The organism is Streptomyces aurantiogriseus (assembly GCF_014649375.1).
Taxonomy (GTDB): Bacteria; Actinomycetota; Actinomycetes; order Streptomycetales; family Streptomycetaceae; genus Streptomyces; species Streptomyces aurantiogriseus.
Window position 1 is genome coordinate 57,672 of sequence record NZ_BMSX01000006.1, and the last position, 229,484, is coordinate 287,155.

Consider the following 229,484-nt stretch of genomic DNA (forward strand, 5'->3'; position numbering starts at 1 on the left):
GAACTCACGCCCGACCTCGCGAGCCGGTGACCTGGACTCGCGTGTGCGCGTTGCCCTGGTATGGCTCCCACCACTTCAGCAGCGCCCGGGCGTCACCGCCAGCTCTTCTTCCCCGTGTCGGCAGGAACGGTTCCGCTGGCTCCGCCTCCCCCGCAGGATCCGCCGATCTACCGCGACCTGATGCGCACCTGGGCCGACCGGGGCCGCACCCTGCCGGGCCGGCACGACCCGGAATGGGTGCGGCTGGCGGCCCCGCTGGTGCGGCCGGGACAGTTCAGCGGCTCTCCGGACCCAGTAGGTGACGGGCGATGACCATGCGTTGGATCTGGTTGGTGCCCTCGACGATCTGCAGGACCTTGGCCTCGCGCAGGTAGCGCTCCACGGGAAAGTCGGCGGTGTAGCCGTAGCCGCCGAGGACCTGGACTGCGTCGGTGGTGACCTGCATCGCGGCGTCGGTGCAGGTCAGCTTGGCCATGGCCGCCTGCGGGGCGAACGGCCGGCCCGCGTCCCGCAGGCGTGCCGCCGCCAGGTACAGGGCCCGGCCCGCCTCGATCCGGGTCGCCATGTCGGCGAGCAGGAAGCGCAGCCCCTGGAAGTCGGCGATCGGCCGCCCGAACTGCCGCCGCTCCCGCGCGTACGCGGCCGCCTCGTCCAGCGCCGCCTGAGCGACCCCGATCGCACAGGCGGCGATCCCGAGCCGTCCGGAGTCCAGGGCGGCCAGGGCGATCGCGAAGCCTTCCCCCTCGTCACCGATGCGCCGCGCGTCCGGGATCCGCACGCCGTCGAAGTGGACCTGGGCGGTGGGTGAGCCCTTCAGTCCCATCTTCCGTTCCGGCGGCGCCGCTCTCACACCTTCGGCGTCGGCCGGCACCAGGAACGCGGTGATCCCGCGCGGCCCCTCGCCGCCGGTGCGGGCCATGACCGTGTAGAAGTCGGCGATGCCGCCGTGCGTGATCCAGGCCTTCGTGCCGGTGATCACCCAGTGTCCTTCGTCCCGCACCGCCTTCGTGCGCAGCGAGGCCGCGTCGGAACCGGAGGCCGGTTCGGAGAGGCAGTAGGCACCGAGCTGCCCGCCGCCGAGCATGCCGGGCAGGTGCGCGGCCCGCTGCTCCTCGGTGCCGTAGGTGGCGAGCGAGTGGGAGGCGAGGGTGTGGACGCTGACGCCGAGACCGACGGTGAGGCGGGCGGCGGCGAGTTCCTCGAGGACCTGGAGGTAGACCTCGTACGGCTGGTCGCCGCCGCCGTACGCGGAGTCGTACGGGAGACCCAGCAGGCCCGATTCCGACAGGAGGGTGAACAGCTCGCGCGGGAAGCGGCCGGCGTCCTCCTCCTCGGCGGCCGTGGGGGCGATCTCACGGCGGGCGATGTCCCGGACGAGGGCGAGCAGGTCGCGGGCCTCGTCCGTGGGCAGGAGGCGGTCCACCGGCGGCGGGGCACGGTCGGGCATGGCGTCCCTCTCCTCCCTGACTGACCAGCGGCTTCGCGCTGTGAGTATGCCCGCGCGACGGCGTCGCCGCACGGGCTCACGGCCACAGGATTGGTCCAAACCATTGACCGAACTGGTCTAGTCCTCCTACCGTTTCGCTCCAACGCTTCCCCGCGTTCATGCCAATCGGCGTGCGTTCCCCTCCCTGTCCCCTGCGAGGAGACACCCGATGCACACCCCGCTCCGCCCCCGCGCCCGGTTCCGGACGCTCCTGTCCGCCGGCTGTTGCGCGACCCTCGGCGCCGCCCTGCTCGCCGGCGCGGGCACCGCCACCGCCGACGAGCCCGCCCCCGCCAAGGACCGCGCGACCGGCTCCAAGGTCGTGGGCTACTTCACCGACTGGGGCATCTACGGCCGCCAGTACTACGTCAAGAACATCGAGACCTCCGGCTCCGCGGACAGGCTCACCCACATCAACTACGCCTTCGGCAACGTCACCGGCGGAAAGTGCGTCCTCGGCGACCCGTGGGCGGACACCGACAAGCCGTTCACCGCCGAGGAGTCCGTGGACGGTGTCGCCGACACCGCGGACCAGCCGCTCAGCGGCAACTTCAACCAGCTGCGCAAGCTGAAGAAGCTCCACCCGAACCTCAAGGTCATCTGGTCCTTCGGCGGCTGGAGCTGGTCGGGCGGCTTCGGCGAGGCGGCCAAGGACCCGGCGGCCTTCGCCCAGTCCTGCTACGACCTGGTCGAGAACTCCAAGTGGGCGGACGTCTTCGACGGCATCGACATCGACTGGGAGTACCCCAACGCCTGCGGCCTCACCTGCGACACCAGCGGCCGCGAGGCGTTCCGGGACGTCATGAAGGCCCTGCGCTCCAAGTTCGGCAAGCGCGAGCTGGTCACGGCGGCGATCACGGCCGACGGCACGAGCGGCGGCAAGATCGACGCCGCGGACTACGCGGGCGCGGCACGGTACGTCGACTGGTACAACCCGATGACGTACGACTACTTCGGCGCCTGGGCGGCCACCGGTCCCACCGCACCGCACTCGCCCCTGCACTCGTACCCCGGCATTCCGCAGAAGGGCTACGACACGGCCACCACGATCGCCAAGCTCAAGAGCCTGGGCATCCCGTCGCACAAGCTGCTGCTCGGCATCGGCTTCTACGGGCGCGGCTGGACCGGTGTCACCCAGGCCGAGCCGGGCGGCACGGCCACCGGTCCGGCGCCGGGGACGTGGGAGGACGGCAACGAGGACTACAAGGTCCTCAAGGCCAAGTGCCCGGCGACCGGCACGGTCGGCGGCACCGCCTACGCCAAGTGCGGGTCGGAGTGGTGGAGTTACGACACCCCGGCCACCATCGCGATCAAGATGAAGTACAAGGACCGGCAGGGGCTGGGCGGGACGTTCTTCTGGGAGCTGAGCGGGGACACGACCAACGGTGAGCTGATCAAGGCGATCAAGTAGCGCGGCTCACCGGGCACTTGGGGCGGGGGACCACGAGCCTCCGCCCCTTGTGCGTCGTGCTCCTCAGACGCCCCGGCAGGCCGGCTTCGGCGCCGGGAACGCGGGGTCGATCTCCTCGATGGCGCGCAGGGCTCCGCCCAGGGTCTTCACGAGCAGGTCGCGCATGGTCTCCCGGGACAGTTCGTCCGGGCGGTCGATCCAGTCGAGGGTGGCGCCCTCGACGCTGCACACCCAGGCCAGCAGGCCCATCCGCGGCAGCGACGGGATGTCGCTGCTGCCGTACGCGCCCTCGGCGATGGTCGCCACGATCGCCTCGCGCACGCTGTCCCTGATGGCGTGCACCTCGGCGTCGAAGCCGACGCCGCCGCTGACGATCGTGCGATAGGCGGCCTGGTGGTGCTCGGCGAAGCGCAGATAGCTGTCGATGGTGCGGTGCACCCGGTCCACCTGGGGCAGTTCGAGGCCGCTCGCGGCGAAGGAGACCAGGTCGGCGACGGAGTCCTGGATGATCGCCAGGTAGTAGCCGCGCTTGGACTGGAAGTAGTAGTAGATCAGCCCCTTGGCGACGTGCGCCTGCCGGGCGATGTCATCCATCGAGAGCGCGTCGTAGGACGTGTCGGCGAACAACTTCCGCCCGATGGCGATGAGTTCGGCGCGACGGGCCAGAGAGCGCTCGGTGCCGCGCGCCCGGGGGCGAGCGGCGTCACGCTGGTGACTGATATTCAACTTCGACCCTGGTTTCCAACGGTCGGCGGGACGACGTCAGTATGTCAGGTCGAACCGTGGGTCATGTCACACGGGTCACATGCCTCAGGCACCGCTCGCGCCGTCCCTCACACCAGGCCGAGCCGGGTCACGAACATCGCGACGACCACGACGAGGACCCAGCCCATGACGTGCTCGAGGATCTTGGGGCCGTCGTCCTGGGGGCCGCCGGTGCGGGTACGGGCGGCGGTGGCTGCATGTGCGGTCATGGTGGCTCACTGAGGTCGTGCGTACAGGTCCGGTCTGTCCACCTTGCCACCGGTCAGGGCTTTTGCGGCCGAGATCTTGCTCACACGACGGGAGGACCGAGCCTCCCGCCATGTCCTCAGCGCACCCCCACCGCCGCGAGCGCCTTGCGCTGGCGCGCGCTCGGACGCGCCGGGAAGTAGAGGTAGCAGACGCCCCCGGTACCGGAGACGACCTTGCCGCTCGCGTTGTAGCGCTTGGTCCGCAGCCAGACGTTCTCGAACTCCCGCCGCGGATAGACGCGCCGCACCGCCGCGTTGCTCGGCGAGGCCGGGTCGTTGGCGATCACGTCGCCCTCCGCCGTGAAACCGATCACCGTCATCAGGTGCCCGGCGGTGCCGTACCCCGCACCGGTCAGTTCCTCCTTGAGGAAGGACTGCGACGTCATGGCCGGGATCCCGGCCGCGATCAGGGTCTCCAGGTCGGTGAGGGAGGTGAGCCGGGTCACCACGCCCTGGAGGTCCTTGAAGGTGGCCGCGTAGGCGGCGTTGAACGGCCAGTTCCCGCAGCCGTTGTACTGGTGGTCGAACGTGTACCGGGCGGCGTGGCAGACCTGCGGGTCGGCGTACGCGGGGTCGACCCAGGACAGTTGCTCCGGGGTGAGCCGGCCGCCCCAGTACTCGATGATCATCTGCGAGGAGGTCGGGCTGCACCAGGCCTCGCCACCGTTGTCGTACTCGGGGTACTGGCCCGTGTGGATCTCCTGCGAGTAGCGCGGGACGCTCAGCTCCTGCGCGAGGCCGGGCACGGAGGCCGGGACGGTGAAGCGGTCCGGCACGTCCGAGCCCATCGCGCCCACGCGCCACACCGTCGGGGTGAGCTTGGTGCCGGGCCTGCGGTAGAGGGTCAGACGGAGCCGGTAGGAGGCGAGGCGCAGCCCGGTGGAGGCGTCGTCGATCGCGAACGTGTCCGTCCAGATGGTGCTCCTTCCGTCGGTCTGGTCGTCGGTCGAGGTCCGCTTGATGTCCTGGTCGCCGGCCGCCCACCGCCCCATCACGTACCAGGGGGTGTCCGTGCCGTCGGAGTAGGTGCCCTTCAGGTCGATCCGGAGCCAGGTGCCGGCCGGGGTGCTCGCGTTCCAGGAGGCGATGGCCTCGGTCGAGGGGACGGCGAGCCGGTGGACGGGGGACGTCCAGGTCGCGTACTCCCAGGCGGCGGTTCTGCCGGTGTGCGGGTCGGTGTAGTCGACGGTGCCGAGCGGGGTGCCGAGGACGAGGCCCGGCCTGGCACCCGCCACGGGCCGGGTGCCCTGGGCGGTGCCGGCGCGCCAGTCGGCGTACGTGGTCCAGGAGCGGTGGTCGACGGTGCGGGCCGGGGCCGCTTCGGAGGCCGCGGTGTCGGACGGGTCGGCGGCCGCCGGCCCCGAGCCCCCGGCGACAGCGGCGGCGACCACGGAGGCGAGGACGGTCCTGCGGGAGGGCTCATCGGTGCGGCCGGGGCGCTGATCGGCTCTGTAGGACGGTTGTTCGGCTCTGCTCATGGGCGGAAGACCCCCAGGGTGTCCGAGTCGGGGCGGGTCCGGTGCATGGTGTGCGCCAACTATGGACGCAGGCAGCCGCACCTGCGAGCACTTCCGCGCGTGCCACGCCCAGGAACGCGGGAACGGGCCACTGGCGCGACCGGCGGCGGGACGCGGTCTGTGCGCCACTAGACTTGCGCGCCGCACGCGCCGCACCTCCGCACACCCCAGGAACTGCCATCCACCAGCTCGCCTCCCGGCTCCGCCGTCTCCCCCCGTCCTGCGGTCCGGTCCGCCTGGTCGGCGTCGACGGGCACGCCGGCTCCGGGAAGTCCACGTTCGCGGGACGGTTGGCCGAGGCACTGGGCGGCGCCCCTGTACTCCACCTGGACGACCTGGCGAGCCACGACGCACTGTTCGCGTGGACGGGACGTCTGCTGACCCAGGTGATCGAGCCCCTCGGCCGCGGCGCGACCGCGCACTACGCCCCCTATGACTGGCGTGCCCGCCGCTTCGGCCCGCCCCGGCCGCTCCTTCCATCCCCCGTGATCCTCATGGAGGGCGTCGGTGCCGGCCGCCGCGCCCTGCGGCCCTACCTGGCCCACCTGCTGTGGATGGACGTGCCCCGGGAGGAGGCCTGGGCGCGGGGACGCTCGCGGGACGGGGAGGAGCAGCGGGAGTTCTGGGACGGATGGGTCCTGGCGGAGCTGCGACATTTCGCCGGGGATCCGTCAAGGCCGTACGCCGACTTGTTGGTACGGCAGTTGACGGAGGGGTACGAGGTGCTGCCGGGGCCGACGGGGACGCCTTGACCGCACCGCGTTGTCACGCACCGTGAGGGACCACCCGCGATGTGGTGAACGTGTGAAGGGCCTTGCGTTCGAACTTCGCCAAGTGCTTCAACTCAGCTTGACCGGGGGCCCGTACAGGACTTACGTTCTCAATGGCGGCAATCGAAGCCGCCCCAGGACGCGAAGCCCCCGGTTGTTCCCCCGTGATCGGGGGCTTCGTTCTGTCCGCAGCCCGCCTTCCGCGCCTCTTCTGAACGCAACATGGCGTTGTCCGCTCACCCTGGGTCACCGTCCGCGGCGCGCCCCCTTCTGCTCCCACCTCGTCAAACGGCCTGTGCGGCACCCTACGGCGGGCGACGTCCCCGCGGGTACGATGCCCTCGATGCGACCTGGGGACAACTGCTGCGCGCACCTTGCAACTCCGGTCCGCGGCACAGTGGTTCGACCAAGGCAGCCGACAGGCGACGGCCCGGCGGCATACCGACGGGGGCACGGTTTGTGGGGGACGTGATGGACTTCGGCACGCAGGGCCCCGAGGCCCCGGCCGACCTCGCCTGGCTGCGAGGCGTGGACGCCTACACCATGGGCGCCTATCCGCAGGCGGAGGAGGAGTTCCGCACCGCGGTGCGGATCGATCCCGGGATGGCCGACGGCTGGCTCGGACTGCACGCGCTGCGCGTCGACACGACGACCGCGCTGCTCAGGATGTTCCGGCACCGCGACCGCTTCGGCGAACAGCGCACCCGGCACCGTCGTACGCTCAACTCCTGGTACTGGCTGGGCTGGTGGGTGCAACCGGTGCTGGAGAGCCCCCGCGACCTGCTCCTCGCGCACGCCTCGCACTGGCTGGACGGCCGGCACGTCCCCGAGCTGGACCGGGCGCTCGCCGGGCTTCCGCCGGTCGACACCGATCACCAGATCCGCTTCCTGCACGCCTGCCGCGCCTACCTGGTCAAGGACTGGGAACAGCTCGTCCGCCACACCGACCCGCTCCTGAACGACCCGCTGCTCGGCATCGAGGCCGGCCTCTTCGGCGGCATGGCCCGGGTCCGGCTGGAAATGTACGGTCAGGCCGAGCCGCTGCTCTCGGCGGCCCTGATGCGCTGTCGCAGCGAACAGCCCCAGCGCAAGGAGCTGCGGTACTGGCTGGCCAGGGCCCACGAGGGCACGGGCCGTTCCGCGGCCGCCCTCCCCCTCTACCGGGCGGTCCACCGCGTCGATCCCGCCTTCATGGACACCTCGGCCCGGCTCGCCGCGATCGCCGAGGGCGACGGCTACGACGATCCCGCCGACCTCGCCGCGATCACCCTCACCGGGGTCGGCCAGGACACCGGGGACGGGCCGGACGCCCTCGACCCGCTGTTCGGCACCGAGGGGCGGGACCTGAAGCTCACCGACCCCTCCGACCTGCCGCCCGTCGCTCCCCTGCCGTCGGTGACCGACCCGGTGGTGCGCGAGAAGACGCTGGTGCCCTCGGTGCTGCCCGCCGGTCCCACCGACCCCGTCCTCCTGGAGGAGGCGCTCGCCGAACTGGAGCGCATGGTGGGCCTGGAGCCGGTGAAGCGCCAGGTCAAGGCCCTGTCGGCACAGCTCAACATGGCCCGGCTGCGGGCCGGGCAGGGCCTCCCGGTCCAGCCGCCCAAACGGCATTTCGTCTTCTCCGGCCCGTCCGGCACCGGCAAGACCACGGTGGCCCGCATCCTCGGCCGCGTCTTCTACGCCCTCGGCCTGCTCGGTGGCGACCACCTCGTGGAGGCCCAGCGGGCCGACCTCGTCGGCGAGTACCTCGGCCAGACCGCCGTGAAGGCCAATGAACTGATCGACTCCGCGCTGGGCGGAGTCCTCTTCGTCGACGAGGCGTACTCCCTGTCCAACTCCGGTTACGGCAAGGGCGACGCGTACGGCGACGAGGCCCTGCAGGTGCTGCTGAAGCGGGCCGAGGACAACCGGGACCACCTGGTGGTGATCCTGGCCGGCTATCCGGAGGGCATGGACCGCCTGCTTGCAGCGAACCCCGGACTGTCGTCCCGCTTCACGACGCGTGTCGACTTCCCGTCGTACCGACCGCTCGAACTCACCTCGATCGGTGAGGTCCTCGCCGCGGAGAACGGGGACGTGTGGGACGAGGAGGCGTTGGACGAGCTGCGGTCGATCGCCGGGCATGTGGTGGACCAGGGGTGGATCGACGAGCTGGGGAACGGGCGGTTCCTGCGGACGTTGTACGAGAAGAGCTGTGCCTATCGGGATCTGCGGTTGTCGATGTATCCCGGGGCCTTGTCGCGTGACGACTTGTCGACGTTGCGCCTGCCTGACCTGATGCAGGCGTACGGGGAGGTGCTGTCGGGGAGAGGGCCGCAGGATCCGTCGGCGATGTGAGCTGCGTCGAGGCGCGGCCGGTGGGAAGCCGACGCCGGGTGGGGTTTCGCCCACCCGGCGGTGCGCGCGGGGTGCCTCCCCCTCTCGGCTTCGCTCGGACAGGAGGTGCCCCCATGCCCGGGGGCACCCCGTCGCCCAGCGGCACGACTGCCCGCAGCTACGTGGCCAGCGCCTCCTCCGGCTCCCCGCTCATCTGCGGTCCCGTCACCCTGACCTCGGCCACAGCCCTCGACGCTTCCCGGTGCGCGGGATCCGTCACCTCGCCGACCAGCAGCTCGAGTACGTCCTCCAGAGCCACCAGCCCCAGCACCTTCCCGGAGGCGTCGGCGACCTGCGCCAGATGCGTCGCCGCGCGCCGCATCACCGTCAGCGCGTCGTCCAACGGCAGCTCCGAGCGGAGGGTCGTCATCGGGCGCCACACCTGCTGGGGGACCGCCCGTTCGGACTCCTCCAGGTCGAGGACGTCCTTCACATGGAGATAGCCCATGAAGGCGCCGTTGTCCGCGGCGACCGGGAAGCGGGAGTAGCCGGTGCGGGCGGTGAGTTCGACGATCTGCCCCGGGGTGACCGACGGGGGGACCGTCACCAGGGACTCGCGCTTCAGCAGCACGTCCGTGACCGGGCGGGAGCCCAGCTCCAGGGCGTCCTCCAGCCGCTCCTGCTCCTCGGGGTCGAGCAGACCGGCCTGGCCGGCGTCCTCCACCAGCCGGTTGAGCTGCTCGCTGGTGAAGACGGCCTCGACCTCGTCCTTGGGCTCGACGCGGAAGAGGCGCAGGATGCCCTGGGCGCAGGCACCGAGGGCGACGGTGATGGGCCTGCAGAAGCGGGCGAAGTAGACCAGGCCGGGGCTGAGCCACAGCGCGGCCTTCTCCGGGGCGGCCATGGCGAGGTTCTTCGGGACCATCTCGCCGATGACGAGGTGGAAGAAGACCACGGCGGCGAGAGCGATGACATAGCCCAGCGGATGGATCATGCCGTGCGGCAGGTGGATCCACTCGAAGACCGGCTCCAGCAGATGCGCGACCGTCGGTTCGGCGACCGCGCCCAGGGTGAGGGAGCAGACGGTGATGCCGAACTGGGCGGCGGCCATCATCTGGGGCAGGCGCTCCAGACCGTAGAGGACCTGGCGGGCCCTCGCCGTGCCGAGGGGTTCGATCTGACTGCGGCGGACGGAGACGAGGGCGAACTCGGCGCCGACGAAGAAACCGTTCGCCAGCACGAGGAGGCCGGCGAAGGCGAGTTGGAGGACGCTCATCGGGCGACCTCCACGACCGCGCCGGTGCGCACGAGCCGGACCCGTTCGGCCCGGTAGTGGCCGACGCGGCGCACCGCCAGCCGCCAGCCGGGCAGCTCGGCCCGGTCACCGACGGCCGGGATCCGGCCGAGCAGGTCGGCGACGAGCCCGGCGACCGTCTCGTACGGTCCCTCCGGCACGTCGAGGCCTATGCGCTGGAGCGTGTCGACACGGCAGCTGCCGTCGACGTCCCAGGCGGGCCGGCCGTCCTCGGGCGGGGCGGCGGCGAGTTCGGGCGTGTCCAGCCCGTCGTGCTCGTCGCGGACCTCCCCGACGATCTCCTCGACGATGTCCTCCAGGGTCACCACGCCGGCCGTGCCGCCGTACTCGTCGACGACGACGGCGATGGGCTGCTCGCTGCGCAGCCGGGCCAGAAGGGGCTGGACGGGCAGGGTCTCGGGAACGAGCAGGGCCGGGCGGGCGATACGGCCGAGCGGGGTGCGCAGCCGGTCGTGGACGGGGACGGCCAGTGCGTCCTTGAGGTGGACCATGCCGACGATCTCGTCGATCTTCTCGCGGTAGACGGGGAAGCGGGACAGGCCGGTGGCGCGGGTCAGGTTGACCACGTCCTCGGCGGTGGCCGACGCCTGCAGGGCGCTGACCTTCACCCGCGGGGTCATGACGTGCTGCGCGGTCAGCTCGGCCAGCGACAGGGTCCGTACGAAGAGGTCGGCCGTGTCCTGTTCGAGGGCGCCGGCCCGGGCGGAGTGCCGGGCCAGGGAGACGAGTTCACCGGGGGTACGGGCGGAGGCCAGCTCCTCGGTGGGCTCCACGCCCAGGGCGCGTACCAGGCGGTTGGCGACGGCGTTGAGGCCGGCGATGACCGGCCGGAACAGGCGCGCGAAGGCGTACTGCGGGCCGGCGACGAAGCGCGCGACCTGCATCGGCTTGGACACGGCCCAGTTCTTGGGCACGAGTTCACCGATCACCATCTGCACGGCGGAGGCCAGCAGCATGCCGACGGCGACCGCGACACCGGAGACGGCGCCCTCGGGGATGCCGACCGCGGTGATCGGGCCGTGCAGCAGCTCCGCGAGCGCGGGTTCGGCGAGCATGCCGACGACGAGGGAGGTGATGGTGATGCCGAGCTGGGTGCCGGAGAGCTGGAAGGACAGCTCCTTGAGCGACTCGACGACCGTACGGGCTCGTCTGTCGCCTTCGGCGGCGGCCTTCTCGGCGTCCGGGCGCTCCACGGTGACGAGGCCGAACTCGGCGGCCACGAAGAAGCCGTTGGCGAGAATGAGCAGGAACGCGGCTGCCAGGAGCAGCAGGGGGGTGGTCATGATGCCGCCGCCTCCGCAGAGCCGCGGACTGAGAGGTCGCAGTCCGCGCTATGTCGGCAGGGGGCGGCGCAGGTACTACAGGACGATCCGTCCATCGCCGGAGATGATCACTCCTCGGGTAGCAGGAACCCCTGTGCGCCGGCACGGCACGACAGGGGCGGAGGCGCAAGGGACGCGTCTCCGCCACCAGATTAATCAAGACAGGGGCTTCTGCGGCAGGGTGGACGACCCCGAGTCAGCCCCGATCTTCCTCGGGGTGGTGGACGGAGCGGGCCTCGACGAGGCTCCGGAGCGTGCGCGCGTCGGCGATGGCACGCTCCTTGGCGATGCCCGGCTGGATGCCGAGCGCGGGCAGGCTGGTGCCGTCGCTGAGGTTCAGGAAGACCCAGGGATCACCCGGGCGGAGGTTCACCTGGAGGATCTCCGCCCAGGCCAGGCGCCTCCTGCTCGCGATGTTCACGACGGTGACGCCGGAGTCCTCGGCGACGACCCTCACCCGGGCGAGCTGGGCCAGCACCCAGAAGATGAGGCCGCCGGTGACGACGAAACTGAGCCGCTCCCCCGGGCCGAGCTGCTCCAGCAGCAGCGCGACGGCGGAGATGACGAGGAAGATCACCACTCCGGCCGTGAGCAGCACCGCGCGGGTGCGGCCCGGCCGAAAGGTGACGGGCAGGGTGGGCAGGTCGGACATCTTCCCGGAGATTTCAGAGACGGCAGGCGTGGATGGCCGTGGTCAGGATGGCGCGGGCGCCGATGTCGTACAGGTCGTCCATGATCCGCTGCGCCTCCTTGGCGGGGACCATGGCGCGGACGGCGACCCAGCCCTCGTTGTGCAGCGGGGAGACGGTCGGCGACTCCAGGCCGGGCGTGAGGGCGACGGCCTTCTCCAGCTGCTCGACGCGGCAGTCGTAGTCCATCATCACGTAGGTCCGGGCGACCAGGACGCCCTGGAGGCGGCGCAGGAACTGCTGCACCTTCGGTTCGTCCGCGTCGGCGCCGGTACGGCGGATGACGACGGCCTCGGACTTCATGATCGGCTCGCCGATGACCTCCAGACCCGCGTTGCGCAGGGAGGTGCCGGTCTCCACGACGTCCGCGATGACCTCGGCCACACCCAGCTCGATGGCGGTCTCGACGGCGCCGTCGAGGTGGACGACGGACGCGTCGACGCCGTTGTCGGCGAGGTGCTTGGCGACGATGCCCTCGTAGGAGGTGGCGACCGTCATGCCGTTGAGGTCCTGCACGCCGTTCGCCGTGCCGGGCTTGGTGGCGTAGCGGAAGGTGGAGCGGGCGAAGCCCAGCGGGAGGATCTCCTCGGCGTTGGCGCCGGAGTCGATCAGCAGGTCGCGGCCGGTGATGCCGATGTCGAGGCGGCCGGAGGAGACGTAGATCGCGATGTCGCGGGGGCGGAGGTAGAAGAACTCGACCTCGTTCTCCGGGTCGACGATCCGCAGCTCCTTGGACTCACGGCGCTGCTGGTAGCCGGCCTCATGCAGCATCTCCGCCGCAGGGCCGGACAGGGAACCCTTGTTGGGGACGGCGATGCGCAGCATGAGGCGAGCTTCCTTCGTTGTTCGTACGGAAAGGGGTGCGGGGCGGCTCAGAGGTGGGCGTAGACGTCGTCCAGGGAGATCCCGCGGGCGACCATCATCACCTGGACGTGGTACAGCAGCTGCGAGATCTCCTCGGCGGCCGCGTCCTTGCCCTCGTACTCGGCCGCCATCCAGACCTCGGCGGCCTCCTCGACGACCTTCTTGCCGATGGCATGGACGCCCTTCTCGACCAGTTCGGCGGTGCGGGAAGTGGCGGGGTCGCCGGTGGCGGCCTTCTGCTGGAGCTCGGCGAAGAGCTCCTCGAACGTCTTCTTGGACATGGTGCTGCCCACCCTAGCCGTAATGCCGGTGGGGCTACCGCCAGGGTTCAGATACTGAGCGGAGCGTGGCCGCGGTCGCCACCGCCGCGGTCACCGCCTCGTGTCCCTTGTCCTCGTTGGAGCCCTCCAGGCCGGCCCGGTCGAGGGCCTGCTCCTCGGTGTCGCAGGTGAGCACGCCGAAGCCGACGGGGACGCCGGTCTCGACGGAGACCTGGGTCAGGCCCTGGGTGACGCCCTGGCACACGAAGTCGAAGTGGGGGGTACCGCCGCGGATGACGACGCCGAGCGCGACGATCGCGTCGTAGCCGCGGCCCGCGAGGACCTTGGCGACGACCGGGAGCTCCCAGCTGCCGGGGACCCGCAGCAGGGTCGGCTCGTCGATGCCCAGGTCGTGCAGGGCGCGCAGCGCGCCGTCGACCAGACCGTCCATCACCTTCTCGTGCCACTGTGCCGCGATGACGGCGACCCGCAGGTCACCCACATTGCGTACGGACAGTTCCGGTGCGCCCTTGCCGCTCACGTCTCTCCTTCGTACCTTCGTGCCGTCGTGCTTACTGGTTGCCGCAGGGGGACACGGGGGCCGTGTCCAGCCAGGGCAGGTCGTGTCCCATCCGGTCCCGCTTGGTGCGCAGGTAGCGGATGTTGTGCTCGCCCGCCTGTACGGGCATCGGCACGCGCGCGCTGACCTTGAGGCCGTGGCGCAGCAGTGCGTCCGTCTTCTCGGGGTTGTTGGTCATCAGGCGCACGCTGCGCACCCCGAGGTCCTCGAGGATCTGGGCGCCGGCCGCGTAGTCGCGGGCATCGGCGGGCAGGCCGAGTTCAAGGTTGGCGTCGAGGGTGTCGTGGCCCTGCTCCTGAAGCTCGTACGCCCGCAGTTTGGACAGCAGACCGATGCCGCGGCCCTCGTGTCCGCGCAGGTAGACGACCACGCCCCGGCCCTCGGACTGGATGCGCTGCAGGGCGGTGTCGAGCTGGGGGCCGCAGTCGCAGCGCGCGGAGCCGAAGACATCGCCGGTGAGGCACTCGGAGTGGACACGGACCAGGACGTCCTCGCCGTCGCCGATCTCGCCGTGGACGAGGGCGACGTGCTCGACGCCGTCGACGGTGGAGCGGTAGCCGTAGGCGGTGAAGGTGCCGTGGACGGTGGGCAGACGGGTCTCGGCCTCGCGGCGGACGGTGGGCTCGGTGCTGCGGCGGTAGGCGATCAGATCCTCGATCGAGATGATCGTCAGGCCGTGCTTGCGGGCGAAGGGGATCAGCTCGGGCAGACGCAGCATCCGGCCGTCCTCGCCGGCGATCTCGACGATCGCGCCGGCCGGGCGCAGCCCCGCGAGGCGGGCGAGGTCGACGGCCGCCTCGGTGTGGCCGTTGCGGACGAGCACCCCGCCGGGCTTGGCACGCAGCGGGAAGACATGGCCGGGGCGGACGAGGTCGGTCGGCTCCGCGGTGCCGCTCGCCAGGAGCCGGAGCGTGGTGGCGCGGTCGGAGGCGGAGATGCCGGTGGTCACGCCGTGGGCGGCGGAGGCGTCGACGGAGACGGTGAACGCGGTCTTCATCGACTCGGTGTTGTCCGCGACCATCTGCGGGAGTTGGAGCCGGTCCAGTTCGTCGCCCTCCATGGGGGCGCAGATCAGACCGCGGCACTCGCTCATCATGAAGGCGACGATCTCGGGGGTGACCTTCTCGGCGGCGACGACGAGGTCGCCCTCGTTCTCGCGGTCCTCGTCGTCGACGACCACGATCGGGCGGCCGGCCGCGATGTCGGCGATGGCCTGCTCGACGGGGTCGAGCGCGAAGTCCTCGATGCCGTCGGTGCTGTACAGAACCGGTGGGACAAGAGGGGTGGCGCGCAGCGCCCCGTTTGGGGTGGTGGTGGGAGACGGGTGGGCGCTCATGCGGGCGCTCCTTCCAGAGCGGGCTGCGGGTTCCTGCGGGAGCGCAGCCACCAGTCGCGCATGCCCCACAGGACGAGCGCGCCGTAGATGACGTAGACGAAGCCGGAGAAGGCGTAGCCGTTGGCGAAGTTCAGGGGGACGCCGACGAGGTCGACGAGGAGCCAGGCGAACCAGAACTCGACCATGCCGCGGGCCTGGGCGTACATGGCGACGATGGTGCCGACGAAGATGTAGGCGTCGGGCCAGGGGTCCCAGGACAGGGTCGGGTAGGCCTTGAAGAGGAGGGCCACGGCGACCGTGCCGGCGGCGGCCGCGGCGACCATCGCCGCGCGCTCGCGCCAGGTGGCGAACCGCGGGGCGATGTGGCCGTCCTCGGACTGCCCCTTGTTGCGGTTCCACTGCCACCAGCCGTACAGCGCCACGGCCATGACGACGACCTGCTTGCCGGCGCTGCCGGCCAGGTGGCCGTAGAAGGCCACGAAGAGGACGAGGCCGGAGAGGAACTGCACCGGCCAGGTCAGCAGCGAGCGCCGCCAGCCGAGGGCGAGGGTGATCAGGCCCAGTACGTTGCCGATCATGTCCGACCAGATGATGTGCTGGTCGAACATGACGAAGGCCTCGGAGTTCAGCCAGTTCACTTGGCCGCTCCCTGAGTACCGGCCGTTCCCTGGGTGTTCGCCAGCAGGCGCTCGACGTACTTGGCGACGATGTCCACCTCGAGGTTGACCGGGTCGCCGGGCTGCTTGAGGCCGAGCGTGGTCAGGGCGAGGGTGGTGGGGATGAGGCTGACGGTGAAGAAGTCGGGGCCGGCGTCGACGACGGTGAGGCTGATGCCGTCGACGGTGATGGAGCCCTTCTCGACGACGTAGCGGGCGAGGTCGGCGGGGAGCGAGATCTTGACGATCTCCCAGTGCTCGGACGGCTTGCGCTCGAGCACCTGTCCCGTGCCGTCGACGTGGCCCTGCACGATGTGGCCGCCGAGGCGGGCGCCGACGGCGGTGGGACGTTCGAGGTTGACCCGGGAGCCGACGGCGAGGGCACCGAGGCTGGAGCGGTCGAGGGTCTCCGCCATGACGTCGGCGGTGAACTCGTCGCCCTCGTGCTCGACGACGGTGAGACAGACCCCGTTCACGGCGATGGAGTCGCCGTGCTTCGCGCCGTCGGTGACGACGGGGCCGCGCAGCCGGAAGCGGGAGGCGTCGCCGAGGTTCTCGACGGCGGTGACCTCACCCAGCTCTTCGACGATTCCGGTGAACACTTCCCGGGTCCTCCTGCCTCGTTCGGGCACGGACTCCGGGGCCTGTCGATGACGACAGAAGGTACGGGCGAGGACACCGGGGCGACGCCGGACAGACTCGTCCACAGACGAGTACGTATACGGCGGCGCGCACGTATGCCCGCCCGCCGCGCACTGCCTCCCATCCGGACTTTAACCGTCGGTCCAGGAATTTCACCTGGTCAACCGGCCGCTGGAAGCGACCGGGTCGCGGACTGTAACCGCCGGTTCGGACTTTCACCGACCCCGGAGTGCGCTGCTTTTAGGTACAGGGCCAGTGTGCCACGGCCGATCGGCGTCCATACGTGCGAGCGGTGTGGGGTGGCTCACAGGTCGTGTCGATGGACTTGCCGGGCGGGCCGGCATCAACTCCCGGCCCCGGCAGCCCCCTTGAGGGAGGTCCACACCTATTGACGCATTGGTCTAGTCCTCTCTAGGGTCGGCAGGTGCGGTCCCGGCGGCGGTGACGACGGCCCTTGCCCGCCGCCGGGCACCGACTCCGGGTGGCCGCACCCTTTCGGACCGGCCCCGCGCGCTCAGCCGGCGGCGGCACCGAACCACTTCGGCAGTCGGCTGAGCAGATCCTGCTGGTCTTCACCGACCCAGGCCACGTGGCCGTCCGGCCGCAGCAGCACCGCGGGCACGTCCAGTTCCTCGCTGACGTCGACGACGTGGTCGACCCGGTCTGCCCAGCCCGCCACCGAGAGCCGGCCGGTCTGGTCGAGCAGCAGCCCGCGGCCGCTGTGCATCAGCTCGTAGAGGCGGCCTCGCTTCAGCTCCACGTCCCGCATCCGCCGGCCGAGCAGTTCGTGGCCCTCGCCGAAGTCGTAGCGGACCCCGACCGCCGTGATCATCTCGGTCACGTACCGGTTCACCTCCTCGAAGTCCATCAGCGTCGAGAACAGCTCCCGCAGCGCGGTCGCACCCGGATCGGTGCCCAGCAGCGTGATCTGCGCGCGGGTGTTGTCCAACACGCGGGCGCCCACCGGGTGCCGTTCGGCGTGGTAGCTGTCCAGCAGCCCCTCCGGAGCCCAGCCGCTGACCGCGGCGGCCAGCTTCCAGCCGAGGTTGAACGCGTCCTGCACGCCGAGGTTGAGCCCCTGCCCGCCGGTCGGAGGGTGGATGTGCGCCGCGTCGCCGGCCAGCAGCACCCGGCCGACCCGGTAGCGCTCGGCCTGCCGGGTGGCGTCGCCGAACCGGGACAGCCAGCGCGGCGAGTGCACGCCGAAGTCGGTGCCCCCGAACGCCCGCAGCTGCTTCCTGAACTCCTCGAGGGTCGGCGCGGTCGTACGGTCCTCGGCCACGCCGTCGGCGGGCACGACGATGCGGTACACCCCCTCGTTGCCCTCGCCGACGGGGGCGACGCCGAACCGCAGTTGGGTCCTGCGGACCTCCGCGACGACGGCGGCGATCGTCTCCGGGTCCTCGGTCACCTCCATCTCACCCAGCAGTGTCTCGACCTTGGCGGGCTCGCCGGGGAAGCCGACGCCGAGTTGCTTGCGCACCACGCTGCGGCCACCGTCGCAGCCGACGAGGTAGCGCGAGCGCAACTGCGTGCCGTCGGCCAACTCGACGGTCACCCCGTGCTCGTCCTGGCTCAGCCCGACCAGTTCGCAGCCGCGCCGGATCTCGGCACCGAGTTCGAGGGCACGCTCGTTGAGCAGCCGCTCGGTGACCGGCTGCGGGGTGGCGACGCCGTACGGGTGAGCTGTGTCCAGCCGGTCGGGCCACGGCTTGGCGATGCCGCCGAAGAGACCGCCGACCTGGAACTTCTCACTGACCGCGAGGAACCGGTCCAGCAGGCCGCGCTGGTCCATCATCTCGACGCTGCGCGCGTGCAGGCCCTGTCCGCGGGACTGCCCGGTCGGCTCGGTCAACTTCTCCAGCACGACCGTGTGCACACCGTGCAGCCGTAACTCGCCGGCCAGCATCAGCCCGGTCGGTCCGCCGCCGGCCACGATCACGTCAATCATCACAACGTCCATTTCCGCAGGTTCTGGCTTCGGCGGGTGATTCTGCGGCACGACCGGGGCCTTGCCGCAAGGCCCCCTGTGCGCTATAAGTTGAGAGTGGCAAGGAGTGGATGACCTCCTTGCCTTTGCCTTTTTGTCGTCCTTGTCTCTGCTTTTCTCGTCCGTTGTGGGTTGTGGACGGACAACCTCCTCGCGCAGACCGGACCTCAACTGCGCAGACCCGGACCGGGGTTCTGGCAGGGTGAGCGCATGACGACCGCCGCCGCCGACGAGTTCGAGGCCCACCGCGCCCGGCTGTTCGGCCTGGCCTACCGGATGCTGGGCTCCGCCGCCGAGGCCGAGGACACGGTCCAGGACGCGTATCTGCGGTTCAGCGGCGCCGACCGCGCGGGCATCGAGCATCCGGCGGCCTGGCTCGCCAAGACGGTCACCCGTCTGTGTCTGAACCGTCTGACCTCGGCCCGGGCGCGGCGCGAGCAGTACGTCGGGGCCTGGCTGCCGGAGCCCGTCATCACCTCGGACGGCACGCTCGGCCCGGTGGAGTCGGCCGAGCAGCGCGACGCCGTGTCGCTCGCGATGCTGGTGCTGCTGGAGCGGCTCACGCCGACGGAGCGTGCGGTGTACGTGCTGCGGGAGGCGTTCGCGTACGGCCACCGGGAGATCGCCGAGGCGCTCGACCTGAGCGAGGCCAACTGCCGTCAGCTGTACCGGCGGGCGGAGCGGCGGCTGGCGGTGGAGCAAGGACGCTTCGAGGCTTCTCCGCAGCGGCGGGAGGAGCTGGTGACCTCGTTCCTCTCGGCGGCCCGGGACGGTGACCTCGCCGGGCTGGAGAAGCTGCTCGCGGCCGACGTGACCTGGTGGAGCGACGGCGGCGGCAAGGTCACCGCGGCCCGGCGGCCGATCGAGGGGCGCGAGAAGGTGGTGCGCTTCCTGGTCGGCGCGTTCCAGGGCTTCGCGGCCGGGATGACGTTCACGGTCGCCGAGATCAACGGTGCGCCCGGCCTGCTCGCCTGGGCGGGCGACACCCTGGCGAGTGCGGTCGCGTTCGAGTGCCGCGACGGCGAGGTCACGGACGTGCGGGCCGTGCTGAACCCGGACAAGCTGGACTTCGTACGGCGTCAGCTCGGCCGGGGTTAGTGGGTTGTCACATTCCGCGAGGGGTGTCTGGTCTCAGCTGGCGGAGGGTGCTCCAGCGGGGAGCACTTCGTGTCCGAAGGGGCTGAACAGCATGACCACGATCCTGGTGACCGGAGGTACCGGAACCCTCGGCCGGCTCGTCACCGAGCGGCTGCGCGCGGACGGGCACGAGGTGCGGGTGCTGAGCCGGCACACGCAGCCGTACGCCGTCGATCTGCGTGCGGGCGGGCTGGGGCTGGACACGGCCGTCGCGGGCGTCGACACGATCGTGCACTGCGCCACCTCGCCGCGTGGGGGTGACGAGCAGGCGGCCGCGCATCTGATCGAGGCGGCGCGGAAGGCGGGGGTCGGGCACCTGGTGTACATCTCGATCGTGGGGGTGGACCGGGTGCCGTTCGGCTACTACAAGTCCAAGCTCGCCGTCGAGAAGCTGGTGGAGGAGTCGGGGATCGGCTGGACGGTGCTGCGCGCGACCCAGTTCCACGACCTGCTCGTCCAGCTGTTCCAGACGCTGTCCAAGGTGCCGGTGATGATCCTGCCCGCCGGGGTGAGCGACCAGCCGGTGGAGGTGGCCGAGGTCGCGGACCGGCTCGCGGAGCTGGCGGCCGGTGCGCCCGCGGGCCGGGTCGAGGACATGGGCGGCCCCGAGGTCCGTACGTTGGAGTCGCTGGCCCGCGCGTACCTGCGCGCGAGCGGCAGTCGGCGTGCGGTGGTGAACGTGCCGCTGTGGGGCGCGGCCTACCGGGGGTTCCGGACGGGGGGTCACCTCACGCCGGAACGGGCCGTGGGGAAGGGGACGTTCGAGGAGTACCTGGCCGCGCGGGCCCGCCGCTGAGGGACGCCCGGGCGTGAGGACGGCGTGCCGCACACGCCTGCGGCGCGATGCGGGGCCGGCGCCCTGCAACCGCGCCGCGACGGCACGGCTGTTCCGCGCCCGCCGGGTGACCGCTAGGGCGTCCCGAACAGCTCCTCCTGGGCGGACTCCCGCGCCGTCAACAGCGCCCCGCGCAACACCGCGCCACCGCCCAGGACGCTCGGCCGCACCTCCGTCGGCAGCGGGGCCATCCGCCGCAGCCGTTCCTCCACCCGCGCCGCGAGCACCTCCCCGCCGGCCAGCCCGACCTCGCCCCCGAGGACCACACACCCGGGGTCGAGGACGGCGACGACGGAGGCGGCCCCGATGGCGAGGCGATCGGCGAGGGCATCGAGGAACCGCCCGGCCGCGTCACCGGACGCGCCGGCGCCGACGCCTCCGGCCGCGCCCCCGCCCCCACCGGCGAAACCGGCTGAACCTCCGCCGGGCGATCCGGCCGCGCTCCCGCCGGGCGATCCGGCCACGTCGCCGCCGCGAGAACCGACACCGCTCCCTCCAGCGGATCCAGCCGCACCTCCTCCGCGCGATCCACCCACGCGCCCGCCAGGAGATCCGGCCACGTCGCCGCCGAGGGATCCGGCACCGCTCCCTCCAACGGATCCAGCCGCGCCTCCTCCGCGCCATCCGCCCACGCCCCCCACCGCCGCCACCGCCGCCCGTACCACCGCCGCCGCCCCCGGCTCGTCGGGCGTCGGCGGTGTTGTCAGGCCGTGCTGCTCCGCCAGTGCGACCACCGCCGCCGACCCGGCGAGGGAGTGGAAGCCGCCCTCGCAGTCCGTTGCCGACGGGAGTCCGCTGGTTCCGGGCACCGGCAGGAAGCCGATTTCGCCGGTGCCGCCGGAGGCTCCCCGGCGCAGGGTGCCGTCGAGGACGACGGCCGCGCCCGTGCCGTGGCCCAGCCAGAGCAGGACGAAGGTGTCGCGGTCCCGGGCGGTGCCCTCGCGCTGTTCGGCCAGGGCGGCGAGGTTGGTCTCGTTCTCGACGCTGACGCGGGCCTCGGGAAGCCGTTCCTGGAGGGCGGCGACCAGGCGGCGGTGCCAGGCGGGCAGGCCGGTGGAGTTGCGCAGTTCGCCGCTGGCGGGGTCGATCAGGCCGGGCGCTCCGATGCCGACGGTGTGCAAGCGGTCGGCGCCGGCCTCCTTCACGACCCGCTCGACCAGCGTCACCGCCTGCTCGACGGCGGGCCCGGTACCGGTGTCGTCCCCGATGGGCACGGACGCCTCGGCGAGCACCCGGCCGACCAGGTCGGACACGAGCACGGCGACGCCCTCCGTGCGCACGTCCAGGGCCGCCAGTTGGGCGCGGCCGGCGACGATGCCGTACAGCCTGGCGTTCGGGCCGCGTCGCTGTGCGCCCGTCTCGCCGACGACCTCGATCAGGCCGGAGGCGGTGAGGCGTTCGACGAGGTCGGCGACCGTCGGCCGGGACAGGCCGGTGAGCTGCTTCAACTGCCCGGCCGTCAGTGGACCTTCGTCCTGCAGCAGCCGCAGGGCGAGCCGGTCGTTGATGGCCCGGGCCGTGCTCGGGGATGCGGGCATGCGGGGAATCCTCCCACGGGGGCGCCGGAGGACGGCTCCTGACGGCGCTCTTTTTATCAGGCAGGGTTCCTGATAGTTTACGTCGGCTGCCGCGCCGCACGGCGCGGCACGCCGGCAGGGCAGAAGGGGGAACGGGGAGAATGAGTGAAGTGATCCACGCACCGTCGGACATACGGCGGGCCCGGTACGCCGTGGCCGCCGTCTTCGCCGTGCACGGCGCGGTCACCGGCTCCTTCGCCACCCGGGTGCCGTGGATCCAGGACCACTCCTCGGTGAGCGCCGGGCAGCTCGGCTTCGCCCTGGCCTTCACGGCGTTCGGCGCCTCCTGCGCCATGCCGGCGGCCGGCTGGATCACGCACCGCTTCGGCAGCCGGACGGCCCTGCGCGGCCTGATCGCGCTGTGGACGCTGTCCCTGGTGCTGCCCTCGCTCGCCCCGAACCTGCTCACGCTCTGCCTGGCGATGTTCGCCTACGGCGCCACCGCGGGCATGGCCGACGTGGCGATGAACGCGCTGGGCGTCGAGGTCGAGCACCGGCTCGACAAGTCGATCATGTCCGGGCTGCACGGCATGTGGAGTGCGGGCGCGCTGATCGGTTCGGCGGGCGGGACGCTCGCCGCGCACCTGGGTGCGGACGCCCGCGTGCACCACATGCTCGCGGCGGCCGTCCTCACCGTCCTCGGTGTGCTGGCCTGCCAGTGGGTGCTGGACCTGCGGCCGGAGGAGGACGAGGAGCCGCCCCCGCGGTTCGCGCTGCCGCCGCGCTCGGCGCTGCTGATCGGCGCGGTCGGGTTCTGCGCGGTGTTCGCCGAGGGCGCGAGTCTGGACTGGTCGGCGGTCTACCTGCGTGACCAGCTCGACAGCTCGGCCGGGGTCGCGGCGGCCTGCACGACCGGCTTCATGCTCACCATGGCGGTGGCCCGGATCGCGGGTGACGCGGTGGTGAACCGGTTTGGCGCGGTGCGCACGGTCCGGGCGGGCGGCGTCCTGGCCGCGCTGGGCGGGCTGCTGATCGTGATCGCGGATCACCCGGCGGTGGCGATCGCCGGCTTCGGACTGATGGGCCTGGGCATCGCCGTCGTCGTCCCGCTGTGCTTCGCGGCGGCCGGGCACGCCGGGCCGAACCCCAGTCAGGCCATCGCGGGCGTCGCGACGATCACGTACACCTCCGGGCTGATCGCGCCGAGTCTGATCGGCGGGGTGGCGCAGGCGACCAGCCTGATGGTGTCGTTCGGCGTGGTGACGGTGCTGGCGTGCGGGCTCGTGGTGTTCGCGGGAGTGCTGCGCGGCGGCGAACGCACCTCCGCGAAGGTCAGTGAGCCGACCGCAGCAGTTCCCGGCCCGCGCTCCTGAGCGTCTCGCTCCACGGCGCGGGGCGCAGGGTCGCCGCGTCCAGCCGGACGAGCACCCGGGTGCCCTGCGCGTAGGTGACGGCACCGTCGGTCGAGCAGAAGCGGAAGCCGTACGTCAGACCGGTGGTGCCGAGCCGCTCCAGCCAGAGGTGGACGGCGTAGGCGCCCGGCTTGGTGACCGGGGCCTCGTAGGTGATGCGCAGTTCCTTGACGGCGTTGCAGGCGTCGCCGGCCGCCGTCCAGTCGCCCTCGAAGCTCCTGGCAGAGCTGGGTCCAGGCGCGCTCGACCATCGGTGACCGGGATCAGCCGGCCGTACGACAGGGCGGGGGCGCTCGGGGCTTCGGCGGTCACGGTGGGACTCCTGGGGTGCGGGAACGGCATGGGCGGGCAGGTGTATGGGGCAACCGCCCCCATCCTAAGCGGCCGCTCACCCTCCGTTTTCACGTGAGAATGGGCCGGACATCCGCACCGCACGAACGAAAGCGAAACCGCACCATGGATCTTGGCGTCCGCTGGAAACTGCACGGCGACGGACGCACCCCGGCGCCCGGCGCGGTGGTCCGCCCCGACGAGCGGCTCTCCTGGCCCCGCACGGCCGGGCTCGGCGCGCAGCACGTGGTGGCCATGTTCGGGGCGAGTTTCGTGGCGCCCGTCCTGATGGGTCTCGACCCCAATCTGGCGATCATGATGTCGGGCGTCGCGACCGTGATCTTCCTGCTCGCGACCCGCGGCCGGGTGCCCAGCTACCTCGGCTGCTCCCTCTCCTTCGTCGGCGTCGCCGCGGTGATCCGCGCGCAGGGCGGCACGAGCGCCACGGTCACCGGCGCGGTCCTCGTCGTCGGTGTCGCGCTGTTCCTGGTGGGGCTGGCCGTGCGGCGCTTCGGCGCCCGGATCATCCATGCCACGATGCCGCCGATCGTGACGGGCGCGGTCGTGATGCTGATCGGCTTCAACCTCGCCCCGGTCACCGCCTCCACCTACTGGCCCCAGGACCAGTGGACGGCGCTGCTGGTGATGCTGTTCACCGGTCTGGCGGTCGTCTGCCTGCGCGGATTCTGGTCCCGCATCGCGATCTTCCTCGGCCTGGTCTTCGGATACGGCGTCTCCTGGGCCTTCGACCGGATCTTCGGCAGGATTAACTCGGCCGACGCGAGCGGCAAGGTCACCGACCACTGGCGGCTGGACCTCTCCGGCGTCGGCCAGGCCGACTGGATCGGCCTGCCCTCCTTCCACGGCCCGTCCTTCGAGTGGTCGGCGATCCTGGTCGCGCTCCCCGTCGTCATCGCGCTGGTCGCGGAGAACGCCGGGCACGTCAAGGCGGTCGGCGAGATGACCGGCGACCGGCTCGACGACAAACTCGGCACGGCGATCTCCGCCGACGGACTCGGCTCGGTGCTCTCCACCGCGGTCGGCGGTCCGCCCAACACCACCTACTCCGAGAACATCGGCGTGATGGCCGCGACCCGCGTCTACTCCACGGCCGCCTACTGGGCCGCCGCGGGCTTCGCGCTCCTGTTCGGCCTGTGCCCCAAGTTCGGCGCGGTCGTCGCCGCGATCCCGGGCGGCGTCCTCGGCGGCATCACCGTCATCCTGTACGGCATGATCGGCCTGCTCGGTGCCCAGATCTGGATCAACGCCAAGGTCGACCTGCGCAACCCGCTGAACCTGGTCCCGGCCGCCGCGGGCATCATCATCGGTGTCGGCAACGTCACCATGGAGTTCACCGACACCTTCTCCCTCAGCGGCATCGCCCTCGGCACCCTGGTCGTCATCACCGGCTACCACGCCCTGCGCGCCTTCGCCCCTGCCCATCTCAAGACACAGGAACCCCTGCTGGACGAGGGCACTTCGTCGTACGACACGGAGGATCAGCGGGCCAGCTCGTAGGCGTACGACGGGCTGAAGGTGCCGGGCGCCCCCTTGCAGCCGTCGGACTCGCCGGGGAGCTTCACCCACAGGTAGGCGTGGATGCGGGCCTCGCCGGTGTCGAGGGTCGGGGCCCGGCCGATCCGCCGCCCGTCCGGGTCGCACCACTGGCCGTCGGCGGGCGGGCCATTGCCGTTGCGGCTCGTGTCGATGACGGCACCGAGGTCCGCGGGGCCGCCCAGGGCGTCGAGGACCTGTCGGTCGTAGGCGATCTCGTCGGCGGTCCAGCGGAAGTTGGAGACGTTGCTGAAGATCCCGGCGGAGGCGGCGGAGGCGGCTCCGGCCTGTTTCAGCAGGGCCGCCTGTCGCGCCGGGGCGTGCCAGCCGGAGTGGCCGGCGTCGTAGTAGATCCGCGTCCTGGGGTTCGCCGCCTTCAGGACGCGGCCGGCGTGGGCCAGCACCGCGAGGCGGTCCGCCCGTTGTTCCTCCGAGAGGCAGTCGGTCTGGGCGATCGAGTCGGGCTCCAGGATGACGACGACCTCGCCGTGGCCGAGCCCGGCGGCGAACCGGTCGATCCAGCCGGCGTAGGCGTCGAGGTCGGGCGCCCCGCCCTCGGAGGCCCCGCCGCAGTCGCGGTCCGGGATCGCGTACGGCACAAGGACGGGCACCCGGCCCTCGGCGGCGGCGCCCGAGGTGACCTCGCTGACCTGGGAGGTGATCGCCTCCGGCGCGTACTCGGCGAACCAGACGGCGGCCGGCCGGCTCGCGATACGGGACTCGATGACCGCGCGGCGCCCGTCGCCGGGGTTGGCCCGGACCCAGTCGAGGACCTGGGACCCGGGATGGAGGTAGGGGCGGGCGGCCTGCCGCTGCCTCCGGGTGGGGGTGGGTGAGGGCGTCGCCCGCACGGCCGAAGGGGAGAAGGACGGCGCGGGCGAGGACGAGGGAGGCGGCTGCGGGGCCGGCGTGCGGCCCGCCTCCGGCCGGGCCCGGTCGACGTCCCGCCCTTCCCTGCCGCCTCCGCCACCGAGCACCGCGACCAGCCCGGCCGCGACAGCCAGGGCGACCACGACCGAGGCGACGGCCACCCTCGCGCCCCGCCGGACGGCCCGCCGCTCGCGCAAGCCTCGCACCGTGCTGTTCTCCTTCCCGCGTGACGGAGGCGTTCCCCCGTTCCGGGGAAGCACCGGGCCCGGCGACCCGCGGATCAGCCTAGGGCTGGGACCCTGCCCCCATGCCGCATTTGGAACAGTTCGCCCCGCGCCGTGACACTCCCGACACGTCCGGCACCCCTGGCACCGCCGACACCGCCGACACCGCCGGCACCGCTGTCGACCGGGTTGTCGCCCGTATGCGCGCCCTCGACGCGGCCCTGCCGCCCCGGGACGGGGTCGCGGTCTTCAACCGGGTCTACCTCGCCGTCACGGAGGAGGTGGACCGGCACATCGACACGGGCCGCTTCGCGGACGCGCGGGCCGCGATCACGCTGGACGTACGGTTCGCGGAGCGCTACCTCGCGGCCGTCGACGCGGCCACGTCGGACCGCCGCCCGCCCGCCTGCTGGCGCCCTCTGTTCCAGTTCCGCCGCCATCCGGGCGTACGACCGCTGCAGTTCGCGCTCGCGGGCATCAACGCGCACATCGGTCACGACCTCGCGCTCGCCGTCGTGGACGCGTGTCGTAGCCTCGGCTGCGAACCGGCCGACCTGGAGGACGAGTTCGACCGCGTGGGCGATCTCCTCGTCGCGCTGGAGGAACGGATCCGCGAAGAGCTGATGCCGGGACCCGACCTGCTCCAGATCGCCGATCCGCTCACCCACCTCGTCGGCTCCTGGAGCCTGGAGCGCGCCCGCGACGCCACCTGGTCCGCGGCCCGCGCCCTGTGGGCCCTGCGCCGGCTCCCGGACGTGGCCGAGGAGTTCACCGGCCGCCTGGACGCGGCGGTCGGCTTCGCGGGACGCATGCTGCTGACGCCGCTGCCGGACTGACCGTCAGTCCTCCGGCAGCTCCACCGGCGCGATCTCGTCGTACACGTCACCCGGCCCCGGGTTGGCCGCGTCCGTCGCCCCGCCGAGGTGGTGCATGACGCCCCACACCGCGTTCAGCGCGGTCTGGACGGCGCCCTCGGCCCAGCCGGCCGTCCAGGAGATGTCGTCGCCGGCGAGGAAGATGCCCCGCTTGTCCTCGGGCAGCCGGTCCTGCACGAAGTGGGTGAACAGGCGCCGCTGGTAGCGGTAGTGCCCGGGCAGGTTGGCCTTGAACGCGCCCATGAAGTAGGGCTCGTTCTCCCAGGAGACCGTCACCGGGTTGCCGATGATGTGCTTCCGGATGTCGACCTTCGGGTAGATCTCGCCGAGCGACTTGAGCATGACCTCCATCCGCTCGCTCGCGGACAGCGGCAGCCACTTCAGGCTGTCGTCGCACCAGGTGTAGGAGAGGCAGATGACGGCGGGCTTGTCGGGGCCGTCGTCCAGGAGGTAGGTCCCGCGCGTCATGCGGTCGGTGAGGGTCATCGACATGACGTCCCGGCCGGTGTCCTCGTCCTTGTCCAGCCAGAACGGCCGGTCGACGGGCACGAAGAGCTTGCTGGACTCCATGTAGTGGGTCCGCTCGATCGCGGTCCAGTGGTCGATCGGGAAGAGCGAGTCGTCACAGTCGATCTTCGACAGCAGCATCCAGGACTGGGCGGTGAAGACGGCCGCCTTGTAGGTACGGATGTCGCCGCCCGCGTCCGTCACCGTGATCCGGTTGCCGGCGGTGCGGTGCAGCCGGGTCACAGCCGGACGGGGCTCGCCGTTCTCGTGCAGGCTCGCGAGCGAGGTGCCGTAGGACCAGTGGACGATCTTCTCCGGCTCGCGCTCCCACAGGCGCAGCGGCAGCTGCTGGGAGCCGCCGACGATGCCGCGGTGGTGGTCGTCGGCCTCGGTGTAGACGACGCGCAGGATCTCGAGGATGGAGTTCGGGAAGTCGGTGTCCCAGCCGCCCGTGCCGAAGCCGACCTGGCCGAAGATCTCGCGGTGGCGGAAGGACCTGAAGGCCTCGGAGTCGCAGAGGAAGCCGTAGAAGGTCTGGTTGTCCAGCTTCTCGACGAGCTTCGCCCAGATCTCGCGGATGCGCGGCACGTCCCGCTCGCGCATGGCGCGGTTCATGTCGGAGAAGTCGGCGCCCTCTTCGAGGCACTTGTTCCAGGCGGCGGCGACGTCCCGGTAGACCTGCGGCAGGTCGTCGATCGTCTCGGCGTAGTGGGACTCGCCCTTGAGGTCGACGACCGTCGAAGGGGTGGCCTCGGCAAGGGGGTTGGGGAAGGGCCGGGTCTCCAGGCCCACCAGGTCGATGTAGTGCTGCAGCGCCGTGGAGGACGGCGGGAAGCGCATCGCGCCCATCTCGGCGGTCAGCGACGGGTCGCAGCCCTCGAACCCGACCGTCCGCAGCCGGCCGCCGATCCGGTCGGCCTCGTACACGACCGGCTTGAGGCCCATCTTCATCAGCTCGTACGCGGCGACGATCCCGGACAGGCCGCCGCCGATGACGGCTACCTCGGTGCCGTGTTCGGTCGCCGGTATCTGGCCGAGGCCCGCCGGGTGGGCGAGGAAGTCGTCGTACGCGTACGGGAAGTCCGGGCCGAACATGGTGATCGGCGGCTGCTGCTCGTCGGCGTGCTCTACGGCGTTGGGCACCGTGGACGTCATGGGGTACGGACTCCTTGCGCGAAAAGAACTCGGGGGAAGCTCAGGGGGAATGCGGGGGAAGCTCAGGGGTGGTGGACCGGGGACCCGTTTCAGACCAGGGACCCGTAGAGGCCGGGGCGGCGGTCCTTCAGATACGGGTTCGCCTCACGGGAGGCGGCCAGGAAGGCGGGGTCGGCGTCGGCGAACACCAGTTCCTCACCACGTCCGGCGCGGGCGCGGGCGACGCCGTCGGGGCCGGCCAGCGTGGACAGCCCGACGAACTCGAACTCCCCTTCCGCGCCGACCCGGTTGACGTACGCGACGTACATCTGGTTCTCGAAGGCGCGCACCGGGATCATCGACTCGGCGACGAACTGGAAGGGGTGCATCTGCGCCGTCGGCACCACCAGGAGGTCGGTGCCCGCCAGGGCGTGGGCGCGGACGTTCTCCGGGAACTCGACGTCGTAGCAGATCAGCAGGCCGACGGTCAGGCCGTTCAGCTCGGCCTGGACGACCGGCTGCTCGCCGGGCGTGAAGTGGTCGCGTTCGAAGCAGCCGAAGAGGTGGGTCTTGCGGTAGTTCGCGAGACGGGTGCCGTCGGCGGAGATCAGCTGGGCGGAGTTGAAGACCACGTCCGAGGAGCGCTCGGGGTAGCCGTACGCGATCGCCAGCCCGTGCCGGGAGGTGGTCTCGGCGACCGCGTCCGCGGAGTCACCGTCGGCGGGCTCGGCGAGACGGGCGATGTCGTCGCCGATCGCGTACCCGGTGAGGAACATCTCCGGCGCGACGAGCAGCCCGGCACCCGCGGCGGCCGCCCGGCCCGCGGCCTCGTCGAGGACCTTGAGGTTCTCGGCGACCGAGCCGGGGCGGCCGGAGCTCTGGAGCAGGGCGGTGCGCATGCGTGTTCCTCATCGGGCGTCTGAGCGGAGCTCTTGGGGAGTTGGGGGGCCACGTAGACGGTACGGGCGGCCGGAGAGGGCGGACAAGAAGCAGCCGTTGCGCGTCGGTGAGCGGTTCGTTGCGTCCGGCGGGCGTGGGGCGGCGATTCGTTGCGCGCCCCTCATCGGCGACGGAACAGCAGCAGCGCCGTCAGCAGGTAGGGGAGAGCCAGCACGGCGAACACCGTGCCGTGCGCCGCCGATCCACCGAGCATCGCGTACACGCCGTACACCGCGACCGTGACCAGCTCGGTGCCCAGGCTCGCGACGGACGTCAGGGTGGCCCGGCGGGTGTCGTCGATACGGTGCTGGAGGCGGACGTCGGCGAGCACTTCCGCCAGCTGGAAGCAGCCGAAGGCGAGGCCCACGAGGGCGATGCCGGCCAGGGTCCCTGCCGCCGCGCCCATGGCCAGTGCGAGCGCACCGCCGGCGAGCAGAACTGCCAACCCGGTGGTGCCCAGGCGTTCGGCGGTGCCCGCCAGCAGGCTGCCGGCCGTGACCACGGCCCAGACCAGCAGGAGCAGATACGGCACCGTCTCGTCCGCCACACCGGTGTCGCGGATCAGGAGCGGGGTGTACTCGTCGAGCGCGCCCCAGACCGCGGCGACGGCCGGCACCAGCAGCAGCGCGCCGCGTACGGACCTGTCCTTGTGGGCTTCGGCCAGTCCGGACCGCAGGGTCGCCGCCCATCCCTCGCCCTCGTCCTCGGCCGCCGGCCGCACGCGGTGCTCCGGGAACCGGGTCGCCACCGCCGCGGCCATCAGACAGGCCAGCACGCTCGCCGCGCCCACGGCCGGGTAGCCGCCCCGGGCGAACACCGGACCGGCGAGGCCCATCGCGGCCATCACGGCCACCAGCCCGGCCGCCCGGGCCCGGCCCATGACGCGCGCGTACTGTTCGGCGGCGCCGAGCCGGTCCAGTTCGTCGTAGACCAGCGCCTCCAGCGCGCCGGAGCCGAGGGCGCCGGCGACGCCGTACAAGACGAAGCCGACCGCGAAGGACCAGTACGACGGGACGGTCACCCACAGGGCGAAGCCGGTGGCGGTGAGCAGTGGGGCGAGCCACAGCAGCGTCCGCCGGGAGAAGGCGTCGGCCCAGGCACCGGAGGGGACCTCCAGCAGCACGCCGGTGATCGACCAGAGGGCGAACAGGGAGGAGATCTGCCAGAGGGACAGACCGGCGTCGCTGAACAGCAGCGCGTACACCGGGTAGAGCAGGACGAACTCGTCGAGGAACGCGTAGCCGTACAGCGTGGCCGTGAGCCGCCGCCTGTCGGTGGTGACGGGCACACGTGCGGGTGAGAGAGTCATGAGGCCTTCCCGTGGGGGCGATTCGGACACCGGGGATACGGCGTCCGAGGCGGCCCTCGGGAGGCACGGCTGGTGGATCAATGTCGCCAGGTCATGAGACCGAGACTAGACCCGCGTCCGGTCGGCTCACCAGCGCTTTGCGCAACCGGCCGGGATCATGTGGGCGACCCGGAGGAGAACCGGCGCAGCAGCGGCGACAGCACGAGCACGGACTTCGTCCGCTCGACGAACGGCTCGCCGGCGATCCGCTCCAGCACGCGCTCGAAGTGGCGCATGTCGGCGGCGAAGACCTGGGCGATCGCGTCCGCCTCCCCGGTGACGGTGGAAGCGGCGACGACCTCCTGGTAGCGCTCCAGGCCCCGCTGGATGGTCTCCGGCGAGGTGTTGCGCCGGCAGTAGATCTCGACGAACCCCTCGGTCTCCCAGCCGAGGGCGGCCGGGTCGACCCGGACGGTGAAGCCCGTGATGGCCCCGGTGGCGCGCAGCCGGTCCACGCGCCGTTTCACGGCGGGTGCGGAGAGGCCGACCAACTGCCCGATGTCCGCGTAGGAGCGGCGGGCGTCCTCGGCGAGGGCGTGCACGATGCGTTCGTCGAGATCGTTCAGCACTGCGGTTGGTTCACTTCACTTCTGATGCTGCTGAGGGTGCGAGTCGGGAGCGGCGATGGCCGTACACGAAGTAGAACACGAGCCCGACGGCCATCCAGACCCCGAAGACCACCCAGGTGACGGTGGAGAGGCTGCCCATCATCCAGACGCAGAAGGCGAAGCCCAGGGCGGGCAGCACCGGCGACAGGGGGACGCGGAAGGTGCGGGGCATCTCGGGGCGGGTCCGGCGCAGCACCACGACGGCCACGTTGACCAGTGCGAAGGCGAACAGCGTGCCGATGCTGGTGGCGTCGGCGAGCTGACCGAGCGGGATCGCGGCGGCGAGGACACCGCAGAAGAGGGAGACGATCAGGGTGTTGGCGCGGGGCGTGCCGGTCCTGGGGTGGACGCGCGCGAACACCTTGGGGACCAGCCCGTCGCGGGACATCGCGAAGAGGATGCGGGTCTGGCCGTAGAGCACGGTCAGGACGACGCTCGCGATGGCGACGACGGCGCAGAAGGCCAGCAGCGTGCCCCAGAAGGTCTGACCGGTGACCTCGCGCATGATCTGGGCGAGCGCGGCCTCGCTCCCGTCGAACCGCTGCCACGGCTTGGCGCCGATCGCGACGGCGGCGACGAGGACGTACAGCGCCGTCACGATGACGAGCGACAGCATGATCGCGCGGGGCAGGTCGCGCTGGGCGTTCCTCGCCTCCTCACCGGCGGTGGAGGCGGCGTCGAAACCGATGTACGAGAAGAAGAGCGTCGCCCCGGCGGCGCTGACGCCGGCCATGCCGAGCGGCATGAAGTTCTCGTAGTTGCCGGAGCGGAAGCCCTGGACGCCGATCGCGCAGAACAGCACCAGCGCGGCGATCTTCACGACGACCATGACCGTGTTCGCGCGGGCGGACTCCCGGGCACCGCCGAGCAGGAACGCCATCGCGAGGAGGACGACGACGAGGGCCGGCAGGTTGAAGACGCCGCCGTCGCCGGGCGGCGCGGACAGCGCGGCCGGGATGGTGACGCCGATGGTCCCGTCCAGCAGCTCGTTGAGGTACTCGCCCCAGCCGACCGCCACGGCGGCCACCGACACGCCGTACTCCAGGACCAGACACCAGCCGCAGACCCAGGCGATCAGCTCGCCCATCGTTGCGTACGCATACGAGTAGGACGAGCCGGAGACGGGGATGGTGCCCGCCAGTTCGGCGTAGGAGAGGGCGGAGAAGAGAGCCGTCAGACCGGCGATGACGAACGACAGGGTGACGGCCGGACCGGCCTTGGGGACCGCCTCACCGAGGACCACGAAGATGCCCGTACCGAGCGTCGCGCCGATGCTGATCATGGTGAGCTGCCACAGCCCGAGGGAGCGCCGCAGGGAGCCTCCCTCACCCTGACCCCCCTCGGCGACCAGGCGTTCCACGGGCTTGCGCCGCATGAGGCGCGCGCCGAGACCCGGGGACGGGGGCGTTGTCCGGGTGCGGTCCTTCGGGGGTGCGCCTTGGTCGAGCACGCGCTGACTCCTTTGTCGCTGCCGATCAGGGCGGCGGAGACCCGAGGCGTCCCTGCGCGAGCAGGAACCCACCGAGCGGGGTCCCCGCCACGCCACGTACAGCGCAGCACCCTACGGGCCAGAGCATTGCTGGAGTAATGCAGCAACCTTGCACATCGGCGCAAGATCATTGCGTTACTCGCGGGTGCCCGGGCATTCGTTGCGCGAGGGCTTTCGAGCGTTGCGTTCGGGCGGCTCAGCGCAGTTCTTTGACCAGGAAGGTGCACGGGTCGGCGCGGTCATGCCGTACGCCGTCGGCGTCCAGGTACGCCCAGCGGTCGACGTACGCCACTGTGGGCCGATAGCCGAGCCGTGCGTAAAGAGCGGCCGCCCGCTCGTTGTCGTCGCCCACACCGAGCCCCATGACGCCGATGCCGCGCTCCCGCGCCAACCGCTCGGCGGCGTGCACCAGCGAGGTGCCGATGCCTTGCGAGCGGAGCGACTCGGGCCACACGAACAGACCGTTGATCTCCGGGCAGCCAGGCTGCGCCAGCCGCACCACCGGCGCCTCACAGCCGGTCCAGCGGACCTCGGCGTGCCCGACGGGTCTGCCGTCGAGCCACGGGATCAGGTAGGTGCTCTCCCCCGCCTCCTGGCGCGCGAACCGGGCGGCGTGATGGCCGTCGACGCTGGACGACGGCATGAAACGCTCCAGTGCGGCGATGTCCTGTGCTCGGCTGACGGCGATGTCCATACGCCGACCGTAGAGGCCCGGGCACGCGAACGGCCCCCGGTTTTCGACGGGGGCCGCTCGAAAGGAAAACGCGTCAGTTCCAGCTGGCGTGCAGCGGCTTGCCCTCCGCGTAGCCGGCCGCGCTCTGGATGCCGACGACGGCCTTCTCGGCGAACTCCCCCAGGGAGGCGGCACCGGCGTAGGTGCAGGAGGAGCGGACGCCCGCGATGATCGAGTCGATCAGGTCCTCGACGCCGGGGCGGGCCGGGTCGAGGAACATGCGGGAGGTGGAGATGCCCTCCTCGAACAGCGCCTTGCGGGCGCGGTCGTACGCCGACTCCTCGGCCGTACGGTTACGCACGGCGCGCGCGGACGCCATGCCGAACGACTCCTTGTAGAGGCGGCCGCTCGCGTCCTGCTGAAGGTCGCCCGGGGACTCGTAGGTGCCCGCGAACCAGGAGCCGATCATCACGTTGGACGCGCCGGCCGCCAGCGCCATGGCGACGTCGCGCGGGTGGCGGACACCGCCGTCGGCCCACACGTGCTTGCCGTACTTCTTCGCCTCGGCCGCGCACTCCAGGACGGCCGAGAACTGCGGGCGGCCCACGCCGGTCATCATGCGGGTGGTGCACATGGCGCCGGGGCCGACACCGACCTTGATGATGTCGGCGCCCGCGTCGACCAGGTCCTTGACGCCCTCGGCGGAGACGATGTTGCCCGCGACGATCGGGACCTGCGGGTCGAGGTCACGGACGAGCCTGATCGCGTTGATCATCGACTCCTGGTGGCCGTGCGCCGTGTCGATGACGAGCGTGTCCACGCCCGCGTCCAGCAGCAGCTTGGCCTTCTCCGCGAAGTCGCCGTTGACGCCGACGGCGGCGGCCACGCGCAGCCGGCCGTGCGCGTCGGTGGCCGGCGTGTACAGCGTGGCGCGCAGGGCGCCCTTGCGGGTGAGGATGCCGGCCAGCCTGCCCTCCGCGTCCACGGCGGGGGCGTAGCGCCGGTTGTGGTGGTCGAGGGTGGTGAAGGCCTCACGGGGGTCGATGTCGGCGTCCAGGAGCAGCAGGTCCTTGGACATGACGACCTCGAGCTGCGTGAAGCGGTCGACACCGATCAGGTCCTGGTCGGTGACGACGCCGACCGGCTTGTGGTGCTCGTCGACGACGACACCGGCGTTGTGCGCCCGCTTGGGCAGCAGGGCCAGCGCGTCCGCGACGGTCTGGTGCGGGGCGAGCACGATCGGGGTGTCCAGAACGAGATGCCGGCTCTTGACCCAGGAGATGACATCGGTGACGACGTCGATCGGGATGTCCTGCGGTATCACGACGAGCCCACCGCGCCGGGCCACGGTCTCGGCCATCCGGCGGCCGGCGACGGCGGTCATGTTGGCGACGACCAGCGGGATCGTGGTGCCCGTACCGTCCGGGGAGTCGAGGTCCACGCCCTGCCGCGACCCGACCGCGCTGCGGCTCGGCACCATGAAGACGTCGTCGTACGTCAGGTCGTATGCGGGCTGGATGCCGTTGAGGAAACGCACGTGCTGCACATCCCAGTCGATCAGAGGTGGCCCCCGGACAGGACAGCCAGGGGGAAGAGCACGTACTTCATTGTCCCATGCCGTCCGGAATGCGCTGCCCGGTCGGATCATCCAGGCTGGTCGGAAGGGGTTAGGAGGATCCTCCGAGCGCGAGCACCAAGGAGAGCGCCGGCGCATGGTCCACCGCCGACGAGAACACCTCCTGCGCGATCTCCCACTCCTCGGGCCGCGCCTTCGCGTACGGCTGCCAGTTCCGTACGACGACGAGCAGCCCCTCGACCTCGGGCCGGTCGGGGAGGTCGGTGAGGCTGTCGGCGAGGGCGTCCCAGTTGCGACCGAACCAGTCGGGCAGCTCCAGGTCCCGGACGCAGCGGTCCATCAGACCCGCCTTGTCCATGACCCCGTCGAGGTCCAGCGTGAGTACCTTGTCCGTCATCTCGGCACCGCCCTGAAGGAGTCGTGTGTTCCGGCATCCGGGGACGGCCGCTGCGGCCGTCCCCTCCTGACCTCCCGTCAGACCCCGTCGGGGTCCGCCCGGTTGAGCGCCGGCTTCGGCGTCGGCCCCGCCGTCATCAGGTAGTCCGCGGCCGAGGTGTCCGTCACCAGGCTGGTGACGAGCCCGGACCGCAGCACCGCGTCGATCGCGGCCGCCTTGCGCTGCCCGCCCGCGATCGCGACGACCTCGGGGACACGGCGGAGCTGGTCGGCCTTGACCGTGATGCACCGCTCGCCCAGGTCGCGCCCGACCCGGCGGCCCTCGGTGTCGAAGAGGTGAGCGGACATCTCCGCGGCGACACCGAGCGAGGCGTAGTGCCCGCGCTCCTCGTCGCTGAGCATGTCGTGCACCGTCGAGATGCCCGGCTCCCAGGAGCCGATGGACACGCAGGCGACCGTCACCTTGTCGAAGTACTCGAAGGCCCGGGCGATCCCGGTCTGGTGCCGCAGCGCCGCCGCGGTGGCCGCGTCCGGCAGCAGCATGGGCGCGTAGATGGGGTGCGCGTCGCCGCCGGAGACCTGGGCGGCGCGGCGGACGGCCTCGACCGAGCCGCGCTCGGCGGTCCCGGCGTCGTACACGCCCGTCAGCTGCACCACCGTGCACGGCGGCAGCCGGTCCAGCGCCGCCGCCATGTGGATGGTGGAGCGGCCCCAGGCCAGACCCAGGACGTCCCCCTCGTTGACGAGCTCGCCGAGCAGGTCGGCGGCCACTTCCCCCAGGTTCTCGGGATCGGGCGACTCCTCGGCATCGGCCGGGGACTCGACCACGACGGCGTGCCGGAGGCCGTAACGGGCGCGGAGCGCGTCGGAGCGCTCGGCGTCCAGCTCGGCCGGCACGCGGATCTCGATCCGTACGAGATCCCGTTCGAGAGCGGTTTCCAGGACCCGGGCCACCTTGAAGCGGCTGACGCCGAACTCCTCCGCGATCTGGATCTTGGACTTGCCCTCGAGGTAGAAGCGGCGGGCCATGGCCGCCGCCTGCACCAGCTCAGCGGGTCCCATCCGCATGGCTGACCGGCCCGCCGACATACCCGACACGGCGATCTCCTCACTGCTGTTCACACTCTGGATTCGCCGTTCATCCTTGCAGATCCGGCGCACTCGATCAGCCCTGATGAGAGCCGTTCACGTAGCTGTGGCTCAGTGGTCGCATGCCCACGACGCCTTGGCGGTGGCCGCCTCCGCCTGTGTGCGTAGTGCACGTACCGCTTCGGCCGGGTCCTCGGCCCCGTACACCGCCGATCCGGCCACGAAGACGTCCGCGCCGGCGTCGGCGCACCGCTCGATCGTCGAGGCCGAGACACCGCCGTCGACCTGGAGCCACAGCTCAAGGCCGTGCTTGCTGATCAACTCACGGGTGCGGCGGATCTTCGGAAGCATGATGTCGAGAAAGGCCTGGCCTCCGAAGCCGGGTTCGACGGTCATGATCAGCAGCATGTCGAGCTCGGGCAGCAGGTCCTCGAACGGTTCGATCGGTGTCGCGGGCTTGAGCGCCATGGAGGCACGGGCGCCCTTCGCCCGGATCTCGCGGGCGAGTCGCACGGGCGCGGCAGCCGCCTCGACATGGAAGGTGACGGACGAGGCACCCGCCTCGACGTACTGCGGGGCCCACCGATCGGGGTTCTCGATCATCAGATGGCAGTCCAGCGGAGTGTCCGTCGCACGGGCCAACGACTCCACGACCGGCACGCCGAGCGTGAGGTTCGGGACGAAATGGTTGTCCATGACGTCGACATGGAGCCAGTCGGCTCCCGTGACCGCCTGGGCCTCGTCCGCGAGGCGGGCGAAGTCGGCGGACAGGATGCTGGGGTTGATCTGCGCGGCCATGACCCAAGCCTGCCATGCCCTTCGGGGGTTGGCGGCATCGGTCCCGGGTGGATTCGGTCGTATGAACGGTGCGGGCCGTGCGTGGCTGGTCGCGCAGTTCCCCGCGCCGCCTGCGGGGCGCGTACCGCGCGCGGTCGGCGGACGGGCGTCACGAGGTCGTCGGACCTGGTCACCGGCCCCGTCCGCCGGTTCACGCGGAGAACGTGCCCGTATCCGAGAAGGGCGAGAAACCACAGGTCAGCCAGTCCGCCGGAGGATTGCCAGATACATCGCGTCGGTCCCGTGCAGATGCGGCCACAGCTGGACGTCGGGCCCGTCGCCGAGGGCCGGTACGCCCGGGAGCAGCGGCCGGGCGTCGATCAGCTCGGCCTCCGGGTGCTGCTTGAGGACGTCGGCGACGACGGCCCGGGTCTCCGCGAGGTGCGGCGAGCAGGTGGCGTACCCGACGACACCGCCGACGCGCACGGACTCCAGCGCGGTCCGCAGCAGCCCGCGCTGCAACGGCGCGAACCCTTCCAGATCCTCCGGCCGGCGCCGCCACCGCGCCTCGGGCCGCCGCCGCAGGGCGCCGAGCCCGGTGCAGGGCACGTCCATCAGCACACGGTCGAAGGAACCGGGCCGCCACGGCGGCCGCGTCCCGTCGGCGGCGATGACCTGGTAGGGCCCGGGGTTCCCAGCCAGGGCCTTCGCCACCAGGCCCGCCCGGTGCGGCTGCTTCTCGGAGGCGAGCAGCACGGCTCCCCGCTCGGCCGCGAGAGCCGCCAGCAGCGCGGCCTTGCCGCCGGGCCCCGCACACCCGTCGAGCCACCGTTCGTCGGGCCCGTCGAGGGGCGCGTTGGCCAGCGCGAGCGCCACGAGCTGACTCCCCTCGTCCTGCACCCCCGCACGCCCTTCCCGGACGGCGTCCACGGCCCCCGGTTCGCCGCCCTCGGTGAGCCGCACCGCGTACGGCGACCAGCGCCCGGGGACGGCGGCCTCCTCGCGCAGCAGCTCGTCGACCGTGGCCCGCCCGGGCCGGGCGACCAGCGTCACCTCGGGCCGCTCGTTGTCGGCCTCCAGCAGGTCCTCGATGCCGGCCCGTCCGCCGCCGAGGGAGTCCCACAACGCGGAGACGACCCAGCGCGGATGCGAGTGCACGACGGCGAGATGGTCCTCGGGGTCGTCGTCGTAGGGCGGCGCGACCTTCTCCGTCCAGGCGTCCAGGTCGTGCTGCGCGACCTTGCGCAGCACGGCGTTGACGAACTTGGCCCGGCCGTCGCCGAGCACGACCCGCGCCAGCTCGACGGAGGCGGACACGGCGGCATGCGTGGGAATCCGCGTCCCGAGCAGCTGGTGCGCACCGAGGCTGAGCACGTCCAGCACGGGCGGGTCGACCTCGCGCAGCGGCCGGTCGACACACGCGGCGATGACGGCGTCGTACGTTCCCTGCCGCCGCAGCGTCCCGTACACCAACTCGGTGGCCAGGGCGGCGTCCCGCCCGTCGAAGTCACCGCTCTCCCGCGCCTTGCGCAGCAGGGGCGGCAGCACGAGGTTGGCGTACGCGTCCCGCTCGTCCACGGCTCGCAGCGCCTCGAAGGCGAGGATGCGGACGGGATCCTTCTGGGGCCGACGGTAGGGCTTGCCGGGCTTGCGGGGACGGCGGGACTGATCGCTCACGAAAAAGGTGCTCCGGATTGCAGGATGGAAGACGCCCCCAGCGTACGTCGAGCGGCCGCCGCCCCGTGCAGGACCGTTACGCCCCGACGTGCTCCCCGTCGCCGATGCGCACCCCGCGGGCCCAGTCGGCCGCCCGCATCGGCTTCTTGCCCTGCGCCTGCACCCACAGCAGCTCGACCGCGTACGACCCCGTGCCGACGTGGACGCTGTTCTTGCCGACGGCCAGCGCGCCCGGAGCGAGGTCGTCACGCCCCGGAACCGGCTGCACCTGGATCAACTTGAGCCGCTCGCCACGGAAGGTGGTCCAGGCGCCGGGGGCCGGCGTGCACCCCCGCACCACCCGGTCGACGCGCAGCGCGGGCGCGGTCCAGTCGACGTGGGCGTCCTCGACGGTGATCTTCGGAGCGAGGGTGATGCCGTCGTGCGGCTGCGGTACGGCCTTCAGCGAGCCGTCCTCGATCCCGTCCATGGTGGCGGCGAGCAGCCCGGCGCCCGCGAAGGCGAGCCGGGTCAGCAGGTCCCCGCTCGTGTCGGTGGGCCGGATCTCCTCGGTGACGGTGCCGTAGACGGGCCCGGAGTCGAGCCCCTCCTCGATGAGGAAGGTGGAAGCCCCCGTGATCTCGTCGCCCGCCATGACGGCGTGCTGCACGGGCGCCGCCCCCCGCCAGGCGGGCAGCAGCGAGAAGTGCAGGTTGACCCAGCCGTGGGTGGGGATGTCGAGGGCGACCCTGGGCAGCAGGGCCCCGTAGGCGACGACGGGACAGCAGTCCGGCGCGATCTCCTTGAGCCGCTCCAGGAACTCCGGCTCCCGCGGCCGGGCAGGCTTCAGCACCTCGATCCCGGCCTCCTCCGCCCGCTGGGCCACAGGAGAAGCGACCAGCCTCCGCCCCCGCCCCGCCGGAGCGTCGGGCCGCGTGACAACGGCGGCCACCTCATGCCGCCCGGAGGCGATCAGGGCGTCCAGAGCGGGAACGGCGACCTCGGGGGTACCGGCGAAGACGAGCTTCATGGGTGGGACGGGCCTCTCGGAGGGGTCGGACGACGGGCAACGCACAAGTTTATTGGGACGCAACGGAAAAGCCGCCGACGGCGCTGAACCCCCCCACTGGAGAGGTTCACGCTTTGTCCGAGCGAGACGGGCGGTGCGCGGGGGGAGACAAAGCGGCGGTGGCCGAAGGCCGAGCCGCCCCATCCCCACGCAGGGGGCGTACGCATATGCCCATACGCCCCCACCCCGTGACCCGCGGAGCGAACCCGCGTTGGTCAAGAAAGAGTTGACCACTTTCTTCAACGCCGGTTCGAGAGGCTTGTTCATGGCCGACCACGCAACCCACGACGCCCAGGCCCGGGCCAGCCTGCACTTGCTGGTGCGGGACATCGAGCGGGTCCGCCGCCAGGTGGACGCACTGCGCACCCTGACCGCCCAGCTGGGCAACGTCTACCGCCCGCGCCGCTCCGGCCCGTCCACGGGCTTCGTCGTCTACGGACGCGCCCCCGCCCCCACGGTCCGCCTCGCCCAGGAGCTGCGGGACAGTGTCGAGACCCTGGTCACCGCGGCGGTGGACTTCGACCGCTCGCTCGGCTTCTCGTGGGATGCGGTGGGCTCCGCGCTCGGCGTCACCAAGCAGGCGGTCCACCGCCGCTACGGCTCCCGCCGCGCCGCCGCCCAGGCCACCGCGGAGCCCGACCGTACGGGCGAGGCCACGGGCACCCGCACGGTCAACGTGGGGACCGGAATCCCCGCGGTCCCGACAGTCCCCGCCGCCCGCTCGATGCCGACCCAGCCGACCGCGGGCAGCCCGTCCCTGCGCGACGAGGTGAGGCCGTCAGCCCTCCCCGGCCCGCGCAACGGCTGATCCACGCCGCCCCCTCTGCCCTCTCGGCACCCACCCGAGAGGGCAGACGCGTACCAGGGCCTGTCCGGCGGATCATGCCGCGGACGCGGGGGGGCATGAGGCACCGCCCCTTTCCTGCGACCTGCTCCGCCGGACAGGCCTGGGCGACTCGTCGCGGTCGAGGCCCACCCCATGGATCGACGCTCAGCCGATGGATCAACACCCAGCCGACGGCTCGACGCTCAGCCGATGTCAGGCGGATCGATCCGCACCCACACAGCCGACGCCGCAGCCCCGCCCCCACCCCCACCCCCACCCCGAGCCATCCGCGCGGCCTGTGCGGACTTCAGCGCGGAGGCCAACGCGGACCCCTTCCCAGGCGGCACCCGGACCAACGCCCGCTCCCAGTGCTCCCCGGGAGGTGGCGCCCCCGGCCGCCGGGGCCGCCCCGCAGGGGTGACCGGCAACGGCACCGGACCCAGCACCTCGGCCTCCCGAGGCAATTCCACGGTTCCCAGGAACGCGGCCACCGCCTCCCCCGTCCCCGACACCGCCGCCATCCGCGACACCGGCGGAAACCCCAGCTCGGCCCGCTCGGCCAGCTCGCGCACGGCATGCCCGACGGGATCCCACCGCACCAGCGCCTGGACGGGCCGCAGGGTCGGCTCGGCGACGACGACCACGGTCCCGCCGTCACCCTGCGGCCGTACCAGCGCGGCGGCCGCGATCCACCGCCGCAGCGCGTCCTCCCCCGCCCGCAGGTCGGGCCGGGCGAGCATGGCCCACCCGTCGAGGAGCAGGGCCGCCGCGTACCCGCCCTCGGCGACGGGTTCGGCACCGGGCGTACTCACGACGAGCGCGGGCGTGCCCGGCACGGTGTCCAGCACATGCTCACGCACCGACGTCCGCACCGGAACGGCGGGAAACGCCCGCCCCAGCTCCTCAGCGGTCCGCCGCGCCCCGACGACCTGCGCCCGCAACCGGAAGCCCCCGCACTCCGGGCAGTGCCAGGCGCCCTCCTCGCGCCCGCACCATCCGCAGGACAGCGCGCCGCCGTCCCGCGCCTCCAACGGCCCGGAACACTGCCGACACCGCGCGGGCGCCCGGCAGTTGGCGCACGCCATCCGCGGCACGTACCCGCGGCGCGGCACCTGCACGAGCACCGGCCCCTGCCGCAGCCCCTCCCGGACCGCCTGCCAGGCGAGCGTGGGCAAGCGGGCGGCCCGCGCGGCCTCGTCCCGCGCGAGATCCTGGTCCCCCACCGTCCGCACGAGCGGAGCCGACCGCCGCACCTGCTCCCGCGAGGCGACCAACGGCCGCGCCCACCCGCTCTCGACCAGCTGCGCCCCCTCGACGGTGCAGCTCCAACCCCCCATCAGAAAGCCGCACTTGTCCTGTGCCGCCCGCAGCAACGACACATCCCGCGCATGCGGCTGCGGGGCATGCTGCTCGCTGTGGCTGTCGTCCCCGTCGTCCCAGACGGCCACCAGCCCGACGTCGCGCACCGGGGCGAACATGGCGGCCCGCGTCCCGACGACCGCCCGCACGGCCCCCCGCCGCACGGCGAGCCACTCCCGGTACCGCTTCTCGGGCCCGGCGTCGGCGGTGAGCAGCGCATGCCGCCCCTCCCCCAGCACACCGGTCAGCGCGGCATCGACCCGCGCCACGGCCCGCCCGTCCGGTACGACGACGAGGGCCCCGCGCCCGGAGGCCAGCGTCGCCGCGACGGCCCGGGCCAGCTCCTCACTCCACTCGGGCCCGGGCAACGCGTTCCACACGGCCCGGGGAGACGCTCCCGAAGCCAGCGCCTCGAGGAACGCACCCCCGTGCTCGTACCGCGCCCAGGAGCCCGTGTCCGGCACCTCCGGCGGTGGAAGCGGTGCGGGCGAAGGCCGCTGCTCGGCCCGGGCACTGCGCGGCGGCACGGCCAGCTGCAGCACATCCGCCACGCTCCCCGCGTACCGGTCGGCGACGGCCCGCGCCAGCCCCAGCAGCTCCGGACTCAGCACGGGCTCGGGCGACACCACCTGAGCAAGGGCGGCAAGCGGCCCCGAGTAGTCCGACTCGGCGAGCCGCTCGACGAGAAACCCGTCGATGAGCCCTCCGCCCTCACGCCGCCCGTCACGCACCCGCCCCCGCCCGGCTCCGAACCGCACCCGCACCCGCACCCCCGGCTGGGCGTCGGCATCCAGCTCGGCCGGCACCGCGTAATCGAAGTACCGGTCGAGATGCAGCACCCCCTTGTCGACCAGCACCCGCGCCACCGGCAGCTCCTCCGCCAACGCGGCCCCCCGCCACGTCCGCGGCTTCGCCCGCGGCGCCTTGGCCTGACGCACACTCTCCCGAATCAGCGCGAGCTGCTCAGGCGGTGCCCCCTCCCCGGCCCCGCCACCGCCCCCCTGCCCGTTCTCGCTGCTCACGCTTGCATTCTTCCAAACGCCACTGACAACGGTCCCTGCCGCAGCTCGTGCGCCGTGCAGGCGCTTGAATGAGCGGGTGACCGTTCAAGACGCCGCCCGCCGGCTGCCCGAGATCGACGCGCTGCGGAAGCACTGCCGCGCGCTGGCCCTGCTGGAGGCGATCCTCAGCCCCGACTGGGCCTACCGCAACCACTCCTTCGACGCCCACTGGTCGCGGACCGAGGCGATGGCCTCGATGCGCAACGGCTCGGGCGACGAGTGGGCGATCGTCTTCTCCCCCGCCGGCGCCTGGATCCGCGGCTTCGCCCACGAGTCCCCCATGAGCCCGTACGAGGAGGACGGTCCCTGGCCCGGTGTGCTGGACGACGTTCCGGAGGTCTTCGCGGCCTACGTCGAGGAGCCGGCGTTCACGGACGAGGACGGCCTCCCCGTCGTCACCGCCTGCCTGTGGCGCCGGGCGACGGACGACGGCTGGTCCACGGGCACGATCGACTTCCCCGAGCATCCGACGGACGACCCGGACGGCGCCGGACACCTGTTCAGGTTGTTGACGGACCGCTCCGCGCAGGCGCTGCGGGCCTGGGCGGAGGACTACTACGAGGTCCCGGTCGACTTGGAGGCCGTACGGCACGTCCTCGCCTCGCGTCCGCTCACCGACGCTGTGGTCCGCGCGCTGAACCCCGAGCTCACTGTGGCCGATCTGGCGAAGGACCTCGAGGAAACCGGCTATCCGCAGGCCTGAGGCGGTCCGCACAGCACCGAGGCCCGGCATCCCCTGAAGGGATACCGGGCCTCGTACAGAGCCGTGGACGTTACAGCCCCGCCGCCTCCCGCAGCGCCTCCACGCGGTCCGTGCGCTCCCAGGTGAAGTCGGGGAGCTCACGGCCGAAGTGGCCGTACGCGGCGGTCTGGGCGTAGATCGGGCGGAGCAGGTCGAGGTCGCGGATGATCGCGGCCGGGCGGAGGTCGAAGACCTCGTCGATGGCCTTCTCGATCTTCTCGGGGTCGACCTTGTGGGTGCCGAAGGTCTCGACGAACAGACCCACCGGCTCGGCCTTGCCGATCGCGTAGGCGACCTGGACCTCGCAGCGCGCGGCCAGACCGGCGGCGACCACGTTCTTCGCGACCCAGCGCATCGCGTACGCGGCGGAGCGGTCGACCTTGGACGGGTCCTTGCCGGAGAAGGCGCCGCCGCCGTGGCGGGCGAAGCCGCCGTAGGTGTCGATGATGATCTTGCGGCCGGTCAGGCCGGCGTCGCCCATCGGGCCGCCGATCTCGAAGCGGCCGGTGGGGTTGACCAGCAGGCGGTAGTTCTCGGTGTCGAGCTTGATGCCGTCGTCGAGGAGCGCCTTCAGCTCCGGCTCCACGACGAACTCACGGATGTCGGGAGCGAGGAGGGAGTCCAGGTCGATGTCGGAGGCGTGCTGCGAGGAGACGACGACCGTGTCCAGGCGGACCGCCTTGTCGCCGTCGTACTCGATGGTGACCTGGGTCTTGCCGTCGGGGCGCAGGTAGGGGATGGTGCCGTTCTTGCGGACGTCCGACAGGCGCTTGGACAGGCGGTGCGCCAGGAAGATCGGCAGCGGCATCAGGGTCGGCGTCTCGTCGGAGGCGTAGCCGAACATGAGCCCCTGGTCGCCGGCGCCCTGCCGGTCCAGTTCGTCCTCGTCGCCCTCGACCCGCGACTCGTACGCCGTGTCGACACCCTGGGCGATGTCCGGGGACTGCGCGCCGATCGACACGGAGACACCGCAGGAGGCGCCGTCGAAGCCCTTCTTGGAGGAGTCGTAGCCGATCTCCAGGATCTTGTCCCGGACGAGCTGCGGGATCGGCGCGTACGCCTTGGTGGTGACCTCACCGGCCACGTGCACCAGGCCGGTCGTGATCAGGGTCTCGACGGCGACCCGGGACGTCGGGTCCTCACGCAGCAACGCATCGAGGATGGTGTCGCTGATCTGGTCAGCGATCTTGTCGGGGTGACCCTCGGTCACGGACTCCGAAGTGAACAGGCGACGGGACACAACGCTCCCTGGGGTTGCAGCGGCTGCTGGCTGATCATTGGCGGACGCGACGGGGGCTGCGCCCGGCGTCGTCCGTGAACAGTTTATCGGTCGCGCTTCACCACCGGCCCACCCGTCTCGCCTCTCGGGAGCGCTGTGACCTGCGGCACACGGGCATTCTGCCGAATGCCGAGCACGGTTGGCCAGGGGCGCCACGCCGCAATCGAGCGAGGTTCGAGAGATCGGCGAAGCGCATCAAACAGTCAGCCCAAGCGCCGCGTCACCAGGTCCCACACAGTTTCGGCCAGTGCTTCCTTCGGGCCGTGCGGTACCGGGGTCTCGCTGCCGTCGGCGCCCAGGACGACCGCCTCGTTCTCTTCGGAGCCGAAGGTCTTGCGCTCCCCCACCTCGTTCACCACGAGCAGGTCGCAGCCCTTGCGTCGCAGCTTGGCCCGGCCGTTGGCCAGGACGTCGTCCGTTTCGGCGGCGAAGCCGACGACCACCTGACCGGGCCGGGCGCGTTCGGCGGAGATCTCCGCGAGGATGTCCGGATTTCGCAGGAGGACGATGGGGTCCGGCTCCTGGTCGTCCTTCTTCTTGATCTTGCCGGCCGCGTACGCCGCCGGGCGGAAGTCGGCGACGGCGGCGGCCATGACGACCGCGTCGGCGTCCGCGGCCGCCTTCAGGACCGCCTCCCGCAGTTGCACGGCGGTGCCGACCTGCACGACATCGACCCCGGCGGGGTCGGGCAGCCCGGTGTTGGCCGCGATCAGCGTGACCCGGGCGCCGCGGGCGGCGGCGGTACGGGCGAGGGCGTAGCCCTGCTTGCCGGAGGAGCGGTTGCCGAGGAAGCGGACGGGGTCGAGGGGCTCACGGGTGCCGCCGGCGCTGACCACGACATGCCGGCCGGCGAGGTCGGGCTCGCGCACCCCTCTGGCCAGAACACGGCGGCAGATCTCGAAGATCTCCGCCGGGTCGGGCAGCCGGCCCTTGCCGGTGTCGACGCCGGTGAGGCGGCCGACGGCCGGTTCGACCACGACGGCGCCACGGCGGCGCAGCGTCGCCACGTTCTCCTGGGTGGCCGGGTGCTCCCACATCTCGGTGTGCATGGCGGGGGCGAAGACGACCGGACAGCGGGCGGTGAGCAGGGTGTTCGTCAGCAGGTCGTCGGCCAGGCCGTGCGCGGCCTTCGCGAGTGTGTCGGCGGTGGCGGGGGCCACGACGACCAGGTCGGCCTGCTGGCCGATGCGGACGTGCGGCACCTCGTGGACGTCGTCCCAGACCTCGGTCGAGACCGGGTTGCCGGAGAGGGCGGACCAGGTCGCGGCGCCGACGAAGTGCAGGGCGGAGGCCGTGGGGACGACCCGCACGTCATGGCCGGATTCCGTCAGTCTGCGCAGCAGTTCGCAGGCCTTGTAGGCGGCGATGCCACCGCTGACCCCCAGAACGACCTTCGGCTTGTCCACCGTCTCTCCCCGGCTCGGCTCAGGTACGACGCCGCAGTGCGGCGCACGCCTCCATGCTGCATCATCGCGGGGGACGACCCCCGCACCCCCCGAGCAGACCACAGGCCCGGCAGTCGCGCTGCCGGGCCTGTGGAAAAACCAACTGCGAGCTGAAAATACTACTGAGCCGGGCCCTCGATGGCCTCGGAGGTCAGCAGCCCCGCGTTGATCTCGCGGAGGGCGATCGAGAGCGGCTTCTCGTGGACGTGGGTGTCGACGAGCGGACCGACGTACTCGAGGAGGCCCTCGCCGAGCTGCGAGTAGTACGCGTTGATCTGGCGGGCCCGCTTGGCCGCGTAGATCACGAGGCTGTACTTCGAGTCGGTGGCCTCGAGGAGCTCGTCGATCGGCGGGTTGATGATGCCCTCGGGCGCGGAGATGGAAGAGGACACGCTCTACCTTCCGATGGATGGGAAAAGACGGGCGGTGATCACAGCACTCGTGATCACACGACATCCATCAAGGCTAGCAGCTCGCGCGCCACATCCTCGACGGAGGTGTTGACCAGGGTCTCGTCGAACTCCGGCTCGGCCGCGAGCTCGATCTTGGCCGCCTCCAGGCGGCGCTCGATCACCTCGGGCGGTTCGGTGCCCCGCCCGGTGAGTCTGCGCACCAGCTCCTCCCACGAGGGCGGAGCCAGGAACACGAGCTGGGCCTCGGGCATGGACTCCCGGACCTGCCGCGCGCCCTGGAGGTCGATCTCCAGGAGGACGGGCTCGCCCGCCTCGAGGCGCTCCATCACGGCACCCCGCGGAGTGCCGTAGCGGTTGCCGGCGAACTCGGCCCACTCCAGCAGCTCACCGTTGGCGATCAGCTTGTCCATCTCGTCGTCGGTGACGAAGAAGTAGTGGACTCCGTGCTTCTCGCCGGGGCGGGGCTTGCGGGTCGTCGCCGACACCGAGAGCCAGACCTCGGGGTGTTCCTTGCGCATATGGGCGACGACCGTGCTCTTGCCGACCCCGGAGGGGCCGGAGAGCACGGTCAGCCGCGGACGTTCACTCATGCAGCGATTATTCCAGTTGTCCCGCAGTGCCCGGGACGATCTGCCCGGAGCACCTCGGACTCACTTGGCGGTGTCGCCGAACTCACGCTCCAGAGAGGCGATCTGGTTGGAACCGAGACCACGCACACGGCGGCTCTCGGAGATGCCGAGTCGCTCCATGATCTGCTTGGCGCGGACCTTGCCCACGCCCGGCAGCGACTCGAGCAGGGCGGAGACCTTCATCTTGCCGATGACGTCGTTTTCCTGACCCTGCTTGATGACCTCGTGAAGGGAGGCGCCGGAGTGCTTGAGTCGATTCTTGACCTCGGCCCGCTCCCGGCGAGCCGCGGCGGCCTTTTCGAGCGCGGCTGCGCGCTGTTCGGGGGTAAGGGGCGGAAGAGCCACGCCTACGTCACCTCGGATGTCGAACTTGTCGGATACGGACCGGTGAGGAACCTAGTCGCCCCACACCTGGGGAGCCACGAGCAACACGCTTGCCCGTTCACTCTCCGTCGGAGACTAGCGGCCAACTCCGCCAGAGTCAGCGAGAACAGAGGAAAAGTCCTGGTCAGCCTCCGTCAGGCCGGACATTTAGGACATAATGCCCCGGATTTGAGAATGTATCCAGGCTCAAGTCGGCCCCGGGCCGCCCGATGGAGCCCCCGGTCGGGCGGCCGGCGAGGTTCAGACGGCCGCCACCGCGGCCCGGATCTCCTCGGCGAAACGGTCCGCGGCGTCACGCAGCGCGACGACGTCGGGACCGTGGCGCAACACACCGCGACTGACGTTCGGCACGACGTTGCGCACGGCGGACCGGAACACGCGCGGCAGGTCCGCCGCGGTCGCCCCCTGGGCGCCGATGCCGGGCGCGAGGAGCGGCCCGTTGATGTCGAGGTCGTACGTCGACAGGTCGCCCAGGGTGGCGCCGACGACCGCGCCGAAGGAGCCCAGGGGCTCCTCCCCCGCGTTCTCGGCGGCCAGGTGCGCCAGCATCGTCGCGCCCACGTTCCGCCCGTCCGCGCGCACCGCGTGCTGGACCTCGCCGCCTTCCGGGTTGGAGGTCAGCGCCAGCACGAACAGACCGGCGCCGCTCTCGCGCGCCAGCGCGACGGCCGGGCTCAGGGAGCCGTAGCCGAGGTACGGCGAGACGGTGAGAGCGTCCGAGAAGAGGGGGGCGCCCTCGCGGAGGAAGGACTCGGCGTACGCGGCCATGGTCGAGCCGATGTCGCCGCGCTTGGCGTCCATCACGACGAGGGCGCCGGCCGCCCGCGCCTCCTCGACCGACTTCTCCAGGACGGCGACCCCGCGTGAGCCGAAGCGCTCGAAGAAGGCGCTCTGCGGCTTCAGGACGGCGACCCGGTCGGCCATCGCCTCGACGACCGTCCGGCTGAACCGCTCCAGACCGGCGATGTCGTCGTCCAGGCCCCACTCGGCGAGCAGGGACGCGTGCGGGTCGATCCCGACGCAGAGCGGGCCACGCTCGTCCATCGCCCGGCGCAGGCGCGCGCCGAAGGGCTCCAGGGTCATGCCGTCTTCCTCACGTCGGCGCCGACCGCCTCGGCCAGCGTGGCGTACGGGCTCGTGCGCAGCCGAGCGACGAGTCCCTTGTGGATCGCGCGGGCCCAGAAGGGTCCCTCGTAGATGAAGGCGCTGTAGCCCTGGACGAGCGTGGCGCCGGCCAGGATGCGCTGCCAGGCGTCCTCGGCGTTCTCGATGCCGCCGACGCCCACGAGGGTGATGCGGTCGCCCACGCGCGCGTAGAGACGGCGCAGCACTTCCAGGGAGCGCGCCTTCAACGGCGCGCCGGACAGTCCGCCTGCCTCCTTCACCAGCGAGGGTTCGGCTGTCAGACCGAGGCCCTCGCGCGCGATGGTGGTGTTGGTGGCGATGATCCCGTCGAGGCCGAGCTCCACGGCGAGGTCGGCGACCGCGTCCACGTCCTCGTCGGCCAGATCCGGCGCGATCTTCACCAGCAGCGGGACCCGGCGGTTCGTCACCATGCGGTCGGCGGCCTCGCGAACGGCGCGCAGCAGCGGACGGAGCGCCTCGGTGGCCTGAAGGTTGCGCAGACCGGGCGTGTTCGGGGACGAGACGTTCACGACCAGGTAGTCGGCGAACGGCGCGAGCCGCTCGGCCGACTTCACGTAGTCGAGGACGGCCTCGGCCTCCGGGACGACCTTGGTCTTGCCGATGTTGACGCCCACCACCGTCTTGAAGACGGGCTCCCGGGAGGCCAGGCGCGCGGCGACGGCCAGCGAGCCCTCGTTGTTGAAGCCCATGCGGTTGATCAGCGCCCGGTCCGGCACCAGCCGGAAGAGCCGCTTCTTGGGGTTGCCGGGCTGCGGCTCCCCGGTGACCGTGCCGATCTCGACGTGGTCGAAGCCCAGCATCGACATCCCGTCGACGGCGATCGCGTTCTTGTCGAAACCGGCGGCGAGCCCGAAGGGGCCGTGCATGCGCAGCCCGAAGGCCTCCGTGCGCAGCTCCTTGTGGCGGGGGGCGAGGGCGGCCGCCACGAAGGTGCGCAGTACGGGGATGCGGACGGCGAGGCGGATCCAGCGGAAGGCCAGGTGGTGGGCCTTCTCGGGGTCCATCCGTTGGAAGACCAGACGGAAGAAGAGCTTGTACATCTCGGGAGTCCTCAGGGGTCCTCATGAAGAGGGGGACACCGTTTCCGGTGTCCCCCTCGTCGGCTGCTAGTCGCGGGCCGCGGTCAGGTGTTCCGCGTGTTCCTGGAGCGAACGGACGCCCACGCCACCGTGGTTGAGGGCGTCGATGCCCTGGACGGCTGCGGCGAGCGCCTGCACCGTCGTCAGACACGGCACGGACCGCGCCACGGCCGCCGTACGGATGTCGTAGCCGTCGAGGCGGCCGCCGGTGCCGTACGGGGTGTTGACGATGAGGTCGACCTCGCCGTCGTGGATGAGCTGGACGATGGTCTTCTCGCCGTTGGGGCCGGCGCCCTCCGACTGCTTGCGCACGACCGTGGCGTTGATGCCGTTGCGCTTGAGGACCTCGGCGGTGCCGGAGGTGGCGAGCAGTTCGAAGCCGTGGGCGACCAGCTCGCGCGCCGGGAAGATCATCGAGCGCTTGTCGCGGTTGGCGACCGAGATGAACGCGCGGCCCTTGGTGGGCAGCGGACCATACGCGCCGGCCTGCGACTTGGCGTACGCCGTGCCGAAGACGGAGTCGATGCCCATGACCTCGCCGGTGGAGCGCATCTCCGGGCCGAGGACGGTGTCTACGCCGCGGCCGGAGGTGTCCCGGAAGCGGGTCCAGGGCATCACGGCCTCCTTGACGGAGATCGGTGCGTCCAGCGGCAGCTCGCCGCCGTCGCCGGTCGCCGGGAGCAGCCCCTCGGCGCGCAGCTCGGCGATGGTCGCGCCCAGCGAGATCCGGGCGGCGGCCTTCGCCAGCGGGACCGCGGTCGCCTTCGAGGTGAAGGGGACCGTGCGGGACGCGCGCGGGTTGGCCTCCAGGACGTAGAGGATGTCGCCGGCCATCGCGAACTGGATGTTGATCAGGCCGCGCACACCGACGCCCTTGGCGATGGCCTCCGTGGAGGCCCGCAGGCGCTTGATGTCGAAGCCGCCCAGGGTGATCGGCGGCAGGGCGCACGCCGAGTCGCCGGAGTGGATACCGGCCTCCTCGATGTGCTCCATGACGCCACCGAGGTACAGCTCCTCGCCGTCGTAGAGCGCGTCCACGTCGATCTCGATGGCGTCGTCGAGGAAGCGGTCGACGAGGACCGGCCGGGTGGGGCTGATCTCGGTCGACTCGGCGATGTACGAGGACAGCCGGGCCTCGTCGTAGACGATCTCCATGCCGCGTCCACCGAGGACGTACGACGGCCGGACGAGGACCGGGTAGCCGATCTCGTCCGCGATGGACTTGGCCTCGGCGAAGGTGGTGGCCGTGCCGTGCTTCGGGGCCGGGAGGCCGGCCTCGGCGAGCACGCGCCCGAAGGCGCCCCGGTCCTCGGCCGCGTGGATCGCCTCGGGGGACGTGCCGACGATCGGCACGCCGTTGTCCTTCAGCGCCTGCGCCAGGCCCAGCGGGGTCTGGCCGCCGAGCTGGACGACGACGCCGGCGATCGGGCCGGCCTGCGCCTCCGCGTGGACGATCTCCAGCACGTCCTCCAGCGTCAGCGGCTCGAAGTAGAGGCGGTCGGAGGTGTCGTAGTCGGTGGAGACGGTCTCCGGGTTGCAGTTGACCATCACGGTCTCGTAGCCCGCGTCGCTCAGGGCGAAGGAGGCGTGGACGCAGGAGTAGTCGAACTCGATGCCCTGGCCGATGCGGTTCGGGCCGGAGCCCAGGATGATGACCGCGGGCTTCTCGCGGGGCGCGACCTCGCTCTCCTCGTCGTAGGAGGAGTAGAAGTACGGCGTCTTCGCCGCGAACTCGGCGGCGCAGGTGTCGACCGTCTTGTAGACCGGGCGGACGCCCAGCGCGTGCCGCACCTCGCGCACGACGTCCTCGCGCAGCCCGCGGATCTCGGCGATCTGCTGGTCGGAGAAGCCGTGCCGCTTGGCCTCGGCGAGCAGCTCGGGCGTGAGCTCGGGGGCGGCGGCCAGCTCGTCGGCGATCTCCTTGATCAGGAAGAGCTGGTCGACGAACCACGGGTCGATCTTCGTGTACTCGAAGACCTCCTCGGGCGTGGCGCCCGCGCGGATGGCCCGCATGACGGTGTTGATCCGGCCGTCGGTGGGCCGGACGGCCTCCGCCAGCAGGGTCTCCTTGTCGCCGGGCTCGCCGACGAAGGTGAACTGGCTGCCCTTCTTCTCCAGCGAGCGCAGCGCCTTCTGGAAGGCCTCGGTGAAGTTGCGGCCGATGGCCATGGCCTCGCCGACCGACTTCATGGTGGTGGTGAGGGTGGAGTCGGCCTGCGGGAACTTCTCGAAGGCGAAGCGCGGGGCCTTCACGACGACGTAGTCGAGCGTCGGCTCGAAGGAGGCCGGGGTCTCCTGCGTGATGTCGTTCGGGATCTCGTCGAGGGTGTAGCCGACGGCGAGCTTGGCCGCGATCTTGGCGATCGGGAAGCCGGTCGCCTTGGAGGCCAGCGCGGAGGAACGCGACACGCGCGGGTTCATCTCGATGACGATGACCCGGCCGTCGACGGGGTTCACCGCGAACTGGATGTTGCAGCCACCGGTGTCGACGCCGACCTCGCGGATGACGGCGATGCCGATGTCCCGCAGGATCTGGTACTCGCGGTCGGTCAGGGTCATCGCGGGCGCCACGGTGATGGAGTCGCCGGTGTGCACGCCCATGGGGTCGAAGTTCTCGATGGAGCAGACGACCACGACGTTGTCGTGCTTGTCGCGCATCAGCTCCAGCTCGTACTCCTTCCAGCCGAGGATGGACTCCTCCAGGAGCACCTCGGTGGTCGGGGAGAGCGTGAGGCCCTGGCCGGCGATGCGGCGCAGCTCCTCCTCGTCGTGCGCGAAGCCCGAGCCGGCGCCGCCCATGGTGAAGGACGGGCGGACGACGACCGGGTATCCGCCGAGCGTCTCGACGCCCGCGAGCACGTCGTCCATGGAGTGGCAGATGACCGAGCGGGCGGACTCGCCGTGCCCGATCTTGCGGCGGACCTCCTCCACGACCTCCTTGAACTGGTCGCGGTCCTCGCCCTTGTGGATGGCGGCCACGTTGGCGCCGATCAGCTCGACGCCGTACTTCTCCAGGACGCCGTTCTCGTGCAGCGAGATGGCGGTGTTGAGCGCCGTCTGGCCGCCCAGGGTGGGCAGCAGGGCGTCCGGCCGCTCCTTGGCGATGATCTTCTCGACGAACTCCGGGGTGATCGGCTCGACATAGGTCGCGTCGGCGATCTCCGGGTCGGTCATGATCGTCGCCGGGTTGGAGTTGACGAGGATGACGCGCAGGCCCTCGGCGCGCAGGACGCGGCACGCCTGGGTGCCGGAGTAGTCGAACTCGGCGGCCTGGCCGATGACGATCGGGCCGGAGCCGATGACCAGGACGGACTGGATATCGGTGCGCTTAGGCACGCTGGCCCTCCATCAGGGATACGAAGCGGTCGAACAGGTAGGCGGCGTCGTGCGGGCCGGCTGCCGCTTCGGGGTGGTACTGGACGGAGAAGGCCGGCTGGTCGAGCAGCTGCAGCCCCTCCACGACGTCGTCGTTCAGGCAGACGTGGGAGACCTCGGCGCGGCCGAACTTGGTCTCGCTGACCTTGTCGAGCGGCGCGTCCACGGCGAAGCCGTGGTTGTGCGCGGTGACCTCGACCTTGCCGGTCGTACGGTCCTGGACCGGCTGGTTGATGCCGCGGTGGCCGTACTTCAGCTTGTAGGTGCCGAAGCCGAGGGCGCGGCCGAGGATCTGGTTGCCGAAGCAGATGCCGAACAAGGGCGTCCTGCGCTCCAGCACCTCGGTCATCAGCGCGACCGGGCCATCGGCGGTGGCCGGGTCGCCGGGGCCGTTGGAGAAGAACACGCCGTCGGGGTTCACGGCGTACACCTCGTCCGCGGTGGCCGTCGCCGGCAGGACGTGCACCTCGATGCCGCGCTCGGCCATGCGGTGCGGGGTCATGCCCTTGATGCCGAGGTCGATCGCGGCCACGGTGAACCGCTTCTCGCCGACCGCCGGGACGACGTACGCCTCCTGGGTGGCGACCTCCTCGTAGAGGCTCGCGCCCTTCATGTGCGGCTGGGCCTGCACGCGCGCGAGGAGCTCGGCCTCGGGGCCGATCGCCTCGCCGGAGAAGATGCCGGCGCGCATCGAGCCGCGCTCGCGCAGGTGACGGGTGAGGGCGCGGGTGTCGATGCCGGAGATGCCGACGACACCCTGGGCGACCAGTTCGTCGTCGAGGGAGCGCTTGGCGCGCCAGTTGGAGGGCACGCGCGCGGGGTCGCGCACGACGTAGCCGGAGACCCAGATGCGCTTGGACTCGTCGTCCTCGTCGTTCCAGCCGGTGTTGCCGATCTGCGGGGCGGTCGCGACCACGATCTGGCGGTCGTAGGAGGGGTCGGTCAGGGTCTCCTGGTAGCCGGTCATGCCGGTGGAGAACACCGCTTCGCCGAAGGTCTCCCCCACAGCCCCGTAGGCACGGCCGCGGAAGGTCCGGCCGTCCTCCAGGACGAGTACGGCGGGAGCCGCCTTCTGCCTCTGGGAGGCGGTCCCCTGGATGGAGGTCGTCATCGTTCGGCGCCTTCCCTGGTGGTTGTTTCGATCATGGAGTTAATGACGTCGACCCACTCGTTGTGCTCGGCCGCGCGGTCCGAGCGGAATCCGGAGTCGATCAGCTTGTCGCCGTGCGCCCAGGTCACCACGAGCAGTCCGCCCTCGGTGAGCACCTTGCCGGCGATGCCCTTGTCGAGCCGCGCCTCGCGCAGCGCGGCGGCGGGGACGAAGAAGTCGGCCGCGCCGGGGCGTACGACGTCCAGTCCCGCGTCCGTCAGGGTGAGCTCGACCAGGCTGCGGGTGCCCAGGCCGTGCGCCACGATGCGGTCGAGCCACTGCCCGGCGGTGGTGGAGCCGTGGTAGCGGCCGCTCATGCTCAGTTTCACCGGGCCGAGGTCGTCCGGCACGGTGGGCAGCTCCGGCAGGTCGCTCTGCAGCGTGCCGCGCCACTTCCAGCCCTCGCGCATCAGCCAGTAGACGAGCGCGACGAACAGGGCGAGGCCGACGACCCAGCCGATACGGGCGGCCCAGTCGGTCACTTCGGCCGATTCCTTCTCGGCCGCGAGCAGGATTACAGGTGTCACGTGAGCTTCCCGTCGACGAGCGTGGCCTTGCCCCGGAGCCACGTGTGCGTCACACGGCCCGGCAGCTCACGCCCCTCGTACGGGGTGTTCCGGCTGCGCGAGGCGAAGCCCGCGGGGTCCACCGACCCACGGTATGCCGTGTCGACGAGCGTGAGGTTGGCGGGCTCACCTGCCGAGACGGGACGGCCGTGACCCTTGGCCTGCCCGATCCTGGCCGGCGTGAAGGACATGCGGTCGGCGACCCCGGCCCAGTCGAGGAGCCCGGTCTCCACCATCGTCTCCTGGACCACTGACAACGCGGTCTCCAGGCCGACCATCCCCATGGCGGCGGCGGCCCACTCGCAGTCCTTGTCCTCGTGCGGGTGCGGGGCGTGGTCGGTGGCGACGATGTCGATCGTGCCGTCGGCGAGCGCCTCGCGCAGGGCCAGCACGTCACGCTCGGTACGGAGCGGCGGGTTGACCTTGTAGACCGGGTTGTAGGTGCGCACCAGCTCGTCGGTGAGGAGCAGGTGGTGCGGGGTGACCTCGGCGGTGACGTCGATGCCCCGCGACTTGGCCCAGCGCACGATCTCCACGGAGCCGGCGGTGGACAGGTGGCAGATGTGGACGCGGGAACCGACGTGCTCGGCGAGCAGGACGTCCCGGGCGATGATCGACTCCTCGGCGACCGCGGGCCAGCCGCCCAGCCCCAGCTCGGCGGAGACGACGCCCTCGTTCATCTGGGCGCCCTCGGTCAGCCGCGGCTCCTGCGCGTGCTGGGCGACGACCCCGCCGAAGGCCTTCACGTACTCCAGGGCCCGTCGCATGATCACCGCGTCGTCCACGCACTTGCCGTCGTCGGAGAAGACGGTGACACCGGCCGCCGACTCGTGCATGGCGCCCAGTTCGGCGAGCTTGCGGCCCTCCAGACCGACGGTGACCGCGCCGATCGGCTGCACATCGCAGTAGCCGTGCTCCTGGCCGAGCCGGTAGACCTGCTCGACGACGCCGGCGGTGTCGGCGACGGGGAAGGTGTTGGCCATGGCGAACACGGCGGTGTAACCACCGGAGGCGGCCGCGCGGGTACCGGTCAGAACGGTCTCGGAGTCCTCACGGCCGGGCTCACGCAGATGGGTGTGCAGGTCGACGAGGCCCGGCAGCAGCACCTTGCCCTGGGCCTCGACGACCTCGGCGCCGTCATCGGGGAGGCCGGTCCCGACAGCCTCGATGACCTCGCCGTCGATCAGCACGTCCTGCGGCTCGCCACCGAGCACCTTCGCACCACGGATCAGGATCTTGCTCATGGTCGCTTACTTCTCCTCGGTGGTGCCGGTGGGACGGGCGTGGCGGACGGCGGGTTCGTTCCCGCCCAGGAGCAGGTACAGGACGGCCATACGGATCGACACGCCGTTGGCGACCTGCTCGACGACGGTGCAGCGGTCGGAGTCGGCGACCTCGGCGGTGATCTCCATCCCGCGGACCATCGGCCCGGGGTGCATCACGATGGCGTGCTCGGGCATGCGCGCCATCCGGTCGCCGTCGAGGCCGTAGCGGCGCGAGTACTCGCGCTCGGTCGGGAAGAACGCGGCGTTCATCCGCTCGCGCTGCACGCGCAGCATCATCACCGCATCGGACTTCGGAAGCGTGCTGTCGAGGTCGTACGACACCTCGCAGGGCCAGGTCTCGATGCCGACCGGCACGAGGGTGGGCGGGGCGACGAGGGTGACCTCGGCGCCGAGGGTGTGCAGCAGGTCGACGTTGGAGCGGGCGACCCGGCTGTGCAGGACGTCCCCGACGATGGTGATGCGCTTGCCGGACAGGTCCTGGCCGATCCCCGCGTCCCGGCCGACGAGCCGGCGGCGCATGGTGAAGGCGTCGAGCAGGGCCTGGGTGGGGTGTTGGTGGGTGCCGTCACCGGCGTTGATGACGGCGGCGTCGATCCAGCCGGAGTTGGCGAGCCGGTACGGCGCTCCGGAGGCGCCGTGCCGGATGACGACGGCGTCGACGCCCATGGCCTCCAGCGTCTGGGCGGTGTCCTTGAGGGACTCGCCCTTGGAGACGCTGGAGCCCTTGGCGGAGAAGTTGATGACGTCCGCGGACAGGCGCTTCTCGGCGGCCTCGAAGGAGATCCGGGTGCGTGTGGAGTCCTCGAAGAAGAGGTTGACGATGGTGCGGCCGCGCAGGGTCGGCAGCTTCTTGATGGGCCGGTCGGCGACCCGGGCCATCTCCTCGGCGGTGTCGAGGATGTGGACGGCGTCGTCGCGGGTGAGGTCGGCGGCCGAGATGAGATGACGCTGCATCTGTCAGGCTCCGTAAGACATTTGGGAGTTTTCGGACATGCGGGCGCATGGGGGCGCACACGCGTGGGCGTACGCCGGAGCGCTAGTGCTGCGCGCCCGAGGCGGTCTGCTTCACACCAAGCAGCACGGTGTCGCGACCGTCCTCCTCGGCGAGCTGGACCTTGACCGTCTCCCGCAGCGACGTGGGGAGGTTCTTGCCGACGTAGTCGGCCCGGATGGGCAGTTCGCGGTGGCCGCGGTCGACGAGGACCGCGAGCTGCACCGCGCGCGGGCGCCCGATGTCGTTCAGGGCGTCGAGGGCGGCGCGGATGGTGCGGCCGGAGAAGAGCACGTCGTCGACGAGGACGACCAGCTTGCCGTCGATGCCGTCACCGGGGATCTCGGTGCGGGCCAGCGCACGCGGCGGGTGCATGCGCAGGTCGTCGCGGTACATGGTGATGTCGAGGGAGCCGACCGGGATCGTGCGGTCGGTGATCTGCTCGAGCTTGGCGGCGAGCCGTCGGCCGAGAAAGACACCTCGGGTCGGAATGCCGAGGAGTACCACGTCGTCGGCGCCCTTGGCGCGTTCGACGATCTCGTGGGCGATGCGGGTGAGAACCCGCGCGATGTCAGGGCCTTCGAGGACGGGCCTCGCCTCTGACGCTTGCGTGTCCATACGAAACGGACCCCCTTCTCCGCCTCACGGGACGGACCTTAAAGGACGTCGGAATTGCGCCATCCACCGTAGCAGGCCGGGACGACACCCCTGATCACCCCCTCGGCGTAATCAGCCATCGATACCACGGAAGAGTCGGGGTGGACCATTCGGCTTGACGCAGAAGAATCACGCTGCGTAACCTCACAGTGAGTTACCAGCCGCGCGGCATGGACCAGAGCCAGTCGCGTCGACCCAGTGCCGGGGAGCTATATGTCCAGCGAATACGCCAAACAGCTCGGGGCCAAGCTCCGGGCGATCCGCACCCAGCAGGGCCTTTCCCTCCACGGTGTCGAGGAGAAGTCCCAGGGACGCTGGAAGGCGGTCGTGGTCGGTTCGTACGAGCGCGGCGACCGTGCCGTGACCGTGCAGCGCCTCGCGGAGCTGGCCGATTTCTACGGCGTTCCGGTACAGGAGCTCCTGCCCGGCACCACCCCGGGCGGCGCCGCCGAGCCCCCGCCGAAGCTGGTCCTGGACCTGGAGCGGCTGGCCCACGTGCCGGTCGAGAAGGCGGGCCCCCTGCAGCGGTACGCGGCGACGATCCAGTCGCAGCGCGGTGACTACAACGGCAAGGTGCTCTCGATCCGCCAGGACGACCTGCGCACGCTCGCCGTCATCTACGACCAGTCGCCCTCGGTCCTCACCGAGCAGCTGATCAGCTGGGGCGTCCTGGACGCGGACGCGCGTCGCGCCGTCTCCCACGAGGAGAACTGAGCACCGTAGCGTCTCAGCAGAAACGTGCCGCCGGGGTGGCCGGAACTTAACGGTTCCGGCCACCCCGGCGGCGTTCTGCGGGCCTGTGGGGCACCAGGGGCAGGGGAATGCCGGAGGGCCCGCAGCGGGGATGCTGCGGGCCCTCCGGCATTCGGGTCGTACCGCTTACGCCTCGTCCCGGCGCAGCGAGGGCTTGAGCTCCTTGAGGCGGCCGAGGAGGCCGTTGACGAACGAGGGCGACTCGTCCGTGGAGAACTCCTTCGCCAGCTGCACCATCTCGTCGAGGACGACCGCGTCCGGGGTCTCGTCGACCCAGATCAGCTCGTGGGCGCCGAGCCGCAGGATGTTGCGGTCGACGACCGGCATCCGGTCCAGCGTCCAGCCGACCGAGTACTGCGCGATCAGCTCGTCGATACGCTTCGCGTGCTCCGCGTAGCCCTCGACCAGCTGCATCGTGTACTCGCTCACCGGCGGCTGCCGGGTGTCGGCCCGGGAGAGCCGGATCCAGTCCGCGAGGACCGTCAGGACGTCGGTGCCGCGCTGGTCGCCTTCGAAGAGGATCTGGAAGGCGCGCTTGCGGGCCGTGTTGCGGGCGGCCACGGTTAGCTGTTCACCCGGCCGAGGTAGTCGCTCGTGCGGGTGTCGACCTTGATCTTCTCGCCGGTGGTGATGAAGAGAGGAACCTGGATCTGGTGACCGGTCTCCAGGGTGGCGGGCTTGGTGCCGCCGGTGGAGCGGTCGCCCTGGACGCCCGGCTCGGTCTCCTGGATGGTCAGCTCGACGGCGGCCGGGAGCTCGACGAAGAGCACCTCGCCCTCGTGCTGGGCGACGGTGGCCATGAAGCCCTCGATGAGGAAGTTGGCGGCGTCGCCGACGGCCTTCCGGTCGACCATCAGCTGGTCGTAGGTCTCCATGTCCATGAAGACGAAGTACTCGCCGTCCATGTACGAGAACTGCATGTCGCGCTTGTCGACAGTGGCCGTCTCGACCTTGACGCCGGCGTTGAAGGTCTTGTCGACGACCTTGCCGGAGAGCACGTTCTTGAGCTTGGTGCGCACGAAGGCCGGGCCCTTACCGGGCTTGACGTGCTGGAACTCGACGACGGACCAGAGCTGGCCGCCTTCGAGCTTGAGCACCATGCCGTTCTTGAGGTCGTTCGTGGAAGCCACGGTTGCGGAATCTCCTGGACTGACGTGGACGACCCCGGGGCGGGCGCACAGCTCGAAGCTAGAGCGCGAGCAGCTCCTTGGTCGTGATGGTGAGTAGCTCGGGTCCGCCGTCCGCCTCGGGGCGCACGACGAGCGTGTCATCGATCCGGACACCGCCCCGGCCCGGGAGGTGGACCCCCGGTTCGACGGTGACCGGCACGCAAGCGTCCAGTTTACCCATGGCCGCGGGAGCCAACTGCGGGTCCTCGTCGATTTCGAGTCCGACGCCGTGCCCGGTGAGGGGCGGCAGGCTCTCTCCGTAGCCCGCGGAGTCCAGTACCTGGCGTGCGGTGCGGTCCACGTCACGGTAGGCGGCGCCGGGTGCCAGGCTCTCGCGTCCGGCGCGCTGGGCGGCGAAGACGACGTCGTACAGCTCGATCTGCCAGTCCGCCGGGGACGTGCCGATGACGAAGGTGCGGCCGATCTCGCAGCGGTAGCCGCGGTAGTTCGCGCCCAGGCAGACGGAGAGGAAGTCGCCCTCCTCGACCCGCCGGTCGGTGGGCCGGTGTCCGCGCCGGCCGGAGTTCGGGCCGGTGCCGACGGAGGTGGGGAAGGCGGGGCCGTCGGCGCCGTGGTCGACGAGGCGGCGCTCCAGTTCCAGGGCGAGGTGGCGTTCGGTGCGGCCGACGAGGATGGACTCCAGCAGCTCTCCCAGTGCCTGGTCGGCGATCTCGGCGCCGATGCGCAGGCAGGAGATCTCCTCCTCGTCCTTGACCACCCTGAGTTGTTCGACCGCGCCGCCGAGGTCGGCCAGGCGCAGTCGCGGGGCGACCGAGCGGAGGGCGCGGTGGCGGGCCACCGTGAGGTGGTGTTCCTCGACCGCGAGGGATTCGGCGCCCTGACCTGCGAGGATGCCAGTGGCGGCCACGGCGGGGTCGCCTCCGGGGCGGGGCAGGGTGTGCACCGTGAGCTTCTCGTCGGGCCGGCCTTCGGTGGGGCGGTCGTCGAGCGGGCCGGGGCAGACGAGGAGGTCCTCTTGTTTGCCCAGCAGCAGGACGGCGCCGCGCGGGGCGGCGCCCGCGAGGTACCTGACATTGGCGGGGCGAGAGATGAGCGCTGCCGCGTTGCCGGACGCGTTGCAGCGGTCCCTCAGCCGTGTGCGGCGGGTTGCGTACACCTCTGACATGAGTCGAGCGTAGGAGCGGTGGCTGGATTGTGCCGGTTGGGAGCCGCCGAGTGGGGCGAGCGGGGGTTGTGGGGCGGGTGCTGGTTTGTGGGGGTGCGGTTATGTGACGGGTGCGGGTTTGTGGGGGCTGGTCGCGCCAACCCGACGGAGCCGCACATCGGTACGGCCCCGCGCTCCCGGGCAGCTGCCCCTCAGATCTCCTGAACGTCCTCTACCACTTGGGCGGACTCGCGATCGCCCTCGCCAGGACGTCGTCCAGCACCCTCGCCGTCGTCGGGACGTCCAGCTGGGAGTTGTCGATGATCGGGAGGCCGGAGCCGTACCAGCCGGCCATGCGGCCGTGGATGCGGGCGACCTCCTCGTCGGTGAGGCGGCGGTTGCCGGAGCGTTCGGCGTTGCGCTCCAGGACGACCTCGAGGCCGGGGAGGAGCACGACCGGGAGGAGGCCGGGGCCCACATGGCGTTTCCAGCCGCCGAGGCCGACGACCGGGCGGTCGGGGAAGATCGCGTCGTCGAGGATGCAGGAGATGCCGTTGGCCAGGAAGTTGCGCGCGGCGAAGCCGCAGGTGCGGCGGGCCAGGCGGTACTGGGCCTCGGAGTTGTCGTTCCACCCGCGCTGCGGGTCGGCGAAGCCCGAGCGGACCCACTCGCGCACGTCGTCGAGGCTGATGTGGGCCGTGGGCACCCGGCGGTGGTCGGCCCAGAACTTGGCGACGCTGGTCTTGCCGGCGCCCGCGGGGCCGATGAGCAGCACCGCCAGGGTCGTGGCCGTCGGGTCGGGGACGGTCGCGGCGGGGGGTGCGGTGGGCATGGGGACGGGGCCGCCGGGGGGCAGCTGGACGTGCCCGGTGGTGTCGGGGGCCGGGGGGACGGGCGCGTGCTGCGGAGGCTGGGGGTGCGGCACGGGCGGGACCGGGCCCGAGGGAGGCGCACCGGTGAAGCCCGGTGCCGGGTGCGGCGCGGGCACGGGGGCGGTCTGCGGGGGGGTGCTGCCCGGCTGGTGCGGACCCGGGTGTTGTGCGGCCGGTGACCAGCCGACGGCCGGTCCATGCCCCGGCTGGTGGGGCGGCGGCAGCGGTGAACCCACTGCGTGCTGCATCCGGTGCCACTCCGTCTCGTTCTTGGGTTCGGTTCACCTCCGGGGCGCCGCACTGCCAACTGTGCGGCTACCCACCGCGTGGCGGTGTCCCTTCGGCTCCCTCGCCGCAGGCGATTGACGCTGGCAGCGGGGGCGCGGGCCTCCGCTCGCTACTGAACGGTACCGCCCCCGGCTGTCGTTTGGTGAACGGCCGGGGGCGGTCCGAAGTGCCCACTGTGGAAGGCGAATCGGGCGGAAGGGAACCCTGCGGACTTACTCGCCCACTTCGCCGTACGCGGCGAGCAGGACTGCCGGGTCGGGGCCCTCGAGGACGGTGGGCTTGGCCAGACCGTCCAGCACGATGAAGCGCAGGAGGTCGCCGCGGGACTTCTTGTCGACCTTCATGGTCTCCAGCAGCCTGGGCCACTGGTCGTAGCGGTAGTGCAACGGCAGACCCACCGCTTCAAGGATCGTGCGGTGACGGTCGGCCGTGGCATCGTCCAACCGGCCCGCGAGGCGGCCGAGTTCGGCGGCGAAGTGCATGCCGACCGAGACGGCCGCGCCGTGGCGCCACTGGTAGCGCTCGTTCTTCTCGATGGCGTGGGCCAGGGTGTGACCGTAGTTGAGGATCTCCCTGAGGCCCGACTCCTTCAGGTCGGAGGAGACGACCTCCGCCTTGACCTTGATGGAGCGCTCGATCAGCTCGGCGGTGTGCGGACCGGCCGGGGTACGGGCGGCCTCGGGGTCGGCCTCGATGAGGTCGAGGATCACCGGGTCGGCGATGAAGCCGGCCTTGATGATCTCCGCGAGCCCGGAGACGTAGTCGTTGACCGGGAGGGAGTCCAGGGCGGCCAGGTCGCACAGCACACCGGCCGGCGGATGGAAGGCGCCGACGAGGTTCTTGCCCTCGGCGGTGTTGATGCCGGTCTTGCCGCCGACGGCCGCGTCCACCATGGCGAGGACGGTCGTCGGGATGGCGATCCAGCGCACCCCGCGCAGCCAGGTCGCGGCCACGAACCCGGCGAGGTCGGTGGTCGCACCGCCGCCGACGCCCACCACGACGTCCGTGCGGGTGAAGCCGGACTGGCCGAGAGCCTTCCAGCAGTAGGCGGCGACCTCGGCGGTCTTGGCCTCCTCCGCGTTGGGCACCTGGATGGCGACGGCCTCGTAGCCCTGCTCGGCCAGGTCGGCGCGCAACGCGTCGCCGGTCTCGGCGAGCGCCTCCGGGTGGATGACGGCGACCCGCTTGGTCCTGTCGCCGATCAGCCCGCCGAGCTCGCCGAGGAGCTGACGACCGACCAGCACCTCGTACGGCTCGGAGCCCGCGCTGCCGCCGACCCGGATCCGCGTCACTGCCTCACTCATGCTTCTTTCAACTCCAAGGCGTCCAGGCTGGCTTGGGTGACCTCTTCGGGGGTGCGGCCGTCCGTCGGTACGACGACCGTGGCGACCTCCTCGTAGAGGTGCCGCCGCGCCTCCATCAGCTCGCGCCACTGCTTGCGCGGGTTGACCGCGAGCAGCGGCCGGGCCGCGTTGAGGCCGGTGCGCTTGACGGCTTCCTCGACGTCCATGGACAGGTAGACCACGCGCAGCCCGGACAGCAGGGCGCGGGTGTCCGCGTCCAGGATCGAGCCGCCGCCGAGCGCCAGGACACCGTCGTGCTCGGCGAGCGCGCGGCGCACGGCCTGCTTCTCGAGGGCGCGGAAGGCGGACTCGCCCTCCTCGACGAAGATGTCGGCGATCGCACGGCCCTGCTCGGCGACGATGTCGTCGTCGGTGTCCCGGTAGGCGACCTGGAGCCGTTCGGCCAGCTGCTGCCCGACGGTGGACTTGCCGACGCCCATCGGCCCGACCAGGACGACCAGCGGCCCGCTCATCGGATGGGGAGGTTGTCGAGGTACGACCGCACGTTGCGGCGGGTCTCGGCCACGCTGTCGCCGCCGAACTTCTCCGCGACGGCGTCCGCGAGGACCAGGGCGACCATGGCCTCGGCGACGATGCCGGCCGCCGGCACCGCGCACACGTCGGAGCGCTGGTGATGCGCCTGCGTGGCCTCGCCGGTGGCCACGTCCACGGTCTGCAGGGCGCGCGGTACGGTCGCGATCGGCTTCATCGCCGCGCGGACCCGCAGCAGCTCGCCGGTGGTCAGGCCGCCCTCGGTACCGCCGGAGCGGCCGGTGGCCCGCCGGATGCCCTCGGGCGTCTTCACGATCTCGTCGTGCGCCTTCGAGCCCGGCACCCGGGCCAGCTCGAAGCCGTCGCCGATCTCCACGCCCTTGATGGCCTGGATGCCCATGAGGGCGCCGGCCAGCCGGGCGTCCAGCTTCCGGTCCCAGTGCACGTGCGAGCCCAGGCCCACCGGCACGTCGTAGGCCAGCACCTCGACGACGCCACCGAGGGTGTCGCCGTCCTTGTGGGCCTGGTCGATCTCCGCGACCATCGCCTTCGACGCGTCGGCGTCCAGGCAGCGCACCGGGTCGGCGTCCAGCTTCTCGACGTCGGCGGGGGTCGGGTACACGCCGTAGGGCGCCTTCGCCGCAGCCAGCTCCACCACGTGCGAGACGATCTCGATACCGGCCGTCTCCTTGAGGTACGACCGGGCGACGGCGCCGAGCGCGACGCGGGCGGCCGTCTCGCGCGCGGAGGCACGCTCCAGGATCGGGCGGGCCTCGTCGAAGCCGTACTTCTGCATACCGGCGAGGTCGGCGTGACCGGGACGCGGGCGGGTCAGCGGCGCGTTGCGCGCGAGGCCCGCCAGGACCTCGGGGTCGACCGGGTCGGCCGCCATGACCTGCTCCCACTTCGGCCACTCGGTGTTGCCCACCATGACCGCCACCGGGGAACCGAGGGTGAGGCCGTGCCGGACGCCGCCGATGAAGGTGACCTCGTCCCGCTCGAACTTCATCCGCGCACCGCGCCCATAGCCGAGCCGGCGCCTCGCCAGATGGTCCGCCACCATCTCCGTGGTGATCGGCACGCCGGCCGGAAGGCCCTCCAGCGTCGCCACGAGTGCGGGACCGTGGGACTCCCCCGCGGTCAGCCAGCGCAACCTGCTCAACGGTGCTCCTCAGTGCTCGCGCCTGGTACTGCCCTGCGTACGCGCGTCCTCGCGTACGGCAACGACGTGACCGGGTGCGCGACCCAGGCCCGCCACCTACGATCCTCCCACGTCCGCAGCCCGGAACCGGCCGCCGGTCCATCAGGCGGACGGCGGCGGACCGGCGCCGGGTTCACTGCGTGTCGTCCCGCCTCTGCTGCGGGGCGTAGGCACCCAGGAAATCGGCACCGCTCGGCTGAGCCGCCGCCGCGGCCTGCTGCGGCTGAGCCTGCTGGCTCTGCTGCGGCGCGTACGCACCCAGGAAATCGGCACCGCTCGGCTGAGCCGCCGACGCGGCCTGCTGCGGCTGAGCCTGCTGGCTCTGCTGCGGCGCGTACGCACCCAGGTAGTCCGCGCCGCGGCCCTGCCCGTACTGCGCCGCCGCGTGCACGGGCGCGCCGGCCCGCACGGCACGGCGGTGTTCGATCTTGCGCTTCAGCTTCAGGATCCACGAGATGACGACGGCGAGCACGATCAGCGAGAGCACCGTGATCTGCACCCATTCGGGCATGAACCGCAGGACGGCCTCGAAGATCTCGCTCTTGCCGGACGCCAGCGGCACCTCGGCGGACGCGTTGGACATGTACCTGACTCCCCCCACACTGTGCTCCGCCCCCTGCGGATCTCAGCGGATCCTAGCGGGAGGCGAGCGCGTGCTCCCCCGCTTTTCGCATGGCGTCCAGCGGAGCCGGGGAACGGCCGGTCATCTGCTCCACCTGGAGCACCGCCTGGTGCACCAGCAGGTCGAGCCCGCTGACGACGGCGCCGCCGAACATGGACCAGCGCGCGGCCAGCTCGGTCGGCCAGGGCTCGTACAGCACGTCGAAGAGGGTGGCCGGACGCTCCGGCACCGAGGCGGCGAGGGCGTCCGTCGTCCCGGCCGGGGTGGTCGCGACGACCAGCGGGTGGTGCAGCGCCTCGGCCGCGTCCGCCCAGTCCGCCGTACGGACCTCGAGGCCGAGGCGCTCGCCCCAGCCGCGCATCTCGTCGGCGCGGGCCTGGCTGCGCACGTAGACGACGACCTCACCGGTGCAGACCCTGGCCAGGGCGGCCAGCGCGGAGGAGGCGGTGGCGCCGGCGCCCAGGATCGCGGCCGAGTCGACCTCCTCGACACCGTGCTCGCGCAGGGCGGCCACCATGCCGGGAATGTCGGTGTTGTCGCCGACGCGGCGGCCGTCCTCGGTGAACACCAGGGTGTTGACCGCCTCCACGGAGGCCGCCGTCTCACTGATCTCATCGAGCAGCGGAATGACCGCCCGCTTGAGCGGCATGGTCAGCGACAGCCCGGCCCACTCGGCGCCGAGCCCCTCGACGAACCCGGGCAGCGCCGCCTCGTCGACGTCGAAGCGGTCGTACGTCCAGTCCGTGAGCTCCAGCGCCTGGTACGCGGCGCGGTGCAGCACCGGGGACAGGGAGTGGGCGATGGGACTGCCGAGTACCGCCGCCCGGTGACGGTGGACGTGCTCCGTGCTGGCTGTGTCGCTCATTGCCTCAGTTACCGACGCTCTCGTTGAACTTGTCCCTGAGTCTCTCGAATTCCGCATAGGTCTTCGCGAATTCCGTCTTGCTCTCACCGTCGGTCGCGACGAAGTAGATCCAGCCGTCGCTCGTCGGATTCAGCGTGGCCTTCAGGGCATCCGCCCCCGGGTTCCCGATCGGTCCCGGCGGAAGCCCCTTCTGCGTGTACGTGTTGTACGGGTCCTTGTTGCTGTTGATCTCGGACTCGCTGATGTGGATGTTGCTCTCGTTCTTCAGATAGTTGAACGTCGAGTCGAACTGCAGCAACTGGTTGGTCTCGGTGTTCGTCGACTTGAGGCGGTTGTAGACGACCTCCGCCATCTTGCGGTAGTCGTCGTCCGTCTTGCCCTCGGCCTGGACGAGGCTGGCGACCGTGATGACCTGCAGCGGGTTCTCCAGGTCGAGCGCCTCGGCCTTGGCCTTGAGGTCGTACTCGCCGTAGGCCTCGTTGGCCCGCTGCACCATCTCCTTGAGCACCGCCGCGGGCTTCATGCCCTTGGCCGCGGCATAGGTGCCCGGGTAGAGGAAGCCCTCCAGCGGGTCCTTGATGTCGCCGTTGTTGTTCGCCCAACTGGGCAGGCCGAGGGTCTTGTAGTCCTTCTCGGCGACGCCCCTGGTAGTGCCGGAGGAAAGGCCGAGTTTCGCGTCGATCGCCTTGTAGACCTGGATGTTGCGCTGGCCGGGAGTGACCATCACATTGGCCTGGCTCTTCGGGTCGAGCATCATCTCGACGGCGCTCTGCGCGGACATCTCCTTTTTGAGGATGTACGCGCCGGCCTGGATCTGGGCTCCCTCGGGATTGCTCGTGAACGCGGACACGAAGGCGTCGACGCTCTTGACGACGCCCGCCGCCTTGAGCCTGCGGCCGATCTCCGAGCCGTCCGCACCCTTGGGCACCTCGACGTTCACGTTCTCGCTGGTGCCGTCGCCCGCGTAGTCCGGGGGCGCGGCGTAACGATTCTGGTAGAACTGGTAGCCGTAGTAGCCGACGCCGCCGATGCCCCCGCCGAACACCAGGACGACGACCAGGCAGGCGCATCCGTTGCGGCGTTTCTTGCCCTTGTCGCCCTTGCTGCCCTTGCCGCCCCGGCCACGCCGGTCGCCGCGGCCCTCCGGCTCGTCGTCGTCCTCGTCGTCGCCTCCGCCGCCCGCGAAGAAGGCGTGCTCGCCCTGGTCGGGGCCCGGGTCCCAGTCGGGCTGCTGCTGCTCCGCCTCCGGTTCCGGCTCCGGCTCGGGGCGCCGCCGGGCGGGCGGCTCCGGTGGCGGATAGGCGTCCGGGGTGCCGTAGAAGTCGGGCTGCTCGGCACCGTAGGCGGCCGGCTGCTGGCCGTACGGGTCACCGGGGTCGGCGGCGTACGGGACGTGCGCGTGGGTGCCGGTGCCGTCCCAGCCGCCCTCGTGGTACGCCTGCTGCTGGCCCTGGTACTGCTGGTACTGCTGCTGGTCGTAGGACTGCTGGTACTGCTGTGGGTCGTACTGCTGCGCCTGTCCGTTGCCCCAGTCGCCGTATCCCGGCTGCTGCGGCTGCTGCGGGTAGTGGTGCTGCGGCTGGCCGCCGTAGGCAGGCTGTTGGCCGGCGTGGGCCTGCTGCCCTTCCCATCCGCCGTCCCCGTACAACGGGTCCTCCGGATGCCACGGTTCGGAGCCTGGGCTCCGGCCATACTCAGTCATCGATCCCCTAGAGCCGCGAGGCGGCGGTCGCGCGGCTTGTGGGCCCGGCTCCCGTTCCGCCTCTCTTTGTGCGGCAGCTGTTCGAACACCGCCGCATCGCGCGGAACGTTACCGTATCGCGATCAGATGACCACTTCGACGCCCTCTCCCGGTGCTTTACCTGACACCCGTTCGGATTCCAGGGCCTGCTGGAGGATGATCACAGCGGCTGCCTGGTCGATGACCGACCGTCCTTTTTTGGACTTCACGCCCGACGCGCGCAGTCCCTGACTGGCCGTCACGGTCGTCATCCGCTCGTCGACGAGCCGGACCGGAACCGGCGCGATGCCCTGGGCCAGTTCCTGGGCGAACCCGCGGACCTTGACCGCCGCCGGGCCCTCGCCCCCCTTGAGGGAGCGAGGGAGGCCGACGACGACCTCGATCGGCTCGTACTCCTCGACCAGTTGCTTCAACCGTCGGTGAGCTGCGGGGATGTCCCGGCCGGGGACCGTCTCCACCGGAGTGGCGAGGATCCCGTCGGGGTCGCACGAGGCGACCCCGATACGGGCGTCCCCGACGTCGATCGCGAGGCGACGACCGCGGCGCATCACTTGGCCGTTTCCGCCACGAGGCGCTCGACGGCGTCGACGGCCTCGCCGACGGCAGCCGGGTTCTGGCCACCGCCCTGGGCGACGTCGGGCTTGCCGCCACCGCCGCCGCCGAGGGTCTTGGCGGCCGTACGGACGAGTTCGCCGGCCTTGAGACCGCGCTCGCGGGCGGCCTCGTTGGTGGCGATGACCGTCAGCGGCTTGCCGTTCGCCACGGCGAACAGGGCGACCACGGCGGCCCGGCCGCCCTGGATACGTCCGCGCACGTCGAGGACCAGCTTGCGCAGGTCGTCGGCGGTCGTGCCGTCCGGAACCTGACCGGTCACAAGAGCAATGCCTCGGACGTCCTTGGCGGACTCGGCGAGACCGGCGGCGGCCTGGAGGACCTTCTCGGCGCGGAACTTCTCGATCTCCTTCTCGGCGTCCTTCAGCTTGCCGAGCATGGCCGAAACCTTCTCCGGGAGCTCCTCCGGGCGGCCCTTGATCAGCTCCTGGAGCTGGGCGACGACCGTGTGCTCACGGGCCAGGAAGTTGTAGGCGTCGACGCCGACCAGGGCCTCGATACGGCGCACACCCGAACCGATCGACGACTCGCCGAGCAGCTTCACCAGACCCAGCTGGGCGGTGTTGTGGACGTGCGTGCCGCCGCACAGCTCCTTGGAGAAGTCGCCGATGGTCACGACACGGACGCGCTCGCCGTACTTCTCGCCGAACTCGGCGATGGCGCCCTGCTTCTTAGCCTCGTCGATGCCCATGACGTCGGCCCGGACGTCGAGGTCACGGGCGAGCACCTCGTTGATCTTCTGCTCGACGTCGGTCATCACGGCCGTGGGCACGGCGGACGGCGAACCGAAGTCGAAACGGAAGCGGCCGGGCTGGTTCTCGGAACCGGCCTGGGCGGCCGTCGGGCCGAGGGCGTCACGCAGGGCCTGGTGGGTGAGGTGCGTGGCCGAGTGGGCGCGCGCGATGGCCGTGCGGCGGCGCGAGTCGATCGAGGCGTGGGCCGTGGCGCCGACGGTGACCTCGCCGACCTGGACGACGCCCTTGTGGACATACACGCCCGGCACCGGCTTCTGGCAGTCGCGGACCTCGATCACGGCACCGGTGTCCACCTTGATGCGGCCGGTGTCGCCGATCTGGCCGCCGCCCTCGGCGTAGAACGGCGTGCGGTCGAGGACGATCTCGACCTCGTCGCCCTCGGTGGCGGCAGGCGAGGACACGCCGTCGACGAGGATGCCGACGATCGTGGACTCGCCCTCCGTGTCCGTGTAGCCGATGAAGTCGGTCTCGCCGGCCTTGTCGGCGATCTCGCGGTAGGCGCCGGCACCGGCGTGGCCGGTCTTCTTGGCCTGGGCGTCGGCCTTGGCGCGCTCCCGCTGCTCCTTCATCAGGCGGCGGAAGCCCTCCTCGTCCACGGACAGCCCCTGCTCGGCGGCCATCTCCAGGGTGAGGTCGATCGGGAAGCCCCAGGTGTCGTGGAGCAGGAAGGCCTTGTCGCCGGGCAGGACGGTGGAGCCGGCGGCCTTGGTCTCGCTGACGGCGCCGTCCAGGACGTTCGTACCGGCGTTGAGGGTCTTGAGGAAGCGGGCTTCCTCGGCGAGGGCGACGTTCTCGATGCGCTCGCGGTCGGTGACCAGCTCCGGGTACTGCCGGCCCATCATCCCGATGACGGTGTCGATCAGGTCCTTGACGACCGGGCCGGTGGCGCCGAGCAGCCGCATGTTGCGGATGGCGCGGCGCATGATGCGGCGCAGGACGTAGCCACGGCCCTCGTTGCCGGGGGTCACGCCGTCGCCGATGAGCATCACCGAGGTGCGCATGTGGTCGGTGACCACGCGCAGGGAGACGTCCGAGTCGTGGGCGTCGCCGTAAGCGACGCCGGTCAGCTCGGTGGCCTTCTTGATGACGGCCATGGAGGTGTCGATCTCGTACATGTTCTGCACGCCCTGCAGAATCATGGCGAGGCGCTCCAGGCCGAGGCCCGTGTCGATGTTCTTGCTCGGCAGGTCGCCGAGGATCTCGAAGCTCTCCTTGCCGGTGCCCTCGCCACGCTCGTACTGCATGAAGACGAGGTTCCAGATCTCCACGTACCGCTCGTCGTTGACGGCGGGGCCGCCCTCGACGCCGAACTCGGGGCCGCGGTCGTAGTTGATCTCGGAGCAGGGGCCGCAGGGGCCGGGGACGCCCATGGACCAGAAGTTGTCCTTCATGCCCAGGCGCTGGATGCGCTCCTTGGGCACGCCGACGACCTCGTGCCAGATCTGCTCGGCCTCGTCGTCGTCCTTGTAGACGGTGATCCACAGGCGCTCGGGGTCGAGGCCGTAACCGCCCTTGTCCTGGGGGCTGGTGAGCAGCTCCCAGGCGAGCTTGATGGCGCCTTCCTTGAAGTAGTCACCGAAGGAGAAGTTGCCGCACATCTGGAAGAACGTGCCGTGCCTCGTGGTCTTGCCGACCTCTTCGATGTCGGGCGTGCGCACGCACTTCTGCACGCTCGTGGCGCGGGGGAAGGGCGGCTTGACCTCGCCCAGGAAGTAGGGCTTGAAGGGCACCATGCCGGCCGGGACGAGGAGCAGAGTCGGGTCGTCCGCGATGAGCGACGCCGAAGGGACGACGGTGTGCCCGCGCTCCTCGAAGAAGCTCAGCCAGCGGCGGCGGATCTCAGCCGACTCCATCAGTGGTCCTCATTCCGGTCGTTCGAGTACGTCGTCTCGATGTACTTCGGGTTGGTGCGGTTCTCGATGGCGGCGTACCGCCGGGGTGTGGGGAGTTCGGGGTCCGCGTGGATCCCCAGTGCCTCCTCCAGTTCGGCCTCCCGCTGGGCCATGTTGTCGCGGACGTCGAGCGCGAAGCCCACCGCGCGGTCCTTGAGGCGCGCTCCCGTCTCGAGCGCCTTGTTGGCGGCGGTCGCCGCGAGGCTCTCGGGGGTCAGCTGCTTCAGCTTGCGGTTGACCTTGGTGGTGGCCCACACACCGGCGGCGACGCCCGTGGTGAACCAGAACGTACGACGGAACATCGCTGGGTCTCAGTCCCTCTTTCCACGGGGATTCCGCTTGCCCCACCGCGAGGCCGGTACGGTCCGGCCCACGATGACGGTGCGCCGTGCCTTGGCGGGCACGTCGTCCTTGCGGCCGCCGAGGGCCCGGCGGACGCCGTAGCCGAAGGCCGCGACCTTCACCAGGGGGCCGCCGAAGGTGGAGGCGACCGTGGTGGACAGCGCGGAGGCGTTCGACGTGACCTCCTGGACGTCGGAGGCGATCGCGTCGACCCGGTCGATCTGGGTCTGCGCCGAGCGCACCGCCGAGGAGGCGTCGGCCAGCAGTGGGACGGCCTGGTCGGTCACGTCCGCGACCAACTTGGTGGTCGCCCTGAGCGTCTGGGCCAGCCTCGCCAGCGCGACGGCGAGGAAGGAGACCAGGATCGCCCAGAACACGGCCACCAGGATGCCGGCCACCTCTCCACCGGACACTGCGCACCCGCTCCCTGAAACGTGCCTCTGTATCGGTCTACGTCGAAAAAGTCGTGCACCGAGCCTATCGCGCCGGGGGCAGCGCTCCGAACCGGATTTGCCGGTGCGGACAGCCGGGTTGCCGCCGTGCCCCCGGACATGCGTGAACCCGCCGCCCCGCCCGCCCGGAGGGGCGAGGGGACGGCGGGTTCACACGCAGTGGTCCTACGGCCGCCGAGGGATCAGCGGGCGTAGTACTCGACGACGAGCTGCTCGTCGCAGATCACCGGGATCTCCTTGCGGTTCGGCTCGCGGTCCAGGCGGAACGCCAGGGCCTTGAGGTTCACCTGGAGGTAGCGCGGGGTCTCGCCGTCGGGGGCGAAGCCGCCCTCACGGGCGATCGAGAAGAGGGTCTTCTCGCGGCTGCGCTCGCGGACCATCACGACGTCGTCGGGCTTGACGCGGAAGGACGGCTTGTCGACCTTCTGGCCGTTGACCTCGATGTGGCCGTGGACGACCATCTGACGGGCCTGGTAGATCGTGCGGGCGATGCCCGAACGCAGGACCAGGGCGTCGAGACGACGCTCGAGCTCGATGATCAGGGCCTCACCGGTCTTGCCCTGAACCTTGGAGGCACGCTCGTAGGCGCGGACGAGCTGGCGCTCGGACACGTCGTACTGCGCGCGCAGACGCTGCTTCTCGAGCAGACGGACCTTGTAGTCCGAGTTCTGCTTGCGGCCACGGCCGTGCTCACCCGGCGGGTAGGGGCGGGCCTCGAAGTACTTGACGGCCTTCGGGGTCAGCGCGATACCGAGGGCACGCGACTTCTTGACCTTGGGGCGGGACTGGTTCGCCACTGTCTTTAGTCTCTTTCCTAGTTTCCGGCTTGTCAGAGTTGAGGGAGGTCGCATCCGCAGCCGGGGAATCCCGCCGGGTCCGTTACCGGACCTGGAGGGCAGCCGCTCCCCTGGTCTGGGCACATACGTGCAGCACGCGAGTGGCCCACCAACCGTCCCGGGACTCCGGGTGGTGGTGGGCTGCCCGCGACACCGTTCGACGGTGCGCGACGCTCCTGGAGCCAGTCCCTGAGAACTGGATCTCCGGCCGACTGTCCCGTTCTGACTGCACGGGACTCAGCACTTCCGTCGAGTCTACAGGGTGCTCAGGACCGCCTGCGACCGAGGTGCTTGCGGGTCCACTCCACGGCGTCCGCGTACCGCGCCTCGGCGCCGTGCCGGGTCGGCGTGTAGTACTCGCGCTCCTTGATGGCGTCCGGCGCGTACTGCTGCGCGGCGATCCCCTCGGGCAGGTCGTGCGGATACACGTACCCCTGTGCGTGGCCCAGCTTGGCCGCGCCCTTGTAGTGCCCGTCCCGCAGATGCGGCGGCACGGGCCCGGCCAGTCCCTTGCGTACGTCGTCCAGCGCGGCCCCTATCGCGGTCGTCGCGGAGTTCGACTTCGGTGCCAGCGCGAGGGCGATGGTGGCGTGGCTGAGGGTGAGAGCGGCCTCGGGGAAGCCGATCATGGCGACGGCCTGGGCGGCGGCAACCGCGACGGGGAGGGCGTGGGGGTCGGCGAGGCCGATGTCCTCGCTGGCGGAGATCATCAGGCGGCGTGCGATGAAGCGGGGGTCCTCGCCGGCCTCGATCATGCGGGCCAGGTAGTGCAGGGCGGCGTCGACGTCGGAGCCGCGGATGGACTTGATGAGGGCGCTGGCGACGTCGTAGTGCTGGTCGCCGTCGCGGTCGTACTTCACGGCGGCCCGGTCGACCGTCTCCTCCAGCGTCGACAGGGCGATCTCCGTCTCGTCCTTGTCGAGCGCGGCGCCTGCGGCGGCCTCCAGGGCGGTCAGGGCACGGCGGGCGTCGCCGCCGGCGATGCGCAGGAGGTGGGCCTCGGTGTCCTCGGGGAGGGTGACGGCGTCCTTGAGGCCGCGCTCGTCGGCGAGGGCGCGCCGGATGAGACCGCGCAGGTCGTCGTCGGTGAGCGGTTCGAGGGTCAGCAGCAGCGAGCGGGACAGCAGGGGCGAGATCACCGAGAAGTACGGGTTCTCGGTGGTCGCCGCGATCAGTGTCACCCAGCGGTTCTCGACGGCCGGGAGGAGGGAGTCCTGCTGGGCCTTGCTGAAGCGGTGGATCTCGTCGAGGAAGAGGACGGTCTCCTTGCCGAAACCGCCGGTGGCGCGGCGGGCGCCGTCGATGACCGCGCGGACCTCCTTGACACCGGCGGTGATCGCGGACAGCTCGACGAAGCGCTTGTTGGTGGCCTTCGAGACCACGTATGCCAGGGTCGTCTTGCCGGTGCCGGGCGGGCCCCAGAGGATCACCGAGGAGGGGCCGGCCGGGCCCTTGGCACCCTCGCCGACCAGGCGGCGCAGGGGTGACCCCGGCTTGAGCAGGTGCTGCTGGCCCACGACCTCGTCGAGGGTGCGCGGGCGCATCCGGACCGCCAGGGGGCTGCCGGCGGGGTCCTTCTCCTGGCGTTCTTCTGCTGCGGCGGTGAACAGGTCGGGCTCCACGCTGAAACCCTACTGGGGGTCTGGGGCCCGCGGCGGAGCCGCTTGTGTCACAGCCAGAAAGCGCAGCACCGCACTGACCATCCGGCCCGGGCCGTCGGCGGCCCGGAATCCGGCTGTCAGCTGGTCCAGAACTCCCACCAGCGGGTCAGGATCAGCATGCCGATGATGCCGATGTGCAGCACGGGCATGACCCAGGTGAACTCGCCGAAGAAGCTCTTCAGCCAGCCCGGGGCGGGCAGGAAGCCGTTGCGGATGTTGAACGAGGTCACGTACCAGAACATGATGATCGTCGCGACCCAGGCCAGGCAGCACCACAGGCACAGGGCGTTGATCCGGTACAGGGACTGGAACGTCAGCCAGGCGCAGAAGCTGACCCCGAAGAGCGTGCCGGCGTTGAAGGTGAGCCAGTACCAGCGGGGGAAGCGGGCCCGGGCGAGCAGGCTCATACCGACGCCGATGACGATGCCGTAGGTGACGAGGCCGAGCATCGGGTTGGGGAAGCCGAAGGCCGAGGCCTGGTCGCTCTCCATGACGCTGCCGCAGGAGACGACAGGGTTCAGGCTGCACCCCGGGGTGAAGGTCTTGCCCTCGACCTTGGCCTCGAGCAGCTTGAACTTGTCGATCGTGATGACCCACGCGGCGAGCAGACCGGCCGCGCCGGTGATCACCAGCAGCAGCGCGAACGCCCGGCTGCCGCCCGCCGTCCCCGGCGCGTCCGCCTCGGCGCGCTCCGGCTCGGACTTGGTGGAGACGTCTTTGACTGTCGTCTTGCTCATCACGCCGATTCCGTCTTGAGACCTGGACCATCTTCGGGCACGGGCCATTGTGCCGCACACGCGCGCGTGCGCACCGTTCGCTCCACATAAGGATGAACCCGCGACGCCCGCCAGGCGCTCGGTTCCGGACAGCGGCCCCGTACAACGAAGGCGCCGGATGCCCTGGGGCAACCGGCGCCCACGCGCGCGTGCTAGCCGAGCCGCGACTCCAGCTCCGCCACGATCTCGTTGACGCCGACCGCCGTCTGCTCTCCGGACTCCATGTCCTTGAGCTGGACGACGCCCTCGGCGAGGTCGCGCTCACCGGCGACGATCGTGTAGCGGGCGCCGCTGCGGTTGGCGTTCTTCATGGCGCCCTTGAGGCCCCTGGACCCGTAGGAGAAGTCGGCGGCGACGCCGAGCTTGCGCAGTTCGGTGACCTTGGCGAAGAGGACGCGACGGGCCTCCTCGCCGAGCGGGACGGCGAACACGCTGGTCGCCGCGGGGAGTTCGAGCTCCACGCCCTCGGCCTCCAGCGCCAGGACCGTGCGGTCGACGCCGAGGGCCCAGCCCACCGACGGCAGCGCGGGGCCGCCGATCATCTCGGACAGACCGTCGTAGCGGCCGCCGCCGCCCACCGCGGACTGCGAGCCCAGACCGTCGTGGACGAACTCGAAGGTCGTCCGCGTGTAGTAGTCCAGGCCGCGGACCAGCTTCGGGTCGTCCTCGAAGGCGACGCCCGCCGCGGTGATCAGCTCGCGGACCTCCTCGTGGTACGCCTTGCAGGCGTCGCAGAGGTAGTCACGCAGGAGGGGGGCGCCCCCCAACTGCTTCTGCACCGACTCGCGCTTGTCGTCCAGGACGCGCAGCGGGTTGATCTCGGACCGGCGGAGGGTGTCCTCGTCCAGGTCCAGGCCGCGCAGGAAGTCCTGCAGGGCCGCGCGGTACACCGGACGGCACTCCTTGTCGCCCAGGCTGTTCAGGAGGATGCGGAAGTTCCTCAAGCCCAGCGAGCGGTACGCCTGATCGGCCAGGATGATCAGCTCGGCGTCCAGCGCCGGGTCCTCGGCGCCGATCGCCTCGGCGCCCACCTGGGAGAAGTGGCGGTAACGGCCCTTCTGGGGGCGCTCGTAGCGGTAGTACGAGCCGGAGTACCAGAGCTTGACCGGGAGGTTGCCCGCCTTGTGCAGGTTGGCCTCCAGGGCCGCGCGCAGGACGGACGCGGTGCCCTCGGGACGCAGGGCCAGCTTGGTGCCGCCCTTGGTCTCGAAGGCGTACATCTCCTTGGTCACGATGTCGGTCGACTCGCCGACACCGCGCGCGAACAGCTCGACGCTCTCGAAGCCGGGGGTCTCGATGTAGCCGTAGCCGGAGTTGCGCAGGGGCGCGGCGATCGCCTCGCGGACGGCGAGGTACTTGGCGGAGTCGGGCGGCAGAAGGTCGTACGTGCCCTTGGGGGCATTGAAGGTGCTCACGGGAAGTCTCTCGTCACATTCCTCGTCGGGGAGCAGGCTGAGCTCCCTGGCCGGCGGCCACCTGCCGCAGATACGGGTTGGTGGCGCGCTCCTGGCCGATGGTCGTCTGGGGGCCGTGGCCGGACAGCACCACGGTCGAGTCGTCGAGCGGCAGGCACACGCGGGCCAGCGAGTCGAGCATCTCGGCCATGTCACCGCCGGGCATGTCGGTGCGTCCGATGGAGCCGGCGAACAGCAGGTCGCCCGAGAAGAAGACGGACGGAATGTCCGCGGACTCGGGCAGCCGGAAGGTCACCGACCCCTTGGTATGGCCCGGCGCGTGCGCGACGGAGAACTCCAGACCCGCCAGGGACAACTCGGTGCCGTCGGTCAGCGCGCGGACGTCGTCCGGCTCCCCCACGGTGAGCTCGCCCATCAGCGGCATCCCGATGGACCGGCCGAGCGCCTTCTCGGGGTCGCTCATCATGTACCGGTCCTCGGGGTGGATCCAGGCCGGTACGTCGTGCGCGCCGCACACCGGGACGACCGAGGCCACATGATCGAGGTGGCCGTGGGTGAGGACGACGGCGACGGGCTTGAGCCGATGCTTCTTCAGTGCTTCCTCGACTCCGGGGGCCGCCTGGTGGCCCGGGTCGATGATCACGCACTCCTCACCGGCGGCGGGGGCGACGAGATAACAGTTCGTCCCCCAGGCCCCGGCGGGGAACCCGGCAATGAGCACGATCGTCCTTCGTTTGTATCGGTACGGGAGGGCTTGCGAGCGGCTACGCCCGTCGTCAGAGACTACCGGCGCTGCCGTTTCCTCAGCGAACCCATATACGGTACGGGGCACACGCAGGCGGTCGGCTCACAGGACGCACGCGTACCGGTGGACATACGAGACGCATGAGGAGAGAACCCGGTGGTCACCCAGGAACAGCGCAAGCGTCAGCTCGCCCGGGAGAAGTTCTTGCGGCAGCAGCAGCGCCGCACGGCCGCGCGGCGCAAGGCGCGCGTGCGCAACTCGGTGATCGCGTCGGTGCTCGGCGTGATTCTGGTGGGCAGCCTGACCCTCTACACCACGGGCGCCCTCAAGGACGACGACAAGTCGAACGCGAGCTCCGAGTCGTCGCCTGCCGCCACGCCCAGCGCGGCCAAGGACCCGTGCGAGAAGGCCGCCGCGGGCTCGGTCAAGACGGCGACCTGGAAGAAGGAGCCGGCGATGACGATCGAGAAGTCGGCGAAGTACACCATGAAGCTCGCGACCACCTGCGGTGACATAGACGTCGCGCTGAAGACGTCGGCGGCGCCGCACACGGTGAACTCGTTCAACTTCCTTGCGAGCAAGGGCTACTTCGACCACACCAAGTGCCACCGGCTCACCACCAACGGCATCTACGTGCTGCAGTGCGGCGACCCGACGGGCAGCGGCAGCGGCGGACCGGGCTACACCATCCCGGACGAGAACCTGAAGGACACGAGCCTCAAGGACAACGTCTACCCGGCGGGCACGGTCGCGATGGCCAACACCGGTCAGGCGCACACCGGCGGCAGCCAGTTCTTCCTCGTCTACCAGGACAGCTCGCTCCCGCCCAGCTACACACCGTTCGGTACGGTGTCGGCCGAGGGCATGGCCGTGCTGAAGAAGATCGCCGCCGCGGGCGAGAGCACGGGCGCCGGTGACGGCGCTCCGAACGCGACGGTCGTGATCAACAAGGCGACGGTCACCAAGTCCTGACGGCAGGGCGGCCAACAGCGCAATTTCGGTCGCGCTGGATGCGGACAGGCGCCCCGCCGGTCGCCTATGTTGGCCGTGACGAAACTGTGGACGATGCCCGGGGGCGCCGAAGCCCCACGCAGGCATCATGTGGAGGAGGCGCTGTGAGCAGCGACCCGTGGGGCCGCGTCGACGAGACGGGGACCGTGTACGTGCGTACGGCCGACGGCGAGCAGGTCGTCGGTTCCTGGCAGGCCGGCTCTCCTGAGGAGGCGCTGGCCTACTTCGAGCGCAAGTACGAGGGCCTGGTTGTCGAGATCGGCCTCCTCGAGAAGCGAGTCCAGACCACCGACCTGTCGGCGAAGGACGCCCAGGTCGCCATCGACCACCTGCGCGAGCAGGTGGACGCGCACCACGCGGTCGGCGACCTGGACGCGCTGCGGGCCCGGCTGGACAAGCTGGTGGCGACCGTCGAGGCGCGCCGCGAGGAGCGCAAGCAGCAGCGCGCCAAGCAGTCCGACGAGGCCCGCAAGGCCAAGGAGGACCTGGTCACGGAGGCGGAGCAGCTGGCGCAGTCCGACCAGTGGCGGGCGGCCGGTGAGCGGCTGCGCGCCCTGGTGGACACCTGGAAGGGCCTGCCGCGCCTCGACCGCAAGTCGGACGACGAGCTGTGGCACCGGTTCTCGCATGCGCGCTCGGCGTTCTCCAAGCGCCGCAAGGCGCACTTCGCGCAGCTGGACGCGCAGCGCGAGGAGGCCCGCAGGACGAAGGAGCGGCTGGTCGCCGAGGCCGAGGCGCTGTCGGGGTCGACGGACTGGGGTCCGACGGCCGCGCGCTACCGCGAGCTGATGGCGGAGTGGAAGGCCGCGGGCCGGGCCCAGCGCGAGCACGAGGACGACCTGTGGAACCGCTTCCGCGGCGCCCAGGACGTCTTCTTCGCCGCCCGCAGCTCGGTCTTCGCCGAGCGCGACGCCGAGCAGGCGGAGAACCTGAAGCTGAAGGAGGAGCTGGCCGAGGAGGCCGAGAAGCTGCTGCCGATCGAGGATCTGAAGGCGTCGCGTGCCGCGTTCCGTTCGATCAATGAGCGCTGGGAGGCCATCGGCCATGTGCCGCGGGACGCCCGGCCGAAGGTCGAGGGCCGGATGCACGCCGTGGAGCGGGCGATCCAGGAGGCCGAGGAGGCCGAGTGGCGCCGGACCAACCCGGAGGCCCGCGCGCGTGCCGAGGGTCTGACCGGTCAGCTCCAGGCTGCCGTGGACAAGCTGAAGGGCCAGATCGAGCAGGCGCGGGCCCAGGGCAACACCGCCAAGGCCGACAAGCTGGAGCGGGAGCTGGAGGGCCGCCAGGCGCTGCTGGACCAGGCGCTGAAGGGTCTGCAGGAGTTCGGCGGCTGAGCCCTGTCGAGGCCGTGACGGCCCGGCTGTGGGAGACCACGGCCGGGCCGTTTCGCGTGTCGGGCCGTACAGCCCCTCAGGCCGGTCCGCCCCGCTCGCTGATGTCCAGGGCGTGTTTGAGGACCTCGCAGGCCTGAAGGTGGTTGCCGGACTCCTGGAGCAGATCGGCCAGTCGTCGGCAGACCAGGACCGCCTCGGGTCCGTACACCTTGTGGACCTGTTGGAAGGCGAGTTCCAGGACCTCGATGGCCTCCTTGATCTGGCCGGTCTCGGCAAGCAGTTCGGAGAGTTCGAGCTGGACGGCGAGGAGGTCGCCCTCGGCGCCGGCGGTCTGCTGTTCCTGGAGGGCGAGGCGCAGGACGGGCAGGGCGTCGCGGATGTTGCCCTTGGCGCGTAGGAGACGGGCGACGGCGAGACCGGTGGAGACCATGGCGGCGCGGACGTCTGCGGGCAGGACGGGTCCGGGGACACGGTGGCCGGCGCGGGCCTTGTTGCGCGCCAGGGGGAGCCGTCCGACGCCGTTCTCCTGGGAGTGCTGGGGCAGCGGCCGGTTCTTGGCGCGCAGGCGCTCCAGAAGGACGCGGTAGAGCGTGTCCAGGTCGATCAGCTCGGGGGCGTCGTCGACGCCGTGGCGCAGGACGCCCAGGAGTTCACCGGTGAAGGCGGTGTAGCGCTCGCCGTCGGGGGCGAGGGCGATCCGGTCGCGGGGTGAGGCGGTCAGGACGTAGGCGCCGTCCACGGCGGCCTCCGCGGCGAGGATGTCACCGCCGCCCAGGGCACGGGCGGCGCGGCCGCTGAAGCAGCAGTCGAGGACGACGACCTTGCGGCGGGCACGGGCGGAGCGCAGGGCGGTGCGCAGGTGCTGGTAGGCGACGGCCGTGTAGCCGAGGTGTTCGCGGGAGTCGCCGAGGGCGAGGTAGAGGTCGGCGGACTCGGCGTCCCGCATGCCGTGTCCGGCGAAGTAGACGAGGAGGGTGTCGGTGGCCTCCTCGCTCGCCTGGTGGACGGGGTCGAGCAGGGCCTGGGCACTGAGCGGGTCGGTGACGACCGTGCAGTGCTGTACGGGCAGACCCCAGACGGTGGCGTCGCACAGTTCGGCGGCGAGGTCCACGACGCCCGCCTCGACGGCGGGCAGTTGAGGCAGGTGGCGGTAGGAGGCGGTGCCGATGAGGACGGCCCGCGAGCGTGCGGGGTCAGGGAGTGCCGTCATCGCCTCCGCTTCCCTCGGTGCGCGGGCCGGGCAGGGTGGCGGCGGGTGTGCCGTCGCCGTCGAGGAGCGTGACGAGGCGGCGTACGGTCTCCTCGTCGCGGGCCGCCTGGGCGGTGAGGAGGACCTCGACGTCGCCGCGGCGCAGGGTGACGGCCGGGGCCCGGCGGCGGGAGGTCTGCCACTGCAGGACGGAGACGACGAGGGAGGCTGCCGACAGACCGCCGGAGACGGCGAACTGCAGCAGGTCGAAGCCGGTGCCCATGCCGCCGGGCGGGGGTGGGCCGAGGCTGCCGGGGTGGACGAGCAGGTCGACGGTCTCGTCCTCGCGCAGCCACAGCAGCAGGGAGCGCAGGTCGTCCTCGGTCCCCGTGACGTCCAGGGAGGCGGAGAGCCCCGCGCCGAAGTCAGTCATCGTGTCCGTCCGTTCGTCGTGCCACACGTCTGTTGACGCTGGAGAACAGCTCCAGCGCGTCGCGCCCGGCGTCGAGCCTGGCCAGGCACACGGCATGCCAGTACTGGCTGGTCAGGGTGGTCGGGTGGTCGGGTCCGAGCGTCGAGAGGCAGACCGGGACGACGACCGACAGCATCTGCGCCGCCTCCTCGAGCCGGCCGCGCAGCACCAGGGTGACCGCCTCGCGCTGCCGGGACAGCGCGCTCCGCGGGCTCATGCTGTCGAGGACGAGCCGACGGGTGGCGTCGCTGAGGGTGGCGGGCCGGAACGGGTCGGACGGCGCCTCTCGCTGAGCGGGCAGGACGGCCGCCTCGTCCCAGAGGTACTCGGGCGCCTCCTCGACCCGGGAGACCGGTTCGGGGATCGGCGGGAGCGTGTGCACACCCTGTACGGCGTCCTCGCGCGCCCGGCCCGTCACCAGGTCCGCCAGCAGCTCCGTACCGCCGTAGCTCAGGGGCAGCAGGGTCTCGCGGACCGTCTCGGCGTCCTGCCTGCGCAGAGCGGGGTCCTGTCGGCACAGGTCGTCGACCAGGCGGCACAGGTCCGCCGGGACGTCCGGGCGGCGGCCGGAGAGGCGGGGGACGCCGTCGCCGAGGGCGCGCTGAATGATGGCGCCGAAGTCGGCCGTCGGGCCGAAGGGCAGTTCGCCCGTGATCATCAGGTACATGCAGGTGCCGAGGCCGTACCAGTCCGCCGCGCCCTCGGGCAGGGCGCCGCGCATGGCCTCGGGGGCCATGAACTGGGGCGTGCCGACGAGGGCGCCGGTGCGGGTGATCGCGGCCTCGCCGGCCAGCCGGGCCAGTCCGAAGTCCTGGAGGACGACACGCCCGCTGCCGGTGATGCCGACGTTGGTGGGTTTGACGTCGCGGTGCAGGACGCCGGCCCTGTGGGCAGCGTCCAGCGCCTCCGCGATGCCGTACGCCACCGTGCTCACCACCGGGGTCGGCAGCGGTCGCCCGCCGGAGACCAGGTCGGCGAGGTTCCTGCCGTCGAGGACCTGCATCACGAGGTACGGGGTACCGTCGTGCACCCCGTCGTCGTAGAGCGTGACGACGCCGGGGTGGTCGATCCGGGCCAGGGCACGGGCCTCGCGCCGGAAGCGGTCCCAGGCCTCGCTGTCCCCGGTGAGGCCCTCGACGGCGGTGAGCATCTTGACGGCGACGCGACGGTCGAGCCGGGTGTCCTCCGCCTCGTAGACGACGCCCATGCCACCGCGCCCGAGGAACCGGACCGGACGGTAGCGGCCGGCGACCAGGACGGGTACCGAGGGCGGCGCAGCACCCGTTAACTCCTCGTGTTCCGGCCCGCCCATGCCGCTCCCCCGTCTCCCCCTGATGAGGTCACCCCACAGGTTACGGCCTGCGCGCCGACGTCACCCGGTAGACGTCGTAGACGCCCTCCACTCCACGCACCGCCTTCAGGACGTGCCCCAGGTGTTTCGGGTCGCCCATCTCGAAGGTGAAGCGGGACGTGGCGACGCGGTCGCGGGAGGTCTGGACGGCCGCCGAGAGGATGTTGACGTGCTGGTCGGACAGGACGCGTGTGACGTCCGAGAGAAGCCGGGAGCGGTCCAGGGCCTCGACCTGGATCGCGACCAGGAACACCGAGGACTGCGTGGGCGCCCACTCGACGTCGAGGATGCGCTCGGGCTCGCGGGACAGTGACTCCACGTTGACGCAGTCACTGCGGTGAACCGATACGCCACTACCGCGCGTGACGAAGCCGATGATCGGGTCGCCGGGCACGGGCGTACAGCAGCGGGCCAGCTTGACCCAGACGTCCTCGACGCCCTTGACCACGACACCGGGGTCCTGGTTGCTGCGCCGCTTGCGGCCGCGGGTGCGGGACGGCGGGACCGCCTCGTCGATCTCCTCGGTGGCCGCCTCCTCGCCACCGAGGGCCTGCACCAGCTTCTGTACGACGTTCTGCGCGGCCACATGGCCCTCGCCGATCGCCGCGTACAGCGAGGAGATGTCCGGGTAGCGCATCTCGTGCGCCAGGGTGACCAGCGAGTCGCCGGTGAGGATGCGCTGGATCGGCAGGTTCTGCTTGCGCATCGCACGCGCGATGGCGTCCTTGCCCTGCTCGATCGCCTCGTCGCGGCGCTCCTTGGAGAACCAGGCCCGGATCTTGTTGCGGGCGCGCGGCGACTTGACGAATCCGAGCCAGTCGCGGGAGGGGCCCGCACCGGGGGCCTTGGAGGTGAAGACCTCGACCAGGTCGCCGTTGTCCAGAGTGGATTCGAGCGGTACGAGCCTGCCGTTGACCCTTGCGCCTATGGTGCGGTGGCCGACCTCCGTGTGGACCGCGTACGCGAAGTCCACCGGCGTCGCCCCGGCGGGGAGCGCGATGACATCACCCTTCGGGGTGAAGACGAAGACCTCGTTGCGAGAGAGGTCGAAGCGCAGCGACTCCAGGAACTCGCTGGGGTCCTCGGTCTCCTTCTGCCAGTCCAGGAGCTGCCTGAGCCACGCCATGTCGTTGATGGCGTCCTTGTCCTTGCCGGACGACTTCGGTGCGTCCGTGCGGACCTTGGAGGCGCCCGCGACGGCCTCCTGCTTGTACTTCCAGTGCGCGGCGATGCCGTACTCGGCGCGGCGGTGCATGTCGAACGTGCGGATCTGGAGTTCGACCGGCTTGCCGTTGGGGCCGATGACCGTCGTGTGCAGCGACTGGTACATGTTGAACTTGGGCATCGCGATGTAGTCCTTGAACCGGCCGGGGACCGGGTTCCATCGCGCGTGCACGGTGCCGAGGGCCGCATAGCAGTCGCGGACGGTGTCCACGAGGACGCGGATGCCCACCAGGTCGTAGATCTCCGCGAAGTCACGGCCGCGGACGATCATCTTCTGGTAGACGCTGTAGTAGTGCTTCGGGCGGCCGGTGACGGTCGCCTTGATGCGGGCGGCGCGCAGGTCGGCCTGGACCTCGTCGGTCACTATGGCCAGGTATTCGTCACGCTTCGGTGCCCTCTCGGCCACCAGCCGTACGATCTCGTCGTACATCTTGGGGTAGAGGATCGCGAAGGCGAGGTCCTCCAGTTCCCACTTGATGGTGTTCATGCCGAGGCGGTGGGCGAGCGGCGCGTAGATCTCCAGGGTCTCGCGCGCCTTCTTCTCCTGCTTCTCGCGCTTGAGGTAGCGCATGGTGCGCATGTTGTGCAGGCGGTCGGCGAGCTTGATGACCAGGACGCGCGGGTCCTTGGCCATGGCGACGACCATCTTGCGCACGGTCTCCGCCTGCGCGGCCTCGCCGAACTTGACCTTGTCCAGCTTGGTGACGCCGTCGACGAGGAGGGCGACCACGTCGCCGAAGTCGCGGCGCAGGTCGTCCAGGCCGTACTCGGTGTCCTCGACGGTGTCGTGGAGGAGGCCCGCCATGAGGGTGGCCGGATCCATGCCGAGCTCGGCGAGGATCGTGGTCACCGCGAGGGGGTGGGTGATGTACGGGTCGCCGCTCTTGCGCTTCTGGCCGCGGTGCCAGCGCTCGGCGACCTGGTAGGCGCGCTCGATCTGGCGCAGCGTCGACGTCTCGATCTTGGGGTCGTTGCTGCGCACTATCCGCAGCAGCGGCTCCAGGACCGGGTTGTAGGGGTTCGCGCGCTGGACGCCGAGGCGGGCGAGGCGGGCGCGGACGCGGTTGGAGGAGCCGGAGCGGGCGGACGGCTGCGCGGGGGCCGGGCGGGCGGCGGGCGTGGCGGAGGAGCGCTCGGGCGGTGCCGGCTTGGGGCGGGGCTGCTCTGCCGGCTTGTCGACGGGCGCGGAACGGTCGTGCTCGACCGGCCCGCGGGCGGCGTTCTGCGCTTGCGACGCGGGCGTGGCCGCGGGCCCCGAGGCGGACTCGGGCTTGGCGGCGGTCAGGTGCTGGGCCTCGTCTGGCAAGAGGGCTCCTCGTGCGCGATCCGGGTCCCCCGGTCAGGCTCCGGAGCACCCATCGTAGCGATCCTGGGCCACAGGATCGCCTCCAGCCCGATGTGAGGGCCGTCTACCGGAGAAACGCAAGGGGCGGACGCCGGATTCCTCCGGGCCCGCCCCTTGCTCGAACGACAGCCGTACGACGTGCTCAGACCGTGAGCAGCGCCTCCACCGGCGCTCCGTCCAGCGCCGCCTCCAGGCGGGGCCGGCCGTTGAGGAAGCCGAGCTCCATCAGAACGGCTACGCCCGCGACCTCGGCGCCCGCGCGCTGGATGAGCTGGATCGACGCCTCGGCGGTGCCGCCGGTGGCGAGGACGTCGTCGACGACCAGGATGCGGTCGTCGGCGGTGAGGTCCTCGGCGTGTATCTCGATCTCGGCCGAGCCGTACTCCAGGTCGTAGGCCTGGGCGAGGGTGGCTCCGGGAAGCTTGCCCGCCTTGCGAACGGGGACGAAGCCGAGGCCGGCGCGGACGGCGACCGGGGCGCCGAGGATGAAGCCCCGGGCCTCCAGGCCGACGACCTTGGTGGCGCCGGTGCGCTCGGCGACCTCCGCGAACGCGTCGGTGAGCGCGGTGAACGCCGCCGGGTCCGCGAGCAGCGGGGTGATGTCCTTGAACATCACCCCCGGCTCCGGGTAGTCGGCCACGTCACGGATGCGGCTGAGCAGCAGCGCCGTGATGTCTGTGAGCTCCGTCATCGGCGCTTCCCCGAGGGTCGGCCGCGGCCCCGGCTGCGGGAGGCGGGCTGGGAGCGCGGGCCGACGACCGCGGCAGGGGCGTCCTCCGGCTCGTCGTCGTCCGCGTCGTAGCCGCGGACCTCCGCGACCTCCTCGTCGGCGGCGGCCTGGGCCCGCTTGGCCAGGACACGCTTCTTCAGGGCCTTGATCTGCGGCTCGCGCTCCTTGAGGTCGGCGACGAGCGGCGTGGCGATGAAGATCGAGGAGTAGGCACCGGCCGCGAGACCCACGAACAGCGACAGCGAGATGTCATTGAGCGTGCCCGCGCCGAGGAAGCCGCCACCGATGAACAGCAGGCCCGCGACCGGCAGCAGCGCGACCACCGTGGTGTTGATGGAGCGGACCAGGGTGCTGTTGATCGAGCGGTTGGCGATATCGCTGTACGTGAAGCGGGTCTGCTTGGTGAGGTCCTTCGTCTGTTCCTTGAGGGAGTCGAAGACGACGACCGTGTCGTAGAGCGAGTAACCGAGGATCGTCAGCAGACCGATCACCGTACCCGGCGTGACCTCGAAGCCGACGAGGGCGTAGATGCCGACGGTGATGGTGATGTCGTGGATCAGGGCGACGAGCGCGGCGATGGCCATGCGCCACTCGAAGGCGATCGCCAGGTAGATCACGACGAGCACCATGAAGATCGCCAGGCCCTGCCAGGCCTTGTCGGCGATCTGGTCACCCCAGCTGGGACCGACCAGGTCGGCGTTGATCTGATCCCTGTCGACCTTGAAGTCCTCGGCGAGGGCGGTCTGGATCTTGTCGGACTGCTGGGTGTCCATGCCGGCGATCTGGATGCGCAGCGTGTCGTTGCCCAACTTCTGCACGACCGCGTCATGGCCGGACGCTTCCTTGGCGTACTCCTCGGCCTGCGACACGGAGACACTGGTCTTCGGGGTGGTGAAGACGGCACCGCCCTGGAAGTCGATGCCCATGTTCAGGCCGCGCACCGCCAGACCGACAATGGCCGTGATGGTGATCAGGATCGAGATGCCGTACCAGATCTTGCGGTGGCCGATGAAGTCGTAGCTGACCTCGCCACGGTGCAGTCGGGCGCCGAGGTTGCCGAGTTTCGACATCGCTCACGCCTCCTTCGTCTCGACGGGGGCGGAGGGACGGCGGGTGCGGCGCAGCGGCGGCTTGGCACCCAGGCTCTTCGGGTCGAGGCCGGACCACTTGTGACCGCTCGCGAAGAACTTCCGGCGCGCGGCCAGCGTCATCAGCGGCTTGGTGAAGAAGAAGACCACGACGACGTCGAGGACGGTGGTCAGACCCAGCGTGAACGCGAAGCCCTGGACCTTGCCGACGGTGACGACGAACAGCACCGCGGCGGCGAGGAACGACACGAAGTCGGAGACCAGGATGGTGCGCCGGGCGCGCGGCCAGGCCCGCTCGACGGCGGGGCGCAGCGAGCGGCCCTCGCGGATCTCGTCCCGGACGCGTTCGAAGTACACGATGAACGAGTCCGCCGTGATGCCGATGGCGACGATGGCACCGCAGACGGCCGGCAGGTTCAGCGCGAAGTTGATGGTCGGCCCGAGCAGCGACATGATCACGTAAGTGAGGGCCGCGGAGACCAGCAGCGAGGCGATCGCGATGAGCGACAGGCCGCGGTAGTAGGCCACCAGGTAGATGACGACCAGGGCGAGGCCGATGGCGCCGGCGAGCAGACCGGCCTGCAGCTGGTCACCGCCGAGCGCGGCGCTCACCGTGGTGACGCTCTGCTCCCGGAAGGAGAGCGGGAGCGCACCGTACGACAGCATGTTGGCGAGGCTCTGGGCCTCCTCCTGCTTGAAGCTGCCGGAGATCTGGGCCTGGCCGCCTGTGATGGCCGAGTTGACGTACGGGCTGGAGACGACCTCGCCGTCCAGGACGATGCCGAACTCGTTCTGCGGCGGCTGGTTCTGCGCCAGCTTGCCGGTGATGTCCGCGAACTTCTTCGCACCCTTGTCATTGAAGGTCATGGTGACCTGCCAGCCGGCGGCGGTCTGGGTGTCGAAGACGGCCTGGGCCTTCTTGACCTCGGTGCCGTCGACGGCGGCCGGGCCGAGCAGGTACTTGTACCAGACGCCCTGGATCTCACCGCAGCCCAGGGTCGTGTCGCCGGGCTTGGCCCCGTCACCGGTCTTGGCGCGGACCGACTCCTTGGAGCAGTCCAGGTTCGCGTACTGGGCCTGGAGCGCGGCCTCGCTGGTCGCGCCGCCGCTCGCGGAGGCCGACGGGCTGGCGGAGCCGGTGGCGCTCGCCGACGCCGACGGGGTCGAGTCCGCCTTCAGCGCGTCGGTGACGGCGCGGCCCTGGGAGGTGGCGGAGGCCGACGGCGTGGAGGAGGTGGCCTTCTCACCGCCGGCGGAGGCGCTCGCGGAGGGGCTCGGCGAGGCGGTGGCGGAGCCGGTGGCGGACGGGCTCGGCGAGGCGCTCGCGGCGGAGCCGGTGGGCTCGCTGGCCAGGACCGGACGGAAGTACAGCTTGGCGGTGGTGCCGACCTGGTCCCGGGCTTCCTTGGAGTTGGTGCCCTTGGGGATGTTCACGATGATGTTGCGGTCGCCCTGGGTCTGCACCTCCGCCTCGGAGACGCCCAGGCCGTTGACACGGCGATTCATGATCTCGACCGCGGTGTCCATGTTGGCCTTGTTGATCGCGGACCCTTGGTCGGCCTTCGCCTCGAGCGTGATGCTCGTACCGCCGGCAAGGTCGATGCCGAGACGCGGAGTCGTGTGCCCAGCGAGGAACATGCCTCCGGTGAGCGCCACGATGGCGATCAGGATCAGGGCCAGCGAGCGCCCCGGCTTGCTCTGGGCGCTCGCGTTCCGGCCCTTTTTAGGTGCTGCCACCTTCTCGTACTCCCTCTCGGGCCGCCCCGCGCCGGGTCAGCGCGGGCGGCGGCCATGACATGGTGTCGGGATCCCCTATGTGCGAGATTGCGCGCGTCCCGGGGCACGCGGGTGCGACCCACGTGCCCCGGGGACGTGACTACTTCTTCGCGTCGGAGTCGCCGTCGGTCTTCTTCGGCTCTTCGTCGGCCTCGGCGTCGGCGGTCTGCTCCTCGGTCTCGTCCTTCTTGCCGAGGTCGACGGGCTTGTCGTCGGAGGCGGCGGCAGCGTCGGCGGACTCGTCGGTCTCGGTGAGGGAGGAGGCGTCGTCCGGGACGACGTCGGAGTCGGACTTCAGGTCGTGCTCGATGCCGTGGACGATGCGGTTGTACTCGTCGTCGGACAGGACGGCGCCGATCGCGTTCTTCGCGAAGAGCAGTTCCACCCCCGGGCCGGCGTCAACGAGGACCGTGTCCTCGTTGACCTCCTTGACCGTCGCGTACATGCCCCCGATGGTGCGGATACCGCTGCCGGGCTGCATGGCGTTCCGCATTTCCACGGCCTGCTGCTGCTTCTTCTTCGCCGACCGGGTCATCAGGAACATGGCCCCGATGAGCACGATGAACGGGAGGAGGGTCACGAGACTCACGGGTCGGTACTTCCTTCACGCGACCGCGATGGTGAGCGGCCTACTGGTTGGGGGTATGTGTGCTGCCGACAAGGGCGGCATCGGCGGAGTCTAAGCGAGTCCGCGTGCAGGGAACAACGTTCAGCATGGCACCTGGGTTCCTGGGCCCGCGAATGCCCTCGCCGATGTCCGGCCGACGCGGGTGACGTGCGGGGGACATCCCGTGCCGTCAAGCCCCGAACAGGTCCTGTTGTCCGTTCCCCGCAACGGGGCGGGGCGGGGTGAGGCCGAGGTGGGTCCAGGCGGCGGGGGTGGCGACGCGGCCGCGCGGGGTGCGGGCGAGGAGGCCCTCGCGGACCAGGAAGGGTTCGGCGACCTCCTCGACGGTCTCGCGCTCCTCCCCGACCGCGACCGCGAGCGTGGACAGGCCGACCGGCCCGCCTCCGAACAGCTTCAGCAGGGCCTCCAGGACCGCGCGGTCGAGGCGGTCCAGGCCGCGGGCGTCGACCTCGTAGACGGCGAGGGCCGCGGAGGCGATCTCGCGCGTGATGACGCCGTCGGCCTTGACCTGCGCGTAGTCGCGGACGCGGCGCAGCAGACGGTTGGCGATACGGGGCGTGCCACGGGAGCGGCCGGCGATCTCGGCGGCGCCGTCGGTGTCGATCTCGACGTCGAGGAGGTTCGCCGAGCGGTGGATGACCCGCTGGAGTTCGGCCGGCTCGTAGAACTCCATGTGGGCGGTGAAGCCGAAGCGGTCGCGCAGCGGGGGCGGCAGCAGGCCCGCGCGCGTGGTGGCGCCGACCAGGGTGAACGGAGGCAGTTCGAGGGGGATGGCGGTGGCGCCGGGGCCCTTGCCGACGATGACGTCGACGCGGAAGTCCTCCATCGCCATGTAGAGCATCTCCTCGGCGGGCCGCGACATGCGGTGGATCTCGTCGAGGAAGAGGACCTCGCCCTCCTGGAGGGAGGAGAGGATCGCGGCGAGGTCGCCGGCGTGCTGGATGGCGGGGCCGGACGTGATGCGGATCGGGGCGCCCATCTCGGCGGCGATGATCATCGACAGGGTGGTCTTGCCGAGGCCGGGGGCGCCGGAGAGCAGGACGTGGTCGGCGGTGGCGCCCCGCGCGCGTGCGGCGCGCAGGACGAGGTCGAGCTGTTCGCGGACCTTCTCCTGGCCGATGAACTCGCCCAGGTCCTTGGGGCGCAGGGCGGCCTCGACGGCCTGGTCCTCACGATCGGCGACAGAGCCCACCAGCCGCTCCGCGGCGGGGCCGACGAGCCGCTCGGGGGCGGGGGTGTCGGTCGGGTCGTCCCAGTTCACTGACGTTCTCCTAGCTGGGTGGTGCCGGGCACCGCCGATCGGCCGGGGGGCCGGGGGTTGTCCCCGGGGGAGGCACTGCACGGAGTGTGCCGCGGGGCCCCTGGTCCGTTCGGCGAGGGCGGTCGTGAGCGGCTCAGCGGGCTCTGTTCAGGGTCTGCAGGGCGGCCCGCAGCAGCTGCCCCACCTGGGGCGTGCCCCCGGCGGCCTCGGCCTGGGGGGCGACCGCGGCGACGGCCTCGTCGGCTTCCCGGGTCGCGTACCCGAGGCCGATCAGCGCCGCGTGCAGCTGGTCGCGCCAGCCCTGGGTGACCGGCGAGCCGATCGCGGGGGCGCCGATCGGCTCGCCCAGGCGGTCCCTCAGCTCCAGCAGCAGCTTCTGGGCGCCCTTCTTGCCGATGCCGGGGACGGCGACGAGCGCCTTCTCGTCACCGGTGGAGACGGCTCTGCGCAGGGCGTCCGGGGTGTGCACGGCCAGCATGGCCTGGGCGAGGCGCGGGCCGACGCCGCTGGCCGTCTGGAGCAGTTCGAAGACCTGCCGCTCGTCGTCGTCGGCGAAGCCGTACAGGGTCAGGGAGTCCTCACGGACGACGAGGGACGTGGCGAGCCTGGCCGGCTGGCCGATCCGGAGCGTGGACAGGGTGTTCGGCGTGCACTGGACGGCCATGCCGACACCGCCCACTTCGACGACCGCGGCGTCGGGGGCGAGTGCGGCGACCGTGCCGCTCACGAAGGCGATCATGCCGTACGGCCTTTCGTTGCGTGCAGGGCGACGGCCTGCTGGAGTCGGTTCTGCGCGGGGGCGCGCCAGATGTGGCAGATGGCGAGGGCGAGCGCGTCGGCGGCGTCGGCGGGCTTGGGGGGCGCGCTGAGCCGCAGCAGGCGGGTCACCATGGCGCCGACCTGGGCCTTGTCGGCGCGGCCGCTGCCGGTGACGGCGGCCTTGACCTCGCTGGGCGTGTGCAGGGCGACGGGGATGCCGCGGCGGGCGGCGCAGAGCATGGCGACGGCGCTGGCCTGGGCGGTGCCCATGACCGTACGGACGTTGTGCTGGCTGAACACCCGCTCCACGGCGACATATTCGGGCCGGTGCTCGTCCAGCCACTGCTCGATGCCCTGCTCGATCGCGACGAGGCGGTGCCCCAACTCGGCGTCCGCGGGCGTACGGACGACACCGACGCCGAGCATGGTGAGCGGGCGCCCGGCGACCCCCTCGACGACCCCTACACCACATCGCGTCAGTCCCGGGTCCACCCCCAGTACGCGCACGCGCCCCTCCCTGCACTCCTTTGCGGCTGAACCGCCGCCGCTCTCGCGGACCTGGCTGAGCACCGTCGGGGTTCCTCAATTGATGGTTGCGGTCCGTGGACGGAGATCTTTCACTGTCGCCAGGCTATCGGGTGCCACTGACAAAGCGACGGGCCGACGGGGGTGTCCCGTCGGCCCGTTCGAGCGTGAGCGTGGGCTCAGGCGTCGACCTTCTCCATCACTTCGTCGCTGACGTCGAAGTTGGCGAAGACGTTCTGCACGTCGTCGCTGTCCTCGAGCGCGTCGATCAGCTTGAAGATCTTCTTGGCGCCCTCCTCGTCCAGCTCGACCTGCATGGTCGGGACGAAGTTGGCCTCGGCGGAGTCGTAGTCGATGCCGGCGTCCTGCAGGGCCGTGCGGACCGCGACGAGGTCGGTGGCCTCGCTGAGCACCTCGAAGGACTCGCCGAGGTCGTTGACCTCCTCCGCACCGGCGTCCAGGACGGCACCGAGGACGTCGTCCTCGGTCAGCTCGCCCTTGGGGACGATCACGACGCCCTTGCGGTTGAAGAGGTACGACACGGAACCCGGGTCGGCCATGGAGCCGCCGTTGCGGGTCATGGCGACGCGGACGTCGGAGGCGGCGCGGTTGCGGTTGTCGGTGAGGCACTCGATGAGCACCGCGACACCGTTCGGACCGTAGCCCTCGTACATGATCGTCTCGTAGTCGGCACCGCCGGCCTCAAGACCACCGCCGCGCTTGATCGCGGAGTCGATGTTCTTGTTCGGGACCGACTGCTTCTTGGCCTTCTGAACGGCGTCGTAGAGCGTCGGGTTGCCGTCCAGGTCGACGCCGCCCATCCGCGCGGCGACCTCGATGTTCTTGATGAGCTTCGCGAAGAGCTTGCCGCGCTTGGCGTCGATCACGGCCTTCTTGTGCTTCGTCGTAGCCCATTTAGAGTGGCCGGACATCTGCCTGTCTCCTTCGCGTAACCATCCACATAACGAACGCCAGAGATCCTACAAGGACTCCGCCGCGCGGTTGGCGCGCACCATGTCGACGAACAGGGAGTGCACGCGGTGGTCGCCGGTCAGTTCCGGGTGGAACGACGTGGCGAGCGCGTTGCCCTGGCGGACCGCGACGATGTGACCGTCGTGCTCGGCGAGCACCTCGGCCTCGGCACCGACGGACTCGACCCACGGGGCGCGGATGAAGACGCCCTCCACGGGATCGCCCTCGACGCCCTTGACGCCGACCGCCGCCTCGAAGGACTCGTTCTGCCGACCGAAGGCGTTGCGGCGCACGATCATGTCGATGCCGCCGACGGTCTCCTGGCCCGAGCGCGGGTCGAGGATCTTGTCGGCGAGCATGATCATGCCCGCGCAGGTCCCGTAGACGGGCATGCCGGCCCGCACGCGCGCGCGGAGCGGCTCCATCACGCCGAAGAGGATGGCCAGCTTGGAGATGGTCGTGGACTCGCCGCCCGGGAGGACGAGGCCGTCGACCTCGGCGAGTTCCTCGGGGCGCCGCACCGGCCTGGCCACGGCGTCGGCCGCGGCCAGGGCGATGAGGTGCTCCCGTACGTCGCCCTGGAGGGCCAGGACGCCTATGACAGGAGTGTTCATGGGGTGACTACCAGCAGTCCTTACCAGCCGCGGTTGGCGTAGCGCTCGGTCTCCGGGAGGGTGTCGCAGTTGATGCCGACCATGGCCTCGCCGAGGTTCCGGGACGCGTCCGCGATGATCTTGGGGTCGTCGTAGAACGTGGTCGCCTTGACGATGGCGGCGGCGCGCTTGGCCGGGTCGCCCGACTTGAAGATGCCGGAGCCGACGAAGACGCCCTCGGCGCCGAGCTGGCGCATGAGCGCGGCGTCGGCCGGGGTGGCGACGCCACCGGCGGAGAACAGCACGACCGGGAGCTTGCCCAGCTCGGCGACCTCCTTGACCAGCTCGTACGGGGCGCGCAGCTCCTTGGCGGCGGCGTACAGCTCGTGGTTGTCGAAGCCGCGCAGCTTGGCGATCTCGTTCTTGATCTGGCGCAGGTGGCGGACGGCCTCGACGACGTTGCCGGTACCGGCCTCGCCCTTGGAGCGGATCATCGCGGCACCCTCGGCGATGCGGCGCAGGGCCTCGCCCAGGTTGGTGGCGCCACAGACGAACGGGGTGGTGAACGCCCACTTGTCGGAGTGGTTGACCTCGTCGGCCGGGGTGAGGACCTCGGACTCGTCGATGTAGTCGACGCCGAGGGACTGCAGGACCTGGGCCTCGACGAAGTGGCCGATGCGGGACTTGGCCATGACCGGGATGGAGACGGCGTTGATGATGCCCTCGATCATGTCCGGGTCGGACATGCGGGCCACGCCGCCGTCCTTGCGGATGTCGGCCGGGACCCGCTCCAGGGCCATGACGGCCACAGCGCCCGCGTCCTCGGCGATCTTCGCCTGCTCCGGCGTGACGACGTCCATGATCACGCCGCCCTTGAGCTGCTCGGCCATGCCACGCTTCACGCGCGCGGTGCCGGTCTCGGGAGCCTGGTTCTCGGTGATGGACACGGGTTGACCTCACTGAAGGGAAAGAGGGTTTTCTGCAAGCACCGAGGAAACGCGAGTGGACCAGTCCACTGCAAGGGCCAATGGGAAGGCGGTGGATCCTTTTCGCCCGCGCTACCCCGCGCGGTCGGCCAGCGCGGTCGGCGGCTCGTCGTCCATCTCGAAGGCCATCGGGAACGGAGCGTGTCCGGCCAGCCGGAACCAGCGCACCTTGCGGTGTTCGCGCAGTCTGCGGGCGGCGCCCACGGCGTCGTTGTGGAAACGGCGGGCCATGGGGACCCGGCGCACGGCCTCCGTCAGCTCGTGGGCCGCGGCCTCTCCCCCGGGCACCTCGCGGACGATCTCCAGTTGCTGCGCGTCCGCGAAGACCGCGCGCAGCGCCTGGCTGAGCTCGCTCTCGGCGACCTCCCGCTGCTCTTCCTCGGCCTGCCGGGCGGCGTGCGCGGCCTCGTACAGCACGATCGACGCGGCCGGGTCGAGCACCCCCGAGGTGGCCAGTTCCTGGGCCACGGACGCCCTGCGCAGCAGTTGCGCGTCCAGCGCGGCACGGGCGGCGTCGATGCGGGCGTGCAGCCGGTCCAGCCGTCCCGCCGTCCAGCTCAGGTACAGGCCGATCGCGACGAGGACGACGAGAACGACGAGGATCCAGATGAGGGTTGCGGTCACGGGCGGCAAGGCTACCGGTGCGCTGTTTCACGTCAGCCGGATGTCGTGCGGGGCGTCCGCGTCGCCGAGCCTGGGGGCTTGCCGCCCCCAGACCCCCGCTTCGGCCCTGAACGGGCCTCGTCCTCAAACGCCGGACGGGCTTCCTTGCCCTGACCGGCGCCATGAAGGCCCCGGAATCGACAGGAACTTCAGTCCCGCGCCAGCCCGAACCGCGCCATCAGTCCCGGCGATCCCTTGTCGTCCGCCGCCACCGCCGCCGCGCCCGCCGTCACCGTCTCGTACACCGACAGGATGTCCGCGCCGACGGTCGACCAGTCGAAGCGGCGTACATGGGCGCTGCCGCGTTCCCGCAGCTCGGCCCGGCGCGCGGGGTCCCCGAGGAGCCGTACCGCCGCCTCCGCCAGGGCGTCGGCGTCCTCGTTGGCGAAGAGTTCGCCCGCCGCTCCCTGATCCAGGACCTGAGCGAAGGCGTCCAGGTCGGAGGCGAGGACCGGGGCTCCGGCGGACATGGCCTCGACCAGGATGATGCCGAAGCTCTCGCCGCCGGTGTTGGGGGCGACGTACAGGTCGACGCTGCGCAGGAAGCGGGCCTTGTCCTCGTCGCTGACCATGCCGAGGAACTCCACGCGCGGGCGCAGCTCCTTCGGCAGGTTCTCGACGGCCTCCTTCTCGTCGCCGCGGCCGGCGACCAGCAGGCGCGCGTCCGGACGCTCGGCGAAGATCTTCGGCAGGGCCCGCATCAGCACGGGCAGGCCCTTGCGGGGCTCGTCGATGCGGCCGACGAAGCCGATCGTCTCGCCCTGCCACTCGGGCTTGGGCTCGGCCTGGGCGAAGAAGTCGACGTCGACACCGTTGGGGATGACCACCGCGTCCCCGCCGAGGTGCTCCACGAGGGTCCGGCGGGCGTACTCGCTGACCGCGATGCGCGCGCTGATCTTCTCCAGGGCGGCCTGGAGGATCGAGTACGCGGCGATCATGGCACGCGAGCGCGGGTTGGACGTGTGGAAGGTCGCCACGATCGGACCCTGCGCCGCCCAGCAGGCCAGCAGGCCGAGCGACGGTGACGTCGGTTCGTGGATGTGGATCACGTCGAACTTGCCGTCATGCAGCCAGCGGCGCACCCGCGCGGCGCTCAGGAAACCGAAGTTCAGCCGGGCCACCGAGCCGTTGTACGGCACCGGGACCGCGCGGCCCGCCGAGACGACGTACGGCGGGAGTGGGGTGTCGTCGTCGGCGGGGGCGAGGACGGACACCTCGTGGCCGAGCCGGATGAAGTACTCGGCGAGGTCGCGGATGTGGAACTGGACGCCGCCCGGCACGTCCCAGGAGTACGGGCACACGATGCCGATTCTCACGTCCGGTCCCCGTCCGACGGGCGGGGTTCCAGGTCCGCCAGCCAAAGCCGCTGCAGCATGTGCCAGTCCTCCGGGTGGTGGGCGATGCCTGTGGCGAAGGCGTCCGCCAGCGCCTGTGTCATGACAGACGTCTTCTCGGCCCGGGTACCTGTCCCGGGTACCTCGATCGGGGGATGGACGCGGCCCCGCATGACCGGCGAGTCGTCGTACCAGAGCGTGACGGGGAGCAGCAGCGCGCCGGTCTGCTGGGCGAGCAGGGCCGGTCCCGCGGGCATCCGGGCGGTGTCGCCGAAGAAGTCGACCTGGACGCCGGACGCGGACAGGTCGCGGTCGGCGACCAGGCAGACCAGGCCGCCGTCGCGCAGCCGCCGGGCCAGGGTGCCGAAGGCGGAGCCGCCGCTGTGCGGCAGGACCTCCATGCCGAGGCCCTCGCGGTAGGCGACGAAGCGGTCGTAGAGGCTCTCGGGCTTGAGGCGCTCGGCGACGGTGGTGAACGGGGTCCGCAGTTCGGTGGTGACCCAGGCGCCGGCCAGGTCCCAGTTGGCCAGGTGCGGCAGCGCGAGGACGACGCCCTGGCCGGCGGCGAGCCCGTCGGTCAGGTAGTGCAGGTCCTTCGCGTCGAAACCGTCCTTGATGCGCTCGGGGCTCCAGGCCGGCAGCCGGAAGGACTCCATCCAGTAGCGCAGGTAGGAGCGCATGCCCGCGCGCGAGAGCTCGGCCAGGCGCTCGGGGCTCGCGTCGGGCACCACGCGCGCGTAGTTGCTCTCGAGGCGCTGCACGCCCTTGCCGTGCTGCTTCCAGGCGAGGTCGGCGATGGTGCGGCCGAGGCGTACCGCCACGGGTTCGGGGAGCCTCTTGACGGTGCTCCAGCCGAGGCCGTACAGGGCGTCGGTCACCTGGTCCCGGGCGTTCACTTGGCCGCCTCACGCCCCTCGGTCTCCTGCGCGGCCCTTGCCTCGGCCTCCGCCGACTCGCGCCGGACGGTGACGACCCGCTGGATCAGCGTGACCAGGCTGCCGACGGCGACGATCCACAGGGCGACCGGCAGCAGGTACTGGATGCCGGGGACACCGAAGGTGTGCAGGCCGGCGAGCCCGGCCGCGACCAGCGAGACCACCAGCCGCTCGGCCCGCTCGACGAGCCCGTTGACGGCGACGGGCAGCCCGATCGACTCACCGCGCGCCTTGGTGTACGACACCACCTGGCCGCTGGCCAGGCAGAAGATCGAGACGGCGCACAGGACGTTGTCGTCGCCGCCGCCGGCGTACCAGAGGGCGAAGCCGCCGAAGATCGCGCTGTCGGCGACCCGGTCGAGCGTGGAGTCCAGGAAGGCGCCCCAGCGGCTGGAGCGGCCGAGCTGGCGGGCCATGTTGCCGTCGACGAGGTCGGAGAAGACGAACAGGGTGATCACGACCGTCCCCCAGAAGAACTCGCCCCTGGGGTAGAAGACCAACGCGCCCGCGACCACGCCGGCGGTGCCGATCAGCGTGACCATGTCGGGGCTCACGCCCCGGCGGATGAGAAACGCGGCGAACGGTGTGAGGACACGCGTGAAGAATGCACGCGCGTACTTGTTCAGCATGGCCTTCCCGACGGTCGGTGTGGCCGCGCGGCCCTGGTGGCCACCGGCTGGCCCATCGTAGCCACGCGCGCGCGTGTGCGACTGCCGGGCACCCGACCCCTGTGTCACGGCCTGACGGCTTCCGGGTCACGGCCCGGTCGCGCCCTGCCACCCACGGCTCCATGGCCTCGTCGCGTCCTTCGTATGGACGCACCGTGACGGGAGTGGAAAGCTCGAAGAACCGCGGGCGTCGCCGGAGCCGCCACCGCACGCGGAGCCGCCGTGTCCGCGCCCCCGATGACCTCACCGTGCACGGGAGGCAAGAAATGGGCGACAAGGCGAATGCACACCCCGGAGCCGCCGGCAGGGCTACGGCGGCCGACCACCCCGCGTCCGTACGGAATGTGGTGCTGGTCGGCCACAGCGGATCGGGCAAGACGACTCTGGTGGAGGCTCTCGCGCTGACCGCGGGAGCGGTGAACCGGGCGGGCCGCGTGGAGGACGGCGGCACCGTCTCCGACTACGACGAGATCGAGCACCGCCAGCAACGCTCGGTGCAGCTCTCCCTGGTGCCCGTCGACTGGGACGGCATCAAGATCAACCTTCTCGACACCCCCGGATACGCGGACTTCGTCGGGGAGCTCCGGGCCGGTCTGCGCGCGGCGGACGCGGCCCTCTTCGTCGTCTCGGCCTCGGACGGCGTGGACGGCTCGACGCGCATGGTGTGGGAGGAGTGCGCGGCCGTCGGCATGCCGCGCGCGATCGTCGTCACGCACCTGGAGGCCGCGCGCGCCGACTTCGAGGAGATGACCCGGGTCTGCGCGGAGGCCTTCGGCCGCGACGACCCCGACGCCGTGCTCCCGCTGTACCTGCCGCTGCACGGCCCGCAGGCACCGGACGGGCACGCGCCCGTGACCGGGCTGATCGGGCTGCTGTCGCAGAAGCTGTTCGACTACTCCACCGGGGAGCGCAAGGAGTCCGAGCCGGGCGAGGACCAGCTGCCGCTGATCGAGGAGGCCCGCAACCGGCTGATCGAGGGGATCATCGCCGAGAGCGAGGACGAGACCCTCATGGACCGCTACCTCGGCGGTGAGCAGATCGACGTCAAGACGCTGATCGAGGACCTGGAGCGGGCCGTGGCGCGCGGCACCTTCTTCCCCGTCCTGGCCGCCGCACCCGCGGCCGACGGCGCCCGGCAGGGCATCGGAACGGTCGAGCTGCTCGAACTGGTCACCCGGGGCTTCCCGACGCCCCTGGAGCGCGAGGCGCCCACCGTCACCACGGTCGACGGCAAGCCGCGCGAGCTGAAGCTGTGCGATCCGAACGGGCCGCTGGTCGCGGAGGTCGTGAAGACGTCCTCCGACCCCTACGTCGGCCGCGTCTCGCTCGTCCGCGTCTTCTCCGGCACCCTGCGCCCCGACGAGACCGTCCACGTCTCCGGGCACGGTCTGGAGGACCGCGGGCACGAGGACCACGACGTCGACGAACGCGTCGGCGCCCTCTCCGCGCCCTTCGGCAAACAGCAGCGCGCGCTGACGCACTGCATCGCGGGCGACCTCGCGTGTGTGGCGAAGCTGAACCGCGCGGAGACCGGCGACACCCTGTCCGCCAAGGACGATCCGCTTCTGATGGAGCCCTGGCAGATGCCCGACCCGCTGCTGCCCCTGGCCATCCAGGCGCACAGCAAGGCCGACGAGGACAAGCTCTCGCAGGGCCTGTCCCGGCTGGTCGCCGAGGACCCGACGATGCGGCTCGAACAGAACCAGCAGACCCACCAGGTGGTCCTGTGGTGCCTGGGCGAGGCGCACGCGGACGTCGCCCTGGAGCGTCTGCGCAGCCGCTACGGCGTCCAGGTCGACGTTGTCCCGCACAAGGTCTCCCTGCGGGAGACGTTCGCCGCCAAGTCCTCGGGACGCGGCCGGCACGTCAAGCAGTCCGGCGGGCACGGCCAGTACGCCATCTGCGAGATCGAGGTGGAGCCGCTGCCGGGCGGTTCGGGCATCGAGTTCGTGGACAAGGTCGTCGGCGGCGCGGTGCCGCGCCAGTTCATCCCGTCCGTCGAGAAGGGCGTACGGGCGCAGGCGGCCAAGGGCGTCGCGGCCGGGCATCCGCTGGTGGACGTGCGGATCACGCTCCTCGACGGCAAGGCGCACTCGGTGGACTCCTCGGACGCCGCGTTCCAGACGGCCGGCGCGCTGGCGCTGCGGGAGGCCGCGGCCGACGCGAAGATCCATCTGCTGGAGCCGGTGGCCGAGGTGACCGTGCTGGTCGGCGACGAGTACGTGGGCGCCGTGATGAGCGACCTGTCGGGTCGGCGCGGCCGGGTGCTCGGCACCGAGCAGGCGGGCGGCGGACGCACACTCGTACGGGCCGAGGTGCCCGAGATCGAGATCGGCCGGTACGCGATCGACCTGCGTTCCCTCTCGCACGGCACGGCCCGTTTCCACCGCGTCTACGCCCGGCACGAGCCGATGCCGGTTCAGGTCGCCGAGCGGATCCGTCAACAGGAGCAGGACGGATAGGGGTTGAGACAGGGCCGCTCTCAAGTGGCCCGTGTGGAACGTGTTCCTCCGATTCGGCGGGCGGCTTCGGCCGTCCGCCGACGGATGTCGGTGCCTGCGGATACGCTGATGACCTGATCAACAGGTGTGCGGAGTACGGAAGTCGGGAAGGCCGCAGAAGCGAGAGCGGCTGCGATCGGGGGCGGGAATGACCGTTGACAGCGGTTACGCGGACATCTTCGGACCACAGGTGCCGCAGACGGGCGACGGAGGGCAGACGGCGACCTTCGCGCTGGCCTCGGCGGCCTATCGGGACAACCCCGTCGAGGACATCAAGAAGGCCGACAACGAGTGGCACCAGTCGACGGTCAACACCGGCCGCAGCTGGGCGAAGATCTTCCGGCCCAACCTCGGCGAGGCGTTCTCCCAGGCGGTGATCGACCGCATGCTGGGCGTCGGCCGCAAGCCGCTCATCCAGTCGTTCGGCACCGAGCCGCAGGTGATAGTCGAGCACTGCCTGGCGGCGAACCGCATCCGCCGCGAGCGCGACAAGAAGCTCACCGGCGTCATGGTCCTGTGCGGCCTGCTCTTCCTCCCCGGGCTCCTGGTCTGGCTGCTGGTCTTCCAACTCCGGGCCACCATGGCGAAGCAGGCCGACAAGCGGGTCTCCGGGCTGGCCACCGGCCTGCTCGTCGCGGTCGGCGCCCTCGCCGTGATCTTCCTCCTCCGCATGCCCTTCGGTGGCTTGTGGGGGTGGTACGCGCGCGGTGCGGTGATCGCCCCCGTGGTCGGCTGGTTCCTCGCCAAGCGGATCTGCGAGAACACCGCGAAGGACCTCCGCGAGCGCTGGGACAGCCTGCTCTCCGGCAGCAGCGTCGGCGCCAAGGTCCCCGAGGCGGTGCCGACCAGCCCCAACCAGACCGCCGCGGAGCAGCTGCGCCAGTCCCTGGCCCGCCTCAGCGCGGAGCAGCGGTCCAACTCCGTCTTCTACGCCGGCCCCAAGGGCATCCTCGGCATGGGCACCCGCTGGGGCGCCTGGCACCTCGCGGAGGAACTGGTCCCGACCGACCCCAACAAGGGCGTCCACGAGTTCCGCAGCTGGACGGTGATACGGGCCATCCACGACCAGCTGACCGTGCTCAACCGGCAGAGCCTGAAGACCGGCGGCTTCCCGCCCCCGACCGTACGGCACTGGATCGTCACGCCCGTCGGCGAGAACGCCACGGCGGTCGCCAGGCCCGAGGGCACGGACGTGGAGGCGTACCAGGTCAAGCCGAAGGCGATCGAGCAGATCTGCGACCAGCAGCAGTTCGGCGGCGGCGACCGGCACTACCTCGGGGTGCAGTGGCCGCTCTGGGACGGCCAGTTGATCATCACCATGCTGATCACCGTGACCGTGCTCCACGAGACGCTGCGCATCGAGGTCACCGGACACGCGCTCGGTCCCGTGAACGGCCTGTTCACCAGCAAGCCCGAGGCCCCCAGCAAGGAGGTCGCCAAGACCGTCCGCTTCTGGGAGACCCGGACGATCAAACTTCCGCTGGTCACCGCCGACGAGGTGGTACGCCTTGCCGCACGCGCCACGATCAGCTGGTACCCGCCGCTGCTGAAGTGGCTCGGCGGTTCCATCGGCCTGCCGGAGCCGTTCGGTCTGCGGCACGCCTGGGCCGACCAGCCGTGGCGGCACCGCTTCATGGCCGACGACGCCCTGCGCGCTGCCGCACCGGTGCTGCGGGTGGTGCACACGGCCGCGCTGCGGGTCCTCAAGGAGCACGACGTGGACGTCGAGAAGTTCAGCTCCCGGTCGTCGGTGCTGAGCGGGGCGATCCAGGATCTGTCACCCCGGAAGGCCGACACCTACGACGCGTGAGCCCCGGACGGTGGGGCGGGTTGTGTACGCGTGGTCGGGATGACCGCTGTCCTGGGGGCTACCGCCCCCGGGCCCCCGCTTCGGCCCTCAACGGACCTCGTCCTCGATCGCCGGACGGGCTGATCTTGCCGACCCCGGCGGTCATCAGGCCGCCGGCCAAGCCTCCGCCAGCATCTTCCGCGTATCCGCCAGCAACTGCGGCAGCACGCGCGTGTGGCCGACCACCGGCATGAAGTTCGTGTCCCCGCCCCACCGCGGCACGATGTGCTGGTGCAGGTGGGCGGCGATACCCGCGCCCGCCACGGATCCCTGGTTCATGCCGATGTTGAAGCCCTGCGCGCCGGACGCGGTGCGCAGGGCGGTCATCGCCTGCTTGGTCAGCTCGGCGAGCTCCGCGGTCTCCGGCCCGGTCAGGTCGGTGTAGTCGGCGACGTGCCGGTAGGGCACGGTCATCAGGTGGCCGCCGTTGTACGGGTACAGGTTCAGCACGGCGTACACGTGCTCACCGCGCCGGACGATCAGCCCGTCCTCGTCGGACTTCGCCGGGATCGAGCAGAAGGGGCAGCCGTCTTCGGCCCCCGGGCCGGTCGGCTTGTTCTCGCCCTGGATGTAGGCCATCCGGTGGGGCGTCCACAGGCGCTGGAACGCGTCCTGCGTCCCCACTCCGATCTGCTGCTCCGGCTCACTCGTCATGCAAGGCAGCATATGGCTTCGCCCGATCGCGGCGTGTCGGCGGGGTTACGGGAAAAGCGCCTCGGGCCAAGCTGAGCCGATGACCGAAGACAGCCGCCTGCTGCGCTGGGAGCAGCGCACCGAGATGCCCCTCGCCCTGGCCTCGCTCGCCTTCCTCGCCGGGTACGCCGTCCACGTCCTCGCCCCGGGCCTCCCGGACGGATGGCGGAGCCTGTGCCGTGCGGTGACGCTGTCCGCGTGGGCGCTGTTCGTCGTGGACTACGGGGTGCGCTGGCGGCTCAGCGGACAGCGCCTGGGCTTCGTACGCAGGCACTGGCTGGACACCCTGTTCGTGCTGCTGCCCCTGCTGCGCCCGCTCCGGGTCGTGCGGCTCTACGAGGCCGTGCTGCGCCGGCACGGGGAGCCCCGTCTGTCGCTGTACGCGCGCGTGATCGTGTACGCGGGGGTGTCGACGCTGCTGCTCGGCTTCGCGGGCGCGCTCGCCGTCTACGACCAGGAACGCGGAGCGCCGGGCGCCGACATGCGCACCTTCGGGGACGCGGTCTGGTGGGCCTGCTCGACCCTCACCACCGTCGGCTACGGCGACGTCGTCCCGGTCACCCCGCTCGGCCGGACCATCGCGGTGGGCATGATGGCGTGCGGGCTGGCCCTGCTGGGCGCGGTCACCGGGTCGTTCTCGTCGTGGCTGATCCAGGTGTTCTCGCGGGAGGACACCTACCGGAACGAGGACGGGCCCCCGGGGAAGTGACTCCCGAAGGCCCGTCGACAGCGGCCTCGGACCTGCGCGGTCTCAGACCTGCGCGGCCTCAGACCTGCGCCCGCTCCTCGACCACCTTCGCGATCTTCGCGATGGCCTCGTCGAACGGGATGCCGTTCTCCTGCGAGCCGTCGCGGTAGCGGAAGGACACCGAACCGTTGGACATGTCCTCGTCGCCCGCGATGACCATGAAGGGCACCTTCTGCTTCTGGGCGTTGCGGATCTTCTTCTGCATCCGGTCGGAGGAGGAGTCGACCTCGACCCGCAGCCCCTGCTTCTTGGCGGCCGCGGCGAACTTCTCCAGGTACTCCACGTGCCCGTCGCCGATCGGGATGCCGATCGCCTGCACCGGCGCCAGCCACGCCGGGAAGGCGCCCGCGTAGTGCTCCAGGAGCACCGCGAAGAAGCGCTCGATCGAGCCGAACAGGGCCCGGTGGATCATGACCGGACGCTGCTTGGAGCCGTCCGCGGAGGTGTACTCCAGGTCGAAGCGCTCCGGCAGGTTGAAGTCGAGCTGGATGGTCGACATCTGCCACGTGCGGCCGATGGCGTCCTTGGCCTGGACGGAGATCTTCGGGCCGTAGAAGGCGGCGCCACCCGGGTCCGGAACCAGCGGGAGACCCTGCTTCTCGGCGACCTTGCGCAGCGTCTCGGTCGCCTCCTCCCAGGCCTCGTCGGAGCCGACGAACTTCTCCGGGTCCTTGGTGGACAGCTCCAGGTAGAAGTCCTCCAGGCCGTAGTCGCGCAGCAGTTCCAGCACGAAGGTGAGCAGCTTGTCGAGCTCCTCGGACATCTGCTCACGCGTGCAGTAGATGTGCGCGTCGTCCTGGGTGAAGCCGCGGGCGCGGGTCAGGCCGTGCACGACGCCCGACTTCTCGTACCGGTACACGGTCCCGAACTCGAAGAGGCGCAGCGGCAGTTCACGGTACGAGCGACCGCGCGCGTCGAAGATCAGGTTGTGCATCGGGCAGTTCATGGGCTTGAGGTAGTAGTCCACGCCCTCGTCGAGCTGCATGGGCGGGTACATGCCCTCGGCGTACCAGTCGAGGTGGCCCGACGTCTCGAAGAGCTTCCCCTTCGTGGCGTGCGGGGTGTAGACGAACTCGTAGTCCGCCTCCTCGTGGCGGCGCCGCGAGTAGTCCTCCATCACCCGGCGGATGATGCCGCCCTTGGGGTGGAACACCGCGAGGCCGGAGCCGATCTGCTCCGGAATGGAGAACAGGTCCAGCTCGGAGCCCAGCTTGCGGTGGTCGCGCTTCTCGGCCTCGGCGAGGAAGTCGAGGTACGCCTTCAGCTCGTCCTTCGACGGCCAGGCGGTGCCGTAGATGCGCTGGAGCATCGGGTTCTTCTCGCTGCCGCGCCAGTAGGCGGCCGCGTTGCGCATCAGCTTGAACGCCGGGATGAGGCGGGTGGAGGGCAGGTGGGGACCGCGGCAGAGGTCCTTCCAGCACAGCTCGCCGGTCTTGGCGTCCAGGTTGTCGTAGATCGTCAGCTCACCGGCGCCGACCTCGACGTCCGCGCCGTCGTCGGAGGAGGCCGAGCCCTTGAGGCCGATCAGCTCCAGCTTGTAGGGCTCGTTCGCGAGCTCCTCACGGGCCGCCTCGTCGGTCACCACGCGGCGGGCGAACTTCTGCCCCCGCTTCTGGATCTCCTGCATCTTCTTCTCGACGGCCTTGAGATCCTCGGGCGTGAACGGCTTCTCGACGTCGAAGTCGTAGTAGAAGCCGTCCTTGACGGGCGGGCCGATGCCCAGCTTGGCCTCGGGGAAGAGCTCCTGCACGGCCTGCGCCATGACGTGCGCGGTGGAGTGGCGCAGGATGTTGAGGCCGTCCTCGGAGGAGATCTCGACGCCCTCGACGGTCTCGCCGTCCTGGAGCTCGTAGGTGAGGTCCTTGAGCTCACCGCCCACGCGTGCGGCGATGATCGAGCGCTCGCCGGCGAAGAGGTCGGCGGCCGTGGTGCCCGTCGTCACCGTGCGCTCTTCCCGCTCGGAATCGCGTTGGATGATCACACGGACGTCTGACACCGGTCTCTCCTGACTGCAGGTGGGGTGCGGCGCCATACCGGGAGCGCGCGCAATACCGGATCGTACCGACCCCGGCACCCCGACCGCGAAACGGATGGCCTCCGCCCCGGCCTCCCCCGGCTCAGTCCTCTCCGCCGCAGGCCTCCTCGAAGAAGTCCAGATGCTCCTGGAGCGACTTCATCAGCCGGTCCCGCTCGGCGTCGTCCACCTGCACGGGTACGACCCCGGAGGCGCCGGTGAGCCGACGGAAGCCGCCCCGGCTCTCCAGCCGCCCCTGCACCCGCACCGGCAGTCCGACCAGGTGGGCCTGCCCGGCGATGCGGTAGTCCTCCTCGTCGAGGGTGAGCCGGACGTGCGGGATCTCGGCGCCGGCGAGCACCCGCAGCCGTACGCTGCCCTCGCCACGCGGCCCCGACCTGCGCATCCGCACCACCGTGCCGGTGATCCGCACGGGCACGGAGGGCTCCTCACGGAGATAGCGGGCGCCGGCCTCGCGCAGCACGGCCAGGTCGCCCGGCGAGAACTCCACGGGCTCGGCCGTGGCCGCGCAGTCCTCGGGGACCCCCGCCGCGGGCGCCCACTCGACGGCGATGCGCGCCCCCTCCGTACCGCGCACGAGGGCGATCAGCGCGTCGGTCAGCTCGCGGCTGGCACCGGCCTCGACCGCCCCGTCGAAGGCGTCCATGCCGCCGGTGGCCCGCTGGTAGTCGATGGCCTCGCGGACGGCGTAGAGGGCCTGGTGGAGGCGTACGGCGAGGGGACGTCCCGCCTCGACCGGCACGAAGGCGGTCAGTCGGCGCCCCCCGGCCGCGGTGCCGACGAGGACACTCTCCAGCATCACGCCGGCCGTACGGCGGTGCCGGGCGCCGTAGTAACCGGCCCGCGCACGTGTGGCGAGGGCGCCGGCGAGGAGCATCTGCCGGGCGGCGCCGCGCAGCTGTTCCTCGACGGCCCAGGAGGCGGTGTCGGCGGGCCCGGCCGGTGTGTCCCGCCACCAGCGGATCTCGTCGCTGGGGACGGCCAGGCCCACGAGCACCTCGCGGGCGGCGGGTGTCTGGCTGCGGGCGAGGGCCTGGAGCGCCTCGCCGAGCAGGTCGTCGCTGTCGGGGAAGGCGCGGGTCTCGGGAACGAGCAGGCTGGTTCCGCTGCCGCCCGGTCCGGGCGGGGTCCAGCGGCCGTAGCGTCCGACGGCGCCGCCGCGTCGCTGCCAGCCGTGCCGGCGCAGGAGGGCGCCGAGGACGGCCGGGTCGACCTCGGCGGGCTCGGGGGGACGGTTCCAGGCGGCCTCGACGGGGTGCGGTCGTACCGGCCGCAGAGGTTCGTCGAGCGGACGGTGCGTCATGGTCTGCCTCCCGTCCCGACCCGCGTCATGATCTCGCACAGCGCCCGGTCGTCGAAGATGCGTGTGGTCGGTATCCGCACGGTGGTCCGGGTCCGGCCGGTGATCGGGTGGCCGGCGAGGTTGACCCAGTAGCAGCAGTGCCGCAGGTCGAGCCGGTCGTGGCCGGCGCGCAGCCACTGGTCCTGGGACCGGGGGACGATCATCACGACGAGGATCTTGTGCACCGAGACCGGGGTGCGGGCGAGCTTGCGCAAGTGGTCGTTGTCGAGCGTGAAGGAGAAGGACCGGCCCGGTGGGTTGGGCGGGATCTGGTATGTGGCCTTCAGCTGCACCTTGATGGTCACCTCGTCGTCGACGGTGTGCCCCGGGGCGCTGTGACTGACGTGCCAGTCGATGCCGTTGTCGGGAAAGGGCTGGGACAGCGAACAGCCCGCGGCCGCAGCGACCGCGTGGAGGTAACCCACCTGCAGTGTCTCCATGCAGGCGGTGGTGGCGAGTGTGCCGCGATGGGGGCCCGCATGCTCGGGCAGCAGCCCGCCCCGCTCGGGCTGCGCTATCGCCATGACCAACAGCCTTCCAAGCAAAGAGGATCCCCGCACCGGGGGCCGATCGAAATTCCGCGTCGAGCCCCTGAACTGCAAAGACCCGTACTCCTGTTGTGTCCTCCCGGCGTACGGCGCAAACAGCCCGGGTATCACCAAACGGGCAGAAGACGGGGCGTCAGCTGCCGTGGGTGAACGAGGGGTTGTGTTGGTATGGCGTGCTGGTACGAGGGCCCTTTGGCGGCGTTCGACACGGAGACGACAGGAGTGGACGTCGAGACCGACCGGATCGTGTCGGCCGCGCTCGTCGTCCAGGACGCGCCGGGCACCCGGCCGCGGGTGAGCCGCTGGCTGGTGAACCCGGGCGTGCCGGTGCCCGAGGCGGCGACGGCGGTGCACGGGCTGACGGAGGATCACCTGCACCGCAACGGCCGCTGGCCGGCGCCGGTGATGTACGAGATAGCCGAGCTGCTCGCCGAACAGGCGGCCGCGGGACGGCCGTTGGTGGTGATGAACGCGCCGTTCGACCTGACGCTGCTCGACCGCGAGCTGCGCCGGCACCGCGCCTCCTCACTGGGCCACTGGCTGGAGCCGGCGCCGCTGCGGGTGCTGGATCCCCGGGTGCTGGACAAGCACCTGGACCGCTACCGCAAGGGCCGGCGCACGCTCACCGACCTGTGCGCGCACTACGGCGTCCAGCTGGCCGACGCGCACGACGCCGCAGCGGACGCGGTGGCCGCGCTGGAGGTCGTCCGGGCGCTGGGCCGGCGGTTCGCGGCGCGGCTGGAGCGGCTGTCCCCCGCGGAACTGCACGCGCTGCAGACGTCCTGGCACGCGGCGCAGGCGCGCGGACTGCAGGCGTGGTTCGCGCGCAGCGGCTCACCGGAGACGGTGGACACGTCGTGGCCCCTGCGTCCGGCGCTGTCCGCGGCGGCATGAAGAAGGCCGGTCCGCGTGGTGCGGACCGGCCTTTCCCGGTGGGCGATACTGGGTTCGAACCAGTGACCTCTTCGGTGTGAACGAAGCGCTCTCCCACTGAGCTAATCGCCCGGGAACGCACTGAACAATACAGGTCCCCGCGGGTTTCCTTCAAACCGCTTGCAGGTACGCCGCCAGCCCGCGCCGCCCGGCGCGCATCATCAGCCAGTGGTTGACGCGGAAGAACGGCCGACCCGGCACGGCGAACCACCTGAGCAGCGGCTTGTTCACGTCGACGACCTGGTCGTAGCGGGCGAGGCTGCCGGGGCCGCCGGCGGTGACCGTCCAGCGCGCCCAGCCCTCGACGTCCCCGGACACCGCGATCTCCAGCACCCCGGCCGCCGGATCGCGCCGCGTCTCACGCACGGTGAAGGTCAGGGCGTACGGCAGGAGCGAGCGGACCGTGATGACGCCGGTGGTGTCGCCGAGCCGGGTCACCTCGCGGACCTGGGGCCACCAGCGGGGATAGTCCTCCGGCCGCTCCAGGGCCGCGTAGACGGTCGCGGGTGGCGCGGGCAGCGGCCACAGGCTGCGGAAGCGGTAGTGCGTCCAGTCCATGGGCCGAGTGTGCCGGTACCCGGGCCGGAATCTGAGTAGGGACTGAGTAGCCGTGCTCATGCCGTACGACGTGACGCCGACCACACTCCGATCCATGACGCACATTCCCTCCCCGGCCGAGGAGCTGCGGCTCATCGACACCGAGCTGTGGCAACTGGACGCCCGCCGCGCCCAGTTGCTCACGCGCCGGGCCTGGCTGATCGCCGCGCTCCAGCGGGAGCAGCAGCCGACGCCGGCGCCCCGCGCCGAACCGCGCCCGGAGGCGACCGCCCCGCGCGTCCAGAACGTCCTTCTGCTGCTCGGCGGGGTCCTGCTCACCATCGCGGCGATCGCGTTCACGCTGGTCAGCTGGGGTCACCTGGGGATCGCCGGGCGGGCCCTGGTGCTCGGCACGGTCACCCTGGCCGTGCTCGCCGCGCCGGTGCCCCTGCTGAAGCGTGGGCTGCGCTCCACGGCGGAGTCGGTGGCCGGCCTGGGACTCGTGCTGACGGTCCTGGACTCCTACGCGCTGCACGAGGCGGCCCTCACCGGCACCGACGGCACGGGCTACGCCGCGGTCGCGTCGGCGGTGCTGGCGGGGCTCTGGGCGGGGTACGCCCGTGGACTCGGGGCGCTGCGCCTGCCCCTGCCCGCCGCGCTGGTCGCCGCTCAACTCCCTCTGCCCCTCGGGGCGTTCGCGGCCGGCGCGGACCCGTACGCCGTCACCGCGGCGCTGCTGATGACATCCGGCCTCGACGCGGTGATCGCGCTCCGGGCGACCGCCCGTTCCGTGCGCGTCACCACCGCGGTCGGCGCATACGGCCTGGGCGGCTGGGGCGTACTGGCGGCCGGCTGGCTGTCCTGGACGGCCTCCGGTCCGAGCGCCGCCGCCCGTGCGGCGGCGCTCCTCACCCTCGCGGCGGCCATCGCGCTCGGCGCCGCCCGGCGGCTGCCGCAGCCGGCCGTCGCGCGGGGCACGGCGTCGGCCGGCGGTCTGCTGCTGGTGGCGGCGGGCGGCGGCCTGCTGCGGACGGCGCTGCCCGGCGGCTGGACGGTCCCCGCCCATCTGCTCTGCGGCATCGCGCTGCTTGCGGCGGTACGAGGCCGGCTCCCCGAGCCGGTGCGCCGCGGCCTCGTCCAGGCTTCCGCCGCGGTGCAGGCGCTGGCGGTGCTGTGGGCCGTACCGCTGGTCCTGGTCACGCTGCTGGGCCCGCTCGGCTGGATCGAGCGGCCTTGGTCGGGCGTGCCCTCGGACGCCCGCGCCGCGGTGACCGTCCACACGCCCTGGCCGCCGTACCCGGGCCAGGCGCTCCTCGTCCTGGTGACGGTCGCGGCCGTGCTCGCGCTGGCCGTCCGGAACGAGATCTGGCGCCCGCGGGCGCTGACCGGCGCGCTGGGCCTGGCCTGGGCGGCCTGCGTGGCCGTTCCGGCGGTGCTGGAACTCCCCTACGTGCTCACGCTGTTGCTCCTGGGTGCTGTGACAGCGGCGGCGGTCTTCCTGCCCACGCCGTGGACCGCCACCGCGTTCGGACTGGCCACCTCCCTCAACCTCTGCTTCCTCTCCCTCGCCTCGCAGAGCGCGACCTTGACCGTGCTCTCGGCCCTGACCGCTCTGTTCGTGACCGTGTCGGGGCGGCCGCGCCTCACCCCGGTCATGGCCCCGGCCGCGCTGCTCCACGCCACCGCGCTGGCCTGCGCGACGGGCGCGGCGGCGGACTGGCAGCCCGCACACACGGCGCTGCTGGTCCTCGTGGTCCCCCTGGCCGCGGCCCTGCTCGCCGCCCGGTTCGGGGAGTCCCCGGCGACCGTGCCGGTGGAGGTGACGGGCGCGGTCGCCGGACTCCTCGCCGTGGGTCTCGCGCTCACCGACCTCCCGATGCTGGCCCTGGTGCTGTCCTCGGCCGGAGTGATCGCCGCGGGCACGGCGGCCCGCCCCGACCGCCGCCCTGTCGGATACGCGGCCGCCGCCCTGTTCCTCCTGGCCACCTGGGTCAGGCTCGCCGCCTGGGACGTCACCACACCGGAGGCGTACACGCTCCCCGTGAGCGTCCCGGCGCTGCTCGTCGGCGCCTGGCGCCGGCACCGCGAGCCGCGGACCTCGTCCTGGACGGCCTACGGTCCCGGCCTCGCCGCCACGCTGCTGCCGAGCCTCGCCGCCGCCTGGGGCGACCCGCAGTGGACGCGCCCGCTGCTGCTGGGCGCGGCGGCCTTGCTGGTCACGCTGCTCGGCGCCCGGCACCGCCTCCAGGCCCCGCTGGTCCTCGGCGGCACGGCGCTGGTCCTGGACGCGCTGCACGAGCTGGCCCCCTACCTGGTCCAGGCGGCCGACGCGCTCCCCCGCTGGGTACCTCCCGCGCTCGCCGGACTCCTGCTGCTCACCGTCGGGGCGACGTACGAGCGGCGGATCCGGGACGTCCGGCGGGTGCGGGAGGTCCTGGGGAAGCTGAACTGAAGCGCCCCGAAAGGAGCGCGGGGCTGTATCACTGTGCGGCTCCGCCGCGGGGGCGCGGCCGGCCACAGCCGGCCCGCAGTTCCCCCACGGCCTCACCCGCGGAGCGTCAGGGCATCCTGTCGCCGAGGAGCGCCAGGTTCTCGATGGCGGCGAGGCCGTACAGCGCGGTGTCGTTGGTGGACACCCAGGTGGCCTCGCTGCCCGGTACCAGGGTGGCGGGGCCGCTCAGTGCCTCCGTCTTCCAGGGTGCGGACTCCTTGTAGCCGTCGGAGTTGTAGAACTTCTCCCACGCCCGCCGGGCCAGCTTCTCGTCCCCGGTCTGCACGGCCGCGTAGGCGTCGAGGCGCGAGTGGCCCTGGAAGAGCAGCAGGCTGCCGAAGTTGGAGCCGTAACGGGCCGCCTGTTCGGCCTTGGTGGCGTTGAAGTAACGGCAGTAGTCGAAGTAGGCCTCGTTGAACTTCGGCATGTCGACGAGGTGGATGAGCTCGGCGCACAGCTCGTTGAGGCCGAAGACCGCGGAGAGGTGGGAGACACCGACGACCGGTTTGTCCGCGATGGCGAACCGGCCCGTGTCGAGGTCGTACAGGCCGGTGCCCTGCACGAAGCCGTTGGGCTGGGCGGCGATCGTCTCCATGGTCGACAGGACGCGGGCCTTGGCCTTCTCCCACTTCGGGCCCTTGCGCTCCCACTCCGTGAGCCACGCCGACACCAGTCCGCTCCAGTCGGTGCCGAAGCCGATCGACAGGGCGTGCCGGTCGGGCGTGTACGGCTCGGTGCGGATCTTGCGGATGGGGTCGAGGACGAGGAAGGTCTCGTCGGAGTCGACGTTGGCGTGCATGAGGTCGCCGACGCGTTCGTCCGCGGTGAGGAAGTAGTAGTAGCGGCGGTACGTGGTGTTGGCGATGCGCTGCTGCTTGGCGCTGTCGGCGTAGTGCTGGACGCCGTGCCGGGTGCCCAGGCCCGCCCACTGGCCGAGGTGGTAGACGTCGACCTCGCCGGTGTGCCGGGTCATCGCCTCCGCGAAGCGGAAGATGTCGGCGCGGCCGCTGCGCAGGTAGGCGAACCAGAGCCAGAGGTCCGGCGACAGCTCGGAGTTGTCCCAGGCGTAGCCGCCGATGTCGTACCGCCACTGGTGCCGGACGGTGTCGTAGGTGTGCATGATGTCGCCGTAGTCCCAGAAGCCGTACCAACGGCGCTGCTCCACCTGGTCCTTGTAGTAGGTGAAGAGGAAGTCGAGGTGGTCCTCGATCTTGGCCTTGGCGGGGGTGGAGCGGTCGGGCTCGGAGTACAGGCCGGGACCGAAGACCTTGGCCTTGATGAGCTGCTTGGGCGGGGCGGCGAGCTGGGGAAGGACCCGTACGGCCTCGACCTGTTCGGCGAGTTTCTCGGGGCTCGGGGTGGACTCGTTGGCCCAGAAGAGCAGTTCGGAGGTACGGGCGATCCCGTAGGGGGTGCCGAAGCCCGGCTCGTAGTCCTCGTAGGTGATGTTGAGGCCCTCGAGCTGCTCGGGGTAGGTGTCCTGGCCCATGCCGTCGTGGTAGAAGCGCAGGTCCATGGGCTGCGCTTCGGGCGACCAGAGCCAGAGGGTGACCTCGGCCTCGTCGGTGTGGGCGTCGCGGATGTCGAGCTGGGAGGGGTGACTCTCCCAGAAGTCCCTGAGGCCGAAGGAGAATCCGCCGCTCACCCCGCCGACGTAGCCGAAGCCGGAGGCCCGCTTGCCGCCGCCGGCGCCGATCCAGCCGTAGCCCTTCTTGGTGCGCTTGCGCAGGGTGAAGCCGTCGGCGGAGAGCTGGGAGAGGGTGTAGTCGCCCCACTCGGGGATGTACTGCAGCCTCGTCGTCACCCGCTGGTCCCAGGTGGCCGGGTCGGGCAGCTTCTTCCCCTCGTACTGGGCCGCCTGGACGGCCGCGCCCGGGTCGCGGCGCAGGCCCGTGATGCCCTTGACGGCCTCGCGCAGCAGGCCGGTGCCCTCGCCGCCGATGCGGATGTGGCGGTCGTAGGACTCGTCGCGCATCGGCACGCTGAAGCGGACGCCGAGGCCGCGGATGAAGTCGCCGCTCGCCTTGCCGGGCTCCTGCTTCCCGTCGTAGGTGATGGTGTGGACCATGCGGAAGGAGTCGGCGCCCGCGTAGAAGTACAGGCGGATGGAGAACGGCAGCCAGCTGCGGCTTCCCTTGCGGTGCTTGCCGTCGATCCGGACGACCGCGCGGACCGGCCCCTCCTGTTCGACGGTGACGCCATCGATGGCACCCTCGAAGCGCTCGGTCTTGACCGTGCCCTGGTCCTCGTCCTCGATCTCGGGCTGCCGGATCAGGACCAGGCGGCCGTTCTTGGCGATCTCGGTGGACCCGCGGGTGACGGACTTGATGATCGTGGCGCCGGACTTGCCGATCTTCGCGGTGATGGCGCCGGTGGAGACGTCGATGGTGCCGCCGCTCTTGTCGACGGTGACCTTCTTCGCGGGGGCGGCCGGGGTGCCGGTGGTGAGGGTGAGCCTGCCGCTGCCGGAGCTCACGGCGTGGGCGGTCCACTTCAGCGACCCGTCCGGCCAGTAGGCGATCGGCCAGGACTGCACGGGGACGGCCTTGCCGTCGGCGTCCGTCAGCGCGAAGGTCTGGTCCTCCTGGTAGGTGCCCATCGGCCAGGGCACGCCGAGGGTGGAGCCGGGGGCGGCGCCGAGGCCGCCCTCCTCCAGCCAGTCCAGGGTCACCGGATCCGCGTCCGTGGCCTCGGCTCTCGGTGCGGCCTCGGCGTCCTTGGCCCCTAGCGTCCAGCTGAACTGGGCGGCGGCTCCGGCGACGGCCGCCGCCTTGAGGAGGGACCTGCGGGGGATGGGAGACATGAGATGCAGCCTTTCCTTCCGTGCGGGATGCAGGGGGTGGTCAGGGGCATGACAGAGAGAGGTGCGGTGCCCGGGGCACCTACCTGGAGAAAGGGCACCGCCCGTCAGCGGTGCCGGTAGCGCTCCTCGACGGCGACGGCCGCCGCCGCCACGGCCCCCAGGACGGGGACCGCAAGCGGCGCGATGAACATGGCGGACAGGGCGACGACGCCCAGCCCGCAGACGACCAGGAAGGACCCGGCCGGATCGAGCACGGTCCGCCGCCCGGCGTCCGCGAGCAACGCCCGCCAGGAGGCACCGGGCGACCATTCGGCCGCCGCCCGCAGCAGCGCCACGGCAAGCCCGATCAGCGCGAAGATGCCGACGGCCCCGACGAACGGACCACCGGGAATCCCGGCCCGCGCGGCCAGGACGTCCACCCAGACCGCGGCGGCCGCGGCCCAGCCGGCGAGCCCGACGATCCACCCGCCCCGCACGGCCGCCCGGAACTCCTGGGCGAACTCCCGCCAGCCACCGCCCTCGTGGGCCGTACGACGCCGCAGATGCCGGGCGCCGGCGGCGAAGGCCGCGGGGTAGGTGACGACCCCGAGACAGGCCACGGCGATCCACACGCCGGTGAGCAGACACTCGGCGAAGACCGCGAAGCGCTCGCCGAACACGGACTCCTTGCGCCGGGACTCCTTGCGCGGGGCGCGGGCCTTCACGCGTGTTTCGGCCATGGTGACCGCCTCAGCCCTTCAGTCCGGAGGTCGCCATACCGTCGATGAGGTAGCGCTGGAAGGCCATGAAGAAGGCGATGACCGGCACCAGCGCCACCAGTGACATGGCGATCATGCTGCCGTAGTTGGAGATGCCCTCCTGGTCGCGGAACATCATCAGGCCGAGCGAAACGGTGTACTTCTCGGGGGTGTTGAGGTAGATCAACGGTCCCATGAAGTCGTTCCACGCGTTGATGAAGGTGAAGATCGCGCTGGTGATGATGGCGGGGCGGCTCAGCGGCAGCACGATCGACCAGTAGGTGCGCAGATGCCCGCAGCCGTCGAGCTTGGCGGCCTCGTCCAGTTCCTTGGGCAGCCCGCGCATGAACTGCACCATCAGGAACACGAAGAAGGCTTCCGTGGCCAGGAACTTGCCCGCGACGAGCGGCACCAGGGTGTCGGTGAGCTCGAGGTTGCGGAAGAGCACGTACTGCGGGATGAGCAGCACGTGGTACGGGAGCAGCAGCGTGCCGATCATCAGCGTGAAGAGCAGGTTCCGACCGGCGAACCGGATCTTGGCGAAGGCGTACGCGGTCAGCGAGCTCGACACCACGACACCGACGACGGCGAGGACCGCGTACATCAGCGAGTTCCAGAAGAAGCTGCCGATGGAGATGCCGGAGATGCCGTCGGCGAGCCCGGAGACGTTCGCCCAGACCGGCTTGGTGGGCAGCAGGTCGAGACTGGCGATGATGTCCTTGCTCGGCTTGAACGAGGCGCCCACCACCCAGATCACGGGATACAGGACGACCGCGAGGATGACGAGCGCGCCCACGTGCCAGGCGATCGATCCGGTGCGCCGCCGTTCGTTCGCGGTGCGCAGGGCAGGGCTGGTGGCACTGGTCACTTGGCGGCCTCCTCGTAGTGCACCCACTTCTTCTGCGACCAGAACAGAACCGCCGTGACGAGCGCCACCGCGATCACCAGCGTCCAGGCCATCGCGGAGGCGAAGCCCATCTGGGCCTCCTTGAAGCCCTTCTGGTAGAGGTAACAGGTGTAGACGAGGGTGGCGTCGGCGGGTCCGCAGGACGTGTTCGAGACGACGTATGCGGATCCGAAGACCTGGAACGCGTGGATGGACTCCAGCAGGACGTTGAAGAACAGCACGGGCGAGATCATCGGCAGGGTAACGTTCCAGAACCTGCGCAGCGGCCCCGCGCCGTCCATCTCCGCCGCCTCGTACAGCTCCTGCGGCACCTGCTTGAGGCCGGCCAGGAAGATGACCATCGGCGCCCCGAACTGCCAGACACTCAAGGCGACCAGGGCATAGATGACGTAGTCCGGGTTGCCGATCCAGCCCCCGACGTCGAGCCCGAAGATCTTCTGCGTACGGTCCACGATCGCGTCGTCGGAGAACAGCGCCCGCCACACGAAGCCGATGGAGACGCTGGCGCCGATGAGCGAGGGCATGTAGAACGCGGCCCGGTACAGGCCCTGGCCGCGCCGCTTCTGCGCGAGCAGCAGCGCGACACCGAGGGCGAGCAGCAGTTTCAGCGGTGTGGCCACGACGACGTACTTCAGCGTGACCTCGACCGACTTCTGCCAGCGCGGGTCCTGGAACATGGTCGTGAAGTTCTCGAAGCCGACCCACTGCGGCGGCGTGAAGAGGTTGTAGCGGGTGAACGCGTAGTACAGCGACGCGACCATCGGCCCCGCCGTGAGCAGCAGGAACCCCGCGATCCACGGCGACATGAAGAGATAGCCGGCGAGGTTCTCGCGGCGCCGCCCGCGCCGCCCGGCGGCAGGAGCGGCGGACCGCTTCTTCGCCGGGCGCGCGGGCGCTTCCTTGACGAGCGTCATGGTGGTACGTCCCCTCAGCCCGCGAACGCGGCCTTCGCCTCGCTGAACAGCGCCTTGGCGGCGTCGGCCGGCTTGGTCTTGCCCTGGGAGACCTCGCCACCGATCCGCAGGAACGCCGCCTCGATGACATCGGCGCCCGACGGGTGTGGCGTGATCTTCCCGAGCACGCCGGCCTTGGCGACCTCTTCCTCATACGCCTTGACGCCCTTGTTGTTGGCGTCGGTGGGCGTGAACGCGTCGTACTGCTCGGTCGTGGCGAGGATGCCGCGGTCGTAGCCCATGATCTTGCCGACCTCGGGGTCGTGGACCATGAAGGAGATGAACTGGGCGACTTCCTTGGGGTGCTTGGTCCCTGAGAAGGCGCTCAGCATCAGGGAGCCGAGGTACTGGCCGGTGTCCTTGCCGTTCATGGTGGGGATCGGCGCGAGTCCGTAGTCCGACTCGCCCTCACCCTCGTAGCGGATGGAGAAGTTGTCCCAGGTGAACTCGGACGCCGCGAGCCCGGCCGACAGACCCGACTTGGGTTGGACCTGCTCGATCTTCTTCGGGTCGGCGACCAGCCCGGACTTCACGCGCTTGTATCCGTCCTCCCACCACTGCGTCAGATCGTCCTCTGTGAAGCCGAGATCGGAGTCGGTGAAGAAGGCCTTGCCGTTCTGACGCAGATACAGGTCGTACAGGTACATGATGCCGTGGTAGCCGGTGTCACCGGCGATCTTCAGCTTGTCCTGGATCGTCTGCAGCGCGTCGAAGTACTCGTCCCAGGTCCAGCCCATCTTCGCCTCGACGCCGGCCTTCTTGAAGGCCTTGAGGTCGATGACGAGCGCCATGGTGTTGGCGCCGACGGGGATGCCGAGCTGCTTGCCGTCGACCTGACCGTTCGCCAGAACGCCGTTGCGGAAGTTCTCCAGGCTCAGATTCCCCGCGTCCGCCTGCGCCTTGAGATCCAGAAGAATGCCGCGCTTGTCGTACTTACGCAGGAAACCGACCGCATTCTGGAAAACGTCCGGCGGATTCCCGCCGGAGGCCTGGGTCTGGAACTTCTCCCAGAACGCGGCGTAGTCGGTGAATTCGGGCTTGATCTTGATCTTCGGGTACTTCTTCTCGAAGAGCGCGATCGTCTTCTTGATGGCGATGGTGCGCGGCTCGCCGCCCCACCACGCGTAACGGATCGTCACCGTCCCGTCGGAGGAGGCACCTCCGCCGCCCCCGCAGCCCGTGGTCGCGGCCAGGCCCAGCGTAGCCGCCGTGGCCCCCGCCGCCTTCAGGATCGTTCGCCTCTCAACATTCCTGCTGGTTCCCACCGTCGGCCTCCCCGCAGCGTCGTTGCCGCTTGCATGAATCGTTTCAAGAAAGCGCTTGCTGGCACAAGGTACGAGGGGGCTGAGGGAGCGTCAATGATTCGGACAGGAATTTCTTGTGGGGCGGCTGGGCGCGGACGAGCGGGCGCGAGGGTGGGGGGATGCCGCCGACGGGACGAAGGCGCAGGTGGGGAGCGGTTGTTCGACCCCTCGGACCGCGGTGAGGGTTCACACGGTCACGACGGGCGGCTGAAATCCGCCTGAGGGATGGCGGGTTGGTGGGTAACAGGGTGTCCGGGAGGGCGCCCTTGAAAGGGTTCGTGCGGCGGGGCGGAGGCCGACGGAGCCGGCTGTCAGCGGTGACCGTCGGGCCTCGCGGGGGCGGCAGGTCCCGTCGGGGGCTCTGCCGGCATCAGGGTTCCGCTGCCGTCGGGGGTTCTGCCGCCATCGGGGGTTCCGCCGCCGTCAGGGATCCGCTGCCGACCGCCACCGTCGGGGGTTCTTCCGTTGCCATCGGAGTCCCGCCGTCGGGGTTCGTCCACCGTCGAAGGTTCCGCCGTCGTCGGAGGCACCGGTTTCAGCGGGCCGGCGGGGATGTCGGGCCGCTCCCCACGCCGCACACCACCACGAACCACCCGGCACAGACGACGGCGGCCCGTCTGCTCTGTCGCAGACGGGCCGCCGTCCCGGGTGGGCGATACTGGGTTCGAACCAGTGACCTCTTCGGTGTGAACGAAGCGCTCTCCCACTGAGCTAATCGCCCGGGCGCAGGAAGAACATTACCCCAAGTCAGGCTATGCCTGTGACCACAGCCGGCCGGTCCCCACGCCCTCGCCGGGGATCACTGGTTCTTGATGTTCCACGGCATCTCGAAGCCGAACTTCCACAGGTAGATGCCCACGATCACCGCGATGATCACCAGGCCGACCGAGGTGAGGATGATGTTGCGGCGCCGCACCTTGGGGTCGAGAGCGCGCGCGGCCGCCTCGGTGACCTTGCGCTTGGTCCAGCGCAGAACCAGCTGGGCCCAGACGAACTCGGTCGCCCAGATCGCCATGCCGCCGAAGATCACGACCCAGCCGGGACCGGGCAGCGGCAGCATGATGATGCCGGCGACCACGACCGCGAGGCCGACGACGAAGATCCCGACCTGCCAGCTCAGATGCAGTATGCGGCGCGCCTTGATGAACTCCGGCGCCCGGGAGCCGAGCCCCTGCTCCTGCTCCTCCGCCGTCCCTTCGGTCCCCGCGTCGTCCGCCATGGCTACCTCGCCCGGCTCGTCACTCCCCGTATTCATACGGCCAAACCCTACCCGAGAGATTCCGGTCACCGTAATGGTGGTACTTCGCGAACGCTCTCTCGGCCGGAAGAGTTACGTAAACGCACGCAAAACACGCAGAGGGGTTTACAACGGCACCGTAGGTGGCATGTCGATTTCGCCGACGTGCGAATCCCCGAGCGCACACTGAGCGAAAGGCCCTGGCGCTTATGAACACCACGGTCAGCTGCGAGCTGCACCTGCGCCTCGTTGTGTCGAGCGAGTCCTCCCTGCCTGTCCCCGCAGGCCTGCGGTACGACACGGCCGACCCCTACGCCGTGCACGCCACCTTCCACACCGGAGCCGAGGAAACCGTCGAGTGGGTGTTCGCCCGCGACCTCCTCGCGGAGGGCCTCCACCGGCCCACGGGCACCGGCGACGTCCGCGTCTGGCCGTCGCGCAGCCACGGTCAGGGCGTCGTGTGCATCGCCCTGAGCTCCCCCGAGGGTGAGGCCCTGCTCGAGGCCCCGGCGCGGGCCCTGGAATCCTTCCTGAAGCGGACGGACGCGGCCGTGCCCCCCGGCACGGAGCACCGTCACTTCGACCTCGATCAGGAGCTCTCGCACATCCTGGCGGAAAGCTAGGGCGAGGCTCACAGAGCCGCCCGGCGCCGTCCACTCGGGGAGACGGCTCGGGCCAGGACACAACCGCATAGGGCAGCGCCGGCGCCGCGACACGGGTCTCCGTGTCGCGGCGCCGGCGTGTCCTGCCCTGAGTCCGGGATCGACCGCCCGTGGCTTGACGGCCCGGTGCGGCTACCATCGGCCAGCATCGGCGGGCGCCCGCCCGACCCCCAGGCCAGGGAGCGAAACGTGCTGATCACCCACGACACCCGGTGCGCGCTCGATGCCGTGGTGGATCTGGTGAACACCGCACCGGAGGACGACACCACCCCGGACGCGCTGCCGGACCTCGCCGCCCTCGAGGATTTCGTACGAAAGCACGAAATCAGTGACGTCGGTGTGCTCTCCGAGTTCGACCTGTCGGCGGTGCGCAAGATCCGCGGGCGGTTCGCGGGGATCTTCGCGGCACCGGACGCCCGTGCCGCGGCAGGACTGATCAACGAGCTGGTCGCCGCCGCGGGCACCACCCCCCGGCTCACCGATCACGACGGCTACGACTGGCATGTGCACTACTTCGCGCCCGGCGCCTCGGTGGCCGACCATCTGGCGGCCGACTGCGGGATGGCGCTGGCCTTCTTCGTGGTGGCCGGGGAGCAGGAGCGGCTGCGGCGCTGCGAGGCTCCGGACTGCCGACGTGCCTTCGTCGATCTCTCCCGCAACCGCTCCCGTCGGTACTGCGACAGCCGCACCTGCGGCAACCGCCTCCACGTGGCCGCGTACCGGGCGCGCCGCAAGGAAGCGGCGGGCTGAGGCAGGTCTCGCCGGTACGAACGTCGTCCGCCTGCGGGAGGGCGTCGATGCCGACGCGGCCCCGGCGGGTGGCGCCGGGGACCGCGGGTACGGCTCACAGCAGCAGCAGATCATGCAGCGAAGCCATGAGCAGCAGACACCCGATCACCGCAAGGAAGATCATCAGCGGTGGCTGGGAAAGGGCGAAGAGGCACCCGCGCGGCTCGTCCTGAGGTGGCGCGGCCTCGCTCTGTGTCGTGTCCAGCATCTCGCGGGCGATGATGACGCAGGCGGCGCACGTCACGCGATCAACACGCCCGGATTGAGCGGGTGTTCGCCGAATTCCGTGATGTCCGTTTCCAGCCGTGATCGCTTCCGCGCGTGCGCGGCTCGACTGTGTCGTTTCCGTCGCGGCGTGACCGTCCTGTGCAGGGCCGTTTCATGGACGGCGCCGCCGCGGGTGCCGTACCTGTCGGGCACGGCACCGCTTCATATGCCGTGCTTCTTGAGGATGGCCTCGATGTCGCTGAAGTCGTCGGAGGCGGTCGCCCGCGGTGCGGTGGCGGGGCGGGAGGCCGGACGAGAACCCTGGCCCAGGGAGGGCGCCGAAGCGGTCGGGGCCACGGCCCCGCTCTCCGCGGACCGCGCCGCCGCCCTGCGCTCCTTGCGGCTGCCGCCACGGCGGCGCTCCACGGCCCGGGTGGTCGCGAAGAGGGCCCAGGCCCCGCCGAGCACACCGAAGCCGGCCCAGGCCGTCGGGCTGAAGGCGGTGTCCGCGGCCCACTCGACGACACCGGTCATCACGAGGCCGAGCGGGATGAGGGAGTAGGCCGCGATACGGGCGGCCGTCAGGAAACGCCTGCGGTAAGCCGTGACCGCGGCGATGCCCAGGCCGGCCGCGGCGACGGCGGAACAGACGGTCTCGGCAATCATCCGGTCCTCCAGACACGGCACACACGGACAGGGGCGACTCGACTCGGCGCCACGGCACGGCAGCGCTTCGTCCCTTCCATCCTGCACCTGCGCGGTGCTCCCGGGCCATGCCCGGAGCGGACATCAGGGACATCTCCGGGTCGCCTCCTCCGCAGGTGCCGGTCGGCCTCGTACAGGGGGAGCGGGCGGTCCGGAGCAGGCGGTCCGGATCGGGCGGTCGGAGACGGGCTGGGAGACTGGTGGCATGAGCGACTCCTCCCCCGCCTCCACCCCGGCGCCCGTACCCGCCGTACCCGCCCCTTCCGCCGTCGTCCTCGACGTCTGGTGCGAGCTGCAGTGCCCGGACTGCCGCAGCGCCCTCGACGACCTGCGCGCCCTGCGCGAGCGCTATGGCGACCGGCTGGAGCTGCGGCTGCGGCACTTCCCGCTGGAGAAGCACAAGCACGCCTTCGCCGCCGCGCAGGCCGCCGAGGAGGCCTTGGAACAGGGGCGGGGCTGGGAGTACGTCGAGGCCGTGCTCGGCCGGGTCGAGGAGCTGGACCGTAAGGGAGAACCCTTCCTGGTCGAGGTGGCCGGTGAACTCGGTCTCGACGCCGAGGAGTTCGACACCGCGCTCATCGACGGGCGGCACATCCTGATCGTGGACGCCGACCAGGCCGAGGGCAAGGCGATCGGGGTCACCGGCACCCCGACGTACGTCATCGGTGGCGAGCGCCTGGACGGCGGCAAGAGCCAGGAAGGGCTGCGCCGGCGCGTGGAGGAGATCGCGGACCGGCTGCTGGCCGAGGCCGGGTGAGCCGGGGCCTCAGAGCAGGTTCTTGTACATCGAGTAGCCCACGGGCACGTACCCCAGCGACTCGTACAGGCGCTCGGCAGGGGTGTTGCCCGCGAAGACGTTGAGGCCGAGCACCCGTCTGCCGGCGGCCACCGTCTGGGCCTCGGCCAGCAGCATCAGGGAGCGGCCGTGGCCCCGACCGCGATGCTCCTCGTAGGTCTCGACGTTGAAGACGAAGGCCTTGTCGTCGGGGAAGGCGAGCCACAGATCGCCGACCGGGCTGCCCTCGTGCTCCAGGACGCTGATCCGTGCGTTCTCCGTCGCCAGGCCCTGGGGCAGCGACCGCGCGTAGTCCTGCAGGGCCTTGGCCCGTGCCAAGGCCTCGGGCACGTCCCGGTCGATCCAGTCCTGCGCGTACCCCGCGATGCCGCGCTCGCGCCACGGGCCGTACTCGGCCTCCGTCATGGGCCGGGCCCTGCTGCCCTCGGGCAGTCCGGGGGCGACGGCGCCCAGCTGCTTCTCCATGCCTCGGTTGCGGTGGACGTAGCCGAGCGCCGTGGCGAGCCGCAGTGCGGCTCCCGCGTCGGCCGGCACCCTGATCTCGACCTGTCGGCAGCCCCAGCCCCGGGCCACCTCCTCGGCGGCGAGCGCGGCCACCGCGCCCCGGCCTCGGCCGCGGTCCGCCTCCTCGATGCGCAGGTCGTCGATCTGGGCGACAGTGGGCCCGAAGCGGGCAGGGGTCGAGACACGGACCGCTCCGACGGGGCGGCTGTTCACGCACACCTGGTAGTGGCGGGACAGGGAGCCGTCGGCGGCACGCTGAAGCGGCTCGGTCGGCCGCAGGGTGGTGGTCATCAGGGGGGTTCTACCCGCCGTACGGGCCGAAGTCATGTCGTTTTTCCGTAGCGGCCCCGGCCCGCCAGGCGACTACGGGTCCAGGTCGTCCCCCGCGCGCTCGTCGAAGATCCGCATCGCCTTGGCGGTCACCGGCCCGGCCGGGCCCGGGAGTTCGCGGTCGTCGACGCGGTGCACGGCCTGGACGTCCCGCAGGCTGGAGGTCAGGAAGACCTCCTCGGCCTGCTGGAGCACCTCCAGCGGCAGATCGGTCTCCTTGGCGCCGGTCCACTCGACGGTCAACGCGCGCGTGATGCCCGCGAGGCAGCCGGAAGCGAGCGGCGGGGTGTGGATCTCGCCGTCGAGGACGACGAAGACATTCGACCCCGTGCCCTCGCAGAGCTGCCCGACGGTGTTGCCGAACAGCGCCTCGGAGGCGCCGTGTTGGTGGGCGCGGGCCAGCGCGACGACGTTCTCGGCGTACGAGGTGGTCTTCAGGCCGGTGAGCGCGCCGCGCTCGTTGCGGGTCCAGGGGACCGTGATCACGGCCGTGGAGTCGGGGCGGCGGCTGGTCTCACCGAGGGCGACGACGAGGGTCGGGCCGTGTTGGCCACGGTCGGAGCCGAGGGGGCCGTGGCCGCCGGTGTAGGTGATGCGGAGGCGGCCGAGCGGCATCGGGTTGGCCTCGAGGACGGCGGCGCAGGCGCGGCGGACCTCGTCGTGGTCGGGGTCGGGTAGGCCGAGGCCGCGTGCCGAGAGGGTCAGCCGGTCGAGGTGGCGGGTGAGCGCGAACGGCCTGCCCTCCACCGCCTTCACGGTCTCGAAGATGCCGTCGCCCACGGTCAGCCCGTGGTCGAAGACGGAGACGCGGGCGGACTCGATGTCCTGCAGCCCGCCGTCGAGCCAAAGCTTCACTGGTCTCTACCTCGCAAGGATGTACCGGGCACCTGTCATCGGCCGGGGGGCGGGAAGTCGGCCCCCGGGTCGGCACAGAACGTCAGTCCCTCTTCGCTCACCTCGTACGTCCCCGACGCTACCGCGAGCAGTCGGGCCGCCTTCAGCTCGGTCTCCCGCCACTCCGACTCGGGGTCCGAGCCCCAGGTGATGCCGGCGCCGGTGCCGAAGCGGAGCACGCCTTCGGCTCGGTCGATCCAGAACGTGCGTATGCCCACGGCCAGCTCGCCGGTGCCGCGGTCGGCGTCAACCCAGCCGATGCCACCGCAGTAGGGGCCCCGGGGCGCGGTCTCCAGGGCGTCGATGATCCTCAGGGCGCTCGACTTGGGCGCGCCGGTGACCGAGCCGGGCGGGAAGGCGGCGTCTAGCAGCTCCGGCCAGCCGGCGCCCTCCCGCAGCTCACCGCGGACGGTCGACACCAGATGGACCAGGCCCGGATGCTTCTCCACCGCGCACAGGTCCGGGACGGTCACGCTGCCGGTGACGCAGACCCGGCCGATGTCGTTGCGGACGAGGTCCACGATCATCACGTTCTCGGCGTAGTCCTTGTCGAGGAGGTCCGCCTCGGTCCGCCCGGTGCCCTTGATCGGCCCGGACTCCACGACCCGACCGTCCCGGCGCAGGAAGAGCTCGGGGGACGCGGTGGCGATCTCGACGCCGTGCCCGGGCAGCCGGATCGTTCCTGCATAGGGTGCCGGGTTGCCTCGGGCCAGCAGGGCGGTCAGCGCGTCCACGTCGGCGCCGGGCGGGACGGGCGCCGACAGCACACGGCAGAGGTTCGCCTGGTAGACCTCGCCGGCCGCGATGTGCTCACGGATACGGCGCACACCGGCCGTGTACGCGGCGCGGTCGAGGGACGACTTCCAGTCACCGGCCGCGGGTCCCCGCCACTCCCCCGGCACCGGCGCCGGCACGGGCTCCACGCGCACGTCCGCGAAGCGGGCGCAGGTCAGGCGGCCCTCGAAGTCGGCGGAGACGGCCCAGAATCCGGTGGACTCCAGGGCCGCGGGGTCGTCGGTGACGTCGAGGAGGCCGGTGGCGACACGGTCGCCGAAGCGGGCGAGAGGAGGGAGGTCGAGCACGGTGTCGAGTCTAGGGCGGGTGTCCTCGCGGTGGCCCGGGCGTGTCCCGGAGGGGGCCTGAGCAGGTCCTCGGCGGAACGCAGCGCAGCACGCTGCACAAACGCGTTTTTGTACTGGCCCAGGAATCCGCTAGAGTTCAACACGTCGCCGGGACGCGGAAGCCGACCGAAACGACAGGCGGACGTAGCTCAGTTGGTAGAGCGCAACCTTGCCAAGGTTGAGGTCGCGAGTTCGAGCCTCGTCGTCCGCTCGAAGGACGTAGGGATCTTCCCGGTCCCCTACACTCCTGGTGGAGTGGCCGAGAGGCGAGGCAACGGCCTGCAAAGCCGTCTACACGGGTTCAAATCCCGTCTCCACCTCCAAGGACGATTAGCTCAGCGGGAGAGCGCTTCCCTGACACGGAAGAGGTCACTGGTTCAATCCCAGTATCGTCCACTGGATCTTCGGATCCTCCCGCGCGATTAGCTCAGCGGGAGAGCGCTTCCCTGACACGGAAGAGGTCACTGGTTCAATCCCAGTATCGCGCACGCAGCACTCACGACCCGCGGGTCGTGGTCCCGAGGACGATTAGCTCAGCGGGAGAGCGCTTCCCTGACACGGAAGAGGTCACTGGTTCAATCCCAGTATCGTCCACACACCGGAGCCCCCGGCCGTCGATGCGGCCGGGGGCTTCCTCGTGTGCGGACTCAGCTGGAGAAGAGCATGTGGCCGAAGCTCTTGTGGCGCTTGTGGCCGTAATGACCGCCGTGGCCGCCGTGCGGGGCGCCCCAGGCGGGAGCGGGCGGGGCGGGCGGGGGCGGAGCCGGCTGGGACCACTGGGACTCCAGGCGGGTCAGCGCCTCCAGCTCGCCGTAATCGAGGAAGATCCCCCGGCAGTTGGAGCACTGCTCGATCTGGACGCCGTTGCGGTTGTAGGTGTGCATCGGGGCGTGACACTTCGGACACTGCATGGTTCGGCTCAACTCCTCGCCGGTCGGTCCTGCTTCGTGTATCGCCAGGACAGACTCTGTCCGGCTGCGGTCGGTTGCACCCTACTTCGCGGAGCTTGGCGCCAACTGCGGAGGTACGGACACCATTCGGGCACAGGCGTCGACGAGGGACTGCTCGACCTCGTCCAGGGGCCGGTCCCGCGCGAGTGCCTTGGTGAGGGCGCGGGCGGCGGTCTGGACGGTGAGGGCGCGGGCCGGGACGTCGAGGGCGGGCCAGGGGTCGCCGTCGGCGGGGACGGCCGGGCCGTCCCCCTCGCGGTAGGCGGTCAAAAAGCGGGTCCACTCGTCGGGCGGGAGCAGGCCGCAGGCGTACCAGGCGGCGGGGCGGGCGAGGTCCCACGCCGGGACGCCCGCGCCGAGATCGTCGACGTCGATGAGTCGCCAGGGGCCGTCGGGGGCGGGGTGGCGGACGAGCTGACCCAGGTGGAGGTCGCCGTGACAGAGGGTGGTCGTGTCGGGCATGGGGGCCTCGGCGCGGGCCCAGGCGGGGAGGCGGCTCCAGGCGTGCAGAACGGGAGCGACGGCGGGATGGGGGCCGGCATCGCGGAGGCGGGCCACGGCGTGGGCGGCTTTGGCGGGGCCGCGCATCGGGGGAAGGGGGATCGTCGGGGCGGGGGTGCGGTGGAGACGGGCGAGGAGGGTGCCGGCTGCTTCCCAAGGGGCGGCGTCCGGATCGTCCGGATCCACCGGGGCTCCGTACGGCCAGAAGGTGATGAGGCGGCTCTGGAGGGGGGTGGCTGTCGGGGTGAGCGGGGCGAGGAAGACGTCGGGGAGGTGGGCGGCGGTGGTGAGGCGGGGGGTGAGGTCGGTGGGGGTCGTGTCCGGGGCGTGGGCCTTGGCGACGGTGTCGGCGTGGCGGACCACGGTGGCGTCCGGGCGGTCGGCGAGGGTGGCTGCACCGCAGGGGCAGGTCGACGTGCGTTCGTGAGCCTGGGCCCGGGCTCGGAAGGTGAGCTCGGCGAGGAGGGGGGTGGCGGTCACGGGGCTCCCTGGGCGTGCGGGTCTGTGGGCGAGCGTACGCAGGTGAGCTTCGCCGGGGTGTGTCGGGTGGCCGGGGTTGCAGGTGGGTTGCGGCGTGCAGCCCGGCGCTGACGGGGTGCCGCCTTCTGCGGGTCGGGAACCGCACGACTGCCCGCGGAGTGACGACAGGGCGGGCGCCAGGAGCGCCGGTGGCCCGGCGGGCCGGGCGGTCCCGCGACGCGCGGCTGCCCGCCGGTGCACGCCAGGGCGACTCCGCAGTGATCCGCGTAGGCCCCACCGGCACAGGGGTGCCGGTGCCCCCTCCCCCCGCCAGGCGTGCGGGCCGTCGCCTCTGCGGGCGGGCGGACTGCACGGCTGGGCGGTGGGTGACTGCGAGGCGGGCGGTCGCTCGGAGCTGTGCGAGGGGTGGGTGGGAGCCGCGGTCTGGTGGGGCACCTGTGGTGGGCGGCGCAGGGAAGGCAGGGGGCCGGGATCGGTGGGGGTGGATCGGGGTTCGGTGCCGGGGGAAAAGCAATGCCGGCGCAGCTCCCCAGCTGCGCCGGCATTTTTGCCGTCCGCCGCACCCCCGTCCCCACGGGGTTTCATATGGGTGGATGTCCCCGCCCGGACCGCTCTTCCGGGCCTGGGGTCGCCGCTCAGCGCCCCAGCATCACGCCCACGGACGACGCCTGTGTGGCCACTGTCTCCCAGCCGTCGAAGACGAGGAGGAGAAGGGCCGCCAGGGGGAGGGCCATGAGTGTCGCCACCAGGGGGTGGCGGCGGCCCTGACGGCGCGGGCGCTCGGTACGTCCCTGCGTGCGGATCAGTGTCCGCGGTGCCGTGTGGGCCATGGTCCCTCTCCTGACCGTTGTCGGTCTGTCGTTGGCAGCGGCGGGTGTCTGACCTCGGGGGACGAGTGCTGCACCCGCCGCTTGACCTCAAATCTAGGCGCGTGGGGGGCGCCGGGCGTCATGCCCTCGTACCGATTGGCGGGCCTCCCGGAGGATGAGCCATGACCTGCGGAGTACTCCCCTGGGTGGAGACGGCGGCCTAGGTCTCGGGGTCTTCCCGGAGGGGTCGTCCGGTACCGCTCGGCTTTTCCGAGTTGTCCTCGCGGGGGACCGGCTGCTCGACCAGGGCGAGGACGCGGTTCGCCATGAAGCGGGCCGTACGGACGACAGCCCCGGTACGCGTGACTTCGCTCACTTCCACCACCCCTCGGCGTACCGCCGTCTCCACGCGGCGGCCCGCCCTGCTGGCCACCACCTCATAGGTCCGCGTCGTGTCGCCGGCGTCGACGACTATCTCCACTCGGTCACCCTTCACGGGTTCAATCCCCCTTCTGTGACAGGTGGTTGAGGTCACAGGGTGGGCAAAGCACGCCTGTTCGCAGGCCCCCTGACCACCCTTCAATTCTCCCACCCGGCACTGACAATCGATCGGGCCGAGAGGGCGCGGCCTCTGCGCGCGAACGGCCGTGGAAACGTAAGCTGTGCCACGTCACACGGACCGGGCAGCGGGGATGAACATGGCGATGATGCGCCTGAGGCGCGAGGACCCGCGCGTCGTCGGCTCGTTCAAGCTTCACCGACGGCTCGGCGCGGGCGGGATGGGCGTCGTCTATCTGGGTTCCGACAAGAAGGGGCAGCGGGTCGCGCTGAAGGTGATCCGGCCGGATCTGGCCGAGGACCAGGAGTTCCGCTCGCGGTTCGCGCGGGAGGTCTCGGCGGCGCGGCGGATCAGGGGCGGGTGTACGGCTCGGCTGGTCGCGGCGGATCTGGACGCCGACCGGCCGTGGTTCGCCACGCAGTACGTGCCCGGCCCCTCCCTGCACGACAAGGTCGTCGACGACGGGCCCCTGGGGGCCGCCGAGCTCGCGGCGATCGGGGCCGCGCTGTCCGAGGGGCTCGTGGCCGTGCACGAGGCCGGGGTCGTGCACCGGGACCTGAAGCCGTCGAACATCCTGCTCTCCCCCAAGGGGCCGCGGATCATCGACTTCGGCATCGCCTGGGCGACAGGGGCCTCCACGCTGACGCATGTCGGTACGGCGGTCGGCTCCCCCGGCTTCCTGGCGCCCGAGCAGGTGCGCGGCGCGGCGGTCACGCCGGCCACCGACGTCTTCTCGCTCGGCGCCACGCTCGCGTACGCCTCGACGGCCGACTCGCCCTTCGGGCACGGCAGTTCCGAAGTGATGCTGTACCGCGTGGTGCACGAGGAGCCCCAACTCCACGGTGTACCGGACGCTCTGGCTCCGCTGATCCGGGCCTGCCTCGCGAAGGATCCCGAGGAGCGGCCCAGCACCCTCGATCTGTCGCTGCGGCTCAAGGAGATCGCGGCCCGTGAGGCCCAGGGCATGGCCGACGCGCGCCCGCCCGTGCCGCGGGCCGGTGAGGCGGACCGGCCCACCGGGCGGCTGGCCGACCCCGGTCTTCCCGAGCGGACGCTGCGCCAGCCGGGCACTCCGGTACCGCGGAGCGGGGTGCCGTCCTCGCGCGGGGCGGTGCCGCCTCGGGGCGGTACGCCGTCGCGGGGCGGGAGCACCTCGCGTGGCGGCGGGGCCTCGTCGTCGCGGCCCGGGGCCCGGCCCACCCCCGCGTCCCGGAACACACCTGCCGCACGGAACACACCCGCCGTACGGAACACCCGTCCCGGCAGCGGAAGCCGGCCGGCGCCCCGCAGCGGGGCCGGCCGCCCGGCGCCGAGGTCCACGGGGACCGGGCGGCGGCCCGCCAATCCGCGGCTGCTGCGGCAGCGGCTGTTCGTCTTCGTCGTCGTGACGCTGCTCGTGGCGGTCGGCATCGCCCTCGTTCAGGGCTGCCAGGGACCGGCCCAGGGACTCGGGGGCGGCGACGACCGTGTCGTACGGCAGCCGTCGCAGGCGCAGGAGGACGTACGGCCGGAGTGGGGCGGGGCCCTGGACGGGTAGCCCCTGAGGGCTACGTCCGCGGGCGGCCCGTGGCCACCGCGTAGAAGGCGACCGCGGCCGCCGCGCCCACGTTGAGGGAGTCGACGCCGTGGGACATGGGGATGCGGACCCATTCGTCGGCGGCGACCAGGGCCTGGGTGGAGAGGCCGTCGCCCTCCGCGCCCAGCATGAGGGCGACCCGGTCCATCGTGTGCGGGGCCGCCTCGTCCAGGCTGCGGGCCTTCTCGTCCGGGGTGAGGGCGAGGAGGGTGAAGCCGGCCTCGCGGACCGAGTCCAGCCCCTTGGGCCAGGTGTCCAGGCGGGCGTACGGCACGGAGAAGACCGCGCCCATGGAGACCTTCACGCTGCGGCGGTAGAGGGGGTCGGCGCAGTCCGGGGAGAGCAGGACGGCGTCCATGCCCAGGGCGGCGGCCGAGCGGAAGATCGCGCCGATGTTCGTGTGGTCGTTGACGGATTCCATGATCACGACCCGGCGGGCGGTGCGCAGGAGCTCGGCGGCCGTCGGGAGCGGCTTGCGCTGCATGGAGGCGAGGGCGCCGCGGTGGACGTGGTAGCCGGTGACCCGTTCGGCGAGCTCCGGGCTGACGGCGTACACCGGAGCCGGGAGCTCCTCGATGACGTCGCGCATGACGTCGACCCACTTGGCGGAGAGCAGCATCGACCGCATCTCGTAGCCGGCTTCCTTGGCCCGTCTGATGACCTTCTCGCCCTCGGCGATGAACAGGCCCTCTGCGGGCTCGCGCTTGCGGCGCAGCTCGACGTCGGTCAGGCCGGTGTAGTCGCGCAGGCGCGGGTCGGCGGGGTCCTCAACGGTGATGAGATCGGCCACAGGGTGATACTGCCTTGTCCTGGGTGTGGTGCCAACGGCTCGGTACGGGTTCTGTTACCCGGGGTTACGCCGACGTCCGCGGGCCGACGGTGACGACCTCGCCGATGACGATGACCGCCGGAGGCTTGACCTCCTGGGTGCGGACCGTCTCGGCGACCGTCTCGAGGGTCGCGTCGACACGGCGCTGCGCTGCCGTCGTGCCCTCCTGGACCAGGGCGACGGGGGTGTCGGCGGGCTTCCCGTGCGCGACCAGGGTCTCGGCGATCTTGCCGATCTTGTCGACGCCCATCAGGATCACCAGCGTGCCGGTCAGCTTCGCCAGGGACGGCCAGTCCACCAGGGAGCGCTCGTCGTCGGGGGCGACATGGCCGCTGACCACCGTGAACTCGTGGGCGACACCGCGGTGGGTGACCGGGATGCCGGCCGCGCCCGGGACCGAGATCGAGCTGGAGATGCCCGGGACGACCGTGCAGGGGATGCCCGCCTCGGCGAGCGCCTGGAGCTCCTCCATGCCGCGGCCGAAGACGTACGGGTCCCCGCCCTTGAGGCGGACGACGGACTTGCCCTGCTTGGCGTGCTCGATCAGCGCGTTGTTGATGGCCTCCTGGGCCATGTACCGGCCGTACGGGATCTTCGCCGCGTCGATGACCTCGACGTGCGGCGGGAGTTCGGCGAGGAGGTCGCGCGGGCCCAGGCGGTCGGCGATGACGACGTCCGCCTCGGCGAGGAGGCGGCGGCCGCGGACCGTGATCAGGTCCGGGTCGCCGGGGCCGCCGCCGACCAGGGCGACGCCGGGGGTGCGGGTGCGGTGGTGGGGTGCCACCAGGGTGCCGTCGCGGAGGCCTTCGACCACCGCGTCCCGGATGGCGGCGGTGTGGCGGGGGTCGCGGCCCTTGGCGTTCGTGGTGAGGACGGCCACGGTGACGCCTTCGCTGGTGCCGGTGGCCGGGGTCCAGGCGGTGGCCTTGTCGGCGTCGTCGGAGCGGACGCACCACACGCGGTGGCGCTCCGCTTCGGCCGAGGCCTCGGTGTTCGCTTCCGTGTCGCTGGTGGCGATCAGGGCGTACCACGCGTCCGCCAGGTCGCCTTCCCGGTAGGGGCGCCGCTCCCAGCTGATCTCACCCGCGTCCGCCATGGCCTCGACGGACGGGGTCGCCTCGGGGGATACGAGGAGGATGTCCGCGCCTGCCGCGATCAGTGCCGGGAGGCGGCGCTGGGCGACCTGGCCTCCGCCGAGGACGACGACTCGGCGGCCGGTGAGGCGGAGGCCTACGGGGTAGGCGGGGTTTTCGGCCATGAGGGTGCGGCTCCTCGAACGGGCGTGCGGTGGGCGCTGCGGCTCTGGAGCGGCCCTGACGTGCGGATTTTAGATCGCGTTCAGCGTACGGCGGGGGTGGGGTGGGTGCGACGGTGCGCGTACCCACCCCACCCCCGTCCCGGGTCTACTTCTCGGTGACGCCCGCCGAGTCGAACGTCGCCACCTCGTGCATCGCTCTCGCCGTGCTCTGCACCAGCGGAAGCGCCAGCAGCGCGCCGGTGCCCTCGCCGAGGCGGAGGTCGAGGTCGACCAGGGGGCGAAGGCCCAGTTTGTTGAGGGCGGCGACATGGCCCGGTTCGGCGCTGCGGTGGCCCGCGATGCAGGCCGCGAGGACCTCGGGGGCGATGGCGCGGGCGACCAGCGCGGCGGCGCCGGCGCTGACCCCGTCCAGGATCACCGGCGTACGGAGGGAGGCGCCACCCAGGAGGAGGCCGACCATCGCGGCGTGTTCGAAGCCGCCGATCGCGGCGAGGACACCGATGGGGTCGGCCGGGTCCGGCTGGTGGAGCTCGAGGGCGCGGCGGACGACCTCGGTCTTGCGGGCGAGCGTCTCGTCGTTGATGCCGGTGCCCCGGCCCGTCACCTCGGCGGGGTCGGCGCCGGTGAAGACGGAGATGAGGGCGGCGGACGCCGTGGTGTTCGCGATGCCCATCTCGCCCGTCAGCAGCGCCTTGTTGCCGGCCGCCACCAGGTCACGGGCCGTCTCGATGCCCACCTCGATGGCCTGCTTGGCCTCCTCGCGGGTCATCGCGGGACCGGTGGTCATGTCGGAGGTGCCGGCGCGGATCTTGCGGGGCAGGAGGCCGGGGGTGGCCGGGAGGTCGGATGCCACACCGACGTCCACGACGCAGACCTCGGCGCCGACCTGGGTCGCGAAGGCGTTGCACACCGCTCCCCCGCCCAGGAAGTTGGCGACCATCTGGGCCGTCACCTCCTGCGGCCACGGGGTGACCCCCTGGGCGTGGACGCCGTGGTCACCGGCGAAGATCGCGACGGCCGCGGGCTCCGGGATCGGCGGCGGGCACTGACGGGACAGGCCGGACAGCTGGGCGGAGATGATCTCCAGCATGCCGAGCGCGCCGGCCGGCTTGGTCATGCGCTTCTGCCGCTCCCAGGCCTCGCCGAGCGCCTTGGCGTCCAGCGGGCGGATCCCGGCGACGGTCTCGGCGAGCAGATCGTGCGGGTCCTCGCCGGGCAGCGCGCGACGGCCGTACGTCTCCTCGTGGACGACCCACGACAGGGGGCGGCGCTTGGCCCAGCCGGCCTGCATCAGCTCGGGCTCGTCCGGGAACTCGTCGACGTAGCCCACGCACAGGTAGGCGATGATCTCGAGGTGCTCGGGCAGGCCGAGGGCGCGGACCATCTCGCGCTCGTCGAAGAAGCTGACCCAGCCGACGCCGAGGCCCTCGGCGCGGGCGGCGAGCCAGAGGTTCTCGACGGCGAGCGCGGCGGAGTACGGCGCCATCTGCGGCTGGGTGTGCCGGCCGAGGGTGTGCCGGCCGCCACGGGTCGGGTCGGCGGTGACGACGATGTTCACCGGGGTCTCGAGAATGGCCTCGATCTTCAGTTCCTTGAACTGCTTCGCCCGGCCCTTGGGCAGCGACTTCGCGTACGCGTCGCGCTGACGCATCGCCAGTTCGTGCATCGCGCGGCGGGTCTCGGCCGAACGGATGACGACGAAGTCCCAGGGCTGCGAGTGGCCGACGGAGGGCGCGGTGTGGGCGGCCTCCAGGACGCGCAGCAGCACCTCGTGCGGGATCGGGTCGCTGCGGAAGCCGTTGCGGATGTCGCGGCGTTCACGCATGACCTTCAGCACGGCCTCGCGTTCCGCGTCGTCGTAGGCGGGCGCGGCGGGGCCGGTGGGCTGTCGTACTTCTTCCACCGGGGCCGTGCTCTCTTCCTGGTCGGCGGCCCTGGTGTCCAGGTCCTCCGGGTTCTGTGCGATGTTCGGGTCGGGCTCGGGCTCGGGCCGCACATCCGGGACGGCGGCCGCGACCGGGGCCTCGCCTTCGCGGGGGGCGGGGACCGTCGCGACGGGGGGCTCGGCTGCCGGGGCGACAGGGACCTCGGCCTGTACTTCGGGGGCCTGCGACCCGGGTGCCTGCGATTCAGGAGCCTGCGCTTCAGGTGCCTGCGGTTCAGGAGTCTGCGCTTCAGGTGCCTGCGGCTCGTCCGGGAGGACGAGGGGGTGCGGTGGGGTCGGAGCGAGGTGCGGAGTGGTGGGCACCATGCCCTCCACCGGCACGAACTGGCCCAAGGGGGGCTCCGGTTGGGGCTCGGCGGGGGTGGCGTCGGCGGTGGGGGCGGGCTCGGTGGCGGCTGCGGAGTCGATGACGGGGGCGGGCTCGGGCTCGGTGGCCTGCTCGGGCTCGGTGGCGGGCTCAGGCTCCTGGGTGGCCTCCGCCTCGGCCGTCACCGGGGTGGCAGCCGCGTCCGGGAAGTGAGACGCCGGGTCCGCGATGTGGGTGGGTGCAAGGGGCGCGTCCGGGGACTCCACCTGCTGGTCCGGCTGCGCGTCCGTGATGGGGTGGCCCTCCGGTGCCGGCTCGACGGGCAGTTCCGCCGCGGACTGCTCCTGCGGGACCTGCTCGGCCTCGGCCTGCTCGAGGGCCGGCTCGGCGGGGCTGCTCTCGTCGGGAGCCGGGGAGGCGTCCGCGAGGTGGGGAGCCTCGGGGGCAGCGGGTACGGCGGACGCCTCGACGACGGGCTCCTGGGCGGGGGCGGGCGCCTCCGGGACGGGGACGGCTGCTGCTTCGGGGGCGGCGGCGTCCGCATCCGGGGCCGGAGCGACCGGCTCGGGAGCAACGGCGATGGGCTCGGGAGCAGCGGCCACCGGCTCAGGAGCGGCGGCGACCTGCTCCGGCGCGTCGGAGGTCGCGGGCGCTGCTGCCTCGGGGACCTGGGCCGCCGGGTCGGGTGCGGGAGCGGGCTCGGGTGCCTGCACGGCGTCGGGACCGGGAGCCTCGGCGGCGATGCCGGGTGCGGGGGCCTCAGGAGTGTGGGCCGCGTCGGAGGCAGGGGTCTCGGGGGCAGTTCCGGGCACAGGCGCTTCGGAAATCGGCGCCGCGTCAGGGGCGGGCACCTCGGGGACGGCTCCGGGCACAGGCGCTTCGGAAATCGGCGCCGCGTCGGGAGCAGGGACCTCGGGGGCGGCTCCAGGCGCAGGCGCTTCGGAAATCGGCGCCATGTCGGGGGCAGGGACCTCGGGGGCGGCTCCGGGCACAGGCGCTTCGGGATCGGGCGCCGCCGCGGGCGCCGAGGCCTCGGGAGCGGAGGCGGGCGAGGGTGCCTCGGCAGCCTGAGCCGCCTCGGCCGCGGGCGCCTCGGAGACCGGGGCCGACGCGGGCGTCACGGGGACTTCAGTGGCTTCGGTGGCTTCGGCGGCGGGCGCCGCGGGAGCCTCTCCCCCGTCGGAAACCTGAGCCGCGTCAGGGGAGTTCACCTCGGGTGCGGCCTCTGCCACGACCGGCTCGGGCTCCTGGACGGACTCGGGGGTCACGCCGGCCTCCGCCGCGTGCGCGCCCTCGGCTTCCCGCGCGGGAACCGGCACCGCGTCCGCAGGTCCGCCCACGGCCGGCGGGACGGCAGGCTCGGACACCTGGTCGGGACCGGGGCCGGACACGGCAACGGCAACGGGCTCTGCGGCAGGCGCACTCGGCGCCGCCTCCGCAGGCGCCGCGCCTCCCGCCGTACCCTGCGACGCGTCCACACCCGCGGCCTGCGCATCCCCGCCGGTGTACATGGCCTGCGGCGCCGCGTCTCCGTGTCCGGGTTCCTCCCCCTGCGGAGCAGCCGTGGCCGCGATCGCCTCCGTCGCCACGCGGGCCACGACGGCCTGGGCCACGCCCACCGGCTCGGGCTGCTGCTGGGCTGCCGGAACAACCGTTTCCGCAGCCGGCGCCCCGGACGCGACCGGCGCCTGGACGGCGGCCTGGGCGCCCCAGGGGGCCGCGCCCTGCGGGGGCATCTGCTGCTGGTGCGGGACGTCGAGGTACTCGGGGCCGGACGTGGGCGGGCCGGGATGGCGTACCGGCGCTCCGGCGGGGCCGCGGTCGGCGAGGGAGCGGACCGGACTGGCGGAGGTGTCGGGGATGGGCGGGCCCAGGTGCAGAGGGCGGCGCGGCGTGATCGGCGGGATCGGCGTCGACGGCGCCGTCGGACCGGGCAGACGGACGGCGCTGAGGTCGACCGAGCCGCTGTCGCGGCCGGCCGTCTCGTGCGGACCCGGTTCGTGCACGGCCTCGACCACCGGCTCCGGCGCGGGCGGCGCCACCTCGTTGCCCCAGGCGCTCTGGGCACCCGGCAGCAGCAACAGGTCTTCGTCCTCGGCGGTGGTCTCGGAGAGGTAGGTGTACGCGCCGGGCGCGGGGCTGCCCGGCTGCTCCACCATGCCTGCGTTCTCCGGCAGTCCCTCGCCCGGGACCTGGCCGGTGTCGGTCATGCGTACCCCTCGCCCATCGGTTAGTGCTCCTACGACCAGCTCACCCGGAACGGCGCACCGAGCGCCCCGTAGTGAAGAACGAGCGTCCGCGCCCTGCGGCACGAACGACCCGCCCAAAAAGACGACAAAGCCATTCAGTGGCATTGTCGCGGCCGTTGTCACGTCGCGACACCTTGATCCGCGACACTCCGCTGTGGACTGCGCCACGTTGCGCGCCCTCCGGTTCTGCCGTACCACACGCACCCCAAAACGGATGTGTTTTCCGGACATTGACCGACGAAAAGCCGGGTGACCGAATGCGGTACGACGATCGGCCAGCCTACCGCCCGCGGTACGACAACAGGATCACGGGGAGGGCAAATCGGGCTACGCCGTACGGTCGGGCAATACCCCGCTGAGCAGGAAGGCGACGCTCCGTTCCGTCTCCGTCCAGACCCGCGTGTCGAGTTCGACCGCCTGCAGGAGGGCGCACTCGACGTGGTAGCCGTGTTCGGTGAGGTCGCGGCCGACGAGTTCGGCGGCGTCACGGGTCATGGCGTGGGTGACGACGCGCTGTGGCCGGCGGTCGGCGACCGCGGAGACCACGGCCACTCCCCCGCCGCCGACGCGGACGACGTCCGGTTCGGGCAGGTTCTCCAGGACCTGCGGGGCGGTGCCGCGCACGATCTGGAGCTGTACGCCGAAGTGGCGCGCGGTGGCGTCGGTGCGGGCGCACGCCTCCAGGTCGCGGTCGACGGCGATGACGGCCGCCCCCGCTCGCGCGGCCTCGGTGGCGAAGGCGCCGCTGCCGCAGCCGATGTCCCAGACGAGGTCGCCGACGCGCGGCCCGAGACGGGCGAGTTGGGCCGCGCGCAGCAACTCCGCCTCGCCCTCGCCGAGTCCACCGCCGTACGCCTCGGCGGGCAGGGCCCAGCCGCGCGGCCCGGTGCCCGGGTCGCGGCCCGCGATCCAGCCGCCTTCCCCGGCGCCCACCGGGCCGCCGATGACGATGACGACGTTGGGGTCGCGCCAGGTGTGGTCGGCGGCCTTGTCGGAGGTGACGACGCTGACCTGTTCGCGGTCGGTGCCGAGTTCCTCGCAGACGACGAAGGTGCGGTGGACGCCCTCCAGCAGCAGGCCCAGCTCGGCGGGTCCGGCGCCGGGCGAGGTGAGGACGGCGACCTTGGTGTGGGCGCGGCACACATTCACCGCGCGTCGCAGGGTGCGCCGGTGTGCGACGACCACCTGGGCGTCGTCCCAGGGCATACCGGCGCGGGCGAAGGCGGCGGCGACGGAGGAGACGGCCGGCACGACCTCGACCTCCAGGCCGAACTCGGGGGCGCGCAGGGTGCGTACGACGCCGAAGAAGCCGGGGTCGCCGTCGGCGAGGACCACGGCGGTGCCGCGGTGACCGGCGATGCGACGGGCGGCGAGGGCGACGCTGCCGAGGCGGATGCGTTCGGCGGCGGGCGGCACCTCGGGCAGCGCCAGGTGGTGGGCGGCACCGGCCACGAGCGTGGCGGCACCCAGGGCCGAGCGGGCCGCGGCGGTCAGCGGCGAGCCGTCCCAGCCGATCACCGTGACGCGGTCGGCCATCGTCGTCAGTCTCCCGGAGGTTCACGCAGGCAGCGGGCTTCGTGAGGGTACCTGGTCGAGCCGGTCCGGGCGGCGGCGGTGCCGCGAGTCGGGGATCAGTTCCAGTCGGTGTACGACGGGTAGCCGCCGCTCTCCGCGAGCTGCTCCCCGGCGCCCTCCAGGTCCTCCGGGAGCAGGCTCCACACGATGAAGTCGGTGCGTACCTCGGTCCAGGTGCCGTCCCCGGCGCGGGCGCGCGCTATGCAGGCGTTGCGCAGGACGCCCTCGCTGATACAGCCGATCTTCTGCGCGACCTGCTGCGAGGCGGTGTTGTCGGCGGCCGTGCGCAGCTCGATCCGCTCGAACTTCTGGTCGGTGAACAGCCATTGGGCGGTGGCCAGGGCCGCCTCGGAGGCGTAGCCCTCACCGCGGGCCCAGGGGGCGATGATGTACGACAGTTCGGTGGAGCGGACGTGCCAGTTCGTCTTGGTGAGCTGGATGACACCGACGAGCCGCTGGGTGAGGAACTCGGTGACGGCGAGGTCGAGGCCGCGGCCCGCGGACCGTTCGGTGGGGGCGTACTCGGTGATCCAGCCGCGGGCGCCGGCCTCGGTGAAGGGCTGGGGAACGTCGGTCCAGGCCGTGATCTGCTCGTCGTTCATCATCTCGGCCAGAGCGGGCACGTCGTCCTCGTCGAGGGGACGCAGCACCAACCGCTCCGTGCTGATGGAGATGGTGGGGAAGGTGCTCGTCATGCGCCGCTCCGTAACCTTCGAAACCGTCGGGGGCCGACCTGCCTGACCGTCAGGCCCGCTGAACTGCCCAGCATGCAGCATGAAAGCACCGCGACGCACCACGGGGTCGACTCCAAGTGAAGGAGCGGACCCCGTGCGTGCACGCGTCAACCGGGTGCGACCGGCAGGACCGGGCCCCGGTGCCTCAGAAGGAGGCGATGACAGAGCCGGCGTACTTGTCCTGGATGAACTTCTTCACCTCGGCGGAGGTGAGGAGCTGCGCGAGCTTCTTCACCCGCGGATCGTCCTCGTTGCCCTCCTTGACGGCGAGGAAGTTGCCGTACGGGTTGTCCTTGGCGGACTCCAGGACGAGGGCGTCCTCGGCGGGCTTCAGGTCGGCCTCGATGGCGTAGTTGCCGTTGATGACGGCGGCGTCCACGTCGTCCAGGGAGCGCGGGGTCTGGGCCGCCTCCAGCTCCTTGAACTTGAGCTTCTTGGGGTTCTTGGTGATGTCGGCGGGGGTCGCCGCGTTGCCCGCGCCGTCCTTGAGGGTGATGAGCCCGTTGGCAGCGAGCAGCTTCAGGGCGCGGGCCTCGTTGACCGTGTCGTTCGGGACGGCGACGGTCGCACCGCTCTTCAGGTCGTCGGCGCTCTTGACCTTGTGGGAGTAGAGGCCGAGCGGCTCCAGGTGGACCGTGACGACGGGCACGACGTGGGTGCCCTTCTTCTTGTTGAAGTCGTCGAGGTACGGCTGGTTCTGGAAGTAGTTGGCGCCCACGGAGCCGTCCTCCGTCGCCGTGTTCGGCGTGACGTAGTCGGTGAACTCCTTGACCTCCAGGTCGAGCCCCGCCTTCTCCGCCAGGTTGTCCTTGACGTAGGTGAGGATCTCGGCGTGGGGGGTCGGGCTCGCGGCGACGATCAGCGGGCCGCTGGTGTCGGAGCCGGAGTCCTTGTCCGCGCCGCAGGCGGTGAGCCCGAGGGTGAGGGCTCCGGCGGCGAGGACGGCGGTGGTGATCTTGGCGGTGTTACGCACGAAAAGTGCCTTTCCTGAGGGGTGGTGCGGCCCCGCTGCGGGTGTGCGGGGAGTCTGAGGTGGGATGGCGCGGACCGGCGCCGGGCTCACGCGACCTTGCTGATGTCCGCGGCCGCGGGCTCCTTGGCCTTCAGCAGCCGCAGCCGGGGCCCGGGACCCGAGCGGCCGCCGCGGCGGTGCAGGGAGCGGGCCGCGAAGTCGCCGGCGAACTGGATGAGGGAGATCACGACGGCCAGGACCGCGACCGTGATCCACATCAGCTCGGTCTCGAAGCGCTGGTAGCCGTAGCGGATGGCGATGTCGCCGAGGCCGCCGGCGCCGACCGTGCCGGCCATCGCGGAATAGCCGATGAGGGCGACGATCGTGGTGGTGGTGCTGGAGATCAGCGAGGGCAGCGACTCGGGTACGAGGACCTTGCGCACGACGGTCCAGGTGTTGCCGCCCATCGCCTGCACGGCCTCGACGAGTCCGTCGTCCACTTCGCGGACAGCCGTCTCGACAAGGCGGGCGAAGAAGGGGATCGCGCCGATGGCGAGCGGCACGATGGCGGCCTCCCGGCCGATGGTCGTACCGGTGAGGGAGCGGGTGAAGCCCATCAGGGCGACCATCAGGATGATGAACGGCATCGAGCGGGCGACGTTCACGACCTGCCCGATCACCTTGTTGGCGACCACGTTCTGCAGCAGGCCGCCCCGGTCGGTCAGGACCAGGAGGATGCCGAGCGGGAGGCCGCCGACGACGGCGACGACCGTGGACCAGCCCACCATGTAGAGGGTGTCCCAACAGGCCTGCTCCAGCAGGGGCTGCATCTCGTTCCAGGTCACTTGGCACCGTCCTTCACCAGCAGGGGCTCGCGGTCCGAAGCGCCCGGCACGTCGATCTGAAGACCCTGTTCACGCAGGAAGCCGATCGGCACCACGTTGTCCTCGTAGCGGCCGGGCAGTTCGATGCGCATCCGGCCGACCTGGAGGCCGCCGACGGTGTCGATGGCGGCACCGAGGATCGAGATGTCGATGTTGTAGGTGCGCGAGAGCTGGGAGATGACCGGCTGGGTCGCGGCCTCACCGTGGAAGGTGACGTCGACGACGGTGCGGTCGTCGCCGCCGGCCTCGCCGCCCACCGGGAAGAGCGCGGCGGCCAGCTCGGAGCCGGGGGTCGCGAGCAGCTCGCTGACCGTGCCCGACTCGACGACACGGCCCTGCTCCATGAGCGCGGCCGAGTCGCAGATGCTCTTGACCACGTCCATCTCGTGCGTGATGAGCAGGACGGTCAGGCCGAGTTGCCGGTTCAGGTCGCGCAGCAGCTGCAGGATCGAGCGGGTGGTCTCCGGATCGAGGGCGCTGGTGGCCTCGTCGGAGAGCAGCACCTTGGGGTCTCCGGCGAGGGCGCGGGCGATGCCGACGCGCTGCTTCTGGCCGCCGGAGAGCTGAGCGAGATAGGCCTTGGCCTTGTCGGCGAGGCCCACGAGGTCAAGCAGTTCGAGGGCCTTGCGGGAACGTTCCTTCCCCGACCGGCCGAGGATTTCCAGCGGCAGTTCGACGTTGTCCTGCACGGTCCGCGAGGACAGCAGGTTGAAGTGCTGGAAGACCATGCCGATACGGCTGCGCGCCTGTCGGAGTTCCCTGCCCGCGCGCGGACCCCGGCCCGCGAGGGCGGTGAGGTCCTGGCCGGCGACGGTGACCGTGCCGGAGGTGGGGCGCTCCAGGAGGTTGATGCAGCGGATCAGCGAGGACTTGCCGGCGCCGGACTGGCCGATGACGCCGTAGACCTCGCCTTCGCGGACGTGCAGGTCGACGCCGTCGAGGGCGGTGACCTCACGGCCGCGGGAGCGGTAGACCTTGGTCAGGCCCGTGGTGGTGATCACTGGGGTTTCCGTCACTGTCGAGTGCGCGGGGCGTGGGTGTGCCCGGGCACGGGTGCAAGTCGTTCAGGGACGCGACACGGTTCTCGCTGTGGCGCTGAACCGGGGAGAACATGTGCGCGGGGCGGCGTCAGTCACGTACGGCAGACAGCGCACGGACATGCCACGGCGTCTCGCTTCGGGGCGCGAGCTCGGGGGTGGTGCAGGGGCCCTCTAGAAGGCGCACATTCGACACATACAACGAGCACCGGGCGTCATGGTCGCCTCGGTCGCAAGGGTGCGGCTGCTCGTCGTGGTCATGCGATCAGTAAACCAGACGTACGGTCCTGACAAAGCCGCGCTGTCCGCATGGTGGACAGCCGTGGACAGTCCTCGGAGGCGGGTGGGGGCCGCCGCCGGCCGGTCGGTGACCAGTGCGGACAAGGCGGACAGGTGCCGCAGCTCCAGGCCGGTGCCGAGCTCGTGGGCCGCGCGCGTTGTGGCCAAGGCCACGGTGGTCATCCCGGCCGCAGGGGGCCGATTACGCCGTAATAAGGTCGCTGCATGCTTGATGTCCTGATGCTGGTGACCGGTGTCGCCGCGCTGTTGCTCGCCGCGTGGTGCGGCTGGGCGGCCTACCGTGACCAGCCGACGAAGGACTGGCACTTCATCGGAATGGCCGTGGTCTCGGTGCTGGCGCTGGTGCAGCTGGTGGTCGGGATCGTGCAGTTGGCGCGGGGCGAGAAGCCGGAACAGGGCACGACGATCTTCGTGGCGTATCTGCTGGGGGCGTTCGCGTGTGTACCGGCGGCGGGGTTCATGTCGCTGGCCGAGCGGACGCGGTGGGGCTCGGTGACGGTCGCGGCCGGAGCGGTCGTCCTCGCCGTCCTCGAGGTGCGGCTCTATGACATCTGGGGAGGCTGAGATGACGGCCGTGGAGGAGAAGCCGGCGCGGCTCGTCGGAGGGCCGGGGCTGGTGTTGGTGTGGTTCTACGGCGTGATGGTGGTCGGGGCGGTGTCACGGTCGGCGTACCAGATCGCGACCGAGTTCGACCGGGCGCCGCTCGCGTACACGCTGTCGGCGGTGGCGGGTGTCGTGTACGGGTTCATCACGTACTCGTTGGTCCGGGGCGGGGAGACAGCGCGGAGGGCGGCGCAGGTGTGCTGCGCCGCCGAGCTCGCGGGTGTGCTGATCGTCGGTACGTGGACCCTGATCGAGCCGTCCGCCTTCCCCGACGCGACCGTGTGGTCGGACTACGGGATGGGGTACGTGTTCATTCCCGTGCTGCTGCCGTTGACCGCGCTGTACTGGTTGCGCAAGTCCCGTACGGTCACGCGGTAGCCGCGTACGTCCCCGCCGCCTTCTCCAGGACGATCATCGGTACGCCGTCCGTGCCCTGGGACGTGCCCACGGCCTCGTAGCCGACGCGTCGGTAGAGGCGGAGGTTGCCCTCGCTGCGGTGGCCCGCGATGAGGCGGAACCTCTTGGCGCCGCGCTCCTCGGCGAGGGCGGACTCCGCCGCGCGCAGGAGGCGGGCGCCGATGCCGTGGCCCTGGAGGCGGGGGTGGACGCAGAGCTTGCCGATGGCGGCGGCACCGTCCTCGGTGATGGAGCCGCGGACCGAGCCGACGACCTCGTCGCCGAGCCGGGCCACGAAGACGCAGTCGGAGACCAGTTCCTGCCGGACCGAGTCGAGGGTCTGGACGAGCGGGGCGATGCGGTAGTTGCCGTACAGCGCGGCTTCGCTCTGGAAGCACAGGTACTGCAGCCTGAAGATCTGCTCGGCATCCTGCTCGGTCGCCACCGAGATGGTCACGCTCATGCCCATGTGCGCACGCCTCCCGCTCACCTGATCGCCTGTGGTCCTTCACTCCTATCCCCGCACTTGACGGGCCGCAACCTCCGGCGCCAGCAGACGTCGCAGACATCCCAGACATCTGGAACGTTCCGGCCCCAGACTTCCCTGTGAGATACCCAACTCCCCCGCGATCTCCCGGTACGTGAGGTCCTCGGGCGACAACAGGGCCTGGAGGAGACGGGGGCAACGGCCGGGGAGGCGGTGCACGGCGTCGCGCAGGGCACGGTGGCGGGCGGCGGTGAGCACGAGGTGCTCGGGGCCGTGTTCGCCGTCGTCGGCGGGGTCGGTCTCGTACGGCCGTTCCCGGCGGGTCGTGCGGCGGGTGCGGCGGGACTCGGCGCGGACGGCGCGACGCAGCCAGCCCTGCGGGTCGAGGGGCGGGCCGTCGGTGGCGAGGTGTTCCAGGAGGCGGAGCCAGACGGCCTGTTCGAGGTCGGCGGGCTCGGTGCCGGTGGCGTGGGCCTCGGCGGAGGCCTCCGCCGTGAGCAGGGGGCGCAGGGCGGCGAGCAAGTCGTGCTTCATGTGCGGCACGACGCGGCCGCCGGGCTGCGGGTTGCCCGGACGGCCGGTGTGTCACTCCAACGGGTTTCTCAGCCGTTGACGTGGTCCTCGCGGGCCAGCAGGCCGGTGTCCGGCTGGTCGGTGAAGACGCCGTCGATCCCGGTCGCGAAGTACGTCCGGTACGCGCCGAAGACGTCGCCGTAGGCGTCCGCGTCGGTGCCCTTGCGGAAGTTGGCGGGCAGGAAGGGGTTCTCGTTGCGCAGGGTCCAGGGGTGCAGGATCAGGCCGACCGCGTGGGCGTCCTTCACCAGCGTGGTCGGCGTGGTGAGGTTGCCGTTCGCGTCCTTCGGGATGACCAGGTCGAGGGTGGGGCCGATGCCCTGCGCGTAGCCGGCGATCTCCCGCAGGCCCTTGCGGGTGACGAGGTCGGCGACGGTGCGCGGGTCGCCCGTCTCGACGAAGTCCCAGGGGCGGGTGGTGGCGCCGGAGAGAAGGACGACGAGGGGGTTGTCGACCAGCTTGTTCAGGCGCTGGATGCTGGTCGGCTCGAAGGACTGCAGGATGACCGGCGCGTTCTTGCCGTCCTTGCCGTACTTGCGCAGCAGCTTGGCGACCCGCTCCTCCAGACCCAGGCCGAGCTTGCGGAAGTACGTGGGGTGCTTGAGCTCGGGGTAGATCCAGACCTGCTTGCCGCGCCCCCGGGTCTGCTGGTCCTGCCACTTCAGGACTTCCTCGAAGGTGGGGATCTCCCAGCGGCCGTTGTAGAGGGTGTTGTGCGGGCGGTTGGCGGGGATGCGCTCGATCGCGCGCAGGGTCTTCAGCTCGGCGAGGGTGAAGTCCTCGGTGAACCAGCCGGTGGTGGAGACGCCGTCGAGGACCTTGGTGGTCTTGCGGCCGGCGAACTCGGGGTGGCTCGCGACATCCGTGGTGCCGCCGATCTCCGGCTCGTGACGGCAGACGAGGTGACCGTCCTTGGTGGGGACGAGGTCACCGGCCTCGACGATGTCGGCGCCCAGGTCGAGGGCGAGCTGGTAGGCGCCGAAGGTGTGCTCGGGCCGGTAGCCGCTGGCGCCCCGGTGGCCGATGATCGTCGGCACGGGCAGGCTCTTCAGGCCCCTGCCGCCCTGGCTCGCGCCGTGCGGTGCGTCAGCGGCTCTCGCGGTGCCGGCGAGGCCGAGGCTCGTTCCGGCGGCGCCGAGCACGGCCGCCGCCCCGAGGAACGCCCGCCGCCCGGTTCCACCCGTCCGACTGTTCGACTTCTGCGACTCCTGCGACTCCTGCGTGCCCATGAGGGTCCTCCTGCCGTCGGCTCGTCCATGCGCGCCGATCGTAGGGTCGCGCACATGACCGAAGGGAGGCGTCAATTCGAACGTCTGGGTGACGCGGAATGGCCGGAACGGTACGGCGATGTGACGGGGCGTCGGATTCGTCGGGGCGGGTCAGGGTAGCCGGTCGGTACCGGCCGTGGTCGTCCCGGTCGTAGCCGGGCCGCGCCGCGAGGCGCACGCTCGTCTCCCCTCGGCCGCGTCGTCCGTCACATCGTTCGCCCGTGTGTCGGACCCGCTACGGGGCGCCCGTGCAGGTAAACGTACGTCAACAGTGCGTAAGACCTCGGTGAACCCGATGTGCGGTGACCGGGCTGCCGCGAGTATCGTCCTCACCTGCACAGACTCATACCGTTTTCCCTTGACATCGGAGGGCTCGTTGTCCCGCTTCGCGCTCATCAAGACAGTGCTCGGACCGGTCATGCGCCTGATGTTCCGCCCCCGGGTCGAAGGCGTGGAGCACATCCCGGGCGAGGGCCCGGTCATTCTGGCCGGCAACCACCTCACCTTCATCGACTCGATGATCCTTCCGCTGGTGTGCGACCGGCAGGTCTTCTTCATCGGCAAGGACGAGTACGTCACCGGCAAGAGCCTCAAGGGCCGGCTGATGGCGTGGTTCTTCACCGGCGTCGGCATGATCCCCGTGGACCGGGACGGCGGGCGCGGGGGCGTGGCCGCGCTGATGACCGGTCGGCGGGTGCTGGAGGAGGGGAAGATCTTCGGGATCTACCCCGAAGGGACGCGTTCCCCCGACGGCCGTCTGTACCGGGGGCGGACCGGGATCGCGCGACTGACGCTGATGACCGGCGCGCCGGTCGTGCCCTTCGCGATGATCGGGACGGACAAGTTGCAGCCGGGTGGTGCGGGGATGCCCCGCCCGGGGCGGGTCACCGTTCGGTTCGGTGAGGCGATGGAGTTCTCCCGGTACGAGGGGATGGACCGGGATCGGTATGTGCTGCGGGCTGTGACGGACTCCGTGATGGCCGAGGTCATGAGGTTGTCCGGGCAGGAGTACGTGGACATGTACGCCACCAAGGCCAAGGCGGCGTAGGCCTCCGGCGGCCGGGCGGTTCTTCGGGTGCCGGTGCGTGGGGGCCGGCCGCGCCCATGCGGCGAAGCCGCACGTCGGTGCAGCCCCCACGCCTCTAACTCCCGTGGCCCAACCGTTGGCCACGCAGCATGAACCAGGCTGCGACCGCCGTCGCCAGCAGGATCGTCGCGCCCACCCCGGCGGCGATCGTGAGGCCGTCGACGAACGCGTCTCGAGCCGATGCCAGCAACGCCTCTGCCTTGCCCGACGGCATGCCGGCCGCCGCCTCCACCGCGCCGCCCAGTGACTCGTGCGCCCCTTCCGGTGTGCCCGTCGGGGCCGCGAAGTCCCGGTACACGCCGGTCACGATCGAGCCGAGTACGGCGATGCCCAGCGCCGCGCCCAGTTCGTAGGCCGTCTCCGAGACCGCCGACGCCGCGCCCGCCTGCTCCTTGGGGACGGATCCGAGGATCACGTCGGCGGTCACCGTGAAGGAGAAGCCGGCGCCCACGCCGACGATCAGCAGGGCCGCTCCCAGGAGCGGGTAGCCGGTGGACTCGTCGATCACCGTCAGGGCGGCCAGGGCCAGGCCGATCGCCGCGAGGCCGCCGGAGACGACCGCGCGGACGGAGAGGCGGCGGGCCGCTCGGCCGGCGACCAGACCGGCCGCCACCGCGCCCAGGGCGGCGGGGAGTTCGGCCAGACCCGCCTCGAACGGACGCCTGCCCTGGACGAGTTGCAGATACTGGGAGAGGAAGAAGACCAGGCCGGACAGGCCGAGAACGGTCAGCAGGTCGGCCAGGACCGCGCCGCTGAAGCCACGGTTGCGGAACAGCCGCATGTCCAACAGCGGGGTCGGCAGCGCCAGTTGACGGCGCACGAAGCCGTACAGGGCGGCCGTGCCCAGGAGGGCCGCGGCGAGCGTGGCCCAGGTGAGGCCGTGGGTGGCGGCCTCCTTGACGGCGTAGACGACGCCGATCATGCCGACGAGCGACAGCACGACACTGGTCAGGTCCCAGGGGCCCGGGTTCGGGTTGCGGGACTCGGGCAGGGTCCTGATGCCGACCACGACGAGGACCGCCATCACGGGCAGGTTGATGAGGAAGACCGAGCCCCACCAGAAGTGTTCGAGGAGGAAGCCACCGACGACCGGGCCGACTGCCGTACCGGCGGAGGCCGTCGCGCCCCAGATGCCCACGGCCAGGCTGCGTTCGCGCGGGTCGTGGAAGAGGTTGCGGATCAGGGCGAGGGTGGCGGGCATGAGGGTCGCGCCGGCGACGCCGAGCAGGGCGCGGGCCACGATCATCGTCTCGGGCGTCGCCGCGTAGGCGTTGAGGACGGATATCGCGCCGAACGCCGTGGCACCGCCGAGCAGGATCCGCTTGCGGCCGATGCGGTCACCGAGGCTGCCCATCGACACCAGCAGGCCGGCGATGACGAAGGAGTAGACGTCGCCGATCCACAGGAGCTGGGTGCCGGAGGGCTCGAGGTCCTCGCTGATGTACGGGGTCGCGAGGCCGAGGACGGTCGCGTCGACGGCCACCAGCAGCACGGCGAGCACGAGGACGGACAGCGCGAGCCACCGGCCCGGGCGCTTCACCGCCTCGGTCGTGGTCTCCGGCTGCAGGGTGCTGGTCATGGTTCCTCTCTCCGTAGGGCGCCGCCGAGCAGCAGCTCGACGATCATGTGGGTGAAGTCCTTGCGGGCGACCCGGCCTTCCGTGATCGCCCAGGCGCCGGAGGCCAGCAGGCCGTACAGCGCCTCGGTGAGCCAGGCCGGGGTGAGGTCGATACGGAACTCGCCGCTCGCCTGGCCGCGCCGGAACAGGGCCGCGATGCGGTCGTCGATCCTGGCCCAGCCCTCGTTCTGCTCCTCGCCCTCGAACAGCTGGTTCTCGGTGTAGAGGAAGGCGAGCAGGGCGGCGGCGGGTTCGATCTCGCGCACCAGGCGGCGGACGGCCTCGCTCGCGGGGCCGTCGTCCGGGCGGGCCCGCTCCAGGGCCGCCTCGCACTCCGCGATGCCGAGCGCCTCCAGCGCCCGCACGAGCGCGTCGCGTCCGGCGAAGTGCCGGTGCAGGGTGGCCCGGCTGATCCCGGCGGCCTTGGCGACCTCGTCCATGGTCGCGGTGGATTTGCGGGTCAGCAGGGCTGCGGCGCTGCGCAGTACGTGGTCACGGTCGACAGCCATGAGACAACCATAAACCACATGAGACATTGACGTCTCACAGTGGGCATGTGTGACTCACGCGTGTGGCCTTTCCGGGGGTTCCTCGGTGCCAGAGCGCCGTGTGGTACCTCAGCGCCACAGCCCCGGGGGTTTCCTCAGTGCCAGAGCGCCGTGGAGTTCCTCAGTGCCAGGGCAGCTGTCCGCGCCGCTCCCAGTAGACCTGCGGGGACTCGGCCAGTGCGGTGAGGCGGGCCAGCTGGTTCTCGTCGAGGTCGACGACGGCCGCGTGCAGGTTGGAGGCGAGCTGGCTGGTGGTCGCGGCGCCGGAGAGGACGACCCCGGCCCACGGTTGCCGCAGGATCAGCGCGAGAGCGACCGCGTCACAGCCGAGATCGGTCTCCGCCGCCACCGCCTTCAGGGCGTCCGGGGCGTGCGGTTCCGCGAGGCGGCCGTTCGCCATGCCCTCCTTGACGATCACTGTCAGTCCGGCGTCGTGGGCCTCGGCGAGGGCGGGGGCCGCCGACGTCTCCAGGGCGTTGTACGTCGACTGGACGGTACGGAAGAGGGGGGTGCCGTCGACCTCGACGGCGAGGGCGGCGCGGACGGCGTCGGCCTGGGCGGGCCCGCTGGTGGAGAAGCCGATGGTCAGGCCCTGGGCGGCGGCTTCCGCGAGCTTCGCGTGGAGTTCCTTGTCGGTGAGGGCCGGGCTGTCCGGGGTCACCGAGTGGATCTGGTACAGGTCGAGCCGGTCGCCGAGCAGCTCGGCCGTTTCGGCGCGCTGACGCTCGTACGTCCGGACGCTGTGGTCCTTGACCTCGTGCTGCTCGGCGTCGGTGGACCAGTCGGCCGTGTAGGTGTAGCCCCACTTGCTGCCCACGACGATGTCGTCGATCTCGGGTCGGGCCTTCAGCCAGTCGGCGAGGAACTCCTCGGAGCGGCCGTAGGAGCGGGCGACGTCGAAGTAGCGGACGCCCTGGGCGTGGGCGGCGTCGAGGAGTTCGTGGGTGCGGGTGCGCAGGGCCTCGACGCTGCGGTCCTCTCCGAGGTCGTGGTCGCGGCCGAGGTTGATGTAGCCGGGGCGGCCGACTGCGGCGAGGCCCAGGCCGAGGTGGCAGGTGGGAGTCGTCGCTGAGGCGAGACGGGCGAAGGGCATCGCGGGCTCCGTTCGGTCGGCTCCGGTACGGCTCCGGACCAACGTAACCCGTGATGCCCCTGAGTCACCCGAGCCGCTACTTCTTCTCCTTCGCGGTGGCCCACGCGTGCTGGGCGGCCACGTCCGCCTTGACCTCGGCGAGCTGGGTGGCGACCGCGCTCGGCGCCGTACCGCCGCGGCCGTTGCGGGAGGCCAGGGCGCCCGGCACGTTGAGGACGGAGCGCACCTCGGGGGTGAGGTGGGCGGAGATCTTCGCGAACTGCTCGTCGGTGAGCTCGTCGAGCTCCTTGCCCTCGGCCTCGGCGACCTTCACGCACTCGCCGGCGACCTCGTGCGCGACGCGGAACGGCACGCCCTGCTTGACCAGCCACTCGGCGATGTCGGTGGCCAGGGAGAAGCCGGCCGGGGCCAGTTCCTCCATGCGCTCGCGGTTGACGGTGAGGGTGGCGATCATGCCGGTGAAGGCGGGGAGGAGGACCTCGAGCTGGTCGCAGGAGTCGAAGACCGGCTCCTTGTCCTCCTGGAGGTCGCGGTTGTAGGCGAGGGGCAGGGCCTTCAGCGTGGCGAGGAGGCCGGTCAGGTTGCCGATCAGGCGGCCGGACTTGCCGCGCGCCAGCTCCGCGATGTCCGGGTTCTTCTTCTGCGGCATGATCGACGAGCCCGTGGAGAACGCGTCGTGCAGGGTCACGAAGGAGAACTCCTTCGTGTTCCAGATGATGATCTCCTCGGAGATCCGGGAGAGGTTGACGCCGATCATCGCGGTGATGAAGGCGAACTCGGCGACGAAGTCGCGGGAGGCCGTGCCGTCGATGGAGTTGCCGACGCTGCCGTGCTCGAAGCCGAGGTCCTTGGCGACCGCCTCGGGGTCGAGCCCGAGGGAGGAGCCGGCGAGCGCGCCGGAGCCGTACGGGGAGACGGCCGTGCGCTCGTCCCACTGGCGCAGCCGCTCGGCGTCCCGGGCCAGGGACTGCACGTGCGCGAGGACGTGGTGGGCGAAGAGGACCGGCTGGGCGTGCTGGAGGTGGGTGCGGCCGGGCATCGCCACGTCCGGGTGGGCCTCGGCCAGCCCGATCAGCGCGTCCTGGAGGTCGGCGATCAGACCGCCGATGATCCGGGCGTGGTCGCGCAGGTACATGCGGAAGAGGGTCGCCACCTGGTCGTTCCGGGACCGGCCGGCGCGGAGCTTGCCGCCGAGGTCGGGGCCGAGGCGCTCCAGGAGGCCGCGCTCCAGGGCGGTGTGCACGTCCTCGTCGGCGATCGTGCCGACGAAGGAGCCGTCGGCGACGTCCGCCTCCAGCTGGTCGAGCCCGGCGATCATCCGGGTCAGCTCGTCCTCGGTGAGCAGGCCCGCCTTGTGCAGCACGCGCGCGTGGGCGCGCGAACCAGCGATGTCGTAGGGCGCGAGCCGCCAGTCGAAGTGGACGGACGCGGACAGCTTCGCCAGGGCCTCGGCGGGACCGTCGGCGAAACGGCCGCCCCAGAGCCGTACGTCACCGCTGTTGCTGCTCACTTGCTGTGCTCCTCAGAAGGGTCCGGATGTGCCGCCGCCTCCCCACGACGTGAGTGAGGAGGCGGTTGTCAGGCTAGTGCGTATGAGGTGTCTCTCAGGCCTTGCGAGCGGCCCTGCGAGGGCGGTTACGCGAGATCACGCTTGGCCGCGATCTTCGACGACAGGCTGTAGATGTCGATGAAGCCCTTGGCCGCGGCCTGGTCGAAGGTGTCGCCGGTGTCGTAGGTGGCGAGGTTGAAGTCGTACAGGGACGAGTCCGAGCGCCGGCCGGTGACGACCGCGCGGCCGCCGTGCAGGGTCATCCGGATGTCGCCGGAGACGTGCTGGTTGGCCTCGTTGATGAAGCCCTCCAGGGCGCGCTTGAGCGGGGAGAACCACTGGCCGTCGTAGACCAGTTCGCCCCAGCGCTGCTCGACCTGCCGCTTGTAGCGGGCGAGTTCGCGCTCGACGGTGACGTTCTCCAGCTCCTGGTGGGCGGTGATCAGGGCGATCGCGCCGGGAGCCTCGTAGACCTCGCGGGACTTGATGCCGACGAGGCGGTCCTCGACCATGTCGATCCGGCCGATGCCCTGGGCGCCGGCGCGCTCGTTGAGCTGCTGGATGGCCTGCAGGACGGTGACGGGCTTGCCGTCGATGGCGACCGGGACGCCCTCCTTGAAGGTGATGATCACCTCGTCGGCCTCCCGCGGGGTGGCCGGGTTCTGGGTGTACTCGTAGATGTCCTCGATCGGGGCGTTCCAGATGTCCTCGAGGAAGCCGGTCTCGACGGCGCGGCCGAAGACGTTCTGGTCGATGGAGTACGGGGACTTCTTGGTGGTCGCGATCGGGAGGTTCTTCTCCTCGCAGAACGCGATGGCCTTGTCACGGGTCATCGCGTAGTCACGGACCGGGGCGATGCACTTGAGGTCGGGGGCGAGGGCGACGATGCCGGCCTCGAAGCGGACCTGGTCGTTGCCCTTGCCGGTGCAGCCGTGGGCGACGGTCGTGGCGCCGTGCTTCTGCGCGGCGGCGACGAGGTGCTTGACGATCGTCGGCCGGGAGAGCGCGGAGACCAGCGGATAGCGGTCCATGTAGAGGGCGTTGGCCTTGATCGCCGGGAGGCAGTACTCGTCGGCGAACTCGTCCTTGGCGTCCGCGACCTCGGCCTCGACGGCGCCGCACGCGAGGGCGCGCTTGCGGATGACGTCCAGGTCCTCGCCGCCCTGGCCGACGTCGACCGCAACGGCGATGACCTCGGCGCCTGTCTCCTCGGCGATCCAGCCGATGGCGACGGAGGTGTCCAGACCGCCTGAGTAGGCGAGTACGACGCGCTCGGTCACGGGTTTCTCCTCACAGTGCATTCGCTGACATGCATGAGTATGCAGGAGTCTGCATGGTTCGTCAATCCGGGCACCCAAACCCTCGAACCCGAAGAACTTTTTGAAACGGCTTTGAACAACGGCAACCGCTTACTCGTACTCCCCACCGAACGCTGGCGCCGCGTTTGTAAACCCACTCCTGACCCAAGTGAGGCATCCGCATGTCCAGGGCTCTTCCGAAGTACAACAAGCGTCGCGTGGCGGTCATCGGCGGCGCCGCCGCTCTGGCGCTGACCGGCGCCGTGGTCGTGAACTCCGCCCTCGCCGGGGAGTCCAAGAACAGCGCCACGAACGCCAAGACCCTCGCGTCCTCCCCCGGCACGATCAGCTGCCCGGACGTGGCCTCGCAGCTCCCCGCGATCCCGGCCACCGCCCAGGCCGAGGTCACCCGCAACCTGGAGCTCCTCAACACCCAGATCGCCGAGGCCAACCAGCGCCTGATCGACACCGTCGGCCAGGGCGGCCCCAACTTCGTCCAGAACGCCATCCTCGGCCCCCTCGAGGACAAGCGCATCGCGACCGTCAACCGCATCGCCACCGCCATCGGCCGCACCGCCGAGAAGCCGCAGGGCCTCGACGCCCTCGCGCCCTGCGCCCTCAACGCCGGCGGCGCGGCGGCCGGGGACGCGGGCAACGCCGGGGACGCGGGCAATGCTGGGGACGCCGGAGACGCGGGCAACGCCGGAGACACCGGTAACGCGGGGGACGCGGGCGCCGGTAACGCAGGGGATGCGGGCGCCGGAGACGCGGGCAACGCAGGGGACGCGGGCGCCGGTGAGGCCGGTGCCGCCGGCACGATCAGCTGCCCGGACGTGACCTCACAGCTCCCCGCGATCCCGGCCTCCGCCCAGGCCGAGGTCACCCGCAACCTGGAGCTCCTCGACACCCAGATCGCCGAGGCCAACCAGCGCCTGATCGACACCGTCGGCCAGGGCGGCCCCAACTTCGTCCAGAACGCCATCCTCGGCCCCCTCGAGGACAAGCGCGTCGCCGCGCTGAACCGCATCGAGACCGCCATCGGCCGCGCCGCCGAGAAGCCCGAGGGCCTCGAGGCCTTCGCGCCGTGCACGCTGAACCAGTGAGGTGACAGGCGTGGTGGCCGCCCCGACGAAACGTCGGCCGGGGCGGCCACCGCCGTGTTCGGAGGGGATCCGACACCGGGTCCGAAACCGGTCGGAAAGCGGTTCAGAAACCGTAATTCCTTAGACAGCCAAAAGACTTTCCCGGAATAATCGTCAGCCATGGGAAAGACCTACGAGCGCATAGACGGCAGGCTCCGTACGTTCATCGAGGAGCAGCCCCTCTTCTTCACCGCGACCGCGCCCCTGTCCGCCGACGGCACGATCAACCTCTCCCCCAAGGGCCTCAAGGGCTCGTTCGCCGTGCTCGACGAGCACACCGTGGCCTACCTCGACTTCGCCGGCTCCAACGCGGAGACCGTCGCGCATCTGCGCGAGAACGGCCGGATCACCCTGATGTGGTGCGCCTTCCAGGGGCCGCCGAACATCGTGCGGGTGCACGGCCGCGGCGAGCCGGTCTTCCGCGACGATCCGCGCTTCCAGGAACTCCTCGCCCACTTCCCGGACATCGACCCGACCCCGCACGGCCTGCGCGCGATCATCGTCGTGCACGCCGAACTCGTACGGGACACCTGCGGGTACGCGGTGCCCTTCATGACGTACGACGAGGACCGCGATCTGCACGCGAAGCGGTTCGCGCGCGAGGACGACGAGTCGCTCAGCGCGTACTTCGAGAAGAAGGAGCACGTGGCCACGAGCATCGATGGGCTGCCGGGGCTGCCCCTGCCCCTGCCCGGGTCCTCCCCCCAGCCCCCTTCCCCTCCCGCTCCCGTACGCCCGAATTGACACCAACATGTCATGTGCGCCATGTGTACGCGCAAGCGTTTCTTGGGGCATTTGACGGAATCCTCCCTTCCGCCGGTCTCGTCTCCTACGGTGGGCACACACGTGCGCGCTCTCGCGCATCGGGACCACATGGGGGATTCATGTTCCGACCCGCACGCGAACCACAGAGCAAACGCCATGTCCGCTCCTCGTTCTACGTCGTCGGCGAGGGTGTCCTCGCCGAGTCGGCGGACGGCGGCCCCGCGGAACCGCTGGCGCCTTCCACCGTGGCGGCCCTGCGCCGCTTCCAGTTCTCCCGGCTGGGCCCCCGGGCGAAGGCGTCCCAGATGCTCGACCGGGCCGCCCGTACGGAGCTGGCCGAGGCGATGACGGACCCCGACCGGGACCAGCCCGACCAGGCCGACGTACCGGCCGGCTTCACCTACCTCGGCCAGTTCGTGGACCACGACCTCACGCTGGACGCCACCGCGGTGCGCCTCGAGGAAGAGATCACGGTGCGGGAGCTCCTCCAGGGCCGCTCCCCGGCGCTGGACCTCGACTCCCTCTACGGACTCGGGCCGGACCACCGCTTCGACCGCCGGTTCTACGAGGACGACGGGCTCCGGCTGAAGACCGGCACCACCCAGGGCGTGCCGGGGGACGGCTCCGTCGTCGGCCAGTCGCTCGCCGGCTTCGACCTGCCCCGTGTGGGCGCGGGCTCGCTGCGCTCCGAGCGGCGCCGGGCGCTCATCCCTGACCCGCGCAACGACGAGAACCTCGTCGTCGCCCAGATCCACAACGCCTTCATCCGGTTCCACAACCGCGTGGTGGCCGACCTGGTCGACAAGGGCGTGTCCAGCGCGGTGCTGTTCGAGTCGGCGCGCGAGACGGTCGTCAAGCACTACCAGTGGATGCTGGTGCACGACTTCCTGCCCCGGATCGTCGATCCCGCCGTCGTCACGGAGGTCTTCACCAACGGGCGCCGGGTGTTCGAGCCGGCCCCGAGCGAGCAGGACCGGCCGACGATGCCGATCGAGTTCTCCGTGGCCGCCTACCGGCTGGGCCACAGCATGGTCCGGGGCCGCTACAACTGGAACAGGGTCTTCGACCGGGGCCGGGGCACCCTGGAGCTGCTGTTCCAGTTCAGCGGCACCAGCGGCATCCTCTCCCCGCCTCCCGCGGACCCGACGGACCCCGAGGCGGGCGACTTCGAGCGTCTGCCCACCAACTGGATCGCCGACTTCCGGCGTCTGTTCGCCTTCGGGGAGGCGGTGCCGGACCGGGCGGAACTCCTCGTGCCCGACGCGCAGTTCAACGTCGCCAAGCGCATCGACACCCTGCTGGTGAACCCGCTCGCCAACCTGCCGCTCGGCGCCTTCGGCGGCCGCGGGCAGCCGGCGCCCCCGGCCATCGAGCTGAACCTCGCCTTCCGCAACCTCACCCGGGCCTCGATGCTGCGTCTCGCGACGGGACAGCAGATGGTCGAGCACTTCGTCGACCGGAAGGTCGACGTCGAGCCGCTGTCCGCGGCCGATCTCGGCGAGGGCGGTGGCGCTCAGCTCTCCGACGGCCTCAGGAAACAGCTCGCCAGGAACTGCCCGTTGTGGTTCTACGTCCTGCGCGAGGCCGAGGTGAAGGGCGGCGGCAAGCTGACCGGCGTCGGCGGGCGCATCGTCGCCGAGGTGTTCCACCGGGCCATCGAGGGCAGCCGGTACTCCCTCGTGCGCGACCCCTTCTGGCGGCCCTTCCTCAGCCCCGTCGAGGAGCGCAACGCCAAGGACGTCTTCGCGATGACGGACCTGCTGCTGTACGCCTTCCAGGGGCGGGCGGACCTGCTCAACCCGCTGGGGGTGAGCTAGCCGGAACGGTGCGGTGCGGGTGGGCCGGGGGACGCTCCCCCGGCCCACCCGCACGTTTCACCGCGAACCTGCGCATCGGACTCGGCAGGGCACTGAACACTCCGCGGCTGCGGCCCGTATCTGTGGGCCAAGGGTCAGTACCCACGGAGGAACCGTGACCACGACGATCGCCGGCGGCCGTGCCGCCCGCCGCCAGACGATGCGCCGCATCCGTCCGCGCCGCTCCCCGGCCGTCCCGCTGCTGATCGCCGTCTGGGCGGGCGCGGCGGGTGTGCTGTGGCTGTGGTGGAACAACACGCCGTCCATCGCGGACACCAACGGCAAGATCCTCCAAGCGGGCCGGATCACCGGCCTGCTCGCGGGGTACCTGATGGCACTCGTCGTGCTCCAGATGGCGCGGGTGCCGGCCCTGGAGCGGCGGGTGGGCTCGGACCGGGTCGCGCGCTGGCACGCGATGTCCGGCCGGTACACGCTCTGCCTCACCTTCGCGCACGTGTTCCTCATCATGTGGGGGTACGCGCTGCAGGCCGGCAAGTCGCTCAGCGACATCGGGCAGCAGACGATCGACTCCGTCAACCAGCTGCCGGACATGGGCAAGGCCGCCATCGGCACCGGTCTGCTGCTGGTCATCGGGCTGCTCTCGATCGGCCCGGTCCGCCGCAAACTGCCGTACGACACCTGGTACCACGTCCACCTGCTGACCTACGCGGCGGTGTTCCTGACGTTCTGGCACCAGCTCACCACCGGCAACGACTTCGTGGTGGAGCCGACCGCGAAGACCGCCTGGTACGTGCTCTACGGGTCGGTCACCGCGCTCGTGATCTGGTACCGCATCCTCACGCCGATCCGGCTGAACCTGCGGCACCGCATGTACGTCGAGGCGGTCATCGAGGAGACGCCCGGCGTGGTGTCGGTGCTCATCGGCGGGCGCAAGCTGCACCGGATCGGCGCGGAGGCCGGGCAGTTCTTCCGGTGGCGGTTCATGGCTCCGGGGATGCGGTTCAGCTCGCATCCGTACTCGCTGTCGGCGGCGCCCCGTCCGGGGCTGCTGCGGATCACGGTCAAGGCGAACGGCGACCACAGCGCGGCGCTGCGCGGGCTGAAGCCCGGCGTGAAGGTGTGGGCCGAGGGTCCCTACGGCGCGATGACGGCCTCCCGGCGCAGCCAGGGCAAGGTGCTGCTGGTGGCCGGCGGGGTGGGGATCACGCCGATGCGGGCGCTGTTCGAGACGCTGCCGGGAGCGGCCGGGGACATCACCCTCCTCTACCGGGCCAACAGCACGCAGGACCTGGCGCTGTGGGACGAGCTGGCGAAGATCGCCGACGAGCGGGGGGCGCGGCTGATGTACGCGGTCAACAGCCCCGACGGGGAGCGACCCGACATCTCGGCGGACTCCCTGCGCCGCAAGCTGCCGGACATCGAGGAGCACGACGTCTTCATGTGCGGGCCGGCCGGCTTCGCCCAAGGCGTGTACGAGGCACTGCGCGGCGCCGGGGTCCCCGCCCGTCGCATCCATCACGAGTCGTTCGAGATGTGAGCGACGGAAACCCACGATCCACGGAATCGATCCACGCGATCGATCCACGGAAACGGTCCACGGAAACCACAGGAATCAGGAGCGATGAAGAAAAGCCACCCCATGCGGCGCATTGTGATCGCCAGTGCCGCCACTGTGTCCGGGATCGTGCTGCTGCTGTCGCTGAAGCCGGCGGACGACCCGGCCTCCTCGGCAGCCGGACTGCCCCCGCAGTCCTCGGTCCAGGGCGGCGCCCAGGCCGCCGCGGGCAACGGCGCCGTCACCGGTGACGCGGTCCAGACGCAGTACGGGCCGGTGCAGGTCCGGCTGACCATGGCCAACGGGAAGATCACCCAGGCCGAGGCCGTGCAGCAGCCCAAGGGCGGCCAGAGCGACCAGATCAACGCCAACGCGATACCCAAGCTCAACCAGGCGGCGGTCGCCGCCGGCAGCGCCGACATCGACGCGGTCTCCGGGGCCACGTACACCAGCGACGGCTACAAGAAGTCCCTGCAGTCGGCGCTCGACAAGGCGCAGGCGAGCGCGGGTTCGCAGGGTTCCGGTGGCGCCGCCCAGGTCTCCGGCACCTTCACCGGTGACGCGGCGGACACGCAGTACGGGGCCGTGCAGGTCCGGATCACCGTCGCCAGCAACAAGATCACCAAGGCGGAGACCGTCCAGGCCCCCAAGGGCGGCCAGAGCGACCAGATCACCGCCAACTCCGTGCCCAAGCTCAACCAGGCCGTGGTCACCGCGCAGAGTCCGAACATCGACGCGGTCTCCGGAGCGACCTACACCAGCGCCGGCTACAAGCAGTCCCTCCAGTCCGCGATCGACAAGGCGAACGCGAGCGCGGGATCGCAGGGGTCGGGGTCGCAGGGGTCGGGGTCGCAGGAGTCGGGGTCGCAGGACGCGGGGTCGCAGGAGTCGGGCTCGCAGGGTTCCGGGAGCGCCCAGGCCTCCGGCACCTTCACCGGTGAGACGGCGGACACGCAGTACGGGCCGGTGCAGGTCCGGATCACCGTCGCCAACGGGAAGATCACCAAGGCCGAGGCCGTGCAGCAGCCCAAGGGCGGCCAGAGCGACCAGATCAACGGCAACGCGATACCCAAGCTCAACCAGGCGGCGGCCGCCGCCGGCAACGCCGACATCGACGCGGTCTCCGGGGCCACGTACACCAGCGCGGGCTACAAGAAGTCCCTGCAGTCGGCGCTGGACCAGGCCGGTGGCTGACGCGGTGGCCGAGTCGGCACAGGCTCCCGCCGCGGTGCGTCACGCGGAGGAGGTCATGGGGACGGTCTTCTCCTTCGACGTCCGCGGCGGGGAACCCGCGGCGGTGCAGGCGGCTGTTCGCGAGGCGGTCGCCTCGCTGCACCGGGTCGACGAGGTGTTCAGTACCTACCGCGAGGACAGCCAGGTCTCCCGGCTGACGCGTGGCGAGCTGACCGTCGAGGAGTGCGACGCCGAGGTGGCCGAGGTGCTGGAGCTGGGCGCCGAGGCGGAGCGGACGAGCGACGGCTGGTTCAGCATGCGCTACCAGGGCCGGCTCGACCCGACCGGGATCGTCAAGGGGTGGGCCGCCGAGCGGGCGGCTCGTCTCATCGCCGAGGTGGGCGTGAGCGGGGTGAGCGTCAACGGCGGCGGCGATGTGCAGCTGCTGGGCGTGCCCGGGCCGGAGCGGCCGTGGCGGGTCGGGGTGTCCGATCCGCTGCGGCCGGGTGGGCTGGCGGCGGTCGTCTCCGCGGCCGGCGCCGACGAGCTGGCCGTCGCCACCTCCGGGACGGTCGAGCGCGGCGCCCACATCATCGACCCGCGCACGGGCCGCTCCGCGGTGACGGACCTGGTCGCCGTGACGGTCGTCGCGCCCAGCCTGACCTGGGCGGACTGCTGGGCGACGGCGGCGTTCGCGATGGGGTCGCGGGAGGCGCTGGCCTGGCTGGAGTCGTTGCCGGACGTGGAGGCGTTGCTGATCACGGCGGGCGACGAAGTGCGGTGCACTGGGGGCCTGGCGCGCCGGTTGGGCTGATCGCAGGCACACGGAGCGCCCCTCAGCTGTGCAGCCTGAGGGGCGCGAGGCAGTGACATGTGCGGCTCCGCCCCGCGGGCGCGATCAGCCCCCACGCACCCGCAGACGGCGTGCGACGGCCATCCGCCCCCCTCAGTGGCCGTTCTGAGCCAGCCGCAGCAAGTGATCGGCCAAGGCCTGACCCCCCGTCGGCTCCCGGCTGATCAGCAGCAGCGTGTCGTCACCGGCGATCGTCCCGAGGATGTCGTGCAACTCGGCCTGGTCGATCGCCGAGGCGAGGAACTGGGCCGCACCCGGCGGGGTGCGCAGAACCACGAGGTTGGCGGAAGCCTCGGCGGAGATCAGCAGCTCCTGCGACAACCGCCGCATCCGCTCCTCCTTCGCCGACTCGCCCAGCGGTGCGCGCGGGGTGCGGAAACCGCCCTCGCTCGGCACCGCATAGATCAGGTCGCCGTCGGTGTTGCGGATCTTCACCGCGTTCAGCTCGTCCAGGTCGCGGGAGAGCGTCGCCTGGGTGACGCTCAGCCCGTCGTCGGCGAGCAGCTTCGCCAACTGGCTCTGGGAACGCACCGGTTGCCGGTTGAGAATGTCCACGATCCGGCGGTGGCGGGCGGTGCGCGTCTGCGGCACGGCGGGCCCGTTCGCCCCCGGCTGCTCGTGGTCCTGCGCCTGGCTCATCGTCGTCTCATTCTCCGGATCGTCCGTCCCCGTGACTTGCGTCGAGGAGGCCCGGCAGCACCCCGAGGAAGGCGTCCACCTCGTCGTCGCCGAGATTCAGCGGCGGCATCAGCCGGACGACGTCGGGGGCGGGCGCGTTCACGAGGAATCCGGCCTCCTGAGCCGCCTGCTGCACCTGGGGCGCGAGCGGCTCGGTGAGCACGATACCCAGGAGCAGGCCCGCGCCCCGGACATAATCGATCAACGGGTGGCCCAGCCCCTCGATTCCGTCCCGCAGCTTCTCGCTCTGCCGCTTGACGTTCTCCAGCAGCCCCTCGTTCTCGATGGTGTCGAGGACGGCGAGCCCGGCGGCGCAGGCGACGGGGTTGCCGCCGAAGGTCGTCCCGTGCTGGCCGGGCTGGAGGAGTTCTGCGGCCCGCCCGAAGGCGACCGTCGCGCCGAGCGGCAGCCCTCCGCCGAGCTGCTTGGCGAGGGTGACGACGTCCGGCAGCACACCCTCGTGGGCCTGGTACTCGAACCAGTGCCCGGTACGGCCGATTCCGGTCTGCACCTCGTCGAGGACCAGGAGAGTGCCGGTGGCGGCCGTGATCGCCCGAGCCGCCTTCAGGTAGCCGGCGGGCGGGACGACGACGCCGTTCTCGCCCTGGATCGGCTCGATGACGACGAGCGCCGTCTCCTCGGTGACCGCGGCGGCCAGCGCCTGCGCGTCGCCGTACGGCACGTGCGTGACGTCGCCGGGCATCGGCAGGAAGGGGCTCTGCTTGGCGGGCTGGCCGGTGAGCGCGAGGGCGCCCATGGTCCGCCCGTGGAAGCCGCCCTGGGTGGCGACCATGTGGGTCCGCCCGGTCAGCCGGCCGATCTTGAAGGCGGCCTCGTTGGCCTCGGCGCCGGAGTTGCAGAAGAAGACCCTGCCGTCCCGGCCGAAGTGCCGGAGAAGCCGTTCGGCGAGGGCGACGGTGGGCTCGGCCATGAAGAAGTTGGAGATGTGGCCGAGGGAGGCGATCTGCTTGCTCACGGCCTCGACGATCGCCGGGTGGGCGTGGCCGAGGGCGTTGGTCGCGATGCCGCCGACGAAGTCGAGGTACTGCTTGCCCTCGGTGTCCCAGACCTTGAGGCCTTCACCGCGGACGAGCGGGAGCCTCGGGGTGCCGTAGTTGTTCATGAGCGAGCTCTGCCACCGCTGGCTCAGCGCTGCGTTCGTCGCGGTGTCGGTCATTCCGCATCCCCCTCTTGCGCGTCGGGCACGACCATCGTGCCGATGCCCTCGTCGGTGAAGATCTCCAGCAGGATCGAGTGCTGGACCCGCCCGTCGATGACACGGGCGGTGGTGACGCCGTTGCGTACGGCGTGCAGACAGCCCTGCATCTTCGGGACCATGCCGGAGCTCAACTCCGGCAGCAGTTTCTCCAGTTGGGAAGCGGTGAGGCGGCTGATCACCTCGTCGCTGTTCGGCCAGTCCTCGTAGAGGCCCTCGACGTCCGTGAGGACCATGAGGGTTTCGGCGCCCAGTGCCGCAGCGAGTGCCGCAGCCGCCGTATCAGCATTGACGTTGTAGACATGTCCGTCGTCCTGGGAGCGGGCGATCGAGGAGACGACCGGGATGCGGCCGTCGGCGAGCAGGGCCTCGATCGCGCCCGTGTCGATCGAGGTGATCTCGCCCACCCGCCCGATGTCGACCAACTCGCCGTCGATCTCGGGCTGGTGCTTGGTGGCGGTGATGGTGTGCGCGTCCTCGCCGGTGAGGCCGACGGCGAGCGGTCCGTGCTGGTTGAGCAGCCCGACCAGCTCGCGCTGCACCTGCCCGGCGAGCACCATCCGTACGACGTCCATGGCGTCCTCGGTGGTGACACGCAGGCCGGCCTTGAACTCGCTGACGATGCCGTGCTGGTCGAGGGCGGCGCTGATCTGCGGGCCGCCGCCGTGCACGACGACGGGCTTGAGGCCGGCGTGGTGCAGGAACACGACGTCCTGCGCGAACGCGGCCTTCAGCTCCTCGTCGACCATGGCGTTGCCGCCGAACTTGATGACGACGGTCCTGCCGTTGTGGCGGACCAGCCAGGGCAGCGCCTCGATGAGGATCTGGGCCTTGGGGAGCGCGGTGTGTTTCCGGGTCACATTGCTCATGAGGAGTAGGCGCTGTTCTCGTGGACGTAGTCGGCGGTGAGGTCGTTGGTCCAGATGGTGGCGGTCTCGGAGCCGGCCGCGAGGTCGGCGACGATGTGCACCTCGCGGTAGCGCATGTCGACCTTGTCGCGGTCCTCGCCGACACCGCCGTTCTTGCAGACCCAGACGCCGTTGATGGCGACGTTGAGCCGGTCGGGCTCGAAGGCGGCGCTCGTGGTGCCGATGGCGGAGAGCACGCGGCCCCAGTTGGGGTCCTCGCCGTGGATGGCGCACTTGAGGAGGTTGTTGCGGGCGATGGAGCGGCCCACCTCGACGGCGTCGTCCTCGGTCGCGGCGTTGATCACCTCGACCTTGATGTCCTTGCTGGCGCCCTCGGCGTCGCGGATCAGCTGCTGGCCCAGGTCGTCGCAGACGGCCCGTACGGCCTCGGCGAACTCCGCGTACTCCGGGGTGACTTCGGATGCCCCGGAGGCGAGCAGCAGCACGGTGTCGTTGGTGGACATGCAGCCGTCGGAGTCGACGCGGTCGAAGGTGACCTTGGTGGCGGCGCGCAGGGCCTTGTCCAACGCGTCACTGTCGAGGTCGGCGTCGGTGGTGAGGACGACGAGCATGGTGGCGAGGCCCGGGGCGAGCATGCCGGCGCCCTTGGCCATGCCGCCGACGGTCCAGCCGTCCTTCGTCACGACGGAGGTCTTGTGGACGGTGTCGGTGGTCTTGATGGCGATGGCGGCCTTCTCGCCGCCGTGCTCGGACAGCTGACCGACGGCCGTCTCCACGCCGGGGAGCAGCTTGTCCATCGGGAGCAGGACGCCGATGAGGCCGGTGGAGCAGACGGCGACCTCGCCCGCGCCCACGCCGAGCACGTCCGCGACCTTCTCGGCGGTCGCGTGGGTGTCCTGGAAGCCCTTCGGCCCCGTACAGGCGTTGGCGCCGCCGGAGTTGAGGATCACGGCGGACAGCCGGCCGCTCTTGAGAACCTGCTCCGACCACAGCACCGGCGCGGCCTTGACGCGGTTGGAGGTGAAGACGCCCGCGGCGGCGCGACGGGGCCCGGTGTTGACCACGAGGGCCAGGTCCGGGTTGCCGTTCTCCTTGATCCCGGCGACGATGCCCGCCGCCGTGAATCCCTTGGCTGCCGTGACACTCACGGTGCGACTCCGATCGTGGAAAGACCGAGCTCCTCGGGGAACCCGAGGGCGATGTTCATGCTCTGGACGGCGCCGCCCGCGGTGCCCTTGGTCAGGTTGTCGATGGCGCTGATCGCGATGATGCGGCCCGCGGCCTCGTCGTACGCGACCTGCACCTGAACGGCGTTGGAACCGTGAACGGACGCCGTGGCGGGCCACTGGCCCTCGGGCAGCAGGTGGACGAAGGGCTCGTCGGCGAAGGCCTTCTCGTAGGCGGCGCGAAGGGACTCGGCGGTGACGCCCTCCTTGGCGGAGGCGCTGCACGTGGCCAGGATGCCCCGGGGCATCGGTGCGAGGGTCGGCGTGAAGGAGACGGTGACCCGCTCCCCCGCCGCCGCGCTGAGGTTCTGGATCATCTCGGGCGTGTGCCGGTGGCCGCCGCCGACGCCGTACGGCGACATCGAGCCCATGACCTCGCTGCCCAGCAGGTGCGGCTTGGGCGCCTTGCCCGCGCCGGAGGTGCCGGAGGCGGCGACGACCACGGCCTCGGCCTCGGCGAGCCCGGCGGCGTACGCCGGGAACAGGGCGAGGGAGACGGCGGTCGGGTAGCAGCCGGGGACCGCGATGCGCTTGGACCCCTCCAGCGCGGCGCGGCCGCCCGGCAGTTCGGGGAGGCCGTAGGGCCAGGTCCCGGCGTGCGGGGAGCCGTAGAACTTCTCCCAGTCGGCCGGGTCCTTCAGCCGGAAGTCGGCGCCCATGTCGACGACGAGGACGTCCGGGCCGAGCTGCTCGGCGACGGCGGCGGACTGGCCGTGCGGGAGGGCGAGGAAGACGACGTCGTGTCCGGCGAGGACCTCGGGGGTGGTCTCGGCCAGGACCCGGTCGGCCAGCGGCAGCAGGTGCGGCTGGAGCGCGCCCAGCTTCTGCCCGGCGTTGGAGTTGCCGGTCAGGACGCCGATCTCGACCTCGGGGTGCGCGAGGAGCAGGCGCAGCGCCTCGCCGCCCGCATACCCGCTCGCTCCGGCCACTGCCGCACGTACCGCCATGTCCACCCTCCTCTTGGATGGCATGACTATACGTGCCTATGCACGTTTATACAATCTCTGCTCTTCGGGGCACGGCGCCCGGTGTGACCGAGATTTTTAGTTGGCACATGGAGAGTGCTAGTTGGCATGTCTTGGTCCGGTAACGCTGTGTTGCGGTCAGTACCGAAGAAGCGCCCCGTTGCCGGACGAGTGGTGTTGCCCTGGGTGAGTGGGCGAGGCGACGATTGCGAAGATCCCGTCGGATTCAAGTCATCTGGGCCAGTTTGCGATGGCGTACGACGGGGACGCCGGGCTGCGGGATCGGCTGAGGCTCGGGGATGACTGGGTACGTCGGTGGAGCTCGACATGGCAGGTGGGCGACGGCAAGGTCTGCTGGCCGATCCGGGATATGGCTCACATACCGGTGCTGTCGTCCCGGCCGATGCGGGGGTTCACGTGGCGAGCGAAGCAGCGGCATCGCCCCGGCCTGGAGGTGATGGCCTCGACGGGCCGGAAGCATGGCTTCGAGTCGTTGGAGGAGATGCGCCTGCTGGTCGCGCTGGACTTCTTGAGGGCATCGGAGGTGCTGTCGCAGCCGTTCCGGCTGGACTTCGAGCATGCGAGTGGGCAGGCCTGGCACATCCCGGACTTCCTGGCCGTGATCGGCGGTGGGATGTGGTTGCTGGACGTCCGCCCGATGGAGCTGATCAAGGAAGAGGACGCGCTGAAGTTCGCGGCGGCCAGGGAAGTGGCGGCCGCCTGCGGCTGGCAGTATTCGGTGGTCGCGGGCTGGCGCCCGCACGTCTGGAGCGTCCTTGATCACCTGTCTTCGCGCCGGCGGCCGACGAGGGACCTGCTCGGCATGCGCGACCAACTGCTCACCGCTTTCGGCGGGCGGCAGGGGCGGGTGATGACGTTCGCCGAGCTGGCGGACGCGACCAGCGTGCCTTCTGTGGGCAGGGCGAACATCGTCCGGCTGCTCTGGCAGCGCGAGCTCGGTGTTGACCTGGGCAGTCCCTTGCGCGACAGCTCACTGATCTGGGCGGCGTGATGGCAGCGAGGGGGTTCTTACAGATCGCGCCGGGCAGGCGGGTCGCGCTCAATGGCGTCGAGTGGACGGTTGACGACGTCCACGGCCAACGCGGCCGGCTCGTCCTCGTGGATGACGACGGCCGCGCGGAGACCCGCTCGTTCCGCTGGCTCATCAACCATGCTGACCTGCGGCTTCTTCCGAGAGTCGAGTCGGGGCGCCCGCCGCCGGTCGCCCGGCAGCCGAGGACACTGGCCGACCTGACCAAGGACCAGTTAGAGCGGGCACGGCTGCGGGCCGCGCATGTGCTGGAGGCTGAGACGGGGTTCCGGGAGGGCCACCCGGCCCGGGCCCTGCCGGGTGAGCCCCGGCCGGCCTACGACCCGGACCGCACGACGTTGACTCAGCGTCGGTACGCGAAGGCTGCGGAGATAGAGGCAATGCCCCGTCCGGAGGCGGTCCGGTGCGGTCTGCAGCACCTCAGCTACCGGACGCTGGTACGTCTGTCGGGACTGGCGGGCGACAGTCTTCTGCTGGCCTGTGCGGACGGGCGCTGGACACGGCGACGCGGCGGGCACCGCAGCATCACGAAGGAGGTCCGGGAGGCGATCTTCGCAGTCAAGGCCGAGTGCGGCCCACGTGCCCGGCTGAGCCAGGCCGCCAAGCACCGGTTCCTGCGTCGCACGGGGCAAAGCGCGGCGGATGGCCTCGGCGTAGGTCGCCGAGCCGTCACGGCACACGACCTCGACGCCCGGATGTTCGCGCAGCCACGCTTCCAGGGTGTCGGCCGTGCGGTCGGCCAGCACGGCGATCCGCTCGTGGGTCTCGGCGTCGATGATCACGGTGGCATAGCGGTGGCGCCGGCGCAGAGCGAAGTCGTCGACGCCGATCACGTGGGGCGTCCGCGCTGCGGGCAGCGGGATGCGCAGCAGGGTACGCAGAGCCGTATGACGCGAGACGCCCGCCGCGAGTATAGCCAGCAAACGTGCCCCCGCCCGGCCCGCTAACTCCTTGACCACGGCCTTGACTTGCCTGGTCAGACGAGTGGTGCGCCGCTGGTATCGGTCGAGCACTCCGGGCACCTGCTCGCGGAAGGTATGTCGGCAGCCGCGCGTGGGGCACACCAGACGCCGCACCCGCACACGGACCACCACCCGCCTCCCGTCGACCGGCACATCAGCCACAGTCCGCCAGTGGTAGCCGTGCACCCGCCCCGACGACACCCCGCACACCGGACACGGCGCCATGTCCTGCGGCGTCCGCGCCCGCACCACGATCCGCTCACCCTCATCGACCACGTCGTCTATGACCAGCGGGCACAGGCCCGAAAACACCATCTCGACAAGCTCGTTGACATCCCTCACGCGAAGTCAACGACGCGTCACGACGCTCCGTTACCACCGAATGTGAGACAGGGCCGTTAAGTTGACACTCCCACATCTGGATGGTGCAAACCGGAGCCGGAGCGGCCTTCGTCGAGGCGGACGAACCGTGAGCCATGGGTCTGCGCATCGTCGAGGCCGAGCGGGCCACGGCCGCCGCCTGGTTCAAGTCGGCTTCCTGCGCCGATACGACGCCGACTACCGGCAGATAAAGCCGGTCATCGACTCGGGCCGTATCGTCGCCACGGACATAAGGCCCCAGCCTGCGTTCCACGGGCGGCGTCGCATGAAGGTCGCCTGACAGGAACGAACACTGCTCGGCCGTCGGCTCCTGGGAGCGGACGGCCGATGCTTTGCTACAGGGGTGATCGGAGCTTGGGGGGTGCGTCCTCGGCGCCCGCCACTCAGCTCCGGGTGGCTCACGCGTCCCTCGGAATCCACGATCAATAGCCGCGAGGTGCTCACCGTCCCGCCTCATCGGTTTCCGTCCGGGGGACGTCGCCTGTACCGCCGCGGTCTCATTCCCTGTCTTCGCACCCCTGCTGTCAGCGCCCCAACGCCGTGAACCAGCCTCGACTCTTCGCCGGCACCTGTGGATTCGACGACGGCGAACACCCTGCGGTCAGCCACGTTGTTGAGCCATCGCCCCACTCCATGCCACGACTATGCGCGCGACGAAGCCGCCCAGGGTGCTCTGCCCTGGGCGGCTGTCCGCACGGAAGACCGCGACGACGCCTGGCGCGTGATCAGGCGTCGGCCTGCAGCTGGGCCAGTTCGGCTTCCAGGTCGGCCATGGCCTCGCCGCCGGCCATCAGGTCGGTGATCTCCTCACGGGTGCGTTCGCCCTTGCGGAAGTCGTCGGCCTTCTGGCCGCGGATGAGGACGGCGAAGTGGTCGCCGACCATCATGGCGTGGCGGACGTTGTGGGTGACGAGGATGACCGCGACGCCCTTGGCGCGGGCCTGCATGACGATCCGCAGGACGTGCGCGGCCTCCTTGACGCCGAGTGCGGCGGTGGGTTCGTCGAGGATGAGGACGTTGGCGCCGAAGTAGACGGCCCGTGCGATGGCCAGGGCCTGGCGCTCGCCGCCGGAGAGGCTGCCCACCAGGCGGTTGCCGTCGGTGACGCGGGTGATGCCGAGGGACTGCATCTCGCGTACGGCGATGTCACCGGCGAGCTTCTTGTCGAACAGTTTGAACGGGCCGAATCCCTTGGTGGGTTCGGCACCGACGAAGAAGCAGCGGCCGACGCCCATGAGCGGAAAGGTGCCGCCGAACTGGTGCACGGTGGCGATGCCACGCGCGCTGGCGTCGCGGGGGCTGTCGAAGACGACCGGCTCACCGTTGACCTCGATGGTGCCGGTAGTGGGCTTGTGGAACCCGGCGAGGATCTTGATGAGGGTGGACTTGCCGGCGCCGTTGTCACCGAGCAGGCACAGCACGCTCCCGGCGTTCACCTCCAGGGAGATGTCCGTGAGGGCATTGGTGCCGAGGAAGGACTTGCTGATACCGTCCAGGCGCAGGAGGGGTGCGGTCATGGTCAGGCCTTCTTCGCGGAGCGGGGCTTGTAGGACAGGGCGAGGCGGCGGAAGGTGTTGTTCATCAGGACCGCGGCGAGGATGAGGATGCCGAGGATCAGGCTGGCCCAGTCGGAGTTCCAACCGGTGTAGTAGATGCCCTGGTTGACGATGGCGAACGTCAACGTGCCCAGCACGACGCCGACCACGGAGCCGTAGCCGCCGGTGAGCAGGACGCCGCCGATGACGACGGCGATGATGGAGTTGAAGACGAAGGACTGACCGTTGGCGACCTGGGCACCGTTGTAGAGGATGGTCTGGATCACGCCGACCAGGGCGGCGCCGAAGCCGCTGGCCATGTACAGGGCGATCTTCACCTTGTTGACCGGGATGCCGGTGGCGCGGGCGCTCTCCTTGTCGCCGCCGATCGCGAAGATCCAGTTGCCGTACTTCATCATCTGCAGCACCACGGTGACCAGCACTGCCAGGCCCAGCCACCAGAAGATCGCGACCTCGAACTGGCCGGCGATCAGCTTCCCGAACAGGGCCTTCGACAGCGGGTCGGGGCTGACGGCGACGCTCGTGGTGCCGGTGGTGACGCGGGACAGACCGAGAGTGAGACCGGCCAGGCCGGACAGTGTGGCCAGTGTGACGACCAGGGAGTGCACGTTGGTGCGGGTGACGAGGATGCCGTTGAGCAGGCCGGTCAGCAGCCCGAGCCCGAGCGCACACACAATGCCGACGATCATCGGGGCGCCCCAGTGGCCGGAGACGATGGCCAGCGTCATCGAGCTGCCGGCCAGCACCGACCCGACGGACACGTCGAGTTCACCGGCGATCATCAGCAGCCCGACCGGGATGGCAATGATGCCGAGCTCGGAGGCGATGTTCAGCCAGCTCGCCGCGCCCGCCGGGGCGAGGAACTTCTCACCACCGAAGATCGCGAAGAAGACGAAGACGCTGATCGTTCCGATGAGCGCACCGACCTCGGGACGATGTCGCAGCTGGCCCAGCGAGCTCTCGGACTGCTTCGGGGGTGCGGCGGCGGGCTTCGTCCCGGCCGTCGTGTCGGGAAGTGAGGTTGTCATCGGAGTGGTGTCACCTTCATGGATCCGGATGCGGTGCGAGGCAAGGCCTCAAGGAGGGGCACGGGCTCGAGGAGAGGTGCCGGACCCGGGTCGGGCCCGGCACCTGAGGGTGGGTCAGCGAACACCGGCCTTGGTGCCCGAGATCGCTGCCGCGACGTTGTCCTGGGTGACAAGGAGCGGGCCGGTCAGAAGCGGGTTCTGCGGCGGGAGCACGCCGTAGGACAGGTACTGGTTGGCGATCGACACGGCGTAGAAGCCCTGCAGGTACGGCTGTTGGTCGATGGCGAACAGCTGCTTGCCGTTCTTGATCCGGTCGAGCTGGCTCTGCGAGAGGTCGAAGGTGCCCAGCTTCACCTTGTCCCCGACCTTGGCCTGCTCGATGGCGGCCGCGGCGCTGTCCGCGTCCTGGACGCCGATCGTCACCAGTGCGTCGATGCTGCTGTCCTTCAGCAACGCGCCCTTGATCGCCTGGGTGACGGCGGACGGGTTGCCGAAGTTGGAGGAGGGCAGGGGCAGTTGCTTGGACTTGGCGCCCTTGCTCTCGGCGCCGTCCTTGATGCCCTTGCAGCGGGCTTCCTGGTTGGCCGAGCCGGGCACGGTGTTGACGCACAGGATGTTCTTGGCGCCCTCGTCGGCGAACTTGGCGCCGCCCGCCTTGCCCGCCTCGTAGTCGTCCGATCCGATGTACTTGATGGCGCCGGTCTTCTTGGCGGCGTCGACACCGCCCGAGTTGTAGATGAACACCTTGACGCCCTTGGCGATGGCCTGCTTGATCGCGGAGTCCTGGTTCTCGGGCACCCAGTCGGGCACGAGGATCGCCGACGGGTTCTGCGACAGAGCGGTGAGTGTCAGTTTGGCGGCGTCCGGGCCGAGGTTGTCGTAGTTCTGCGGGCCCAGGAAGGTCACCTTCCCGCCGCCTGCGCTCACGAGCTTCGCCGCGTCCTCGCCGCCTCGCTTGATCGCGGACCAGAACGGGTCGTCGGGCTTGCCGCCGATGACGTAGATGGAGTTCTTGCCGTTGCTCTTCGTGCCGGACGCCGATCCGCCGCCGGCCGACGCCGTCGCCTGCCCCGTGTCGCCGCCTTTGGCCTTGCCGCTGGCGCACCCGGTCAGCGCGGCCGCCGTCAGGGCAAGCAGGCTCACCGCGGTCAGAGCTCTTCGGGAAAGACGGCGACCGAGCGGTCGGCCGGGCTGCTTGCGTTCCATGTGCTGGTTACTCCTTCGTGCGATGCCAAGGTGGCGGGGGGAGCGTGGCGCCGACTGCGTCGGTCCGGTGGTGCTGCGCTGCGTCGTCGGACATGACGGGGCGCAGCCGAGCAGGGGAGGCGGGCTGCGCCCCGGGCGTGGGGGTCCTCGGTGACGGGTGGGCCGAGGTCGGTGGTCCCGCCGGCGGTCCGTGCGGTGGGCCTGGGGCGGTGCGGCCCGAATTATTACGCCGGGATAACTTTCCGGGTATGCCCCGGCACCGCAGGCGGCAATGGTGACCCATTCGTTCCGCAATCTCTTTAAATCGCTTTAAGCGGTGCGCAGAGCATGCTTGCGTTTCGGGAACGTGTCAAGAGTTCGCTCCGAAATGCGCGCTTCAGTTACGTCCGCCGCACTGCACGGCGGTCAGCGCGTCCTGGCCGTGGTCCCGCGTACAACGAGGGAGGGCGCGAGGACGATCTCGCGGGGCGTGGTGCGGCCGCGCTCGAGGCGTTCCATGGCTGCCGCCACCGAATGCCGCGCCTGTTCCTCGGCGTTCTGGCTCACGGTGGTCAGGTCGAAGCAGGCCAGCCGGGAGAGGGCGTCGTCGTCGTAGCCGACGACGGAGACGGTGCCGGGGATGTCGACTCCGGCCCTGCGCAAAGCGGTGAGGAGACCGATGGCGCACTGGTCGTTGTACGCCACGACAGCGCTCGGAAGATCACCGCTGTCGAGGAGGTCTCGGCCGGCCCGCTCGCCCGCCGCCTCGGTGATGTCCCCGTGCAGCACCCTGATGCGCTCGTCGAGCCCGTGGCGGCGCATGGCGTCCCGGTAGCCGCGGCGCCGGTCGGTGACGATGACCCCCTTGCCGCCGTCGACGTAGGCGATGGAACGGTGTCCCAGGGCGACCAGATGGTCGACGACCTGGCCGACCCCGTCGTCATCGGCGGTGCGTACCACGTCGAGATCGGCCTCGGCGATGCGGCGCCCCACGGAGATGACGGGCGCCTTGCGGTCGAGCTCGGCGAGGACGGGGGCAGGGGACACCGAGCCGAGGAGGATCAGCGCCTCGCAGCGGAAGGCCAGCAGCGTCTCGAGGACCGTGCTCTCGTCGCGAGTTCGCGTCAGGGTGCTCAGGACGAGGTCGTAGCCGACCTCCTCGGCAGCCGTGTGCAGATGCTCGACCAGTTCCGCGTGGAAGGGGCTGTGGATGTCGACCATGACGCCGAGCAGCCGGCTGCGCCTGCTGGCCAGCGCGCTGGCGTTGCGGTCGGGGCGGTAGCCGAGTTCGGCAGCGGCCTTCAGAACGCGCCGGCGAGTGCGCTCGCTGGGGCCGGCCACGTTGCGCAGCACCAGGGACACCGACGCCGTGGACAGGCCCACGCGCGCGGCGACGTCCTCCAGTCGGGGACGCGGAGTCGCGCCATTGCCACCTGCGGGGTGAGCGGAGTCGAGATCGTCCACTTGGTCTCCCGTCGATTTATGGCATCACTCTTGACATGCCCCTGTGAGGCCGCTGATAGTAACAGCGCTTAAAACGCTCTAAATTTGTCATTGGTCAAAACCCTGCCCAGTGCCGATCGGCACCAACGGCTGGTTCGAGCCCTAATGCGGTTGCGCCGCTCGCGGGCCTTCTCGGCGCGCCGCACCTCCTGACGAGCTCTGCGGCGGCGTTCCGGGTGCTCTTGGTGAAGTGACCGCCGCTCGGTCGGCGCCTCGCATGTGGCTGAGGACGGTCAGCGCGCTGAGTGCGAGCTGGTGGCGATCTTGGACTTGCCGTGCGCAGCCAAGGCCGTGACTTCGCGTTCGCAGCCGGTCAGGACTTTGACGGCTTCGGGCAGCGTAAGGAAGCCGCCTGTGCCCGGGCGCTACGTACTACTGGACGATCCGATGGGCTTTTGCCTGCCCCTTTTCGACGGACAGGGCGCACCTGACGTCAGCCATGCACGGCGCAGGCCGCATCCCCCTCCTCACACACTCGAGCAAGACGACCCCGCTCGCGGTGGCGCATCCGGCGGCATGCGTCAGGCGGGTGCGGCCGTGGTGCCGCGCACGACGAGGCGCGGGGCGAGAACCACCTCGCGGGGTTCGGTGCGGTCCTGGTCGAGGCGTTCGACCGCGGCGGTCACCGCGTGCCGGGCCTGCTCCTCGGCGTTCTGGCTGACGGTGGTCAGGTTGAAGCAGCTCAGCCGGGAGAGGGCATCGTCGTCGTAGCCGGCCACGGACACCTCGCCCGGGACGGAGACGCCGGCGCGGGCGAGGGCGGCCAGGACGCCGATGGCGGACGGGTCGTTGTAGGTGAGGACAGCGGTGGGCAGGCTGTCGCCCTCGAGGAGCTTGCGGGCGGCGCGTTCGCCGGCTGCTTCGGTGTGGTCGCCGTGCAGGATCCGGATGTGGTCGTCAAGGCCATGGCGGCGCATGGCGGTGCGGTAGCCGCGGCGGCGGTCGGTGGCGATGACGCCCTTGCCGCCGTCGACGTAGACGATCTCGCGATGACCGAGGCCGACCAGGTGGTCGACCAGCTGGCCGACACCGTCGTCGTCGGCGGTGCGTACGACGTCCAGGGCGGCGTCGGAGATGCGACGACCGACGGCGATGACGGGCGCCTTGTTGTCCAGGGTGGCGAGCGTGTCCGCAGGCGCGGTCGGACCGAGGAGTATCAGGGCCTCGCTGCGGAAGGCGAGAAGCGTCTCCACCGCGGTGTGTTCGTCGCGGGTGCGAGTCTGGGTGCTGAGGACGAGGTCGTAGCCGACCTCCTCGGCCGCGGTGTGCAGATGCTCGACCAGTTCGGCGTGGAACGGTCGATGGATGTCGACCATGACGCCGAGCAGCCGGCTGCGCCTGCTGGCGAGCGTGCTGGCGGTGCGGTCCACCTGGTAGCCGAGGTCGGCGGCCGCCTTCAGGACCCGCTGCCGGGTGCGCTCACTCGGCCCGGGCACTCCGCGCAGCACCAGAGACACCGACGCCGTGGACAGGCCCACCCGTGCGGCCACGTCCTCCAACCTGGGGCGTTTGTGCGCGCCGTTCTGGTGATGCGCGGATCCACCGTTACCCACTTGCGCCTCCCCGCGGCAAATCTCCTCGTGCAACACCCTTGACACCCTCAGGAAACGCGACCGATAGTACCAGCACTTAAAGCGCTTTAATTTGTCCTGTTGTTCCAACGAACTCAGCCCTGAAGCGCGACGCCCTACCGCCGGCATCGCGCGCTCGGACACCGGCCTCTCCACCTCCACCAGCCGCTTGCGAGGCCTGGTCACCACTCCCCTACAGCGGCCCACCCGAAGTCCGCGGCCCCCGCTCCCCTTCGCACAGTGAGGTGCACGCATGAACCGCACAGCGCTTCCCCGCTCCCGCAGAATCGTCCCCGTCGTGGCCGTGGCCGCAGCGGCCGCCCTGACCCTGGCCGGCTGTTCCAGCAGCTCCGGCGGCAAGAAGGCAGAGGAGGAGGAGGCCGGCAACGTCTCCGCGGGCAAGGCCAGTACCCCCCGCATGACCATCGCGATGGTCACCCATGCACCCTCCGGCGACACCTTCTGGGACACCATTCGCAAGGGCGCGGAGGCCGCGGCCGCTAAGGACAACGTCAAGCTGATCTACTCGAACGACGAGAACGCCGGCGACCAGGCCAACCTGGTGCAGAACGCGATCGACCAGAAGGTCGACGGGATCGCCGTAACCCTGGCCAAGCCGGACGCCCTGAAGGCAGTGGTCGCCAAGGCGGAGAAGGCCGGCATCCCGGTCGTCGGCCTCAACGCGGGCCTGAGCGTCTGGAAGCAGCAGGGCCTGCTGTCGTTCTTCGGGCAGGACGAGTCCGTCTCCGGCCAGGCCCTCGGCTCCAAGCTCAACGGCACCGGCGCCAAGCACGCCCTGTGCGTGATCCAGGCCCAGGGCGACGTGAACCTGGAACAGCGCTGCGACGGCGTGAAGAAGACCTTCAGCGGCAAGACGGACATCCTCTACGTCAACGGCACCGACATGCCGTCCGTGAAGTCGACGATCACCGCCAAGCTCAAGCAGGACTCCTCCATCGACGAGGTGGTCACCCTCGGCGCCCCGATCGCGCTGACGGCGGAGCAGGCCGTGTCCGAGGGCGGCAGCAAGGCGAAGATCGCCACCTTCGACCTCAACAAGGACCTCGTCTCCGCCATCCAGAACGGCAAGATCCAGTTCGCCGTAGACCAGCAGCCCTACCTCCAGGGCTACCTCGCTGTCGACTCCCTGTGGCTGTACAAGACCAACGGCAACTTCAGCGGCGGCGGCGAGCAGCCCGTGCTGACCGGCCCCGCCTTCGTCGACAAGTCGAACGTCGACGCGGTGGCCAAGTTCGCCGCGAAGGGCACGCGGTGATGAGCGTGACCCAGCATGCTGAGCCGGCGGTGACCACACCGCCGGCCTCCGGACCCGGCAAGGAGACCGACGGGCGGACCAAGCGGCGGCCCTTGGCGCTTCAGCTGCTCGCCCGACCCGAGGTCGGCGTCTTCCTCGGCGCCGTCGCGGTGTTCGTGTTCTTCCTCGTCGCAGCACCTCCGGTTCGTGACGGCAGCTCGATGGCCAACATCCTCTACCAGTCGTCGACGATCGGGATCATGGCGCTGCCGGTCGCGCTGCTCATGATCGGCGGTGAGTTCGACCTGTCGGCCGGCGTCGCGGTGATCACCTCGGCGCTGACCGCCAGCATGGTCGCCTTCCAGTCGAAGCACTGACCAACCACATGGCCGGCGGTGCCGAACTCGCCGCGCTCAAGCACGAGTTGTCCCAGGTCCGCGGCGTCGATGTCGAGGAACTCCCCGAAGAGGAAGACCTCACCGCACCCGTGGCCACCGCTCGCGAGGGCTCCGCCTGACCACCGCCCACGATCCCCCCTTTCCTACTGACCGGAAGGCATTCCGCCATGAAGATCGCCCTCGACCCGTACATGATCCGCAACGTCCCGTTGCTCGAACTCCCCTCTGTGGTGGCCGAGTTGGGATACGAGTGGATCGAACTGTCCCCCCGGGAGGACTTCATCCCGTTCTTCCGCCACCCGCGCGTCGACGACGCGACGGTCCGCAAGTTCCGCAAGGCGCTGGACTCGGCGGGTGTCGGGATCTCCTCGCTGCTGCCGCTGTTCCGCTGGTCCGGCCCGGACGAGGACGCCCGCCAGGCCGCGGTACGGTACTGGAAGCGCTCGATCCAGATCGCCGCGGACCTCGGCGTGGACAGCATGATCTCCGAGTTCAACGGCCGGCCGGAGGACTCCGACCGCAGCGAAGCGCAGTTCTGGAAGTCGCTGGACGAGCTGCTGCCGGTGTTCGAGCGGGAGGGCATCAAGCTCGCGCTGGAACCGCACCCGGACGACTTCATCGAGAACGGCTACGACGCGATCAACCTGATCCGGGGCATCAACAACCCCAACGTCACCTTCCTCTACTGCGCCCCGCACACCTTCCACATCGGCAACGACGCCGCCGGCATCATCAAGTACGCCGGCGACCTGCTCACCCACGTCCACCTGGCCGACGCGTTCGACCACACCGCCTCGTCCGGCAACCGGTACATCCTCAACCCGCCCGGCACCCCGGCCCGCATCCACCAGCACCTGGACATCGGCCAGGGCGAGGTCGACTTCGACGAGCTCTTCCGCGAGCTGCGCGCGAACGGCTTCGACGGGACCCTGACCGCCTGCGTCTTCGCCTGGGAGGAACGGGCCAAGGAATCGTCGGTGTTCATGCGGGACAAGATCGCCGAGTACCTGGCGCGCTGGTCCTGACGGCGCGCGGTCTCTGGTCGGCAACCACTTGAGACAGCTCGTCGTAACAACCTATTGACATGACATTTGAGTTGAGGGCATCGTTCTCCGTGAGGCGCTTTTAAAGCGCTTTAAGTCCCACTCCACTCCACACCCCCGGAATCTCCGGAGCGAAGGGAAACCAGCGTTATGCCGTTCGAAGTGTTGACCATCGGCCGTGTGGGAGTGGACGTGTATCCGCTCCAGACGGGGGTGGGGCTGGCGGAGGTCACCTCGTTCGGCAAGTACCTGGGCGGCAGCCCCACGAACGTCGCCGTCGCCGCCGCCCGTTACGGCCGCTCCGCCGCCGTGATCACCAAGACGGGCCGGGATCCGTTCGGCGACTTCGTCCGTACCGCCCTGGAGGGCTACGGCGTCGACGTCCGCTTCGTCGGTACGTCGGACATCGCGCCGACGCCGGTGACGTTCTGCGAGATCTTCCCGCCGGACGACTTCCCGCTGTACTTCTACCGCCTGCCCAAGGCCCCCGACCTGGACATCCGACCGGGAGAACTGGACCTGGCGGCGATACGGGACGCTCAGGTCTTCTGGATCACCGGCACGGGCCTGAGCGAGGAGCCGAGCCGCTCGGCCACCCTCGCCGCCCTCGCCCACCGCGCCAAGGCGGGCACGACGATCTTCGACCTCGACTGGCGGCCGATGTTCTGGGCCGACCCGTCCCAGGCGCGCTCGTACTACTCCGAGGTCCTGCGCCACACCACCGTAGCCGTGGGCAACCTCGACGAGTGCGAGGTGGCGACCGGCGAACGTGAGCCCTACGCCGCTGCCAAGGCGCTGCTCGACGCGGGCGTGGAGCTGGCCGTGGTGAAGCAGGGCCCCAAGGGTGTCCTGGCGATGGACCGCGACGGCTCGGTCGCCGAGATTCCGCCGGTGCCTGTGGACGTCGTCAATGGGCTCGGCGCCGGGGATGCCTTCGGCGGGGCGCTGTGCCACGGCCTGCTGTCCGGCTGGGACACCCGCCGCACGGTGTCCTTCGCCAACGCCGCCGGCGCCCTCGCCGCGGGCCGCCTGTCCTGCTCCGACGCAATGCCCACTCAGGCCGAGGTCGAAGAGAAGCTCCGCTCCGCGGCCCCTGCCGCCCTCGACGCTGCCCAGCGAAAGGTATGACGACGTGCTGACCGATCACGTGAGCCGGATCGTGGACGCCCGGGTCAACGACCCCGGCGCCATCGCGGCAGCGGCCGCGCGCCGCATCAAGGCCACCTCGCTCATCGGCGAGCACGGCAAGGCGATGATCATCGCCGCCGACCACCCGGCGCGCGGCGCCAACGGCGTCGGCGCCGACCCCAACGCCATGGCCGACCGCGCCCGGCTCCTGGACCGGCTGTGCATCGCCCTGGAGCGGCCTGGCGTGACCGGTGTGCTGGCCACCGCCGACATCCTCGAAGACCTGCTGCTGCTCGGCGTCCTGGACGGCAAGAGCGTCTTCGGCTCCATGAACCGGGCCGGCCTGGCGGGGTCGGTCTTCGAGATCGACGACCGGTTCACCGGATACGACGCCGAAACCATCGCCGCGATGGGCTTCGACGGCGGGAAGATGCTCACCCGCATCGCCCTGGGCGACGCTGCCACGCCGTCCATCCTGGAGAACACCGCCCGGGCCGTGGACGAGCTCAACGACCGTCACCTGATCGCCATGGTCGAGCCGTTCATGTCGACCTGGCAGGACGGGAAGATCCGCAACGACCTGTCGACGGATGCCGTCACCAAGTCGATCACCATTGCCTCCGGGCTGGGCCGCCGCACCGCCTACACCTGGCTGAAGCTGCCGGTCGTCGAGGACATGGAGCGCGTCCTGGCCTCCTCCACCCTGCCCGCGCTGCTGCTGGGCGGCGAGGTCAAGGACGCCGACACGGCCTTCGCCTCCTGGGGCAAGGCCCTCAAGCAGCCCACCGCACGCGGCCTGGTCGTCGGCCGCTCCCTGCTCTACCCGGCAGGCGGCGACGTCGCCGGTGCCGTGGACCGGGCGGTGAGCCTGCTGTGACGTCCAAGTATCACCTTCCCAAGGGGACTTCGGCCGACGGCCCCTACGACCTCCTGGTCACGCCCGAGTCGGCGGGCTGGGGATACTCCGGGCTCAGGATCCTGACCCTGCAGCCCGGTGAGGCACACGCCCTGTCCACCGCCGACTCCGAGTTCCTGGTCCTGCCGCTGACGGGCTCGTGCACCGTCACCACGGACGGCACGGCCTTCGAACTCACCGGCCGGACAGGCGTGTTCGCCTCAGTCACCGACTTCGCCTACCTCCCCCGCGAGTCGGAGGCCCTGATCAGCAGCGCGACCGGCGGACGGTTCGCGCTGCCCTCCGCCCGTACCGAGCAGGGAGGTCACTCGGCTCGGTACGGGCGCAAGGAGGACGTCCCGGTGGAGCTCCGTGGCGCCGGCGCATGTTCTCGGCAAGTCAACAACTACTGCCTGCCCGGCACCTTCGACGCCGAGCAGCTGCTCGTGTGCGAGGTACTGACACCCGGCGGCAACTGGTCGTCGTACCCGCCGCACAAGCACGACGAAGCCCGCCCCGGCCAGGAGTCGGAGCTGGAGGAGATCTACTACTTCGAGGTCTCCGGCGACGGCAACGGCTTCGGCTACCAGCGGGTCTACGGCACTCCCGAGCGCCCGATCGACGTCCTCGCCGAGATCCGCTCCGGCGACACGGTGCTGATCCCTCACGGCTGGCACGGCCCGTCCATCGCCGCGCCCGGCTACGACCTGTACTACCTCAACGTCATGGCCGGTCCCGACCAGGACCGCGCCTGGCTCATCTGCGACGACCCCGCCCACGGCTGGGTCCGCACCACCTGGGACACGCAAGACACCGATGACCGGCTGCCGTTCGGCGCCGAGGAGAACCACTCATGACCAAGACGATCCGGCTGACCACCGCCCAGGCCCTGGTGCGCTTCCTGGCCGCCCAGTACAGCGAGCGCGACGGCCAGGAGCACCGGCTCATCCCCGGGGTGTGGGGCATCTTCGGCCACGGCAACGTCGCCGGCATCGGTCAGGCGCTGCTCCAGGCGGCAGTGACACGCGAGGCCGACCTGCCCTACTACCTGGCGCGTAACGAACAGGGCATGGTCCACGCATCGGTGGCGTACGCGAAGATGCGAGACCGGCTTGCGACCTTCGCCTGCACCGCGTCCACCGGCCCCGGCTCCACCAACATGATCACCGGCGCCGCGCTGGCCACCACCAACCGGCTCCCGGTCCTCCTTCTGCCCAGCGACATGTTCGCCACCCGCGCCGCCGACCCGGTGCTGCAGCAACTGGAGGACACCCGGGGCGGGGACGTCACCGTAAACGACGCCTTCCGGGCCGTGTCGAAGTACTTCGACCGCATCTCCCGTCCCGAGCAGCTGATCCCGGCCGCGCTGGCCGCGATGCGGGTGCTGACCGACCCGGTGGAGACCGGCGCCGTCACGCTGGCGCTGCCGCAGGACGTGCAGGCCGAGGCGCACGACTGGCCCGTCTCCTTCTTCCGGCGCCGGGTGTGGCACGTGGGCCGCCCGGTGCCGGAACAGGCCGCCGTCGAGCGGGCCGCCCACCTGCTGCGCGGCGCGAAGAAGCCCCTGATCGTTGCCGGAGGCGGCGCCGTCTACTCGGGTGCGGAGACCGAGCTGCGGGCGTTCGCGGAGGCCACCGGCATCCCGGTGGCGGACACGCACGCCGGCAAGGGCGCCGTGCCCTGGGACCACTCCTGCGCCGTGGGTGGCATCGGCTCCACCGGCTCCTATGCGGCCAACGAGCTGGCGCGCGAGGCGGATGTGGTGCTCGGCATCGGCACCCGCTACTCCGACTTCACCACCGCCAGCCACACCGTCTTCGGCAACCCCGACGTCACCTTCGTCAACCTCAACGTCGCCCGCCTGGACGCCGTCAAGCACTCCGCGGAGCCGCTGGTAGCCGATGCGCGGCTGGGCGTCCAGGCCCTCGCGGGGGCATTGACGGACTGGGAGGTCGAGCCCGAGTACCGCTCGCACACCCGCCAACTCATCGCCCGTACGCGGAAGATCGAGGAGGAGTGCTTCGCCCCGGACCGCAACACCGGTGACCTGCCCGCGCAGACGCAGATCCTCGGCGCCCTCAACGACAGCCTCGACGACCGCGCCGTCGTGATCAACGCTGCCGGTTCCATGCCCGGCGACCTGCAGCAGCTGTGGCGGGCCCGCGACCCGAAGGCCTACCACGTCGAGTACGCCTACTCCTGCATGGGCTACGAGGTCGCGGCCGGCGTCGGCGCCAAGATGGCCGACCCGTCACGCGAGGTGGTCGTGCTGGTGGGCGACGGCTCGTACCTGATGATGGCGCAGGAGATCGTCACCATGGTCTCCGAGGGCCTCAAGGTCATCATCGTCCTGGTCCAGAACCACGGCTTCGCCTCCATCGGCGCCCTCTCCGAATCGCTCGGCTCGCAGCGCTTCGGCACCAAGTACCGCTACCGCGACGGCGATACCGGGCAGCTGGACGGCGACGTCCTCCCGGTTGATCTCGCCGCGAACGCCTCTTCACTGGGTGCGGACGTCCTGCACGCCACGTCGGTGGAGGAGTTCCGCTCGGCGATGGAGAAGGCGAAGGCGGCGTCCCGGACCACGGTCGTGCATGTCGAGACCGACCTGTACGGGCCCAACCCGCCAGGCCACGGCTGGTGGGACGTCCCGGTCAGCCAGACCTCCGCCCTCGACACGACCCAGGCCGCCTACGACACGTACGCCGCCCACAAGCAGTCCCAGCGCCACTACCTGTAAGACCCCGTCCCCGCAAAGGAAACGTCACCGTGACAACCATCGAGCACTGGATCAACGGCTCCCTCACCCAGGGGGCCGCCACCGCCACCCAGCCGGTGTTCAACCCGGCCACCGGCGCCGAGCAGGCCCAGGTCCTCCTCGGCGGCGGCGCGGACGTGGACGCCGCGGTCCAGGTCGCGTCCGCCGCGTTCGAGACGTGGTCGGAGTCCTCGCTCACCCAGCGCACCCAGGTCATGTTCAACTTCCGCCAGCTGCTCCTGGAGCACGAGGAGGAACTCGGCCGGATCATCTCCGCCGAGCACGGCAAGACCGTCGACGACGCGCGTGGTGAGATCACCCGCGGCCGCGAGGTCGTGGAGTTCGCCTGCGGCCTCGGTGACGTGCTGAAGGGCTCCTTCTCCGACCAGGTCTCGCGCGGTGTTGACGTGCACAACTTCCGCCAGCCGCTGGGAGTGGTGGCCGGTATCACTCCGTTCAACTTCCCCGCCATGGTGCCGCTGTGGATGCACCCGATCGCCATCGCGACCGGCAACACCTTCATCCTCAAGCCGTCCGAACGCGACCCGTCGGCCGCGAACTTCGTCGCCGACCTGTACAAGAAGGCCGGACTGCCCGACGGTGTATTCAACGTCGTCCACGGCGGCAAGCCGGCCGTCGACGCCATCCTCACCCACCCCAGCATCGAGGCCGTCTCCTTCGTCGGGTCCACGCCGATCGCCAAGTACGTCCACGAGCAGGCCACCGCCCACGGCAAGCGCGTCCAGGCCCTCGGCGGCGCCAAGAACCACGCCGTCGTCCTGCCCGACGCCGACCTCGAGTTCGCCGCCAACCACATCACCGCCGGCGCCTACGGCTCCGCCGGCGAACGCTGCATGGCCGTCTCGGTCGCCGTCGCCGTTGGCGACGCCGCCGACGGGCTCGTCGAGATCCTCGAACGCAAGGCCCGCGAAGTGAAGGTCGGCCCCGGTGACCAGCCCGGCACGGAGATGGGCCCGCTGGTGACCAAGGCAGCCCAGGAGCGCGTGGAGAACGCCGTCGGTACGGCCGCCGCCCAGGGCGCCACCGTCGTCGTCGACGGCCGCGACCTGAAGATCGAGGGCCATGAGGAGGGCTTCTTCACCGGCCCCTCCCTCCTTGACCACGTCACCACCGAGATGCAGGCGTACAAGGAGGAGCTGTTCGGCCCGGTCCTCGCCATCGTCCGCACCGACACTCTCGATGAGGCCATCGACCTCATCAACGCCAACCCCTACGGCAACGGCACCGCCCTGTTCACCGCTTCCGGCGAAGCGGCCCGCCGCTTCCAGCGCAACATCCACATCGGCATGATCGGCATCAACGTCCCCGTCCCGGTCCCGATGTCGTACTACTCCTTCGGCGGCTGGAAGGACTCCCTCATCGGCGACTCTCCCATCCACGGCCCCGAAGGCATCCGCTTCTACACCCGCCCCAAGGTCGTCACCACCCGCTGGCCCCAGCAGAGCCAGCAGGTCAGCGCCGGCTTCAACTTCCCGACCTCCAACTGACATCCCCCCACACCCACCAACCGCTAGGAGGTGGCCATGGACGTCAGGGACGACGCCCTCCAGGCCTCCACACCGAGCACCGCCGCCACAGGCAGCCATTCCTCCCCCCACGTCTACCGGCGGCTACGAACCATCACCGTCATCGCCACGTTCGGTGGACTGCTCTTCGGCTACGACACCGGCGTCATCTCCGGTGCGCTGCCCTTCATGTCACTCTCGCCCGAGGAGGGCGGGCTGGGGCTGACCCCGCTGACCGAGGGGATCGTCGCGTCGTCGCTCGTGCTCGGTGCGGCGTTCGGGGCCCTTTTCGGTGGCCGGCTCTGTGACCGCTACGGGCGCAAGCGGACCATCCTCGGGCTCGCAGTGCTGTTCTTCGTCGGGGCACTGGGCACCGCTCTGGCGCCGGAGCTTGCGGTGATGGTGCTCTTCCGTGTGCTGCTGGGTCTCGCCGTGGGCGGTGCGTCCGCGACGGTGCCGGTCTTCATCGCCGAACTGGCTCCGGCCGACCGCCGCGGGCGGCTGGTGACCCAGAACGAACTGATGATCGTGACGGGCCAGTTGCTGGCGTACACCTCGAACGCGGTCATCGCCAAGACTGTGGGCGAGGGTGGCGTGTGGCGGTGGATGCTCGCGATCGCCACGGTCCCCGCCGTGCTGCTGTGGGTCGGGATGCTCTTCGTGCCTGAGTCGCCGCGCTGGCTGGCCTCTCGTGGCCGGTTCGACGACGCCCGCGGCACCCTGGGCCGGATTCGCGACCCACAGGACGTCGATGCCGAGTTCGCCGAGATCAAGCAGCGTGTCACCGCCGACGCCGCCGAGCCGCGGGCGGGCTGGCGGGACTTGGGCACACCGTGGGTGCGGCGCATCGTGATATTCGGGTTCGGGCTGGCGTCTCTGACTCAGCTCACCGGCGTCAACTCGATCATGTACTTCGCGCCGACGATCCTGCTGGACACCGGGCTGGGCAGGCAGGCGGCGCTGACCGCCACCATCGCCAACGGCGTCGTGGCCGTCCTCGCCGTATCAACGGGCATGTGGCTGCTGGGGCGGTACGGCCGGCGCCCGATGCTGCTGACCGGCCAGGTCGGCGTCACCGTCTCCCTCTTGCTGATCGCGTTCTGCTTCCTGGTCCTACCCGAATCGACGGCCCGCAGTTACCTGGTGCTCGCCTCGATGCTGACCTTCCTGCTGTTCATGCAGGGATGCATCGCGACCGTGTTCTGGCTGATGCTCTCGGAGATCTTCCCGCTCCGGCTGCGCGGCTTCGCCATGGGCACGGCCGTCTTCGGCACCTGGATGGCCAACTTCGTGGTCACGCTGGTGTTCCCGCCGCTGATCAACGCGGTCGGCGGGATCACGTTCCTGCTGTTCGCGGCGGTCAACGCCGTCACATTCCTCTACTACCTCCGCACCGTCCCCGAGACCCGCGGCCGCTCGATGGAAGACATCGAGTCCCATTTCCGACGGCAGTTCGCCGCCTGATCACTCGTTCATTTGAAAGGCACCCGCCATGACCACCTCCGCCAAACCCCTCTCCGTCGCGGTGATCGGAGCCGGTATGGCCGGCCGCAGCCACGCGGCCGGATACCGCAACGTCAACACGGTCTTCGGGGCCGGCCTGCCGCCGGTCCGGCTGGCCGCGATCGCCGACGCCAACACCGCGCTCGGCGAGGACGCCGCGCGTCGCTACGGCTTCGAGAAGGCACTCCCGAGCTGGGAGGCCGTGGCCGAGGACCCGACGATCGACGCCGTCAGCATCGTCGTCGGCAATGCTCTGCACCGCCCGATCGCCGAGGCGCTGGTCGCCGCCGGCAAGCATGTGCTGTGCGAGAAGCCGCTGGCCGGGTCGATGGAAGACGCCCGCGCGATGGCCGAGCTGGAGCGCACCGCCGAGGTCGTGACTGCGGTCGGCTACACATTCCGTCGTGCCCCCGGCATCGCCGCGATCCGCGAGCATGTGCGAGCCGGTGAGCTGGGTGACCTCACGCTGTTCAGCGGCCGCTACTGGTGTGACTACGCGACCGACCCGAACGGGCCGCTGAGCTGGCGGTTCAAGGGCGGCCCGGGTTCGGGTGCGCTGGGGGACGTCGGCTCGCACGTCATCGACGCGGCCGAGTACGTGGCCGGGCCGATCGCCTCGGTCTCGGGTGCCTCGCTGTCGACGCAGATCACCAAGCGGCCGCTGCCACTGGGCGCGGTCGTCGGGCACAACGCGGCTCCCGTTTCGGAGGAGTTCGGCGAGGTCGAGAACGAGGACACCGCGACCTTCACGGCCCGCTTCGAGTCCGGTCTTGTCGGCACCTTCTCGGTGACGCGCACCGGCTTCGGCCTGCCCAACGGGCTGTTCTTCGACGTGCTGGGCGTCGACGGGCGGGCCGCGTTCGACCAGCACCGGCCCGCCGAGTACCTCTTCGACGACGCACAGCCCGACGCCCGTACGCGCGGTGCCCGGCAGATCATCGCCGGTCCGAACCTGCCGTACTTCGCGGGCGGTGTCCCGATGGAGGCGCCGGGTGTGGGTGCCAGCAACGCCGACAACTTCACCTACCAAGCCCGGGCCTTCCTGGACCAGGTCGCTGGAGTCGCCGAGCCGCTGCCGGCCTGCGCCACCTTCGCCGACGCGCTGCGCACGATGGAGATCATCCAGGCCGTCGTCGAGTCCTCCCACAACGACGGTGCCGCCGTCGCCGTTCCGCCCGTCGCCTGATTCTCACGTATCGAAGGAGATACCCGATGGCCCTCAAGCTCGGCGCCTACACCGCCTGTCTGCACGACCGCACCCTCACCGAGGCCCTCGACATCTTCAAGGAGAACGGTCTGACCTCGGTCGAGGTCAACACCGGCGGCTTCATCCCCTCCCCGCACTGCCCGGTCGACCTGCTGCTGTCCTCGGCCAAGGCGCGCGAGGAGTACCTGGCGACGTTCGCCGACCGCGGGATGGAGCTGACCGGCCTCAACTGCAACGGCAACCCGCTCAACCCGCTCCCCGGCGTCGGCCCCAAGCACGCCGACGACCTGCGCCGCACGATCCGCCTCGCGGGCCTGCTGGGCGTCAGGCACGTGGTCACCATGTCCGGTACGCCGGGCTCGGACCCGGACGCCAAGTACCCCTCCTGGGTGGTGAATCCGTGGGACGGCGTCTACATGGACGTCCTGGACTACCAGTGGGGTGTGGCCGTCGAGTTCTGGAAGGAGATCGACGCGCTGGCCCGGGAGAACGACGTCCGGGTCGCCATCGAGATGCACCCGCACAACCTCGTTTTCTCGCCGGTCACCCTGAAGCGGCTGGTCGAGGCGGGGGGTCTGACGAACGTCGGCGCCGAGATGGACCCCTCCCACCTGATGTGGCAGGGCATGGATGTCATCGCGTCCATCAAGTGGCTCGGTCCGCTGGTGTTCCACGCCGCCGCGAAGGATGCGACGCTCTGCCCGGGCGCCGACATCCGCGGCGTGCTGGACACGTCGTTCACCCGCGTGCCGGCCGACGCGCCGGGCAAGGTGCCGACCGGCTACGGCTTCTGGTGCAACGCGTGGCCGGAGAACCCGGCCTGGAAGTTCGTCGCCGTGGGCCTCGGCAACGACGTCCCGTTCTGGACCGAGTTCCTGCGCGCCCTCGCCGAGATCGACCCCGACATCGCGGTGAACATCGAGCACGAGGACGCCGCCTACTCCCAGACCGAGGGGCTCGCCCTGGCCGCCAAGAACCTCCACAGCGCCGCCGCAGCCCTGTAACCCACATCCTGCGCGGGCCCGTTCTCGTGAGCTGCGAGAACGGGCCCACGCCAAGCCGGCGTATCAGGGCGCGGCGAGGGAGCCGCGACGGACAGCAAGGCCAAGCAAGGTGGCCGCCTTCGCCCGGAAGCAAGACCCAGCACACCACAAGGGACGGCGACTTTGAATTCGTCGTAGACAACGGCCCTGGCTGGAGGCCATCTCTCGGCCACCTCCCGGCAGTTCCGACGTCGACACCGGGATCCGCCCTTGCGGCCAATGGCACCCGCTGACGCCAATGAAAGCTGCTCGGCCGGTGAGGTCGATCAGTTGAGTCTTTCGTCCGCGGGAGGCGGGCGCAGCAGGGCTGCGTGCTTCACTCAAATGATTGAGTTCTCGGCCGCCGAGTGCGGGAGGTCCAGCAGGGCCCGCAGCGGGGCCGACGAGTGCGGGCCGGCGCGCCAGACCAACGCTTTGGCATAGGGGATACGAGGCGTCACCGGCACCACGATGATCCGCGGATCCCCGGTGATACCCCGGGCGCCTCCTGCCGCGAGAGCAATGCCGACACCGGCGGCGACGAGTTCCAGCTGCAGTGCGACGTGGTTGGTGGCATAGGCGGGCCGAAACGGGACCTAGGCGTCCTCGAAGGCCGTACGCAGACGGGGATACAGGCCATTCTTGATGCAGCCGAAGAATTCACAGCGGCCAGCACCAAGCACCTCCTTGCGTCACGGTAGCGCCGAGGACTGACAACGGACGCTTCTCCCCAACCCCGAACGCCCGACGACTACGGGATCGAGTTCGCCAGGCGCTCGGCATCGCCGACGAGGAACCGGCTCACCCCGTTACTCACGCACAGTGAGCATCCAAGCCGATGATTCGCCAACTATCCCTCTCATGATTCGCCAACAAGAATTCTCCATGCGCTCCCGACCTGCGCGTCTCAGACCATGATTCGCCAACTAAAGTTCTCGGTCACACCGGGTCCTGCCGCCGACGGACGGCCGTGAGGGTCGCGAACAGGATCAGGCCCAGCAGTGACATTCCCCCGACCACCATGCCCAACCGCATACCGGGCGGGTGGAACGTGCAGGTGAGACGCTTCGAGGAACCGTCGAGGGGCACAGCGATCAACCCGTAGTGGTCACCCGCGGGTACGGCGGGATCGTCACCCGTGGCGCAGCGCCACCCGGCGGTCCGGGGGACCGCGACGACGGCGGTTCCCAGGCTGCCGGCGGGGAGCTGGGCGCGGAGGGTGCCGTCGTCCACGGTCACCGCGGTGGCGCCGGTGGCCGTGAGCCCTTCGGCGGCGGCACGCAGCCGTGCGGTGTCCAGGCAGCCGACCGCCCCGTCCGGGACGGTGCCCGTCCGGTTGGGCGACAGCTCGATGCGCAGGTGTCCGGAGGCGGGGACCGTGCCGAGCCGCTGCATGGCGGCGATCTTGGTGACGGGGTGGTCGGACCGGAACCGCCCGGTCAGGCCGCCGGCGGAGTCACCGGTCAGCCGTGCGGTGCCCGAGAAGTGCGGCGCCCACAGGTACACCTCGCTGCCCGCCGGGCACCGGGCCGTGATCGTCGGCTTCCCTTCGGCGGTCCCGGGCCGGGGAGCGCCGATGCGCAGACCCGGCCGCTCGTCGTCACTGCGGTCCGCGGCATTCCCGGCGGCGGTCCGCACCGTGAGCCGGGGCACGGTGTAGACACGGGTTCCCAGCAGCAGTTCCTGGTTGCGGTACGGCGACGGCCCGAAGGCGGACACGCCCGTGTGGGCGGAGGTGCCGGCCGGTCGTACCGTCACCAGGGGCGGTACGTCCTGCCGGGACACGGTCACTCGGCTGCCGTCCTGCGGGAACCAGTTCTGATGCGGGTCCGGCGGGGAGTGCACCCGCGCGCCGACGGAGAAGATCACGTCCGTGACGGCGTTGTCCAGGCTCTGCTCGCTGCGGCCTCCCGAGGTCCAGCCGCCGCCGAGGGCGGGGAGCAGGCGGAAGAGCACGTCGGAGGTGTGGCTGCTGTAGTACTGGGCGCCCTGGCCGCCCACCATCAGCGGGTCGTTGCCGACGGTCTGCTCCCGGCCCGGGTCGGTGCGGTACCGGGGCCAGCCGTCGGCCTGCGCGATCGCCTCCGCCTGCTGCTGCCGCCGGTCTCCCCAGGGCGCGTAGTCGTCCATGTGCCCGAGCCGCAGCCGGGTGGCCACGGCGGAGGTGGCGGTGGCCTCGCCGAGCTGCGTGCCGAGGAGCAACACCACGGCGAACACGGCCGGCGCGGTGCGGCGCCCGTTGCCGAGGGGAGGTGCCCCGTCCGTGCGGCCGAGCAGGGCCAGCCCGACCAGCGTGCCCGCGGCGGCCAGGAGGAGCACCGGCCACGCGAAGGGGCGCACCAGGTCGCTTCGGCTCGCGAGGGCGGCGATCAGGGCGAGCAGCGTGCCCGCCGCGCACAGCGCGCGCCGGTCGGGCGGGCCGTACGAGAGCGCGTGCCAGGCCGCGATCACCAGCAGGGCGCACACCACGAAGGTCTGGCGGTACGCACTGCCCTGCGGGGTGGCGAAGGCGTGCCAGAGCAGCTGGGTCGGGCCCCACTGCATCGACAGCGTCACCCCCACCACCAGCAGCGTCCACCCGGTGCGCACCCGCGCGGGAGCCGACCGGTGGAAGGGCAGGGCGAGGGCGAGCAGCAGCGCCGTGGTGCCCACGTAGAGGGCGGGCGAACCGAAGCTGTACGTCGTCGGCAGCAGCCGGGCCAGCAGGTCCTCCGTCGCCACCGGCGCGAAGTCCCGGAATCTGCCCGGGGAGGCGTGCGAGCTGCCGAAGTACACCACCGTCACCAGCGGTGCGGCCAGGCCCGTGCCGAGGACGAAGGTCAGGCCGGCCCGGCCCGCCGCGGCGAGCGTCCGCCGGCGCGGGAGTCCGGAGATCCACAGCCGCACCAGCACCACGAGACCGGCGGCGAGGGTGGCCATGTACGCCGTGTAGAAGTTGGCGATCCAGGCCGCCGTCACGACCACCACCCCGAGGACCGGACGCCGTCCGTGCAGCGTCCATTCGCCGACCAGGCACAGCAGGGGCAGGGCGATCAGGCCGTCGAGCCACATCACGTTGTACACGGCGCTCGCCACGGTCCAGCCGCACAGGGCGTAGGACGCGCCCAGCAGTCCCGCCGCCCACCAGCGGCAGGGCCGCAGGCGCAGCAGCAGCCAGGCCATGGCGGCACCGGCGCACGCGATCTTCAGCACGGTGATCACGTACACCGCGAGGTCGATCTCGTCCCGCGGGAACACCGCGACGAGCAGGGCGAACGGGCTGGTGAGGTACGTGCCGAGGTCGGGGAGGAAACTCGAGCCGAATCCTGACTGCCAGTTCACGAGGAGGCCGCCGTCGGCCCTTCCGTGCAGCAGGTCCCACAGGTGTGCGTGGAACGGCAGGTACTGGTTGCCCAGGTCGTTGACGCTCCGGGTGCGGGGGCCGAAGGGGAAGCTGCGGGCGACGGCGTCGGCGGCGCAGAGCGCGGTCACGGCGATGACGGCCGCGAGCAGGGCGGCTCGCCGCGGCCCGGTCGGGCGGGGCAGCCGGAACCAGGCGAGCCGGGCTCCGGGGGCTCTGTCGCCGTCGGCGGCCGGTGTCGTCGGCTCCGGAGAGGTTGTCGATGTCACGGTCGGGCAGGCCCCCAGAGAATTCGGCAAGCGCCGGGACGATTCGCCGAATCAGACGGGTGATCCTGCCGGTTGGTTGTGTCTCCACGGAAAGAAGCGGAGGGAATTCCGCATACGAGTCCAGGCCTTTTGAGGAATTCCGTGACCGCCGGGGAAACAGGAAATGTCCCGCACATGATGCGAGGATTAAGAAAATCGACGGGGAATGAGCGCGGGCCGCGCGAAGGCCCTGGTGGGGGCGTCCGCGCGGCCCGGCGGTACTTCCTTGGGGGTGAGCCCGCCTACCTCTGCCTGATCCGCAGGAAGGTGACGGAGTTCGCCGGGAAGGTGTACGTGAACTTGGCGGCGACTCCGGAGAAGGTCGACGGTACCGGCGTGACCGGCGTGTCCGTCTCGGTGTTCACCTCGTTCTCGCCGGCGGCCAGCGTGGTGACCCGGGCCTGGGAGGCGACCTTCGCGCCGCCGAGGTCGATCGCGGTGCGGGCGGCCGAGGCCTGGGCATTGACCACCTTGACGATCAGGTCACCCGTACTGGCGTCCTTGGTGACGACCTGCCGGAACGGCTCGGCCGGCTTGTTGTCGGTGAAGCTGCCCCACTCCTTGCCGTCGAGGTAGAGGGTCACCTGGCGGCCCCTGACCTTGATGTCGATGTCGTAGGCACGGCCCGTCTCGACCGACCCGGCCTTGGTGATGAGCGTGCCCTTGCCACCGTCCACGGCCTGCTCGACGGCGGACTGGGTGTTGTTCCAGCCGCCCAGGTTCCACCAGTAGTAGTTGCCGGTGTCCTTGACGCCGAAGGCGACGAGGAAGCCCTCCTTGCCGGACTTCTTGGTGGCCTTCACATGCAGGTCGTAGTCCTGCCAGGCCGGGTCACCGGCCGTGACCATGGTGTTCTCGGCAGCCGTGTCCGTCTGGACGTACTGGCCGTCCTGGACGCTCCAGCTGCCGCCTCCGACGTGCTTCCACTTCGAGGCGTCACCGGAGAAGTCGTCGCTGAGCAGCGTCGAGCCGTCCGCGGCGGTCACCTTCACGTCGTCGTACGCCGCGCTGGTCGCCCACGTCGACAGGCCGACGGCACCGGCGATGGGGCCGCTGACGTCCGGTGTGGTGGTGGCCTTGGACGGGACCACGCGGTCGCCGACGTTGTTCATGAACAGCTTCTGGACCTCGTAGTTCGCCGAGCCCCAGGAGGCGCGGTTGTTGAACCAGATCATGTCCGGCCGCCACTGCACGTAGTCCTCGTTGGCGAGCAGCGGGGCGTACGAGGCGAGCTTGACGACGTCCGCGTTGCGCTCCAGGCCGGTCATGAACGCGGCCTCCGCGAGGGCGTTCTTCCAGGCGTTGCCCTGGGAGGCGTACTCACCGAGGAAGACCTTGGGGCCGTTGCGGTCGTAGGAGTCGTAGCGGTCGTTGTTCTGCAGGAACCACTGAGGGTTGTTGTAGTAGTGCTCGTCGACCATGTCGACGTCGCCCTCGCGGTTGAGCTTCCAGGCGGTGTCGAAGGTCGTGCCGCTGTCGTCGGGGCCGGAGTTGGAGACGACGGTGATGTCCGGGTACTTGGCCTCGATGGCGGCGCGGAACTTCTGGAAGCGGGCGAAGAACTCGTGGGGGAGGTTCTCCTCGTTGCCCACCCCGATGTGGGTGAGGTGGAAGGGCTTGGGGTGGCCCATCTCGGCGCGCACCTTGCCCCACTTCGACGTCGCCGGGCCGTTGGCGAACTCGATGAGGTCGAGGGTGTCCTGGATGTGCCGCTGGAGCAGCGCCTCGTCGTCGGTGGCCTTGTTCTGGCCGCAGCCGGTCACCAGGGCGGGGACGACGGGCAGCGGCATCGCGCCGACGTCCTCGGAGAAGCGGAAGTACTCGTAGTAGCCGAGGCCGTAACTCTGGTTGTAGCCCCAGAAGTTGGAGTTGGTGGCGCGCTGCTCTACGGGTCCGATGGTGTCCTTCCACTGGTAGGAGCGCTTGCGCTGCCACCCGGAGGCCTCGCTGTAGTCCTCCATGGAGCCGGTGTTGACCAGGCAGCCGCCGGGGAAGCGCACGAAGCCCGGGCGCAGGGCGGCGATCTTCTCGGCCAGGTCCTTGCGCAGGCCGTTCGGCTGGTTCTTGTAGGTGTCGCGCGGGAACAGCGACACCATGTCGAGGGCCGCCGCGTTCGAGGAGGCGACGGCGAGGCGGCCGCGGTTGCTGGTGCGGGTCGCGGTGAAGGTGGCCTTGTACTTCGCCCAGCCGCCCTTCACGGCCACCTGGCGGGCGGTCGCCAGCGTGCCCGCGGCGTCCTGCAGGGTGACGGTGAGGGTGGTGCCGCTCTCGGCGCGGGCCCAGACCGAGAAGTCGTACCTCTTGCCCTGCTCGACGCGGATGCCGGTGTTGTAGCCGGCGTTCGTCACGGACGAACCGGCGCCGAGGGAGAGGTAGTTGCGGTTGCGCTCGTTCAGCCGTCCGTCGTCGTTCACGGCCTGGGCCGCGCCGTCGACCGTCCAGGAGGTCAGTGGCGTGTACGAGGTGTTGTCGGCGGTGGAGTACTCGAAGGATCGGTTCTGCACGAGCTCGGCGTACAGGCCGCCGTCGGCGGCGCGGTTGATGTCCTCGAAGAAGACGCCGTACATCGTGTCGTCGATCTCGGCGCCCTTGGCGGCCGGGTCGACGGTGATCGCGTAGTCGGTGACGCCCTCGGCGTGCGCGGGGGCGGGGAGGAGGGCGGTGGCCGTCAGGAGGGCGGTGGTGGTGAGACCGAGTCTCCAGCGGGTGGTGCGGGTGGTACCGGTGGTGCTGCGTGACATGGATACTCCGCGGCTCTCTGTTCACAGATGTTCGAAATATCGGACCTTGATCAGCACTTCGAACGGCAAGATAGGGAGGGGGTCGGAGCGCGTCAATGGGGCGTGCAGCAACGGATGTGACGGAGGGCGGCGCGGGATGGGCGAGTTCTGGCCAGTGCCGGACGCGCTGGCGTACCTCGCCGGGAGGTGGCGGGTGGAGCGTTCGGTGCGGGATCTGACGAGCGGCGACGAGGGCAGGTTCACCGGCCGCACCGATTTCCGGCCGCTCGGTGAGGGCGGCGGTCTGCTGCACGAGGAGTCCGGCACCTTCGTCTGGCAGGGCGTGGCCCGGCCCGCCGAGCGGACCCTGCGCTTCCTGCCGGGGCCGACGCCCGGTACGGCGGACGTACGGTTCGCCGACGGTCGCCCCTTCCACGACCTGGACCTGACGACGGGACGGCATGTGGCCGACCACCCTTGCGCGGCGGACCTCTACCGGGGCGACTTCACCGTCCGGGACGCCGACCGCTGGCGGACGGTCTGGCGCGTGGGCGGCCCGGCGAAGGACCTCCTGCTCACCACGGACTACGTGCGCGAGAGCACCGACCACGAGCGCGAGAGCACCGGCTACGTCCGCGAGAGCACCGGCTACGTCCGCGAGGGCTGAACCGAGGCCCCCTCGAAGCGCAGGTTCCAACGCCCGCCCAGGCCGGTGACGGTGGTCGTCGACAGGGGCCGTACGTCGATGTTCCAGTACGTCGAGGGCGGCGCCTTGAGCGCGTACACCAGCGCGGCGCGGATCACGCTCGGCTCGGCCACGGCGACGATCCGGCCGCCGTCCTCCACGGGCCGTGTGTCGAGCCAGCCGCCCACCCGGGAGACGAACTCCAGCAGCGACTCACCGCCGTGCGGAGTGGCCCGCGGGTCGGCCAGCCAGGCGTCCACGGCCGACGGCTCCCGCGCCATCGCCTCACCCAGGGTGAGCCCACGCCAGCGGCCCATGTCGCAGTCCCGCAAGGCGAGTTGGACCAACGGCGCGTATCCGAGCGCGTCCCCGGTGGCGCGACTGCGCGGGGTCGGCGAGCAGTAGCGCAGCTCGGCCGCCGCGAGCGGCAGCAGTTCACCGCCCACGCGCAGCACCTCCTCCCAGCCCGCCTGGTCCAGCGGCCGGTCGTCCTCGAAGCGCTCGGCGAGCAGCGCGGAGCTGCGCGCGGCGGCGACAAACGTGACCCGGAGTGCCATGCGGTGATGGTGAGGCGCGCAAGTACGCAGGTCAAGGGATGTTGTGCGGCATTTTTTCGAAGCTTTCGAAAAGCAGCGCCATCCACTGGTCCGGCTTCGCCAGCGCCTCGAAGCCGATCTTCTCGTACACACCGTGCGCGTCGTGGGTGGCGAGCAGCATGCGGCGCAGCCCGAGCGGCAGCAGGTGGTCGCGTACGGCCGCGACGAGGGAGGTCCCGAGACCCTTCCCCCGCACCGCCGGATCCACGTACACGTCGCACAGCCAGGCGAACGTCGCCCGGTCCGTCACCACACGCGCGTAGGCGACCTGCTCCCCCGACGCCACGTCGTACACCCCGAAGTTCAGCGACCCGGCGATCGCCCGGTCCTGCTTCTCCCGCTCGCGCCCGAGCGCCCAGTACGCGTCCGTGGACAGCCAGCGGTGCACCCGCTCGGCGTCGATCCGGGCGGGGTCGGCGGAGATCTCGTAGCCCTCGGCGAGGGACGGCGTGTCGGTCATGGGGGGACCCTCACAGATCGCGCACCCCGTGTCGAACAGATTCCACGAGCACCTCGTCGCACGCCACCCGCAGCCGCCGCACCCCCTCCGCGATCTCCTCCGCCCCGGCGACCGCCGCGAAGCTCAACCGCACGTGCGGGGCCGGGGGTTCGGCGCTGAAGTACGGGCGGCCGGGGGTCAGGGCGACGCCCGCGCGCAGGGTCGCCGCCGTGAACGCGCCCTCGTCGGTGCCGTCGGGCAGGCGCAGCCAGAGGTGGTAGCCGCCGGACGGGACGTGCGGGAGGGAGAGTTCGGGCAGGTGCAGGGCCAGAGCGGACGTCACCGTGTCGCGCCGGGTCTTCAACTCGGCCGCGATCGACCGGAGATGCCGTGGCCAGGCGGGTGAGCCGACGAGTTCGAGCGCCGCCTCCTGGAGCGGGCGGGGCACGAAGAAGGTGTCGACGACCTGGATGGCGCGCAGCCGTTCCAGAACGGGGCCGCGGGCGGCCAGGGCGCTGACCCGGAAACTGGGCGAGGTCGCCTTGGTGAGCGAGCCGACGTGCACCACGACACCGTCGGGATCGTCCGCGGCGAGCGGGCGCGGCAGCGGCCCGGCGTCCTCGTGCGCGAGCCGCCGTACGAAGTCGTCCTCGACGACGAAGGCGCCCGCCTCCCGCGCGATGCGCAGCACCTCCCCGCGCCGGGCGGGGGCCAGGACGGCACCGGTCGGGTTCTGGAAGAGCGGCTGGCAGACGAAGACCCGGGCTCCGGTCGCCCGGAACGCGTCCGCGAGCAGCTCCGGCTTCACCCCGTCCGGGTCGACCGGCACCGGCACGGGCCGCAGCCCCGCCGAGCGGGCGATCGCCAGCATGCCGGGGTAGGTGGGCGATTCGACGAGCACCGGCGCGCCGGGCGGGGCCAGGGCGCGCAGGGCGGTGGTGAGCGCCGTCTGGCCGCCCGCGCTGACCAGGACCTCGGCCGCGGTGACGGCGCCGCCGATGGAGCGCGCGAACCACTCCCGCAGTTCCGGCAGGCCCTCCATCGGCGGCCGGCCCCAGGTGCCGGGGCGCCGACCCGCCCGTGCCAGGGCCGCGGACATCGCTCGTTCCGGCTGCAGCGAGGGGTGCAGGTAGCCGCCGTTGAACTCGATCACCCCGGGCGGCGGAGCGGCCAGCGAGACCGTGACGCCGGAGGCGTCCACCGAGCGCGGTACGAGGTCGGCGGCACCGTCCGCGCTCAGCGCGACCTCCTGCCACGAGGTGTCGCCGGGCGGCGCCGACGTCGTACGCGGCCGGGCGCGGAAGGCCCCGGCGCCGGGCCGGGTGACCACCAGCCCCTCGGCGACCAGGTGCGCCAGGGCGCGGGAGACGGTCACCGGGCTCACCCGGAACCGTTCGACGAGAGCCCGGCTCGACGGGAGCTTTCCACCGGGAGAGTAGCGGTCCAGCTCCCGCCGCAGCTGATCCGTCAGCTCACCCACACTGCTACGCTCATGCATGAAGACACAGAGTAGCGCTACTCCACCTTCCCCGATAGCAGTCACCACCGCGGGAACCGCACCGGGAACCGCCCCGCAGGCCACCCCGGGAACCGCCCCTCGGCGCCGGCCCGGCCTCGGTGGCACCCTCCAGGCCGGCCTCGGTGTCATCGCCTTCTCCCTCACCTTCCCCGCCACCGCCTGGGGCCTGGAGGGCTTCGGCCCCTGGTCGCTGGTCGCCGTGCGCTGCGTCCTGGCCGCGCTGATCGCCGGCGGCTGCCTGCTCGCACCCCGCGTCCCGCTGCCCGCCCGCCGGCACTGGCCGGGTCTCGCGGTCGTGGCCGCCGGGGTCGTCGTCGGCTTCCCGCTGCTCACCACGCTCGCCCTGCAGACGTCCACCACCGCGCACGCCGCGGTCGTCGTCGGTCTGCTGCCCCTGACCACGGCCCTGCTGTCCACCCTGCGCGTCGGCTCCCGCCCGTCGCGCACCTTCTGGGCGGCGGCGCTGGCGGGCGCGGTCGCGGTGGCGGCGTTCACCGTGCAGCAGAGCGGCGGCGCCCTGAGCACCGCCGACCTGTACCTGTTCGCGGCGCTGCTGGTGTGCGCGGCCGGCTACACCGAGGGCGGCCGGCTGGCCCGGATCATGCCGGGCTGGCAGGTCATCGGCTGGGCGCTGGTGCTCTGCCTGCCGCTCGCCCTGCCCGCCGCCGCGCTCGCCCTCGCCCACGAGCCGGTCCATGTGACCGCGCACAGCGTGGCCGGGCTGCTCTGGGTCGCGGCCGGCTCGCAGTTCGTCGGCCTGGTCGTCTGGTACCGGGGCATGGCGGCCATCGGCATCCCCAAGGCCAGCCAGTTGCAGTTGGCCCAGCCGCTGCTCACACTGGTGTGGTCGGTGCTGCTGCTGGGCGAGCACCTGACAGTGGCCGCCCCGCTGACGGCCGCGGCGGTGCTCGTCTGTATCGCCGTCACCCAGCGGGCGCGTGGCTGAAGGGGCCTCCCGGCCCACTTCCCACCACCGCTCGGCGCCGTAGACTCAAGGCCACGGACCGCTGCTCCCGCACTTGGTGAGGAGGCCCCTAAGATGCGTGCAACCGTGGGCGACCAGCTTGTCCAGCACGGCAGGGTGGTCGGCCAACACGACAAGGTCGGCGAGATCGTCGAAGTACTGGGCCAGGAAGGCAACCCCCCGTACCGCGTACGGTTCGAGGACGGGCACGAAGGACTGTGCTCACCCGGCCCCGACACCGAGATCCGCCACAAGGACTCCGGCAGGCGCTTCGGCCTCCGTCGGTAGTCCGGTAGATCAGCGCGGGGGCTTCGCCGGCTGCCCGTAGTGGTCGGCGACCACCCGCGCCATCGCCCCGATCCGGTCCGTCGCCACGTCCCTGGCGGCGAAGAAGACGTGCCCGCGCACCTCCGGATGGCCCTTGGCCAGGGTGAGGTGCCGGGACAGCTCGGCCGCGTTCTGCCAGGCCGCGGCCTGCGCCGGATCCCCCGCCCGGTACAACGCCTCGCCGATGTACAGCTTCGTCCTGCTCCCCCGCGCCACCTCCGCCCACCAGCGCACGAGCTTGGCGTAGTCGGCGGCGGGCATTCCGATGTGCCAGTACAGCTGCGGCACGATGTAGTCGATCCAGCCCTTGCGCACCCATGTGCGGGTGTCGGCGTGGATGGCGTCGTACGACTGGAGGGCCTGGGTGTCGGAGCCGCGCGGGTCGCTGGAGGCGTTGCGCCACACCCCGAAGGGGCTGATCCCGAACTGTGTGGCGGGCCGGACCGCCCTGATCCGGGCCGCCGTCTCGCGCACCAGCCTGTCGATGTTGTCGCGCCGCCAGGCCGCCCGGTTCGGGAAGCCGCCGCCGTGGCGGTCGTAGGCCGCGTCGTCGTCGAAGGTCTGACCGGCCACCGGGTACGGGTAGAAGTAGTCGTCGAAGTGCACGGCGTCCACCGGGTACTTCTTCACCGCGTCGAGCATCGCGTCCTGGACGAACGCGCGAACCGCCGGCAGACCGGGGTTGTAGTAGAGCTTCCCGCCGTACGGCACCACCCAGTCGGGGTGCTTGCGGGCGGGGTGGGACGCGACGAGCCGGCTGGGGTCGGCGTGGGTGGCGATCCGGTACGGGTTGAACCAGGCGTGCAGCTGGAGCCCGCGGGCGTGGGCCTCCTTCACGGCTGTGCCCAGCGGGTCCCAGCCCGGGGCCTTGCCCTGGGTGCCGGTGAGGACCTGTGACCAGGGCTCGTACGGGGAGGGCCACAGAGCGTCGGCCGTGGGCCGCACCTGGAAGATCACGGTGTTGAGGCGCTTGCGGACCGCCAGATCCAGCTGGGCGAGCAGCTCGGACCGCTGCTGGGCGGCTGTCAGGCCCGGGCGGGACGGCCAGTCTCGGTTGGCGACCGTCGCCAGCCACATGCCCCGCATCTCCTTGACGGCCCGGCGGTCGTCGTCGCGAGAGGCGTGCCCCGCGGCCGCCGCCCCCGTCGTCGTGAACGTCGACAGCGCGGCCAGCGCGAACGCCCGCCGAGTCAGTCGCCCCATGGCGCACATCCCCACATACACCGTGGATCCGCTCGGTCACGGATCGTCTCCGCGCCCCAGGATGCCCCCACCCCGGCGATCGATCATCGATACTTGCTAGTAACGTGCACGATCGGAGCAGGCCGACCGGGACCCGGCAGACCTGTCCCAGCCATCAGCGTGAGCGCAGTGAAGGGGACGATGTGACGGACATCGAACGCGTGGGAGTGGTGGGCTGCGGCCAGATGGGCGCCGGCATCGCCGAGGTCTGCGCCCGCGCCGGACTCGACGTCAAGGTCGCCGAGACCACCGGCGAAGCCCTGGAGATCGGCCGCACCCGGCTGTTCAACTCCCTGGGCAAGGCCGCCGAGCGCGGCAAGATCACCGAGGAGGAGCGGGACGCGACGCAGGCGCGCCTGAGCTTCACCACGGACCTGGGCGAGTTCGCCGACCGCGACCTGGTCATCGAGGCCGTCGTCGAGAACGAGCAGGTCAAGACCGAGATCTTCCAGGTCCTGGACCAGGTCGTGACCCGCCCGGACGCCATCCTCGCCTCCAACACCTCCTCCATCCCGCTGGTGAAGCTGGCGGTCGCCACCTCGCGGCCCGACCAGGTCGTCGGCATCCACTTCTTCAACCCGGCCCCGGTGCAGAAGCTCGTCGAGCTGATCCCGGCGCTGACCACCTCCGAGGGCACGCTCAGCCGGGCGCAGCTGTTCACCGAGAAGGTGCTGGGCAAGCACGCCATCCGCGCCCAGGACCGCTCCGGTTTCGTGGTCAACGCGCTGCTGATCCCGTACCTGCTCTCCGCGATCCGGATGTTCGAGACCGGCATCGCCAGCCGCGAGGACATCGACAACGGCATGGAGATGGGCTGCGCCCACCCGATGGGCCCGCTGAAGCTCTCCGACCTGATCGGCCTGGACACGGTCGCCTCGGTGGCTCAGAGCATGTACGAGGAGTACAAGGAGCCCCTGTACGCCGCTCCCCCGCTGCTCCAGCGCATGGTGGACGCGGGCCGGCTGGGCCGCAAGACCGGCTCGGGCTTCTACACCTACGACTGATCACCCTCGGTGACCCCTGCGGGCCCGGCGCTCTTCGGAGTGCCGGGCCCGCGGCGTTCACACGGCGTGTGCGAGCCGGGCCCGCATATGCCGCGCGCACACTCTCCCCACCGGCCCACCAGGCGAGTTCACTCGTCCTGCGCATGCAAGGGATGTGAGACGACTACGGAAAGGAGCGGACACGTGACCGCCGATCCCGAGCATCCCGTCGTTCATGGAGAACTCGCGGAGTTACGACGCCGGCTCGACGTGGCGTACGCCCGCGTCGAGGGCGGCCTGGCTCTGCTGACGCACCGCACCGAGGAGACCGCCAAGGAGATCGACGAACTGAGCACCCGGCTCGTCACGCTGGAGCACGCCCGCTGGCCGCTGCCGTCGCTCGCGGCGATCACGGCCGTCGGCGCCCTCGTGGTGACGATCTGGCAGGCCTTCGGGCGCTGAGCGCTCCGCTGAGAACGTGGTACGAAAGCCGCGGGCCGTCCGTGGCTGGTCGCGCCCGCGCGGCGGAGCCGCATGTGTCACTGCCCCGCGCCCCTGGGGGGGGCGCGGATCAGTGCGCGGTGTCCTGACCGAGCCTGAGGTGGTGCAGGAGCAGTAACGCGGCCGCCATGTTGGCGGCCGGGACCTCCCCACGGACGACCATGTCGGGGACGAGCTTGAGCGGGACCCATTCCCGGCGGTCCGACTCGAAGTCGTCCACGGGGTGCCCGACGTACTCGCCCTCGTCCGACCAGTAGATGTGGTGCCGGGCGTCGGTGAGGCCGTTGGACGGTTCCACGCTCATGAGGTGGTGCAGGGGTCCCGGTCGCCAGCCGGTCTCCTCCTCCAGTTCGCGGGCGGCCGCGCGGGCGATGTCCTCGCCGTCCTCGACGACCCCCGCCGCGAGTTCCCACCCCCAGCTGTCGGTGATGAACCGGTGGCGCCACAGCAGAAGGACCTCGTTGGCCTCGTTGACCACGGTGGCCACGGCGACGGGGCGTAGTCGTATGAGGAAGTGGTCGAGGTGCCGGCCGTCCGGCAGCTCGACATCCGCGAGGTTGACGCTGAACCAGCGGTTTTCATACACAGTTTGTTCGTTCTGTTTCGTCCACTGCATGGTTCTGCCACCTTCCGTCGAGTAAGTGGCAATATCGCAGCAGGAACTGTGTGGCGCCGGTGTTCGGGGCTGGGTCTACAGCGGAGTCCGGAGGGATGTCTACAGCGGCACGCGCAGGGCCCCGTCGATGAGTTCGGCCGCCTCGGCCGTGCCCGCACAGCCGCTGCGCACCAGGTGTTCGCGCACCGCCCGGAGTCTGTCGCGCAGACGCTGGGACTCCATTCCCCTGGCCTGCTCGGCCATCCGCACCGCGGTGGCCACCGCCTTGTCGGCATGGCCCTGGCGCAGTTCGATGGTGCTGAGCATGGCGAGCCGGTGGACCCGGCCCCGGTCGTGGGAGGGCGTGTCGACGGCGGCCGCCGCGTGCTCCGCGGCGGCGGTGAGGTCGCCCAGGCTGAGCAGGGCCTCCGCCACCTGGACATTGACCAGACCCGGCTGGACATAGCCGGTCTCGTCGGGTTCGTGGCCACGCCGGATGTGGTCGGCGGCCGTCTCGGCACGCCGGATGCACGACAGAGCGCTGGTGCCGTCGCCGAGGTGCGCGTACGCCTTCGCCTGCATCGCGTACAGGTCGGAGGCGAGGGCGGGGGTGATGTGCTTCCCGGCGGTGCGCAGCGCGGCCTCCGCGAAGGCCACCGCCTGCCGGTACTCCCGCATGAACAGCGACTGGTTGACGAGCAACGCGATCACGTAGGCGCCAAGTCCCCGGTCCCCGCTGGCCTTTGCCAGCCGCAGCGCCTGGTGGAAGTAGCGCTGCGCGAGACCGTGCGCGTCGGAGTCGTACGCGCAGATACCGGCGATCGCCACCAACCCGCCCGTGGCCCGGTGCAGTTGGCGGCCCGTGGCATCGGTGTAGCCGCCGCGCAGCAGCGGGGCGGCCTCCGCGTTGAGGAAGCCGACGATACGGCTGCGGGTCGCCATCCCGCCGGCCTTGCGGTACATCTGCTCGTAGTGGGTACGGGCGGCGCGCAGCATCTCGATGTCGGCGGAGGTGACCCGGTGCCGGCCACCGCGCGAGACGTCGACGTCCTCGGGCGGGTTCTCCCACTCCCACACCGGCATCACGGCGGGCGTGCCGGTGACGGCGGGCGCGCCCAGCAGGTGCGGGCGCTGCTGTTCGTCGGAGCGCCACAGGGCGGTCGCCCGCTCGACGAAGCCGGACAGCGAGGTGGCGTGCGGGGCGGAGGGCTCCCCCGGCACACCGAGGCCGATGTCGTCGAGGGTGACGGGCCGTTGCAGCCGGCCGGCGAGCACCTCGCAGATCAGGTCGGGCACCTGACCGCGCGGCCGCTGTCCCTTCAGCCAACGGGCGACAGCCGTGTGCTCGTACCGCAGCGCGAGCCCCCGCGCACGCCCCGCCTGGTTGACATGGGCGGCCAGACCCGCGTGGGAGATCCCCGCCTCGTCCAGGATCGCGTCGAGCAGTGTGTTGGGCTGCATGGGTGCCCCCCGGTGGTTCGGTGCCGACGGCGCCACTCACAGTAGCGGGTCCGTCTTCACACGGGGTGTGAACGGAGTGCGCGTATCCGGACCGTGTGCGCGCTGTCGCGGAGCGTTTCCAGTCGCTTGACTGAAATACCTCGCAAGAGGTCGGCCGGGCCGCCGGCTCCCCCTCGTAAGCGGCGGCCCGGCGTAGCGCTACCGCGGGTTGGGCGGGCGACTACGGCGCGGTGTGATGGTGGTGCGTGGTCGGCTGCCGGTCATGGGTGGCTGGTCGCGCAGTTCCCCGCGCCCCTGGGGTGCGGGGGCTTCGCCCCCTGCACCCCCAGGCGCTTCTTGACACACAGCCAGCCGACCAACCCAGGGCGCGGGGAACTGCGCGACCAGCCACGACGAACCCGCACCCGGCCGATCACGCAGTCCGCCTCGACGGTCAGCCGCGCAGAACCGCCCCGGTCCGCTCGCCCGCGAGGGCAACCGCAGCGTCCCGCGCCGCCGAAGCCTCGTCGACGGTCAGAGTCCGGTCACCCGCGCGGAAGCGCAACGCGTACGCGAGCGACTTCCGCCCCTCACCCAGCTGCTCCTCGTTCTCGTACACGTCGAACAGCCGGATCCCCTCCAGCAGCTCACCCGCGCCCTCACGCAGCGCGGCCTCGACCTCCGCGTGCGGGACGAACTTGTCGACGACGAGGGCGACGTCCTGCGTGGCGACGGGGAACGTGGAGATGCCCGGCGCCTGAGGCGTGTCGTCCCCGACCTGCTCCAGGACGTCCAGGTCCAGCTCCATCGCGGACGTACGCACAGGCAGCCCCAGGGCCTTCAGGACCCGCGGGTGCAGTTCACCCGCGTGGCCGACGACCTGCTCGGCGCCGTCCACGACGACCACCAGCTCGGCGCAGCGGCCGGGGTGCCACGGCCCGTACTGACCGTTGCGAACGACGAGTTCGGCGCCGGCCTCACGGGCGACCGTCCGCGCCGCCTCGACGGCGTCGGCCCAGTCGGCCGGACGGCCCTTGCCCCACCAGCCGGACTGCTCGCGGGCGCCCGCGAGGACGACGGCGACATGGCGCGGCTGCTCGGGCAGCACGGCGTCGAGCGAGGCCAGCTCCTCGTCGGTCGGACGGCGGTCGACCGGCAGATGACCGGCGACGCGCTGTTCCTCGCGCGGGAGGAAGACCAGGCCGGTCTCGAACAGAGCCAGGTCGTGCGAGCCCCGCCCGTCGTTGCGCCGCAGAGCGGCCAGCAGGCCCGGCAGCAGCGACGTACGGAGCGCGGGCTCCTCGTCGTTGAGGGGGTTGGTCAGCTTGACGACGCGGCGGGCCGGGTCGTCGGCCTCCAGCCCGAGCTGGTCGAAGACCTGCTCGCTGACGAACGGGTAGTTCGGCGCCTCGACGTACCCGGCACCGGCCAGCACCCGGCCGACGCGGCGGTGCAGCCGCTGGCGGTGGGTGAGACCGCGGCCCGACGGGGGCTTGGGCAGCGTGGAGGGCAGGTTCTCGTAGCCCTCCAGGCGGATGACCTCCTCGGCGAGGTCGTTGGCCTCGGCGAGGTCGGGCCGCCAGGACGGGACGGTGACGATCAGCTCGTCCTGCCCGTAGACGTCGCAGCCGATCTCCTGGAGTCTGCGGACGACGGTCTCGCGGCCGTAGATGACGCCCGCGACCTTGTCCGGGTGGTCGGCCGGGACGGTGATGGTGTGCGGCGCGGACGGTGCGATGACCTCGGTGACACCGGCCTCGGCGGTGCCGCCCGCGAGCAGCACCAGCAGGTCCACCGTGCGCTGCGCGGCGGCCGCCGCGGCCTGCGGGTCGACGCCGCGCTCGAAGCGGCGGGACGCCTCGGAGGACAGCTTGTGCCGACGGGCCGTACGGGCGACGGTGACGGCGTCGAAGTGGGCGGCCTCGATCACCACGTCGGTCGTGGCGTTCGCCGCGTCCCCGGTGTCGTCGTGGTCGGCGATCTCGGTGTTGGCGCCGCCCATGACACCGGCGATGCCGATCGGACCGCGGTCGTCGGTGATCACCAGGTCCTCGGCGTGCAGCTTCCGCTCGACACCGTCGAGGGTGACGATCTTCTCGCCCTCGGCGGCCCGGCGTACTCCGATGGCGCCCTGGACCAGCTTGCGGTCGTAGGCGTGCAGGGGCTGGCCCAGCTCCATCATCACGTAGTTGGTGACGTCGACGGCGAGCGAGATCGGGCGCATGCCGACCTTCTGCAGCCGGCGCTGCAGCCAGATCGGGGAGCGCGCCTCGGGGGTCAGTCCGGTGACGGTGCGGGCGGTGAAGCGGTCGCAGCCGACCGGGTCGGCGACCCGCACCGGGTAGCCGAAGGCGTTCGGGCCCGGTACGTCGAGCAGGGCCGGGTCGCGCAGCGGCAGGCCGTAGGCGATGGCGGTCTCGCGGGCGACGCCGCGGATGGAGAGGCAGTCGCCGCGGTTCGCGGTGACGGCGATGTCCAGGACCTCGTCGACCAGTTCGAGGAGCTCGATGGCGTCCTTGCCGACCTCGGTCTCCGGCGGCAGCACGATGATGCCGTGGGTGCCGTCGTCGCCCATGCCCAGCTCGCCGCTGGAGCAGATCATGCCGTGCGAGGTCTTGCCGTAGGTCTTGCGCGCGGAGATCGAGAAGCCGCCCGGGAGCGTGGCGCCGGGCAGGACCACGACGACCTTGTCGCCGACGGAGAAGTTGCGGGCGCCGCAGACGATCTCCTGGGGCTCGCCGGTGCCGTTGGCCTGGCCGACGTCGACGGTGCAGAAGCGGATCGGCTTCTTGAAGCCCTCCAGCTCCTCGATGGTGAGCACCTGGCCGACGACGAGCGGCCCCTTGAGGTCGGCGCCGAGGTGCTCGACGGTCTCGACCTCCAGACCGGCCGAAATGAGCTTGGCCTGGACGTCACGGCCGGTCTCGGTGGCCGGCAGGTCGACGTACTCCCGCAGCCAAGAAAGCGGGACCCGCATCAGATCTCCATCCCGAACGGCCGGGTGAACCGGACGTCACCCTCGACCATGTCTCGCATGTCTTCGACGTTGTGGCGGAACATCAGCATCCGCTCGATGCCGAACCCGAAGGCGAAGCCGCTGTACTTCTCCGGGTCGACGCCGCAGGCGGTCAGCACCTTGGGGTTGACCATGCCGCAGCCGCCGAGCTCGATCCAGCCCTCGCTGGAGCAGGTGCGGCAGGGCCGGTCGGGGTTGCCGACGGACTCGCCGCGGCAGACGTAGCACACCATGTCCATCTCGGCGGACGGCTCGGTGAAGGGGAAGAAGTTCGGCCGCAGCCGGGTCTTCATGCCCTCGCCGAACAGCGCCTGGACCATGTGGTCGAGGGTGCCCTTGAGGTCGGCCATGGTCAGGCCCTCGTCCACGGCGAGCAGCTCGACCTGGTGGAAGACGGGCGTGTGGGTGGCGTCCAGCTCGTCGGTGCGGTACACGCGGCCGGGGCAGATCACGTACACCGGCAGCTCGCGCTCCATCAGGGAGCGGATCTGCACGGGCGAGGTGTGGGTGCGCAGCACGACGCCGGACTCGGTGCCGCCCTCGGGGCCCTGGACGAAGAAGGTGTCGGCCTCGCCGCGGGCCGGGTGGTCCGGGCCGATGTTGAGGGCGTCGAAGTTGAACCACTCGGCCTCGACCTGCGGGCCCTCGGCGACCTCGTAGCCCATGGCCACGAAGACGTCCTCGATGCGCTCCGAGAGCGTGGTGAGCGGGTGGCGGGCGCCGGCCGGCACGCGGTCGTACGGCAGCGTGACGTCCACCGCCTCCTCGACGAGCACGCGCTGGTCGCGCTCGGCCTCCAGCTCGGCCTGGCGGGCGGCGAGGGCCTTGTTCACGGCGCCGCGGGCCTGGCCGACGCGCTTTCCGGCCTCGGCCTTGGCGTGCGGGGGCAGTGCGCCGATCTCGCGGTTGGCGAGGGCCAGCGGGGAGGTGCCGCCGGTGTGGGCGACCTTGGCCTCCTGGAGCGCGTCGAGGGAGTCCGCGGCGGCGAAGGCGGCGAGCGCCTCGTCCCGCATGCGCTCGATCTCTTCCGGTTTCAACGCCTCGACCTCTACAGGGTCGTACGACTTATTCGGTGCCGACATCTCTTCCCGTGCTTCCGATTGGCTGGCTGAGGGTCCCCGTCACTGATCCGTTGGCAGATCGTCGCCGACTTCGGGACACATGGGTGCCAAAGGCCGAGTCTAACGGGGTGAGGGTGGACGAATGCGCCCGCGGGCTGCTCGGACGGATCTCAGGAGAGATACGCCGGGGCGCCCACGGGCAACGTAAATCGGAACTCCGCGCCGCCGCCGGGGGCGCGGCCGACCGTGATGATGCCGCCGTGGGCCTCGACGATGCCCTTGACGATGTACAGCCCGAGGCCCGTCCCGCCGCGCTTGCTGCCCCGCCAGAAGCGGGTGAAGACGCGGTTCATGGACTCCTCCGGGATGCCGGTGCCCTCGTCGCTCACGGTGACCGACGTGCCGGTGTCCTCTCCTTCGCGTGGGGACTCGGCGGGCGTGACGTCAATCGTGACGGTTCCCTCGCCGTGCCGCACGGCATTTTCGAGGAGGTTGCTGAGCACCTGGTCGACCTTGTCGGGGTCGGCCCACAGCGCGGGCAGCGGCTGTTCGATGCGCAGCAGGAACCGGTCGGCGGGCTGTCCGGCGGCGACGTAGGCCTGGATGTGCCGTCCGACGGCGGCGCCTATGTCGACGGGCTGGCGCCGCACCTCCAGCCGCCCGGAGTCGATCCGCGAGATGTCGAGCAGCTCGGCGATGAGGCGGGTGACGCGGTCGGCGTCCGCGTCGACCGTCTCCAGCATCAGCCGCTTCTGGTCGTCGGTGAAGCGCGACCACTTGGCGAGGAGGGTGGCCGTGAAGCCCTTCACGGAGGTGAGGGGGGAGCGCAGTTCGTGGGCGACGGTGGCGATCAGCTCGGCGTGGCTGCGCTCGGTGCGGCGGCGGGCCTCGGTGTCGCGGAGGGAGACGACGACACGGCGGACGGGTCCGGTGGGCTCGCTGCGGACGTACCGCGCGGAGACGAGCACCTCCCGCCCGCCGGGCAGCAGCAGGTTCCGCTCGGGCTGCCGTACCCGGATGGCGAGCCCGCCGTACGGGTCGGTGAGCTGCCACCAGCGGCGCCCCTCGAGATCTTCTAATGGCAGGGCTTTGTCGAGCCGCTGCCCGAGGGCTTCGGAGGCGGGGAGGGCGGTGATGCGCTCGGCGGCGGCGTTGAAGCAGACGACGTGTCCGTGTTCGTCGGCGACGACGAGACCGTCGGGCAGGTCGTCGGGGTCGATGCCGAGTCCGGCGAGATCACCGGCCGGCCGGGGCGTGGAGTTGTGCGGCACGGCCCGTGCTTCCCGTGTACTGCTCATGCCGACGCTCATTCCCCGTACCCCACCTCTCAGACGACTGAGGGGCCCCCGAGCTGGTCACCCTACTAGCTCTCGGTGACGGAGCGGCACCCTCCGGAGGCGCGCTGTGCACGGGCCGATGCGTAGAGACATACGGCTGCGGCGGTGGCGAGGTTCAGGCTCTCGGCCTTGCCGTGGATCGGGACGCGGACGACGGCGTCGGCGAGCGCCCGGGTCTCCTCCGGGAGCCCCCAGGCCTCGTTCCCGAACACCCACGCGGTGGGCCCGCCCATGGTGCCCTTGTCCAGCTCCTGGTCGAGGTCGTGCTCCCCCGCCCCGTCGGCGGCGAGGATCCTCACCCCGGCGTCCTTGAGCCCGGCCACGGCCTGCTCGACGGGCACGCCGACGGCGACGGGCAGATGGAAGAGCGAGCCGACCGAGGCCCGTACGGCCTTGGGGTTGTACAGGTCGACGGAGGCGTCGGTGAGCACGACCGCTTCGGCCCCGGCGGCATCGGCGCAGCGCAGGACGGTGCCGGCGTTGCCGGGGTCGCGGACGTGCGCGAGGACGGCGACCAGCTGGGGCCGGGCGGCGAGGATCTCCGCGAACGGTGTGTCCAGGAACCGGCAGATGCCGACGAGGCCCTGCGGGGTGACGGTGGTGGAGATGTCCTCGATCACCTGCTCGGAGGCGAGGTGGATGCGGGCGCCGGCGTCCCGCGCCTCCCCGATGATGTCGGCGTAACGCTCCGCGGCCTCGACGGTGGCGAACAGCTCCACGAGCGTGTCCCGGTGGGCGGCCGCCTCCCGCACGGCCTGCGGCCCCTCCGCGAGGAACAGCCGCTCCTTGCCCCTGAAGTTCCGCTTCGCGAGGCGCCGGGCGGCGGAGACGCGGGGGGAGCGGGGGGAGATGAGGTCGGGGGTGGCGGGGGGCATGCGGTTCACCTTCGGTGGGATGGCGAGGGACGGCGGTGGGGGGCGGGCTCGGGCTCGGATTTTCTCTCGCCCCCGCCGCCCCTACCCGTCCCTGGGGGCTCCGCCCCCAGACCCCCGGGCCGTGCCCACCCACCACCCGACTCGGTTGGCCGAGAGGTGCGCCAAATCCAGCCTGTCCGGCGTTTGAGGACGAGGCCCGTTCAGGGCCGAAGCGGGGGTCTGGGGGCGGAGCCCGCCAGGGGACGGGGAAGGGTAGGGGCGGCGGGGGCGAGGAAAACCGGATCCGGACGCAATCGGACCCGCAGGCCTCTGCAGCCTGCGGGTCCTTCAGTCACGTCGGCCTAGAGCCAGCGCAGCGTCACGCCGCCTTCGGGGCGTTGACGTCCGACGGCAGCGCCTTCTGCGCGACCTCGACGAGCGCGGCGAACGCGCCCGCGTCGTTGACGGCCAGCTCGGCCAGGATCTTGCGGTCGACCTCGATGTTCGCGGCCTTCAGACCCTGGATGAAGCGGTTGTAGGTCATGCCGTTGGCGCGGGCAGCGGCGTTGATGCGCTGGATCCACAGCTGACGGAAGTCACCCTTGCGCTTCTTGCGGTCGTTGTAGTTGTAGACCAGCGAGTGGGTGACCTGCTCCTTGGCCTTGCGGTACAGGCGCGAACGCTGACCGCGGTAGCCGGAGGCCTGCTCGAGGATCGCCCGGCGCTTCTTGTGGGCGTTGACTGCCCGCTTGACGCGTGCCACTTGTTAACTCCTTGTAGCGGGGCCGTGGGTGTCCTCACACGGCCCGGTATCGATTGGGTCCCGGTCCTGACGTACGGCGCTCACGCGCCGACGCGTCACTTGCCGAGAAGCTTCTTGATCTTCTTGGCGTCGCCCGGGGCCATCTCGGCGTTGCCGGTGAGGCGACGCGTCAGACGGGACGACTTGTGCTCGAGCAGGTGGCGCTTGCCGGCGCGCTCACGGAGCACCTTGCCGGAGCCGGTGACCTTGAAGCGCTTGCTGGCACCGCTGTGCGACTTGTTCTTCGGCATAGCGCCGTTCTCTCCTCGTCGGTGGCGCTCCGGTGCCCGGTCACGAAAACCGGGCACAGGTGGAGCGTCGCTCTTGTTTCGGTTACATCCAGGGGACTGGCGTCCCACGGATCACGCCTCGGCAGGCTCCTCAGCCGGCGTCTGGGCGGCGGCAGGGTCCTGCGAGCGGCCGGGGTGGGCCTTCGCTTCGGCCTTGCGGGCCTCCTGCGCCTGACGGGCCTCGGCCATCGCCTCGGTCTTCTTCTTGTGCGGACCGAGAACCATGATCATGTTGCGGCCGTCCTGCTTCGGGTTCGACTCGACGAACCCGAGCTCCTGGACGTCCTCCGCGAGACGCTGCAGCAGTCGGTAGCCCAGTTCGGGACGGGACTGCTCACGACCGCGGAACATGATCGTGATCTTGACCTTGTCGCCCTGCTTGAGGAACCGGACGACGTGACCCTTCTTGGTGTCGTAGTCGTGCGGGTCGATCTTCGGCCGGAGCTTCATCTCCTTGATGACCGTGTGCGCCTGGTTCTTGCGCGCCTCACGGGCCTTCATGGCCGACTCGTACTTGAACTTCCCGTAGTCCATGAGCTTGCAGACCGGCGGGCGGGCGTTCGCCGCGACCTCGACCAGGTCCAGGTCGTACTCCTGCGCAAGCTCCAGTGCCTTCGCGAGCGGCACGATGCCGACCTGCTCGCCACTGGGACCGACAAGTCGCACCTCGGGAACGCGAATCCGGTCGTTGATGCGGGGCTCGGCGCTGATGGATCCTCCTCGGTAGCACCACGCGGCAGTCTGGCGGACGGCCGCGTAACGTCTGTGTTCGTTAGGCCTTAACCACGCCGAAGCACAAAAAATGCCCCGAACGATCACAGGCGGGGCTCCAAGCACTACCGGAGCACCTTCGCGGGATCGCGGGGGCGCACTACCGGGCGACTCCATCGTCCGTACGGAACGATGGTGGCCGCCTGACCGGGGTGACCCGCCGCCCGTGAGGGTGGTCGGGTGGGAGTTCGGAGCCTCCACTTGTGGGCCGGGCCCGCCTGCTGAGGGGCACGCGTGTCCGACCGGTCGTTGTACGAGATTAGCAGGTGGCGCCAGGAAGGGCGAATTGTGGCCGCCCGGGGCCACGCGCGTGACCGTGGCGTGCTGCGCCTATCGTGTGGGACATGAGTGAGACCTCCCCCTCGGACACCCCCGAGACCCCCGACGCCGCCGACTTCGACGAGATGACCCGCGACATCGCCGAGGTTCCCGCGGTCGAGGTGATCGTGACGGTCGCCGTCAACCTGATGAGCGCCGCCGCCGTGAAGCTCGGTCTGACCGAGGAGGGCGACAAGTACAAGGACCTGGACGAGGCCCGCAAGCTGGTCACCGCCCTCGCCGGTCTGCTGGACGCGAGCGCGACCGAGATCAGCTCCTTCCACGCGGCACCCCTGCGCGACGGCCTGAAGTCGCTCCAGCTGGCCTTCCGCGAGGCGTCGATCGTCCCGGACGAGCCGGGCCAGGGGCCGGGCGAGAAGTACACCGGCCCGGTCTACGGCTAGTTCGCGTTCGCACAGCTACGGCCAGTTCGTACGTCTACGACTGGTTCGTACTTCTACGACTGGTTCGTACGTCTGCGACTGGTCCGTACGTCCACGACTGATCCGTACGTCTGCGACTGGATCATCCGCGTACGTACAGGGGCTCGCCCGGGGGCGTCGTCCCGGCCGGCAGCAGTGCCAGGTCGAGGCCGCGCACCAGGCGGGCCCTCAGCGTTTCGTCGGCGGCGAGGCGCTGGGCGACGGCCCGGGCGGCCTCGGCGGGGGCGGCGGCCGGGTCCAGGACGAGGGCGAGGGTGCCGTCGGCCTGCCCGGGCCCGAGGTGGGCGCGCAGGACGGCGGGCTCGGCGGCCACCGCGCCCCGTACCGCCTCCACCACGGCCGGGTCGGCCAGCGGGTCGGTGGTGGTGCGGCCCTCGGCGAGCGCGAGCAGCGAGGGCCCGGTCAGTTCGAAGGCGACCGGTCCGGCCACGTCGAGGACCACCGTGTCCGCCTTCTCGTGCGCGGCGGCCTGCAGCGCCTGGTGCAGGGGTACGGCGACGGGCCGTGCCTCCGGGTCCCAGCGGGCGAGGGACTCGGTGGAGGTGAAGGCGGGCAGGGCCGTGCGGGCCCCCGCCTTCAGGGTCGGGACGGCCATGTCGCTGGTCTTCTCGCGGCGCAGCCCGTTCTCGTCCTCCTCGACCTCGCCCAGCACGGCCACCACGGGGACGAGCAGCCGGGCGCCCTTGAGCGCCTCCAGCACGGGTCCCACGGCGGTGTGGTCCTCGGCCCAGGCGGCGAGCGCGGCGCTCAGCCGGGGGTCGGCGGAGCCGTCGTCGTCGGAGAAGCCGGGGTCGGGAATGTTCTTGTTCGCCACGGTGACCGACCCTATCGGGGGGATCCTGCTGGGTTTGTGCGGGGCCCGAAACACGGCGGTGACAGCATTCACAGGTTTCTCAGGCATCGCTGACGCACATCTAACGTGCGTCTAACGGAGCGCACAGTCGCCGCCCCCACCATCGCAGGCATGGAGTCCTCCGGAGCACGTCGCAGCCGCCGCGCTCGCCCCTCCGGGCGCCGTCCCCTCGTCTGCTCCGCCCTCGCCGCCGTCGCCGTCCTGGGCGCCACGGCCGCAGCCGGGACCGTGTACGTGAAGGGGCAGGCGCACTCGGGGCAGGGCGCCGTATCGTCGTCGGCGACGCCGTCGGCCTCGGCGTCGGTGTCGGTGTCGGCTGTCGGGGAGGCGTCGGTGGAGCCTGTGGTCGAAGCGGTGTCGGAGCCCGAGGTGGACCACGACGCGCTGCTGGCGAAGGCGATGGCCTCGGTGACGGTGCCGGGCGACGCGGAGGTGTCCGTGGCCGTGCTGGACGTCGGCTCCGGGGAGAGTGCCACGTACGGCTCCGGTTCCTTCGACACGGCGAGCATCGTCAAGGTGGACATCCTGGCGGCGCTGCTGCTGCAGGCGCAGGACGCGGGGCGGCAGCTGACGGCGCAGGAGAAGGCGTACGCCACCGCGATGATCGAGAGCAGCGACAACGACTCGGCGACGGCGCTGTGGAACGCGATCGGGCAGGCCAGTGGGCTCGACGCGGCGAACGAGCGGTTCGGGCTGACGGACACCGAGGGCGGGGACGGCGCGCTGTGGGGGCTCACCCGGACCACGGCCGCCGACCAGCTGACCCTGCTCCAGCAGGTCTTCGGGGAGGACTCGGAGCTGAGCGCGGCCTCGCGGGCCTATGTCCAGGGGCTGATGGGCGAGATAGCCGTCGGCCAGCAGTGGGGGGTGTCGGCCGCGGCCGACGGTTCCGCGTGGGCGCTGAAGAACGGGTGGCTGCCGCGCAGCACGACCGGGCTGTGGGACGTCAACAGCATCGGGCGGGTGACCGTCGATGGGCAGGACTACCTGGTGGCCGTGGTGTCGAACGGCAACGCGACCCAGGCGAACGGCATCACGCTGGTGGAGGCGGCGGCGCGGGCGGCGGTGTCGGCCTTCACGGCCGGCTGAGCGACCCCGGACACCTGTGCGGCCGCCCTAGAAGGTGTCGTACGGCTCCTGCTCGCGGCGGCCGCGCCACAGGACGACCGCGGCGACCAGGAGGACTCCCCCGGTACCGCCGGCGAGGGGGCCGGCCCAGCTCGAGGTGTCGTCGTCGGACTTCTGGGCGTCCGGGCCGGGGCCGAAGTACTTGGCACCGTAGGAGGCGGATCGAAGGCCCTCGGGCTTGAGGCCGGCGGCGGCCTTGATCGCGGCGGCCGGGTCGATGAAGCCGAAGCCGCGGGAGTCGTCGCGGCCGCCCGTGGGCGAGTTGCGGGCGGTGTCCTCCAGAAGCTTCTTGATCTGTGCCGGGGTCAGGTCCGGGTGGGCGGCCTTGACGAGGGCGGCGGCGGCGGAGACGAAGGCGGCCGCGGCGGACGTGCCCCAGCCCTCGTAGTACTTGTGGTCCGGGTCGGCGATGACGACGTCCACGCCGGGCGCGCTGACCGTGGCGTACCAGCGGCGGGTGGAGAAGGAGGCGCGGGTGCCGAACTCGTCGACGGCGGTCGCGGCGATGACGCCCGGGTAGGCGGCCGGGTAGGAGATGTGGTCGCCCTTCTCGCCGCCGTTGCCGGCCGAGGCGACGACCACGGAGCCCTTTTTCAGGGCGTACTGGACGGCCTCGTCCTCGGCGGGTTCGGGGTGGGCGGAGGCGGAGTCGTCGCCGAGGGAGAGGTTGATGACGTCGGCGCCCTGGTCGGCGGCCCAGCGGATGCCCTCGGCGAGGGCGTTGCCGCGGGTGTTGCGGGCCCTGGTACGGGCCGGGTCGCCGTCCTCCAGGATCACGCGGACGGGGAGGATCTTCGCCTCCGGGGCGATGCCCATGACGCCGTCGGCGTTGCCGTAGCCGTGTCCGTGGCCGGCGATGATGCCGGCCATCGCGGTGCCGTGGCGGGCCCAGGCGCGGTCGCCGGGCTCGGCGCCGAAACCGACCAGGTCCTTGCCGGGCAGGACGTTGCCGTCGAGGTCGGGGTGGTCGGCCTCGACGCCGGTGTCGAGGACGGCGACGGTGACCCCCGCGCCCTTGGTGGTCTGCCACACCTCGTCGGTGTTCAGGGCCTCCAGGGCCCACTGCTGGCCGCGTATGCCGTCGGCGTGCGCGGGGGCGGCGGGCAGGAGGGCGAGGGAGGCGGCGAGGAGACAGCACAGGAGGCCGGCCCGGTGGGTCGTCGTGCGGCTGCTGCTCATGAGGGCTGCTCCGAGGGCGAGACGGCGGTCTTGCGCAGGGCGCGCTCGATGCGGTCGGCGAGGCCCTTGGCCTCGTTGCCCAGGCCGGCCTGGGCGGGGGCCGTGGTGGCGCCGGACGCGGTGGCCTGGGCGGCGGGCTCCGGGGTGGCGACGGTCCGGCCGTCGGCCCAGCCGGAGACGGCGTAGACGACGACGGGCGCGTCGGTGAGGACGGAGACCGTCCACGAGGCGCGCTGCGCGTCGCCGAAGGCGGCGGCCACGGTGTCCTTCACGGCGTACGGGCGCGGCATCAGGTCGGTGCGGCGGGCCAGGCCCTCCTTCTCGAACCGGGTGTCGAGCGCGCGCATGGCGGCCGCGTCGGCCTTGGTGAACAACAGACCGACGGTGGTGACGTAGCTCTGGGTGGCGTCGGTGTAGGTGGCGCGCAGCAGGCGGGTGCAGCCGACCGGGGCGAGCGCCTTGAGCAGCAGTGGGTCGAAGGCGCCCGCGCAGCCGCTGTCCGGGGCGACGGCGATCCGTGTCCAGGTGCGGTCGGCGCCGCCGGGGCCCGCGCCCTGTCCGTCCACGGTGGGCGGGAACAACTGGTCGACGGGCACGTTGTGCCACAGGCCTCCTGCGGTGGCGTAGGCCCCCTTCTCCCCCGCTTCCGCGGGGTCCCCGACGAGCCAACTGCCCGTTAGGGCACCGCCGATGAGGCCCAGTCCGAGCACGACACAGGCGCCGGCCGCGACGGCCTGCCCCCGCAGCCGGCTCACGCGCGGCGCGTCCCCGAACCCCTCGGGCTGCGCGAACGTAACGATGGGCCGGGTAGCACCGGGCGTGCCGCCCGGGGCCATGGGGGCGCTCCAGGAGAGGGCGGGGTCGGGGGCGACGTTCCCGGCGGCCGGATCGTCGTGCGGGCGGGGCGGAGCCTCCACGGGGTCTGCGGGACGCGGGATCCGGGCGCTCGCGGGGGCGCCGCGGTCGTCGAAGTCGGGGTGGCGCACGGGCGTGGCCGGCGTCCAGGCGGGTCGCGCGTCCGAGTCCGCGGCCGCCTCGCCCTGCTCGGGGCTGCGCCCGGGCACGGCGGTGGACAGGGCGTCCCGGTGGGGATGGGCGGGGGCGGGCGCCCAGGTACGCGGCAGGGGTGTCCAGGCGGCGCCCGTCGCCGGCGCTTGCGCCGCGTCAGGGGCCAGGGCACCGCCCTCGCCCTCGTCGCCCGTCCGGGCGGCACCCGCACCCGAACCCGCACCCGCGGAACGAGCACGGTCCGCGGGTGCGGGACGGGTGTTCTCCAGACGCACGGGGCGGGCGGCGGCCGAACGGGCGGGACGATCACCGTCCGAACCGGCGGCACGAGGCCCGTCCGACCCGGCGGCGCGAGGCCCGTCCGGCCCGACGAACCTGCCGCTTTCCGAGTCGGCGGGACGGGAGCCGTCCAGACGTGCGGGACGACTCACGCCCGAACCGGCGGAACGAGGACCGTCCGAACCGACAGGACCGCCACCTTCCGAACCGACGGGACGGGAGCCGTCCAGACGCGCCGGACGACTCACGCCCGAACCGGCAGAACGAGGACCGTCCGAACCGGCGGAACCGCCGCCCTCCGAGCCGGCGGGACGGGAGGCGTCCAAGCGGGCGGGACGCGCGGTGCCGGAGCCGGCAGAGCGGACAGAGTCCGAAGGCGTGGAAGAAGCACCGCTCGAGCCGACGGGGCGGGTGCTGTCCAGACGTGCGGGGCGGGTGGTCCCCGGGCGGGTCGGGCGGACGCCGTCGGAAGTGGCGGAACGGCCATCGTCCGGACCGACCGGACGGGTGCTCTCCGGACGGGGAGCGCCCGGGCCTGCGGGGCGGGCGCCGTTCGACGCGGTGGGAGAGGTGCGGTCCGGCTGGGCGGGACGAGCACCGCCCGAGTCGGCGGAACGGGTGCCGGTCGGACCGGCCGTGCGTGTGCCGCCCTGCGCGGTTCCCGTGGACGGGCCTGTGGTGGTCCGGGACGACGGGTCGGGCGTGGGGCGTCCCGGAGGTGGGGTGTCCGGGAAGCGGGCCGACGCCGGAGGCGGGGGCGGAGTCATGGAGTCCGGGTACCGGGGGGTCCCCGGGCGGGGGAAGCGGGGGCCGGTGGGCGCCTGCTGTCCGGACGGCGCCGGGCTCGCGGTGGGTGCGTCCGGGCGGGTTCGCGGCGAGCCGTCCCCCGCGGGAGACGTCGACGTGTCCCGCGTCGACGCGTCCCGCGCTGCGGCGGCCGTCTCGTCCCCACCGTTCGTGGGCTCCGGGACCACCCCCGCCCTCGGCGGCTGAGCCGGCCGCGGCGGTGCCGTCGGGCGGGGCGGGGTGCCGGAGGCCGGCGGGGTCGTCGGGCGTGGGGGTGTGCCCGGGGCCGGAGGTGTGGTCGGGCGTGGGGGGATCGAGGCGCGACGTGCTTCCGTGCTCATGCCCCCCCGTTTCCTCGTGCCCGGGCCGTCGTTCTCCTGCGCGGGCTCTCGTTTGCTTGGTGCCCGGGCGGCCCGGTGCGGACGTACGGGTCCGTTCTGGGCACGCATACCCGCACGGGCGGACCGGCATCCCGGCGCGGCTGCCCGGCCGGAGACGTTCGTCCGTGCGTGCGCGTCACTCTACGGCTTGTTCCTGCGCGAACGGGAACCAGTCCCACGACCCCGGGGCATCTGCCCGGAACGTCCCCCTACCCTGCGGTAATCCGGTCTGGCAGGCTGCGTTCATGACTGCGCGCGCCGCCGACCGGGCCCGATACGACCGGGCCACCGCCCATCTCGACGCCCCCCTCGCGATCGTGGACCTGGACGCCTTCGACGCCAACGCGGACGACCTGGTCCGCCGGGCGGGCGGGAAACCGGTCCGGGTCGCCAGCAAGTCCGTCCGCTGCCGGGCCCTGCTGGAACGCGTCCTGGCGAAGGACGGCTTCGCGGGCATCATGTCCTTCACCCTGGCCGAATCCCTGTGGCTGGCGCGGTCCGGATTCGACGACATCCTCCTCGCCTACCCCTCGGCGGACCGGGCCGGCTTCGCCGAACTGGCCGGCGACCCCAAGCTCGCCGCCGCCGTCACCGTCATGGTCGACGATGTCGCCCAGCTCGACCTGATCGACGCCGCACGCGCCGGCGGGCGCGAAGTGGTGCGCGTCTGCCTGGAGTTGGACACCGCGCTGAAGCTGCTCGGCGGGCGGGTGCGGGTCGGTGCCCGGCGCTCCCCGCTGCACTCCCCCGCCCAAGTCGCCGACCTGGCACGGGCGGTGGCCCGGCGGCCCGGATTCCGGCTGGTGGGGATCATGGCGTACGAGGGCCACATCGCCGGTGTGGGCGACGCCGTCGCCGGACGACCGCTGCGCTCGCGTGCGGTCCGGCTGATGCAGGCCACCGCCCGCCGTGAACTCGCCGAGCGGCGCGCCGCGGTGGTGCGCGCGGTGCGGGCCGTGGTGCCGGATCTGGAGTACGTCAACGGCGGCGGCACCGGCAGTGTGCAGCACACGGCCGCCGAGGAGGCGGTCACGGAGATCGCGGCGGGCTCGGGGCTGTACGTGCCGCGCCTGTTCGACAACTACACGTCCTTCAGGGGCCGGCCGGCCGCCCTCTTCGCCCAGCCCGTGGTACGGCGGCCGGGGGTGGGCGTCGTCACCGTGCTCGGCGGCGGGTACCCCGCCTCCGGTGCGGCCGGACCCGACCGGCTGCCGGTGCCGTACCTGCCGGAGGGGCTGCGCTACGACCCCCAGGAGGGCCCCGGCGAGGTGCAGACCCCGCTGCTCGGCTCCCCCGCCGACGATCTGCTGATCGGCGACAAGGTGTGGTTCCGGCACGCGAAGGCCGGTGAGCTGTGCGAGCGGTTCGACGTGCTGCATCTGATCGAGGGGGACGCGGTGACGGCGACGGTGCCGACGTACCGGGGCGAGGGCCACACGTTCCTGTAGTTCAGCCGGCGGGCCCGATGCCTGTCGGCCGACGGCGGCCCGTCCTCGTCCGCGTCGAAGACGTGGCGGACGGGGACGGGGCCTCGGTGCCGACGGTGGGGGAAACCAGGGGACTGGGCGTGTCCGCTGTGGGGCGGGCCTACAGGGGAGTGACGTACGCGCCCGAGATGCCGCCGTCCACCAGGAAGTCGGTGGCGTTGACGAAGGACGAGTCGTCGCTGGCCAGGAAGGCGACCGCGGCGGCGATCTCCTCGGCCTCGGCGAACCGGCCGAGCGGGATGTGGACGAGGCGTCGGGCCGCCCGCTCCGGGTCCTTGGCGAACAGCTCCTGGAGCAGCGGGGTGTTGACCGGGCCCGGGCAGAGGGCGTTGACGCGGATGCCCTCCCGGGCGAACTGCACGCCCAGTTCACGGGACATGGCGAGGACGCCGCCCTTGGAGGCCGTGTACGAGATCTGCGAGGTCGCCGCGCCCATGCGGGCCACGAAGGACGCGGTGTTGATGATGGAGCCCTTGCCCTGGCGCTGCATGTAGGGGATGGCGGCCTTGCAGCACAGGTAGACGGAGGTGAGGTTGACCTCCTGGACGCGCTTCCAGGCCTCCAGTCCGGTCTCCAGGATGGAGTCGTCGTCGGGCGGCGAGATACCGGCGTTGTTGAAGGCGATGTCGACGCTGCCGTAGGTGTCGTACGCCGTCTTGAACAGGGCCTCGACCTGCTCGGGGTCGGTGACGTCGACCTTCACGAAGATGCCGCCGACCTCCTCGGCGGCCGCCTTGCCGCGGGCCTCGTCGACGTCGCCGCAGACGACGTGCGCGCCCTCGGAGGCGAGGCGGCGCGCGGTGGCGAGGCCGATGCCGCTGCCGGCCCCGGTGATGACGGCGGTACGGCCGACGAGACGTCGGCAGATGTTTTCCTCGGTGGATGAGGTCACTGTGCGGGGCCCTCCGTGCTGATGAAGACGTTCTTGGTCTCGGTGAAGGCGGTCAGGGCGTCCGGGCCCAGCTCGCGGCCGATGCCGGACTGCTTGAAGCCGCCGAACGGGGTCCAGTAGCGGACGCTGGAGTGGGAGTTGACGGACAGGTTCCCGGCGCGGACGGCCTGCGAGACGCGCAGGGCGCGGCCCACGTCGCGGGTCCAGATGGAGCCGGAGAGGCCGTAGTCGGTGGCGTTGGCGAGCCGGACGGCGTCCGCCTCGTCCTCGAAGGGGAGGACGACGGCGACCGGTCCGAAGACCTCCTCGACGGCCACGCGCGCGCCGGGGTCGAGGCCGGTCAGGACGGTGGGCGGGAACCAGAAGCCGGGGCCCTCGGGAGCCTTGCCGCGGATGCCGGCCAGGTCGTCCGTCACGTACGAACGCACGCGGTTCAGCTGGGCCTTGGAGATCAGCGGTCCCATGTCCGTCGCCTCGTCCGCCGGGTCGCCGACCAGGACCGACTCGATCGCGGGGGCGAGGAGGTCCAGGAAGCGGTCGTGGACGGAGCGCTGGACGAGGATGCGGGTGCGGGCGCAGCAGTCCTGTCCGGAGTTGTCGAGGAAGGACATGGGGGCGGCGGCCGCGGCGGCTTCGAGGTCGGCGTCGGCGAAGACGATGTTGGGGCTCTTGCCGCCGAGTTCGAGGGTGACGCGCTTGAGCTGGGCGGAGCCCTTTGCCAACACCCGTTTGCCCACGTCCGTCGACCCGGTGAAGACGATCTTCGCCACGCCCGGTTGCTCGACCAGCGCGTTGCCCGCGACGGGGCCGCGGCCGGGCAGCACTTGGAAGAGACCTTCCGGCAGGCCCGCCTCCAGGGCGAGTTCGGCCAGCCGCAGGGCGGTCAGCGGAGTCGTCTCGGCGGGCTTGAGGATCACCGCGTTGCCGGCGGCGAGTGCCGGGGCGGTGCCCCAGGCCGCGATCGGCATCGGGAAGTTCCACGGCGCGATGATCCCGACGACACCCAGTGGTTCGAGGATCGTGACGTCGAGGCCGCCCGCAACCGGGATCTGACGTCCGGTCAGCCGCTCCACTCCCCCGGCGGCGTAGTCGAGCAGATCACGGACGTTGCCCGCCTCCCAGCGGGCGTTGCCGACGGTGTGTCCGGCCTCGCGGACCTCCAACTGCGCGAGTTCTTCGAGGTGTTCGTCGACCTGCGTGGCGAAGCTGCGCAGCAGGCGGGCACGGTCGCCGGGCGCGAGGGCGGCCCACCGGGCCTGGGCTCGTGTGGCGCGTACGACGGCCGCGTGGACATCGGCCTCGGTCGCGGCCGGGACGGTGGCGATGACCTCTTCGGTGGCCGGATTGATCACCTGAAGCTGGTCGGACATGGCTTGGTCGGACATGGCCTGGTCGGACATGCGCTGGTCGGACATGGCCTGGTCGGACATGCGCTGGTCGGACAAGAAGGGCCTCACATGCGTTCGAAGGAGCGGCGCAGCTCCCAGTCGGTGACCGCGGCGTCGAAGGCGTCGACCTCGACGCGCGCCATGTTGCGGTAGTGCGCGACGACCTCGTCGCCGAAGGCGGCCCGGGCGATCGGGCTGTTCTCCCACAGCTCGGCGGCCTCGCGCAGGGTGGTCGGGACGTGCGCGTAGTCGGCGGTGTAGGCGTTGCCGGGGCAGGCGTCGGGCAGCTCCAGCTTCTGTTCGATGCCGTACAGCCCGGCGGCGACCAGTCCGGCGACCGCGAGGTGCGGGTTGACGTCACCGCCGGGCAGCCGGTTCTCGAAGCGCAGGGAGCGGCCGTGGCCGACGACGCGCAGGGCGCAGGTGCGGTTGTCGTGGCCCCAGGCGACGGCGGTCGGGGCGAAGGAGCCCGGCTGGAACCGCTTGTAGGAGTTGATGTTCGGGGCGTAGAGGAGGGAGAAGTCGCGCAGGGCGGCCAGTTGTCCGGCGAGGAAGTGGCGCATGGTCTCGGACATGGCGTGGGGGTCGTCGGACGCGGCCATGACGTTGGTGCCGTCGGCGTCCGCGAGCGAGAGGTGGATGTGGCAGGAGTTGCCCTCGCGCCCGTTGTACTTGGCCATGAAGGTCAGGGAGACGCCCTCCTGGGCGGCGATCTCCTTGGCGCCGGTCTTGTAGAGGGCGTGCTGGTCACAGGTGACCAGGGCCTCGTCGTAGCGGAAGGCGATCTCGTGCTGCCCGGGGTTGCACTCGCCCTTGGCGGACTCGACGGTGAGACCGGCGCCGGCCATGTCGTTGCGCAGCCGGCGCAGCAGGGGCTCGATGCGGCCGGTGCCGAGGATGGAGTAGTCGATGTTGTACTGGTTGACCGGCGTGAGCCCCCGGTAGTCGGCGTCCCAGGCCTGCTCGTAGGTGTCCTTGAAGACGATGAACTCCAGCTCGGTGCCGACCCGGGCGGTGAGGCCGAGCTCGGCGAGGCGCTCCAGCTGGCGGCGCAGTATCTGCCGGGGCGCGGCGACCACGGGCGATCCGTCCTCCCAGGCGAGGTCGGCGAGGAGCAGGGCCGTGCCGGGGTGCCAGGGCACGCGGCGCAGGGTGGACAGGTCGGGATGCATGGCGAAGTCGCCGTACCCCCGCTCCCAGGAGGACATCTCGTACCCGTCGACGGTGTTCATCTCGGTGTCGACGGCGAGGAGGTAGTTGCAGCCCTCGGTGCCGTGGTGGAGGACCTCGTCGAGGAAGAAGCGGGCGGCGAACCGCTTGCCCTGGAGACGCCCTTGCATGTCGGGGAAGGCAAGGACGACAGTGTCGATCTCACCGCCCGCGACGAGGGTGTGCAGTTCCTCGACGCCGAGCGGGGGTGTGCGGTCTGCCACGGGAGGGCCTCCTCAGGCTTCCTCGGTCTTCCTCGGCTTTTTTCGGGTTGTTCGGGGGGTTCGTCGGGCGGCCGGGAGCCATAAGGTATTGCCGAGAACCATTGCTTGGGAAGGGGGCACGGCCAGATGCCGGTGGACGCTGGGGGCGGTCCGGACGACCGGCTGACGCCGGTGCTGCGGCCGGTGCGGGCGGGGAACGGCTTCGAGGAGGCGCTGGAGCAGATCCTGCAGGTCGTCCGACTGGGCCTGGTGCCGGGCGGGGAGCGGCTGCCGGCCGAGCGGGACCTGGCGGAGCGGCTCGGGATCAGCCGGGTGACGCTGCGCGAGGTGCTGAAGGTGCTCCAGGAGCAGGGACTGGTGGAGTCCCGCCGGGGCCGGTACGGCGGAACGTTCGTGCTGCCACGTACGGACGCGGGCGGGGAGGACGAGCTGCGGCGCCGGATCGCCGAGGTCGACATCGAGGACGTGCTGCGCTTCCGGGAGGTGCTGGAGGTCGGCGCGGCGGGCCTGTGCGCGGCGCACGGCCTCACGGAGGAGCAGGCGGGCCGACTGCGGGAGGCGCTGGCGCGCACGGAGGACGCCCCGCTGGCCGACTACCGCCGCCTGGACACGATGCTCCATCTCACCCTGGCCGAGCTGTGCGGGTCACCGTCGTTGACGGCGCAGTACGCGGCGGTCCGGGCGACGGTGAACGACCTGCTGGACTGCATCCCGCTGCTCGTGCGCAACCTGGAGCACTCGCAGCGGCAGCACGCGGCCCTGGTGGAGGCGGTGCTGGACGGGGACGCGGACGGGGCGCGGGAGATGATGCGGGAGCACTGCGCGGGGACGGCGGCGCTGCTCAGGGGATTCCTGGCGTGACGCGTGACCGTGACGCGTGACCGTGACGCGTCACACCTGCCGGCATGACACGCGGGCATGGTCCAATGGTTCGGGTCGAGTCCATTTCGATGCGGGGGGCGGGAGAGCGCATGACGGACAGGACGGAGACGGCCGGCGCCAAGGCCCGGCCGCTGATCGGCGTCACCACGTATCTCGAGGCCGGGGCGCGCTGGGGCACCTGGGAGCTGGAGGCGGCCCTGCTGCCGGTCGGCTACCCACGGCTGGTGCAGCGGGCGGGCGGGCTGGCCGCGATGCTGCCGCCGGACGCGCCCGAGCACGCGGCGGCGACCGTGGCGCGGCTGGACGGGCTGGTGATCGCGGGCGGCCCGGACGTCGACCCGGTCCGCTACGGCGCCGAGCGCCACCCCCGCACCGGGCCGCCGGCGCGTGAGCGGGACGCGTGGGAACTCGCCCTGGTCGACGCGGCGCTGACCGCCGGCGTCCCGCTGCTGGGTATCTGCCGGGGCATGCAGGTGCTGAACGTGGCCCTGGGCGGCACGCTCGTCCAGCACCTCGACGGGCACGCGGAGGTCGTCGGCGTCTTCGGCCGGCACCCGGTCAAGCCCGTCCCGGGAACGCTGTACGCGGATCTCGTCCCGGAGGAGATGTCCGTCCCGACCTTCCACCACCAGGCCGTGGATCGCCTCGGTACGGGCCTGGTCCCGGCGGCCCACGCGGCGGACGGGACGGTAGAGGCTGTGGAACTGCCCTCGGGGGGTTGGGTGTTGGGGGTGCAGTGGCATCCGGAGATGGACGAGGACCTGCGGGTGATGCGGGCGCTGGTCACGGCCGCTTCCGGGCCCGCCGCCTGAGCCGGTCCAGCCCTGCCGCGCCCTGCACGCCGACGTTTTACCCGACTCGGCCGGTTACCCGACTCGGCCGGGAGAGAGGGCACCGCTTTCAGCGCAGGTCGGTGAAAACAGCCCGTCCGGCGATCGAGGACGAGGCCCGTTCAGGGCCGAAGCGGGGGTCCGGGGGCGGCCGCCCCCGGGGACGGGACGGGTAGGGGCGGCGGGGGCGGGACAAACCCGGCCCCCTACCCCCGCGTCAACGACAACAGCTCCCGCGCCGGCCCCGTAGGCCGATGCCCCGTCGGCCACACCGCCCGCAGATCCCGCGCCAGCAGCATCCCGTCCACCGGCACACTCACCAGCCGCCGCCTCGCCAGCTCCTCCCCCACCGCCAGCTCACTCAGCACCGCCGGCCCGGCCCCACTCACCGCCGCAGCCTTCACCGCGGTCGTCGAGGACAGCTCGATGAGGGGCCGGGCGAGGCCGCCCAGGGCCGCGTCCAGCACCTGCCGCGTCCCCGACCCCTCCTCCCGCAGAATCAACGGCGTCGACGCCAACTCCTCCGCGGACAGCGGCCGCCGCCGCCGAGCCCAGACATGCGCCGGCGCGGCGACGACGATCAGGTGGTCATGGGCGATGACCGCCGAGTCGAGCCCCGACGGCACGGTGAGCCCCTCCACGAAGCCCAGGTCCGCCTCACCGGACAGCAACCGCTCCGCCACGGCGGCCGAGTTGCCCGCGAGCAGCGACACCGCCGTGTCCGGCCGCTTCGCGCGCAGCGCGAGGAGCCAGCCGGGCAGCAGGTACTCGGCGATGGTCATGCTCGCCGCCACCCGGAGCCGGGAGTCCCGCCGGTCCCGCAGCGCCTGCGCCCCCGCGTCGAAGGCCTGCGCCGCCTCGACGATCCGCCGCGCCCAGTCCGTGACGAGCGCGCCGGCGTCGGTGAGCCGGGAACCGCGCGGGGAGCGGTCCACCAGGGCCACCCCGAGCTGACGTTCCATCGAGCGGATCCGGCTGCTCGCGGCCGGCTGGGTGATGCCCAGCTCGCGCGCGGCCGCACCGAGACTGCCCAGCCGTGCCACGGCCAGCAGCAGCTCCAGCGCCCCGAGATCCGGGACCCGGTGCGCGATCGAGCCCGCGCCGACGGGCTGTTCCTCCACACTCCCCATAAGCCCAGTTTATGCCCCCATAGGGACATCCTCCCTGGTCGCGGGGGCACCCTGCCGGAACCGTGGAGCCATGGTCACCGCAGCGCAGCCCCTGTACGCCCTCCCCCGGCCGCCCGCCGCCCGCGTGCGCCACCTCGGCCCGAACTGGTACGCCACCGTCATGGGCACCACCGTCGTCGCCACGGCCGGCGCCGCGCTCCCGCTCTCCCTCCCGGGTCTGCGCCCGGCCTGCACAGCCGTCTGGGCCGTCTCCCTCGCCCTGCTGCTGACCCTCCTCACCGCCCGCGCCCTGCACTGGCGCCACCACCGCGACCAGGCCCGCGCCCATCTCCTCGATCCGGCGACGGTCCCGTTCTACGGCTGCCTCGCCATGGCGCTGGTCGCGGTCGGCGGCGGCGCCCTCACCGTCGGCCGGGACTGGATCGGCACCGACGCCGCCGTCGCCCTCGACGTCGCGCTGTTCACCGCCGGTACGGCCGTCGGGCTCGCGGCCGCCGTGGCCGTCCCGTACCTCATGGCCGTACGCCACCGGGTCGAGGCGGGACAGGCCACGCCCGTGTGGCTGTTGCCGCTCGTCGCGCCGATGGTGTCGGCCGCGTCGGGGCCGCTGCTCGTGCCGCGGCTGCCGGCCGGACAGCCGCGGGAGACCCTGCTGCTCGCCTGCTTCGCGCTGTTCGGGCTGAGTCTGCTCGGCACGCTCGTCATGCTGCCGGTCGTCTTCGGTCGGCTGGTCACCGGCGGGCCGCTGCCGCTCGCGCTCACCCCGACCCTCTTTCTCGTCCTGGGGCCGCTCGGGCAGTCCACGACCGCGGTCGGGACGTTCGCGGAGGTCGCCCCGGGGGTCGTGCCCGCGGCGGACAGCCGCGGTTTCGCGGTCCTCGCCGTCCTCTACGGCGTGCCCGTCATGGGGTTCGCGCTGCTCTGGCTGTGCCTGGCCACCGCCCATGTGGTGCGCGCCCGCCGGCACGGCATGGGCTTCGCGATGACGTGGTGGGCGTTCACCTTCCCGGTCGGCACCTGTGTGACCGGCGCCGCGGCCCTGGCCCGGCACACCGGGCTCGTCGTCTACGGCCTCCTCGCGACCGGGCTGTACGCCGTCCTCGTCGCCGCCTGGGTCGTCGTCGCCGCGCACACCGTCCGCGGGGTCGTCAGCGGCCGGCTGCTCGCAGCGCCTCGGCCAGCACCCGCGGCGCCTCGGCGAGCGACGGGCCGTACCACGTCAGGTGCCGTCCGCTGACCAGCGCGCAGGGCAGGGCGGGGAAGGCCTCCGGGCCGTCGTCGGCGGTGAACCGGTAGGGCTCGTCCGGGAGGACCACGAGGTCGGGGACCGCCTCGCGCAGCTCCTGCAGGGGGATCTTCGGGTAGCGGTCCTCGTGCGTCGCGTGGAGGTGATCGACGCCCAGACGGGCCAGGACGTCCCCCGCGAAGGTGTCCCGGCCCAGGACCATCCACGGGCGGCGCCAGATCGGCACGACCGCCGTCCTGCGCGGCTCGAAGGGTGCCACGGCCGCCCACGCGCCCTCCGCCTCGTCCAGCCAGCGCGGACGCGCGCGGGCCCCGCACGCCTGAAGCACCCGGGCCAGTTCCCGGAAGGCCTGCGGGACGTCCCGTACCTCGGTCACCAGCACCTCGATGCCGGCGGCCCGCAGGGCGGTGAGATCCGGCTCCCGGTTCTCCTCCTCGTTGGCGATCACCAGGTCGGGGGCGAGGGCGACGATCCGGTCGGTCCGGGGGTTCTTGGTGCCGCCCACGCGGGTGACGGCGAGGTCCGCCGGGTGGGTGCACCAGTCGGTGGCGCCGACCACGGCGCCCGGCACGGACACGGCCACCGCCTCGGTGAGCGAGGGCACCAGCGAGACGACCCGCACTACCGCTTGCGGTCCCGGACCGCCTCGATGTGCTCGGCCACGGCGACGACCACGACCCGGGTGTCCGGCACGGTCGCGCGCCAGCGGTGGCGGACCCCGCCGGTGAGGTAGAGCGTGTCGCCACGGCCGAGGCGGTACGCGCGGCCTTCCGCCTCGATCTCCACGGCGCCGTCGGCGACGTACATCAACTGGTCGTTGCGGTACTGGAACTCGCGGCCGGCCTCGTGGTCGCCGGTGAACTCCGAGGCGTGCATCTGGTGGTGGCCGCGCACCAGGGAACGGGAGCGCGGCTCGGGGCCGGGGTCGGCGAGTTCGGCGCGCACGACGTCGACACTGCACGCCGGGTCGGCGGCGGCGAGGAGTTCGACGGCCGTGGTGCGCAGGGCGTCGGCCACCTTCTCCAGGGAGCTGGTGCTGGGCCGGGCCCGGTCGTTCTCGATCTGGCTCAGGAACGGGACCGACAGGCCGCTGCGCTCGGCCACGACGGCGAGGGTGAGCTCCAGGGACCGGCGCCGCCGCCGGACGGCCGCGCCCACCCGAAGGGGCTGTTCTTTGTGGTCGCCCATCGCTCCGGCTCCCTCCTTCGCTCGTCGGTCCACTACCCGAGTGCCCCGCTGCGGGCGCACGTCCTCTGATGAGTTCTCTGCACCCTACGCATGTTCGGCAAACCGTTTCATGGGCCCGTCACATCGAGGACCCAGGGCGTCCCGCGCGACCTCACAGTTCGCGCCAGTCG

General features: G+C 71.2%; 203 protein-coding genes, 7 tRNA genes, 7 pseudogenes and 1 riboswitch. Of the genes and pseudogenes, 61 read left to right on the forward strand and 156 right to left on the reverse strand.

What is annotated here, in order from left to right; genetic code table 11:
• Window positions 1-274: 274 nt before the first annotated feature.
• Window positions 275-1,447 (reverse strand): acyl-CoA dehydrogenase family protein, encoded by a 1,173-nt coding sequence (locus tag IE263_RS14835; protein WP_189936418.1) that lies wholly within the window; start codon window positions 1,445-1,447, stop codon window positions 275-277.
• A gap of 208 nt (window positions 1,448-1,655) precedes the next feature.
• Here IE263_RS14835 and IE263_RS14840 point away from each other — a divergent pair, with 208 nt between their 5' ends.
• Window positions 1,656-2,897: a glycoside hydrolase family 18 protein gene (locus tag IE263_RS14840; protein WP_189936420.1), complete on the forward strand. Its 1,242-nt coding sequence runs from the start codon at window positions 1,656-1,658 to the stop codon at window positions 2,895-2,897.
• Window positions 2,898-2,960: 63 nt separating this feature from the next.
• Here the strand turns inward: IE263_RS14840 and IE263_RS14845 are convergent, their stop codons facing one another.
• The 3 genes from IE263_RS14845 to IE263_RS14855 form a co-directional block, all read right to left on the reverse strand.
• Window positions 2,961-3,623 (reverse strand): TetR/AcrR family transcriptional regulator, encoded by a 663-nt coding sequence (locus IE263_RS14845; RefSeq protein ID WP_189936422.1) that lies wholly within the window; start codon window positions 3,621-3,623, stop codon window positions 2,961-2,963.
• A gap of 107 nt (window positions 3,624-3,730) precedes the next feature.
• Window positions 3,731-3,871: an SCO1431 family membrane protein gene (locus IE263_RS14850; RefSeq protein ID WP_189936423.1), complete on the reverse strand. Its 141-nt coding sequence runs from the start codon at window positions 3,869-3,871 to the stop codon at window positions 3,731-3,733.
• A gap of 116 nt (window positions 3,872-3,987) precedes the next feature.
• Entirely contained in the window at window positions 3,988-5,388 is a 1,401-nt protein-coding gene (locus IE263_RS14855; protein WP_189936425.1) for a C39 family peptidase, read from the reverse strand.
• Window positions 5,389-5,561: 173 nt separating this feature from the next.
• Here IE263_RS14855 and IE263_RS14860 point away from each other — a divergent pair, with 173 nt between their 5' ends.
• Window positions 5,562-6,179, forward strand: coding sequence for a uridine kinase family protein (locus tag IE263_RS14860; protein WP_229910995.1), 618 nt, complete (start codon window positions 5,562-5,564; stop codon window positions 6,177-6,179).
• 489 nt (window positions 6,180-6,668) lie between these two features.
• Window positions 6,669-8,534, forward strand: coding sequence for an AAA family ATPase (locus IE263_RS14865; protein ID WP_189936427.1), 1,866 nt, complete (start codon window positions 6,669-6,671; stop codon window positions 8,532-8,534).
• Window positions 8,535-8,691: 157 nt separating this feature from the next.
• Here IE263_RS14865 and IE263_RS14870 read toward each other — a convergent pair whose 3' ends face one another.
• The 10 genes from IE263_RS14870 to rox all read right to left on the reverse strand — a co-directional run bounded on the left by IE263_RS14870 (window position 8,692) and on the right by rox (window position 18,128).
• Window positions 8,692-9,789: a hemolysin family protein gene (locus IE263_RS14870; RefSeq protein WP_189936429.1), complete on the reverse strand. Its 1,098-nt coding sequence runs from the start codon at window positions 9,787-9,789 to the stop codon at window positions 8,692-8,694.
• A complete protein-coding gene (locus IE263_RS14875; RefSeq protein ID WP_189936431.1) occupies window positions 9,786-11,111 on the reverse strand; it encodes a hemolysin family protein in 1,326 nt (441 codons plus the stop codon). Before IE263_RS14875 ends, IE263_RS14870 begins: the two co-directional genes overlap by 4 nt.
• Before the next feature lie 235 nt (window positions 11,112-11,346).
• Window positions 11,347-11,802: a PH domain-containing protein gene (locus IE263_RS14880; RefSeq protein ID WP_189936433.1), complete on the reverse strand. Its 456-nt coding sequence runs from the start codon at window positions 11,800-11,802 to the stop codon at window positions 11,347-11,349.
• Between the two features lie 13 nt (window positions 11,803-11,815).
• Window positions 11,816-12,664, reverse strand: a complete 849-nt coding sequence (hisG, locus tag IE263_RS14885; protein ID WP_189936435.1) for an ATP phosphoribosyltransferase — start codon at window positions 12,662-12,664, stop codon at window positions 11,816-11,818.
• Window positions 12,665-12,711: 47 nt separating this feature from the next.
• On the reverse strand, window positions 12,712-12,984 hold the full coding sequence (locus tag IE263_RS14890; protein WP_189936437.1) for a phosphoribosyl-ATP diphosphatase: 273 nt from the start codon (window positions 12,982-12,984) through the stop codon (window positions 12,712-12,714).
• A gap of 34 nt (window positions 12,985-13,018) precedes the next feature.
• The gene (gene ribH, locus IE263_RS14895; RefSeq protein ID WP_189936439.1) at window positions 13,019-13,504 is read right to left on the reverse strand and encodes a 6,7-dimethyl-8-ribityllumazine synthase; all 486 of its coding nucleotides are present in this window, start codon (window positions 13,502-13,504) and stop codon (window positions 13,019-13,021) included.
• Between the two features lie 31 nt (window positions 13,505-13,535).
• The gene (locus IE263_RS14900) at window positions 13,536-14,879 is read right to left on the reverse strand and encodes a bifunctional 3,4-dihydroxy-2-butanone-4-phosphate synthase/GTP cyclohydrolase II (protein WP_229910996.1); all 1,344 of its coding nucleotides are present in this window, start codon (window positions 14,877-14,879) and stop codon (window positions 13,536-13,538) included.
• Window positions 14,876-15,517 carry a nicotinamide riboside transporter PnuC gene (gene pnuC / locus IE263_RS14905; protein ID WP_189936441.1) on the reverse strand — a complete coding sequence of 214 codons (642 nt, stop codon included), beginning with the start codon at window positions 15,515-15,517 and terminating at the stop codon, window positions 14,876-14,878. The genes IE263_RS14900 and pnuC overlap by 4 nt, the downstream gene beginning before the upstream one ends.
• Window positions 15,514-16,137, reverse strand: a complete 624-nt coding sequence (locus tag IE263_RS14910; protein WP_189936444.1) for a riboflavin synthase — start codon at window positions 16,135-16,137, stop codon at window positions 15,514-15,516. Before IE263_RS14910 ends, pnuC begins: the two co-directional genes overlap by 4 nt.
• A 146-nt stretch (window positions 16,138-16,283) precedes the next feature.
• Window positions 16,284-16,414, reverse strand: a riboswitch (FMN riboswitch).
• Window positions 16,415-16,691: 277 nt separating this feature from the next.
• A complete protein-coding gene (gene rox, locus IE263_RS14915; protein WP_189936446.1) occupies window positions 16,692-18,128 on the reverse strand; it encodes a rifampin monooxygenase in 1,437 nt (478 codons plus the stop codon).
• A gap of 249 nt (window positions 18,129-18,377) precedes the next feature.
• Between rox and IE263_RS14920 the strand changes: the two genes are divergently transcribed.
• Together IE263_RS14920 and IE263_RS14925 are read left to right on the forward strand one after the other, a co-directional pair.
• Window positions 18,378-19,265, forward strand: a complete 888-nt coding sequence (locus IE263_RS14920) for an RNA polymerase sigma-70 factor (RefSeq protein ID WP_189936449.1) — start codon at window positions 18,378-18,380, stop codon at window positions 19,263-19,265.
• Window positions 19,266-19,356: 91 nt separating this feature from the next.
• Window positions 19,357-20,100, forward strand: a complete 744-nt coding sequence (locus IE263_RS14925) for an SDR family oxidoreductase (RefSeq protein WP_189936451.1) — start codon at window positions 19,357-19,359, stop codon at window positions 20,098-20,100.
• A 113-nt stretch (window positions 20,101-20,213) separates the two neighbouring features.
• Here IE263_RS14925 and IE263_RS14930 read toward each other — a convergent pair whose 3' ends face one another.
• Window positions 20,214-21,677, reverse strand: a complete 1,464-nt coding sequence (locus tag IE263_RS14930) for an ROK family transcriptional regulator (protein ID WP_189936454.1) — start codon at window positions 21,675-21,677, stop codon at window positions 20,214-20,216.
• Between the two features lie 140 nt (window positions 21,678-21,817).
• Between IE263_RS14930 and IE263_RS14935 the strand changes: the two genes are divergently transcribed.
• A complete protein-coding gene (locus IE263_RS14935; RefSeq protein WP_189936455.1) occupies window positions 21,818-23,029 on the forward strand; it encodes an MFS transporter in 1,212 nt (403 codons plus the stop codon).
• On the opposite strand, the pseudogene IE263_RS14940 reads toward IE263_RS14935, so the two are convergent.
• Window positions 22,989-23,380 (reverse strand): annotated as a pseudogene (locus IE263_RS14940) (acyl-CoA thioesterase). The gene IE263_RS14935 and the pseudogene IE263_RS14940 overlap by 41 nt on opposite strands.
• A gap of 144 nt (window positions 23,381-23,524) precedes the next feature.
• On the opposite strand from IE263_RS14940, the gene IE263_RS14945 reads away from it, so the two are divergent.
• Window positions 23,525-24,916: a uracil-xanthine permease family protein gene (locus tag IE263_RS14945; protein ID WP_189936457.1), complete on the forward strand. Its 1,392-nt coding sequence runs from the start codon at window positions 23,525-23,527 to the stop codon at window positions 24,914-24,916.
• On the opposite strand, the gene IE263_RS14950 is transcribed toward IE263_RS14945, so the two are convergent.
• Window positions 24,898-26,028 (reverse strand): glycoside hydrolase family 6 protein, encoded by a 1,131-nt coding sequence (locus IE263_RS14950; protein ID WP_229910997.1) that lies wholly within the window; start codon window positions 26,026-26,028, stop codon window positions 24,898-24,900. The genes IE263_RS14945 and IE263_RS14950 overlap by 19 nt on opposite strands.
• A 101-nt stretch (window positions 26,029-26,129) precedes the next feature.
• Here IE263_RS14950 and IE263_RS14955 point away from each other — a divergent pair, with 101 nt between their 5' ends.
• A complete protein-coding gene (locus tag IE263_RS14955; protein WP_268256025.1) occupies window positions 26,130-26,882 on the forward strand; it encodes a DUF5995 family protein in 753 nt (250 codons plus the stop codon).
• Window positions 26,883-26,885: 3 nt separating this feature from the next.
• Here the strand turns inward: IE263_RS14955 and IE263_RS14960 are convergent, their stop codons facing one another.
• The 12 genes from IE263_RS14960 to fmt all read right to left on the reverse strand — a co-directional run bounded on the left by IE263_RS14960 (window position 26,886) and on the right by fmt (window position 40,143).
• Complete coding sequence (locus tag IE263_RS14960) at window positions 26,886-28,583, reverse strand: flavin monoamine oxidase family protein (protein ID WP_189936459.1); 1,698 nt, start codon at window positions 28,581-28,583, stop codon at window positions 26,886-26,888.
• Between the two features lie 89 nt (window positions 28,584-28,672).
• Window positions 28,673-29,461 carry a carbon-nitrogen hydrolase family protein gene (locus tag IE263_RS14965; protein ID WP_189936461.1) on the reverse strand — a complete coding sequence of 263 codons (789 nt, stop codon included), beginning with the start codon at window positions 29,459-29,461 and terminating at the stop codon, window positions 28,673-28,675.
• Between the two features lie 161 nt (window positions 29,462-29,622).
• Window positions 29,623-30,810 carry an MFS transporter gene (locus tag IE263_RS14970; RefSeq protein ID WP_189936463.1) on the reverse strand — a complete coding sequence of 396 codons (1,188 nt, stop codon included), beginning with the start codon at window positions 30,808-30,810 and terminating at the stop codon, window positions 29,623-29,625.
• 155 nt (window positions 30,811-30,965) lie between these two features.
• Window positions 30,966-31,418 carry an Lrp/AsnC family transcriptional regulator gene (locus IE263_RS14975; RefSeq protein ID WP_189936465.1) on the reverse strand — a complete coding sequence of 151 codons (453 nt, stop codon included), beginning with the start codon at window positions 31,416-31,418 and terminating at the stop codon, window positions 30,966-30,968.
• Window positions 31,419-31,428: 10 nt separating this feature from the next.
• A complete protein-coding gene (locus IE263_RS14980; protein WP_189936467.1) occupies window positions 31,429-32,907 on the reverse strand; it encodes an amino acid permease in 1,479 nt (492 codons plus the stop codon).
• A 235-nt stretch (window positions 32,908-33,142) separates the two neighbouring features.
• The gene (locus IE263_RS14985) at window positions 33,143-33,640 is read right to left on the reverse strand and encodes a GNAT family N-acetyltransferase (RefSeq protein ID WP_189936469.1); all 498 of its coding nucleotides are present in this window, start codon (window positions 33,638-33,640) and stop codon (window positions 33,143-33,145) included.
• 73 nt (window positions 33,641-33,713) lie between these two features.
• Complete coding sequence (locus IE263_RS14990) at window positions 33,714-35,156, reverse strand: GuaB1 family IMP dehydrogenase-related protein (RefSeq protein WP_189936997.1); 1,443 nt, start codon at window positions 35,154-35,156, stop codon at window positions 33,714-33,716.
• A 130-nt stretch (window positions 35,157-35,286) separates the two neighbouring features.
• Window positions 35,287-35,592: a barstar family protein gene (locus IE263_RS14995; protein ID WP_189936471.1), complete on the reverse strand. Its 306-nt coding sequence runs from the start codon at window positions 35,590-35,592 to the stop codon at window positions 35,287-35,289.
• Window positions 35,593-35,669: 77 nt separating this feature from the next.
• Window positions 35,670-36,713, reverse strand: coding sequence for a sugar-binding transcriptional regulator (locus IE263_RS15000; RefSeq protein ID WP_189936473.1), 1,044 nt, complete (start codon window positions 36,711-36,713; stop codon window positions 35,670-35,672).
• 78 nt (window positions 36,714-36,791) lie between these two features.
• On the reverse strand, window positions 36,792-37,478 hold the full coding sequence (gene rpe / locus IE263_RS15005; protein ID WP_189936474.1) for a ribulose-phosphate 3-epimerase: 687 nt from the start codon (window positions 37,476-37,478) through the stop codon (window positions 36,792-36,794).
• 237 nt (window positions 37,479-37,715) lie between these two features.
• Window positions 37,716-39,134 (reverse strand): RsmB/NOP family class I SAM-dependent RNA methyltransferase, encoded by a 1,419-nt coding sequence (locus tag IE263_RS15010; RefSeq protein ID WP_189936476.1) that lies wholly within the window; start codon window positions 39,132-39,134, stop codon window positions 37,716-37,718.
• 76 nt (window positions 39,135-39,210) lie between these two features.
• Window positions 39,211-40,143 carry a methionyl-tRNA formyltransferase gene (gene fmt / locus IE263_RS15015; RefSeq protein ID WP_189936478.1) on the reverse strand — a complete coding sequence of 311 codons (933 nt, stop codon included), beginning with the start codon at window positions 40,141-40,143 and terminating at the stop codon, window positions 39,211-39,213.
• Between the two features lie 304 nt (window positions 40,144-40,447).
• Here fmt and IE263_RS15020 point away from each other — a divergent pair, with 304 nt between their 5' ends.
• On the forward strand, window positions 40,448-40,990 hold the full coding sequence (locus tag IE263_RS15020) for a hypothetical protein (protein ID WP_189936479.1): 543 nt from the start codon (window positions 40,448-40,450) through the stop codon (window positions 40,988-40,990).
• A gap of 221 nt (window positions 40,991-41,211) precedes the next feature.
• Here IE263_RS15020 and IE263_RS15025 read toward each other — a convergent pair whose 3' ends face one another.
• Entirely contained in the window at window positions 41,212-43,389 is a 2,178-nt protein-coding gene (locus tag IE263_RS15025) for a primosomal protein N' (protein ID WP_189936481.1), read from the reverse strand.
• A 76-nt stretch (window positions 43,390-43,465) separates the two neighbouring features.
• On the opposite strand from IE263_RS15025, the gene IE263_RS15030 reads away from it, so the two are divergent.
• On the forward strand, window positions 43,466-44,131 hold the full coding sequence (locus tag IE263_RS15030) for a hypothetical protein (protein ID WP_189936483.1): 666 nt from the start codon (window positions 43,466-43,468) through the stop codon (window positions 44,129-44,131).
• Window positions 44,132-44,201: 70 nt separating this feature from the next.
• Here the strand turns inward: IE263_RS15030 and metK are convergent, their stop codons facing one another.
• From metK to pyrR, 13 genes are all read right to left on the reverse strand, one after another.
• On the reverse strand, window positions 44,202-45,410 hold the full coding sequence (gene metK / locus IE263_RS15035; RefSeq protein ID WP_189936485.1) for a methionine adenosyltransferase: 1,209 nt from the start codon (window positions 45,408-45,410) through the stop codon (window positions 44,202-44,204).
• Between the two features lie 242 nt (window positions 45,411-45,652).
• A complete protein-coding gene (coaBC, locus tag IE263_RS15040; RefSeq protein ID WP_189936487.1) occupies window positions 45,653-46,855 on the reverse strand; it encodes a bifunctional phosphopantothenoylcysteine decarboxylase/phosphopantothenate--cysteine ligase CoaBC in 1,203 nt (400 codons plus the stop codon).
• A 158-nt stretch (window positions 46,856-47,013) separates the two neighbouring features.
• Window positions 47,014-47,286: a DNA-directed RNA polymerase subunit omega gene (rpoZ, locus tag IE263_RS15045; RefSeq protein ID WP_003977348.1), complete on the reverse strand. Its 273-nt coding sequence runs from the start codon at window positions 47,284-47,286 to the stop codon at window positions 47,014-47,016.
• A gap of 53 nt (window positions 47,287-47,339) precedes the next feature.
• Window positions 47,340-47,897: a guanylate kinase gene (gmk, locus tag IE263_RS15050; RefSeq protein WP_189936489.1), complete on the reverse strand. Its 558-nt coding sequence runs from the start codon at window positions 47,895-47,897 to the stop codon at window positions 47,340-47,342.
• A gap of 60 nt (window positions 47,898-47,957) precedes the next feature.
• Window positions 47,958-48,281: an integration host factor gene (locus IE263_RS15055; RefSeq protein ID WP_189936491.1), complete on the reverse strand. Its 324-nt coding sequence runs from the start codon at window positions 48,279-48,281 to the stop codon at window positions 47,958-47,960.
• 279 nt (window positions 48,282-48,560) lie between these two features.
• A complete protein-coding gene (pyrF, locus tag IE263_RS15060) occupies window positions 48,561-49,403 on the reverse strand; it encodes an orotidine-5'-phosphate decarboxylase (protein ID WP_189936493.1) in 843 nt (280 codons plus the stop codon).
• The gene (locus IE263_RS15065) at window positions 49,400-50,506 is read right to left on the reverse strand and encodes a quinone-dependent dihydroorotate dehydrogenase (protein WP_189936495.1); all 1,107 of its coding nucleotides are present in this window, start codon (window positions 50,504-50,506) and stop codon (window positions 49,400-49,402) included. Before IE263_RS15065 ends, pyrF begins: the two co-directional genes overlap by 4 nt.
• A gap of 66 nt (window positions 50,507-50,572) precedes the next feature.
• Entirely contained in the window at window positions 50,573-53,881 is a 3,309-nt protein-coding gene (carB, locus tag IE263_RS15070; protein WP_189936498.1) for a carbamoyl-phosphate synthase large subunit, read from the reverse strand.
• Window positions 53,874-55,031, reverse strand: coding sequence for a glutamine-hydrolyzing carbamoyl-phosphate synthase small subunit (gene carA / locus IE263_RS15075; RefSeq protein WP_189936501.1), 1,158 nt, complete (start codon window positions 55,029-55,031; stop codon window positions 53,874-53,876). The genes carB and carA overlap by 8 nt, the downstream gene beginning before the upstream one ends.
• Window positions 55,028-55,597, reverse strand: coding sequence for a PH-like domain-containing protein (locus tag IE263_RS15080; protein WP_189936503.1), 570 nt, complete (start codon window positions 55,595-55,597; stop codon window positions 55,028-55,030). The genes carA and IE263_RS15080 overlap by 4 nt, the downstream gene beginning before the upstream one ends.
• Window positions 55,594-56,880, reverse strand: a complete 1,287-nt coding sequence (locus tag IE263_RS15085) for a dihydroorotase (RefSeq protein ID WP_189936505.1) — start codon at window positions 56,878-56,880, stop codon at window positions 55,594-55,596. Before IE263_RS15085 ends, IE263_RS15080 begins: the two co-directional genes overlap by 4 nt.
• Before the next feature lie 6 nt (window positions 56,881-56,886).
• Window positions 56,887-57,876 (reverse strand): aspartate carbamoyltransferase catalytic subunit, encoded by a 990-nt coding sequence (locus IE263_RS15090; protein WP_189936507.1) that lies wholly within the window; start codon window positions 57,874-57,876, stop codon window positions 56,887-56,889.
• 82 nt (window positions 57,877-57,958) lie between these two features.
• The gene (gene pyrR, locus IE263_RS15095) at window positions 57,959-58,531 is read right to left on the reverse strand and encodes a bifunctional pyr operon transcriptional regulator/uracil phosphoribosyltransferase PyrR (RefSeq protein ID WP_189936509.1); all 573 of its coding nucleotides are present in this window, start codon (window positions 58,529-58,531) and stop codon (window positions 57,959-57,961) included.
• Between the two features lie 252 nt (window positions 58,532-58,783).
• Between pyrR and bldD the strand changes: the two genes are divergently transcribed.
• Entirely contained in the window at window positions 58,784-59,284 is a 501-nt protein-coding gene (bldD, locus tag IE263_RS15100) for a transcriptional regulator BldD (RefSeq protein WP_030785871.1), read from the forward strand.
• 165 nt (window positions 59,285-59,449) lie between these two features.
• On the opposite strand, the gene nusB is transcribed toward bldD, so the two are convergent.
• The 19 genes from nusB to IE263_RS15195 all read right to left on the reverse strand — a co-directional run bounded on the left by nusB (window position 59,450) and on the right by IE263_RS15195 (window position 78,483).
• Entirely contained in the window at window positions 59,450-59,884 is a 435-nt protein-coding gene (gene nusB / locus IE263_RS15105; RefSeq protein WP_189936511.1) for a transcription antitermination factor NusB, read from the reverse strand.
• Window positions 59,885-59,886: 2 nt separating this feature from the next.
• On the reverse strand, window positions 59,887-60,453 hold the full coding sequence (efp, locus tag IE263_RS15110; RefSeq protein WP_133929511.1) for an elongation factor P: 567 nt from the start codon (window positions 60,451-60,453) through the stop codon (window positions 59,887-59,889).
• A 58-nt stretch (window positions 60,454-60,511) separates the two neighbouring features.
• On the reverse strand, window positions 60,512-61,618 hold the full coding sequence (locus IE263_RS15115; protein WP_189936513.1) for an aminopeptidase P family protein: 1,107 nt from the start codon (window positions 61,616-61,618) through the stop codon (window positions 60,512-60,514).
• A 211-nt stretch (window positions 61,619-61,829) separates the two neighbouring features.
• Entirely contained in the window at window positions 61,830-62,717 is an 888-nt protein-coding gene (locus IE263_RS15120; RefSeq protein ID WP_189936515.1) for a Pro-rich N-terminal domain-containing protein, read from the reverse strand.
• Window positions 62,718-62,969: 252 nt separating this feature from the next.
• Window positions 62,970-64,061 carry a 3-dehydroquinate synthase gene (gene aroB, locus IE263_RS15125; RefSeq protein WP_189936516.1) on the reverse strand — a complete coding sequence of 364 codons (1,092 nt, stop codon included), beginning with the start codon at window positions 64,059-64,061 and terminating at the stop codon, window positions 62,970-62,972.
• A complete protein-coding gene (locus tag IE263_RS15130; RefSeq protein ID WP_189936519.1) occupies window positions 64,058-64,573 on the reverse strand; it encodes a shikimate kinase in 516 nt (171 codons plus the stop codon). The genes aroB and IE263_RS15130 overlap by 4 nt, the downstream gene beginning before the upstream one ends.
• Window positions 64,570-65,754, reverse strand: a complete 1,185-nt coding sequence (aroC, locus tag IE263_RS15135) for a chorismate synthase (RefSeq protein WP_189936523.1) — start codon at window positions 65,752-65,754, stop codon at window positions 64,570-64,572. Before aroC ends, IE263_RS15130 begins: the two co-directional genes overlap by 4 nt.
• A gap of 172 nt (window positions 65,755-65,926) precedes the next feature.
• Complete coding sequence (locus IE263_RS15140; protein ID WP_189936525.1) at window positions 65,927-66,376, reverse strand: hypothetical protein; 450 nt, start codon at window positions 66,374-66,376, stop codon at window positions 65,927-65,929.
• 52 nt (window positions 66,377-66,428) lie between these two features.
• Window positions 66,429-67,280, reverse strand: coding sequence for a shikimate dehydrogenase (locus tag IE263_RS15145; RefSeq protein ID WP_189936527.1), 852 nt, complete (start codon window positions 67,278-67,280; stop codon window positions 66,429-66,431).
• A gap of 4 nt (window positions 67,281-67,284) precedes the next feature.
• Entirely contained in the window at window positions 67,285-68,982 is a 1,698-nt protein-coding gene (gene mltG / locus IE263_RS15150) for an endolytic transglycosylase MltG (RefSeq protein ID WP_189936529.1), read from the reverse strand.
• A 122-nt stretch (window positions 68,983-69,104) separates the two neighbouring features.
• Window positions 69,105-69,569 (reverse strand): Holliday junction resolvase RuvX, encoded by a 465-nt coding sequence (gene ruvX, locus IE263_RS15155; RefSeq protein WP_189936531.1) that lies wholly within the window; start codon window positions 69,567-69,569, stop codon window positions 69,105-69,107.
• Complete coding sequence (alaS, locus tag IE263_RS15160; protein ID WP_189936533.1) at window positions 69,569-72,241, reverse strand: alanine--tRNA ligase; 2,673 nt, start codon at window positions 72,239-72,241, stop codon at window positions 69,569-69,571. The genes ruvX and alaS overlap by 1 nt, the downstream gene beginning before the upstream one ends.
• Window positions 72,241-72,582 (reverse strand): hypothetical protein, encoded by a 342-nt coding sequence (locus tag IE263_RS15165; RefSeq protein WP_189936536.1) that lies wholly within the window; start codon window positions 72,580-72,582, stop codon window positions 72,241-72,243. Before IE263_RS15165 ends, alaS begins: the two co-directional genes overlap by 1 nt.
• A 9-nt stretch (window positions 72,583-72,591) precedes the next feature.
• The gene (locus tag IE263_RS15170; protein ID WP_189936538.1) at window positions 72,592-73,035 is read right to left on the reverse strand and encodes a DUF948 domain-containing protein; all 444 of its coding nucleotides are present in this window, start codon (window positions 73,033-73,035) and stop codon (window positions 72,592-72,594) included.
• Window positions 73,036-73,256: 221 nt separating this feature from the next.
• The gene (rpsD, locus tag IE263_RS15175) at window positions 73,257-73,871 is read right to left on the reverse strand and encodes a 30S ribosomal protein S4 (protein WP_019758012.1); all 615 of its coding nucleotides are present in this window, start codon (window positions 73,869-73,871) and stop codon (window positions 73,257-73,259) included.
• A 305-nt stretch (window positions 73,872-74,176) separates the two neighbouring features.
• Window positions 74,177-75,532: a replication-associated recombination protein A gene (locus IE263_RS15180; RefSeq protein ID WP_189936539.1), complete on the reverse strand. Its 1,356-nt coding sequence runs from the start codon at window positions 75,530-75,532 to the stop codon at window positions 74,177-74,179.
• 116 nt (window positions 75,533-75,648) lie between these two features.
• The gene (locus IE263_RS15185; protein WP_189936541.1) at window positions 75,649-76,308 is read right to left on the reverse strand and encodes a vitamin K epoxide reductase family protein; all 660 of its coding nucleotides are present in this window, start codon (window positions 76,306-76,308) and stop codon (window positions 75,649-75,651) included.
• Window positions 76,309-76,499: 191 nt separating this feature from the next.
• The gene (gene hisS / locus IE263_RS15190; protein ID WP_189936543.1) at window positions 76,500-77,762 is read right to left on the reverse strand and encodes a histidine--tRNA ligase; all 1,263 of its coding nucleotides are present in this window, start codon (window positions 77,760-77,762) and stop codon (window positions 76,500-76,502) included.
• A gap of 13 nt (window positions 77,763-77,775) precedes the next feature.
• Window positions 77,776-78,483, reverse strand: a complete 708-nt coding sequence (locus IE263_RS15195) for an MBL fold metallo-hydrolase (protein ID WP_189936545.1) — start codon at window positions 78,481-78,483, stop codon at window positions 77,776-77,778.
• A gap of 180 nt (window positions 78,484-78,663) precedes the next feature.
• Here IE263_RS15195 and IE263_RS15200 point away from each other — a divergent pair, with 180 nt between their 5' ends.
• Window positions 78,664-79,479: a peptidylprolyl isomerase gene (locus IE263_RS15200; RefSeq protein WP_189936547.1), complete on the forward strand. Its 816-nt coding sequence runs from the start codon at window positions 78,664-78,666 to the stop codon at window positions 79,477-79,479.
• 143 nt (window positions 79,480-79,622) lie between these two features.
• On the forward strand, window positions 79,623-80,852 hold the full coding sequence (locus IE263_RS15205) for a DUF349 domain-containing protein (RefSeq protein WP_189936549.1): 1,230 nt from the start codon (window positions 79,623-79,625) through the stop codon (window positions 80,850-80,852).
• A gap of 76 nt (window positions 80,853-80,928) precedes the next feature.
• On the opposite strand, the gene IE263_RS15210 is transcribed toward IE263_RS15205, so the two are convergent.
• The 18 genes from IE263_RS15210 to pgsA form a co-directional block, all read right to left on the reverse strand.
• Window positions 80,929-82,062, reverse strand: a complete 1,134-nt coding sequence (locus IE263_RS15210; RefSeq protein ID WP_189936551.1) for a caspase family protein — start codon at window positions 82,060-82,062, stop codon at window positions 80,929-80,931.
• Window positions 82,046-82,474: an effector-associated constant component EACC1 gene (locus tag IE263_RS15215; RefSeq protein ID WP_189936553.1), complete on the reverse strand. Its 429-nt coding sequence runs from the start codon at window positions 82,472-82,474 to the stop codon at window positions 82,046-82,048. The genes IE263_RS15210 and IE263_RS15215 overlap by 17 nt, the downstream gene beginning before the upstream one ends.
• Window positions 82,467-83,825 (reverse strand): serine/threonine-protein kinase, encoded by a 1,359-nt coding sequence (locus IE263_RS15220; protein WP_189936555.1) that lies wholly within the window; start codon window positions 83,823-83,825, stop codon window positions 82,467-82,469. Before IE263_RS15220 ends, IE263_RS15215 begins: the two co-directional genes overlap by 8 nt.
• Window positions 83,826-83,865: 40 nt before the next feature.
• Complete coding sequence (locus IE263_RS15225; protein WP_189936557.1) at window positions 83,866-86,394, reverse strand: RelA/SpoT family protein; 2,529 nt, start codon at window positions 86,392-86,394, stop codon at window positions 83,866-83,868.
• Between the two features lie 181 nt (window positions 86,395-86,575).
• Entirely contained in the window at window positions 86,576-87,124 is a 549-nt protein-coding gene (locus IE263_RS15230; protein WP_189936559.1) for an adenine phosphoribosyltransferase, read from the reverse strand.
• Window positions 87,121-88,233, reverse strand: a complete 1,113-nt coding sequence (secF, locus tag IE263_RS15235; RefSeq protein WP_189936561.1) for a protein translocase subunit SecF — start codon at window positions 88,231-88,233, stop codon at window positions 87,121-87,123. Before secF ends, IE263_RS15230 begins: the two co-directional genes overlap by 4 nt.
• A 3-nt stretch (window positions 88,234-88,236) precedes the next feature.
• The gene (gene secD / locus IE263_RS15240) at window positions 88,237-89,988 is read right to left on the reverse strand and encodes a protein translocase subunit SecD (RefSeq protein WP_189936563.1); all 1,752 of its coding nucleotides are present in this window, start codon (window positions 89,986-89,988) and stop codon (window positions 88,237-88,239) included.
• A gap of 139 nt (window positions 89,989-90,127) precedes the next feature.
• Entirely contained in the window at window positions 90,128-90,616 is a 489-nt protein-coding gene (yajC, locus tag IE263_RS15245) for a preprotein translocase subunit YajC (protein WP_189936565.1), read from the reverse strand.
• 208 nt (window positions 90,617-90,824) lie between these two features.
• Window positions 90,825-91,916 carry a Holliday junction branch migration DNA helicase RuvB gene (gene ruvB, locus IE263_RS15250; protein WP_189936567.1) on the reverse strand — a complete coding sequence of 364 codons (1,092 nt, stop codon included), beginning with the start codon at window positions 91,914-91,916 and terminating at the stop codon, window positions 90,825-90,827.
• A 133-nt stretch (window positions 91,917-92,049) separates the two neighbouring features.
• A complete protein-coding gene (gene ruvA, locus IE263_RS15255; protein ID WP_189936569.1) occupies window positions 92,050-92,655 on the reverse strand; it encodes a Holliday junction branch migration protein RuvA in 606 nt (201 codons plus the stop codon).
• The gene (ruvC, locus tag IE263_RS15260) at window positions 92,652-93,182 is read right to left on the reverse strand and encodes a crossover junction endodeoxyribonuclease RuvC (protein WP_189936571.1); all 531 of its coding nucleotides are present in this window, start codon (window positions 93,180-93,182) and stop codon (window positions 92,652-92,654) included. Before ruvC ends, ruvA begins: the two co-directional genes overlap by 4 nt.
• Window positions 93,183-93,379: 197 nt before the next feature.
• Window positions 93,380-94,132, reverse strand: a complete 753-nt coding sequence (locus IE263_RS15265; protein WP_189936573.1) for a YebC/PmpR family DNA-binding transcriptional regulator — start codon at window positions 94,130-94,132, stop codon at window positions 93,380-93,382.
• A 48-nt stretch (window positions 94,133-94,180) separates the two neighbouring features.
• Window positions 94,181-94,786 (reverse strand): pyridoxal 5'-phosphate synthase glutaminase subunit PdxT, encoded by a 606-nt coding sequence (pdxT, locus tag IE263_RS15270; protein ID WP_189936575.1) that lies wholly within the window; start codon window positions 94,784-94,786, stop codon window positions 94,181-94,183.
• Between the two features lie 20 nt (window positions 94,787-94,806).
• Window positions 94,807-95,655 (reverse strand): pyridoxal 5'-phosphate synthase lyase subunit PdxS, encoded by an 849-nt coding sequence (gene pdxS / locus IE263_RS15275; protein ID WP_229911008.1) that lies wholly within the window; start codon window positions 95,653-95,655, stop codon window positions 94,807-94,809.
• 168 nt (window positions 95,656-95,823) lie between these two features.
• Window positions 95,824-96,384, reverse strand: coding sequence for a LemA family protein (locus tag IE263_RS15280; protein ID WP_189936579.1), 561 nt, complete (start codon window positions 96,382-96,384; stop codon window positions 95,824-95,826).
• A 179-nt stretch (window positions 96,385-96,563) separates the two neighbouring features.
• Entirely contained in the window at window positions 96,564-97,730 is a 1,167-nt protein-coding gene (locus tag IE263_RS15285) for a glycosyltransferase family 4 protein (RefSeq protein WP_189936581.1), read from the reverse strand.
• Window positions 97,727-98,644 (reverse strand): phosphatidylinositol mannoside acyltransferase, encoded by a 918-nt coding sequence (locus IE263_RS15290; RefSeq protein ID WP_189936582.1) that lies wholly within the window; start codon window positions 98,642-98,644, stop codon window positions 97,727-97,729. Before IE263_RS15290 ends, IE263_RS15285 begins: the two co-directional genes overlap by 4 nt.
• The gene (gene pgsA / locus IE263_RS15295) at window positions 98,641-99,312 is read right to left on the reverse strand and encodes a phosphatidylinositol phosphate synthase (RefSeq protein ID WP_189936584.1); all 672 of its coding nucleotides are present in this window, start codon (window positions 99,310-99,312) and stop codon (window positions 98,641-98,643) included. The genes IE263_RS15290 and pgsA overlap by 4 nt, the downstream gene beginning before the upstream one ends.
• A 305-nt stretch (window positions 99,313-99,617) precedes the next feature.
• On the opposite strand from pgsA, the gene IE263_RS15300 reads away from it, so the two are divergent.
• Window positions 99,618-101,813: an elongation factor G-like protein EF-G2 gene (locus IE263_RS15300; protein ID WP_189936587.1), complete on the forward strand. Its 2,196-nt coding sequence runs from the start codon at window positions 99,618-99,620 to the stop codon at window positions 101,811-101,813.
• A gap of 187 nt (window positions 101,814-102,000) precedes the next feature.
• On the forward strand, window positions 102,001-103,662 hold the full coding sequence (locus IE263_RS15305) for an AbeC-like domain-containing protein (protein ID WP_189936589.1): 1,662 nt from the start codon (window positions 102,001-102,003) through the stop codon (window positions 103,660-103,662).
• A 144-nt stretch (window positions 103,663-103,806) separates the two neighbouring features.
• On the opposite strand, the gene IE263_RS15310 is transcribed toward IE263_RS15305, so the two are convergent.
• Window positions 103,807-104,367: an HIT family protein gene (locus tag IE263_RS15310; protein WP_189936591.1), complete on the reverse strand. Its 561-nt coding sequence runs from the start codon at window positions 104,365-104,367 to the stop codon at window positions 103,807-103,809.
• A 67-nt stretch (window positions 104,368-104,434) separates the two neighbouring features.
• On the opposite strand from IE263_RS15310, the gene IE263_RS15315 reads away from it, so the two are divergent.
• Complete coding sequence (locus IE263_RS15315; protein WP_189936593.1) at window positions 104,435-105,103, forward strand: potassium channel family protein; 669 nt, start codon at window positions 104,435-104,437, stop codon at window positions 105,101-105,103.
• A 58-nt stretch (window positions 105,104-105,161) separates the two neighbouring features.
• Here the strand turns inward: IE263_RS15315 and thrS are convergent, their stop codons facing one another.
• The 3 genes from thrS to IE263_RS15330 form a co-directional block, all read right to left on the reverse strand.
• Window positions 105,162-107,138, reverse strand: coding sequence for a threonine--tRNA ligase (gene thrS, locus IE263_RS15320; protein ID WP_189936595.1), 1,977 nt, complete (start codon window positions 107,136-107,138; stop codon window positions 105,162-105,164).
• A gap of 121 nt (window positions 107,139-107,259) precedes the next feature.
• Window positions 107,260-108,480 carry a hypothetical protein gene (locus IE263_RS15325; RefSeq protein WP_189936598.1) on the reverse strand — a complete coding sequence of 407 codons (1,221 nt, stop codon included), beginning with the start codon at window positions 108,478-108,480 and terminating at the stop codon, window positions 107,260-107,262.
• Window positions 108,477-109,043 carry a DUF4365 domain-containing protein gene (locus IE263_RS15330; RefSeq protein ID WP_189936599.1) on the reverse strand — a complete coding sequence of 189 codons (567 nt, stop codon included), beginning with the start codon at window positions 109,041-109,043 and terminating at the stop codon, window positions 108,477-108,479. Before IE263_RS15330 ends, IE263_RS15325 begins: the two co-directional genes overlap by 4 nt.
• A 192-nt stretch (window positions 109,044-109,235) precedes the next feature.
• Between IE263_RS15330 and IE263_RS15335 the strand changes: the two genes are divergently transcribed.
• A complete protein-coding gene (locus IE263_RS15335) occupies window positions 109,236-109,961 on the forward strand; it encodes a 3'-5' exonuclease (RefSeq protein WP_189936601.1) in 726 nt (241 codons plus the stop codon).
• Window positions 109,962-110,000: 39 nt separating this feature from the next.
• On the opposite strand, the gene IE263_RS15340 is transcribed toward IE263_RS15335, so the two are convergent.
• A tRNA-Val gene (locus tag IE263_RS15340) sits at window positions 110,001-110,072 on the reverse strand.
• Window positions 110,073-110,111: 39 nt separating this feature from the next.
• Window positions 110,112-110,558 (reverse strand): SRPBCC family protein, encoded by a 447-nt coding sequence (locus IE263_RS15345; RefSeq protein ID WP_189936603.1) that lies wholly within the window; start codon window positions 110,556-110,558, stop codon window positions 110,112-110,114.
• A 94-nt stretch (window positions 110,559-110,652) separates the two neighbouring features.
• Between IE263_RS15345 and IE263_RS15350 the strand changes: the two genes are divergently transcribed.
• Window positions 110,653-112,989 (forward strand): SCO7613 C-terminal domain-containing membrane protein, encoded by a 2,337-nt coding sequence (locus IE263_RS15350; RefSeq protein ID WP_229910998.1) that lies wholly within the window; start codon window positions 110,653-110,655, stop codon window positions 112,987-112,989.
• A 106-nt stretch (window positions 112,990-113,095) separates the two neighbouring features.
• Here IE263_RS15350 and IE263_RS15355 read toward each other — a convergent pair whose 3' ends face one another.
• The 7 genes from IE263_RS15355 to IE263_RS15385 all read right to left on the reverse strand — a co-directional run bounded on the left by IE263_RS15355 (window position 113,096) and on the right by IE263_RS15385 (window position 120,987).
• A complete protein-coding gene (locus tag IE263_RS15355; RefSeq protein WP_189936608.1) occupies window positions 113,096-115,831 on the reverse strand; it encodes an exo-rhamnogalacturonan lyase family protein in 2,736 nt (911 codons plus the stop codon).
• Between the two features lie 104 nt (window positions 115,832-115,935).
• Window positions 115,936-116,550, reverse strand: coding sequence for a hypothetical protein (locus tag IE263_RS15360; protein WP_189936610.1), 615 nt, complete (start codon window positions 116,548-116,550; stop codon window positions 115,936-115,938).
• A gap of 10 nt (window positions 116,551-116,560) precedes the next feature.
• Window positions 116,561-117,436, reverse strand: a complete 876-nt coding sequence (locus tag IE263_RS15365; protein ID WP_189936612.1) for a carbohydrate ABC transporter permease — start codon at window positions 117,434-117,436, stop codon at window positions 116,561-116,563.
• Window positions 117,433-118,389, reverse strand: coding sequence for a carbohydrate ABC transporter permease (locus tag IE263_RS15370; protein ID WP_189936614.1), 957 nt, complete (start codon window positions 118,387-118,389; stop codon window positions 117,433-117,435). The genes IE263_RS15365 and IE263_RS15370 overlap by 4 nt, the downstream gene beginning before the upstream one ends.
• Before the next feature lie 14 nt (window positions 118,390-118,403).
• Complete coding sequence (locus IE263_RS15375) at window positions 118,404-119,693, reverse strand: ABC transporter substrate-binding protein (protein ID WP_189936616.1); 1,290 nt, start codon at window positions 119,691-119,693, stop codon at window positions 118,404-118,406.
• A gap of 688 nt (window positions 119,694-120,381) precedes the next feature.
• Window positions 120,382-120,453 (reverse strand) — tRNA-Val (locus IE263_RS15380).
• A 78-nt stretch (window positions 120,454-120,531) separates the two neighbouring features.
• Window positions 120,532-120,987, reverse strand: a complete 456-nt coding sequence (locus tag IE263_RS15385; protein ID WP_189936618.1) for a TIGR02611 family protein — start codon at window positions 120,985-120,987, stop codon at window positions 120,532-120,534.
• Between the two features lie 191 nt (window positions 120,988-121,178).
• On the opposite strand from IE263_RS15385, the gene IE263_RS15390 reads away from it, so the two are divergent.
• Window positions 121,179-121,592, forward strand: coding sequence for an SsgA family sporulation/cell division regulator (locus IE263_RS15390; RefSeq protein ID WP_004002642.1), 414 nt, complete (start codon window positions 121,179-121,181; stop codon window positions 121,590-121,592).
• A 228-nt stretch (window positions 121,593-121,820) separates the two neighbouring features.
• On the forward strand, window positions 121,821-122,381 hold the full coding sequence (locus IE263_RS15395) for a CGNR zinc finger domain-containing protein (RefSeq protein WP_189936620.1): 561 nt from the start codon (window positions 121,821-121,823) through the stop codon (window positions 122,379-122,381).
• A 94-nt stretch (window positions 122,382-122,475) separates the two neighbouring features.
• Here IE263_RS15395 and IE263_RS15400 read toward each other — a convergent pair whose 3' ends face one another.
• Both IE263_RS15400 and IE263_RS15405 read right to left on the reverse strand, forming a co-directional pair.
• Entirely contained in the window at window positions 122,476-122,664 is a 189-nt protein-coding gene (locus IE263_RS15400) for a hypothetical protein (protein WP_189937029.1), read from the reverse strand.
• A gap of 185 nt (window positions 122,665-122,849) precedes the next feature.
• Complete coding sequence (locus IE263_RS15405; RefSeq protein WP_189936622.1) at window positions 122,850-123,293, reverse strand: hypothetical protein; 444 nt, start codon at window positions 123,291-123,293, stop codon at window positions 122,850-122,852.
• 244 nt (window positions 123,294-123,537) lie between these two features.
• On the opposite strand from IE263_RS15405, the gene IE263_RS15410 reads away from it, so the two are divergent.
• A complete protein-coding gene (locus tag IE263_RS15410; RefSeq protein ID WP_189936624.1) occupies window positions 123,538-124,089 on the forward strand; it encodes a DsbA family protein in 552 nt (183 codons plus the stop codon).
• A 9-nt stretch (window positions 124,090-124,098) separates the two neighbouring features.
• Here the strand turns inward: IE263_RS15410 and IE263_RS15415 are convergent, their stop codons facing one another.
• From IE263_RS15415 to IE263_RS15425, 3 genes are all read right to left on the reverse strand, one after another.
• Window positions 124,099-124,923, reverse strand: a complete 825-nt coding sequence (locus tag IE263_RS15415; RefSeq protein WP_189936626.1) for a GNAT family N-acetyltransferase — start codon at window positions 124,921-124,923, stop codon at window positions 124,099-124,101.
• A gap of 72 nt (window positions 124,924-124,995) precedes the next feature.
• Window positions 124,996-125,817 (reverse strand): aminotransferase class IV, encoded by an 822-nt coding sequence (locus IE263_RS15420; RefSeq protein WP_189936628.1) that lies wholly within the window; start codon window positions 125,815-125,817, stop codon window positions 124,996-124,998.
• Window positions 125,818-125,852: 35 nt separating this feature from the next.
• Window positions 125,853-126,938 carry a chorismate-binding protein gene (locus tag IE263_RS15425; protein WP_189936631.1) on the reverse strand — a complete coding sequence of 362 codons (1,086 nt, stop codon included), beginning with the start codon at window positions 126,936-126,938 and terminating at the stop codon, window positions 125,853-125,855.
• 177 nt (window positions 126,939-127,115) lie between these two features.
• Here IE263_RS15425 and IE263_RS15430 point away from each other — a divergent pair.
• The 5 genes from IE263_RS15430 (at window position 127,116) to IE263_RS15450 (ending at window position 127,571) form a co-directional block, all read left to right on the forward strand.
• A tRNA-Gly gene (locus IE263_RS15430) sits at window positions 127,116-127,188 on the forward strand.
• 38 nt (window positions 127,189-127,226) lie between these two features.
• Window positions 127,227-127,300, forward strand: a tRNA-Cys gene (locus IE263_RS15435).
• Window position 127,301: 1 nt separating this feature from the next.
• Window positions 127,302-127,373, forward strand: a tRNA-Val gene (locus tag IE263_RS15440).
• A 20-nt stretch (window positions 127,374-127,393) separates the two neighbouring features.
• A tRNA-Val gene (locus IE263_RS15445) sits at window positions 127,394-127,465 on the forward strand.
• 34 nt (window positions 127,466-127,499) lie between these two features.
• A tRNA-Val gene (locus IE263_RS15450) sits at window positions 127,500-127,571 on the forward strand.
• A gap of 53 nt (window positions 127,572-127,624) precedes the next feature.
• Here IE263_RS15450 and IE263_RS15455 read toward each other — a convergent pair.
• The 4 genes from IE263_RS15455 to IE263_RS15470 all read right to left on the reverse strand — a co-directional run bounded on the left by IE263_RS15455 (window position 127,625) and on the right by IE263_RS15470 (window position 130,213).
• The gene (locus IE263_RS15455; protein WP_189936633.1) at window positions 127,625-127,888 is read right to left on the reverse strand and encodes a TFIIB-type zinc ribbon-containing protein; all 264 of its coding nucleotides are present in this window, start codon (window positions 127,886-127,888) and stop codon (window positions 127,625-127,627) included.
• An 81-nt stretch (window positions 127,889-127,969) separates the two neighbouring features.
• Window positions 127,970-128,908, reverse strand: coding sequence for a phosphotransferase family protein (locus IE263_RS15460; RefSeq protein WP_189936635.1), 939 nt, complete (start codon window positions 128,906-128,908; stop codon window positions 127,970-127,972).
• A gap of 635 nt (window positions 128,909-129,543) precedes the next feature.
• Entirely contained in the window at window positions 129,544-129,738 is a 195-nt protein-coding gene (locus IE263_RS15465) for a hypothetical protein (protein ID WP_189936637.1), read from the reverse strand.
• A gap of 199 nt (window positions 129,739-129,937) precedes the next feature.
• Window positions 129,938-130,213 (reverse strand): DUF8836 family protein, encoded by a 276-nt coding sequence (locus IE263_RS15470; protein ID WP_189936639.1) that lies wholly within the window; start codon window positions 130,211-130,213, stop codon window positions 129,938-129,940.
• Between the two features lie 196 nt (window positions 130,214-130,409).
• On the opposite strand from IE263_RS15470, the gene IE263_RS15475 reads away from it, so the two are divergent.
• Window positions 130,410-131,813: a serine/threonine-protein kinase gene (locus tag IE263_RS15475; RefSeq protein ID WP_189936999.1), complete on the forward strand. Its 1,404-nt coding sequence runs from the start codon at window positions 130,410-130,412 to the stop codon at window positions 131,811-131,813.
• Window positions 131,814-131,823: 10 nt separating this feature from the next.
• Here the strand turns inward: IE263_RS15475 and IE263_RS15480 are convergent, their stop codons facing one another.
• The 9 genes and pseudogenes from IE263_RS15480 to IE263_RS48540 form a co-directional block, all read right to left on the reverse strand.
• On the reverse strand, window positions 131,824-132,642 hold the full coding sequence (locus tag IE263_RS15480) for a TrmH family RNA methyltransferase (protein ID WP_189936641.1): 819 nt from the start codon (window positions 132,640-132,642) through the stop codon (window positions 131,824-131,826).
• 64 nt (window positions 132,643-132,706) lie between these two features.
• Window positions 132,707-133,939: a uroporphyrinogen-III C-methyltransferase gene (cobA, locus tag IE263_RS15485; protein WP_189936642.1), complete on the reverse strand. Its 1,233-nt coding sequence runs from the start codon at window positions 133,937-133,939 to the stop codon at window positions 132,707-132,709.
• A 145-nt stretch (window positions 133,940-134,084) separates the two neighbouring features.
• A complete protein-coding gene (gene cobT, locus IE263_RS15490; RefSeq protein WP_189936644.1) occupies window positions 134,085-138,401 on the reverse strand; it encodes a nicotinate-nucleotide--dimethylbenzimidazole phosphoribosyltransferase in 4,317 nt (1,438 codons plus the stop codon).
• 366 nt (window positions 138,402-138,767) lie between these two features.
• Window positions 138,768-139,976, reverse strand: a complete 1,209-nt coding sequence (gene cbiE, locus IE263_RS15495) for a precorrin-6y C5,15-methyltransferase (decarboxylating) subunit CbiE (RefSeq protein WP_189936646.1) — start codon at window positions 139,974-139,976, stop codon at window positions 138,768-138,770.
• A 95-nt stretch (window positions 139,977-140,071) separates the two neighbouring features.
• Window positions 140,072-140,710, reverse strand: a complete 639-nt coding sequence (locus IE263_RS15500) for a GNAT family N-acetyltransferase (RefSeq protein ID WP_189936648.1) — start codon at window positions 140,708-140,710, stop codon at window positions 140,072-140,074.
• 184 nt (window positions 140,711-140,894) lie between these two features.
• The gene (locus IE263_RS15505) at window positions 140,895-141,722 is read right to left on the reverse strand and encodes a MetQ/NlpA family ABC transporter substrate-binding protein (protein WP_189936650.1); all 828 of its coding nucleotides are present in this window, start codon (window positions 141,720-141,722) and stop codon (window positions 140,895-140,897) included.
• Between the two features lie 86 nt (window positions 141,723-141,808).
• Window positions 141,809-142,546: a methionine ABC transporter permease gene (locus IE263_RS15510; protein WP_189936652.1), complete on the reverse strand. Its 738-nt coding sequence runs from the start codon at window positions 142,544-142,546 to the stop codon at window positions 141,809-141,811.
• Entirely contained in the window at window positions 142,543-143,586 is a 1,044-nt protein-coding gene (locus tag IE263_RS15515) for a methionine ABC transporter ATP-binding protein (protein WP_189936654.1), read from the reverse strand. The genes IE263_RS15510 and IE263_RS15515 overlap by 4 nt, the downstream gene beginning before the upstream one ends.
• A 399-nt stretch (window positions 143,587-143,985) precedes the next feature.
• A pseudogene (locus IE263_RS48540) lies at window positions 143,986-144,093 on the reverse strand (HAD family hydrolase); the annotation flags it as partial.
• 33 nt (window positions 144,094-144,126) lie between these two features.
• Here IE263_RS48540 and IE263_RS15520 point away from each other — a divergent pair.
• Both IE263_RS15520 and IE263_RS15525 read left to right on the forward strand, forming a co-directional pair.
• Window positions 144,127-144,486: a hypothetical protein gene (locus IE263_RS15520; RefSeq protein ID WP_189936656.1), complete on the forward strand. Its 360-nt coding sequence runs from the start codon at window positions 144,127-144,129 to the stop codon at window positions 144,484-144,486.
• 1 nt (window position 144,487) lies between these two features.
• A complete protein-coding gene (locus IE263_RS15525) occupies window positions 144,488-144,904 on the forward strand; it encodes a hypothetical protein (RefSeq protein ID WP_189936659.1) in 417 nt (138 codons plus the stop codon).
• On the opposite strand, the gene IE263_RS15530 is transcribed toward IE263_RS15525, so the two are convergent.
• The 3 genes from IE263_RS15530 to IE263_RS15540 form a co-directional block, all read right to left on the reverse strand.
• Entirely contained in the window at window positions 144,894-145,391 is a 498-nt protein-coding gene (locus IE263_RS15530; RefSeq protein WP_189936660.1) for a GNAT family N-acetyltransferase, read from the reverse strand. The two genes, IE263_RS15525 and IE263_RS15530, sit on opposite strands and share 11 nt — an antisense overlap.
• 45 nt (window positions 145,392-145,436) lie before the next feature.
• Complete coding sequence (locus tag IE263_RS15535) at window positions 145,437-145,943, reverse strand: RNA polymerase sigma factor (protein WP_189936662.1); 507 nt, start codon at window positions 145,941-145,943, stop codon at window positions 145,437-145,439.
• A 68-nt stretch (window positions 145,944-146,011) separates the two neighbouring features.
• Window positions 146,012-147,211, reverse strand: coding sequence for a glycerophosphodiester phosphodiesterase (locus tag IE263_RS15540; RefSeq protein WP_189936664.1), 1,200 nt, complete (start codon window positions 147,209-147,211; stop codon window positions 146,012-146,014).
• Between the two features lie 415 nt (window positions 147,212-147,626).
• On the opposite strand from IE263_RS15540, the gene IE263_RS15545 reads away from it, so the two are divergent.
• Window positions 147,627-148,298 carry a lysophospholipid acyltransferase family protein gene (locus tag IE263_RS15545; RefSeq protein WP_189937002.1) on the forward strand — a complete coding sequence of 224 codons (672 nt, stop codon included), beginning with the start codon at window positions 147,627-147,629 and terminating at the stop codon, window positions 148,296-148,298.
• A 94-nt stretch (window positions 148,299-148,392) separates the two neighbouring features.
• On the opposite strand, the gene IE263_RS15550 is transcribed toward IE263_RS15545, so the two are convergent.
• From IE263_RS15550 to IE263_RS15570, 5 genes are all read right to left on the reverse strand, one after another.
• Window positions 148,393-149,916 (reverse strand): MFS transporter, encoded by a 1,524-nt coding sequence (locus IE263_RS15550; protein WP_189936665.1) that lies wholly within the window; start codon window positions 149,914-149,916, stop codon window positions 148,393-148,395.
• Window positions 149,913-150,464: a TetR/AcrR family transcriptional regulator gene (locus tag IE263_RS15555; protein WP_229910999.1), complete on the reverse strand. Its 552-nt coding sequence runs from the start codon at window positions 150,462-150,464 to the stop codon at window positions 149,913-149,915. Before IE263_RS15555 ends, IE263_RS15550 begins: the two co-directional genes overlap by 4 nt.
• Before the next feature lie 160 nt (window positions 150,465-150,624).
• Window positions 150,625-151,596, reverse strand: coding sequence for an aldo/keto reductase (locus IE263_RS15560; protein WP_189936668.1), 972 nt, complete (start codon window positions 151,594-151,596; stop codon window positions 150,625-150,627).
• 76 nt (window positions 151,597-151,672) lie between these two features.
• Entirely contained in the window at window positions 151,673-153,106 is a 1,434-nt protein-coding gene (gene argH / locus IE263_RS15565; protein ID WP_189936670.1) for an argininosuccinate lyase, read from the reverse strand.
• 125 nt (window positions 153,107-153,231) lie between these two features.
• A complete protein-coding gene (locus IE263_RS15570; protein ID WP_189936672.1) occupies window positions 153,232-154,425 on the reverse strand; it encodes an argininosuccinate synthase in 1,194 nt (397 codons plus the stop codon).
• A 200-nt stretch (window positions 154,426-154,625) separates the two neighbouring features.
• Here IE263_RS15570 and IE263_RS15575 point away from each other — a divergent pair, with 200 nt between their 5' ends.
• The 6 genes from IE263_RS15575 to IE263_RS15600 all read left to right on the forward strand — a co-directional run bounded on the left by IE263_RS15575 (window position 154,626) and on the right by IE263_RS15600 (window position 161,709).
• Window positions 154,626-155,546 (forward strand): hypothetical protein, encoded by a 921-nt coding sequence (locus IE263_RS15575; protein ID WP_189936674.1) that lies wholly within the window; start codon window positions 154,626-154,628, stop codon window positions 155,544-155,546.
• A 159-nt stretch (window positions 155,547-155,705) separates the two neighbouring features.
• Entirely contained in the window at window positions 155,706-156,329 is a 624-nt protein-coding gene (locus IE263_RS15580) for a pyridoxamine 5'-phosphate oxidase family protein (protein WP_189936676.1), read from the forward strand.
• Between the two features lie 140 nt (window positions 156,330-156,469).
• Window positions 156,470-158,167, forward strand: coding sequence for a peroxidase family protein (locus IE263_RS15585; protein WP_189936678.1), 1,698 nt, complete (start codon window positions 156,470-156,472; stop codon window positions 158,165-158,167).
• A 154-nt stretch (window positions 158,168-158,321) separates the two neighbouring features.
• A complete protein-coding gene (locus IE263_RS15590) occupies window positions 158,322-159,704 on the forward strand; it encodes a ferredoxin reductase family protein (protein ID WP_189936680.1) in 1,383 nt (460 codons plus the stop codon).
• 102 nt (window positions 159,705-159,806) lie between these two features.
• Entirely contained in the window at window positions 159,807-160,916 is a 1,110-nt protein-coding gene (locus IE263_RS15595) for an FMN-binding protein (protein ID WP_308430619.1), read from the forward strand.
• A gap of 55 nt (window positions 160,917-160,971) precedes the next feature.
• Complete coding sequence (locus IE263_RS15600; protein WP_373311992.1) at window positions 160,972-161,709, forward strand: FAD:protein FMN transferase; 738 nt, start codon at window positions 160,972-160,974, stop codon at window positions 161,707-161,709.
• A 132-nt stretch (window positions 161,710-161,841) separates the two neighbouring features.
• Here IE263_RS15600 and IE263_RS15605 read toward each other — a convergent pair whose 3' ends face one another.
• From IE263_RS15605 to argC, 5 genes are read right to left on the reverse strand one after another with little or no spacing between them, the layout of a single operon-like run.
• Window positions 161,842-162,387, reverse strand: coding sequence for an arginine repressor (locus IE263_RS15605; protein ID WP_189936685.1), 546 nt, complete (start codon window positions 162,385-162,387; stop codon window positions 161,842-161,844).
• Window positions 162,388-162,394: 7 nt separating this feature from the next.
• Window positions 162,395-163,603 (reverse strand): acetylornithine transaminase, encoded by a 1,209-nt coding sequence (locus IE263_RS15610; RefSeq protein WP_189936687.1) that lies wholly within the window; start codon window positions 163,601-163,603, stop codon window positions 162,395-162,397.
• Entirely contained in the window at window positions 163,600-164,511 is a 912-nt protein-coding gene (gene argB, locus IE263_RS15615) for an acetylglutamate kinase (protein ID WP_189936688.1), read from the reverse strand. Before argB ends, IE263_RS15610 begins: the two co-directional genes overlap by 4 nt.
• Window positions 164,508-165,659, reverse strand: a complete 1,152-nt coding sequence (gene argJ / locus IE263_RS15620; RefSeq protein WP_189936690.1) for a bifunctional glutamate N-acetyltransferase/amino-acid acetyltransferase ArgJ — start codon at window positions 165,657-165,659, stop codon at window positions 164,508-164,510. The genes argB and argJ overlap by 4 nt, the downstream gene beginning before the upstream one ends.
• On the reverse strand, window positions 165,656-166,684 hold the full coding sequence (argC, locus tag IE263_RS15625; protein ID WP_189936692.1) for an N-acetyl-gamma-glutamyl-phosphate reductase: 1,029 nt from the start codon (window positions 166,682-166,684) through the stop codon (window positions 165,656-165,658). The genes argJ and argC overlap by 4 nt, the downstream gene beginning before the upstream one ends.
• Before the next feature lie 208 nt (window positions 166,685-166,892).
• Between argC and IE263_RS15630 the strand changes: the two genes are divergently transcribed.
• A complete protein-coding gene (locus tag IE263_RS15630; protein ID WP_229911001.1) occupies window positions 166,893-167,714 on the forward strand; it encodes a TnsA-like heteromeric transposase endonuclease subunit in 822 nt (273 codons plus the stop codon).
• 17 nt (window positions 167,715-167,731) lie between these two features.
• Here IE263_RS15630 and IE263_RS15635 read toward each other — a convergent pair whose 3' ends face one another.
• Both IE263_RS15635 and IE263_RS15640 read right to left on the reverse strand, forming a co-directional pair.
• The gene (locus IE263_RS15635) at window positions 167,732-167,875 is read right to left on the reverse strand and encodes a hypothetical protein (RefSeq protein WP_189936694.1); all 144 of its coding nucleotides are present in this window, start codon (window positions 167,873-167,875) and stop codon (window positions 167,732-167,734) included.
• Window positions 167,876-168,367: 492 nt separating this feature from the next.
• Window positions 168,368-169,030: pseudogene (locus IE263_RS15640) on the reverse strand (ISL3 family transposase); the annotation flags it as partial.
• Window positions 169,031-169,197: 167 nt separating this feature from the next.
• Between IE263_RS15640 and IE263_RS48545 the strand changes: the two are divergent.
• Window positions 169,198-169,313: pseudogene (locus tag IE263_RS48545) on the forward strand (inositol 2-dehydrogenase); the annotation flags it as partial.
• A gap of 508 nt (window positions 169,314-169,821) precedes the next feature.
• On the opposite strand, the gene IE263_RS15645 reads toward IE263_RS48545, so the two are convergent.
• The 5 genes from IE263_RS15645 to IE263_RS15665 form a co-directional block, all read right to left on the reverse strand.
• Window positions 169,822-170,613 (reverse strand): ATP-binding cassette domain-containing protein, encoded by a 792-nt coding sequence (locus tag IE263_RS15645; RefSeq protein WP_189936696.1) that lies wholly within the window; start codon window positions 170,611-170,613, stop codon window positions 169,822-169,824.
• 2 nt (window positions 170,614-170,615) lie between these two features.
• On the reverse strand, window positions 170,616-171,680 hold the full coding sequence (locus tag IE263_RS15650) for an ABC transporter permease (protein WP_189936698.1): 1,065 nt from the start codon (window positions 171,678-171,680) through the stop codon (window positions 170,616-170,618).
• Between the two features lie 114 nt (window positions 171,681-171,794).
• Window positions 171,795-172,823, reverse strand: coding sequence for a sugar ABC transporter substrate-binding protein (locus IE263_RS15655; protein ID WP_229911002.1), 1,029 nt, complete (start codon window positions 172,821-172,823; stop codon window positions 171,795-171,797).
• Window positions 172,824-173,291: 468 nt separating this feature from the next.
• Window positions 173,292-174,329, reverse strand: coding sequence for a LacI family DNA-binding transcriptional regulator (locus IE263_RS15660; protein WP_189936702.1), 1,038 nt, complete (start codon window positions 174,327-174,329; stop codon window positions 173,292-173,294).
• Window positions 174,330-174,889: 560 nt separating this feature from the next.
• The gene (locus tag IE263_RS15665; protein ID WP_189936704.1) at window positions 174,890-175,921 is read right to left on the reverse strand and encodes a LacI family DNA-binding transcriptional regulator; all 1,032 of its coding nucleotides are present in this window, start codon (window positions 175,919-175,921) and stop codon (window positions 174,890-174,892) included.
• Between the two features lie 271 nt (window positions 175,922-176,192).
• Here IE263_RS15665 and IE263_RS15670 point away from each other — a divergent pair, with 271 nt between their 5' ends.
• The 12 genes and pseudogenes from IE263_RS15670 to IE263_RS15720 all read left to right on the forward strand — a co-directional run bounded on the left by IE263_RS15670 (window position 176,193) and on the right by IE263_RS15720 (window position 188,656).
• Window positions 176,193-177,215 (forward strand): sugar ABC transporter substrate-binding protein, encoded by a 1,023-nt coding sequence (locus IE263_RS15670; RefSeq protein ID WP_189936706.1) that lies wholly within the window; start codon window positions 176,193-176,195, stop codon window positions 177,213-177,215.
• Window positions 177,215-177,559 (forward strand): annotated as a pseudogene (locus tag IE263_RS15675) (ABC transporter permease subunit); the annotation flags it as partial. The gene IE263_RS15670 and the pseudogene IE263_RS15675, both read left to right, overlap by 1 nt.
• Window positions 177,560-177,561: 2 nt before the next feature.
• Window positions 177,562-177,711 (forward strand): annotated as a pseudogene (locus tag IE263_RS48550) (sugar ABC transporter ATP-binding protein); the annotation flags it as partial.
• Window positions 177,712-177,759: 48 nt separating this feature from the next.
• On the forward strand, window positions 177,760-178,617 hold the full coding sequence (locus IE263_RS15680; RefSeq protein WP_189936708.1) for a sugar phosphate isomerase/epimerase family protein: 858 nt from the start codon (window positions 177,760-177,762) through the stop codon (window positions 178,615-178,617).
• 168 nt (window positions 178,618-178,785) lie between these two features.
• Window positions 178,786-179,763, forward strand: a complete 978-nt coding sequence (gene iolC, locus IE263_RS15685; RefSeq protein WP_189936710.1) for a 5-dehydro-2-deoxygluconokinase — start codon at window positions 178,786-178,788, stop codon at window positions 179,761-179,763.
• Between the two features lie 4 nt (window positions 179,764-179,767).
• Window positions 179,768-180,640 (forward strand): Cgl0159 family (beta/alpha)8-fold protein, encoded by an 873-nt coding sequence (locus IE263_RS15690; RefSeq protein ID WP_189936712.1) that lies wholly within the window; start codon window positions 179,768-179,770, stop codon window positions 180,638-180,640.
• The gene (gene iolB / locus IE263_RS15695) at window positions 180,637-181,515 is read left to right on the forward strand and encodes a 5-deoxy-glucuronate isomerase (protein WP_189936714.1); all 879 of its coding nucleotides are present in this window, start codon (window positions 180,637-180,639) and stop codon (window positions 181,513-181,515) included. The genes IE263_RS15690 and iolB overlap by 4 nt, the downstream gene beginning before the upstream one ends.
• Window positions 181,512-183,398, forward strand: coding sequence for a 3D-(3,5/4)-trihydroxycyclohexane-1,2-dione acylhydrolase (decyclizing) (gene iolD, locus IE263_RS15700; RefSeq protein ID WP_189936716.1), 1,887 nt, complete (start codon window positions 181,512-181,514; stop codon window positions 183,396-183,398). The genes iolB and iolD overlap by 4 nt, the downstream gene beginning before the upstream one ends.
• A 29-nt stretch (window positions 183,399-183,427) precedes the next feature.
• Window positions 183,428-184,924 (forward strand): CoA-acylating methylmalonate-semialdehyde dehydrogenase, encoded by a 1,497-nt coding sequence (locus IE263_RS15705; protein WP_189936718.1) that lies wholly within the window; start codon window positions 183,428-183,430, stop codon window positions 184,922-184,924.
• Between the two features lie 36 nt (window positions 184,925-184,960).
• On the forward strand, window positions 184,961-186,406 hold the full coding sequence (locus IE263_RS15710) for a sugar porter family MFS transporter (protein ID WP_189936720.1): 1,446 nt from the start codon (window positions 184,961-184,963) through the stop codon (window positions 186,404-186,406).
• 28 nt (window positions 186,407-186,434) lie between these two features.
• Window positions 186,435-187,631 carry a Gfo/Idh/MocA family protein gene (locus IE263_RS15715; protein ID WP_189936722.1) on the forward strand — a complete coding sequence of 399 codons (1,197 nt, stop codon included), beginning with the start codon at window positions 186,435-186,437 and terminating at the stop codon, window positions 187,629-187,631.
• Window positions 187,632-187,657: 26 nt separating this feature from the next.
• On the forward strand, window positions 187,658-188,656 hold the full coding sequence (locus IE263_RS15720) for a sugar phosphate isomerase/epimerase family protein (RefSeq protein WP_189936724.1): 999 nt from the start codon (window positions 187,658-187,660) through the stop codon (window positions 188,654-188,656).
• Window positions 188,657-189,015: 359 nt separating this feature from the next.
• Here the strand turns inward: IE263_RS15720 and IE263_RS50010 are convergent.
• From IE263_RS50010 to IE263_RS15735, 3 genes and pseudogenes are all read right to left on the reverse strand, one after another.
• Window positions 189,016-189,255 (reverse strand): annotated as a pseudogene (locus IE263_RS50010) (LysR substrate-binding domain-containing protein); the annotation flags it as partial.
• A 358-nt stretch (window positions 189,256-189,613) separates the two neighbouring features.
• Window positions 189,614-192,283, reverse strand: coding sequence for a YfhO family protein (locus tag IE263_RS15730; RefSeq protein ID WP_373311985.1), 2,670 nt, complete (start codon window positions 192,281-192,283; stop codon window positions 189,614-189,616).
• Between the two features lie 281 nt (window positions 192,284-192,564).
• On the reverse strand, window positions 192,565-195,063 hold the full coding sequence (locus IE263_RS15735) for an alpha-L-arabinofuranosidase family protein (RefSeq protein ID WP_189936726.1): 2,499 nt from the start codon (window positions 195,061-195,063) through the stop codon (window positions 192,565-192,567).
• 136 nt (window positions 195,064-195,199) lie between these two features.
• On the opposite strand from IE263_RS15735, the gene IE263_RS15740 reads away from it, so the two are divergent.
• Window positions 195,200-195,709, forward strand: a complete 510-nt coding sequence (locus tag IE263_RS15740) for a DUF6314 family protein (RefSeq protein ID WP_229911003.1) — start codon at window positions 195,200-195,202, stop codon at window positions 195,707-195,709.
• Here IE263_RS15740 and IE263_RS15745 read toward each other — a convergent pair.
• Genes IE263_RS15745 through IE263_RS15755 form a run of 3 tightly spaced genes read right to left on the reverse strand, consistent with a single transcriptional unit; the run spans window position 195,691 to window position 198,260 of the window.
• Entirely contained in the window at window positions 195,691-196,284 is a 594-nt protein-coding gene (locus tag IE263_RS15745) for a histidine phosphatase family protein (protein WP_189936728.1), read from the reverse strand. The two genes, IE263_RS15740 and IE263_RS15745, sit on opposite strands and share 19 nt — an antisense overlap.
• A gap of 31 nt (window positions 196,285-196,315) precedes the next feature.
• Complete coding sequence (locus IE263_RS15750; protein WP_189936730.1) at window positions 196,316-196,783, reverse strand: GNAT family N-acetyltransferase; 468 nt, start codon at window positions 196,781-196,783, stop codon at window positions 196,316-196,318.
• A gap of 10 nt (window positions 196,784-196,793) precedes the next feature.
• Window positions 196,794-198,260 (reverse strand): aminotransferase-like domain-containing protein, encoded by a 1,467-nt coding sequence (locus IE263_RS15755; RefSeq protein WP_189936733.1) that lies wholly within the window; start codon window positions 198,258-198,260, stop codon window positions 196,794-196,796.
• Between IE263_RS15755 and IE263_RS15760 the strand changes: the two genes are divergently transcribed.
• Entirely contained in the window at window positions 198,259-199,227 is a 969-nt protein-coding gene (locus tag IE263_RS15760) for a DMT family transporter (protein ID WP_189936735.1), read from the forward strand. The two genes, IE263_RS15755 and IE263_RS15760, sit on opposite strands and share 2 nt — an antisense overlap.
• Window positions 199,228-199,320: 93 nt before the next feature.
• On the forward strand, window positions 199,321-199,533 hold the full coding sequence (locus IE263_RS15765) for a DUF1918 domain-containing protein (protein WP_189936737.1): 213 nt from the start codon (window positions 199,321-199,323) through the stop codon (window positions 199,531-199,533).
• Window positions 199,534-199,542: 9 nt separating this feature from the next.
• On the opposite strand, the gene IE263_RS15770 is transcribed toward IE263_RS15765, so the two are convergent.
• On the reverse strand, window positions 199,543-200,775 hold the full coding sequence (locus IE263_RS15770; protein ID WP_189936739.1) for a glycoside hydrolase family 10-like protein: 1,233 nt from the start codon (window positions 200,773-200,775) through the stop codon (window positions 199,543-199,545).
• Between the two features lie 182 nt (window positions 200,776-200,957).
• On the opposite strand from IE263_RS15770, the gene IE263_RS15775 reads away from it, so the two are divergent.
• On the forward strand, window positions 200,958-201,818 hold the full coding sequence (locus IE263_RS15775; RefSeq protein ID WP_189936742.1) for a 3-hydroxybutyryl-CoA dehydrogenase: 861 nt from the start codon (window positions 200,958-200,960) through the stop codon (window positions 201,816-201,818).
• Between the two features lie 183 nt (window positions 201,819-202,001).
• Complete coding sequence (locus IE263_RS15780; protein WP_189936744.1) at window positions 202,002-202,259, forward strand: hypothetical protein; 258 nt, start codon at window positions 202,002-202,004, stop codon at window positions 202,257-202,259.
• Window positions 202,260-202,368: 109 nt separating this feature from the next.
• Here the strand turns inward: IE263_RS15780 and IE263_RS15785 are convergent, their stop codons facing one another.
• From IE263_RS15785 to infC, 9 genes are all read right to left on the reverse strand, one after another.
• Complete coding sequence (locus tag IE263_RS15785) at window positions 202,369-202,914, reverse strand: NUDIX hydrolase (protein ID WP_189936746.1); 546 nt, start codon at window positions 202,912-202,914, stop codon at window positions 202,369-202,371.
• A gap of 99 nt (window positions 202,915-203,013) precedes the next feature.
• Window positions 203,014-204,354, reverse strand: coding sequence for an NsdA family TPR-like regulatory protein (locus IE263_RS15790; protein ID WP_189936748.1), 1,341 nt, complete (start codon window positions 204,352-204,354; stop codon window positions 203,014-203,016).
• Between the two features lie 433 nt (window positions 204,355-204,787).
• Complete coding sequence (gene pheT / locus IE263_RS15795) at window positions 204,788-207,310, reverse strand: phenylalanine--tRNA ligase subunit beta (protein ID WP_189936750.1); 2,523 nt, start codon at window positions 207,308-207,310, stop codon at window positions 204,788-204,790.
• Entirely contained in the window at window positions 207,310-208,431 is a 1,122-nt protein-coding gene (gene pheS, locus IE263_RS15800; protein ID WP_189936752.1) for a phenylalanine--tRNA ligase subunit alpha, read from the reverse strand. Before pheS ends, pheT begins: the two co-directional genes overlap by 1 nt.
• 149 nt (window positions 208,432-208,580) lie before the next feature.
• Window positions 208,581-209,720 (reverse strand): sensor histidine kinase, encoded by a 1,140-nt coding sequence (locus tag IE263_RS15805; RefSeq protein ID WP_189936754.1) that lies wholly within the window; start codon window positions 209,718-209,720, stop codon window positions 208,581-208,583.
• Window positions 209,721-209,773: 53 nt separating this feature from the next.
• Complete coding sequence (locus tag IE263_RS15810) at window positions 209,774-210,622, reverse strand: TrmH family RNA methyltransferase (RefSeq protein WP_189936756.1); 849 nt, start codon at window positions 210,620-210,622, stop codon at window positions 209,774-209,776.
• Between the two features lie 358 nt (window positions 210,623-210,980).
• Complete coding sequence (gene rplT / locus IE263_RS15815) at window positions 210,981-211,364, reverse strand: 50S ribosomal protein L20 (protein ID WP_010045263.1); 384 nt, start codon at window positions 211,362-211,364, stop codon at window positions 210,981-210,983.
• 95 nt (window positions 211,365-211,459) lie between these two features.
• The gene (gene rpmI, locus IE263_RS15820; RefSeq protein ID WP_007829094.1) at window positions 211,460-211,654 is read right to left on the reverse strand and encodes a 50S ribosomal protein L35; all 195 of its coding nucleotides are present in this window, start codon (window positions 211,652-211,654) and stop codon (window positions 211,460-211,462) included.
• Window positions 211,655-211,765: 111 nt separating this feature from the next.
• The gene (infC, locus tag IE263_RS15825) at window positions 211,766-212,404 is read right to left on the reverse strand and encodes a translation initiation factor IF-3 (protein ID WP_229911009.1); all 639 of its coding nucleotides are present in this window, start codon (window positions 212,402-212,404) and stop codon (window positions 211,766-211,768) included.
• A 404-nt stretch (window positions 212,405-212,808) separates the two neighbouring features.
• Between infC and IE263_RS15830 the strand changes: the two genes are divergently transcribed.
• Complete coding sequence (locus tag IE263_RS15830; RefSeq protein ID WP_189936758.1) at window positions 212,809-213,186, forward strand: DUF1844 domain-containing protein; 378 nt, start codon at window positions 212,809-212,811, stop codon at window positions 213,184-213,186.
• Window positions 213,187-213,307: 121 nt separating this feature from the next.
• On the opposite strand, the gene IE263_RS15835 is transcribed toward IE263_RS15830, so the two are convergent.
• The gene (locus IE263_RS15835; protein WP_189936760.1) at window positions 213,308-214,039 is read right to left on the reverse strand and encodes an SseB family protein; all 732 of its coding nucleotides are present in this window, start codon (window positions 214,037-214,039) and stop codon (window positions 213,308-213,310) included.
• Window positions 214,040-214,189: 150 nt separating this feature from the next.
• Between IE263_RS15835 and IE263_RS15840 the strand changes: the two genes are divergently transcribed.
• On the forward strand, window positions 214,190-215,167 hold the full coding sequence (locus tag IE263_RS15840) for a serine hydrolase (protein ID WP_189936762.1): 978 nt from the start codon (window positions 214,190-214,192) through the stop codon (window positions 215,165-215,167).
• 27 nt (window positions 215,168-215,194) lie between these two features.
• Here IE263_RS15840 and mycP read toward each other — a convergent pair whose 3' ends face one another.
• The gene (mycP, locus tag IE263_RS15845; protein ID WP_189936764.1) at window positions 215,195-216,385 is read right to left on the reverse strand and encodes a type VII secretion-associated serine protease mycosin; all 1,191 of its coding nucleotides are present in this window, start codon (window positions 216,383-216,385) and stop codon (window positions 215,195-215,197) included.
• Entirely contained in the window at window positions 216,382-217,824 is a 1,443-nt protein-coding gene (locus IE263_RS15850; RefSeq protein ID WP_268256029.1) for a hypothetical protein, read from the reverse strand. Before IE263_RS15850 ends, mycP begins: the two co-directional genes overlap by 4 nt.
• A gap of 1,259 nt (window positions 217,825-219,083) precedes the next feature.
• Here IE263_RS15850 and IE263_RS15855 point away from each other — a divergent pair.
• Complete coding sequence (locus tag IE263_RS15855; RefSeq protein ID WP_189936766.1) at window positions 219,084-220,286, forward strand: amino acid deaminase/aldolase; 1,203 nt, start codon at window positions 219,084-219,086, stop codon at window positions 220,284-220,286.
• Between the two features lie 139 nt (window positions 220,287-220,425).
• Here the strand turns inward: IE263_RS15855 and IE263_RS15860 are convergent, their stop codons facing one another.
• From IE263_RS15860 to IE263_RS15870, 3 genes are all read right to left on the reverse strand, one after another.
• Window positions 220,426-221,217: a 3-oxoacyl-ACP reductase gene (locus IE263_RS15860; protein WP_189936768.1), complete on the reverse strand. Its 792-nt coding sequence runs from the start codon at window positions 221,215-221,217 to the stop codon at window positions 220,426-220,428.
• Window positions 221,214-222,587, reverse strand: a complete 1,374-nt coding sequence (locus IE263_RS15865) for an aldehyde dehydrogenase family protein (RefSeq protein WP_189937014.1) — start codon at window positions 222,585-222,587, stop codon at window positions 221,214-221,216. Before IE263_RS15865 ends, IE263_RS15860 begins: the two co-directional genes overlap by 4 nt.
• An 83-nt stretch (window positions 222,588-222,670) precedes the next feature.
• Complete coding sequence (locus IE263_RS15870; RefSeq protein ID WP_189936770.1) at window positions 222,671-224,038, reverse strand: glutamine synthetase family protein; 1,368 nt, start codon at window positions 224,036-224,038, stop codon at window positions 222,671-222,673.
• A 126-nt stretch (window positions 224,039-224,164) separates the two neighbouring features.
• Between IE263_RS15870 and IE263_RS15875 the strand changes: the two genes are divergently transcribed.
• Window positions 224,165-224,899 (forward strand): FadR/GntR family transcriptional regulator, encoded by a 735-nt coding sequence (locus IE263_RS15875; RefSeq protein ID WP_189936772.1) that lies wholly within the window; start codon window positions 224,165-224,167, stop codon window positions 224,897-224,899.
• A 110-nt stretch (window positions 224,900-225,009) separates the two neighbouring features.
• Entirely contained in the window at window positions 225,010-225,732 is a 723-nt protein-coding gene (locus IE263_RS15880) for a gamma-glutamyl-gamma-aminobutyrate hydrolase family protein (protein WP_189936775.1), read from the forward strand.
• A 224-nt stretch (window positions 225,733-225,956) separates the two neighbouring features.
• On the opposite strand, the gene IE263_RS15885 is transcribed toward IE263_RS15880, so the two are convergent.
• On the reverse strand, window positions 225,957-226,880 hold the full coding sequence (locus tag IE263_RS15885) for a LysR family transcriptional regulator (RefSeq protein ID WP_189936776.1): 924 nt from the start codon (window positions 226,878-226,880) through the stop codon (window positions 225,957-225,959).
• A 70-nt stretch (window positions 226,881-226,950) separates the two neighbouring features.
• Here IE263_RS15885 and IE263_RS15890 point away from each other — a divergent pair, with 70 nt between their 5' ends.
• A complete protein-coding gene (locus IE263_RS15890; protein ID WP_189936778.1) occupies window positions 226,951-228,117 on the forward strand; it encodes a TDT family transporter in 1,167 nt (388 codons plus the stop codon).
• Here the strand turns inward: IE263_RS15890 and IE263_RS15895 are convergent.
• Window positions 228,029-228,748, reverse strand: a complete 720-nt coding sequence (locus IE263_RS15895) for a helical backbone metal receptor (RefSeq protein ID WP_189936781.1) — start codon at window positions 228,746-228,748, stop codon at window positions 228,029-228,031. The genes IE263_RS15890 and IE263_RS15895 overlap by 89 nt on opposite strands.
• Entirely contained in the window at window positions 228,748-229,314 is a 567-nt protein-coding gene (locus IE263_RS15900; RefSeq protein ID WP_189936784.1) for a helix-turn-helix domain-containing protein, read from the reverse strand. Before IE263_RS15900 ends, IE263_RS15895 begins: the two co-directional genes overlap by 1 nt.
• Between the last annotated feature and the right edge of the window lie 170 nt (window positions 229,315-229,484).

Coding starts and splice junctions, on each gene's coding strand:
- IE263_RS14835 (WP_189936418.1), bottom strand. CDS start 1,447: ATGCCCGACCGTGCCCCGCCGCCGGTGGACCGCCTCCTGCCCACGGAC.
- IE263_RS14840 (WP_189936420.1), top strand. CDS start 1,656: ATGCACACCCCGCTCCGCCCCCGCGCCCGGTTCCGGACGCTCCTGTCC.
- IE263_RS14850 (WP_189936423.1), bottom strand. CDS start 3,871: ATGACCGCACATGCAGCCACCGCCGCCCGTACCCGCACCGGCGGCCCC.
- IE263_RS14855 (WP_189936425.1), bottom strand. CDS start 5,388: ATGAGCAGAGCCGAACAACCGTCCTACAGAGCCGATCAGCGCCCCGGC.
- IE263_RS14865 (WP_189936427.1), top strand. CDS start 6,669: ATGGACTTCGGCACGCAGGGCCCCGAGGCCCCGGCCGACCTCGCCTGG.
- IE263_RS14870 (WP_189936429.1), bottom strand. CDS start 9,789: ATGAGCGTCCTCCAACTCGCCTTCGCCGGCCTCCTCGTGCTGGCGAAC.
- IE263_RS14875 (WP_189936431.1), bottom strand. CDS start 11,111: ATGACCACCCCCCTGCTGCTCCTGGCAGCCGCGTTCCTGCTCATTCTC.
- IE263_RS14880 (WP_189936433.1), bottom strand. CDS start 11,802: ATGTCCGACCTGCCCACCCTGCCCGTCACCTTTCGGCCGGGCCGCACC.
- hisG (WP_189936435.1), bottom strand. CDS start 12,664: ATGCTGCGCATCGCCGTCCCCAACAAGGGTTCCCTGTCCGGCCCTGCG.
- IE263_RS14890 (WP_189936437.1), bottom strand. CDS start 12,984: ATGTCCAAGAAGACGTTCGAGGAGCTCTTCGCCGAGCTCCAGCAGAAG.
- IE263_RS14900 (WP_229910996.1), bottom strand. CDS start 14,879: ATGAGCGCCCACCCGTCTCCCACCACCACCCCAAACGGGGCGCTGCGC.
- rox (WP_189936446.1), bottom strand. CDS start 18,128: ATGATTGACGTGATCGTGGCCGGCGGCGGACCGACCGGGCTGATGCTG.
- IE263_RS14920 (WP_189936449.1), top strand. CDS start 18,378: ATGACGACCGCCGCCGCCGACGAGTTCGAGGCCCACCGCGCCCGGCTG.
- IE263_RS14925 (WP_189936451.1), top strand. CDS start 19,357: ATGACCACGATCCTGGTGACCGGAGGTACCGGAACCCTCGGCCGGCTC.
- IE263_RS14930 (WP_189936454.1), bottom strand. CDS start 21,677: ATGCCCGCATCCCCGAGCACGGCCCGGGCCATCAACGACCGGCTCGCC.
- IE263_RS14935 (WP_189936455.1), top strand. CDS start 21,818: ATGAGTGAAGTGATCCACGCACCGTCGGACATACGGCGGGCCCGGTAC.
- IE263_RS14945 (WP_189936457.1), top strand. CDS start 23,525: ATGGATCTTGGCGTCCGCTGGAAACTGCACGGCGACGGACGCACCCCG.
- IE263_RS14955 (WP_268256025.1), top strand. CDS start 26,130: ATGCCGCATTTGGAACAGTTCGCCCCGCGCCGTGACACTCCCGACACG.
- IE263_RS14960 (WP_189936459.1), bottom strand. CDS start 28,583: ATGACGTCCACGGTGCCCAACGCCGTAGAGCACGCCGACGAGCAGCAG.
- IE263_RS14965 (WP_189936461.1), bottom strand. CDS start 29,461: ATGCGCACCGCCCTGCTCCAGAGCTCCGGCCGCCCCGGCTCGGTCGCC.
- IE263_RS14970 (WP_189936463.1), bottom strand. CDS start 30,810: ATGACTCTCTCACCCGCACGTGTGCCCGTCACCACCGACAGGCGGCGG.
- IE263_RS14985 (WP_189936469.1), bottom strand. CDS start 33,640: ATGGACATCGCCGTCAGCCGAGCACAGGACATCGCCGCACTGGAGCGT.
- IE263_RS14995 (WP_189936471.1), bottom strand. CDS start 35,592: ATGACGGACAAGGTACTCACGCTGGACCTCGACGGGGTCATGGACAAG.
- rpe (WP_189936474.1), bottom strand. CDS start 37,478: ATGGCCGCGCAGATCAACCCCAGCATCCTGTCCGCCGACTTCGCCCGC.
- fmt (WP_189936478.1), bottom strand. CDS start 40,143: ATGAAGCTCGTCTTCGCCGGTACCCCCGAGGTCGCCGTTCCCGCTCTG.
- IE263_RS15020 (WP_189936479.1), top strand. CDS start 40,448: ATGGCCGACCACGCAACCCACGACGCCCAGGCCCGGGCCAGCCTGCAC.
- gmk (WP_189936489.1), bottom strand. CDS start 47,897: ATGAGTGAACGTCCGCGGCTGACCGTGCTCTCCGGCCCCTCCGGGGTC.
- pyrF (WP_189936493.1), bottom strand. CDS start 49,403: ATGACCCTGGAGCCCTTCGGCGCGCGCCTGCGCCGGGCGATGGACGAG.
- IE263_RS15065 (WP_189936495.1), bottom strand. CDS start 50,506: ATGTACAAGCTCTTCTTCCGTCTGGTCTTCCAACGGATGGACCCCGAG.
- carA (WP_189936501.1), bottom strand. CDS start 55,031: ATGACGACCTCCATCCAGGGGACCGCCTCCCAGAGGCAGAAGGCGGCT.
- IE263_RS15085 (WP_189936505.1), bottom strand. CDS start 56,880: ATGAGCAAGATCCTGATCCGTGGTGCGAAGGTGCTCGGTGGCGAGCCG.
- IE263_RS15090 (WP_189936507.1), bottom strand. CDS start 57,876: ATGCAGCGTCATCTCATCTCGGCCGCCGACCTCACCCGCGACGACGCC.
- pyrR (WP_189936509.1), bottom strand. CDS start 58,531: ATGGACACGCAAGCGTCAGAGGCGAGGCCCGTCCTCGAAGGCCCTGAC.
- bldD (WP_030785871.1), top strand. CDS start 58,784: ATGTCCAGCGAATACGCCAAACAGCTCGGGGCCAAGCTCCGGGCGATC.
- IE263_RS15115 (WP_189936513.1), bottom strand. CDS start 61,618: ATGTCAGAGGTGTACGCAACCCGCCGCACACGGCTGAGGGACCGCTGC.
- IE263_RS15120 (WP_189936515.1), bottom strand. CDS start 62,717: ATGCAGCACGCAGTGGGTTCACCGCTGCCGCCGCCCCACCAGCCGGGG.
- aroB (WP_189936516.1), bottom strand. CDS start 64,061: ATGAGTGAGGCAGTGACGCGGATCCGGGTCGGCGGCAGCGCGGGCTCC.
- IE263_RS15130 (WP_189936519.1), bottom strand. CDS start 64,573: ATGAGCGGGCCGCTGGTCGTCCTGGTCGGGCCGATGGGCGTCGGCAAG.
- IE263_RS15140 (WP_189936525.1), bottom strand. CDS start 66,376: ATGTCCAACGCGTCCGCCGAGGTGCCGCTGGCGTCCGGCAAGAGCGAG.
- IE263_RS15145 (WP_189936527.1), bottom strand. CDS start 67,280: ATGAGCGACACAGCCAGCACGGAGCACGTCCACCGTCACCGGGCGGCG.
- mltG (WP_189936529.1), bottom strand. CDS start 68,982: ATGACTGAGTATGGCCGGAGCCCAGGCTCCGAACCGTGGCATCCGGAG.
- ruvX (WP_189936531.1), bottom strand. CDS start 69,569: ATGCGCCGCGGTCGTCGCCTCGCGATCGACGTCGGGGACGCCCGTATC.
- alaS (WP_189936533.1), bottom strand. CDS start 72,241: ATGGAGTCGGCTGAGATCCGCCGCCGCTGGCTGAGCTTCTTCGAGGAG.
- IE263_RS15165 (WP_189936536.1), bottom strand. CDS start 72,582: ATGTTCCGTCGTACGTTCTGGTTCACCACGGGCGTCGCCGCCGGTGTG.
- IE263_RS15185 (WP_189936541.1), bottom strand. CDS start 76,308: ATGAGCAAGACGACAGTCAAAGACGTCTCCACCAAGTCCGAGCCGGAG.
- IE263_RS15210 (WP_189936551.1), bottom strand. CDS start 82,062: ATGACGGCACTCCCTGACCCCGCACGCTCGCGGGCCGTCCTCATCGGC.
- IE263_RS15215 (WP_189936553.1), bottom strand. CDS start 82,474: ATGACTGACTTCGGCGCGGGGCTCTCCGCCTCCCTGGACGTCACGGGG.
- IE263_RS15220 (WP_189936555.1), bottom strand. CDS start 83,825: ATGGGCGGGCCGGAACACGAGGAGTTAACGGGTGCTGCGCCGCCCTCG.
- IE263_RS15230 (WP_189936559.1), bottom strand. CDS start 87,124: ATGACGGAGCTCACAGACATCACGGCGCTGCTGCTCAGCCGCATCCGT.
- secF (WP_189936561.1), bottom strand. CDS start 88,233: ATGTCGAAACTCGGCAACCTCGGCGCCCGACTGCACCGTGGCGAGGTC.
- ruvA (WP_189936569.1), bottom strand. CDS start 92,655: ATGATCGCCTTCGTGAGCGGCACGGTCGCCGCACTCGCCCCCGACGCC.
- IE263_RS15265 (WP_189936573.1), bottom strand. CDS start 94,132: ATGTCCGGCCACTCTAAATGGGCTACGACGAAGCACAAGAAGGCCGTG.
- pdxT (WP_189936575.1), bottom strand. CDS start 94,786: ATGAACACTCCTGTCATAGGCGTCCTGGCCCTCCAGGGCGACGTACGG.
- pdxS (WP_229911008.1), bottom strand. CDS start 95,655: ATGGCCGAGCAGCTCAAGGGCGGCGTGATCATGGACGTCGTCACGCCG.
- pgsA (WP_189936584.1), bottom strand. CDS start 99,312: ATGCTGAACAAGTACGCGCGTGCATTCTTCACGCGTGTCCTCACACCG.
- IE263_RS15300 (WP_189936587.1), top strand. CDS start 99,618: ATGGGCGACAAGGCGAATGCACACCCCGGAGCCGCCGGCAGGGCTACG.
- IE263_RS15305 (WP_189936589.1), top strand. CDS start 102,001: ATGACCGTTGACAGCGGTTACGCGGACATCTTCGGACCACAGGTGCCG.
- IE263_RS15310 (WP_189936591.1), bottom strand. CDS start 104,367: ATGCTGCCTTGCATGACGAGTGAGCCGGAGCAGCAGATCGGAGTGGGG.
- IE263_RS15315 (WP_189936593.1), top strand. CDS start 104,435: ATGACCGAAGACAGCCGCCTGCTGCGCTGGGAGCAGCGCACCGAGATG.
- IE263_RS15325 (WP_189936598.1), bottom strand. CDS start 108,480: ATGACGCACCGTCCGCTCGACGAACCTCTGCGGCCGGTACGACCGCAC.
- IE263_RS15330 (WP_189936599.1), bottom strand. CDS start 109,043: ATGGCGATAGCGCAGCCCGAGCGGGGCGGGCTGCTGCCCGAGCATGCG.
- IE263_RS15335 (WP_189936601.1), top strand. CDS start 109,236: ATGGCGTGCTGGTACGAGGGCCCTTTGGCGGCGTTCGACACGGAGACG.
- IE263_RS15345 (WP_189936603.1), bottom strand. CDS start 110,558: ATGGACTGGACGCACTACCGCTTCCGCAGCCTGTGGCCGCTGCCCGCG.
- IE263_RS15350 (WP_229910998.1), top strand. CDS start 110,653: ATGACGCACATTCCCTCCCCGGCCGAGGAGCTGCGGCTCATCGACACC.
- IE263_RS15355 (WP_189936608.1), bottom strand. CDS start 115,831: ATGTCTCCCATCCCCCGCAGGTCCCTCCTCAAGGCGGCGGCCGTCGCC.
- IE263_RS15360 (WP_189936610.1), bottom strand. CDS start 116,550: ATGGCCGAAACACGCGTGAAGGCCCGCGCCCCGCGCAAGGAGTCCCGG.
- IE263_RS15370 (WP_189936614.1), bottom strand. CDS start 118,389: ATGACGCTCGTCAAGGAAGCGCCCGCGCGCCCGGCGAAGAAGCGGTCC.
- IE263_RS15385 (WP_189936618.1), bottom strand. CDS start 120,987: ATGAATACGGGGAGTGACGAGCCGGGCGAGGTAGCCATGGCGGACGAC.
- IE263_RS15390 (WP_004002642.1), top strand. CDS start 121,179: ATGAACACCACGGTCAGCTGCGAGCTGCACCTGCGCCTCGTTGTGTCG.
- IE263_RS15405 (WP_189936622.1), bottom strand. CDS start 123,293: ATGATTGCCGAGACCGTCTGTTCCGCCGTCGCCGCGGCCGGCCTGGGC.
- IE263_RS15410 (WP_189936624.1), top strand. CDS start 123,538: ATGAGCGACTCCTCCCCCGCCTCCACCCCGGCGCCCGTACCCGCCGTA.
- IE263_RS15415 (WP_189936626.1), bottom strand. CDS start 124,923: ATGACCACCACCCTGCGGCCGACCGAGCCGCTTCAGCGTGCCGCCGAC.
- IE263_RS15455 (WP_189936633.1), bottom strand. CDS start 127,888: ATGCAGTGTCCGAAGTGTCACGCCCCGATGCACACCTACAACCGCAAC.
- IE263_RS15465 (WP_189936637.1), bottom strand. CDS start 129,738: ATGGCCCACACGGCACCGCGGACACTGATCCGCACGCAGGGACGTACC.
- IE263_RS15475 (WP_189936999.1), top strand. CDS start 130,410: ATGAACATGGCGATGATGCGCCTGAGGCGCGAGGACCCGCGCGTCGTC.
- cobA (WP_189936642.1), bottom strand. CDS start 133,939: ATGGCCGAAAACCCCGCCTACCCCGTAGGCCTCCGCCTCACCGGCCGC.
- cobT (WP_189936644.1), bottom strand. CDS start 138,401: ATGACCGACACCGGCCAGGTCCCGGGCGAGGGACTGCCGGAGAACGCA.
- cbiE (WP_189936646.1), bottom strand. CDS start 139,976: ATGGCCGACCGCGTCACGGTGATCGGCTGGGACGGCTCGCCGCTGACC.
- IE263_RS15500 (WP_189936648.1), bottom strand. CDS start 140,710: ATGACGAGCACCTTCCCCACCATCTCCATCAGCACGGAGCGGTTGGTG.
- IE263_RS15520 (WP_189936656.1), top strand. CDS start 144,127: ATGCTTGATGTCCTGATGCTGGTGACCGGTGTCGCCGCGCTGTTGCTC.
- IE263_RS15525 (WP_189936659.1), top strand. CDS start 144,488: ATGACGGCCGTGGAGGAGAAGCCGGCGCGGCTCGTCGGAGGGCCGGGG.
- IE263_RS15530 (WP_189936660.1), bottom strand. CDS start 145,391: ATGGGCATGAGCGTGACCATCTCGGTGGCGACCGAGCAGGATGCCGAG.
- IE263_RS15535 (WP_189936662.1), bottom strand. CDS start 145,943: ATGAAGCACGACTTGCTCGCCGCCCTGCGCCCCCTGCTCACGGCGGAG.
- IE263_RS15540 (WP_189936664.1), bottom strand. CDS start 147,211: ATGGGCACGCAGGAGTCGCAGGAGTCGCAGAAGTCGAACAGTCGGACG.
- IE263_RS15550 (WP_189936665.1), bottom strand. CDS start 149,916: ATGACCAGCACCCTGCAGCCGGAGACCACGACCGAGGCGGTGAAGCGC.
- IE263_RS15555 (WP_229910999.1), bottom strand. CDS start 150,464: ATGGCTGTCGACCGTGACCACGTACTGCGCAGCGCCGCAGCCCTGCTG.
- IE263_RS15560 (WP_189936668.1), bottom strand. CDS start 151,596: ATGCCCTTCGCCCGTCTCGCCTCAGCGACGACTCCCACCTGCCACCTC.
- IE263_RS15575 (WP_189936674.1), top strand. CDS start 154,626: ATGTCCAGGGCTCTTCCGAAGTACAACAAGCGTCGCGTGGCGGTCATC.
- IE263_RS15580 (WP_189936676.1), top strand. CDS start 155,706: ATGGGAAAGACCTACGAGCGCATAGACGGCAGGCTCCGTACGTTCATC.
- IE263_RS15585 (WP_189936678.1), top strand. CDS start 156,470: ATGTTCCGACCCGCACGCGAACCACAGAGCAAACGCCATGTCCGCTCC.
- IE263_RS15595 (WP_308430619.1), top strand. CDS start 159,807: ATGCGGCGCATTGTGATCGCCAGTGCCGCCACTGTGTCCGGGATCGTG.
- IE263_RS15600 (WP_373311992.1), top strand. CDS start 160,972: ATGGGGACGGTCTTCTCCTTCGACGTCCGCGGCGGGGAACCCGCGGCG.
- IE263_RS15605 (WP_189936685.1), bottom strand. CDS start 162,387: ATGAGCCAGGCGCAGGACCACGAGCAGCCGGGGGCGAACGGGCCCGCC.
- IE263_RS15610 (WP_189936687.1), bottom strand. CDS start 163,603: ATGACCGACACCGCGACGAACGCAGCGCTGAGCCAGCGGTGGCAGAGC.
- argB (WP_189936688.1), bottom strand. CDS start 164,511: ATGAGCAATGTGACCCGGAAACACACCGCGCTCCCCAAGGCCCAGATC.
- argC (WP_189936692.1), bottom strand. CDS start 166,684: ATGGCGGTACGTGCGGCAGTGGCCGGAGCGAGCGGGTATGCGGGCGGC.
- IE263_RS15635 (WP_189936694.1), bottom strand. CDS start 167,875: ATGGTTGATGAGCCAGCGGAACGAGCGGGTCTCCGCGCGGCCGTCGTC.
- IE263_RS15645 (WP_189936696.1), bottom strand. CDS start 170,613: ATGACCGCACCCCTCCTGCGCCTGGACGGTATCAGCAAGTCCTTCCTC.
- IE263_RS15650 (WP_189936698.1), bottom strand. CDS start 171,680: ATGACAACCTCACTTCCCGACACGACGGCCGGGACGAAGCCCGCCGCC.
- IE263_RS15670 (WP_189936706.1), top strand. CDS start 176,193: ATGAACCGCACAGCGCTTCCCCGCTCCCGCAGAATCGTCCCCGTCGTG.
- IE263_RS15680 (WP_189936708.1), top strand. CDS start 177,760: ATGAAGATCGCCCTCGACCCGTACATGATCCGCAACGTCCCGTTGCTC.
- iolC (WP_189936710.1), top strand. CDS start 178,786: ATGCCGTTCGAAGTGTTGACCATCGGCCGTGTGGGAGTGGACGTGTAT.
- iolD (WP_189936716.1), top strand. CDS start 181,512: ATGACCAAGACGATCCGGCTGACCACCGCCCAGGCCCTGGTGCGCTTC.
- IE263_RS15710 (WP_189936720.1), top strand. CDS start 184,961: ATGGACGTCAGGGACGACGCCCTCCAGGCCTCCACACCGAGCACCGCC.
- IE263_RS15715 (WP_189936722.1), top strand. CDS start 186,435: ATGACCACCTCCGCCAAACCCCTCTCCGTCGCGGTGATCGGAGCCGGT.
- IE263_RS15720 (WP_189936724.1), top strand. CDS start 187,658: ATGGCCCTCAAGCTCGGCGCCTACACCGCCTGTCTGCACGACCGCACC.
- IE263_RS15735 (WP_189936726.1), bottom strand. CDS start 195,063: ATGTCACGCAGCACCACCGGTACCACCCGCACCACCCGCTGGAGACTC.
- IE263_RS15740 (WP_229911003.1), top strand. CDS start 195,200: ATGGGCGAGTTCTGGCCAGTGCCGGACGCGCTGGCGTACCTCGCCGGG.
- IE263_RS15745 (WP_189936728.1), bottom strand. CDS start 196,284: ATGGCACTCCGGGTCACGTTTGTCGCCGCCGCGCGCAGCTCCGCGCTG.
- IE263_RS15750 (WP_189936730.1), bottom strand. CDS start 196,783: ATGACCGACACGCCGTCCCTCGCCGAGGGCTACGAGATCTCCGCCGAC.
- IE263_RS15760 (WP_189936735.1), top strand. CDS start 198,259: ATGAAGACACAGAGTAGCGCTACTCCACCTTCCCCGATAGCAGTCACC.
- IE263_RS15755 (WP_189936733.1), bottom strand. CDS start 198,260: ATGCATGAGCGTAGCAGTGTGGGTGAGCTGACGGATCAGCTGCGGCGG.
- IE263_RS15765 (WP_189936737.1), top strand. CDS start 199,321: ATGCGTGCAACCGTGGGCGACCAGCTTGTCCAGCACGGCAGGGTGGTC.
- IE263_RS15770 (WP_189936739.1), bottom strand. CDS start 200,775: ATGGGGCGACTGACTCGGCGGGCGTTCGCGCTGGCCGCGCTGTCGACG.
- IE263_RS15785 (WP_189936746.1), bottom strand. CDS start 202,914: ATGCAGTGGACGAAACAGAACGAACAAACTGTGTATGAAAACCGCTGG.
- IE263_RS15790 (WP_189936748.1), bottom strand. CDS start 204,354: ATGCAGCCCAACACACTGCTCGACGCGATCCTGGACGAGGCGGGGATC.
- pheT (WP_189936750.1), bottom strand. CDS start 207,310: ATGCGGGTCCCGCTTTCTTGGCTGCGGGAGTACGTCGACCTGCCGGCC.
- pheS (WP_189936752.1), bottom strand. CDS start 208,431: ATGTCGGCACCGAATAAGTCGTACGACCCTGTAGAGGTCGAGGCGTTG.
- IE263_RS15805 (WP_189936754.1), bottom strand. CDS start 209,720: ATGAGCGTCGGCATGAGCAGTACACGGGAAGCACGGGCCGTGCCGCAC.
- IE263_RS15810 (WP_189936756.1), bottom strand. CDS start 210,622: ATGCCCCCCGCCACCCCCGACCTCATCTCCCCCCGCTCCCCCCGCGTC.
- rpmI (WP_007829094.1), bottom strand. CDS start 211,654: ATGCCGAAGAACAAGTCGCACAGCGGTGCCAGCAAGCGCTTCAAGGTC.
- IE263_RS15830 (WP_189936758.1), top strand. CDS start 212,809: ATGAGTGAGACCTCCCCCTCGGACACCCCCGAGACCCCCGACGCCGCC.
- IE263_RS15840 (WP_189936762.1), top strand. CDS start 214,190: ATGGAGTCCTCCGGAGCACGTCGCAGCCGCCGCGCTCGCCCCTCCGGG.
- mycP (WP_189936764.1), bottom strand. CDS start 216,385: ATGAGCAGCAGCCGCACGACGACCCACCGGGCCGGCCTCCTGTGCTGT.
- IE263_RS15855 (WP_189936766.1), top strand. CDS start 219,084: ATGACTGCGCGCGCCGCCGACCGGGCCCGATACGACCGGGCCACCGCC.
- IE263_RS15865 (WP_189937014.1), bottom strand. CDS start 222,587: ATGTCCGACCAGCTTCAGGTGATCAATCCGGCCACCGAAGAGGTCATC.
- IE263_RS15875 (WP_189936772.1), top strand. CDS start 224,165: ATGCCGGTGGACGCTGGGGGCGGTCCGGACGACCGGCTGACGCCGGTG.
- IE263_RS15880 (WP_189936775.1), top strand. CDS start 225,010: ATGACGGACAGGACGGAGACGGCCGGCGCCAAGGCCCGGCCGCTGATC.
- IE263_RS15885 (WP_189936776.1), bottom strand. CDS start 226,880: ATGGGGAGTGTGGAGGAACAGCCCGTCGGCGCGGGCTCGATCGCGCAC.
- IE263_RS15890 (WP_189936778.1), top strand. CDS start 226,951: ATGGTCACCGCAGCGCAGCCCCTGTACGCCCTCCCCCGGCCGCCCGCC.
- IE263_RS15900 (WP_189936784.1), bottom strand. CDS start 229,314: ATGGGCGACCACAAAGAACAGCCCCTTCGGGTGGGCGCGGCCGTCCGG.